The 227739-nt window shown below is 52.7% G+C and carries 214 protein-coding genes, 1 tRNA gene, 5 pseudogenes and 1 riboswitch (2 of these 221 running past the window's edge); of the genes and pseudogenes, 124 read left to right on the top strand and 96 right to left on the bottom strand.

All coding sequences use genetic code 11. From position 1 onward, the window contains the following. The 4 genes from AC2IBB_RS32360 to AC2IBB_RS32345 form a co-directional block, all read right to left on the bottom strand. Window positions 1-863, bottom strand: partial view of a TIGR02921 family PEP-CTERM protein gene (locus tag AC2IBB_RS32360; RefSeq protein WP_486330734.1) — the 5' end (the start) only. It extends 1921 nt beyond the left edge of the window; 863 of the gene's 2784 nt are visible here — the first part of the coding sequence; its start codon is at window positions 861-863; its stop codon lies off the left edge, out of view. Next, a complete protein-coding gene (xrtO, locus tag AC2IBB_RS32355; protein ID WP_486330733.1) occupies window positions 853-2397 on the bottom strand; it encodes an exosortase O in 1545 nt (514 codons plus the stop codon). The genes AC2IBB_RS32360 and xrtO overlap by 11 nt, the downstream gene beginning before the upstream one ends. A 100-nt stretch (window positions 2398-2497) precedes the next feature. Then, window positions 2498-2950, bottom strand: a complete 453-nt coding sequence (locus AC2IBB_RS32350) for a YqaA family protein (protein WP_305902608.1) — start codon at window positions 2948-2950, stop codon at window positions 2498-2500. A gap of 9 nt (window positions 2951-2959) precedes the next feature. Next, window positions 2960-3331, bottom strand: coding sequence for a VOC family protein (locus AC2IBB_RS32345; protein ID WP_486330732.1), 372 nt, complete (start codon window positions 3329-3331; stop codon window positions 2960-2962). 272 nt (window positions 3332-3603) lie between these two features. Here AC2IBB_RS32345 and AC2IBB_RS32340 point away from each other — a divergent pair, with 272 nt between their 5' ends. Further along, the gene (locus AC2IBB_RS32340) at window positions 3604-3819 is read left to right on the top strand and encodes a cold shock domain-containing protein (RefSeq protein WP_127973940.1); all 216 of its coding nucleotides are present in this window, start codon (window positions 3604-3606) and stop codon (window positions 3817-3819) included. Between the two features lie 76 nt (window positions 3820-3895). On the opposite strand, the gene AC2IBB_RS32335 is transcribed toward AC2IBB_RS32340, so the two are convergent. After that, on the bottom strand, window positions 3896-4669 hold the full coding sequence (locus tag AC2IBB_RS32335; protein WP_486330731.1) for a fibro-slime domain-containing protein: 774 nt from the start codon (window positions 4667-4669) through the stop codon (window positions 3896-3898). A gap of 280 nt (window positions 4670-4949) precedes the next feature. Next, a complete protein-coding gene (locus AC2IBB_RS32330; RefSeq protein WP_486330730.1) occupies window positions 4950-5696 on the bottom strand; it encodes a fibro-slime domain-containing protein in 747 nt (248 codons plus the stop codon). 244 nt (window positions 5697-5940) lie between these two features. Between AC2IBB_RS32330 and AC2IBB_RS32325 the strand changes: the two genes are divergently transcribed. Further along, on the top strand, window positions 5941-6363 hold the full coding sequence (locus tag AC2IBB_RS32325) for a DUF2195 family protein (protein WP_486330729.1): 423 nt from the start codon (window positions 5941-5943) through the stop codon (window positions 6361-6363). Between the two features lie 30 nt (window positions 6364-6393). On the opposite strand, the gene AC2IBB_RS32320 is transcribed toward AC2IBB_RS32325, so the two are convergent. Then, window positions 6394-7011 carry a LysE family translocator gene (locus AC2IBB_RS32320; RefSeq protein ID WP_486330728.1) on the bottom strand — a complete coding sequence of 206 codons (618 nt, stop codon included), beginning with the start codon at window positions 7009-7011 and terminating at the stop codon, window positions 6394-6396. Window positions 7012-7162: 151 nt separating this feature from the next. Here AC2IBB_RS32320 and AC2IBB_RS32315 point away from each other — a divergent pair, with 151 nt between their 5' ends. The 3 genes from AC2IBB_RS32315 to AC2IBB_RS32305 all read left to right on the top strand — a co-directional run bounded on the left by AC2IBB_RS32315 (window position 7163) and on the right by AC2IBB_RS32305 (window position 8391). Then, complete coding sequence (locus tag AC2IBB_RS32315) at window positions 7163-7345, top strand: hypothetical protein (protein WP_486330727.1); 183 nt, start codon at window positions 7163-7165, stop codon at window positions 7343-7345. Window positions 7346-7416: 71 nt separating this feature from the next. Further along, a complete protein-coding gene (locus tag AC2IBB_RS32310; protein WP_486330726.1) occupies window positions 7417-7944 on the top strand; it encodes a MerR family transcriptional regulator in 528 nt (175 codons plus the stop codon). A 45-nt stretch (window positions 7945-7989) separates the two neighbouring features. Beyond that, window positions 7990-8391, top strand: coding sequence for a GNAT family N-acetyltransferase (locus tag AC2IBB_RS32305; RefSeq protein ID WP_486330725.1), 402 nt, complete (start codon window positions 7990-7992; stop codon window positions 8389-8391). 27 nt (window positions 8392-8418) lie between these two features. On the opposite strand, the gene AC2IBB_RS32300 is transcribed toward AC2IBB_RS32305, so the two are convergent. The 16 genes from AC2IBB_RS32300 to AC2IBB_RS32225 form a co-directional block, all read right to left on the bottom strand. Next, the gene (locus AC2IBB_RS32300; RefSeq protein ID WP_486330724.1) at window positions 8419-9288 is read right to left on the bottom strand and encodes a cytochrome c; all 870 of its coding nucleotides are present in this window, start codon (window positions 9286-9288) and stop codon (window positions 8419-8421) included. Between the two features lie 251 nt (window positions 9289-9539). Continuing rightward, window positions 9540-10991, bottom strand: coding sequence for a hypothetical protein (locus AC2IBB_RS32295; protein WP_486330723.1), 1452 nt, complete (start codon window positions 10989-10991; stop codon window positions 9540-9542). A gap of 933 nt (window positions 10992-11924) precedes the next feature. Then, window positions 11925-12719 (bottom strand): precorrin-4 C(11)-methyltransferase, encoded by a 795-nt coding sequence (cobM, locus tag AC2IBB_RS32290; RefSeq protein ID WP_486334016.1) that lies wholly within the window; start codon window positions 12717-12719, stop codon window positions 11925-11927. Then, on the bottom strand, window positions 12716-13525 hold the full coding sequence (gene cobJ / locus AC2IBB_RS32285) for a precorrin-3B C(17)-methyltransferase (RefSeq protein ID WP_486330722.1): 810 nt from the start codon (window positions 13523-13525) through the stop codon (window positions 12716-12718). The genes cobM and cobJ overlap by 4 nt, the downstream gene beginning before the upstream one ends. Further along, the gene (locus tag AC2IBB_RS32280; RefSeq protein ID WP_486330721.1) at window positions 13522-14298 is read right to left on the bottom strand and encodes a cobalamin biosynthesis protein; all 777 of its coding nucleotides are present in this window, start codon (window positions 14296-14298) and stop codon (window positions 13522-13524) included. Before AC2IBB_RS32280 ends, cobJ begins: the two co-directional genes overlap by 4 nt. Continuing rightward, window positions 14295-15017, bottom strand: coding sequence for a precorrin-2 C(20)-methyltransferase (gene cobI / locus AC2IBB_RS32275; RefSeq protein ID WP_486330720.1), 723 nt, complete (start codon window positions 15015-15017; stop codon window positions 14295-14297). The genes AC2IBB_RS32280 and cobI overlap by 4 nt, the downstream gene beginning before the upstream one ends. Next, the gene (gene cbiE / locus AC2IBB_RS32270) at window positions 15014-16285 is read right to left on the bottom strand and encodes a precorrin-6y C5,15-methyltransferase (decarboxylating) subunit CbiE (RefSeq protein WP_486330719.1); all 1272 of its coding nucleotides are present in this window, start codon (window positions 16283-16285) and stop codon (window positions 15014-15016) included. The genes cobI and cbiE overlap by 4 nt, the downstream gene beginning before the upstream one ends. Beyond that, window positions 16285-16926 carry a precorrin-8X methylmutase gene (locus AC2IBB_RS32265; protein WP_486330718.1) on the bottom strand — a complete coding sequence of 214 codons (642 nt, stop codon included), beginning with the start codon at window positions 16924-16926 and terminating at the stop codon, window positions 16285-16287. Before AC2IBB_RS32265 ends, cbiE begins: the two co-directional genes overlap by 1 nt. Window positions 16927-16932: 6 nt before the next feature. Next, on the bottom strand, window positions 16933-17928 hold the full coding sequence (locus AC2IBB_RS32260; protein WP_486330717.1) for a sirohydrochlorin chelatase: 996 nt from the start codon (window positions 17926-17928) through the stop codon (window positions 16933-16935). Continuing rightward, window positions 17912-18784, bottom strand: coding sequence for a precorrin-6A/cobalt-precorrin-6A reductase (locus tag AC2IBB_RS32255; RefSeq protein ID WP_486330716.1), 873 nt, complete (start codon window positions 18782-18784; stop codon window positions 17912-17914). Before AC2IBB_RS32255 ends, AC2IBB_RS32260 begins: the two co-directional genes overlap by 17 nt. Further along, entirely contained in the window at window positions 18781-19881 is a 1101-nt protein-coding gene (locus tag AC2IBB_RS32250; protein ID WP_486330715.1) for a cobalt-precorrin-5B (C(1))-methyltransferase, read from the bottom strand. The genes AC2IBB_RS32255 and AC2IBB_RS32250 overlap by 4 nt, the downstream gene beginning before the upstream one ends. Before the next feature lie 3 nt (window positions 19882-19884). Then, window positions 19885-21189, bottom strand: coding sequence for a cobyrinic acid a,c-diamide synthase CobB (locus tag AC2IBB_RS32245; protein ID WP_486334015.1), 1305 nt, complete (start codon window positions 21187-21189; stop codon window positions 19885-19887). Window positions 21190-21222: 33 nt separating this feature from the next. Beyond that, complete coding sequence (gene cobO, locus AC2IBB_RS32240) at window positions 21223-21822, bottom strand: cob(I)yrinic acid a,c-diamide adenosyltransferase (protein ID WP_486330714.1); 600 nt, start codon at window positions 21820-21822, stop codon at window positions 21223-21225. Window positions 21823-21841: 19 nt separating this feature from the next. Continuing rightward, a complete protein-coding gene (locus AC2IBB_RS32235) occupies window positions 21842-23578 on the bottom strand; it encodes an ATP-binding protein (protein ID WP_486330713.1) in 1737 nt (578 codons plus the stop codon). 4 nt (window positions 23579-23582) lie between these two features. Next, a complete protein-coding gene (locus AC2IBB_RS32230) occupies window positions 23583-24386 on the bottom strand; it encodes a CbtA family protein (RefSeq protein WP_486330712.1) in 804 nt (267 codons plus the stop codon). A 114-nt stretch (window positions 24387-24500) separates the two neighbouring features. Next, window positions 24501-24677, bottom strand: coding sequence for a CbtB domain-containing protein (locus AC2IBB_RS32225; protein WP_486330711.1), 177 nt, complete (start codon window positions 24675-24677; stop codon window positions 24501-24503). A 26-nt stretch (window positions 24678-24703) separates the two neighbouring features. Next, window positions 24704-24915, bottom strand: a riboswitch (cobalamin riboswitch). Window positions 24916-25018: 103 nt separating this feature from the next. On the opposite strand from AC2IBB_RS32225, the gene cbiB reads away from it, so the two are divergent. From cbiB to AC2IBB_RS32205, 4 genes are all read left to right on the top strand, one after another. Beyond that, the gene (gene cbiB, locus AC2IBB_RS32220) at window positions 25019-25963 is read left to right on the top strand and encodes an adenosylcobinamide-phosphate synthase CbiB (RefSeq protein WP_486330710.1); all 945 of its coding nucleotides are present in this window, start codon (window positions 25019-25021) and stop codon (window positions 25961-25963) included. After that, window positions 25964-27040, top strand: coding sequence for a threonine-phosphate decarboxylase CobD (gene cobD / locus AC2IBB_RS32215; protein ID WP_486330709.1), 1077 nt, complete (start codon window positions 25964-25966; stop codon window positions 27038-27040). Between the two features lie 8 nt (window positions 27041-27048). Beyond that, window positions 27049-27699 (top strand): 5,6-dimethylbenzimidazole synthase, encoded by a 651-nt coding sequence (gene bluB, locus AC2IBB_RS32210; RefSeq protein WP_486330708.1) that lies wholly within the window; start codon window positions 27049-27051, stop codon window positions 27697-27699. 153 nt (window positions 27700-27852) lie between these two features. Next, window positions 27853-28557 (top strand): M12 family metallopeptidase, encoded by a 705-nt coding sequence (locus AC2IBB_RS32205; protein ID WP_486330707.1) that lies wholly within the window; start codon window positions 27853-27855, stop codon window positions 28555-28557. 49 nt (window positions 28558-28606) lie between these two features. Here the strand turns inward: AC2IBB_RS32205 and AC2IBB_RS32200 are convergent, their stop codons facing one another. Then, complete coding sequence (locus AC2IBB_RS32200; RefSeq protein WP_486330706.1) at window positions 28607-29626, bottom strand: LacI family DNA-binding transcriptional regulator; 1020 nt, start codon at window positions 29624-29626, stop codon at window positions 28607-28609. A gap of 178 nt (window positions 29627-29804) precedes the next feature. Here AC2IBB_RS32200 and AC2IBB_RS32195 point away from each other — a divergent pair, with 178 nt between their 5' ends. Further along, window positions 29805-31463 (top strand): alpha-amylase family glycosyl hydrolase, encoded by a 1659-nt coding sequence (locus tag AC2IBB_RS32195; RefSeq protein WP_486330705.1) that lies wholly within the window; start codon window positions 29805-29807, stop codon window positions 31461-31463. 180 nt (window positions 31464-31643) lie between these two features. On the opposite strand, the gene AC2IBB_RS32190 is transcribed toward AC2IBB_RS32195, so the two are convergent. Next, window positions 31644-32513, bottom strand: coding sequence for a hypothetical protein (locus tag AC2IBB_RS32190; protein WP_486330704.1), 870 nt, complete (start codon window positions 32511-32513; stop codon window positions 31644-31646). A 201-nt stretch (window positions 32514-32714) separates the two neighbouring features. Between AC2IBB_RS32190 and AC2IBB_RS32185 the strand changes: the two genes are divergently transcribed. The 3 genes from AC2IBB_RS32185 to AC2IBB_RS32175 all read left to right on the top strand — a co-directional run bounded on the left by AC2IBB_RS32185 (window position 32715) and on the right by AC2IBB_RS32175 (window position 35055). After that, the gene (locus AC2IBB_RS32185) at window positions 32715-33329 is read left to right on the top strand and encodes a hypothetical protein (protein ID WP_486330703.1); all 615 of its coding nucleotides are present in this window, start codon (window positions 32715-32717) and stop codon (window positions 33327-33329) included. A 113-nt stretch (window positions 33330-33442) separates the two neighbouring features. After that, entirely contained in the window at window positions 33443-34378 is a 936-nt protein-coding gene (locus AC2IBB_RS32180) for an aldo/keto reductase (RefSeq protein ID WP_486330702.1), read from the top strand. Next, the gene (locus AC2IBB_RS32175) at window positions 34375-35055 is read left to right on the top strand and encodes a DUF6064 family protein (protein WP_486330701.1); all 681 of its coding nucleotides are present in this window, start codon (window positions 34375-34377) and stop codon (window positions 35053-35055) included. Before AC2IBB_RS32180 ends, AC2IBB_RS32175 begins: the two co-directional genes overlap by 4 nt. On the opposite strand, the gene AC2IBB_RS32170 is transcribed toward AC2IBB_RS32175, so the two are convergent. Then, complete coding sequence (locus AC2IBB_RS32170; RefSeq protein ID WP_486330700.1) at window positions 35052-37577, bottom strand: ABC transporter permease; 2526 nt, start codon at window positions 37575-37577, stop codon at window positions 35052-35054. The two genes, AC2IBB_RS32175 and AC2IBB_RS32170, sit on opposite strands and share 4 nt — an antisense overlap. After that, a complete protein-coding gene (locus tag AC2IBB_RS32165) occupies window positions 37561-38241 on the bottom strand; it encodes an ABC transporter ATP-binding protein (RefSeq protein ID WP_486330699.1) in 681 nt (226 codons plus the stop codon). The genes AC2IBB_RS32170 and AC2IBB_RS32165 overlap by 17 nt, the downstream gene beginning before the upstream one ends. A 223-nt stretch (window positions 38242-38464) precedes the next feature. Between AC2IBB_RS32165 and fbp the strand changes: the two genes are divergently transcribed. After that, complete coding sequence (fbp, locus tag AC2IBB_RS32160; RefSeq protein WP_127973907.1) at window positions 38465-39475, top strand: class 1 fructose-bisphosphatase; 1011 nt, start codon at window positions 38465-38467, stop codon at window positions 39473-39475. Between the two features lie 58 nt (window positions 39476-39533). On the opposite strand, the gene AC2IBB_RS32155 is transcribed toward fbp, so the two are convergent. Together AC2IBB_RS32155 and AC2IBB_RS32150 are read right to left on the bottom strand one after the other, a co-directional pair. After that, entirely contained in the window at window positions 39534-40628 is a 1095-nt protein-coding gene (locus AC2IBB_RS32155; RefSeq protein WP_486330698.1) for an ankyrin repeat domain-containing protein, read from the bottom strand. Window positions 40629-40708: 80 nt separating this feature from the next. Further along, window positions 40709-41446 carry a substrate-binding periplasmic protein gene (locus AC2IBB_RS32150; protein ID WP_486330697.1) on the bottom strand — a complete coding sequence of 246 codons (738 nt, stop codon included), beginning with the start codon at window positions 41444-41446 and terminating at the stop codon, window positions 40709-40711. A gap of 399 nt (window positions 41447-41845) precedes the next feature. Here AC2IBB_RS32150 and AC2IBB_RS32145 point away from each other — a divergent pair, with 399 nt between their 5' ends. After that, a complete protein-coding gene (locus tag AC2IBB_RS32145) occupies window positions 41846-42340 on the top strand; it encodes a hypothetical protein (protein ID WP_486330696.1) in 495 nt (164 codons plus the stop codon). Window positions 42341-42479: 139 nt separating this feature from the next. Here the strand turns inward: AC2IBB_RS32145 and AC2IBB_RS32140 are convergent. Next, window positions 42480-42556, bottom strand: a tRNA-Arg gene (locus AC2IBB_RS32140). Window positions 42557-43008: 452 nt separating this feature from the next. Here AC2IBB_RS32140 and AC2IBB_RS32135 point away from each other — a divergent pair. The 3 genes from AC2IBB_RS32135 (at window position 43009) to AC2IBB_RS32125 (ending at window position 45446) form a co-directional block, all read left to right on the top strand. After that, window positions 43009-43188 (top strand): hypothetical protein, encoded by a 180-nt coding sequence (locus tag AC2IBB_RS32135; RefSeq protein WP_486330695.1) that lies wholly within the window; start codon window positions 43009-43011, stop codon window positions 43186-43188. A gap of 97 nt (window positions 43189-43285) precedes the next feature. After that, a complete protein-coding gene (locus AC2IBB_RS32130; protein ID WP_486330694.1) occupies window positions 43286-43969 on the top strand; it encodes a B3/B4 domain-containing protein in 684 nt (227 codons plus the stop codon). Between the two features lie 130 nt (window positions 43970-44099). Next, complete coding sequence (locus tag AC2IBB_RS32125) at window positions 44100-45446, top strand: phosphohexomutase domain-containing protein (RefSeq protein WP_486330693.1); 1347 nt, start codon at window positions 44100-44102, stop codon at window positions 45444-45446. 96 nt (window positions 45447-45542) lie between these two features. Here the strand turns inward: AC2IBB_RS32125 and AC2IBB_RS32120 are convergent, their stop codons facing one another. Beyond that, on the bottom strand, window positions 45543-45791 hold the full coding sequence (locus AC2IBB_RS32120; protein ID WP_486330692.1) for a DUF2845 domain-containing protein: 249 nt from the start codon (window positions 45789-45791) through the stop codon (window positions 45543-45545). A 17-nt stretch (window positions 45792-45808) separates the two neighbouring features. Continuing rightward, window positions 45809-46159, bottom strand: a complete 351-nt coding sequence (locus AC2IBB_RS32115; protein ID WP_486330691.1) for a hypothetical protein — start codon at window positions 46157-46159, stop codon at window positions 45809-45811. A 365-nt stretch (window positions 46160-46524) separates the two neighbouring features. On the opposite strand from AC2IBB_RS32115, the gene AC2IBB_RS32110 reads away from it, so the two are divergent. From AC2IBB_RS32110 to AC2IBB_RS32080, 7 genes are all read left to right on the top strand, one after another. Next, a complete protein-coding gene (locus AC2IBB_RS32110) occupies window positions 46525-46950 on the top strand; it encodes a c-type cytochrome (RefSeq protein WP_486330690.1) in 426 nt (141 codons plus the stop codon). A 262-nt stretch (window positions 46951-47212) separates the two neighbouring features. Beyond that, window positions 47213-48184 carry a TRAP transporter substrate-binding protein gene (locus AC2IBB_RS32105; RefSeq protein ID WP_486330689.1) on the top strand — a complete coding sequence of 324 codons (972 nt, stop codon included), beginning with the start codon at window positions 47213-47215 and terminating at the stop codon, window positions 48182-48184. A gap of 85 nt (window positions 48185-48269) precedes the next feature. After that, window positions 48270-48791 (top strand): TRAP transporter small permease, encoded by a 522-nt coding sequence (locus tag AC2IBB_RS32100; protein WP_486330688.1) that lies wholly within the window; start codon window positions 48270-48272, stop codon window positions 48789-48791. A gap of 6 nt (window positions 48792-48797) precedes the next feature. Next, window positions 48798-50105, top strand: coding sequence for a TRAP transporter large permease (locus AC2IBB_RS32095; protein WP_486330687.1), 1308 nt, complete (start codon window positions 48798-48800; stop codon window positions 50103-50105). Between the two features lie 34 nt (window positions 50106-50139). Next, window positions 50140-53784 carry a hydantoinase B/oxoprolinase family protein gene (locus AC2IBB_RS32090; RefSeq protein ID WP_486330686.1) on the top strand — a complete coding sequence of 1215 codons (3645 nt, stop codon included), beginning with the start codon at window positions 50140-50142 and terminating at the stop codon, window positions 53782-53784. 105 nt (window positions 53785-53889) lie between these two features. Next, window positions 53890-54396: a winged helix DNA-binding protein gene (locus AC2IBB_RS32085; protein WP_011400127.1), complete on the top strand. Its 507-nt coding sequence runs from the start codon at window positions 53890-53892 to the stop codon at window positions 54394-54396. A gap of 93 nt (window positions 54397-54489) precedes the next feature. Continuing rightward, window positions 54490-55119, top strand: a complete 630-nt coding sequence (locus tag AC2IBB_RS32080) for a metallophosphatase domain-containing protein (RefSeq protein WP_486330685.1) — start codon at window positions 54490-54492, stop codon at window positions 55117-55119. On the opposite strand, the gene rep is transcribed toward AC2IBB_RS32080, so the two are convergent. Then, a complete protein-coding gene (rep, locus tag AC2IBB_RS32075; RefSeq protein WP_486330684.1) occupies window positions 55116-57134 on the bottom strand; it encodes a DNA helicase Rep in 2019 nt (672 codons plus the stop codon). The two genes, AC2IBB_RS32080 and rep, sit on opposite strands and share 4 nt — an antisense overlap. A 303-nt stretch (window positions 57135-57437) precedes the next feature. Here rep and AC2IBB_RS32070 point away from each other — a divergent pair, with 303 nt between their 5' ends. From AC2IBB_RS32070 to rmf, 4 genes are all read left to right on the top strand, one after another. Further along, complete coding sequence (locus AC2IBB_RS32070; RefSeq protein WP_486330683.1) at window positions 57438-59213, top strand: putative bifunctional diguanylate cyclase/phosphodiesterase; 1776 nt, start codon at window positions 57438-57440, stop codon at window positions 59211-59213. Between the two features lie 288 nt (window positions 59214-59501). Continuing rightward, the gene (locus tag AC2IBB_RS32065) at window positions 59502-61829 is read left to right on the top strand and encodes a Tex family protein (protein WP_486330682.1); all 2328 of its coding nucleotides are present in this window, start codon (window positions 59502-59504) and stop codon (window positions 61827-61829) included. A gap of 149 nt (window positions 61830-61978) precedes the next feature. Beyond that, window positions 61979-63556: a glutamate--cysteine ligase gene (gene gshA, locus AC2IBB_RS32060; protein ID WP_486330681.1), complete on the top strand. Its 1578-nt coding sequence runs from the start codon at window positions 61979-61981 to the stop codon at window positions 63554-63556. 433 nt (window positions 63557-63989) lie between these two features. Then, the gene (rmf, locus tag AC2IBB_RS32055) at window positions 63990-64187 is read left to right on the top strand and encodes a ribosome modulation factor (protein WP_011400118.1); all 198 of its coding nucleotides are present in this window, start codon (window positions 63990-63992) and stop codon (window positions 64185-64187) included. Window positions 64188-64260: 73 nt separating this feature from the next. Here rmf and AC2IBB_RS32050 read toward each other — a convergent pair whose 3' ends face one another. Next, window positions 64261-64689 (bottom strand): flagellar basal body-associated protein FliL, encoded by a 429-nt coding sequence (locus AC2IBB_RS32050; RefSeq protein WP_486330680.1) that lies wholly within the window; start codon window positions 64687-64689, stop codon window positions 64261-64263. 155 nt (window positions 64690-64844) lie between these two features. Between AC2IBB_RS32050 and AC2IBB_RS32045 the strand changes: the two genes are divergently transcribed. The 3 genes from AC2IBB_RS32045 to AC2IBB_RS32035 all read left to right on the top strand — a co-directional run bounded on the left by AC2IBB_RS32045 (window position 64845) and on the right by AC2IBB_RS32035 (window position 67083). Continuing rightward, complete coding sequence (locus AC2IBB_RS32045; protein ID WP_486330679.1) at window positions 64845-65342, top strand: disulfide bond formation protein B; 498 nt, start codon at window positions 64845-64847, stop codon at window positions 65340-65342. A gap of 140 nt (window positions 65343-65482) precedes the next feature. After that, window positions 65483-65956, top strand: a complete 474-nt coding sequence (rsd, locus tag AC2IBB_RS32040; RefSeq protein ID WP_486330678.1) for a sigma D regulator — start codon at window positions 65483-65485, stop codon at window positions 65954-65956. 185 nt (window positions 65957-66141) lie between these two features. Then, window positions 66142-67083, top strand: coding sequence for a WD40 repeat domain-containing protein (locus AC2IBB_RS32035; protein WP_486330677.1), 942 nt, complete (start codon window positions 66142-66144; stop codon window positions 67081-67083). A gap of 5 nt (window positions 67084-67088) precedes the next feature. On the opposite strand, the gene AC2IBB_RS32030 is transcribed toward AC2IBB_RS32035, so the two are convergent. Both AC2IBB_RS32030 and AC2IBB_RS32025 read right to left on the bottom strand, forming a co-directional pair. Next, on the bottom strand, window positions 67089-67748 hold the full coding sequence (locus tag AC2IBB_RS32030) for a glutathione S-transferase family protein (protein WP_486330676.1): 660 nt from the start codon (window positions 67746-67748) through the stop codon (window positions 67089-67091). A gap of 43 nt (window positions 67749-67791) precedes the next feature. Next, on the bottom strand, window positions 67792-68400 hold the full coding sequence (locus AC2IBB_RS32025; protein ID WP_486330675.1) for a glutathione S-transferase family protein: 609 nt from the start codon (window positions 68398-68400) through the stop codon (window positions 67792-67794). Window positions 68401-68534: 134 nt separating this feature from the next. On the opposite strand from AC2IBB_RS32025, the gene AC2IBB_RS32020 reads away from it, so the two are divergent. The 7 genes from AC2IBB_RS32020 to AC2IBB_RS31990 all read left to right on the top strand — a co-directional run bounded on the left by AC2IBB_RS32020 (window position 68535) and on the right by AC2IBB_RS31990 (window position 74741). Continuing rightward, window positions 68535-69128, top strand: a complete 594-nt coding sequence (locus tag AC2IBB_RS32020) for a TetR/AcrR family transcriptional regulator (RefSeq protein ID WP_486330674.1) — start codon at window positions 68535-68537, stop codon at window positions 69126-69128. A gap of 138 nt (window positions 69129-69266) precedes the next feature. Beyond that, window positions 69267-69812 carry a glycine zipper 2TM domain-containing protein gene (locus AC2IBB_RS32015; RefSeq protein ID WP_486330673.1) on the top strand — a complete coding sequence of 182 codons (546 nt, stop codon included), beginning with the start codon at window positions 69267-69269 and terminating at the stop codon, window positions 69810-69812. A 36-nt stretch (window positions 69813-69848) separates the two neighbouring features. Beyond that, window positions 69849-70130 (top strand): PepSY domain-containing protein, encoded by a 282-nt coding sequence (locus AC2IBB_RS32010; RefSeq protein WP_011400108.1) that lies wholly within the window; start codon window positions 69849-69851, stop codon window positions 70128-70130. 56 nt (window positions 70131-70186) lie between these two features. Beyond that, window positions 70187-70873: a response regulator transcription factor gene (locus tag AC2IBB_RS32005; RefSeq protein ID WP_486330672.1), complete on the top strand. Its 687-nt coding sequence runs from the start codon at window positions 70187-70189 to the stop codon at window positions 70871-70873. A gap of 5 nt (window positions 70874-70878) precedes the next feature. After that, entirely contained in the window at window positions 70879-72243 is a 1365-nt protein-coding gene (locus AC2IBB_RS32000; protein ID WP_486330671.1) for an ATP-binding protein, read from the top strand. Window positions 72244-72399: 156 nt separating this feature from the next. Next, window positions 72400-72867, top strand: a complete 468-nt coding sequence (locus AC2IBB_RS31995; RefSeq protein ID WP_486330670.1) for a Dps family protein — start codon at window positions 72400-72402, stop codon at window positions 72865-72867. A gap of 203 nt (window positions 72868-73070) precedes the next feature. Beyond that, the gene (locus AC2IBB_RS31990) at window positions 73071-74741 is read left to right on the top strand and encodes an alpha-amylase family glycosyl hydrolase (RefSeq protein WP_486330669.1); all 1671 of its coding nucleotides are present in this window, start codon (window positions 73071-73073) and stop codon (window positions 74739-74741) included. A gap of 60 nt (window positions 74742-74801) precedes the next feature. Here AC2IBB_RS31990 and speA read toward each other — a convergent pair whose 3' ends face one another. Beyond that, window positions 74802-76712: a biosynthetic arginine decarboxylase gene (gene speA, locus AC2IBB_RS31985; RefSeq protein WP_486330668.1), complete on the bottom strand. Its 1911-nt coding sequence runs from the start codon at window positions 76710-76712 to the stop codon at window positions 74802-74804. A 257-nt stretch (window positions 76713-76969) separates the two neighbouring features. Between speA and speE the strand changes: the two genes are divergently transcribed. The 4 genes from speE to AC2IBB_RS31965 all read left to right on the top strand — a co-directional run bounded on the left by speE (window position 76970) and on the right by AC2IBB_RS31965 (window position 80624). Further along, the gene (gene speE, locus AC2IBB_RS31980) at window positions 76970-77833 is read left to right on the top strand and encodes a polyamine aminopropyltransferase (protein ID WP_486330667.1); all 864 of its coding nucleotides are present in this window, start codon (window positions 76970-76972) and stop codon (window positions 77831-77833) included. A gap of 220 nt (window positions 77834-78053) precedes the next feature. Continuing rightward, window positions 78054-78605, top strand: a complete 552-nt coding sequence (gene fabA / locus AC2IBB_RS31975) for a bifunctional 3-hydroxydecanoyl-ACP dehydratase/trans-2-decenoyl-ACP isomerase (RefSeq protein ID WP_486330666.1) — start codon at window positions 78054-78056, stop codon at window positions 78603-78605. Window positions 78606-78636: 31 nt separating this feature from the next. Further along, window positions 78637-79851: a beta-ketoacyl-ACP synthase I gene (gene fabB / locus AC2IBB_RS31970; RefSeq protein WP_486330665.1), complete on the top strand. Its 1215-nt coding sequence runs from the start codon at window positions 78637-78639 to the stop codon at window positions 79849-79851. Window positions 79852-80186: 335 nt separating this feature from the next. Continuing rightward, window positions 80187-80624 (top strand): L,D-transpeptidase family protein, encoded by a 438-nt coding sequence (locus AC2IBB_RS31965; protein WP_486330664.1) that lies wholly within the window; start codon window positions 80187-80189, stop codon window positions 80622-80624. Window positions 80625-80639: 15 nt separating this feature from the next. Here AC2IBB_RS31965 and AC2IBB_RS31960 read toward each other — a convergent pair whose 3' ends face one another. The 3 genes from AC2IBB_RS31960 to glnK form a co-directional block, all read right to left on the bottom strand. Next, window positions 80640-80891: a SemiSWEET transporter gene (locus AC2IBB_RS31960; RefSeq protein WP_127973844.1), complete on the bottom strand. Its 252-nt coding sequence runs from the start codon at window positions 80889-80891 to the stop codon at window positions 80640-80642. A 179-nt stretch (window positions 80892-81070) separates the two neighbouring features. Beyond that, complete coding sequence (locus tag AC2IBB_RS31955; RefSeq protein ID WP_486330663.1) at window positions 81071-82342, bottom strand: ammonium transporter; 1272 nt, start codon at window positions 82340-82342, stop codon at window positions 81071-81073. A 51-nt stretch (window positions 82343-82393) separates the two neighbouring features. After that, complete coding sequence (gene glnK, locus AC2IBB_RS31950; RefSeq protein WP_011400096.1) at window positions 82394-82732, bottom strand: P-II family nitrogen regulator; 339 nt, start codon at window positions 82730-82732, stop codon at window positions 82394-82396. 411 nt (window positions 82733-83143) lie between these two features. Here glnK and AC2IBB_RS31945 point away from each other — a divergent pair, with 411 nt between their 5' ends. Continuing rightward, window positions 83144-83422: an accessory factor UbiK family protein gene (locus tag AC2IBB_RS31945; protein WP_486330662.1), complete on the top strand. Its 279-nt coding sequence runs from the start codon at window positions 83144-83146 to the stop codon at window positions 83420-83422. Window positions 83423-83527: 105 nt separating this feature from the next. After that, a pseudogene (locus AC2IBB_RS31940) lies at window positions 83528-84571 on the top strand (YifB family Mg chelatase-like AAA ATPase); the annotation flags it as partial. A gap of 716 nt (window positions 84572-85287) precedes the next feature. Here the strand turns inward: AC2IBB_RS31940 and AC2IBB_RS31935 are convergent. The 4 genes and pseudogenes from AC2IBB_RS31935 to AC2IBB_RS31920 form a co-directional block, all read right to left on the bottom strand. Beyond that, window positions 85288-86064, bottom strand: a pseudogene (locus AC2IBB_RS31935) (recombinase family protein); the annotation flags it as partial. Window positions 86065-86111: 47 nt separating this feature from the next. After that, entirely contained in the window at window positions 86112-86618 is a 507-nt protein-coding gene (locus AC2IBB_RS31930; RefSeq protein WP_486330661.1) for a hypothetical protein, read from the bottom strand. A 5-nt stretch (window positions 86619-86623) separates the two neighbouring features. Further along, window positions 86624-86797 (bottom strand): hypothetical protein, encoded by a 174-nt coding sequence (locus AC2IBB_RS31925; protein WP_486334018.1) that lies wholly within the window; start codon window positions 86795-86797, stop codon window positions 86624-86626. Window positions 86798-86845: 48 nt separating this feature from the next. Then, window positions 86846-86956 (bottom strand): annotated as a pseudogene (locus AC2IBB_RS31920) (helix-turn-helix domain-containing protein); the annotation flags it as partial. A 539-nt stretch (window positions 86957-87495) separates the two neighbouring features. On the opposite strand from AC2IBB_RS31920, the gene AC2IBB_RS31915 reads away from it, so the two are divergent. Then, window positions 87496-88992, top strand: a complete 1497-nt coding sequence (locus AC2IBB_RS31915; protein WP_486330660.1) for a DUF6119 family protein — start codon at window positions 87496-87498, stop codon at window positions 88990-88992. 55 nt (window positions 88993-89047) lie between these two features. On the opposite strand, the gene AC2IBB_RS31910 is transcribed toward AC2IBB_RS31915, so the two are convergent. The 3 genes from AC2IBB_RS31910 to AC2IBB_RS31900 all read right to left on the bottom strand — a co-directional run bounded on the left by AC2IBB_RS31910 (window position 89048) and on the right by AC2IBB_RS31900 (window position 91783). Further along, window positions 89048-89740: a DNA-processing protein DprA gene (locus tag AC2IBB_RS31910; protein ID WP_486330659.1), complete on the bottom strand. Its 693-nt coding sequence runs from the start codon at window positions 89738-89740 to the stop codon at window positions 89048-89050. Window positions 89741-89746: 6 nt separating this feature from the next. Beyond that, window positions 89747-90259 carry a hypothetical protein gene (locus AC2IBB_RS31905; RefSeq protein ID WP_486330658.1) on the bottom strand — a complete coding sequence of 171 codons (513 nt, stop codon included), beginning with the start codon at window positions 90257-90259 and terminating at the stop codon, window positions 89747-89749. A 198-nt stretch (window positions 90260-90457) separates the two neighbouring features. After that, window positions 90458-91783, bottom strand: coding sequence for a hypothetical protein (locus AC2IBB_RS31900; protein WP_486330657.1), 1326 nt, complete (start codon window positions 91781-91783; stop codon window positions 90458-90460). Window positions 91784-92129: 346 nt separating this feature from the next. Between AC2IBB_RS31900 and AC2IBB_RS31895 the strand changes: the two genes are divergently transcribed. The 16 genes from AC2IBB_RS31895 to AC2IBB_RS31820 all read left to right on the top strand — a co-directional run bounded on the left by AC2IBB_RS31895 (window position 92130) and on the right by AC2IBB_RS31820 (window position 112972). Further along, window positions 92130-93728: a recombinase family protein gene (locus tag AC2IBB_RS31895; protein ID WP_486330656.1), complete on the top strand. Its 1599-nt coding sequence runs from the start codon at window positions 92130-92132 to the stop codon at window positions 93726-93728. A gap of 187 nt (window positions 93729-93915) precedes the next feature. Continuing rightward, complete coding sequence (locus AC2IBB_RS31890; RefSeq protein WP_486330655.1) at window positions 93916-94392, top strand: Panacea domain-containing protein; 477 nt, start codon at window positions 93916-93918, stop codon at window positions 94390-94392. Window positions 94393-94596: 204 nt separating this feature from the next. Next, window positions 94597-94902 carry a hypothetical protein gene (locus AC2IBB_RS31885; protein WP_486330654.1) on the top strand — a complete coding sequence of 102 codons (306 nt, stop codon included), beginning with the start codon at window positions 94597-94599 and terminating at the stop codon, window positions 94900-94902. Window positions 94903-95063: 161 nt separating this feature from the next. After that, a complete protein-coding gene (locus AC2IBB_RS31880; protein ID WP_486330653.1) occupies window positions 95064-95534 on the top strand; it encodes a hypothetical protein in 471 nt (156 codons plus the stop codon). 377 nt (window positions 95535-95911) lie between these two features. After that, on the top strand, window positions 95912-97480 hold the full coding sequence (locus tag AC2IBB_RS31875; RefSeq protein ID WP_486330652.1) for an ATP-dependent nuclease: 1569 nt from the start codon (window positions 95912-95914) through the stop codon (window positions 97478-97480). Next, a complete protein-coding gene (locus tag AC2IBB_RS31870; RefSeq protein ID WP_486330651.1) occupies window positions 97465-98493 on the top strand; it encodes a UvrD-helicase domain-containing protein in 1029 nt (342 codons plus the stop codon). The genes AC2IBB_RS31875 and AC2IBB_RS31870 overlap by 16 nt, the downstream gene beginning before the upstream one ends. Window positions 98494-98700: 207 nt before the next feature. Then, complete coding sequence (locus AC2IBB_RS31865) at window positions 98701-99528, top strand: hypothetical protein (RefSeq protein ID WP_486330650.1); 828 nt, start codon at window positions 98701-98703, stop codon at window positions 99526-99528. A 50-nt stretch (window positions 99529-99578) separates the two neighbouring features. Then, window positions 99579-100805 carry a hypothetical protein gene (locus AC2IBB_RS31860; protein WP_486330649.1) on the top strand — a complete coding sequence of 409 codons (1227 nt, stop codon included), beginning with the start codon at window positions 99579-99581 and terminating at the stop codon, window positions 100803-100805. Between the two features lie 1265 nt (window positions 100806-102070). Then, window positions 102071-103633: a DUF6035 family protein gene (locus AC2IBB_RS31855; protein ID WP_486334014.1), complete on the top strand. Its 1563-nt coding sequence runs from the start codon at window positions 102071-102073 to the stop codon at window positions 103631-103633. A gap of 189 nt (window positions 103634-103822) precedes the next feature. Further along, window positions 103823-104299, top strand: coding sequence for a hypothetical protein (locus AC2IBB_RS31850; RefSeq protein ID WP_486330648.1), 477 nt, complete (start codon window positions 103823-103825; stop codon window positions 104297-104299). A 61-nt stretch (window positions 104300-104360) separates the two neighbouring features. Then, window positions 104361-105125 carry a hypothetical protein gene (locus tag AC2IBB_RS31845; protein WP_486330647.1) on the top strand — a complete coding sequence of 255 codons (765 nt, stop codon included), beginning with the start codon at window positions 104361-104363 and terminating at the stop codon, window positions 105123-105125. Between the two features lie 177 nt (window positions 105126-105302). Then, window positions 105303-105872: a hypothetical protein gene (locus AC2IBB_RS31840; protein ID WP_486330646.1), complete on the top strand. Its 570-nt coding sequence runs from the start codon at window positions 105303-105305 to the stop codon at window positions 105870-105872. 63 nt (window positions 105873-105935) lie between these two features. After that, on the top strand, window positions 105936-106316 hold the full coding sequence (locus tag AC2IBB_RS31835) for a hypothetical protein (RefSeq protein ID WP_486330645.1): 381 nt from the start codon (window positions 105936-105938) through the stop codon (window positions 106314-106316). A gap of 253 nt (window positions 106317-106569) precedes the next feature. Next, the gene (locus tag AC2IBB_RS31830) at window positions 106570-107679 is read left to right on the top strand and encodes a type IV secretory system conjugative DNA transfer family protein (protein WP_486330644.1); all 1110 of its coding nucleotides are present in this window, start codon (window positions 106570-106572) and stop codon (window positions 107677-107679) included. A gap of 818 nt (window positions 107680-108497) precedes the next feature. Beyond that, on the top strand, window positions 108498-111509 hold the full coding sequence (locus AC2IBB_RS31825) for a type IV secretory system conjugative DNA transfer family protein (RefSeq protein WP_486330643.1): 3012 nt from the start codon (window positions 108498-108500) through the stop codon (window positions 111507-111509). A gap of 98 nt (window positions 111510-111607) precedes the next feature. Next, entirely contained in the window at window positions 111608-112972 is a 1365-nt protein-coding gene (locus AC2IBB_RS31820; RefSeq protein ID WP_486330642.1) for a hypothetical protein, read from the top strand. Between the two features lie 569 nt (window positions 112973-113541). On the opposite strand, the gene radC is transcribed toward AC2IBB_RS31820, so the two are convergent. Next, on the bottom strand, window positions 113542-114045 hold the full coding sequence (radC, locus tag AC2IBB_RS31815) for a RadC family protein (RefSeq protein WP_486330641.1): 504 nt from the start codon (window positions 114043-114045) through the stop codon (window positions 113542-113544). A gap of 284 nt (window positions 114046-114329) precedes the next feature. Between radC and AC2IBB_RS31810 the strand changes: the two genes are divergently transcribed. Beyond that, window positions 114330-115157: a hypothetical protein gene (locus AC2IBB_RS31810; RefSeq protein WP_486330640.1), complete on the top strand. Its 828-nt coding sequence runs from the start codon at window positions 114330-114332 to the stop codon at window positions 115155-115157. 122 nt (window positions 115158-115279) lie between these two features. Here AC2IBB_RS31810 and AC2IBB_RS31805 read toward each other — a convergent pair whose 3' ends face one another. Both AC2IBB_RS31805 and AC2IBB_RS31800 read right to left on the bottom strand, forming a co-directional pair. Next, complete coding sequence (locus tag AC2IBB_RS31805) at window positions 115280-116053, bottom strand: substrate-binding periplasmic protein (protein ID WP_486330639.1); 774 nt, start codon at window positions 116051-116053, stop codon at window positions 115280-115282. 193 nt (window positions 116054-116246) lie between these two features. Further along, window positions 116247-116534: a hypothetical protein gene (locus AC2IBB_RS31800; RefSeq protein ID WP_486330638.1), complete on the bottom strand. Its 288-nt coding sequence runs from the start codon at window positions 116532-116534 to the stop codon at window positions 116247-116249. Between the two features lie 168 nt (window positions 116535-116702). Between AC2IBB_RS31800 and AC2IBB_RS31795 the strand changes: the two genes are divergently transcribed. The 6 genes from AC2IBB_RS31795 to AC2IBB_RS31770 all read left to right on the top strand — a co-directional run bounded on the left by AC2IBB_RS31795 (window position 116703) and on the right by AC2IBB_RS31770 (window position 122502). Continuing rightward, window positions 116703-117050: a helix-turn-helix domain-containing protein gene (locus tag AC2IBB_RS31795; protein ID WP_486330637.1), complete on the top strand. Its 348-nt coding sequence runs from the start codon at window positions 116703-116705 to the stop codon at window positions 117048-117050. A 196-nt stretch (window positions 117051-117246) separates the two neighbouring features. Next, the gene (locus AC2IBB_RS31790) at window positions 117247-118425 is read left to right on the top strand and encodes a hypothetical protein (protein ID WP_486330636.1); all 1179 of its coding nucleotides are present in this window, start codon (window positions 117247-117249) and stop codon (window positions 118423-118425) included. Between the two features lie 9 nt (window positions 118426-118434). Continuing rightward, on the top strand, window positions 118435-119388 hold the full coding sequence (locus tag AC2IBB_RS31785) for a beta propeller repeat protein (protein WP_486330635.1): 954 nt from the start codon (window positions 118435-118437) through the stop codon (window positions 119386-119388). Window positions 119389-119469: 81 nt separating this feature from the next. Next, window positions 119470-120714, top strand: a complete 1245-nt coding sequence (locus AC2IBB_RS31780; RefSeq protein ID WP_486330634.1) for a HEAT repeat domain-containing protein — start codon at window positions 119470-119472, stop codon at window positions 120712-120714. Between the two features lie 184 nt (window positions 120715-120898). Further along, window positions 120899-121483 (top strand): hypothetical protein, encoded by a 585-nt coding sequence (locus AC2IBB_RS31775; RefSeq protein WP_486330633.1) that lies wholly within the window; start codon window positions 120899-120901, stop codon window positions 121481-121483. Between the two features lie 518 nt (window positions 121484-122001). Next, the gene (locus AC2IBB_RS31770; RefSeq protein ID WP_486330632.1) at window positions 122002-122502 is read left to right on the top strand and encodes a magnesium chelatase subunit ChlI family protein; all 501 of its coding nucleotides are present in this window, start codon (window positions 122002-122004) and stop codon (window positions 122500-122502) included. Between the two features lie 307 nt (window positions 122503-122809). On the opposite strand, the gene AC2IBB_RS31765 is transcribed toward AC2IBB_RS31770, so the two are convergent. Continuing rightward, entirely contained in the window at window positions 122810-123661 is an 852-nt protein-coding gene (locus tag AC2IBB_RS31765; protein WP_486330631.1) for a hypothetical protein, read from the bottom strand. Window positions 123662-124192: 531 nt separating this feature from the next. On the opposite strand from AC2IBB_RS31765, the gene trmB reads away from it, so the two are divergent. Further along, window positions 124193-124879: a tRNA (guanosine(46)-N7)-methyltransferase TrmB gene (gene trmB / locus AC2IBB_RS31760; RefSeq protein ID WP_486330630.1), complete on the top strand. Its 687-nt coding sequence runs from the start codon at window positions 124193-124195 to the stop codon at window positions 124877-124879. A 77-nt stretch (window positions 124880-124956) separates the two neighbouring features. Here trmB and AC2IBB_RS31755 read toward each other — a convergent pair whose 3' ends face one another. The 12 genes from AC2IBB_RS31755 to AC2IBB_RS31700 all read right to left on the bottom strand — a co-directional run bounded on the left by AC2IBB_RS31755 (window position 124957) and on the right by AC2IBB_RS31700 (window position 134404). Further along, window positions 124957-125175: a hypothetical protein gene (locus AC2IBB_RS31755; protein WP_486330629.1), complete on the bottom strand. Its 219-nt coding sequence runs from the start codon at window positions 125173-125175 to the stop codon at window positions 124957-124959. Between the two features lie 12 nt (window positions 125176-125187). Further along, the gene (locus AC2IBB_RS31750; protein ID WP_486330628.1) at window positions 125188-125484 is read right to left on the bottom strand and encodes a hypothetical protein; all 297 of its coding nucleotides are present in this window, start codon (window positions 125482-125484) and stop codon (window positions 125188-125190) included. A gap of 60 nt (window positions 125485-125544) precedes the next feature. Then, window positions 125545-126711 carry a radical SAM family heme chaperone HemW gene (gene hemW, locus AC2IBB_RS31745; RefSeq protein ID WP_486330627.1) on the bottom strand — a complete coding sequence of 389 codons (1167 nt, stop codon included), beginning with the start codon at window positions 126709-126711 and terminating at the stop codon, window positions 125545-125547. Further along, on the bottom strand, window positions 126704-127303 hold the full coding sequence (locus AC2IBB_RS31740) for an XTP/dITP diphosphatase (RefSeq protein WP_486330626.1): 600 nt from the start codon (window positions 127301-127303) through the stop codon (window positions 126704-126706). Before AC2IBB_RS31740 ends, hemW begins: the two co-directional genes overlap by 8 nt. Window positions 127304-127345: 42 nt before the next feature. Further along, a complete protein-coding gene (locus AC2IBB_RS31735) occupies window positions 127346-127813 on the bottom strand; it encodes a DUF4426 domain-containing protein (protein WP_486330625.1) in 468 nt (155 codons plus the stop codon). A 7-nt stretch (window positions 127814-127820) separates the two neighbouring features. Then, entirely contained in the window at window positions 127821-128414 is a 594-nt protein-coding gene (gene metW, locus AC2IBB_RS31730; RefSeq protein ID WP_486330624.1) for a methionine biosynthesis protein MetW, read from the bottom strand. Then, a complete protein-coding gene (metX, locus tag AC2IBB_RS31725) occupies window positions 128404-129561 on the bottom strand; it encodes a homoserine O-succinyltransferase MetX (protein WP_486330623.1) in 1158 nt (385 codons plus the stop codon). The genes metW and metX overlap by 11 nt, the downstream gene beginning before the upstream one ends. Window positions 129562-129723: 162 nt before the next feature. Next, complete coding sequence (locus AC2IBB_RS31720) at window positions 129724-131682, bottom strand: dynamin family protein (RefSeq protein WP_486330622.1); 1959 nt, start codon at window positions 131680-131682, stop codon at window positions 129724-129726. A gap of 187 nt (window positions 131683-131869) precedes the next feature. Continuing rightward, window positions 131870-132178 carry a DUF167 family protein gene (locus AC2IBB_RS31715; protein WP_486330621.1) on the bottom strand — a complete coding sequence of 103 codons (309 nt, stop codon included), beginning with the start codon at window positions 132176-132178 and terminating at the stop codon, window positions 131870-131872. Beyond that, window positions 132171-132710: a YggT family protein gene (locus AC2IBB_RS31710; protein WP_486330620.1), complete on the bottom strand. Its 540-nt coding sequence runs from the start codon at window positions 132708-132710 to the stop codon at window positions 132171-132173. Before AC2IBB_RS31710 ends, AC2IBB_RS31715 begins: the two co-directional genes overlap by 8 nt. A 74-nt stretch (window positions 132711-132784) precedes the next feature. Beyond that, the gene (gene proC, locus AC2IBB_RS31705) at window positions 132785-133615 is read right to left on the bottom strand and encodes a pyrroline-5-carboxylate reductase (protein ID WP_486330619.1); all 831 of its coding nucleotides are present in this window, start codon (window positions 133613-133615) and stop codon (window positions 132785-132787) included. 102 nt (window positions 133616-133717) lie between these two features. Then, window positions 133718-134404: a YggS family pyridoxal phosphate-dependent enzyme gene (locus AC2IBB_RS31700; protein WP_486330618.1), complete on the bottom strand. Its 687-nt coding sequence runs from the start codon at window positions 134402-134404 to the stop codon at window positions 133718-133720. Window positions 134405-134561: 157 nt separating this feature from the next. On the opposite strand from AC2IBB_RS31700, the gene AC2IBB_RS31695 reads away from it, so the two are divergent. Beyond that, window positions 134562-135596, top strand: a complete 1035-nt coding sequence (locus AC2IBB_RS31695) for a type IV pilus twitching motility protein PilT (RefSeq protein WP_486330617.1) — start codon at window positions 134562-134564, stop codon at window positions 135594-135596. 62 nt (window positions 135597-135658) lie between these two features. After that, complete coding sequence (locus AC2IBB_RS31690; RefSeq protein ID WP_486330616.1) at window positions 135659-136786, top strand: PilT/PilU family type 4a pilus ATPase; 1128 nt, start codon at window positions 135659-135661, stop codon at window positions 136784-136786. A 78-nt stretch (window positions 136787-136864) separates the two neighbouring features. Here AC2IBB_RS31690 and polA read toward each other — a convergent pair whose 3' ends face one another. After that, window positions 136865-139600 (bottom strand): DNA polymerase I, encoded by a 2736-nt coding sequence (gene polA, locus AC2IBB_RS31685; protein WP_486330615.1) that lies wholly within the window; start codon window positions 139598-139600, stop codon window positions 136865-136867. Between the two features lie 187 nt (window positions 139601-139787). Between polA and AC2IBB_RS31680 the strand changes: the two genes are divergently transcribed. After that, window positions 139788-140066 (top strand): DUF2782 domain-containing protein, encoded by a 279-nt coding sequence (locus tag AC2IBB_RS31680; protein ID WP_486330614.1) that lies wholly within the window; start codon window positions 139788-139790, stop codon window positions 140064-140066. 85 nt (window positions 140067-140151) lie between these two features. Then, window positions 140152-141117, top strand: coding sequence for a homoserine kinase (locus AC2IBB_RS31675; protein ID WP_486330613.1), 966 nt, complete (start codon window positions 140152-140154; stop codon window positions 141115-141117). Window positions 141118-141159: 42 nt separating this feature from the next. Here the strand turns inward: AC2IBB_RS31675 and AC2IBB_RS31670 are convergent, their stop codons facing one another. The 3 genes from AC2IBB_RS31670 to AC2IBB_RS31660 form a co-directional block, all read right to left on the bottom strand. After that, on the bottom strand, window positions 141160-141645 hold the full coding sequence (locus tag AC2IBB_RS31670) for a fibronectin type III domain-containing protein (RefSeq protein WP_486330612.1): 486 nt from the start codon (window positions 141643-141645) through the stop codon (window positions 141160-141162). Window positions 141646-141877: 232 nt separating this feature from the next. Then, complete coding sequence (gene trhP / locus AC2IBB_RS31665; RefSeq protein WP_486330611.1) at window positions 141878-143218, bottom strand: prephenate-dependent tRNA uridine(34) hydroxylase TrhP; 1341 nt, start codon at window positions 143216-143218, stop codon at window positions 141878-141880. Between the two features lie 38 nt (window positions 143219-143256). Then, window positions 143257-144534, bottom strand: a complete 1278-nt coding sequence (locus AC2IBB_RS31660) for an MgtC/SapB family protein (protein ID WP_486330610.1) — start codon at window positions 144532-144534, stop codon at window positions 143257-143259. Window positions 144535-144900: 366 nt separating this feature from the next. Between AC2IBB_RS31660 and AC2IBB_RS31655 the strand changes: the two genes are divergently transcribed. Further along, the gene (locus AC2IBB_RS31655) at window positions 144901-145275 is read left to right on the top strand and encodes a hypothetical protein (protein ID WP_486330609.1); all 375 of its coding nucleotides are present in this window, start codon (window positions 144901-144903) and stop codon (window positions 145273-145275) included. A 68-nt stretch (window positions 145276-145343) separates the two neighbouring features. Here the strand turns inward: AC2IBB_RS31655 and AC2IBB_RS31650 are convergent, their stop codons facing one another. Next, window positions 145344-145928 (bottom strand): ABC transporter ATPase, encoded by a 585-nt coding sequence (locus AC2IBB_RS31650; RefSeq protein ID WP_486330608.1) that lies wholly within the window; start codon window positions 145926-145928, stop codon window positions 145344-145346. Window positions 145929-146071: 143 nt separating this feature from the next. On the opposite strand from AC2IBB_RS31650, the gene AC2IBB_RS31645 reads away from it, so the two are divergent. Next, window positions 146072-146824 (top strand): sulfite exporter TauE/SafE family protein, encoded by a 753-nt coding sequence (locus tag AC2IBB_RS31645; RefSeq protein WP_486330607.1) that lies wholly within the window; start codon window positions 146072-146074, stop codon window positions 146822-146824. A gap of 24 nt (window positions 146825-146848) precedes the next feature. Here the strand turns inward: AC2IBB_RS31645 and pyrE are convergent, their stop codons facing one another. Then, window positions 146849-147496 (bottom strand): orotate phosphoribosyltransferase, encoded by a 648-nt coding sequence (pyrE, locus tag AC2IBB_RS31640; RefSeq protein ID WP_011400040.1) that lies wholly within the window; start codon window positions 147494-147496, stop codon window positions 146849-146851. 81 nt (window positions 147497-147577) lie between these two features. Between pyrE and AC2IBB_RS31635 the strand changes: the two genes are divergently transcribed. Next, window positions 147578-148351 (top strand): exodeoxyribonuclease III, encoded by a 774-nt coding sequence (locus AC2IBB_RS31635; RefSeq protein ID WP_486330606.1) that lies wholly within the window; start codon window positions 147578-147580, stop codon window positions 148349-148351. 83 nt (window positions 148352-148434) lie between these two features. Here the strand turns inward: AC2IBB_RS31635 and rph are convergent, their stop codons facing one another. Then, entirely contained in the window at window positions 148435-149151 is a 717-nt protein-coding gene (gene rph / locus AC2IBB_RS31630; RefSeq protein ID WP_486330605.1) for a ribonuclease PH, read from the bottom strand. A 281-nt stretch (window positions 149152-149432) separates the two neighbouring features. On the opposite strand from rph, the gene AC2IBB_RS31625 reads away from it, so the two are divergent. The 6 genes from AC2IBB_RS31625 to AC2IBB_RS31600 all read left to right on the top strand — a co-directional run bounded on the left by AC2IBB_RS31625 (window position 149433) and on the right by AC2IBB_RS31600 (window position 156248). Continuing rightward, window positions 149433-149813, top strand: coding sequence for a hypothetical protein (locus tag AC2IBB_RS31625; RefSeq protein WP_216737520.1), 381 nt, complete (start codon window positions 149433-149435; stop codon window positions 149811-149813). Between the two features lie 261 nt (window positions 149814-150074). After that, a complete protein-coding gene (locus AC2IBB_RS31620) occupies window positions 150075-150941 on the top strand; it encodes a YicC/YloC family endoribonuclease (RefSeq protein WP_486330604.1) in 867 nt (288 codons plus the stop codon). A gap of 315 nt (window positions 150942-151256) precedes the next feature. After that, window positions 151257-152507, top strand: a complete 1251-nt coding sequence (locus AC2IBB_RS31615; protein ID WP_486330603.1) for a tyrosine-type recombinase/integrase — start codon at window positions 151257-151259, stop codon at window positions 152505-152507. A 536-nt stretch (window positions 152508-153043) separates the two neighbouring features. Next, window positions 153044-153349 carry a type II toxin-antitoxin system HigB family toxin gene (locus tag AC2IBB_RS31610; protein ID WP_486330602.1) on the top strand — a complete coding sequence of 102 codons (306 nt, stop codon included), beginning with the start codon at window positions 153044-153046 and terminating at the stop codon, window positions 153347-153349. Window positions 153350-153448: 99 nt separating this feature from the next. Then, on the top strand, window positions 153449-153820 hold the full coding sequence (locus tag AC2IBB_RS31605) for a helix-turn-helix domain-containing protein (RefSeq protein ID WP_486330601.1): 372 nt from the start codon (window positions 153449-153451) through the stop codon (window positions 153818-153820). 25 nt (window positions 153821-153845) lie between these two features. Further along, window positions 153846-156248 (top strand): TOTE conflict system archaeo-eukaryotic primase domain-containing protein, encoded by a 2403-nt coding sequence (locus AC2IBB_RS31600; protein WP_486330600.1) that lies wholly within the window; start codon window positions 153846-153848, stop codon window positions 156246-156248. Here the strand turns inward: AC2IBB_RS31600 and AC2IBB_RS31595 are convergent. The 6 genes and pseudogenes from AC2IBB_RS31595 to AC2IBB_RS31570 all read right to left on the bottom strand — a co-directional run. Then, window positions 156234-157406 carry a hypothetical protein gene (locus tag AC2IBB_RS31595; protein ID WP_486330599.1) on the bottom strand — a complete coding sequence of 391 codons (1173 nt, stop codon included), beginning with the start codon at window positions 157404-157406 and terminating at the stop codon, window positions 156234-156236. The two genes, AC2IBB_RS31600 and AC2IBB_RS31595, sit on opposite strands and share 15 nt — an antisense overlap. Further along, the gene (locus AC2IBB_RS31590) at window positions 157403-158752 is read right to left on the bottom strand and encodes a type II toxin-antitoxin system HipA family toxin (RefSeq protein ID WP_486330598.1); all 1350 of its coding nucleotides are present in this window, start codon (window positions 158750-158752) and stop codon (window positions 157403-157405) included. Before AC2IBB_RS31590 ends, AC2IBB_RS31595 begins: the two co-directional genes overlap by 4 nt. After that, a complete protein-coding gene (locus AC2IBB_RS31585; protein ID WP_486330597.1) occupies window positions 158742-159065 on the bottom strand; it encodes a helix-turn-helix domain-containing protein in 324 nt (107 codons plus the stop codon). The genes AC2IBB_RS31590 and AC2IBB_RS31585 overlap by 11 nt, the downstream gene beginning before the upstream one ends. Window positions 159066-159601: 536 nt before the next feature. Continuing rightward, window positions 159602-160015, bottom strand: a complete 414-nt coding sequence (locus AC2IBB_RS31580) for a VOC family protein (protein ID WP_486330596.1) — start codon at window positions 160013-160015, stop codon at window positions 159602-159604. Between the two features lie 71 nt (window positions 160016-160086). Further along, on the bottom strand, window positions 160087-160506 hold the full coding sequence (locus AC2IBB_RS31575; protein WP_486330595.1) for a helix-turn-helix domain-containing protein: 420 nt from the start codon (window positions 160504-160506) through the stop codon (window positions 160087-160089). A 289-nt stretch (window positions 160507-160795) separates the two neighbouring features. Next, window positions 160796-161046, bottom strand: a pseudogene (locus AC2IBB_RS31570) (IS3 family transposase); the annotation flags it as partial. 397 nt (window positions 161047-161443) lie between these two features. Between AC2IBB_RS31570 and AC2IBB_RS31565 the strand changes: the two are divergent. Continuing rightward, complete coding sequence (locus tag AC2IBB_RS31565) at window positions 161444-162334, top strand: hypothetical protein (RefSeq protein ID WP_486330594.1); 891 nt, start codon at window positions 161444-161446, stop codon at window positions 162332-162334. 92 nt (window positions 162335-162426) lie between these two features. Here the strand turns inward: AC2IBB_RS31565 and AC2IBB_RS31560 are convergent, their stop codons facing one another. Next, window positions 162427-162888, bottom strand: a complete 462-nt coding sequence (locus tag AC2IBB_RS31560; RefSeq protein WP_486330593.1) for a methyltransferase family protein — start codon at window positions 162886-162888, stop codon at window positions 162427-162429. 842 nt (window positions 162889-163730) lie between these two features. Between AC2IBB_RS31560 and AC2IBB_RS31555 the strand changes: the two genes are divergently transcribed. Both AC2IBB_RS31555 and zapE read left to right on the top strand, forming a co-directional pair. Next, window positions 163731-164624 carry a GIY-YIG nuclease family protein gene (locus tag AC2IBB_RS31555; RefSeq protein ID WP_486330592.1) on the top strand — a complete coding sequence of 298 codons (894 nt, stop codon included), beginning with the start codon at window positions 163731-163733 and terminating at the stop codon, window positions 164622-164624. Between the two features lie 70 nt (window positions 164625-164694). Further along, complete coding sequence (gene zapE, locus AC2IBB_RS31550) at window positions 164695-165882, top strand: cell division protein ZapE (protein ID WP_486330591.1); 1188 nt, start codon at window positions 164695-164697, stop codon at window positions 165880-165882. Window positions 165883-165894: 12 nt separating this feature from the next. On the opposite strand, the gene AC2IBB_RS31545 is transcribed toward zapE, so the two are convergent. After that, complete coding sequence (locus AC2IBB_RS31545; protein WP_486330590.1) at window positions 165895-166368, bottom strand: hypothetical protein; 474 nt, start codon at window positions 166366-166368, stop codon at window positions 165895-165897. Between the two features lie 266 nt (window positions 166369-166634). On the opposite strand from AC2IBB_RS31545, the gene eat reads away from it, so the two are divergent. The 5 genes from eat to AC2IBB_RS31520 all read left to right on the top strand — a co-directional run bounded on the left by eat (window position 166635) and on the right by AC2IBB_RS31520 (window position 172994). Next, on the top strand, window positions 166635-168113 hold the full coding sequence (gene eat / locus AC2IBB_RS31540) for an ethanolamine permease (RefSeq protein ID WP_486330589.1): 1479 nt from the start codon (window positions 166635-166637) through the stop codon (window positions 168111-168113). 92 nt (window positions 168114-168205) lie between these two features. Then, window positions 168206-169585 (top strand): glutamine synthetase family protein, encoded by a 1380-nt coding sequence (locus AC2IBB_RS31535; RefSeq protein WP_486330588.1) that lies wholly within the window; start codon window positions 168206-168208, stop codon window positions 169583-169585. Between the two features lie 64 nt (window positions 169586-169649). Next, entirely contained in the window at window positions 169650-171038 is a 1389-nt protein-coding gene (locus AC2IBB_RS31530; RefSeq protein WP_486330587.1) for an aldehyde dehydrogenase family protein, read from the top strand. Window positions 171039-171097: 59 nt separating this feature from the next. Beyond that, entirely contained in the window at window positions 171098-172261 is a 1164-nt protein-coding gene (locus AC2IBB_RS31525) for an iron-containing alcohol dehydrogenase (protein WP_486330586.1), read from the top strand. A gap of 16 nt (window positions 172262-172277) precedes the next feature. Then, complete coding sequence (locus AC2IBB_RS31520; RefSeq protein ID WP_486330585.1) at window positions 172278-172994, top strand: glutamine amidotransferase-related protein; 717 nt, start codon at window positions 172278-172280, stop codon at window positions 172992-172994. A 121-nt stretch (window positions 172995-173115) separates the two neighbouring features. Here the strand turns inward: AC2IBB_RS31520 and AC2IBB_RS31515 are convergent, their stop codons facing one another. Continuing rightward, complete coding sequence (locus AC2IBB_RS31515) at window positions 173116-174075, bottom strand: LysR family transcriptional regulator (RefSeq protein ID WP_216737511.1); 960 nt, start codon at window positions 174073-174075, stop codon at window positions 173116-173118. Between the two features lie 228 nt (window positions 174076-174303). Here AC2IBB_RS31515 and gmk point away from each other — a divergent pair, with 228 nt between their 5' ends. From gmk to AC2IBB_RS31495, 4 genes are all read left to right on the top strand, one after another. Beyond that, window positions 174304-174930 carry a guanylate kinase gene (gene gmk / locus AC2IBB_RS31510; protein WP_486330584.1) on the top strand — a complete coding sequence of 209 codons (627 nt, stop codon included), beginning with the start codon at window positions 174304-174306 and terminating at the stop codon, window positions 174928-174930. Window positions 174931-174979: 49 nt separating this feature from the next. After that, window positions 174980-175189, top strand: coding sequence for a DNA-directed RNA polymerase subunit omega (gene rpoZ / locus AC2IBB_RS31505; protein WP_011400017.1), 210 nt, complete (start codon window positions 174980-174982; stop codon window positions 175187-175189). A gap of 161 nt (window positions 175190-175350) precedes the next feature. Next, on the top strand, window positions 175351-177480 hold the full coding sequence (locus tag AC2IBB_RS31500) for a RelA/SpoT family protein (RefSeq protein ID WP_216737509.1): 2130 nt from the start codon (window positions 175351-175353) through the stop codon (window positions 177478-177480). A gap of 184 nt (window positions 177481-177664) precedes the next feature. Beyond that, window positions 177665-178051, top strand: a complete 387-nt coding sequence (locus AC2IBB_RS31495) for a RidA family protein (protein WP_216737508.1) — start codon at window positions 177665-177667, stop codon at window positions 178049-178051. Between the two features lie 65 nt (window positions 178052-178116). On the opposite strand, the gene AC2IBB_RS31490 is transcribed toward AC2IBB_RS31495, so the two are convergent. Beyond that, window positions 178117-178998, bottom strand: coding sequence for a sugar nucleotide-binding protein (locus tag AC2IBB_RS31490; protein WP_486330583.1), 882 nt, complete (start codon window positions 178996-178998; stop codon window positions 178117-178119). Between the two features lie 314 nt (window positions 178999-179312). Here AC2IBB_RS31490 and AC2IBB_RS31485 point away from each other — a divergent pair, with 314 nt between their 5' ends. The 4 genes from AC2IBB_RS31485 to AC2IBB_RS31470 all read left to right on the top strand — a co-directional run bounded on the left by AC2IBB_RS31485 (window position 179313) and on the right by AC2IBB_RS31470 (window position 184394). Continuing rightward, entirely contained in the window at window positions 179313-180251 is a 939-nt protein-coding gene (locus AC2IBB_RS31485) for a hydrogen peroxide-inducible genes activator (protein ID WP_486330582.1), read from the top strand. A gap of 23 nt (window positions 180252-180274) precedes the next feature. Beyond that, window positions 180275-182341, top strand: coding sequence for an ATP-dependent DNA helicase RecG (gene recG / locus AC2IBB_RS31480; RefSeq protein ID WP_486330581.1), 2067 nt, complete (start codon window positions 180275-180277; stop codon window positions 182339-182341). 159 nt (window positions 182342-182500) lie between these two features. Continuing rightward, a complete protein-coding gene (locus tag AC2IBB_RS31475) occupies window positions 182501-183907 on the top strand; it encodes an aminoacyl-tRNA deacylase and HDOD domain-containing protein (RefSeq protein ID WP_486330580.1) in 1407 nt (468 codons plus the stop codon). A 235-nt stretch (window positions 183908-184142) separates the two neighbouring features. After that, window positions 184143-184394, top strand: a complete 252-nt coding sequence (locus tag AC2IBB_RS31470; RefSeq protein ID WP_011400010.1) for a hypothetical protein — start codon at window positions 184143-184145, stop codon at window positions 184392-184394. A gap of 72 nt (window positions 184395-184466) precedes the next feature. Here the strand turns inward: AC2IBB_RS31470 and AC2IBB_RS31465 are convergent, their stop codons facing one another. After that, window positions 184467-184922 (bottom strand): DUF2489 domain-containing protein, encoded by a 456-nt coding sequence (locus tag AC2IBB_RS31465; RefSeq protein ID WP_486330579.1) that lies wholly within the window; start codon window positions 184920-184922, stop codon window positions 184467-184469. A 182-nt stretch (window positions 184923-185104) separates the two neighbouring features. Further along, the gene (locus AC2IBB_RS31460; RefSeq protein ID WP_486330578.1) at window positions 185105-185299 is read right to left on the bottom strand and encodes a DUF6316 family protein; all 195 of its coding nucleotides are present in this window, start codon (window positions 185297-185299) and stop codon (window positions 185105-185107) included. Between the two features lie 420 nt (window positions 185300-185719). Between AC2IBB_RS31460 and egtB the strand changes: the two genes are divergently transcribed. Beyond that, complete coding sequence (gene egtB / locus AC2IBB_RS31455) at window positions 185720-187015, top strand: ergothioneine biosynthesis protein EgtB (protein ID WP_486330577.1); 1296 nt, start codon at window positions 185720-185722, stop codon at window positions 187013-187015. Next, complete coding sequence (gene egtD, locus AC2IBB_RS31450) at window positions 187008-187988, top strand: L-histidine N(alpha)-methyltransferase (RefSeq protein ID WP_486330576.1); 981 nt, start codon at window positions 187008-187010, stop codon at window positions 187986-187988. Before egtB ends, egtD begins: the two co-directional genes overlap by 8 nt. Before the next feature lie 34 nt (window positions 187989-188022). Here the strand turns inward: egtD and AC2IBB_RS31445 are convergent, their stop codons facing one another. Then, a complete protein-coding gene (locus AC2IBB_RS31445; RefSeq protein WP_486330575.1) occupies window positions 188023-188997 on the bottom strand; it encodes an RMD1 family protein in 975 nt (324 codons plus the stop codon). 20 nt (window positions 188998-189017) lie between these two features. On the opposite strand from AC2IBB_RS31445, the gene AC2IBB_RS31440 reads away from it, so the two are divergent. Then, window positions 189018-189911 carry a peptidoglycan DD-metalloendopeptidase family protein gene (locus tag AC2IBB_RS31440; RefSeq protein WP_486330574.1) on the top strand — a complete coding sequence of 298 codons (894 nt, stop codon included), beginning with the start codon at window positions 189018-189020 and terminating at the stop codon, window positions 189909-189911. 418 nt (window positions 189912-190329) lie between these two features. Then, window positions 190330-190437 carry a PEP-CTERM sorting domain-containing protein gene (locus tag AC2IBB_RS31435; RefSeq protein ID WP_127973780.1) on the top strand — a complete coding sequence of 36 codons (108 nt, stop codon included), beginning with the start codon at window positions 190330-190332 and terminating at the stop codon, window positions 190435-190437. A 118-nt stretch (window positions 190438-190555) separates the two neighbouring features. Here AC2IBB_RS31435 and AC2IBB_RS31430 read toward each other — a convergent pair whose 3' ends face one another. The 3 genes from AC2IBB_RS31430 to AC2IBB_RS31420 form a co-directional block, all read right to left on the bottom strand. Continuing rightward, window positions 190556-192181 (bottom strand): methyl-accepting chemotaxis protein, encoded by a 1626-nt coding sequence (locus tag AC2IBB_RS31430; RefSeq protein ID WP_486330573.1) that lies wholly within the window; start codon window positions 192179-192181, stop codon window positions 190556-190558. Window positions 192182-192343: 162 nt separating this feature from the next. After that, entirely contained in the window at window positions 192344-195016 is a 2673-nt protein-coding gene (locus tag AC2IBB_RS31425; RefSeq protein WP_486330572.1) for a response regulator, read from the bottom strand. A gap of 416 nt (window positions 195017-195432) precedes the next feature. Further along, the gene (locus AC2IBB_RS31420) at window positions 195433-195903 is read right to left on the bottom strand and encodes a hypothetical protein (RefSeq protein ID WP_486330571.1); all 471 of its coding nucleotides are present in this window, start codon (window positions 195901-195903) and stop codon (window positions 195433-195435) included. Between the two features lie 554 nt (window positions 195904-196457). Here AC2IBB_RS31420 and AC2IBB_RS31415 point away from each other — a divergent pair. After that, the gene (locus AC2IBB_RS31415) at window positions 196458-197357 is read left to right on the top strand and encodes a LysR family transcriptional regulator (protein ID WP_486330570.1); all 900 of its coding nucleotides are present in this window, start codon (window positions 196458-196460) and stop codon (window positions 197355-197357) included. Between the two features lie 208 nt (window positions 197358-197565). Continuing rightward, window positions 197566-199539, top strand: a complete 1974-nt coding sequence (locus AC2IBB_RS31410; RefSeq protein WP_486330569.1) for a BCCT family transporter — start codon at window positions 197566-197568, stop codon at window positions 199537-199539. 26 nt (window positions 199540-199565) lie between these two features. On the opposite strand, the gene AC2IBB_RS31405 is transcribed toward AC2IBB_RS31410, so the two are convergent. The 4 genes from AC2IBB_RS31405 to AC2IBB_RS31390 all read right to left on the bottom strand — a co-directional run bounded on the left by AC2IBB_RS31405 (window position 199566) and on the right by AC2IBB_RS31390 (window position 203868). Next, a complete protein-coding gene (locus tag AC2IBB_RS31405; protein WP_486330568.1) occupies window positions 199566-200867 on the bottom strand; it encodes an amidohydrolase in 1302 nt (433 codons plus the stop codon). A gap of 36 nt (window positions 200868-200903) precedes the next feature. Next, entirely contained in the window at window positions 200904-202331 is a 1428-nt protein-coding gene (locus AC2IBB_RS31400; protein WP_486330567.1) for an aldehyde dehydrogenase family protein, read from the bottom strand. Continuing rightward, the gene (locus tag AC2IBB_RS31395; RefSeq protein ID WP_486330566.1) at window positions 202328-202498 is read right to left on the bottom strand and encodes a hypothetical protein; all 171 of its coding nucleotides are present in this window, start codon (window positions 202496-202498) and stop codon (window positions 202328-202330) included. The genes AC2IBB_RS31400 and AC2IBB_RS31395 overlap by 4 nt, the downstream gene beginning before the upstream one ends. A gap of 95 nt (window positions 202499-202593) precedes the next feature. Next, window positions 202594-203868, bottom strand: coding sequence for a M24 family metallopeptidase (locus tag AC2IBB_RS31390; protein ID WP_486330565.1), 1275 nt, complete (start codon window positions 203866-203868; stop codon window positions 202594-202596). A gap of 209 nt (window positions 203869-204077) precedes the next feature. On the opposite strand from AC2IBB_RS31390, the gene AC2IBB_RS31385 reads away from it, so the two are divergent. Beyond that, window positions 204078-205511: a DUF1565 domain-containing protein gene (locus AC2IBB_RS31385; RefSeq protein ID WP_486330564.1), complete on the top strand. Its 1434-nt coding sequence runs from the start codon at window positions 204078-204080 to the stop codon at window positions 205509-205511. Between the two features lie 24 nt (window positions 205512-205535). Here AC2IBB_RS31385 and AC2IBB_RS31380 read toward each other — a convergent pair whose 3' ends face one another. Beyond that, the gene (locus AC2IBB_RS31380; protein ID WP_486330563.1) at window positions 205536-205700 is read right to left on the bottom strand and encodes a helix-turn-helix domain-containing protein; all 165 of its coding nucleotides are present in this window, start codon (window positions 205698-205700) and stop codon (window positions 205536-205538) included. A gap of 121 nt (window positions 205701-205821) precedes the next feature. Between AC2IBB_RS31380 and AC2IBB_RS31375 the strand changes: the two are divergent. Then, a pseudogene (locus AC2IBB_RS31375) lies at window positions 205822-206097 on the top strand (transposase); the annotation flags it as partial. 280 nt (window positions 206098-206377) lie between these two features. On the opposite strand, the gene AC2IBB_RS31370 reads toward AC2IBB_RS31375, so the two are convergent. Together AC2IBB_RS31370 and AC2IBB_RS31365 are read right to left on the bottom strand one after the other, a co-directional pair. Then, complete coding sequence (locus AC2IBB_RS31370) at window positions 206378-207388, bottom strand: phage integrase (protein ID WP_486330562.1); 1011 nt, start codon at window positions 207386-207388, stop codon at window positions 206378-206380. Beyond that, window positions 207388-207705, bottom strand: coding sequence for a helix-turn-helix domain-containing protein (locus tag AC2IBB_RS31365; RefSeq protein WP_486330561.1), 318 nt, complete (start codon window positions 207703-207705; stop codon window positions 207388-207390). The genes AC2IBB_RS31370 and AC2IBB_RS31365 overlap by 1 nt, the downstream gene beginning before the upstream one ends. Before the next feature lie 274 nt (window positions 207706-207979). Between AC2IBB_RS31365 and AC2IBB_RS31360 the strand changes: the two genes are divergently transcribed. From AC2IBB_RS31360 to AC2IBB_RS31315, 10 genes are all read left to right on the top strand, one after another. Next, complete coding sequence (locus AC2IBB_RS31360; RefSeq protein ID WP_486330560.1) at window positions 207980-208180, top strand: DNA-binding protein; 201 nt, start codon at window positions 207980-207982, stop codon at window positions 208178-208180. A 17-nt stretch (window positions 208181-208197) separates the two neighbouring features. Next, entirely contained in the window at window positions 208198-210852 is a 2655-nt protein-coding gene (locus AC2IBB_RS31355) for a toprim domain-containing protein (RefSeq protein ID WP_486330559.1), read from the top strand. 457 nt (window positions 210853-211309) lie between these two features. Beyond that, on the top strand, window positions 211310-211864 hold the full coding sequence (locus AC2IBB_RS31350) for a hypothetical protein (RefSeq protein ID WP_486330558.1): 555 nt from the start codon (window positions 211310-211312) through the stop codon (window positions 211862-211864). A gap of 168 nt (window positions 211865-212032) precedes the next feature. Continuing rightward, entirely contained in the window at window positions 212033-212200 is a 168-nt protein-coding gene (locus AC2IBB_RS31345; RefSeq protein WP_486330557.1) for a hypothetical protein, read from the top strand. Between the two features lie 64 nt (window positions 212201-212264). Further along, the gene (locus AC2IBB_RS31340; RefSeq protein ID WP_486330556.1) at window positions 212265-212852 is read left to right on the top strand and encodes a 3'-5' exonuclease; all 588 of its coding nucleotides are present in this window, start codon (window positions 212265-212267) and stop codon (window positions 212850-212852) included. Window positions 212853-213022: 170 nt separating this feature from the next. Beyond that, complete coding sequence (locus AC2IBB_RS31335; protein WP_486330555.1) at window positions 213023-214396, top strand: hypothetical protein; 1374 nt, start codon at window positions 213023-213025, stop codon at window positions 214394-214396. Continuing rightward, window positions 214396-215175: a hypothetical protein gene (locus tag AC2IBB_RS31330; RefSeq protein ID WP_486330554.1), complete on the top strand. Its 780-nt coding sequence runs from the start codon at window positions 214396-214398 to the stop codon at window positions 215173-215175. Before AC2IBB_RS31335 ends, AC2IBB_RS31330 begins: the two co-directional genes overlap by 1 nt. A 179-nt stretch (window positions 215176-215354) precedes the next feature. Continuing rightward, entirely contained in the window at window positions 215355-218204 is a 2850-nt protein-coding gene (locus AC2IBB_RS31325; RefSeq protein ID WP_486330553.1) for a UvrD-helicase domain-containing protein, read from the top strand. Between the two features lie 71 nt (window positions 218205-218275). Next, on the top strand, window positions 218276-219007 hold the full coding sequence (locus AC2IBB_RS31320) for a hypothetical protein (protein ID WP_486330552.1): 732 nt from the start codon (window positions 218276-218278) through the stop codon (window positions 219005-219007). A gap of 389 nt (window positions 219008-219396) precedes the next feature. Further along, the gene (locus AC2IBB_RS31315) at window positions 219397-219603 is read left to right on the top strand and encodes a hypothetical protein (protein WP_011400437.1); all 207 of its coding nucleotides are present in this window, start codon (window positions 219397-219399) and stop codon (window positions 219601-219603) included. On the opposite strand, the gene AC2IBB_RS31310 is transcribed toward AC2IBB_RS31315, so the two are convergent. The 3 genes from AC2IBB_RS31310 to AC2IBB_RS31300 form a co-directional block, all read right to left on the bottom strand. Continuing rightward, window positions 219596-219859 carry an Ogr/Delta-like zinc finger protein gene (locus AC2IBB_RS31310; RefSeq protein ID WP_011400438.1) on the bottom strand — a complete coding sequence of 88 codons (264 nt, stop codon included), beginning with the start codon at window positions 219857-219859 and terminating at the stop codon, window positions 219596-219598. The genes AC2IBB_RS31315 and AC2IBB_RS31310 overlap by 8 nt on opposite strands. Window positions 219860-219921: 62 nt before the next feature. Further along, window positions 219922-220908 (bottom strand): phage portal protein, encoded by a 987-nt coding sequence (locus AC2IBB_RS31305; protein ID WP_486330551.1) that lies wholly within the window; start codon window positions 220906-220908, stop codon window positions 219922-219924. 10 nt (window positions 220909-220918) lie between these two features. Next, window positions 220919-222664, bottom strand: a complete 1746-nt coding sequence (locus tag AC2IBB_RS31300) for a terminase large subunit domain-containing protein (protein WP_486330550.1) — start codon at window positions 222662-222664, stop codon at window positions 220919-220921. Window positions 222665-222823: 159 nt separating this feature from the next. Here AC2IBB_RS31300 and AC2IBB_RS31295 point away from each other — a divergent pair, with 159 nt between their 5' ends. From AC2IBB_RS31295 to AC2IBB_RS31265, 7 genes are all read left to right on the top strand, one after another. Further along, window positions 222824-223639: a GPO family capsid scaffolding protein gene (locus AC2IBB_RS31295; protein ID WP_486330549.1), complete on the top strand. Its 816-nt coding sequence runs from the start codon at window positions 222824-222826 to the stop codon at window positions 223637-223639. A gap of 25 nt (window positions 223640-223664) precedes the next feature. Then, window positions 223665-224702, top strand: a complete 1038-nt coding sequence (locus tag AC2IBB_RS31290; RefSeq protein WP_011400442.1) for a phage major capsid protein, P2 family — start codon at window positions 223665-223667, stop codon at window positions 224700-224702. A 90-nt stretch (window positions 224703-224792) separates the two neighbouring features. Next, window positions 224793-225494, top strand: coding sequence for a phage terminase small subunit (locus tag AC2IBB_RS31285; RefSeq protein ID WP_486330548.1), 702 nt, complete (start codon window positions 224793-224795; stop codon window positions 225492-225494). Between the two features lie 99 nt (window positions 225495-225593). Beyond that, window positions 225594-226058, top strand: coding sequence for a head completion/stabilization protein (locus AC2IBB_RS31280; RefSeq protein WP_486330547.1), 465 nt, complete (start codon window positions 225594-225596; stop codon window positions 226056-226058). Next, complete coding sequence (locus tag AC2IBB_RS31275; protein ID WP_486330546.1) at window positions 226058-226546, top strand: phage tail protein; 489 nt, start codon at window positions 226058-226060, stop codon at window positions 226544-226546. The genes AC2IBB_RS31280 and AC2IBB_RS31275 overlap by 1 nt, the downstream gene beginning before the upstream one ends. Further along, the gene (locus AC2IBB_RS31270) at window positions 226530-227183 is read left to right on the top strand and encodes a phage virion morphogenesis protein (protein WP_486330545.1); all 654 of its coding nucleotides are present in this window, start codon (window positions 226530-226532) and stop codon (window positions 227181-227183) included. The genes AC2IBB_RS31275 and AC2IBB_RS31270 overlap by 17 nt, the downstream gene beginning before the upstream one ends. Before the next feature lie 2 nt (window positions 227184-227185). Further along, a protein-coding gene (locus AC2IBB_RS31265; protein ID WP_486330544.1) for a DUF2586 domain-containing protein crosses the window boundary here: on the top strand, window positions 227186-227739 show its 5' portion. The gene runs 550 nt beyond the window's last position; only the first 554 of its 1104 coding nucleotides appear in the window; the start codon lies at window positions 227186-227188; its stop codon lies beyond the right edge, outside the window.

Below are 227739 nucleotides of genomic sequence, written 5' to 3'. Positions count from 1 at the left end.
AAGGCGTCGTGTTCTTCACGCGGAATACTGGGGATCGTCTCGCCAGGTCTGAATGGCTGATCCAGAAACGCCATGCGCTCAAACGTCTCCTGTTGCGGCTGCTGGTTCAACACGATGAATAACAGGGCGTTTAAGGCCAGCATCCCCGCTGCGATGGCGCCGGCCCTGGGGCGCCCGAGGCCGGCGTTGGCGATGCGCCACTCACGCAGAAACTCGCGGATATAGAGGAAAATCAGAGCGAAGGGGAGCGCAAGAAAGACGGCGAGCGTCGTCAAACTGGATATCATCACAATCAGGATAAGCGGTGAAAGCGCATCTCTCAGGCGGATGTCTCCCAGTATTCCGAAGAAGCCTGCAGTGGCGGGAATAAAAAACTGCGCGAGCAGCAGGGCGCAATACAACCCGGTCAACAGCATGGTCATGGCCAGGCAGACTCTTAGCCACAGAGGAAAACGGTCGTTGACGCCGCCCCACAGACAAACGAGATACGTGAACAGGGCGATCAGTATGTTGCTCATCAGATGGGTGACGCCGGGGTTCAGCTCGCGTAGCAGGAACAGACTGCTCAGCATGATGAAGATGATCGGCATCTCCACACCGTAGAAGAGCTTGATCAGCGCTAAAGGTTTTTTCCTGAAACGCGTGAAACCCAGACCGATGCAGAGCGCGGGTATCGCCACCAGCAAGACCGAGAACAACGCCGTCACCCAGCTATGCAGTCCGATGAAGGCTCCAGAGATAGCGGGCATTGTGAAGTGAGGAATGATCAGGACGCCTGCAAGCACGGCGTAGGTCAGGTTCCAGAACCAGAACAAGAGGTAGCAGCAAACTGCTCGCCACACAGGTAACTTCTTATTTTCCATTGTCGCTCCGTTCAGCGCCGGACGCCTCAGCTCCGGTCAGGATGTGTTGAACATGTTGGCGCAGCAATGCAGTCGCTTGCGCCGCAAGGTCGGGAGAAATCATGCTGTTCCAGGCGACGGAGACCATCACCCAGGACTGTTCCGGTTCGCTCCAGGCGGAAAATACGCGGGAGGAATAATCCGCTGTTTGCCTGTCGACGGACTGAAACCAATAAAATGCGGAACGGGCGCCCTGGTCGAGACGCAGGTATTTAATCTCGCTATGGTCCGGCAAGACCCAGGTCTTTTCGTCATCAATGACGACACCCTGAGATCTATAACAGTTACGCGGGTCGTGCTGGGCCTTCCAATAACGGCTGTGCACCAGGATGAGACTGCCCTGCATACCGCGCCATGTGAACAGGTACTTGCGGGCGGTGGCGGCGTTACGGTTAAAAAAGCCCGCTTCAATATCGGATAAAGACGCAACTTGCGCGCTGAATTGCGGCGGCGGAGGCAGCTTTATCGCTTCTCCTGCGAGTGTTGGCTTGGGGTGGGGCGTATAACTGATGAGCGCCAGGAGCAGGACGCCGAGAATGGCGAATTCCCCTTCGCGACGCCAGAACGATGGGCTTGCTGGTGTAGAGCAAGAAGGCGAAGTTCTATTTGTCGCGTGCGCTTGCGGGCCCCGCGACGGAGCCAGCGTCAGAGCGAGCCAGGCGAGGGCGCAGGAGAGTACAAACCCCAATGCGCCCAGAGAAGTATGGATATGGTCCGCAGCCTGTGGCGCGTTCAGCGCCAGATCCGTATACACCAGCGCGGTAATGCGCAATGCGTTGAAGAAAATAAGCGTACTGATAAACAGCGCCAGGACAGCCAGCCAACGCCAGGATAACGCTTTGCGCTCCAACCAGGTGAGCAGCAGGAAAAAGATCATGCCCGCCCAGATTCCTTTCAGGCCGCTGCAGGCCAGATCCACCACCGCCGCCTTGTTCTCAATCAGGATGATGGACTCATTGGACAGAGGCGGAACGCCTAGCGCTGTGAGTAGGTCGCCCGCCAGGTCGGCGCACAGTAAACGCAGGGGAAAGCCAAGATAGATATCGAGATAGCCCTCAAAGGGCAGTGCGAATATCAACAGCGCACAGGGAATCAATGCGCTGCGCCAAAGGGCGGGTGAGACGTAAAGCCCCAGCATCCCGTAGCAGGCGGTTGTCATCAGTGTGGCGGAAAAGATATGGATGCCAGTGACGTATTCGTTGAGCAGATACGCCAGACAACTCATCGTCAACAGGGCGAAGGGAATAGCGCGCCATTGAAACGCCAGGTCGCGGGCGGAGGGCGTTCTTCTCTTGTAAGCGTGGATCGCTACGCCGACTAATAACAGACAGGCGATCACATGGAATTCATTCTCTGGCGTTAACATCTGGCGCCAGATCCAGGTCAGAACGGGATTAAATAACCACAGAAATAGAGCGGCGATGATGATGCGCACGCCACTGCGATATAACGGCGGGATGAATGAGGCGATTCCGGTCAGAGTGTTTGGCGGCATGCGTATCTAGGCGTCAGGACAGAGAAACCAGTCAGGCATTATCTTCGCTTAATCGGGCGAAAACCTAGCGGAAAAATGACGAATTATGGCGACGCCCGACTCAGAACCAGTTTGTGTTCTGGAAGTAAGCCCCGAACTGGTCGAACAGGCCCACGATAATGGCGTAGCGCGCCCCTTTGCCGGCGAAGGTAAGGAAAACGAATATAGGCAGCCGAATCCGCATGAGGCCGGCGATAAAGGTTAACGCATCACCGAACAACGGGGCCCAGGCCATAAGCAGCGACCAGACGCCGTAACGTTGAAACCAGCGCTGGGCGGGCCCCAGATTTTTCTCTTTGAAAGGAAACCAGCGCCGGTCCTTGAAGTGTAAAAGATAACGCCCCAACGCCCAATTAACGACCGAGCCAAGGGTATTGCCGACGGTGGCGAACACCCACAGCAAGGCGGGGTCGTAGCCAGTGGCGAGCAGGCCGGCCAGCATAATTTCGGAATAGGCCGGCACCAGCGTCGCCGCCAGAAAGGCGATGAAAAACAGGCTGAAATAAGCTTCCACCGCGAGCGCCTATTGGGAGTACACGCTGACTTCGACCAGATTAAGATCCGGGTCGTTGAAATAGACGGAAGTAATGGCGCCCATCGCGCCGCTCTTGGTGACGGGGCCTTCCACGATTTCGACCCGCTCCGCCTGCAAGTGGGCGATGACGTCCTCCAGCTTCCACTGCGTGATTAAACATAAGTCGCCAGAGCCGACGCCTGCGCAGTTACGTGTTTCCTGTCCCAGTGTCTGCAGGTTGATTTTCTGCATGCCGAACCTTAATGCGCGGCGTCCCGCGGCGAAGGTGACAGGCTCCATTTGCAGCACGCGCTGGTAAAAGGCCACGGAACGCTCAATGTCTGCGACGGTGAGGACAATATGGTCGATATGGCTGATCATCCGAAAAATATCCCGTTTCAAGAATTTTCAGAATCTATATGCTGGATTTGTGAAATCGGTGAGTCAATCTTTTAGAGACAAAAGAATTCAGGCTCTTACCAATTTTGTCGAAGGGAGTATAATCGATCTCCTAATCGTCGTTCGGACCGGGAAGGGCCGACGGCAGAGTTGCGCGGGAACGGCCTCTGCGCCTCCCGCAGTGAAATCAGGAATAAGGCTAAGGAAGCACGCGCGACCAAAGCCGCATAGTTAAACATGGAAAGGGAGAGATCATGCAGTCAGGAGAAAGAACTACCGGCATGGTGAAATGGTTTAATAACGCAAAGGGATACGGTTTCATTGAAAGCGCCGAAGGCGATGTGTTTGTACACTACAGCGCCATTAGAAAAGACGGCTACAAAACGCTGCGCGCGGGCAGTCATGTGGAGTACGAAGTGCAGCACTCATCCAAGGGCCTCTTCGCGCAGGAGGTTAGCAGCTCAGAGTAAAACAGCCGCTTAACTTCTCTATTCGTCCGGATAAAGAAAGGGGGAGCCAGAGGCTCCCCCTTGTCGTTTCAGACTCCTAGATATTAGTGCTTAAACGTTGGCGTTTATCTCCCCGGAAAGCCAGGCCGGCCAACCCCATCGCCAGTAGAAACAAAACGCCTGGCTCAGGCACGGGAGGCGGGGGAGGAGGCGGCTCGATTCGTAAGCTGGTGGTGACGTGGAAGTTCGATAACGAGGTGTGGCGCTCCGCGAAAAAAATGTCCAGCTCATAGACGGTGTCTTCCAACAGCCCCATCGCCATCAGGTCCGCCCCGCTGAAGCTACTGCCGACCGGGCCATGTACGCCGCCAAGGTCCATCATCAATTTGCCGTCCACGTATACCCACAGGTCATCGTCGCCGGTAAAACTGAATGAGTCGGTGGACTTGAACGAGGTGGTTCCTTCCAGATGCATTGCGAAATGGTAGTTGTGGCTGAGTCCTTCATTGCCCGCCAGTTCGCCGTCTATCGGAAAGAAGCTTGAGTCGCTGTATGAAAACAATCCGCCGCCGATATCCGCCAGCTCCAGGCTGATGGCTTTGGAGCCATGAGAGTCCGTCCACCAGTGGTCGAAGCTCGCTGCGCTGGCGACGCCGCCATAGCCGCCTGCGCCGATATAGTCGGGTAAACCATCCGCGCCCAACGTGGACGACACCATTCCTGTTGCGAGCCCAGAGATAGAATCCTGAAAATCTGCATCGGCAATCACGTGATCGTAGATGGTTCCTGTGAGCATATAGGCTTGAGCTGCGCTGCTCAGGCCGAGCGCAAAAGCGCATAGGACTAACTTTGAGGGAAATCTTCTTGTCATAACTTTTCTCCCGCGAACCTTCAGCGTAAAAGATGCGTTATGTTTTTAGATAGGCGATAAAGTAAGCAGCATAAACTACGCCTTCTATTGCGCTTCTGCGCAAATTCGGAGGGTTATCTATTTTGTGGCTGGCGCATTAATCAGGTTTTGTAAACTATTTCGACGGGTTTGAGGTGATCGAGTGAGGGACAACATCGGGGAGTATGAGGCGTTGCGGAGTCAAGACGTAAGTATGAACTACGTATCGCTTGCGACGCCTCATAGAGTCAGGGAGCAGGTTTTATTTGCGGAAGCATCTGCGCATGCCCAGTCCCAGCAGTCCCGTCAGAAACAGCGCCAGCACGGAGGACTCGCTGACAGGCGTCGGCGGCTCGATTCTCAGGCTGGTGGTGATATTGAAGTTGGACTGAGAGGTGTGGCGTTCGGCGAAAAAGATATCAAGGTCGTAAACGGTGTCTTCCAGCAACCCCAGCCCTAAAAGATCTGCGCCGCTGAAGTGGCCATTGGTCGGGCCGTGCACGCCGCCGAGATCCATCACCAGTTTACCGTCGATAAACACCCATAGGTCGTCATCGCCAGTGAAGTCAAACAGGTCCATCTCTTTGAAAGAGGTTTTGCCTTCCAGGTGCATGGCGAAGTGATAGTTGTGGCTACGCCCCTCATTGCCGGAAAGCTCGCCGTCGATAGGGAAGAACGCGGAATTGCTGTACGAGTACATGCCGCTGCCGTTGTCCGCCAGATTTAACTCCACAGATTTGGAACCGTGAGAATCGCTCCACCAGTTGTCGAAACTGGCTGCGCTTTGTACACCGCCATAACCACCTGTACCAATGTAGTCAGGCAGCCCGTCTGCCCCTAACGTGGAAGCCAGCATGCCTCGTGAAAGGCCGCTGATGGCGTCTTCGAAGTCTGCTTCAGAGGCGATATGATCGTAAATAGTTCCGGTCAGTAAATAGGCTTGTGCGGCGCCGCTCAGAGAAAGCGCCAGAGTGGCTGCAATAAGAGTGGGATACTTACTCGGCTTCATGCCTTTATCTCCTTTCTGTCATTATTCAACATCAATGTTGCTGACTTCCGTCAACGGAGATGCATCCAGCACAAACTAGGCCGAAAAGCCTAAAGAAGCATAAATCCAACGAATTGTCGCGTTTGTGCGCAAGGCGAATTTAGATGAGCTGTAAAATTTTTCGACTCTTTCAGCTCCATGTCCTTCTAACGCTTTAAACGTCTGGGATTAGGGCATTAACAGGGCCCGCATTGGAGAAAGAATAATGAGTAAATACATACGAATACTTTTTCTATTCACGTCCATAGGCAGCGTTGGAGCCTGTCAGGCTAATGGGCATCGTGCGGATCTCTCCATTGAGCGATTCCAGTTTTCCAATAAATTGGAGGCATGTCTTGAACTTAAGCCGGCGCAGATTCAAGAAGACGGCGACCGCATAACACTGCTTGCGGATGTCGCGCTGCATGACAGCATTGCCTCCTGTACCTGTATGAGTGCGCTTATTAACTATCAGGTGGTGGATGAGTTTGAGGTGGATGGCGTCAAGATTGAGAATGAACTGATACGAGCATTTATAAACACAGCGCTAATCCAGGGAAAATATTTAAGCTTTATTATCTCAACTGAACCTGATTATGAGTTTAAAGGGCATGTCTCAGTCAGAGTCAGTTGTCGACCTGTACTGTAGTTTGCATCTGACGCGCCTAATCCTGGCGAGTCACCCCTTCACAATCAAATAAGCCCCACTCCCCACAAGTACCGCGCCTGCGGCGGTTTTGGCCGCGCTTGCCATGGGGCTGTTAATGAATCTGGCGGCCATCTTTTGCGCCAGGCGGGCGTAGAGGAGCTTTACGCCGCCGACGGTAATGACGGTGATCGTTATGATGGCGGTTATGTCCGGCGCAGTCAGCGATGACATATCTACGAAGACAGGGAACAGGCTTGAGTAAAACAGTATGGCTTTGACATCTCCCAGCGTCAGCAGCAAACCCGCGCTGAAACTTGTCTCCAGACGAGTTTTTGAAGACGCTGCAAATCTAAGGTTGAGGGTGGATCGAGAGCGGATCAGGCTGAGTCCAAACCAGATCAAATAGGCGCCCGCCAGGTAGCGGATGATCAGGAAAAGTCCTCCCAGAGTGTCCGCCAGGGCCGTCATGCCCAGAATCGCCAGACAGACGAATATCAAATCGCCACACACCACGCCTGCCGTCACCGCAGCGCCATGAGCAAAGCCGGACACAGATGAGCGAGCGACCACCAGCGCCACGCTGGAGCTGGGAACCGCCGCCAGGGCGAGCATGATCAAGCTCAGACTGAGTGCATTGAGCGCGTCCACAAGGTTTAATCTTCTCTGCTTACAACGGAAAACGATTTGAGGAAAAGAATAACCGAATCCTCCCTTGACCTGTCTATAACTTCATACCGCAAAGTAACTTTTGTCGGCTGCGCAGCTGCACGTTTTTCACTGAACTATCGGGAGAGGAATCATGAGCGATACTGTGATGAATAAAGCGCAATGGGTAGAAGTTCTGCGGGCGGCGGGACTGGATGAAGAAGCGATGCGGCGCTGGCATCGGGAGTTCGAAGCCCGTTATCCAGAGGCGCATCAAAGCCTGTTGGAATGGTTGGGGGTTTCCGCGGAGGAAATAAACCGCATCCGGGCCCTGTAGGATACTGACTAGAAACACAAAGCGGTCGTTATGACCGCTTTAATTGAACGGCAAAATGATGAGGCGGATGGATGTACACCATTGGTCAGATGGCGCGTAAATTTGGCGTATCACGTAGCACATTGCTGTATTACGACTCTATCGGACTGCTGAGTCCCAGCGCCCGGAGCGAGGCCAATTACCGGCTGTATTCCGAGGCGGATTTCGGCAGGATGGAGAAAATTGCGTTTTATCGCGAGGCGGGACTGCCCCTGGAAAACATTGCCGACGTGCTGGCGCAACCCCAGGACGGCGTGCAGGTTATTCTTGAGCAGCGTCTACAGTCGATTAACCGGGAAATACAGCGCCTGCGCACCCAGCAACAGGTCATCGCCACTATTTTGAAGACTGAGCGGGGGCGCAAGAAAAGCCGTATTATCGACAAGCAGGGCTGGGTGGCCATGCTGGCGGCGGTAGGGCTGGATGAAGCGGCCATGCGGCAATGGCATGTGGAGTTTGAATCCATGTCGCCGGAAGCGCATCAGGACTTTCTGGAGTCCCTGGGAATCCAGGCGGAAGAAATTAAAACGATTCGGCATTGGTCGCGCAACGGAGGTTAAGTCCGACGTTGTTCGAAATTTAAAAGGAATTCGTAAGGAAGTTGCATGTACGAAGTGGTTGAGAAAGTCGCAGAAGTGGATGATTTCATGCGTTTACGTCAAATCTCTGGTTTGTCCCCAAGGCCCAGGGAGGCGGCGATGAAAGGCCTGCCGCGCAGTTTGTTCGGCGTATGCGTAATGACGCAGGAGGCCTGCGTTGGCATGGGACGGGTGGTCGGCGACGGCGCGCTGAACTTTGAGATTGTCGACGTCGCGGTGGACCCGGCGCATCAAGGCAAAGGGCTCGGGCGGAAAGTGATGGAAAGCATTATGGCGTACTTGCAACGGGAAGCCCCGGACGGGGCTTATATCACGCTGATGGCGGATGTGCCGGAACTCTACACCCGCTTTGGTTTCAAGCTGACGCGTCCTGGCAGCGAAGGCATGTATATCGTTAAAGGACGCTAATCATTCTGCGTCCGGCTATCTCAGGCCTCAGTTAGAGGCCTGTTTCGTATCCGGTTTTCTCTCCGCCATGTGCTTCAGATAGGCGATGAGGTCGTCGATTTCCTCGTCTTTCCAGATATCGTCCTTCACCCACACCATTTTCATGTCAGACCACTGACGGACGGAGGTGGGGTCTTTAATGAACTGCTTGAGCGCTGCTTCATTGAAGTATTCGGTAGGGTTCATCGGCTGGTTCAGGTCTGGCCCCAGTTTCGCCGCGCCTTGGCCATTGATCTGGTGACAGTGCATACAGCGCGCTTTATACACTTGAAAGCCTTTGCGCGCGGGATCATTGGCGGCGAGGTGTCCTGCCGGCAGCAGCGCAGGAAAGATGCGCGCGAAGTCATCCTCTACGTCCAGAGAACTCAATTGATAGGGCCAGAACTCTGGAGGAATGTCGGACTTTTCGGGGTTGCTCCATACCAGATAGAAAGGGCCGGCGCTCTGCTTGGACGTGTTGGCCCCCTTTGGTAATGGCGGCCACTTCTTATCATCGGGTTCTATCGCCAGATAGGCGCGGGCGGCGTCAGGGTCGTCATTCAGCAGATACTTCTTTTCCAGCACGCCAGAATAGCCGTCGAGACAGGTGAAAATCAGCACGGAGGCGTCCGTCAGGTTCATGTCCTGCAACAACACGGAGATGGGAATGGCGGTAATAGGGAAATCTTGGTCGGGATAATTGAGAAGGGGGATATTGAGCACTTGTCTGGCGGGATGGTTCAGTAACTGGCTTTTGCTCCACTGCGCCTCCTTATCCCCGGCGCGGATGGTGAACCCCGCTTCGCTCCTTGCGTAACTCAGCGAATGCAGCGTCGCCAGCAATACGCCCAGAATTATCGGCAAAAGTGATTTGTTCATACTTGATCCTATTATTATTTAATTATGCTTCCTGAACTTGAGGTTGCGCGGCGGACACAGCAGGACCGACCCGAAGGCGCCGTCACAACGCTAAAATTACTCGTTAACAGGCTGATAAACAAGATGAAAAAGACGGGGCGGGGGAGCGTATTGGAGGACGATAATCTGAGGTCCTTAGCGCTTCGATCTAAGGGGGGATTGGCGAAACAAGCGACGGATAAAGGCCGGCGCTGGAGCCGGCCTGATGAGCGTCAGGCGTTAGCCACCTTCAACAGGATTTCCCGGAATTTACCGTGTTCGCCGTTATTGAAGTTCTTGGCGTTATCCAGCAGTCCATTGACCATTTTGTCACTGGAATGGAACAGATAACTCTGCTTGCCAATGTATTCCGCTGCGAAGGTTTTCAACGTATCCACGTACTTCACGCCACGGTCAAACTCATACTGAGAAATCACATAGCCGTTATCGCGGAACATATTCAGGAAGTGCATCTTATCGCCGCAAATGCCGCTGTTCAGCGTGAAGGCGGCGATCAGCGCGGACTTGTCCACATAGCCTTCGAACCAGTCTTTGAAGCGGATGGGGTTCTGGTGCACGCCACGGGTTTTGCCCGAGCTGATGTAAACGTTCCAGTGTGAGCGCGCCTCTTTACAGAAGTGGCGGATATGGGCGATTTCACGCAAACGCAAGATGAACAGCGTGACGGTTTCCAGACAGGTGAACACCAGATTCATCACGGCGCCGGTAATGCCGCCGATGATGAAGGTGGAAGCGGAAAACGCGCCTTTAAGCGCATCGTAAAGTCCTGCGCCCATGCCTTTGCACATCTGCGTGCGCAGGGCGTCGCAAATCACCTGAGGATGGCCTTCCAGTACATTCACGCCCCGTCCGCGCCACCAGGTGGTGACCGCTGTGACGGCGTGATCGCTGGTGTTCACCAGACCTTTGAAGACGTCCATACTGCCCGCCACGTAAGGAGCGGCGGAGGAGGCGAACTTCACTACAATCGCCTTGATGACCGTTTTGATGGCGGTCATGGACAGCGACACTTTGTCCTTGAATTTGGACTTCAACGCATCAATCAGCTTGCGGCAATAGTCTTCGATCCAGTGCAACGCCTTCATGAACACATTGCGACTGGCGCCGGTCTCCGCCAGATAACCGGACCCTTCCACCGCTTCGATGATCTTCTGCCCCGGCAGCATGACATAGCCCATGTTCACGCGTTTGCTGGTCAGGCTCTGGGCCGCCGCAGTGTGGCCATTGGATGTGAGGATTTCCGAGTGCATGCGCATACCGGCGGAAGCGATATTGATGGCGCCGGCGGCGAAGGCGCTAATCAGCGTGTCGTGCAAGTGAGTGTGGGACCAGAGGTAGACGGCTCCCAACCGGGCGTGATCCAGATCGCGTTGATAAACCTTTTTGAGGTCGTTCAGCTCAGGGCCTTGTCCGGCCATCTTTTTACTGAGCTCTTCAATGGCTCCGTGTCGGTTGCGCACGCTATTACGCCATTCACCGTTGGGACCCTTGCTCTTCTTCCACTCCTCCAGCTTCTGATTCAGATACCATCTTTCGGCGCCGCCGCCGAACATCTCGTAGGATTTGATGTGGCTGTCCAGCTGTTTAAGGAGGCGACTGCGTGGCTTGCCCGTGGCTGCAGTCCGCTTCATCCATTCGTCGTACGAAATTAAATCGCTAGGCATTATTTAGTTCTCCTTATTTAATGCTGAATGCGCGATAACTCGCCCGCCGGGGAGGGAGCCCCGATTGCAGGCGCTAATTTTCAAGACGCTCGAATCAACCGTACCTGACGCTCAAGACTGATCAAAAAACTACTGGACCGACTACACTTTGCGGCTGGGCGCGGTCCGGTATGACGAAGAACTCCCGCTCTGTTCGGCATGAGATTGGATTACCAGAGCGATGCGGACTCCCGCATACCGTCCGGCGGTTCAGTTCCTTTGCTGCGACAAATCACTGTGATCCAACACCGCTGGTTTTCCTAAGTATTTATTAAGGAAAAACATAGAGTTCAGTTATTTGTCTCGGGACTAATCCGTCGTTGTTTCGAAGGTAGCAAACTTGTTTTGGCTGGAGAACTAGGTATTTATACACCTGTTTCTTAAATCCGTTGTATATAGACGGGTAAGGGGCTTATAAGTAATTGTTGCTTGGTCTTATGGGCTAGACCTTTAAAGGATGTTTGGTTCTTGTTGTACTAATGAAATATACCTGACTAATTAACTTTTTATTTAATTAGATGTTTCTTATTTAAAAGTTATATTTCTGTTTAAGTTGCTGTTATTAAATTGATTTTGTATTTATATCTCTTTTTCGTCATGACTAATAATGCTTGGCGTGGTCCATTCTTTGTCTGACCAGAAGTCTAAAGAAAAAATGAACAACTGGAAGTGAAAATAGACTTTCACGAAGGCGAGATCAGGAATGAATTAGTTATATATGTTTAATGTACAAATGTGATGTTTGTCACATTATGGCGGTGGGTTTCAAGTCTGTTTGGGGAGTGGCGATGAATGTTTCGTTTTCCCTAAAGGAAGTTGCATTTTTTTAACCGCGAAAAGTAGCGGCGTCGCCAGGTGGACCACTTCTCCGCCTGAGCAGGCCGCCACTGTGTTCTACGCCTGAGTGCGGCGCACTTTCCGCGGCGTCGCCGGTTTGACCTTGGGGCGATAGATATGGGCCTGCGCCGCGTCGTACAGATAAGACTCGTTGAAGTCCTCGCTGGCCAGCACCCGTCCCACCAGAATCAGCGCCGTACGAGTGATTTTGGCGGCGCGCACTTGCTCCACGATATCCGCGAGCGTGCCCAGGATATGCTGCTGATCCGGCCAGCCCACTCGATAACAGACGGCGACGGGGCAGTCAGAGCCGTAATGCGGCGTCAGGTCCTCGACAATCTGATGCAGGCGGGTGACGCCCAGATGTATCGCCAGAGTGGCGCCATGTTGCGCCAGAGAGACGAGGTTCTCCCGCTCGGGCATGGGCGTCTTGCCGGCGTAGCGGGTCAGGATGACGGTCTGGGAGACCCCGGATAACGTTAGCTCTTTGCCCAGCATGGCGGCGGCGGCGCTGGTTGACGTGACGCCGGGAATGACTTCAAAGGGTATCGCCAGCGCCTGCAGTCGACGTATTTGTTCGCCGATAGCGCCATAGATGGATGGATCGCCGGAATGAATCCGCGCTACATTCAGCCCGCGCGCATGGGCGTCGACGATCAGTTCCAGAATTTCATCCAGATTCAGGGGCGCGGTGTCGGTGATCTCCGCCGCAGCGTCCGCCTGCGCCAGGATTTCCTCCGGCACCAGCGAACCGGCGTAAAGAATGACCGGGCTGCGTTGAATGATGCGCTGCCCTTTGATGGTCAGCAGATCCGGGTCGCCGGGGCCGGCGCCGATAAAATAGACGGTCATGGCGCGACGCTCTCTGGCTGGGTGAGCTTGCGGGCGTAGCCCCGCGGCGTATACACCCATTGCTTGTCGCCATTCTGAAAGCAGCGGGTGGCGCTACTGCCCACCAGCACCAGGGTCAGCATGTCCACTTGCTCAACATCCAGGTCCGCCAGCGTACAGACGCTGACGCGCTCGTCCTGACGGGTCAGGTTGCGGCCCAGTATCACCGGTGTGTCGGCGGGACGTCGTTGCAATAAAAGTTCCTTGGCGCGAGCCAACTGCCAGCGGCGTTTGCGGGAGACCGGGTTGTAGAAGGCGATGACGAAATCCGCCGCCGCGACGGCGCGAATGCGGGTCTCGATAGTCTCCCAGGGCGTCAGCAAGTCAGACAGGGACACGGCGCAAAAGTCGTGGCCCAGCGCGGCGCCCATGCTGGCGGCGGCGGCCTGCATAGCGCTGACGCCGGGCATGACCTGGATGTCGACCTGACGCCAGTCATGATCGTTCGCGCCTGTTTCGGCGCCGCTGAGCTGGCGCTCCAGCAGCTCGAACACCAGGGTCGCCATGGCGAAAATGCCGATGTCTCCGCTGGAAATCAACGCCGTGGGCTTGCCGGCGGCGGCCAGATTCAGCGCCAGCCGGGCGCGCTCGATTTCCTCGCCCAGGGGCAGGTCGTGCAAGGTCTTGTCCCGGGTGCGCTCACCCAGCAGCTCCAGATAGAGGCCATAAGCCACCAGATCGCTGCTGGCGGCGATGGCCTGCTCCACCTGGGGCGTGATCATCAATTCCGAACCTGGGCCGGAGCCCAGTACGTAAAGTCGTTTCATTCTTCTGTCTTCCGCGATAAATAGCTGCGGGCGACGGCGCAGGTAGCGCGTCGGTTTTTGTGTTTGGGCAGCGCCAGTTCCGCTGGCGCGCCGCTCAGTTGGGCGGCGGAGGCGAGGGCGGCGGCTTCCGCCACCCCGTAAACGCCGGTTTCCCTGAATACGATGTCGGACTTCTGCGTCAACTGTCCCTCGAACGCGGACAACTGCGCCGGACTCCAGGTCTGATAGGTCCAGTTGCGGCGGCGGGCCAGTTCGATCAGACCCACTTCATCCGCTTTGATATCGATGGAGGCGAGGGTGTGAATCTGCGATGAGATCAGTCCCATGTGCGCGAGACATTGATCCGCCAATTCTTCCAGCGCCTCCAGCGGACAATGCCGCTCACACCCCATGCCAAGCGCATACACCGGCTCCAGATAGGGCTGCGCAGTGGTCAGCGCCAGTTGGGCGTTGAGGCGTTCCGCGATCTGGCGTCCCCATTCATTGGCGCCGCCTTCATGGCCGGAAAGCAGTGGAATGACGAAACGTCCGTTTTCATCCAGCACCAGCACCGGCGGGTCCTGATACTTGTCCTGCAATACCGGCGCGAGGGTGCGCACGACAATACCGGCGGCGCAGATAAAAATCAGCGGCTCGCCCTGTTGAAACAGGCTCTGCGCCGTTTCCTGAAAGGGTTTGGGCTTGTAATGCAGCGCCATTGGCGTTGGCGACAAGATCTGCAATCGCTCCGCCAGGGCGCGTCCCGCCGGGGTCAGGGCGATAATCGCCGTCATTGCGCCCCCTTGCGGCGGCACACCAGAAACAGGGAGAAATAAGGGCCGGGCTCGTCATCCAGCGTGGTCACGTCGCGCACGACGCGCTGCTGGGTCTGGGTGAGGTGCTCCAGATACACCGCGTCCCGGGTGCGGCCGGTAGCGGCGATCAGTTCCAGTACCCGACTGCGTTTGCGTCCGCCCTTGAGGATCGCCAGATTATCGAAGCGGGACAGGGCGTCGAGAAGCTCCGCATCCGGACAGCGGGCGCTGATCACCGCGAGGTTCTCGTGCTGCAACGCCAGGGGCAGCAAGGCGGCGGAGGCGGCGGCCTGGGGCGAGCTGATCCCGGGAATGGAAACGCAGGGATAATGCGATGCGAGACGCGCCAACAGATAGGCGAAGGAACCGTAAAACAGCGGATCGCCTTCGCACAGAAACGCCACATCCAGACCCTGATCCAGCAAGCGGGCGATGCTGGCGGCGGCTTCATCATAAGCCTGTTCCGCCTGCCGCCGGTCGCTGCACATTTCGATGCGAACCGGCAGTTGCGTTTGCGCCTCAGTGCGCAGATGTGGCGATGCGATCTGTTTGGCCAGGGAATGGCCGTCGCTGTTGACGATGTATGCGAGCGCATCCGCCTGCTGCAGACGGCGTACGGCTTTCAGCGTCAGCAGCTCCGGGTCGCCGGGGCCGACGCCGACGCCGAAAAACACGCCGGTGGCAATGGGTGTCGTCATGAAGAAGATGTCCGTTTGCTGAACTTGACCAATGTGACCGGCAATTGCGGCCGCATCAATAATTGTCCCGCCAGGGGCTCACCCCGGCTGACGGCGATTTGCGTCCATTCGGCGTCGCCGTCCTGCAGGCGCGTTTGAAACTGCAACAGACGGCTTTTGCTGTCTTCGGTGACCGCGCTGGCCGCCAGGCGTCCGCCAGGGGGAAGCTGTTCCCAGCAGTGGCGCAGCAGCGTATCCATCTCGCCATCGCTGCCGCCGATGAACACGACATTGGGGCGAGGCAGGTCCGCCAAGGCGTCCGGCGCCCGTCCCGCCACTACGTGCAGGTTACGCATGACGCCAAAGTGTTCGCGGTTGCGCTGCAACTGGCGCAAGCGCTCTTCGTGGCGCTCGATGGCGTAAACTTGTCCCCGCGGGTTCCAGCGCGCCCACTCCACCGCCACGCCGCCGCAACCGGCGCCGACGTCCCAGCCGATATCCTCAGCGCAAGGCTGTAGCAAAGACAGGATGCACAGACGCACTTCACGTTTGCTGAGCATGCCCTTGCCCGGCTCGCCGTCGGTGTGGAAATCCTGGTCCGCCATGCCGGGAAATTCAGGCAGGACGCCGCCCGGTCCGGCGGTTTGCAACAGCGTCACATGCAGGGTGTGGACGTCCGGTGGTGAAGCGAGCAGTTCCGCAACGGAAAACTCGCGAATGTGTTGTTCGGGGTAGCCCAGTTGCTCGCACACCCACAACGTCGAATCCTGCATGCCCCATGACTGCAAGGCCTGGGCGATCGCCTGAGGATGACTGTGCTGGTCCGTCAGCAGCGCATAGCGGCGGCGATTGCGCAGCTGAGCGCGCAGACTGGCGAACGGGCGACCGTGCAGGCTGATCACCTGCATGTCATGCTCATCCAGCCCGACTTCATGACAGGCGGCCTGAACACTGGAAATCTGCGGGTAGAAATGCAGTTGGGACGCTGACAAATGGCGGTTGAGCCAGTTGCCGACGCCGAAAAACAGTGCGTCGCCAGACGCCAGCAGGGCGATCTCCTGTTCGCTATCGCTGTTTAGCAATTCCAGCAGTCCGCTGAAGGGAGAAGGCAGCGGCGCAGTGCGGCCTTGGGACGGGTAGCCCGCCACGGTTTGCAATTGTCGCTCAGAGCCAATGATCAGATCGGCGCGACGCAAGGCTTCCTGCGCCGCAGCGCCCAACAGGGCGCGTTCGCCGACTCCCAGGCTGATGACATGCACCAAAGGGCGATGCAAGGCGGACTGGCTCATCAGAAATAGATTCCCCGGCTGATGCGCAATAACGCGTTGAAGGCGGAGGCGGTGAGGGCGCTGCCGCCCTGTCGTCCCAGTAAGGCGATCGCTTGCAAACCAAGTTCGCCGCAATGACGCCAGAGCGCGTCCTTCGATTCCGCCGCGCCCACGAATCCTACCGGCATGCCGATGACCAGCGCCGGTTTGGGAGCGCCGTCACGCACCATTTCCAGTAAACGGAACAAGGCGGTAGGCGCGTTGCCAATCAGCACGACGCTATCCGCCAGCAGAGGACGCCACAATTCCAGCGCCGCCATGCAGCGGGTTTCGCCGCGAGCCTTGGCCAAATCCGGTGTTTCCGGCGCATTCAAAAAGCAATGAACCGGCGTCTCCAGCATGCGTTTGGTGAGACCGTGGCGCACCATTTCCACGTCACACAACACCGGTGCGCCGGCGCGAATAGCGGCGAGTCCCGCCTCCACGGCGCCGGGAGTGAAGCGCAACTGCGCTATGATCTGCGGATCGCCGCAACTGTGGATCAGACGCATCGCCACCTGGGCTTCGTCCTGAGTCAGTGAGCTCAGATCGGTCAGCTCACGAATCTGGCGGAAACTTTCCCGTTCAATGGCCAGGGGATCTTTTTCGTAGTCGAAGTGCATAGCCCCTCAGGATTTCTCCTCATCACGGTCATGACTGTGATCATGACTGTGGTGATGCCCGTGGTGGTGGCCATGGCCGTGATGGTGGTCATGATCGTGATGATGACTGTGATCGCCATCGGTGCCGATGCCGCGCACGTGATGATGATGGCCTTCCTGCGGCAGACCCACCTTGTGTTCGTTGCCGACGATCTGCACCCGGTACTGGCACATCTGACAGTTCATGTTCGGGCTGCCTTTTTCGATCTCTTCCAGGCGATCGGCGAAAGTATCCAGGATCAACGGATGATCATTGAGGTAAGGCGCTTTCACTACTTTCACGTCGGGATATTCGGACTGATAGCTGTCGGCCCAGTCGTAGATCTTTTTCACCAGGCGTCCGGTAAACAGGAAATAGGGGAATACGATGACCTGTTTAAAGCCCAAGCCGTGCGCGCGCTTCAGCGCATCGGGAACCAAGGGTGTGGTGACGCCGCTGTAGCAGGTGATGGCCCAGCCGAAGCCCATGCCTTCTTCAAGCATGCGCGTGATCTTGCTGATATTGGAGTTGGCGTCCGGGTCGGAAGCGCCGCGCCCTACCACCACCAGCAGGGTGTCCTGGCGGGAGTAGCCTTCGCCGAACTCCGGCTCCGCCTCCTCGATGCGGTCGCGGGCGGCGCGCAGCATGTTGGGATTCACGCCCAGCTCTGCGCCGTAGTTGATGCTGACGCCTTCGAACTCTCTTTGCAGCGTGTTGAGTTCGCTGGGAATGTCGTTCTTGGCGTGGCCCGCCGCCATCAGCATGCCGGGAATGGCGCTGATGCGGGTGGCGCCCTGTTTCACCAGTTCATCCACGCCGTCGGCGATGACCGGGCGGGCGAACTCCAGAAAACCGGTGGCGCAAAGGCGATCCGGAAAGCGTTCGCGAAAATGTTTGGTCAGCTGATGAAACTGCTCCACGGCTTCGTTATCGCGAGAACCGTGCCCGACAAATAAAATGGCGGGTTTATCGCTGTTGGACATGATCGTTTTCCTCTCGTGTGCTGTCTCGGGCGCAGGAAGGCCCTCTATCAGAGTGTTTGTTATAGGTTTGATCCAGTGGGCGAAACGGGAGCGTCATGGCGGCGCAGTGCTCGATAAAGCGCTCCAGATCGTCAAATTCCCGTGTCGCCGCAGGTGTTGGCGGACGCCGCAGCATGAACACCGGCAAGCCCCGCTCTGCGGCGACCTGCAGTTTGGCCTCAGTGGCTGCGCCGCCGCTGTTTTTGCAGACCAGGGCATCCACATTGAAGGCGTCGAACAGATCTCTCTCTTCTTGCAGCGCGAACGGCCCGCGCGCCTGGATGAAGTCCAGGTCGTCCCGGGAGGCGAGCATGGCGGGCGCCGGCAACGCGGAGCGAATGAGCCAGCGCTGCTCCGCCAGCTGCCCCAGAGACTCCGCCTGCGCCAGCAATGGAAAGGCGCTGCGCCCCAGGGTGAAAAACGGCCGTCGGTAATCTTCAAGGCGGCGCAGCAGATCGTCGCCGCCGTCCGTCTCGATCCAGCGATCCTGTGGTCCCGGCCGCCAGGGCGGACGTTGATAGCGCCAGCAGGGGATCTCGCAGCGCCGCGCCGCACGGACGGCGCTGGAAGAAATCGTTGCGGCGTATGGGTGAGTTAGGTCCGCCACCGCCGTGACCTGATGGTCGCGGAGGTAGTTCGCCAGACCGCTGACGCTGTCTGCGCCGAAGCGCGCAAAGCCGCCGCTGATAATCGGGTAGGGGGCGTCGTGGCGCTCCAGGAGTCCCGCGAGGCTGTAAACCAGCGGGACGCCCTGGGCGTGCAGTCGGTCTGCGCAAAGTTTTGCGTCGCGCACGCCGCCGAGAATCAGCAAGGTCATAAGTCTTCTCCCCCGTAAGCGCCCACCGGCAGGCCCTGACGATCAATCGCCACCACCTCAAGCTGCATGCTGCTATGCATGGTGTAGGCGGCTTTTTCCCAGGCGCGCCGGCAGATCAGATCGCCCAGAGGCAGGTCGCCGGCAAGACGCAACGCTTCGATACTGGTGTTGGCGGCGCGCATGGCGGCCAGGGTGTCCGGCGCGGCGCCCAGAGACTCGGCGGCGTCGGCGAGGAAGCCCAGATTTATTTCCGAGGCCTTGCTGTGCAGATCCAGATGCCCGCAGGCGAGTTTGCTGATCTTGCCGAAACCGCCCACCAGCGTGAGTCGGCGCAAAGGCGTGCGGCGCAGGTATTTCAACAGGGCCCCGGCGAAATCGCCCATTTCGATCAACGCCATGTCCGGCAGGCCGTAGTGACGGCGCGCATAGTCTTCGCTGGCGTTGCCGGTGCAGGCGGCGATGTGGTCGTAACCGTTGGCGTGGGCCACGTCCACGCCCTGATGGATGGAGGCGATATAGGCGGAGCAGGAAAACGGCCGCACGATGCCGGTGGTTCCCAGAATGGAGAGCCCGCCCACAATGCCCAGACGCGGATTCATGGTCTTTTGCGCCAGGGCGGCGCCATTCTCCACGCCGACCGCCACATCGAAAGCGCCGTTGTAGGCGCATTCGTCCGCCAGTTCCAGCAGATGTTCGCGGATCATGCGGCGCGGCGTTGGGTTGATAGCGGGTTCGCCTACCGCCAGGGACAAACCATCGCGAGTCACCGTGCCAACGCCGTCGGCGGCGGAGAAGCGCACTTCTCCTGCGCCGGTTCCCAGGCTGGCGATGACGAACACCCGGGCGCCATGGGTGACGTCAGGATCGTCGCCGGCGTCCTTAACAGTAACGGCGTAAGCGCTGTGCAGGTCGAGGCGGCGGCACTCGGCGATGGGCAGGCGCACTTTCTTGCCTTTCGGCAAAGTGACTTCGCATTCGTCACAGGATTTTCCGGTCAGCAGAAGGCGGGCGGCGGCGAGGGCGCAGGCGGTGGCGCAGGTCCCGGTGGTCAGGCCTGTGCGCAGCGGCTGCTGGCGTTCGGGGCTCTCCCGCCACATGCCTCAGGCTTCCGTCGCGCCCGGCCGGAACAGGTTGGCCAAGGCGCTGGGATTGGAAGGGAAGAACAGGTGCAAATAGGTGGCGGTCAGGCCTTTGCTGCGCACAATGACTTCACCGGGAGCGGGATGACGCTGACGGCGGCCATAGGCGATGGGAGGCAGGGTTCCGTGGCTGCGGGAGTGATGGTGGGCGTGAGCGCGCACGTCGCCTTCCGGCAACGGCGCCGTTTGCATGCCCTGACAACCGCGCTTGGCGCGCATCTCCCCTGCGCCGGGAATCAGTCCGGCCATGGCGAAAATACGATCCTGCTGATCGGTGAGCGTTTCCTGCGCATACAGCATGCCGCCGCATTCAGCGAGCATCGGACGACCGTCCATATAAAAACGTTTCAGCGCCGCTTTCATGGCCTGATTGGCGGACAGACGCTCGGCATGCAGCTCCGGATAACCGCCGGGCAGCCACAGCGCATCCGCAGGCGGCGGTTCGCTGTCCTCCAGGGGAGAGAAGAACAACACCTCCGCGCCCATTTCCTGCAACAGACGCAGGTTGGCGGCGTAGATAAAGCTGAACGCCGCATCCCGGGCGACGGCGATGCGCACTCCCGCGAGCATGGGTCTGACAGCGGGCGTCAGCGCGGGTCTGAACGTCGTGACGGCGGGCAGGCTGGCCAATGGCGTATGGGCGATAGCGGCGGCGGACTGATTCAGGCGCCGCTCCAGTCCCTGTTGCTCATAAGGCTGCACCAGGCCCAGATGCCGCTCCGGCAGGGCGATGGCGTCATCGCGAAATATTCCGGCCAACAAAGGAACCTGCGAGGGCAGGCTCTCGGCGATCAGCGACAGGTGACGCTCGCTGCCGAGGGCGTTGGCGATAATGCCCACACACTGAAAGTCGCGCCGGTAATTGGCGAGTCCATAAGCCACCGCAGCGGTGGTCTGCGCCATGCCTTTGGCGTTGATCACGACGGCGACGGGCAGGTTGAAGCGGGCCGCGAGATCGGCGCTGCTGGGTTCGCCGTCCAGCAGACCCATGGCGCCTTCAATCAGGATCAGATCGGCTTCGCGGGCGGCGCGATAGAGCTGGTCGCGGCAATATTCCTCACCCGCCATCCACAGATCCAGCGGCTCCACCGGCGCGCCGGAAGCGATCTGCAAAATCTGCGGATCAAGGTAATCCGGACCGGTCTTGAAGACGCGCACCTTGCGTCCCTGATTGCGATGATGGCGGGCCAGGGCGGCGGTGACGGTGGTTTTGCCCTGGCCGGAAGCCATGGCGGAAATAAACAGTGCGGGACAACGGGCCTGCATCAGTGCGTTTTCTCCATCAATCTTCACTCATCTTTAAAACTCGATTCCCGCTTGCGCCTTCACACCCAAACGGAACGCATGTTTTTCATCCTGCACCTGACTGATAGTGTCGGCGATGTCCTGCAGCTCCGTCGCCATCGTGCGCCCGGTAATCATCACGTTCTGGTGCTGGGGGCGGCTTTGCAGCGCCTTGACCATGGGCTCCACCGGCAGGTAGCCGTACTTGACCATGTAGCTCAACTCGTCGAACAGCAGAAAATCATAGCTGCCGTCCGTCAGCAGTTGCTCCGCCAGGGCCCAGGCCTGACGGGCGGCGGCGATGTCCTGCTCGCGATCCTGGGTTTCCCAGGTGAAGCCATGCCCCATGACGTGAAAATCCACCCGGGGATGGTCTTTGAAAAACAAGAATTCACCGGTGGCGTCGCGGCCCTTGATGAATTGAATCACCGCGCAGCGATGGCCGTGGCCGAGGGAGCGCGCCATGGTGCCGAAGGCGGAGCTGCTTTTGCCTTTGCCATTGCCCTTGAGCAGGATCAGCACGCCGCGCTCTTCTTGGGCTTGCGCGATGCGTTCGTCAATGATGCGCTTCTTGTTGGCCATGCGACGGCGGTGTTTTTCGTTTTCGTCCAGCATCAGTCGTATCTCCGAGGCGTTAATGTTCCAGGGCGGCGCGCACAGCGGCCAGCGGGGCGTAAGCGGCTCCGAGGCGTTGCGCCAGTTGTCGGCAGCGATTGAGTCTGACGGCGGTCTGCTCGGTATCCACCACCCACAGAGGCGAATCCCAGGTCAGATCGTCCAGCGGATCGCGGCTGCGCCCGTCAGTCAGCAGCAACGTACGGCAGGTCAGATGCGGGTTGGCGCGGGTCTGGCGCGCCAGCAGTTGGCGCGCATGCAGCAGCGCCTGTCGCAGCGGCGTACCGCCGCCAGCGGGAAGATCGTTAAGCAGGGCGGCGATATCTTTGGGCGCGCGTCGGCAGGGGATCACCCACTCCGCGCGCTGCGCGCCAAACGCCAGCACGGCCAGTTTCTCCCGCGCCAGATAGGCTTGTCGGGCCAGTCCCAGAATCACCCCTTTCGCCTGCGCCAGCGCGCGTTGGCTCAGGGTGGAGGCGGAGGTGTCCAGCAGGACGCAGTTCAGGGTGTCGCGACTCTGGCGGCGGGGTTGGTAGCGTATTTCGCGTAATTCGTCGTCCCGATTGTCGGGATGGACCAGCGTGGCGAACCAGTCCGGGCGTGAGGACAGCGTCTGCCGGCTGCGTTGCGCGCGACCGAGGGCCGCGCCCTGGCGTTTTTCTGCGCCGCTGCGCTGTGTGTCGCGCCGGGAGGACGGTGAACGTCGCGTTGGGATCTCGGGCAGTTGCGGCGTCACCGGCTTGTCCGCCGCCATCCATTGCGGCGGCATGGCGCCCCAGTCGCCGGAGGTTCCAGAGGACGAGGATGATGATCCCCCTGAGCCTCTGGCGTCTCCGCCGCCTCCTTGTGAGGGAGGCGAACCGGTCGAAGACGGCGGCGTATTTTGATGATTGGCGCGATGGCTAAGCGCGAACGCGCGGGTCGCCGCTACGTCTTCGGCGCTGACCTCATCGCGGCCGCTCCAGGCGGCGTGGGCGATGGCGGCGCGGCGCCAGCAAATGTCCGCGCGCACGCCTTCTACGCCAGCAGCGAGGCATTGGCTGGCGATGTCCCGTTGTATGTCCGTCGGGCAGAGAACCTGTGGTAATTGTTCGCGGGCGGCGGTGATGCGGGTTTGCAGCTCTTGCTGCGCTTCGCGCCATTGCGCCTGAAACGCGCCGCGATCCTGTTCGAAATCCAGACGACGCTCCACGATAGCCGTGCGCTGCTCAACGTCATAGGTTTCATCCAGGGTGACGGCGAGACCGAAACGGTCCTGTAACTGCGGGCGCAGCTCGCCTTCATCCGGGTTCATGGTGCCGATCAGGATAAACTGCGCCGGATGGCTGTGACTGAGGCCGTCCCGCTCGACAAAGTTCACGCCTGAGGCCGCCGTATCAAGCAGGGCGTCCACCAAGGGATCGGGCAGCAGATTGACTTCATCAATATAAAGCACGCCGCCGTGAGCTTTGGCCAACAGGCCGGGATTAAACTGCACGCGTCGTTCGCCCATGGCCTGTTGCAGATCGATGCTGCCGATCAGACGTTCTTCAGACGCGCCCAGAGGCAGGGTGACGAACTTGTCCGCCGCCTCGGGCAATAAATCCGCCAGTCCCCGCGCCAGCGTCGATTTGGCGGAGCCGCGGGGGCCGCTGATCAATACGCCGCCCAGATGGGGATTGATGGCGGCGAGCAGCAACGCGGTTTTTAGCGGTTGCTGGCCGACAACCGCGGTGAAAGGATAGGCGGCGAGGGCAGGCTGGGCGGCGGCGTCCATTGACTCAGCGCGCCTGCAGGGCGGCGTCCTGACTGCTCCAACGGCGCAGGAACCAGGCGCAGGCCAGCCCGACGATCACCCAGAACAGCGCGTTGGTCAGGGTGGCGGCGGTGACGAATTGATGATGCAGCATCTCTAGCGCTTGCAGAGCCTGTGGGTTGGAGGCGGCGAATTCCGGCGCATTGGTGTGCGGGGCGCCGACCAGATGGGGAATAATCAGCAAAGGCAGTCCACCCAGCTTTTTCCATCCCGGCGCGAACGCCAGCAAGGCGAAACCAATCGCGGTGACCAGGGCGGTGGCGATCCACCACAGCTGGCGGTTTTCCAGCGCGGCGGCCTGCATGCCGGGAATCTCCGGCGGCAGGCCCAAGGCGGGGGCGACAAAAAATACGCCATAGCCCGCCAGCCCCCACACTAATCCCGCGCCCCAGCCTGCGCCGCCTTTGCCACAGAGTCTGGCGGCGTACATACAGGCCAGCATCAGCGCACTGAAGCCAATCCCGGCGAGCACATTGGAGAGCAGGGTGTACAGCGTGCGCTCCACGCCGTCTTCCGGGGCCCAGGCGTCTTCGTCATGGTGATGGCCGCCGGCTTCAGCGCCGCCGTGGTCGTGTTCATGGGAGTGATGGGCGTCCGCCGCAGCATGCTGGAGATCTTCCTCTACGATGGGTTCAGGCTCCTCGCCGCCTTCGTAGGTTTCCGCCTCCAGAATGATGCTGGTGACCTGGGAGTGTTGTACGGCGCTCAGCAGCCCGCCGGCCAACAGGCCAACCAGCAGCGACGCCAGAATAATACGCTGAAACAACATGTCTCTTCCTCATGCGATGCGGTGTAACGTCGCCGTTCGCGCCCTAAAGCCTGTGGGGCATTGACGCGGACGATCGGACCTCTGGCCCTGAATGAGCCTGTGAAATCAGTATTTTCAGTGACAGGGGAAAGCGAACGCGTGCCGGGCGTCGTGAGCGGCGTTGTGAGCCGCATCCATGGACAGAAAGCCCACTGCGAACAGAATCAGTCCGCCGAAGCACATAGCGCCGATAAGTTGCAGCGCGGCATTGTTGGAAGCCAGCAATGGAAGAGAGAGATTTTTAGTTTGCATGATCTGCGCACCTACCCGTACGGACAGCAGTGAATAAAAACAAGGCCGGTCTCCGGGCTTACGAAAGGTCGGAACGAGTCCGACACAACATTTGCGCCTTCCCATGTCACAACAAATGACATAGTGGCGTAGGCAAATTACTTTCGATTACCGTTGCGGGGGCAGCACTGGATTGGCGTAACGCGCACCAGATTTCCCGATTATCTCGCGATCGAGCACCTTGGTCAGCGGGATATGCTATGGGCTCTTTGCGGGGCAAGTCAACAAGTTAGCGGGTTGCAAAGCGCGTGGACCATGGTGAGAATAGGCCGCCTCATCATGAGCCTGGCGCATACTGATCAATGGATACATTGCTGATTCTTGTCCTCGCCCTGACTTTCGACGCCCTGTTGGGAGAACCGCGCCGGCTGCATCCTTTGGTGGGTTTCGGGCGTTACGCTGGTTGGGTGGAAGGGTCGATTCGCATCGCCGATTTCTCTCCGCCAACGCTGCGCGCGCTGGGCGCGGCGGCGGTGACGGCGTCGATACTGCCCTGGGTCGCGCTCGCCTGGCTGGCGAACGAGTGGAGCGAGTCTTCCGCCTGGGGACAGATTATCTTTTCCGCTTTCGTGCTTTATCTCGCCATCGGCTGGCGCAGTTTGCTGGAGCATGTGCGTCAGGTCGCCGCGCCATTGCGCCGGCATGACCTGGAGGCCGCGCGGCGCAGTGTGTCGATGATCGTCAGCCGCGACACGGCGGAGCTGGGGGAGGAGGAGATCGCCGCCGCCGCCACGGAATCCGCTCTGGAGAATGGCTCCGACGCTATTTTCGCCGCCATCTTCTGGTTCCTGCTCGCAGGCGTTCCTGGCGTGGTGATGTATCGCCTCAGCAATACCCTGGATGCGATGTGGGGTTATAAAAACACGCGTTATGTCTATTTCGGCTGGGCGGCGGCGCGGCTGGATGATGTTCTCAATTGGGTTCCCGCCCGTCTGACGGCGTTCAGTTACGCCTGTTGCGGCGCGCTGGACAGCGCCCTGCGATGCTGGCGCGCCCAGGGCGGACACTGGAAAAGCCCTAATGCGGGACCGGTGATGGCGGCGGGCGCGGGCGCGCTGCGGGTGCGACTCGGCGGCGCGGCGACCTATCACGGCAGTCTGCAGTATCGTCCTTCACTGGGCTGCGGCGACGCCGCCTCGGCGCAATCCATCGAACGCGCCTGCGCGCTCATCAACCGCGCTTTGGTTTTGTGGACGGCGACGGTCGCGATAGGAGCGTGCGGGCTGTGGTTGTGGGGAGCGGTTTGAATGAGCGGGAGCGATTTCGATAGTGGGGCTGGCCAGGCGGAAGAACAGGTTCCCGTGCATGGCGGCGATCTGGAAAAGTACAGTCAGCGCTACGGTATTGCCCCTGATGACTGGCTGGATCTGTCCACTGGCGTCAGTCCCTTTCCCTATCCGCTGACAAGCATTCCGGCTGAGGTGTTTCGGCGTCTGCCTTATCCCGACCCGGCGTTGCAACAGGCGGCCTGCTCCTATTACGGGACGGATTCCCTGCTTGCAATTCCCGGCTCGCAATGGGCGATTCAACATTTGCCCGCCTGCTGCGCTCCAGGCGTGGCGGCGCTGCCGGATATCGGTTATCGCGAACATGAGCATCACTGGCGTCGCCAGGGCTTCAAAATTATTCATTACCCTGCGGGTGATCTGGCGGGCGCGGCGGCGCGACTGGCGCAGACAGAAAACTTGCGCGCCCTGGTGGCGATTAATCCGAATAACCCCGCCGCCCGTAGGACGCCATTGGCGGCGCTGCGTGAGTTGGCGTGGCGCCTGCAATCCACGGGCGCATTGATGGTGGTGGATGAAGCCTTCGCCGATGCGGAGACAGAGTCCAGCCTGCTGGACGAGACCCTGCCGGAGAACGTTGTGGTGTTGCGCTCATTCGGCAAATTTTTCGGTTGGCCGGGAGTGCGTTTGGGATTTGTGGCGGCCGCGCCCTACTGGCTAGCGGCGTTGCAGCGCCAGCTTGGTCCCTGGACGGTGAACAGCGCCGCGCAATATGTGGCGTCCCGGGCGTTGCGCGATGAAGCCTGGATTACCTCCATGCGTGAAAAGCTGTCCCTGGTGAGCCGCGATCTGCAGACGCTTATTCTGGCGCAGCCGGTATTCAAGGAAGCGCTGGAGTGCCGGCGCACGCCGCTGTTTGTGTCCGTGTTGGCGCCGACAGCGCAGGCTGAGCGAATTTTCGAACGTTGCGCACAGCGGGGCGTGTTGATTCGCCTGTGGCGGGTGAATGCGGAGCTGGCGTACTTACGGTTTGGACTTTTTGATTTGGAGGACGCCGGTCTCGCAGGGAGACTGACCGCCGCCCTCGCTGACAGATAAGGCGACTCATGACGGACAGCGGCTATTCACCAGAAGAAAAACAGGCGGTGTATCGCGCGATTTACGAACGACGCGATATGCGTCATTTCCTGGCGGACCCGGTAGACGAGGCGACTTTGCAGCGTATTTTGCAAGCCGCTCATCATGCGCCCAGCGTGGGCTTCATGCAGCCCTGGCGTTTTATTCGCATCACCGAGCCCAGCCTGCGTCGGGATATCGCAGCCACGGTGGAGAAAGAGCGCCTGTTGACCGCAGAGGCTTTGGGCGAACGCGGTCAGGAGTTTATGCGCCTGAAAGTGGAGGGCGTGCGTGAATGTCCGGTATTGTTGGTGGTGACGCTTACGGATCGGCGTGAAAGATATATTTTTGGTCGCCGCACTATGCCGGACATGGATCTGGCGTCCGCCAGTTGCGCGATCCAGAACCTCTGGCTGGCGGCCCGCTGCGAAGGGGTTGGCATGGGCTGGGTGTCGCTGTTCGATCCCGTTGAATTAGCCGCGTTGCTGCAATGTCCGGAAGGTAGCGAACCCATCGCCATTCTGTGTCTGGGGCATGTGGATAAATTTTATGACGCGCCTATGCTGCAACAGGAAAACTGGAGCCAGCGTAAGGAGTTGCAGGAGCTGGTCTGGTTCAACCAGTGGGGCGGCGCGCGCTGACGGAATTACAATAAATAACAATTTCTCATGACTGGAAGGCCCCTCCAGCGTCGCTCTCTGGATCGCACTAAAATTGGGTTGGCTCAGACTCAGCAACGTTGACGTTGAGACGAGCTAAACTCTTACGGTCCATAACTAAAAAGGAGTGGGATCATGGGATTGGGATGTATAAGAAACGGCGGCACGGCGATGGTTTATCGCATGAGTTGGGACGGCAAGTTCTCTGAGAGTCAAACCAATGTCGGCGGCCCCTGGCCGAACGGCGTGGTGAAGGTGTTTGTGCCAGAGGGGCTGGACAGGGATTATGTACAGACTGTACGTACGACATTCCGCCGCTGGGAGCACTGCGTTCTGGAATATTGGGGCACGCAGCTGATCAAATTCGTTGAAGTGGGCGCGGCGGGTAATGGCGTGGCCACCCTCAATTTCGCCAGCAACTCTGCGGATATTGGGTATTTTCCCGGCGCCAGCACCAAGCTGGGGGTTAATGGCAAAGGCAATATCAAATCACTGCCCCATGAAGTAGGACACGCCCTGGGACTGGCCCATGAGCATGAGCGCGACGATGCGCCCGAGAGCGTACTCCACACCTGGGGGGCCAACAAAATGGCGTTGGACGCTTACAAGCTGAACAAGCGCAACAGCACCCGCAAATTTGAAACCTATGGCACTGACTTCGATCCCAAATCCATCATGATGTATGCGGATCAGGCGGTGGGGTTGCTGGATTCCGTCGACAACACCCGTTACGGCGGCTGCAAGATTGATCCCGGCCATGTGGTCAGCGGCGACTGGAATCCCAGTATGGGCGATCTGGAAGTGCTTGGCCGCATCTACCGGCACTATTCCACTCTCTAACCCATTCCACTTTCTAATCCGTATTTGGCAGTCGGGCCTGTGGATCGGCTCAGATCGCTTTGACTGACGCCCGCTCAATAATCTTGTGTGGGATGATCAGGCTCTCGGCTTCCAGGGTTCCGGCGGCGGACATGTCCAGCAGCATTTCCGCCGCGCGGCTGCCCATGGCGAACAGCGGCTGATGCAGCGCGGTGAGCGGCGGCGTCGCCATTTCCGCGATGCGGGTGTCGTCGTAGGCGATGATCGACAGGTCATCCGGTATGCGCACGCCATGACGGTGAGCGCAGGACAACGCGCCCATCGCCAGTTCGTCGCTGGCGGCGAATATCGCGCTGAACTGGCCCGGCTTGTCCCGCAGTAATCCTTCCATGCACAGCGCGCCGCTGTGAAATCCGAATGACTCAAATTCCGCCCGAAACCGAATCAGCGATTCATCTACGTTGAGGCCATGGTCCCGCAGCGCCTGAGAATAACCTTCTATGCGGGGCGCGCCGGCGATGAGGTCGGCGCGGTCGCCGCTGATCATGGCGATTTTGCGGTGGCCTTTGTCGATGAGATGGCGGACGGCGCTGTAGGCGGCCAGCTTGTCATCCACTTTCACGTAAGGAAAGGGGTAGGAATAGGAGAGGGTGGAAATCAGCACGACGGGTAGATTCAGACTCAACAGCGCTTTGCTTTTCTCCGGCGTCATGTATTCGCTGACGGCGAGCACGCCATCCACTTGTTTCTCTTTCAACGTCCGCACGTATTCCTGAGAACGGTCGCCGGAATAATTGGTGTTGCAGACAATGACGCTATAACGCTGCTCCTTGGCCACCGTCTCGATGCCTTTGAGGATCTCCGCCGCCAGCATGCCGGAAACGTCCGGTAACATGACTCCGATAGTCTGGGTTTTTTTACTGACCAGACCGCGGGCTACCGCGTTGGGCCGAAAGCCCATTTCGTCGATGGCGGAGAGCACTTTTTTGCGCGTGTCGTTGGAGTATCCCCCCAGCCCGTTGATGACCCGTGACACCGTGGCGATGGAGACGCCGGTGCGTTTGGCGACGTCTTTGATGGTGGTTTTCATGGCTTTAAATTTGTCTTAAATGTCTCGGTTTGGGATTGTTGACGTAAACGTTTACGTTGCCTAGCATCCGCTGAAAATCCCGTAATAAGCATGATTATTCATATTTATATAGAAAATCATGCTTTTTTTGAAACAATTTTAGTTAATCGTTTACGTTCAAGCAGATGAGGTGCGAGCCATGGCGGAGAGTAGTGCAATGCAAGGACAGGTGCGGCAGTCGGATTGGAGCGACGGCGGCGTGATCTATCAGATTTACCCGCGCAGTTTTTGCGATTCCAACGGCGATGGCGTTGGGGATCTGAATGGCATTACGGAAAAGCTGGACTACATCGCGAGCCTGGGCGTGGACGCCGTGTGGATTTCGCCGTTCTTCAAGTCTCCCATGAAGGACTTCGGCTATGACGTGGCGGACTACTGCGACGTCGATCCTATCTTCGGCGCGCTGGCGGACTTTGACCGCATGCTGGCGGCGATGCATGAGCGCGGCCTGAAACTGCTGATCGATCTGGTTCCCTGCCATACCTCCGATGAACATCCCTGGTTTCAGGAAAGCCGCTCCGACCGCAGCAATGCCAAGGCGGACTGGTATGTGTGGCGCGACGCCAAGCCGGACGGCAGCCCGCCCAATAACTGGCGCGCGCACTTCGGCGGACCTTCCTGGACCTGGGACGGTCGTCGGGCCCAATACTATCTGCATCACTTCCTGCCGGGTCAGCCCAACCTGAATTATCGCAACCCGGCGGTGACGGAAGCCATGCTGGCGCAGGCGGAATTCTGGTTCAAACGGGGCGTGGACGGCCTGCGCATAGACGCCATCGCCACCCTGGCGTACGACCCTGAACTGAGGGATAACCCGGCGCGGGATCTGGATGATCCATTCCGGCAATCCGCCGCAGCGCGGGCCAACCCGTTCCATTTGCAGCACCATCGACACTCGTTCAATCAGCATGAGGAAGTGGTGGCTTTCCTGACCCGTTTGCGGGCGCTGGCGGATCGCTATGAGGGTCGCTTTCTGCTCGGCGAGGTAGGCGGCGACGGGATGGCGGTGAGCGCCGAATACACCGCGGGCGAAGACCGCCTGCAGTCCTGTTACAACTTCTCATTGTTGGGCGCGCCCATCAGCGGTCGTGTGGTGAAGGACATTGTGACGGCGGTGCTAGCGGAGGTAGGTCCCGGCAAACTGACCTTCGCCGTGGGCAACCACGATGTGATGCGGGTGACTTCCCGTTGGGCGGCGGAAGCGTCCCCTGCGCAGCAACAGACCTTGGCGAAAGCCGCGCTGACCCTGCTGATGACGCTGCCGGGCAAAGCCTGCGTGTATCAGGGGGAAGAGCTGGGTCTGACGCAGGCGGACCTGCCTTATGAACTGTTGCAGGACCCGGAGGGCGTCAATGGCTGGCCCCACGCCAAAGGCCGAGATGGCTGCCGCACGCCGATGCCCTGGCGCGACGATGTCGCTGGCGGCGGCTTCAGCGCTGGGGAGAGCTGGCTGCCATTGCCTGCAGAACATCTGGCTGCGGCGGCGAATCGACAGGAAGAGGCGGCGCATTCGGTACTGCGTTATACCCGACAGGCGCTGGCGCTGCGCAAAGAGCGGCCGGAGCTGCGCCGGGGACGCACAGAGCTGCTGAACGCCCCGGATGAGTTATTCGTCATCCTGAGGAAAGAAGGCGATAGCCAGATATTAGGGATATTTAACCTGTCGCCTCAGGCGCAGACTTTCGCCCTGCCTGGAAATCACTGGAGTGAGCCATTACTCGCTTCAGAAGCGGCTATAGCCAATGGCGTCGTCACGCTCCCCGCCTTCTCCTGTTGCCTGTTGGAGAATGTGAAGTAGGCGTTGCGGGAACCTATAAGTTCAAGATTGTGCCGAGGAAATCCCGTGTGGCCAACTTCAGCCTGGATTATGTTTATCCGCCCTGAGAAGTAAGTCCGCAGTCTGACCGGAATACATAATAAAGGCGGGGTGTCCCGCCTTTGTTCGTGCTGCGTCTGATTGGCTGTCTTTAGTAGTGAATCAGAGCGACAACCAGTATTTGTCAGGAATATTGCTGGTGTCGTCGCTGAGGGATTTGTTTTCCTCTATGTGAAACACCTTGCGGCCTTCCATTTTCTGTAAGGAGTCTTTCACCAGCGGGTGGTTATTGAAGAACTCCAGGAAGGCGTCGTAATGGTCGGTGAAGGCGGTGTTCAGGACGTCAATCAAGTCCTGACGCTTGGGCGACACGAAATACAGCATGGGAAGCTTGTAAACCACCAGAATTTTGTCGTCCACCATCATGTTCTTGTCAGTGCAGACATAATCCGCGCCCAGATCGCAGCGCGACCCCAGCTCGCCGTAAGGTTCAATAATGGAGCGCGGGAACAGGTCCGCCCTGCCGCCATCGACCATTTTGAACAGGTTGTCGAAAGTGGAGTTGGTCTGCATTTTGGTGAAACCGCCGCCCACCAGAATAGGGATGTCGCCCCAGCCCTGGCCTTGCACCACGCTGAACTCTTTTAACTGATCGAAGGTCATGTCCTTGGACAGTTTGGCGCTGGTTTCCTTGTTGGTGATGAATACCCGGTGGCCCAGCAGGCCCCGCAAAATGGGGTAGCGGATCGGCGGCACCCGTTCTTCTATCTCCGCCGTGGCGCCCAGCCAGTCGATATCATAAGAACCGTCCTTTAACAGCATTTCCCGGCGGGTCTGTGCGCTGGACGGCTGGAAGGAAATGAATTTGGCGTCGGTTCCCGTTTGCGCGACAAGAAACTTGAGCAATTCGAGCGCGTATTGATCCAGTGTAGAGCCTTCTCTCAGAGCGACATGACGGATTTCCATCGTCTCTGCGCGGGCGGAAACAGCGAAGACTGAGATCAATACAGCGATGATGACGGATCTGATCATAACTGTGCCTCGGCATGGATTAGATTTGTTTTAAATGTCGGCGATCATTCATACAAAGTGTAGCAGGCGTGCTGGCGAGCGCCGGTTAGCTTTGTAAAACGTTGCTGAATCAAGCGTCTGGGTTGGGAAATTCCCCACTTATGAACTAACTTTTCAGAAATGAGATATCTCAGATAGATCTGTTTTCAGGAGGAAATCAGTGTGAAAAAACGTTTCCTATTGTGCCTTATCTGCCTGACCCAGGCGGCGACGGCGAGTGAGCGCGATGTGGATTTGCTGTTTGAATATCTCGGAATTGATCGCGATATTCCGCTGTATGAAATGCCGCGGGCGTTGCGCCAACGGATAGAAGGCATCGCTGAGCAGGTGCAGGTCAGTCGCGAGGAGGGGTTGATCATGGAGCGCAGCAGCTATACCGATCTGAAAGCCTACATCGAAGACTTGTTGAGCGATATGGATGTCGGCTCAGGGGCGGTGTATTTGTGTCCGCCGGTGGAAATCTACGCTCAGGGCGATCGGCGCATGCCCGATGGCCGCATACGTCGCGATACGGTGGGCCGTATCAGTGTGACTGGCGATTGTCGCTGGTTCGGCGGGGGCGATAATGGGCAGAACGGCTGGCTGGATATCGATAAGTTCTGGAATTGTTCCGGCAATACCCAATACGACTACGGGCAGGCGTATTTTGAGGCGGGTGAAAAATCGGTCAAGGTGGCGGACACGGAGTATTTCTCGGTTTATCCCCTGGAAGAAAGTCACGATATTGTGGTGTATGGTCAGGTGTCGCCTTCCCGCTGCATACGCTGCTGCCCTTGATGGCGCGCTTGCGATCTCCCGTTTGAGCGCGTCCCTGTTCAGGCTGGACGCGCTGATTTATCCTCTAGTATCTATGTGCGACGAGAACCACAGGCGTGAGCCGGGAGGGGAGCATGGCGCATGGAGATTTAACGCGACGCAGGCTGTTGCAGGCGTTAGCCGCCGCCGCTCTGACCACGCAGACGCCGTCTATCTGGGCGCGCGCCACGGAGACAGCGCCACTGGCGAGACCGATTCCCTCTTCGGGCGAAATGCTTCCCGTTGTCGGACTGGGCAGTTGGATTACATTCAACGTCGGTAACGATAAAAAACTGCTTAACGAAAGCGCCGCCGTCATCGATGCGTTTTTACAAGCCGGCGGCGCCTTGATTGATTCATCCCCTATGTATGGCTCCGCTCAAGCCACCATCGGTTATGGTCTGGCGCAATCCCGGCTGGGCGACAAGGCGTTTTCTGCAGATAAAGTCTGGTTGCGCGACGGGGAGGAAGGACCACAGCAAATCGCAGATTCTCTGTCCCATTGGCGCAAACCCCGCTTCGATCTTTTGCAGGTGCACAACCTGCTGTCCTGGGAAGCGCATCTGGATACCTTGCAGGCCATGAAGCAGCGTGGTGAGTTGCGCTACATAGGCGTCACCACCTCTCATGGTCGCCGGCATGACGCCATGGAGCAGGCGATGCGTCAGCGTCCTTTGGATTTTGTGCAACTCACCTATAACCCACTTGATCGCGAAGTGGAGCAGCGTCTGTTGCCGCTGGCGGCGGAGCGGGGCATAGCGGTGATCGTCAATCGGCCGTTTCAGCAGGGCGACCTGATCCGACGTCTGCGACGCGAGCGTCTGCCGGATTGGGCGACGGAGATTGGCGCCGCTTCCTGGGCGCAGTTCATTCTTAAGTTTATTTTGTCCCATCCCGCAGTGACATGTGTGATTCCCGCCACCACTAGCGTGAACCATGTTCGCGAGAACATCGCTGCGGCGACGCCGCCTTTCCCGGACGCCAGCCAGCGTAAGCGTATCGCGGATGAGGTGCGGAAACGGCTCACATGAGCGAATGGTGGACCTATCGCCCTGAGCATCTCCTGATGTTCTCCAGCCGGGTGTACTGGCGTTTGTTCGAGATGCACAACCAGGCCTGGTGGCCCTGGCAATGGCTGTTTTTGCTGACAGGGGTAGGGCTTCTGGCGCTGATGGCGCGCCCGCGGTCCTGGAGCGGCAGGGCCGTCGGCGTCACTCTGGCGGCGCTGTGGTTATTCGTCGGCGGGTTTTTTCTGTGGCCGCGCTATGCGTCCATCAACTGGGCGGCGGAATACGCCGCCTACGGGTTTGCAGCGCAGGCTGTACTACTGTGTTGGCTGGGCGTCATCAAAGACCGACTGAAGTTTGCGCCCCTTGCGGACAAACGCTTCTGGCTGGGAGCAGGTTTGTTTCTCTACGCTTTGCTGGCGCATCCACTGACGGCGCTCGTCTTTGACAGGCCGCTGGCCGCTGCGGAAGTGTTTGGGATGACGCCGGACCCTCTGGCGATAGGCACGCTGGGTGTTGTGGCGGCGACGTCTGGCGGTGTGGCCCGCTGGCTGGTTCCCATTCCCGGCTGTTGGTGTCTGGCCAGCTGGTTGACCCTGGACACTATGGCGGAGCCTTGCGCGTGGATTCCTTTGCTGGCGTTGTGCTGGGCGCTGGCGTCCTGCAGGTTGGGGCGGAAAGCAAGGGCCGCCTCCGCCTAAGCGTCGCGCAACAGGCTGGCGGGCTTGATCTGCAGACGCCGCATTAAATAACGCGCGCCCAAACTCAGCGTAATGGCGCTGACGCTGAATGCGGTGACGGCGCCCAGCCAGATGAGGTCTTCAGAGGGCAGCTTCAGGCGCAAATTCAGCAGCGGCAGAGCGATGGCGGAACCCAGCGCCACAGCGAACAGGGAGGTAAGCAACGCCAATAGCGCGTATTCCATGTGCAGACCGCGCTGGATTACCGACATTCTGGCGCCGAGGGAATGTAGCACTGTGGCGTCGTAAACCTGCCGGGCGCGCCCAGCGGCCATGACGCTGGCCAGCACCAGCAGGCTGGCGGCCAGACTGACGCCTGCTACCACTACCAATCCCGCGCCCGCCTTGGCGAGTAAATCCCGGGCGGCGTTCAACAGCGCGGCGGTGCGTACGGTAATGACATTAGGGGCGACCTGGGCGATATGGTTTTGCGCCGACAGCGCGTCCGCGTCGCTCATATAGGCGGCGCCCACATAGCGATGAATAAAAGGCTCTAAGGCGCCGTCAGCGAGAATGCCCTCAAACCAGAAACGGGTTTGCAGGCCCTTTTGGCTGTAGATGGCGGCGACTTCCGCCTCCAGTTCGCGGCCTTCGATCTGAAAGCGGACGATATCTCTCAGTTGCAGACCAAGCTGGCGCGCCTCCCGGTCTTCCATCGCCAGATTGGGAAGTCCCGCCTCGCTCAGTGGCGCATCGTCCGGCCACCAGACGCCTTCCACCAGATTTACATTATCGATGTTGTCGACGGAGTAGCTGAGCTTGTACTCATCCTGTTGGGTGTCGCGAAGGCGCTCCAGATCGGCGCTGAAGCGCTCGCTCAAGGGGCGTCCGTTGATGCTGACAATGCGTGACCGCACCAGTGGAGCCATGTCGAGGCGAGCCTCGTGAGGGCCTTGCACCGCGGCGACCACTTTGTCGTACTGGTAGGGGAAAACGTCATACAGCACCAACGCGGGAGACTCTTCGGGAATAGTGCCGTGAATCGCCCGCACCAGCGCCGCCACCACCAGTGTCGACGCCACCAGCAGCGTCAGCGCGGAGCCCAGGGACAACAGCGAGGTCCGTAATGGTGAATGGGGGCGGTGCAGGTTGGCGACCGCCAGGCGCAGGGTGAAGCGTCCACTGAGAACGGGATGGCGATCCAGCGCTATGGCCCCGCGCCGCAGCAGGCGCACCACGATATCCAGCAATAACAGCAACAGTCCCACCACCGCGACGAAGCCGACGCCGAACATGAAGTCCGGTAATGCGCTAAGCACCAGCGCAACGATCGCTCCAGCGCATAACAGGGTCGCCACGCGCCAAAGGACGGAAGGGCTATTGGTCGTCACATCGGTTCCTCGAAACAGGGAGGCGGGAGACGTGGCGAGCGCGCGCCCGATGGCGGGCAGGGCGAAGGCGTAAGCGGTAAGCAAACCAAAGGCGAGGGCCGCCAGCGCCGGCGCTATCAATACGCTGACGGAGGCGGCGATGGGGACCTCCGCCGCGGCGATCTCTGCGCCGAGCAGGGCCATTGCGCCGCCTGATATCGCTCCCGCCAGGCTGGCGCCGCCCGCCATGATGCCCGTCTGCAACAGGTACAGCGTCGCCAGTCCGCTATTACGCAACCCTAGCGCGCGCAACGTGGCGATGGTCTTCAATTTACCCTGCAGATAGGCCTGTATGCTGTTGAAGACGCCCAGGCCGCCAATAAACAGGGTGCTGAAGCCGATAATCAGCAAGCCGGAGGCAATCTGGTCCAGTCGTTCGGAGATGCGACGGCTGCGGTCTTCAAAGGTGCGCACCTCCCAGGGTTGGTCGGGGAAGCTCTGATAGAACTGCTCGCGCCACTCCAGAGTGGGTGTCGTGGTGCGAACCCGGTATTCATAATCGACCCGGCTGCCGGGTTGTATCAGGCCGGACGCTTGCAGCGCTTCTTCCGCCAGCAGCACTGGCGCGCCACGCCAATTGGCGTTCAGGTTGCGGTCTGGCTGTTGCAGCGTCAGGGCGCGCACTTCCAGGGCCAGTGCGCCCGCCTTGACCTTGTCGCCGATGCTGAGCTTCAGCTTGCTCGCCAGACTAGGATCAATCGCCGCTCCCCAGTGCCCATTGGCGAAGGCGGTGGCCTGCGCCAATGGCATCGCCGGCTCCAGGGTCAGCTTACCGTAAAGGGGATAATTAGCGTCGGTGCTTTGTAACTCCACCCGCAGAAAGGCGCCGTCAGGTCCGCCCAGCATCGTGTCGAGCTCCGTCACCAGGGAGATATCGCCGCGCGCCTGCATCCATTCAAGGGTGGCTGGCGGCAATGGCGCGTTGCTGTCCACTTCCAGGTCGCCGCCCAGCAGCATGCGGGTATCCGCCAGCAAGGCGGCGCTGATCATGCGGTACAGCCCGCCTGACGCCGACACCAGCGTCACTCCCAGCAGCAGACAGGCGCAGAACACCCACAGCGAACGACCGCTGGCGCGCAGGTCTCGCCAGGCCAGCTCAAGCAGGAAGCGCATGAGATTCCTCCACCAGTTTGCCTTCATGCAGACGCAACACCCGGTTGCAGCGTTTGGCGATGGCTTTGTCGTGGGTCACCATTAGAAGCGTAGAGCCGGTTTCGCGGTTGAGGTCGAATAGTAGGTTGCTGACTTTCTCTCCGGTGTTCAGATCAAGGTTGCCGGTAGGCTCATCCGCCAGCACCAGTTTGGGGGCGTGCACCAGGGCGCGGGCGATGGCGACGCGTTGCTGCTCGCCTCCCGACAACTGCGCGGGGTAGTGGTTCTCCCTTTGCGCCAGTCCGACTTTGGCCAGCATGTCCCGCGCCCGCTCGCGGGATTGCGGGTGTCCGGCGATGTCCAGCGGCAGCGCCACGTTGGCGAGGGCGGTGAGACTGGGAACCAGATGAAAAGACTGGAAGATGATACCGAGTTTGTCGCGCCGCATATCCGCCAGGCCGTCTGCGTCCAGCGTTGACAAGGCCGCTCCGTCCAAGTGGATTTCGCCTCTTTCCGGCTGCTCCAGGCCAGCCAGAAGGATCAGCAGGGTTGTCTTCCCGGAGCCGGATGGTCCTATAATGGCTACTGTTTCACCGTCGGCGATGGCGAGGTCCACGCCGGAAAGCACGTTTAATCGGCTGCTCTCCAGCGCATAGGACATGGTCAGGTCGTTCAGTTCAATCATCGGTTCACCGGTTGGGAGGTTGGGGCAGGGACTATGTCAGGCGCAACGGCGACGCTCCCGAAACCACATAGACCCTAGCGGTAATCACTGACTGACGGGCGCGCAGGCATCGAATAAAAAGCCAAGTCGGCGACTGCGCCCTTTAACTCTGCAGCCATGTTAGTAAAAATAGACCTTACACCTCTAGAGACCAAAAAGTTCCTTCTACATACGAGAAACCATTATGGAAATAATTAAGACCCTGGGCGAGTTCATCATCGACCGGCAGAAAGACTACCCGGACGCCAGCGGCGAGCTGACCTCGCTGTTTTCCTCCATCCGCCTGGCGGCGAAAATTCTGCACCGTGAAATCAACAAAGCGGGTCTGGCCGATATCACCGGCGCCGCAGGCGACGAAAACGTGCAGGGTGAGCAGCAGCAGAAGCTGGACGTGTACGCCAACGAACGCTTCAAGAATGCGCTGGCGCAACGGGGCGTGGTGTGCGGCATCGCGTCTGAGGAAGAAGAACAGTTTGTCCGCTTTGAAGAGACCAAGAACCTGGGCGGCAAATATGTGGTGTTGATCGATCCGCTGGACGGTTCCTCCAACATTGACGTTAACGTGTCCGTAGGCACCATCTTCTCGGTATATCGCAGAGTATCTCCAGAAGGCGAGCATGTAACGGAAGAGGACTTCCTGCAGCCTGGGCACAAGCAGATCGCCGCGGGTTACATCATCTACGGCTCCTCCACCATGTTGGTGTACACCACCGGCAACGGCGTCAACGGTTTCACCTACGACCCGACCATTGGCGTATTCTGTCTGTCGCACCCGAATCTGCGCATCCCGGAAGACGGCACCATTTACTCCATTAACGAAGGCAACTACATTCACTTCCCTGAGGGCGTGAAGAAGTACATCAAGTTCTGCCAGGAAGAAGATGAGGCCACCCAGCGCCCTTACACCTCCCGTTATATCGGTTCCCTGGTGTCAGACTTCCACCGCAACCTGATCAAGGGCGGCATTTATCTATACCCCACCTCCAGCCGCTATCCGGAAGGTAAGCTGCGTCTGCTGTACGAATGCAACCCCATGGCGTTCCTGATCGAGCAGGCTGGCGGCAAGGCCATCGCCAATCCGGGCCAGCGCATTCTGGATATCGAACCGAAAAAGCTGCATCAGCGCTGCCCGCTGTTCGTGGGCTCGCCGAAGATGGTGGACAAACTGGAGCAGTTCATTAGCGAACTGGGCTGATTACGGCCTCCGCCTCCTTCAAAACGGCCCTTTGCGGGCCGTTTTCTTTTGTGCGGCCCTATAGATACAGACTGGCGTACCGCTGCGGCGCGACCAAAGTCTTGAGCATATCCATGAAGACGGTCTTCAGGTAGGAAGAGAGCATCCCGTCGCCATGATCGACAGCATTCAGGGCGCGAGCGTAGGCTGTCAATTCCTGTTGCGTGGCGTCGTCAAGCGCGGCGACCTTTTCGTACAGCTTGTCCGCCAGATAATAAAGCCAGATATTCTCGGCGCTGTCGTCGTTAGCGGCGTCAAGTTGTGACGCGTCGACTTTCTTCGCCCAGGTTTTCGCTTTTGCGCTCAGCCATTTCAACAGAGCTGTGAACTCTTTCTGTGCGTTCTTGGATAACGCGGCGTAGTGGCGCTGCTCGTCGGCTTTGGCCAGCTCCAAAGAAGAAGGCTTAAGTTTTGTGGCCTGGGCGCCGGACGCCTGGAGTAAAGCGACGATGGCGTGATGTCCGCGATCGGAGGCTTCGGATATCGCCGTGGCGCCGTCGGCGTCCTGCAACTCGGTCTGGGCGCCATGGATGAGTAAACGTTCCACCACGCCGATGTGTCCTTTGAAGCAGGCCGCCATTAACGGCGTGCGCCCGCTGCTTTCCGACAGGTTCACCTTGGCGCCGCGCTCCAGTAATAGCGCCGCCATCTCTTCACTGCCTGCGTGGGCGGCGAGCATCAGGGACGTCCAGCCATCATGGCGGGCCGCGTTGACGTCTGCGCCGTGTTCAAGTAACAGGGTCGCCAGCTCCGGCAGATGATAGGCGGCGGTTTTCATTAAAGGGCTGGTTCCATCATCCATGGCGAGATTGACGTCCGCGCTAGCCTTCAGCAAATGCTCAACAATGTCTGGATGTCGCCATTCCACGGCCATGGCTAAGGCAGTGGCGCCCTGCTTACCCTGGATATTCACATCCGCGCCCTGGGTAAGCAGATAATCCGCCATATCGACGTCGCCGGCGGCGCAAGCGATAATCAACGGCGTACTGCCCTCTGTGGCGGAGAATGGACTGCGCGTATTCCGGTCGAGTTTCGGGTTCTCCTGAAACAGTCGGCGTAAGCCTTCCAGATCCTGTTTCACCGCTGCGTGTATGAGCGCTTTTGCTAAATCCACCAGATGACCCCGCCTGCTATCTGTTTATGGGGTCATCAAAGCGGAAAGCGGTCGCCAATGCAACACACTAAAGTCCTGCGTTACTTGTATTCGCCTTTGCGGGACTCCTGCAGATATTTATCGTAACGGCCATCTTCGATCACCTTTTTCAAGCCGCGATTAAATGCGTCGAGAAGCTGTTGGGCGTTGGGCGTTTTCTTGCTGATTAAAACGGAGTATTTGCGCGGCTCCAGAGTTTGGGGGTGAGGGATCAGCTTATCCGCAAAGCCGAAGCGGGTGATGCTTTCGATGCCGACTTCAGTGTCTTCTAAGACGATGTCCAAACGCCCGGCGGCGAGCTTCTTGTAATTTCCTTCTTCGTTGCCGATGCGGTCGATTTTAACCAGGCCCTGATTTTCCAGCTCTTCAATCCCATAGGCGTAACCGATAATGCCGCCGACTTTGTATTTGGCGAGATCTTCCGGCGCGCTCCAGTCGATAGGGTTGTCCTTGTTATAAAACAGAGAGGTGCCCAGCGTCGCGACGGTGTCGGAATAGTAGAAATCCTTAGCGCGCTCGTCGTTATAACCCCAAATCAATGTCCCTTCGAACTTGCCCTCTTTGGCGTCCTCATAACCACGCTTCCAGGGGAGAAATACATAATCCACCTCGACGCCTTCCTCTGCAAACGCATCCTTGACGATCCGGGACATAAATCCGTGATGCTTCAAATTCTCAGACAGATAAGGCGCCCATTCACCGTTCGCCAAAGAGATCTTCTCCGCCTGAGCAAAGGAAGTGATTAGACACAAAACAACACTGACCATTAACGCTTTCATATCATTCTTGCCTAATTCAACGTGCAATTAGAAAAAGGAAGCCAAAGCGGCCGCCAACCTAAAGCGCCTCTATCTGGGCGTTATTAGGAAAGTATAGACACTAACTGCGTAGGCGGGCGCAACCAGGACTGGCGCTGCACAAATCCAGCGGCTGGCGAATGAAAGACGTCGATGTCTGGCCGACAATATACCTATGTGCAGAGCATTCCCCGGTATTTCCATAGATAAGCGGTTCGAAAAAAGTGTGAAGGGATAGCGGATCGAAAAGCGCCATCCTCATACAAGCATAGGGGATAACGCGTATCTCTCTATGCGATAAAAATAACACTTACGAACTTAACAAGGATCTATGGAATGTCAGTTCACAGAATAAATGGAATACCCGAATTTTTCGCATATATGAATACCTGGGCGGGTGCGGATGGCTGGTATGTGGTTGGCGGCTGCGCAGCGTGGATGCATATCGCCAGAGCGCCCAGAAATATGTCTGAAGGTGTGGATGAGTACCGGTCTATTTTCCCCAATGATATAGAAGTAGTTGTGGCTCCTTCAGCCAGGGAGAGGATTATCCAGTCATTGGAGGGCAAAGAGTTAGTGGTCGCTGTGGGCAGCTTTGGCGACCTGGCTGTTGACCTGATCGGCGGCGCTCAAGACATGGTGGCTGAAAAAGTGAAGGACTGCGTGCATATCGCAGGGGGAAATGTGCTCAATATCGATGACATCATCAGAGCATATGAAGGGTCGGGCAACCCCGCCAAACTGGCCAAGCGCAAAAAACGCATCGCTATGCTGAAATGCATCAAGAACCATCTTGAACTGAATCAAGACAATATCGACAGGCAGAAACCGGCCAAAACCTTATTTGAAGAAATGTTTGCGAGGACGAAAGGGTAACCTTTCAACGTTCTCAGTTCTTTTTATGGAGCCCATGCGAGAGCTGGCTCCATTCTTCTTTATTGAAAAAACCATATAGATATGCGCTTGGGACATGCAGGCAGTGTAAGGGTTTTGCTATGCGATAAGAGAGATAAAATGGCGCGCCCGAGAGGATTCGAACCTCTGACCTTTGCCTCCGGAGGGCAACGCTCTATCCAGCTGAGCTACGGGCGCTTTAGGGCAGGTTGTTTGCGAAGTCCGTTAGAGACTCAACAAAACAGGGTGCATATGATAGGTAGATTGTGGTTTTCTGTCTATGTCTGAATCGTGTTTGGCGCGATTTTTCTTGATTTCTCTTCTTTTCTTCCAATCGATTGTGGCGATCCTGGCTGTGCGTTGAGATGGCCGTTGGAACTGGTTGTGGATGTCTCTCTACTTTTATTTATGCGTATTTATGCACCACTTTGATAGTTGTCAGGCGCTTTAGTGGCGCGAATAAGGGCGTCAACAACGGTGACCGTGACTCATCTGGCTGATGCTTCTTATGTTAAATCAGCAGGTTAGGGCGTGGCATATTTTATGCTGAATGTTAATGGAAGCTTGGCAGTGATGTTGTTCTTCTACGCGCCGGGAGATTGGCGCTTTTTACTGAGCTGAAAATACTACCGTAATAGTAGGAGTGGACAATGCAATCAGGTCTGGTTAGTACTTGGCAAGACGCAACAGCCTCTTTCAATTTTGGCGATAACACTGGCGCATCTATCCTCACAGCTTTGGCGTTAGGAGTGATGGTATACGCAGTGGCGCGCGTCGCCTCCGCACGGCGCGCGCAGAAAAAAGTCTACGTAAAGCGCCGGGACGATTGAAGCGATCAGGCAGGGCGGGCTTGTTTTCCCCTGCCTTTTTTTGGCCTGCGCCAGTCAACCATCACGTTGACGTACGCCCAGCAAAAGGAGTTAAGGGATGGTTGCTTTTCAGATGACCCGCGCCGCTGCGCATTTAGGTTTGCAGGTGGTCGCTGTGGCGCTGGAGGATGTGAACAATAGGGATTACACGCCTTATTTACATGCGCTGAGAAAAGTGAAACTGGCGCAGGCCGTGGCTGCGTATCAGGGTTGTGATTTGGATGCAGACCCCCATATTGGCGGCTATCGACGGTTAAAAGAATCGGTGTCGCGATCCTGGAAACGCTTCCCGGTTTCAGTTGAAAACCTGATCGGCGCGCTACGGCGCAATGGCGATATCCCGTTAATCAGCCCTGTGGTGGATATCTACAACCTGTTGTCTCTGGAGCGACGAATCTCCATTGGCGCCCATGATCTCGACAGGCTGGACGGCGGCGTACGACTGGATGTTACCCGTGGCGTGGAGATGTTTGCGCCTTTGGGTAGCGAGGATCAGGCGCGAGCGCCTGTAGGAGAATTCGCCTATCTGGACGCTGCTGATCGGGTGCTGTGCAGAATGGATTGCCGACAATCCAGGGAGACTTGTCTGCTGCCGTCGAGTCGTAGGATTTTATTGATTGTGCAGGGACATGCCGACATGGCTGCGGATAGCGTGCGCGCCGCCGCCAACAGTTGTATTGACCTTATCCTGACATATTGTGGCGGCGATTGTACGCAACGGTTCGAATGTCTGCATGAATGAGGTTTATGGGGTATTCCCAGGGCGGAAATATATTCCTTTTGGCGCAGTGCAACGGCCCATTATCCACTTTACAATCGACTTATATTCATTGCAGTCCATATTTACAGACACATACTGGAGTAACGCATTCATGGATCTTAGCTGTTTCAAAGCCTATGACATCAGAGGCCGCGTGCCTGACCAGCTGAATAACGATATTGCGGAACGGATTGGCCGCGCTTATGTTGAGGTGACCGGAGCTAAGAAAGTAGTGGTTGGCTATGACATCCGCCTGTCCAGCCCCGCCATGGCCGAAGCCCTGAGCAAAGGTTTGATGGCGGCCGGCGCTGATGTTTACGACATCGGACTGTGCGGTACAGAGCAAGTGTATTTCGCAACTTTCTATCACAAAATGGACGGCGGCATCATGGTGACCGCCAGCCACAACCCCCAGGATTACAACGGCATGAAGCTGGTCGGCGTGGACTCCCGCCCGATCAGTTCCGACACTGGCCTGTTGGATATCAAAGGCAAAGTGCCGGGCGAGTTCAAAGACGCCGAACAGCCAGGTTCCTATCATAAGCTGGATACCTTGGAAGCTTATATCCAGCACCTGCTGACCTATGTCGACACGTCTACGCTGAAGCCAATGAAAGTCGTGGTCAATGCAGGCAACGGCGGCGCAGGTCTGGTGATCGACGAATTGGAAAAACACCTGCCGTTCACTTTTGTAAAAGTACATCACGAGCCGGATGGCCACTTCCCGCATGGGGTGCCTAACCCTCTGTTGATGGAAAATCGCGATAGCACCCGCTCTGCGCTGCTGGAATCCGGCGCTGATTTTGGCGTGGCCTGGGACGGCGACTATGATCGCTGCTTCCTGTTTGATGAAACGGGACGCTTTATTGAAGGCTACTACATCGTAGGTTTGCTGGCGGAGCAACTGCTGCGCAAGCATCCTGGCGCAGGCATCATTCACGATCCGCGTCTGGTCTGGAACACCATCGACGTGGTCGAAGCGGCGGGCGGCAAAGCCATCCAGAGTAAAACCGGACATGCCTTCATCAAGCAACGTATGCGTGATGAAGACGCGGTATATGGCGGTGAAATGAGCGCGCATCACTACTTCCGCGACTTCGCCTACTGCGACTCAGGCATGATTCCCTGGTTGATGGTGGCGGACCTGATCAGCGCTACCGGTCAGTCTTTGTCCAGCCTGATTGACGACCGCATGAAAAAGTACCCCGCCAGCGGCGAAATCAACCGTACGTTGGAAGACGCTGGCAAAGTGCTGAAAGCCATTGAGGAAGAATACGCACCCAGGGCGAAATCCGTGAACTTCGTGGACGGCTTGAGCGTGGAATTCGACGACTGGCGCTTTAACCTGCGTATGTCCAACACTGAGCCCTTGGTGCGCTTGAATGTAGAGTCCCGTGGGGATCAGGCGTTGATGGAAGCTAAGACTGCGGAACTGCTGGCGAAAATCGATAGCATCTGATTCGGCTGAGCTATCGGTAAAAATTCAGATGCAGAAAAGGCCGGCGTTCTTCAGAGCGCCGGCCTTTTATTTTATACGTGACCCGTTCTGAATAGATCAGGGGGCGCGTTTCCAGGAAATATCTACGAGCTTGCCAGCTTCAAACCGCAGGATAAACAGGGTTTTGTTTGGCTGCCGGTAAATCCAGCGCTCGATTTTAAACTCTCGCCTTTTATCGTCCGTCAGGCCGTAACCGATCAGACTGACATCGTCTGGTTGGCCGCATTTGGCCTGAACTTCGTAATCCAGGTCAGATTCCGAAACCAGATCCTTGCCGCAGCGCAACGCCCAGCTGGATGCTGACATAGAACAGAGTAAAAGTGCTAGGGTGAGGCGCTTAACGCCTGATGAGAGGACCATGCTTGAGCCACCGCCATAAACCAGATGATATATAAGGAGACTATCAGCAGATATATGAACACTCGCTGAACAGGTTTCCCGCCTGATGATTGTCCATCCGTTTGACCGACGCTTTCCACCCAACGGATGTAAAGATTGCCGCAAAAACCTGAGATTACCAAAAAGCTGGAGATCAAAGGAACCAGCCAAAGTACGGGAGCGACTGTTTCGCCTTGCTTACCCATTTGGGCGAACTGGTACATAGAGCCGACCAACGCGGCGAGGGCGATGAACTCTGTAATGATGAGGTGGCGTCTGTAGGGTGCGAGGCGCATCAGCGTTACCATGGCGTTGCTGGATTTGGAGTGCGCGCTGAAGATAATAAGCGCGGCCCCTCCGCTTTTGGCGTCGGGGTAGGCTCGAGCCTTGTGAGCGCGAACAAGTGCGCTCGGTTAAGCGCGTCGGGCATTATAGCGGGGGCGTGTGGCCGAATCCACTTTTCATCCTGAGTTGCGGCGCATAAGCAATAAAGCGCCTGCGGCGGCTCGATATGTGTGTTTTGGGACTTTCACCTGGGAACTGTCATGGATCAAAAAGCGCGCCGCAGGCCCCTTGTTAACCGGGAGCCTCTGCTTTATTTCTGCGGCGATGCCGTTATAATGCGCCATTAATAATTTTAAGCTGCTGATGAGGATGGGTCGTGAAGACAACCGTGAAAGCGATTACCGCAATGTTGGCGATGGTGTTTGCGGGCACTGTGTGGTCATTAACTCCAGCTGAAGAGAAGATTGCAGAGCGTATTAAGCCAGTGGGCGAAGTGTGTGTGGAAGGTCAGGAATGTAAAGCCGCTCAGTCCGCTGTAGCCGCCGCTGCGCCATCCGGCCCCCGTGAACCGGCTGATATTTATGGCAGTAAGTGTTTCGCCTGTCATGACACTGGTGTCGCCAACGCGCCGAAAAAAGGCGATGCGGCTGCCTGGGCTCCACGTATCGAACAAGGTATGGACACACTGGTGACCCATGCGATTAATGGCATCAGAGGCATGCCGCCGCGCGGCACCTGTGGCGATTGTTCCGATGATGAAATTAAAGCCACGGTCGAGTTTATTTTAGAGCAGAGCCAATAAGCTTCCCCTCCGTAGCAAAAGAAACCGCCGTAAGGCGGTTTTTTTTCGCCTGTCGTTTACGCCTTCCTGACGTACGCCTCTCTTATCCTGTATCCATGGGGGAATCCTGCAATGTCAATCACTTACCTTTTTGCCTGAGATCAGAATAAAAATTTTAGAATGCAAAATGAATACAAAACGTATTCAAAAAGGATTTTTTGTGCAAATATGATCTTTCGATAGCAATTCAGGTCTCCCTGAACCAACAAGAGGTGCAAACCCAATGAGAATAAAAAGACTCTGTTTATCCTTTCTGCTTTCGTTATCCGCATCCACCGGCTTCGCCGCCACAAAGTGGGACATGCCCACTCCCTATGCGGACGGGACTCATCACACGCAGAACATTCGCGAATTCGCGACGGATATTGATAAAGCCACCGGCGGCGATCTGAAAATCGTGGTGCATTCCGGCGCTTCCCTGTTCAAGCATCCTGAAATTTTCCGCGCAGTGCGCACTGGCCAGGCGCCCATTGGCGAGGTTTTCATGGGTCTGCTGGGCAATGACGACCCCATTTATAAAGTCGATAACATTCCATTTCTAGTGACCAGCTTCGACGGGGCTAAGAAGCTCTACGATGCGAGTCGTCCGCACATTGAAAAGAAGTTGGAGAAACAAGGACTTAAATTGCTGTTCAGTGTGCCTTGGCCGCCCCAGGGCATATACACCAAGGATAAGCTGGACGGAATCAACGACCTGAAAGGTCTGAAGATGCGCGCCTACAGCCCGTCCACATCCCGCTTGTCCGTGTTGCTTGGCGCGACGCCCACCACCGTTCAGACGCCAGAGATTCCACAGGCGTTCAGCACCGGCATTATCGACGCCATGGTGACCTCTCCTACGACTGGCGTTTCCAGTCAGGCCTGGGATTTCTCCCGTTATTACATGGATAGTCGCGCCTGGATTCCCAAGAACATGGTGTTCGTGAACCTGCGCTCTTTCAAACGTCTAAGCAAAGAACAACAGGATGCAGTGCTGCAAGCGGCCAAAGTGGCGGAAGAGCGCGGCTGGAAAATGGCGCAGCAGGAAACTACGGAGAAAACGGCTGATCTGGCCAAACACGGCATGAATGTAACTGAGCCTACGCAGGCTTTTATCAGCGAGTTCAGCAAAGTGGGCCAGACTATGGCGCAGGAATGGCAGGATGAAGTCGGCGCTGAAGGCGTTGAAATTGTGAAAGGACTCAACGGCGGCTAATTCCTTTTCCGCCCTTCAGGCGGGCTCACCAGAGTCCGCCTCACAAATAAAAACAATACCCATAACACGCTGTGGGAAGATGAAAATGCTGAGACTTACGCTTGATCGCCTGTATAAGGCGGGCCTTGTCCTGGCGTCCGTGAGCATGGTGCTGATCTGTCTGCTGATGACGATGCAGATAGTGGGACGCTGGTTTGGTCTGATCGTTCCCTCCGTTGAAGATTTTGTCGGTTACTTTCTGGCCTCGGCCACTTTTTTCGCACTGGCGTACAGCTTTCGCCATAACAGCCATATTCGAGTGACCTTTCTTACCCGTCAGGTAAAAGGCGTTGCGCAGCGCTATGTGGAGCTGTTCAACCTGACGGCGCTGTTGATTCTGGTTGGTTTTATCACCTACGCGGTCGGCGGCTTTGTTCTGGAAACCTATGAGTTCGATGATGTCAGCACTGGCTATATTGCGGTCCCATTGTGGATGCCGCAGAGCGTCATGCTGGCGGGACTGGCCCTGTTTTTTATTGCTGTGCTGGACGATTGGGTTGCAGCGCTACTGAAACGCAAACCCAGCTATATCGCGGCGCAAGAAGCTGGCGAAGCCACAGCGGAGTAATCGGTTATGGATACCTTGCAATTAACGATTCTCCTGATGGGAGTGTTGTTCACCTTCCTGGCGTTTGGTTTCTGGGTGGGATCAACGCTGTTCACCGTGGCTTTTGTCGCCATGCTGCTCAATGACAATGCGCAGATCGGCGCCATCATGGCGAACACGACCTGGGGCGCTTCCTCCAACTGGACGCTGTCCGCATTGCCGCTGTTTGTATGGATGGGAGAGATTCTGTTTCGCACCCGTCTGTCGGAAGACTTATTCGAAGGCCTGGCGCCCTGGCTCCGACGTCTGCCCGGCGGACTGCTGCACGTGAATATTCTGGGTTGCGGCATATTCGCCGCTGTCTCAGGGTCCTCGGCGGCGACCACTGCCACGGTCGGCAAGATGAGCCTGCCGGAGCTGAAAAAGCGCGGCTATGACGAGACCATGGCGATCGGCACTTTGGCCGGCTCAGGCACCCTTGGTCTGCTGATCCCGCCTTCTATTATTCTGATCGTGTACGGCGTCGCCGCGGAAGTGTCCATTGACCGTCTGTTCATGGCGGGAGCGATTCCAGGACTGATGTTGATCTGCCTGTTTATGGGATACACGGTGATCTGGTCCCTGCTGAACCGTAATAAGGTTCCGGCAGCGGAAGGCAAGACGGATATGAAAACCAAGCTCACTGCGTTGAGGCGTTTACTGCCCGTCACCTTGCTGATCGGTTTTGTCATCGGCTCCATATACGCCGGCGTCGCTACTGCTACGGAGGCGGCCACCCTTGGCGTTATCGGAGCGCTGGCGTTAACCGCCCTGACCGGATCGCTGAGCTGGGACATGTTCAAGCGCAGCCTGATCGGAGCGGTCTGCACCTCCTGCATGATCACTTTTATTCTCGCCGGCGCTTCATTTCTCACTGTCGCCATGGCGTTTACGGGCATTCCCCGAGAGTTGGCTGAGTTCATCGGCGCCATGCAACTGTCTCCGGCATTGCTGATCGTGGCGCTGACTCTGTTCTTTGTTTTACTTGGCTGCTTCCTCGATGGCATTTCCGTGGTGGTGCTGACCACGTCAGTCATTCTGCCGCTGGCGGAAAGTGCGGGGTTTGATTTGGTCTGGTTCGGCATCTATTTGGTGCTGGTGGTGGAAATGTCGCAGATCACGCCGCCGGTCGGCTTCAATCTGTTTGTTATCCAATCCCTGACCGGCAGGGATATTTTCAGGGTGGCCCGCTATGCGACGCCGTTTTTCCTGATCCTGGTGACGGCGGTGGCGCTGCTCAGCAAGTATCCGGAAATAGCGTTGTGGCTGCCGCAGACGCTGAGCAGTCGCGGTTGAGCGGGTTAAGAGATTTTTTGAGGTGACAGACATAATGACAACACAAAATACAAACACGGCGGGTGCGGGCAAATGGCGTTTCTGGGTGGACCGGGGCGGCACGTTTACAGACATTGTGGCGCGGAATCCGGCGGGAGAATTGATCACCCATAAACTGCTTTCCGAGAACCCGGCGCAATACCCTGATGCGGTGCTGGAAGGCGTGCGCGTACTCATGGGCGTTCCTCGTGGCGCGCAGGTTCCTGAGCAGGATATCGAAGAAATCAAAATGGGCACCACGGTGGCCACCAATGCCTTGCTGGAGCACAAAGGCGAGCCGGCGCTGTTGGTGGTGAGCAAAGGTTTCGCCGACGTTCTCCGCATCGGTTATCAAACGCGTCCGGACCTGTTCGCCCTGGATATTCGTTTGCCGGACATGATCTACGCCGAAGTGGCGGAAGTGAACGAACGCATCAATGCGCAAGGCGAAGTGCTGACGCCGCTTGACCTGGCGGGCGCGGAGAAATCGTTGCGAGCGGCCTACGAACGCGGTCTGCGCTCCTGCGCTATCGTGTTCATGCACAGTTACGCGTTCCGCGAACATGAAAGCAAAGTCGCGCAACTGGCGCGGGATATCGGTTTTACCCAGGTGTCGGTGAGCAGCGAATTAAGCCCGCTGATGAAAATTGTCAGCCGGGGCGACACCACGGTGGTGGATGCGTACCTGTCGCCGATTCTTAAGCGTTACGTCAATCAGGTGTCCGGACAACTGGGCTCTATGGCCAGCGAACCGGGACGGCTGATGTTCATGCAGTCCAACGGTGGGCTGACCGACGCCCGTGTATTCAACGGCAAAGACGCCATTTTGTCCGGCCCCGCCGGCGGTGTGGTGGGCATGGTGAAAACCGCCGAAGCGGCGGATTTCGAGCAGTTGATCGGTTTCGACATGGGTGGCACCTCCACGGATGTGTGCCATTACCGCGGCGAATATGAACGCAGTTTCGAAACGGAAGTGGCCGGGTTCCGCCTGCAAACGCCGATGATGTCGATTCATACGGTGGCGGCGGGCGGCGGCTCGGTGCTTAAGTTTGACGGCTCGCGCTATCGCGTGGGACCGGAATCCGCTGGCGCTTATCCGGGACCGGCCTGTTATCGCAATGGCGGCCCTCTGACGGTGACTGACTGCAACGTCATGCTGGGCAAACTGCAGGCGGATTACTTCCCGAAAGTGTTTGGCCCTGAGGCTAACCAGTCCCTGGACACAGAATGCGTACGGGAAAAATTTGCCGCGCTGGCCCAGCAGATCCAGGAACAGACGGGCGACAACCGTACGCCGGAGCAGGTGGCGGAAGGCTTCCTGGCGATTGCGGTGGATAACATGGCCCACGCCATCAAGCATATTTCCACTCAGCGCGGCTACGATGTGCAGGACTACACCCTCTGTTGTTTTGGCGGCGCTGGCGGCCAGCATGCCTGTCTGGTGGCGGACGCTTTGGGAATGAAGCGGGTATTTCTGCATCCCTACGCTGGCGTGTTATCCGCCTTTGGCATGGGACTGGCGGATGTGAGGGAAATAGCGGAAACCACAGTAGAGAAGCCCCTGTCGGACGCCTTGATTGCGGAGCTGACGCCCCTTGTCGAGCGCATGAGCCAGGACGCCGCCGCCAAACTGACGGAACAACGGGTTCCGGCGGCGCGTATTGAGTCCTCCGCGCGACTACATATTAAGTATCAAGGTTCCGATACCTCCATTCTGGTGGCGCTGGACGCAGTGGATGCCGTGCGTCAGGCGTTTTCTATCGAGCATGAAAAACGTTTCGGGTTTGTCGTCGCCGATAAAACGCTCATGGTGGAGGCGGTGCAAGTGGAAGTCTCCGGCCGTGGCGATGCGCAAGTGGCGGCCACGGCGCCTTGTCAGGGCGGTGAGCTGACTCCGGATAAAGTGCTGCCGCTGACGACGGGCGGCGAGCAGTATCAGGCGCCTTTCTATGTGCGTGAGAATATTCCCCAGGCACGCGCCATCGACGGCCCTGCGGTGATTGTGGAGAAAATCGGCGCCATTGTGGTGGAACCGGGCTGGCGGGCGCGACTGACGGATCGCAATGACGTGGTGCTGGAGCGCGTCGCCGCGCGTCCGCAGCGTCATTCCATAGGCACTGACGCCGATCCGGTGATGCTGGAGATCTTCAATAACCTGTACATGTTCATCGCAGAACAAATGGGGCTGGTGCTGCAAAACACCGCAGTGTCAGTGAACATCAAAGAGCGACTGGACTTCTCCTGTGCGATTTTTGACGCAGAGGGCGAGCTGGTGGCCAACGCGCCGCACATGCCGGTGCATCTCGGCTCCATGAGCCACAGCATCAAGACGGTGATGGTGCGCAATGCCGGAACCATGCGCCCCGGCGACGTGTTCATGCTGAATGATCCCTATAACGGCGGCACTCACTTGCCTGATATCACCGTGATCAAGCCTGTGTTCGACAGCGTAGGGGAAAACATCTGCTTTTATGTGGCGTCGCGAGGACATCATGCGGATGTGGGCGGCGTAGCGCCGGGCTCCATGCCGTCGGATTCCAGTCATATAGATGAAGAAGGCATTCTGCTGGATAACGTCAAACTGGTGGATGCGGGCGTCTTCCAGGAGAAAATGACTCGGGAGCTGTTCCTGTCTGGGCCTCATCCGGCGCGCAATATCGAGTTCACGATTGCGGACCTGCGCGCCCAGGTGGCGGCGTGCGAGGCGGGGGTGCAGGCGCTGCAGAAAGTCGTGTCCCAGTACGGCCTGGAAGTGGTGCAGGCGTATATGAAGCACGTGCAGGAAAATGCGGAAGAGTGCGTGCGTCGGGTCATCGACGTGCTGTCTGATGGCGAATTCCAATACGCCATGGACGACGGCTATAAGGTGCAAGTGAAAATCCAGGTGGATCGCAACCAGCGCACGGCGACGGTGGACTTCACCGGCTCCAGCCCGCAGCACCCGCGCAACTACAATGCGCCGCTGGCGGTGGTGCATGCGGCGGTGCTGTATGTGTTCCGCTGTCTCGTCAATGACCAGATTCCCCTTAACGGAGGCTGCCTGCGGCCATTGCAGATCATTGTGCCGGAAGGCTCCATGCTGAATCCCCGTTACCCCGCCGCAGTGGTGGCGGGCAATGTGGAAGTCTCCCAGCTGGTGGTGGACGCGTTGTTTGGCGCTTTGGGCGTGAAAGGCGCGGCCCAGGGCACGATGAACAACCTGACCTGGGGCGACGATGAGTTCCAGTATTACGAAACCATCTGCGGCGGCGATGGCGCTACGGCCAACGCTGACGGCGCCGGGCCGGTGCATACGCACATGACTAACTCGCGTCTGACCGATCCGGAAGTGCTGGAGTGGCGTTTCCCGGTATTGCTGGAGGAGTTCAAGGTGCGGCGCGGATCTGGCGGCGATGGCCAGCATCGCGGCGGCGACGGCGTATGCCGCAGCCTGCGATTCCTCAAGCCCATGCAGGTGAGCATTCTGTCCAATCGACGGGAAGTGGCGCCTTATGGCGCATCCGGCGGCAAGCCTGGACAAGTGGGCGTAAACCGGGTGATGCGCCGCGACGGCGACGTCCAGACTCTGGGCGCTCAGGTTAGCCTGCAACTGGAAGCGGGGGATCGCCTGCAAATCGAAACTCCCGGCGGCGGCGGTTTCGGCGAGCCGCAAAAGGATTAGACAACGCCTGACGGAGCGGCTTTCGGCGGCGGGATTAGACATTGTCCGGCGCCGAAAGTATGCTCTGCCCACATTGGCGCGACCAAGAAGGAAACAACACACACCATGACAAAATCAAGAATCGTCTCCTCCAGCCACCTGCTTAATGAGCGCAGCGTTGAGCTCAGCGAGTTCGAGTACGCTTTGATAATGGCTGAAAACACATTCCAGCGTTGGTTGGTGCACTGCATGTCCGCGGCGGGCAATAAAGAGCTCAGCACCATCGATATACTGGTGCTGCATAACGTGTATCACCGCGAGCGTCCCAAGCGCATCGCCGACATCTGTTTTATTCTGCATATCGATGACACCCACACCGTGTCTTACTCCCTGCGCAAGCTGGCGAAAATGGGACTGGTGACCAGTGAGAAAGTCGGCAAGGAAACCTTTTACTCCGCCACGGAAAGCGGCGCGGAACTCTGTCTCAAGTACCGGGAAGTGCGCAATGACTGCCTGGTGGACACACTGCTCACCACCGGCATCAGCAATGAGGAAATCGGCGAAGTGGCGCGGGTGTTGCGCACCCTGACCGGCGTCTACGATCAGGCCGCCAGGGCAGCGGCTTCGCTATAACGCCAGGGGTGAATCGCGAACTGCGACAAAGCGGTCGTTTTCAGTGCGTTTATTTGGGTATGATGCCGGACTGGCAGTGTCAATCGGAGAAGGATGATTCAGATGAAGTGCGTCGCCATCAGCGATACCCATGGCATGTATGACAAGATCGATATTCCCGACGGGGACGTGTTGATTCACGCTGGGGATATATTCGGGCAGGGCAAATTAAGGGAAGTGGAGGCGTTCAACGCCTTTCTCGGCGCTTTGCCCCATCGGGTGAAAATCGTCATCGCAGGCAACCATGACTGGTGTTTCGCGCGTGAAGAACAAGCCTGCCGCACTCTGCTGTCCAATGCGGTGTACCTGCAAGACGAGGCGGTCACCGTCGAAGGCGTCAAGTTTTACGGCTCTCCCTGGCAACCCTTTTTCCATAATTGGGCGTTTAATCTCCAACGTGGGCGGGAACTGAAAGCCAAGTGGGATCTGATAGACGCAGACACCGATGTGCTGATTACCCACGGCCCGGCCTTCGGCGTTCATGATCAGACCATCGGCGGCCTGAGCGTGGGCTGCGAGGAACTGGCCCACGCCATCACGCGCATTCGCCCCCGCTTTCACGTATGCGGCCACATCCATGAAAGCTACGGCGTCACTGAAAAAGACGGCTGCACCTATATCAACGCCAGCATCGCCAACCACCGTTTCCGGCCGGAGAATGCGCCGGTGGTCTTCGAGGTTTAGTCTCCCAAATCCCGCAGTAGCGCATCCAGAGTGGCGCGGCCGCGCGCCTGATTGCGCTCTTCGTTGCGCTGGCCCAGACCTTCCCATACCAGATCTTCTTGCGGCATTTCGTCGAGGAAGCGGCTGGGAATGGTCTCGATTTTCTCGCCGAACTGCTTGCGTTCGGAGCAGAAAGTCAGACACAAACTGCGCTGGGCGCGGGTGATGCCTACGTACATCAGGCGGCGCTCTTCCTCGATCTGGTTGGTCTCGATACTGTTGCGGTGAGGCAGGATGTCCTCCTCCAGTCCCATAATGAAGACATGGGGAAACTCCAGACCTTTGGACGCATGCAAGGTCAGCAAATGGACTTTATCCTCGTCCTCTTCTTCCTTCTGCTGATCCATGATGTCCCGCAACAACAGCTTGCCGATGGCGTCCTTGAGCGTCATCTGCTCTTCCGCGGCGGCGTCGTATTCCAGCATGCGCGCCACCTGATCCAGCAGAATCCACACGTTGGCCATACGTCGCTCCGCCTGTTGCGGCGAGGTGCTGTTCTGCAGCAGCCACTCTTCGTAATCAATGCGAGTAAAAAGCTGCTTCAGCACGGGGACGGCGTCGTGTTCCTCTTCGCACTTCTGGCCGGTGTGCAGAATGATCTCTGAGAACTCGCGCAGGTGCTCCAGGGTTTTACCGGTCAGCACGCTCTCCAGACCAAATTCGGAGATAGCGGAAAACAGACTGATCTTGCGCGACTCCGCATAAGCAGACAGCTTTTCCAGGGTCACTGGCCCAATTTCTCTCCGCGGCACGTTGACCACCCGCAGGAAAGCGGCGTCGTCATCCGGGTTGGCCAGCAGACGCAGGTAAGACATGGCGTCCTTGATCTCGTTGCGGGAGAAAAAAGACGTGCCGCCGCTGATGCGGTAGGGAATCTGGTACGCCTGTAGCTTGAGCTCCAGCAGACGGGACTGGTGATTGCCCCGGTAGAGTACTGAGAAATCCTTGAACTGGACCCGCTTCTTCAGGCGCATATCAATGATTTCTGAGGCGATGCGTTCCGCTTCCGCCTCCTCGTTGCGCACCCGGATAATACGGATTTCATCCCCCATGCCCAACTGACTCCACAACGCTTTTTCGTAAACGTGGGGGTTATTGGCGATAAGGACGTTGGCGGCTTTCAGAATACGGGCGGTTGAACGGTAGTTCTGTTCCAGTTTGACCAGCTTCAGGGTGGGAAAGTCCTTTTGCAGGCGCGCCAGATTTTCCGGTCGGGCGCCGCGCCAGGCGTAAATGGACTGGTCGTCGTCGCCCACCACCGTGAACGCCTGACGTCCCGCCACCAGTTGCTGCACCAGCTCATACTGGCTGAGGTTGGTGTCCTGGTATTCATCCACCAGTAAATAACGGATGCGCAGGCGCCACGCGGCCAGTATTTCCGGGTGATTGCGGAACAGCATGACCGGCATCAGGATGAGGTCGTCGAAGTCCACCGCATTGTAGGCGCGCAGATAATGGTCGTAACGCTCGTACAGGCGCGCGGCGGTGAGATCTTCGGCGGTGATCGCCTGTTTTATGGCCTGCGCCGGCGTCAGCATGTCGTTCTTCCAGTTGGAGAAGTGCGCCTGCAATTGGTCAACGTCTTCTTCCGCCTCATCGAATTCCTTGAACAGCAAGTCTTTGATGATGGCCTTACAGTCCTGCTGGTCAAAAATGGAAAAGCCGGGCTTCAGGCCCACGGCTTTATGCTCCAGACGAATGATATTCATTCCCAAATTGTGAAAGGTGGAGACCGTCAGGCCTCTGGCGGCGGGTCCCGAGACCAGCGCGCTGACCCGCTCTTTCATTTCCCGCGCGGCTTTGTTGGTGAACGTCACCGCAGCAATATGCTTGGCTTTGACGCCGCATTCTTCGATCAGATAGGCGATTTTTCGTGTAATTACGCTGGTTTTGCCGCTGCCTGCGCCGGCGAGCACCAGTAGGGGGCCGTCTATGTATTTAACGGCTTCACGTTGACGGGGATTGAGTTGCGACACGGTCTGCTCATGACTGGGGAAAACTGGGCGGCAGTTTATCAGACATTCGCATCGCGGTTGATAACGAATGCTTCTAATGAGAGAGACGCACCCGCACAATAATTTCCGACGCAGACAGGAAAAAAAACCGAAAATGGTCTAAATGTTAAGTGTTGTCACTAAAATTCTAACATTCTTTATAAGCTGCAATAACGCCATGGCTAAATAGCCTCAAATGCTGGCGTTAGTTGCGAATGTTAACCGCCGCCATGAATAAGTTCTTTAATGAATCCGCGTTATACCGCGGGCGAGGGAATTTACTGCATGAGCGAGCATGTCGGGCAATCTCTTATGAATCCGGGTCAATCTGGCGTTCGGGCTGTCTCCTGCACTGAAGACAATGTGGATGTGCTGGCGGTGGTGAAGTCGCATTGCGACTTTCTCTGGCTACAGCATCTCACCGCCGCTGAGAAGGATATTCAATTGTACTGGTGCAATAGTATTCCCATGGCGATGGATGTGCTGCGAAAACGCAAGTTTGATATGGTCGTGTGGGAAGAAAACCTGTTCGACGGCGACAAGGACAGTTTTCTGCGCATTCTGTCTCACCATGCAGACGCCCCTGTCATCGCGCTAGGTCCCTATGCTGATGAACGCCACGCCCGTAGCCTGATCCTGGCGGGGGCGGCGGACTATCTGAGCAAGTCCAGTCTGGAGGCTTCTTTATTGGTGCGTTCGGTGCGTCGGGCATGGTATCGCGAACTATTTCGCCTGGACTTTGAAATGCGGGAGCAATTGGATAGTTTGACCGGCATTCTTGATCGCGCCCGCTTTTACGATCGTCTGCACCAGGCCATTCTGCGGGCGGAGCGGGTTAAACATCGGGTTGGCCTGATTTTCGTAAATGTGGATGAGTTTCGCACCGTGAATCAGTCCCTCGGTTATCGGGCGGGGGATATTCTGATCAAGATGATGGCGGCGCGCCTGCGGCAGGTGTTGCGGCGCTCGGACTGTCTGGCCCGGGTAGGCGGAGATGAGTTCGCGGTGATTCTTGAGGACGGACAGGAAAGCTTCAGCCTGATCAATGTGGCCAAGAAAATGGCCAATATTTTCGAACAAGCCTTTGTCGTGAACCAGCACCCGGTGAATCTGACCGCCTCCATGGGCATGGCGGTGTTCCCTGAATCCGGCGACAGTGCGGACCTCCTGCTGCGTCGCGCCAATCAGGCGATGTTCGACGCCAAAAAAGAGCATGGCGTCAGTTACCGTTTCTTCAACGATCGCATGAACCGTGAACTGGATATGCGCCTGGAGTTGGAGACCGAGTTCCGACAGGCGCTGCGAGGCGACAAGCTGGATCTCTACTATCAACCGAAAATCGACGTACGCAGCGGCGAAGTAGTGGGCATGGAAGCGCTGGTGCGCTGGCCCCATCCGCGTCTGGGAGTATTGACCCCGGGGGCCTTTATCGCCGCCGCCGAACGCAGCAGCCTGATTATTCCCATGGGCTATTGGGTGCTGGAGCGCGCTTGCCGGGATCTGGCCATGTTGCAGACCATGGGGTATGACGATCTGGTGTGCGCGGTTAACCTGTCATTCCGGCAGTTCTTTGACCGGCGCTTATCGGAAACGGTTTTCCGCATTATCTATAACGCTAATATCGATACCACCAAGTTTGAATTCGAACTGACTGAGTCTGCGATGATGTTCGATCGGGACTACACGCTTAAGTGCTTGAAAGAGTTGACTCATCTGGGTCTGCATTTCGCGCTGGATGACTTCGGCACAGGCTATTCCTCGTTCACTAACCTGCGCAACCTGCCCATCTCCACGGTGAAGATAGATAAGTCCTTTATTGAGAACGTTTGTACGATTCCAGAAGACGCCACATTGGTCAGCGGTATGATCTCTCTGGCGCACAGCCTTTCCATGACCGTCGTCGCAGAAGGGGTGGAGAAACCGGAGCAGTTAGAGTTTCTGCGTCGGCATAATTGCGATCAGGCGCAAGGGTATTGGTTTGCGCGCCCGCTGCCTTTCCGTGAATTCTGCGATTTTATGCAAGTGGCTGGCGACCTGCGCCGACTGCGCAAGCATCAATGAGAAAAGGCTGGTCTGTCCAAACCGCAATTCCCCTGTCTGTTTTGGCTCTTCTTGTTTGAGGCCTGATCTATATAATGGGACGCCCGGAATACGAGACCGTCGGCTGCATCCCCAGTGTCGATAGCGTCGCCCAAGGCTTGCTTTTATTGCAACAGCCACTGATTGATAAGGAATTTCTTGAGTTGAAAGACTGGGCTACGCAGGATTTTGGCAGTGTTAGGTAATAGGGGAGACGAGCCGGCGGAAATCTGCAGATACTATGCAAAGAACTGAGTAGACAGGTTTTTAATGGAAAAGATTTATCGCGTTATCGCCCAAGAACTCAACGCCAAAGCCGAGCAGGTTGCGGCGGCCGTCACGCTGCTGGATGAAGGGGCCACTGTTCCGTTTATCTCCCGGTACCGTAAGGAAGTCACTGGTGGCCTGGATGACACCCAGATGCGTCATCTGGAAGACCGACTGCGTTACCTGCGTGAAATGGAGGACCGGCGGCAGACCATCCTCAGCAGCATTGAGGAGCAGGGCAAACTCACCGACGAGTTGCGCGCGCAGATCATCGATGCGGACACTAAAAACCGCTTGGAGGATTTGTATCTCCCCTATAAACCGAAGCGCCGCACTAAGGCGCAAATCGCCAAAGAGGCGGGGCTTGAGCCTCTGGCGGAGCAGTTGTTAGCTGATCCCTCTCTGGTTCCAGAAACGCTGGCGGAAAGCTTTGTCGATGCGGAAAAGGGTGTGGCGGATGTCAAAGCCGCGCTGGAAGGCGCCCGTTACATTCTGATGGAGCGCTTCGCCGAAGACGCCGAACTGATCGGCCGCCTGCGCGAACATCTCTGGGGACAGGGCGTACTGAAAGTGGCCGTCGTAGAGGGCAAAGAACAGGACGGCGCCAAATTCCGCGATTACTTCGAGCATCAGGAGCCGCTGAAAGGCGTTCCCTCCCACCGCGCGCTGGCGGTTTTCCGCGGCCGTAACGAAGGCGTGCTGAGCTTTCAGATTGTGCTGCCGGACGAGCCTGAATCGCGGCTGGAGCCGCATCCCTGTGAAAACATCGTCGCCGTGCACTGGCGCATCAGCGACAAAGGCCGCGCCGCCGACGGCTGGTTAAAAGATGTGGTGCGCTGGACTTGGCGCGTCAAGCTGCTGACGCAGTTGGAGACGGACTTGATGGGCAGAATTCGCGAGCGTGCGGAAGAAGAGGCCATCAACGTATTCGGAAGCAACCTTAAAGACCTGCTATTGGCGGCGCCGGCGGGCGCCAAGGCTACCATGGGGTTGGACCCTGGTCTGCGCACTGGTGTGAAGGTGGCGGTTATCGACGCCACTGGTAAGTTTGTGGACCACGCCACGATTTATCCCCATGCGCCGAAAAACCAGTGGTCGCAATCCATCGCCCAATTGGCGGCGCTGTGCGCCAAGCATAAGGTGGAGCTGGTCAGTATCGGCAATGGAACGGCTTCCAGAGAGACTGATAAGCTGGTCGCCGATCTGATCAAACAGTTCCCACAAATGAAGCTGACCAAAATTATGGTCAATGAATCCGGCGCCTCTATATATTCCGCTTCCGAATACGCTGCGAAGGAATTTCCGGATCTGGACGTCACCATCCGTGGCGCAGTCTCTATTGCGCGTCGCTTGCAGGACCCGCTGGCGGAACTGGTGAAAATCGATCCCAAATCCATTGGCGTCGGTCAATATCAGCACGACGTCAGCCAAACACAGCTGGCGCGCACTTTGGACGCGGTAGTGGAAGACTGCGTTAACGCGGTGGGCGTGGACGTCAATACGGCTTCCGCGCCTCTGCTGGCGAGGGTGGCCGGTCTGAACCAGACTCTGGCGGGCAATATCGTGGCGTATCGCGACGCCAAGGGCGCGTTTCTGAATCGCCAGCAGTTGCTGAAAGTGCCGCGTCTGGGAGACAAAACCTATGAACAGGCCGCTGGCTTCTTGCGCATCATGAACGGCGACAACCCGCTGGACGCCTCGGCGGTGCACCCGGAAGCTTATGTGGTGGTAAACAAAATTGCAGAAAAAAATGCCCGGGACTTGCGATCCCTGGTTGGCGACACCACATTCTTACGCAGCCTGACAGCAAATGATTACGTGGATGAACATTTTGGCGTTCCTACGGTCAAAGATATTCTGGCCGAGCTGGATAAACCGGGACGCGATCCGCGCCCTGAGTTCAAGTTCGCTCAGTACCAGGAAGGCGTCGAGGATATCAAAGATCTCAAGCCGGGCATGGTGCTGGAAGGGGCCGTCACCAACGTGACCAACTTCGGCGCCTTTGTGGATATCGGCGTCCATCAGGATGGTCTGGTGCATATCTCTGCGTTGTCGCACAAATTCGTCAAAGACCCCAGGGAAGTGGTCAAGGCGGGCGACATTGTGAAGGTGAAAGTGATTGAAGTGGATGCGGCGCGTAAGCGCATCGCGTTGAGCATGCGTCTTGACGATGACGTTCAAAGCAGCGCCAACTCAGGCGCTCGCGATGGCGGCCGGCAGCCTTCAAAACAGAAGAGGAATACCGGTAACGAATCCGCTGCGGGAGGCATGGGGTCGTTCGGCGCCTTGTTGTTGAAAGCGCAGAAGCAGCAACCAGGAAAGAAAGGCTAGTATTTAAATATAACTGCCGTGAATCCAGGGAGGGTCGCATCTGCGGAGAATCTTGCGCGCTCTCTGTAGAATGCCGGGAGTGGCGCGGCGGCGAAGACGGGGAGGGTTGTCTCTCCCCCAATATTAGTTCCTGGAGCAAGGAATCGTGCATGAGTGAGAAGTTAGCAGCGCGCCTGGAAAAGTTGAGGCGTCGTCACCCCCAAGCGCTGGCGGATATCTACCGCGGCATAGAAAAGGAAGGACTGCGCGTAGACAGCAAGGGCTTCATCGCCCAAACCGACCACCCTCAGGCGTTGGGTTCTGCATTGACCCACCCGAATATCACCACGGATTATTCAGAAGCATTGCTGGAGTTGATTACGCCAGTGACCCGTGAGGTGGATGAACTGCTGACCTCTCTGCAGGAAATTCATCAGTTTGTGCACGCCAACCTGCCAGCGGGAGAGTTCCTGTGGGCGGGCAGTATGCCCAGTCTGCTGGATGGGGATGAGAGCATTCGCATCGCGGAATACGGCGAATCCAACCTGGGTAAGATCAAGCACGTCTATCGACGCGGTCTGGCCTATCGTTACGGGCGCATTATGCAGAGCATCGCTGGCGTGCATTTTAATTTTTCTTTAGGCGATGACTTCTGGCGCGCCTATCAAGAAGTTCTTGCGCAAAGCGCGCCGCTGCAGGAGTTCAAGTCCGAGAGTTACTTCTCGCTGATCCGTAACTTTCGTCGCTGGTCCTGGCTGCTGATGTATCTGTTTGGGGCTTCTCCGGCGCTGGATCGCAGCTTCCTTAGCGGTCGCGACCATAAACTGGATCAATTCGGGGTTGATACTCTGGGTTTGCCTGATGCGACCTCTTTGCGGATGAGCGATCTGGGGTATCAGAATAATGCGCAGTCGTCGCTGAAGATCTGTTTTAATCACCTCAACACATACGTCAAAACCCTGTATGACGCGACGCACACGCCGTTCCCCCGTTATGAGGCGATCGGCATGCAGCGGGATGGTGAGTTTATCCAGCTAAACACCAACCTGTTGCAGATTGAAAACGAGTACTACAACACCATCCGTCCCAAACGAGTGACTCAGAGCGGCGAGAAGCCGATACAGGCGCTCAAGCGTCGTGGCATTGAATACATCGAGGTGCGATGCCTTGATTTGGACCCGTTTTCACCAATCGGCGTGAGCGAGTCGCAAATCCGTTTTCTGGATGCATTTCTGTTGACCTGTCTGCTGTCCGACAGCGCCAAGATAGTGGATGAAGAGTGCTCGATTATCGAAGAGAACTTCCTGAACACCGTATCCCGCGGTCGCGCTGTGGACGCGGATTTAGTGCGTTTGCAGCAAAATGACTACGCTCAGAGCAGTCTGCCGAAATGGGCTCTGAGCATACTGGAGCAGGTTGAGCTGTGCGCCAGGGAGCTGGACGCCATTAAAGGCGGCGATCACTATACGGCTGCGGTGCAGGACGCCAGGGCTAAAGTGAATGATCCCAGTCTGACGCCCTCCGCACGCACCTATGCAGCGGTGTCCAGTGGCAAGGGCTACGTAGACTGGACTTTGGCGATGTCGCAGGCGCATCATCAGACACTGACCGCGAATCCGTTGTCTCCTGAGCGCATGCAGCACTATATTCGCGCCGGTGAACAATCCTGGGCCGACGAAAGAGCGCTGCGGGAAGCGGACAACCTGCCTTTCGACGCCTATTTGAAACAGTATCTGACGTACGTCTAACCATCTCTTATCTACTTTAAGCATGCCGGGACCGTGCAGGTCCCGGCTTGATTGACCTCTCCAGGCGCTGCGCTTTCTGGTTACCCTCGCTGAAATTGTCCGACCAGCCATCGCGTCAACCAGCGCACAATTCCGAGCCATTCACCTTGTTCTACTCCTTTTGGCGTGCTACTTTTTGCTGGCTGTAACATAAGTTTACAATTTGCTACACTTTTTGTGCATCAGAAGCTTTTTGTTATTGGTGTGTTGGATTATTGTTGTAATGTGACTAAGCCTATTGGCCTAATCCTGGTCGCGAAGTAGCCAATGAATGAGCTCGCAGCCAACTGAAACAGATTATCAAATGCGAAGTCTGCATCGCTGGCGGCGATATAACGATAAAAGCAAATCTGAACCATCAACTTAATTTGGCATGCGAATTGGGAGGCCGGGTATGGCCGCAGATCTATCTCTGAACTGGAATCTGGAAACGCTTAATAAAGCATATCAGCAAGGATATATGGCGGGCGTCTTAGGCATGGAGCGGGTCAAATGTCCGTATCGCGGAGAAGTCGTCATCGCGGCCTGGGAAGCGGGTTGGGAAGACGGCGCTCAGGCGGGCGATAAAAAAGGTAAGGCGAGAACGGCCTGAATCTGTTGAACCGAAGGGGCGCTGCCGACGACGTCGCGGATTGCGGCGATGTCGGAGTCCGGGCGTAACACGATCAGCGTTGCACTACGAAGTTGGTGAAAAGCAGGTCTTCGGCCATCTTGCCTCCAGACTCCTCCTGTAGAAAGTCCTGCAGCGCCTGTAGCGCTTCGGCTCGCAGTTGTTCCCGGCCCTCATTTGAGCCCATCACCTTCTCCGTTTGACGACTGAACATCAGCACCAGCAGGTTGCGTAGCGCCGGCATATGGTGTTCGACCGCCGCCGCCGCAGTGCGGGTGTTGACTCGTAAGGATACGTCTATTTTGGCGAACTTGAGTTTACTGCCGGGACCATCGTAGTTAAGCACGAACGATGGTTTCAGATCGATGTATTGCACCAGGTCGTCCTGACCCTCCGCGCGCGCGCCGGACGCCATCGCCAGGGCGATGATCGTCAGCAGAACAAGCAGACGGATATCGCGCGGAAAGGCGTGCTTGAGTACCATGGAAGGCGTCCTCTTGATTAAACTTTGGTTATTTCGAGCCTAGACAAGGCCTTGGAGAGCGTCAAATGGTTTTCGCGTCTTGCAAGCAAAGTTTATTCTCAGCAAAATCGAAACCCGTTTTGACAAGCTACTCTACCAGGAGAACAGGAGATCTCATGCCCGCATGGCTCACCAACCGAACGATTTACTTCCTGTGTTTTCTGGCGATCGCCGGATTGATGGGATTCGCTTTCTACCTGCAATATGTGGAAGACCTTGAGCCTTGTCCGTTGTGCATGGCGCAGCGCATAGCGTTTGTTTTGGCGGGACTGGTGTTTCTGGCTGCGGCGCTGCATAACCCGAAAAGCAAGGGAACCACTGTTTACACGATCCTGGGGTGGGTGACGACCCTGGGCGGCGCGGCTTTGGCGACGCGTCAGTTATGGTTGCAGAGTCTGCCGGCGGATCAGGTGCCGGCCTGTGGCCCCGGTTTGGAATATATGTTTCAGGCGTTCCCGTTCTCGGAAGTATTGACGATGATGTTGACTGGCACTGGCGAATGCGCTGAGGTGCAGTGGACTTTTCTCGGCTTGAGCATTCCTGGCTGGACGCTGGTCGCCTTCATTGGCTTTACCGTCGTCTGGGCCTTTGCATGGGTGCGCAGGGCGCGCTGAGGGCGGTTTGGTAAAACATTGAAAAAGGAATTCGGTACGCTTGTTTAGCAAACGAGTGATCGCGTATAGTTGAAAGCCACTATTAAAAATACTTATAACACTAACGGCTAGCACAGATAGATAGAGATAAGGGTGAGGTCATGCTGGAAAATTGCCAAAACGCCAAAGAGCGATGGGGTGGCGTCAGTGAAATAATCGACCGCTGGCTTAAGGAAAGGCAGGACCTGATCGTGCGTTATTGCGATCTGGTCGGCAAGAGCAAGTTTGAAGATGTGGAATCTGCGGTAAAAAACTTTAAGACGTTCTGCCAGGTGCTGTTGGATTACGTGTCTGCAGGCCACTTTGAGGTGTACGAGCAATTAATCGAAGAAGCCCGTGAATTTAACGACGGCGGTATGGAGCTGGTGAAGGAGCTGTTTCCGAAAATCCAGGCCACTACTGAAGCGGCGCTGGACTATAATGACCGGTATGATAAAACGCCGGAAGAACTGGCGGAATTGAACGCGCTGTTGCCTGAACTCTCCAAATTGGGCGAACGTCTAGAAGAGCGCTTCGAACTGGAAGATATGCTGATCGAAAAACTGCATAACGCTCACGCTGACCAAGTCGCCTGAACGGGCCCAAGTCATGAAAGCCGGTCGCCATAGGCGGTCGGCTTGTTCTAACCTGTTAATTTTCCACAAATAATTTTGCCTATCCCATAAGGTTGTCTAAACTTCCTTAATCAACCTTGAATTCAGCTTCAACCATCTTACTCAGTATGCGCGTCCCAAGGACTTATCTGTGGAAACTCCTGCCGTTGATTATATCAGCCAGTACGCTGCTTTCCGGCTGTGGCGGCAAAGGACCTGAAAGCTCTCTTAAAGTGGCGCAGCAAGGGCTTCTTAGTGGCTCTCTCTCGGCGGAAGCCAGCTATGCGCTGATAGGCTCCGTCCATCATGGGGGCAGCCTGTGGGCGCTGGACAAGAACGAACGTCTTTACAACTGGAATCATCAACAGGGAGAGTTCAGCACCATTCGCGCGGTGGCGATGGCGGACGACGCCAAACTGGCGATCACCGCAGTGGATGCAGACCTGGCGGTATGGAATGTAGTGGATGGACATTCCCTCAACTTCTGGCGCGCGCCGGATAAGGTCTCCACTCTCGCGATTGGACCGAATAACCAATACGCTTTGCTCGGCATGCGCAGCAACCAGGCGGTGTATTTTGACATACAAAGAGGCCAGTCCCGTTATGAATTTCCCCATAAAGCGGAAGTGACGTCGGTGGACATCTCCGGCGACAATCGGTGGGCGATCACAGGTTCGGATGACCAGAGTGCGAGACTATGGCGCTTGGACACAGGCGCTTTGATGCATACATTCGCCCACTCTAATCAGGTGAAGACGGTCGCACTTTCCAACGATGGCGCCTTGGCTTTCTCCGCGGCGCAGAGAGAGGACGCTGTTATCTGGGACGCTATCAGCGGCGACGCCAAGGCTAAGTTATCCTACCGCTATGAGAACTTCACCAGCGCCCGATTTTCCGCTGACGGACGTCGTCTATTGCTAGGAACTTTCCGCGGCGATATTTACCTCGTTGACGCAGTGAATGGCGACGAAATCGGGTTCTGGTCCGCCAAGGCCAGACGTCTATGGGGCCCCGCCAGCAGCGGGGCGGTATTGGATATGGCGTTCGCCGCTAACGGAGACGTGATCGCGATTACGTCCGACGGGATGCTGGAGCGCTTCAAGCTCTAGACCCGTCACCTCACAAGGATGGACTGCACGCCTTTCACCACCTCTTCCGGCTCTGCGCGCCTGGGAATTTCTATACCTTTCTGTGCTGCAGGCCGAGCGGCGATTTCCTGCACCCAGCGCGTGAGATGGGAGAAATCAGCGATTTCGACGCCAGACCAGTTATGTGTGCGCACCCAGGCCCAATTGGCGATGTCGGCGATGGAATAGTCATCCACCAGAAACTGATGATTCGCCAAATGCCCGTCCAGAACGCCAAAAAGCCGTTTAACTTCATTTTGATAGCGGTCGATAGCAGGCTGCAGTTTTTCCGGGAAATAACGGAAGAACACGTTGGCTTGCCCCATCATGGGTCCAATGCCTCCCATTTGAAACATCAGCCATTGTAGAACCTGTGACCGCCGCTTGGCGTCCGTGGGGTAAAACTTACCTGACTTCTCGCCCAGATAAACCAGAATAGCGCCGGACTCGAATACCACAAAGTCATCATTTTCCCGGTCCACGATAGTGGGGATGCGTCCATTAGGATTCAGCTTCAAGTACTCCGGCTTCTTCTGCACGCCGGAGCTCAGGTCGATTGCGATCACTGTGTAGGGAAGTTCCATTTCTTCCAGGGCGATGCTGATTTTATGCCCGTTGGGAGTGGCGGCGGTATACAGGTCTATCATGAAATTGCTCCTTGTGCGCCGCTTTTGTGACGGCGCTCGCTGTTTAGGCTTTGCTGGAGGGCCGCGCTGCGACCGCGTCATACCAGCGCTGCAAGTGGCTATGCTCCGGCTGAATTCGCTGTTGGATGACCTTGGCGAAGTCCACCGTACAGAACGCACTGATATCGGCGATGCTGCAGTAATCACCGGCCAGATAGGCGTTATGCTCAAAATGGTTGTTCAACAGATTGAAAAATTTGCCTGACTTTTCGCGGCATAGCTCGCCCCACTCGGGAACCTGGCGCTTGAGTCCTTTGAAATACTCGGACGTATTTTGGAAACACATGCCGGTGGGAAACATGAAATAAAAATCGCAGCGCCTGATCCACATTTCAACAATGGCCTTTTCTTTGGCGTCTCGTCCAAACAGGGGCGGTTCAGTTTGAAGTTCTTCGAAGTAGCGGCAAATGGCGATGGATTCCGACAAGTGGGAGCCATCGTCAAGCTCCAGCACCGGGAGCAGGCCCAGCGCATTCTTCTGTTTGAATTCAGGGCTGTGTTGTTCTCCTTTCTGAATGTCGACTTCGACATACTCCATCGCAATGTTTTTTTCCGCCAGGAAAATTCTTACTCTACGAGGGTTGGGCGCGATCCGTGCCTGATATATTTTCATTGTTTCGCCTTTTATTTTTGACTGATCGTTTAGAAATATAGATTTTTTCTGAACGTTCAGTCAAGAACTGTTTATAATATGAACGACCTCTGTTTGCTAATCTGTTTAAGAGTCTGAGAAATCAGAAAAGTTTAATGGGAAGACCTACCGCCTTTGACCCACAAGAAAAACTGCATATCGCCATGAAGCTGTTCTGGCGGCAGGGTTTCGAAGCCACCTCATTACAGCAGTTATGCGATGAGTTGGAACTGAACCGCTTTAGCATATACAACACTTTCGGCGACAAGCGAGCGTTGTTTCATCTGACGTTGGATCATTATTTAAATACAGTGATTCGGCGTATTGCTGCGCCTTTGCTGTGCGACGAGGCCGAGTTGGACGCCGTCGTGGAGTATCTGGCGGGATTGAGCGCAGGACTTTGCAGCGAAGGCGGCCGGGTAGGCTGCTATGTTCAGAATGCCGGCTCTGAAATGGGAGGCGTGGATGAGCTGGTGCAGAAAAAAGTGGATGACTGGCTGCGTCAGCTGGAATTGCTATTGGCTCAGGCTTTGATTCGCGCTCAAGATAATAACGGCATACGTGTGGATATTGATCCAGAAGCCGCCGCCTGTTATCTGGTAAGCGTTACCCAGGGGCTGATCGCTTTGCGCCGCACTTGCAGTCGGCAGTGCCGGGTGGAGAATGCTTTCAAATTCCTGATACAGGAAGTAAGAGGATGGGCGATATAGCGCCGCTTAGGGTGGTTAATAATTAAACTCCTGTTCATAGGGTAAGCGGCGGGTGAAATTTGTTGGCGCAAGTTCAGTTAGCATTCAGGTTGACCGCATTAATCTGAACCCATCAGATAAGCGCAAGGAGATTCACTCATGAAAATCAAAACTCTGGCCATCGCCGCACTTTCAGTTACATTGGCCACGCCGGCCTTTGCTGGCGGTCGTCATCACCGCGGCGGCGCTGAATATGATTACGCTAAAGTGGTGGATGTAGAGCCTATCACTAAATCCGTTGAGCATCGTACGCCTCGCGAGTCCTGCTGGACTGAGCAGGTTCGCCACGAAGCGCCGCGTCAGTCTTCCGATTCTTATACCGGCACTATCCTGGGGGGCGTAATCGGTGGAGCCATCGGTAATGCGGTAGGGCATAAGAAACGCAACAAGCAGGTTGGAACCGCAGTCGGCGCGATTTTGGGCGCGTCCATCGGGCATGACATTTCCAACCGGGGATCAACCTCTCATTCCCAGTCTTACTACACTAATGAAAGACGTTGCGAAACCACCTACGACGTGGAATATGTGCAGGAGACTATGGGATACTGGGTGACCTATAAGTATCAGGGACGCGAATACCGCACCCGCATGGACCAGTACCCGGGTGACCGCATTCGTATCAGAGTGACTGTGGAGCCCGCCTGATTGGTTGGCGGGCGGCCCTCTACGAGAAGCTGAACCATGACCAGAACATTGCTCTTAACATCCATTTTACTGACAGCCTGGCTACATACCCCGGCTGCGTTGGCCGCCCCGGCCTTCGGTTATTCACCCTCGCAAGCGGATACACTATTGCTGGCGGACGTGAGTGAGCAGGACGCCGCCAGTCTCGTGCGTCAGGTAAGTGGGGGACGGGTGCTGAAAGTTGAGTCCCAGGGCGATGTCTATCGGGTGAAAGTTTTGCTTCCCAACGGAGTGGTGAAAACCTACGTAGTTGAGCGCAGTTCGGGAAGAGTCAGCTAACGGGGTGTCGACTCCGACAAAGCGACAGGGTATTAGGAAGTTAGCGGGAATCAAGCATGCGAATACTATTGGTCGAAGACGAAGCGTTGTTACGTGGCCAATTACGGGACGAACTGGTGAAACATGGCTACGCTGTAGACACGGCGGAAGATGGCGAGGTCGCCGCTTATCTGGGTAAAGAAAACCCTTATGACCTTGCCGTCGTCGACCTGGGTCTGCCCAAACGCACCGGCCTGGAGGTGATCCAGGAGTGGCGCGGCATGGGCAAGGAATTCCCCATTCTTATTCTTACCGCGCGCGGCCACTGGCAGGATAAAGTCAGCGGCCTGGAGGCTGGCGCTGACGACTATCTGGTGAAGCCTTTTCACGTCGCCGAATTAATGGCGCGACTGGGCGCTCTGCTGAGGCGCTCTTCCGGGTTCAGCAGTCCAGTGATTCAGGCGGGTCCCATGACCCTGGACACCCGCGCCAAGCTGGTGCAAATCGACGGCTCCGCCTTGGAGCTGACCGCCTACGAATACAACACGCTTGAATATCTGGTGCATCGCGCCGGGCAGGCAGTATCCAAAACTGAATTAACCGAGCATTTATACGCGCAGGACTTTGATCGTGACAGCAATGTCATCGAGGTATTTATCGGCCGCTTACGCAAAAAGCTGGACCCGGATGGGGTCAACAAACCGATCACCACCTTGCGCGGCCAGGGCTACCGGTTTAACTGGCCGCCGCAGAAGACCGCCTGATCACTGTGCGGCGGCTCTCACTTCGCACCCGCTTCTGGCTGCTCACCCTGGTCATTCCCTTTTTCGTGGTATCGGCGGGGTGGGTTGTTTACGTCGCTTATCAGGAGAGCCTGGAACGGGCGCATCTCGATCGCCTTAGCGCGCACCTCTATTTATTACTGGCGGCGGCGGAGCCTTCGGGCGACAGCCTGCACTTACCGGAAGAACTTCAAGAGAGTCGGTTTAATCAGGCCCAATCGGGTCTGGTCGCTGTTGTGCGTAACAGCGACGGCTTTATCGTCTGGCAATCCCGCTCAAGTTTAGGCCTTCCACAGACCTTACCCTGGCTGGCGCCGGAAACGGAGCCGGGTCGAATTTCCCATCGGCGCGTAGACGCCAGACCAGGCTATCTGCAGGTACAACTGCCTGCGCTGTTCGCCGTGGACAGCAGTCTTGTTGAAAACGGCTTTCGTCGCTATGTATTCGAGGTTTGGCAGCAGGCTTCTTTGCTGGAACAGGAGTCGCGTTCATTCACTACAACTCTCTCTATTGGTTTGGTGATTGTCACAATAGCCTTGTGCGCTATCGTTGCATTGTTTCTGAGTTGGGCGCTGCGCCCTTTGCAAAATGTGACTCGGGAATTGGGGGCGATTGAAAAAGGTGAAATGGACACACTGTCGGAAAACTATCCGAAAGAAATCGCCGCGCTGACTCACGCACTGAATACCGTCCTGGATGTGGAGCGGCGACAACGGGAACGGTATCGCAACAGTCTCGGAGATTTGGCGCATAGTCTGAAGACGCCGCTGGCGGTGCTGCGCGGCGCCATTGAGATGAATGAGGAAGAACGTCGGCGCACTCTGGGGGAGCAGGTGGCGCGTATGGATGACGTTGTGACCTATCAGCTCAAGCGCGCCAGCGCCGGAGGAGAGGGCGTCTGGCATAAACCGACGTCTATCCTGCCCCTGGTCAATCGCGTTACGTCCGTTTTACAGAAAGTCTATGCTGACAGAGGCTTATATTGTGACGTCGACGTACCCGAAGATGTGGCGTTTCTCGCGGATGAAGCGGACTTGATGGAAATGCTGGGCAATTTGATCGATAACGCTTTTAAATACGGCGATGCGGAAGTGTCTATTCATGCTTCCGGTGAAGTGGACGGTTTCGTGACGCTGTCGATCAGCAATGATGGCCCCGGCATTCCCGCGCAAGACTGGGACAAGGCGCTACAGCGTGGCGTGCGCCTGGATAGTCGCCCGATTGGTCAGGGCATTGGGCTTTCCGTCGTGCGGGAGCTGGTGGAAAGCTATCGTGGCGAACTGAAGCTGGCTTCGGGCGTCAGTGACGGTGTGACGATTGAAATGATCATGCCCGGGCGGGTTGTTAGCTGAGTCGCTGATCGGCTATAACATGGCGGCGGAAACGGACTACTTAATGGTTGTATAGTTAAAATCAATCAGGATTTTAGTTTTAATAAAATTTATTGCTTATTGGGTTGGGCTTATTATCTTTCCAACTACTTTAAGTAACCAGGAAAGGAGACGACCATGTCGGATATCAATATCGGATTAACTGAAAACGCCCGTCAGAATATCGCGCACTCATTATCCAGGTTGCTGGCGGACAGCTACACCCTGTACCTGAAAACACAGAACTTCCATTGGAACGTCACCGGCCCCCGGTTTCAGGAAGTACACGCCCTGACGGAAATGCACTACACGGACCTGGCGGCCGCCATTGACGCTATCGCCGAACGTATTCGCGCTCTGGGCGAATTCGCCCCCGGCAGCTACTCCAGCTACCAGAAACTGGCGACGTTGAAGGAAGAGGCTGGCGTGCCTGCGGCGAATGAAATGCTGGCGGTGCTGGCGAAAGACCACGAGCAGATCGCCAGGAATATCCGTGAAGCGTTGCCAGCGGCCCAAGAGGCGACGGATGAAAGCTCTGCGTCACTGCTTTCCGACCGCTTGAGCGTGCATGAGAAGACTGCCTGGATGTTGCGCAGCATGGTTTGATCGCTCAGCTCCTCTCCCTGCAAAGAGAGGGAGGAGCATCCCTCCCTCTTTCTACGCCCCATTCTCGTCCCCCCGGAAGGATAAATTTTCGTTTGATAGGTGATATTACTTAACGCCATATCATGGGCGGCTGTCTTGCGCTGTGCAATCTTGGCGGACGACAGCCCGCGCCTTAGGTCGAGAATAAAAACGGGGAAGCACTCATGCAGTTGAACAAAGCGGCGGCCTTTTTGTCGTTCAGCGTTTTATTAGCCGGATGCAGCGGTGGCGGCGGAAGCAGTTCTGGCGGCTCCACGCCTGTCGAACCAGATTATCAGCCATACGCCTGTAATCAGGAAATTTACGATCAAGCCAAAGCATTACGCATCTATCAGGTGATGGTGGAGTCGTTTATCGATGGCGACCTGAACGCCAATTACGGCGCGGGCTACGGAAGCAGTCATCATCGCGGCGATCTGCAGGGCATTATCGACTCTCTGGACTACATCAAAAATCTAGGCATGAATGCGATCTGGTTGACCCCGGTGTTTCAAAGCTCCTCTATCTCCGGCCAGGATGAATGGGCGGATCGTCTCGATGCGACAGGCTATTTCACCAGCGACTATTTTTCCATAGACCCTAATTTCGGCACGATGGCGCAAGCCCGGGAGCTGGTGGAGCAAGCGCACGCGCGCGGCATCTATGTCTTCTTTGACGGCGTCTTTGGCCATTTTAAGAGTAATGCCGGCGACTTCCCTTCACCGCAAGGACGTGTGGTCAGCGATAATGGCGTCGCCCAGGCGGGGACGGGGAGAGAAGCGGTTTACCCCGACGATCTGGATTTCTTCAAGGAAGTCGCCGCCTATTGGGTGACAGAACTGAAGATAGACGGATGGCGTTTGGATCAGGCTTATCAGGTTCCGACAGGCGCCTGGGGAGAGATCCGAAAGTCTGTGGAGAACGCTTCAAAAAGCGTGACTTACACCATGAACGGAGAGCAGGTAAACCCGTTGGGCTATATGGTGGGCGAAGTCTGGAAAAGCGAGGCTGAAATTGCTGCGCAGGCATATGGTTCAGAAGCGCAGCCAGGCTTGTGCTCCTCTTTTGATTTCCCCATGCGCTATCGAATTGTCCAGACGCTAGGGGTCGAAGAGAGTGGGCATCGCGCCGCCGCTGTTGCAACGCTTAAGGAAGGATACGCCACCCAGGCGGCCTATCCGGCGCATGCGTTGCCTAATGGCTTCCTGGGCAATCATGATCTGGTGCGCTTTGGCGACTTGCTGCAGCGGGGCGAAATCGCCAATCCGGGTGAGGATCGTTATGTCGATTTACACAAAGCGGCCTACAGCTTCCTCGCCGCATACACCGGCCCTATTACCTTGTACTACGGAGACGAAATTGGCGATGAAGTGGCCGGCTTCTCGGATCGCGTCGCATGCGAGTCTGACAATGGCGCAGGCGCCAAAGCCGGTTTGTGCGACGACCATGTCGCTCGTTCCAGCGCCAAGGTGGAAGGTTTGCCGAGTGGGGAAGACGGCGCGATATTTGCGGCTGACGCCAAGCAGTCGGAAATCCGTGACTACATTCGTGACCTGATGGCGGTGCGCGCCGCCCATCCAGCCCTGTACGCGGGAACGCGGGCATCGGTCAACCATGCCCAGTCCGGCAAAGTCTATGTCGACCGCAAACAGGCGGGTAGTGAAGTTGTGCTATATCTACTGAATATTACTGGCGATCCGGTCACTGTTGAGCTTGAGGGAACGACTATTGGTAGTGCAGGGAATTTGAAAGATCTGATGAGTGATGAGGAAGTTGCTCTATTGTCGGGATATCACAGCGTTGTCGTGCAGCCATACAGCGCGCGCTTTATGTTGGTGGCTGCGCCATCGCGATAAATCGTCGCCACCTGGTTTGGGGTAACCGTTTTTTCGGTCCGGTTACCCCAGGTTTGCGGTTTACTCTTCCAGGTAGGTGTAGCCGGTCAGGCCCGCCTTCAGTTCCTGCAGATAATCCTGCTTTTGCTGCTCCTGTAAATCCGACGCCGCCATCTTGTCTTCGAAAGCGCGCAATAATTGCTCCGGTTCGAAGTTAACGTAGCGCAGCACTTTGTCGACCGTATCACCGCTGATGGGGTGTTGTAGGGACAGGTCGCCCCGCTCATCCAGGCACACGTCCACGGAGTCGGTGTCGCCGAACAAATTGTGCATGTCGCCGAGAATTTCCTGATAAGCGCCCACCAGGAAAAATCCGAGAAGGAAAGGCTGATCTTTTTCAGGCTCGGGAATCGGCAGTGTGGTTTCAATGCCGTGACTATCTACATATTGATCGATGCGCCCATCGGAGTCGCAGGTGATGTCCTGAATGACCCCGCGTCGTGTTGGGCGCTTGTGCAGACCGCTTAGCGGGAGTATCGGGAAGATCTGGTCAATGCCCCAGATATCCGGCAGCGACTGGAACAGAGAAAAGTTCACGAACAGTTTGTCCGCCAGCTTCTCGTTAAGCTCGTCGTATATTTCCCGGTGCGCGCGGATTTCAGGTTGCAGGTGCTCACGGATATACAGGCACAACGCCTGATAGATAGTCTCGGCCTGGGCTCGGTCGTTCAGGCTTAACACGCCATGAATGAAAAGGGTTTGCGCTTCCTGCAAAGCATGGGCGGCGTCGTGGTAAATCTCGATGACCGAACGGCGATTATTGCGGTCTTTCAGCGCCTCCAGGTCCTGCCATAAGTCGCGAACGACAGATGGAGAGTCTGCATCCGGTTGTTTGACCGCATCCGGCTGCGCCACGCTCTCTCTGTCTATGACGTCAGTGATCAACACGGCGTGATGGGCGGTGATGGCGCGGCCGGATTCAGTAATCACATTCGGATGAGGGATGCCTTCGCGGTCGCACTCTTCTTTGATCGTACGCAGAACGTGGAAGGCGTACTCATGTACGCTGTAGTTAACCGAACAGGCGCTGCGGGAGCGAGTGCCTTCGTAGTCGATGCCCAGACCGCCGCCAACGTCGACGATCTTCACGTCAGCCCCCTGGCGACGAAGCTCGCCATAAAAGCGCGCGCACTCACGCAATCCTGTCTGTATATCCCGGATATTGGCGATTTGTGAACCGAGGTGGAAGTGCAGTAACTGGAGAGACTCCAATGCGTTGGCTTGTTTCAGCGTGTTCAGCACCTGCAGAATTTGCACGGAAGACAGGCCGAATTTCGACTTCTCTCCGCCGGTATTCTGCCAATTGCCTTTGCCTATTGAGGCCAGCCGGGCGCGTACGCCGATGCGCGGCGTCACGCCCATATTGCGGCTTTCTTCCAGCACGTAAGTCAGTTCATTCAGCTTTTCGACCACGATATAAACTTTGTAGCCCATCTGCTGACCCAGCAAGGCGAGACGGATGAACTCACGGTCTTTGTAGCCGTTGCAGACAATAGTGGCGCCGGGGTTGCTCATAGCCAGCACGGCTATCAGCTCAGGCTTGCTGCCCGCCTCCAGACCGATCTGGCCATTGGCGGCGGCGGGTTGCGCGGCGACGATTTCTTCAATGACGCGACGCTGCTGGTTCACTTTGACTGGATAGACCGCGGTATAGCGGCCTGAATAGGCCAGTTGCTCCGCGGCGCGATTAAACGCCTCGCACAAATGATTGACCCTGTGATGCAGAATATCCGCAAAACGCACCAATACCGGCAGCCCAAGATTAGCGGCGCGGACTTGTTGGGCGAGCCCTTTTAGACTCACGCTGGCGCTGTGTTCTGAGCCTTTAGGGCGGATGATAACGTCGCCATCGGCGTCAACATCTATATAGCCGTCACCCCAGAATGGGATGTTGTAGGTGGACAGTGCGTGATCGCGGGTCCAATCTTCCATCAATGCGTCTCCTCGGCAATATGCCCCCGGATAAAGTGTTAAAGTTATCGTCAAGGGGCGACATTTTAAAGCAAGCGGAATCAGTAGCGTTAATAAGATGTTAGCTTTACGTTTGGGCATAGTTTCATGGGGGCCGAGAAACCTAGGCGGTCCCCAAAATTATGCTGTGATCTTCGCGCCTTACGCCTACAATAGGCTGCTTTAGCCGCAGGCGCATAGCGCCGACAGAAATTTAATCGAATCATTGGGAGAAAATAATGAGCGAGCAGATCCCCGGGTGGTTTACCGAAATCTTTCAGGACCAGGGCACCGGGTTTTCCCTCAAAGTCAAAAACAAACTGCACGAAGAGCAGAGCCAGTATCAAAAGATTGAAATCTTTGAGACGGAAACCTTCGGTAATCTGATGGTGTTGGACGGTTGCGTCATGCTGACAGACCGTGACAATTTCCTCTACCACGAAATGATGACCCACCCCGCGCTGTTCACTCATCAGGCGCCGAAGAAAGTCGTAATTGTTGGCGGCGGCGATTGCGGCACATTGAAAGAAGTGCTCAAACACCCTGGCGTTGAAGAAGCCTGGCAGGTTGAAATCGACGAGCGCGTCACCCGCGTCGCAGAGGAGTATTTCCCTGACCTGTGCACCGCTAACAATGATCCACGCGCCAACTTTTTCTTTGGTGACGGCATCAAGTGGATCGCCGACGCGCCCTTGGAGTCCATCGACCTGATTATCGTCGACTCCACCGACCCGGTTGGACCTGCGGAAGGCCTGTTCGCTGTCGACTTTTACCGCAACTGTTTCATGGCCCTGCGCGAAGGCGGCATGATCGTGCAGCAGACAGAGTCCCCACTGTTGCACACGGCCAGCATTATTAAAAAAGTGCATGAAGACATGCGTCAGGCGGGCTTCGATGGCGTCAAAACCCTGCCTTTCCCGCAGCCTGTATACCCCACTGGCTGGTGGAGTTGCACTATGGCTGGCAAGGGCAAGAAGCTGGAATATTTCCGTGAGGAAGATGCGGCGGAGCGTCCTTTCGTCACTCGCTACTACAATGCGGAAGTACACAAAGCGGCCTTGGCTTTGCCTGAATTCATGAAGAATGAACTTGACTTCGATTAGTCCTAACGTTTATTTCTATACATCTGTATTTTAATGCGCAAGGCCAGATTCTATAAGGGAATCCGGCCTTCCGAACAGGGTGCGAACCTACCTTTGTCCAATAGACGTACTTTTTTCGGGCGCACTAACATGCAAACCATAACTCCTGTCAAGAAACGGCAACACAGCCGGTATATGGTTGGCAGGCTATTGGACGTGAATAGAAATCGGAGTTAACTGCGTGCACGCAATAGCAGAAAACCATGGAGTGAAAGCTTCATATACGAAAGAAGAACTTCAAGCCTGCGGACAGGGACGGTTATTTGGCGAAGGCGCTGCGAAACTTCCCGTAGATCAGATGTTGATGGTCGACCGGGTGTCTCTTATCTCTGCGGAAGGCGGAGCATACGGTCACGGGACCGTGCGTGCGCAGTTGGATATCAATCCGGATCTGTGGTTTTTCAAATGTCATTTCGTTGGCGATCCGGTCATGCCAGGTTGCCTCGGGTTGGACGCCATGTGGCAGCTGGTTGGCTTTTTCCTGGCGTGGAAAGGTCACAAGGGATTGGGCCGGGCGCTGGGAGTCGGCGAAGTTAAATTTACCGGTCAGGTGTTGCCGTCCGCAAAATCCGTCGAGTATGTTCTCGATATCAAAAGAGTAATCGCTCGTAAGTTAATTATGGCCTTGGCTGATGGAACCGTGTATGTCGACGGCAAAGCCATTTATACTGCCAAGGATTTACGAGTGGGCTTGTTTGACCCCGCCGCCATGAGCGGTGCGGAAATCAAATAAGTTATCCTTTGCAAATGTAAGAGGTTTCTGAATGAAACGCGCCGTCATAACCGGAATGGGAATCGTATCCTGCTTGGGCAACTCCAAAGAGGAGGTGGCTGAGTCACTGAAAGCTGGCCGCTCAGGCATTCGGTTTAACGAAAGCTATAAAGAAGCGGGCTTGAGAAGTCAGGTCAGTGGCAGCGTCCAGATCGATTTCGCTGAACACATCGACCGCAAGCATCTGCGCTTCATGGGCGACGCGGCTGCGTACGCCTACATCGCCATGAATCAGGCCATCACAGACGCCAAAATAGACGAAGAGCTGTTGAGCAGCACTCGCACTGGCATCGTGATGGGCTCTGGCGGAGCCTCCACCAGTAACGTCGTCGAATCCGTCGATATTCTGCGTGAGAAAGGCGTCAAGCGTGTGGGACCTTATCGCGTACCCCGCACTATGAACAGTTCTGTAAACGCCTGTTTGTCCACCGCATTCAAAATCCGCGGCGTTAACTACTCCATTACTTCCGCTTGCGCGACCGCCGCTCACTGTATCGGTCACGCCTGGGAACAAATTCAGTTGGGCAAGCAAGACGTCGTATTCGCTGGCGGCGGTGAAGAAGAGCATTGGAGCCTGGCGGTTCTATTCGACGCTATGGGCGCGTTGTCCAGCAAGTACAACGACGATCCTTCCCGCGCTTCACGTCCATACTGCTCCACCCGTGATGGCTTTGTCATCGCTGGCGGCGGCGCGGTTGTCGTCGTAGAAGAGCTGGAGCATGCGCTGCGTCGCGGCGCGCCGATCTACGCTGAGTTGGTGGGCTACGGCGCCACTTCCGATGGCGAAGACATGGTGGCTCCATCTGGAGAAGGCGCTGTACGCTGTATCCATCAGGCGCTGTCTACCGTAAATACGCCGGTAGACTACGTCAATACTCACGGCACCAGTACGCCAGTCGGCGATATCATTGAACTGAAAGCGGTAAAAGAAGCCTTTGGCGACAATCTGCCGCGCATCAGCTCCACTAAGTCGCTGTCCGGCCACTCTTTGGGGGTTGCTGGTGTACACGAAGCCATCTACTGCTTGTTGATGATGGAAGGTGGTTTCATTGCGCCTTCACGTCACATCGAAGCGCTGGATGAAAGAGCCGCAGGCTTCCCGATCGTAACTGAGCCTACGGACGCTGAGTTGAATACCGTTCTGAGCAACAGCTTCGGCTTCGGCGGCACTAATGCCTGTTTGGCGTTCAGCAAGTACAAAAGCTGATTCCAGACTCCGCGAAGCGATAAAAAACCTGCGCTTGGCGCAGGTTTTTTTATGTCTGATTTCTGGCATTTACTTCAATGACTTGTTGGCATCCCTTTAATAGTGTTGTAAAAACGCATCACATGCACGGCTGATATACAAACGGATGTCCTTGGTCACAGTTCGAATCTGTGCAGGATTCTCATGTTTGCTATGCTGTTTATTAAGCGTCGTCCAATAAATTTCTAAAGGGTCTCATGCGGAAAGGTCTACTATTTCTAGCGAGTTGTCTTGCTGTTTGCAGTGTTTGGGCTGAGCCTGCGCAAACATCGTTAGCGTTGTCTGAATCCGCCTATATGGCTCCACTTGTGGACAAAGTGCAGGTAAAGAAGGCCTCTAGACTTTTAATACTGCTGAAAGAAGGGAAGCCTCTACGGGTATATCCCATCGCGCTGGGCGATAAGCCGCTTGGACATAAGCAATTTGAAGGGGATGAGCGCACGCCTGAAGGCACCTACTCTCTTGATTGGCGTAACCCTAACAGCGCTTTCCATAAGTCTATTCACGTCTCTTACCCTAATGACCAGGATATTGAGTACGCAAGAAGCCAAGGGAGAGAGCCTGGAGGAATGATCATGATCCATGGTTGGCCTAATGATTTTAATCATGACCGTGACAGTATCTGGCTTTACGAGTTTGATTGGACGGATGGATGCATTGCCGTTAACAATCAGGCGATGGATGAGATCTGGTCTTTGGTGCCGGACGGCACGCCCATCGAAATTCTGCCTTAAATGAAGGCGCAGCGCTTAGCCGTGCTTCAGCTTTAGCGCCAGCACGGTGGACGCCAGCGCTAGCGTCAGCGTGTTTGCGATTATGATTGGCCACGCGACCATCATGATCCCATAAAGCAGCCACAGAAAGACGCCCAACGTAAAAATGCTATACATCCCGAGTGAGATGCCGGATGTGTTTTTCGTTTTCAGCGTTTGCCTCACCTGGGGCAGGAACGCCAGTGTGGTGAGCAGCGCCGCCAGTGTGCCGATGATGGATGCTAACATCTTATTAACCCTATAGAATTGCGCGCATTTTAATCACGCTGTCAGGCAGCGTAACTAGGGGAAAATATGTACGCCCCGACGTTATGTCTGGGGGCGCAGGCTTCTCATAACGCCAGTATCCTGCTCACACGAAAAAGGGCCGCCGAATGGCAGCCCCTTACTAAGGTCGCTTTGCGAGATCAGTCGCGGGTGAATTCAGGATAAGCTTCCATTCCACATTCCGCCAGATCCACGCCTTCATATTCTTCTTCTTCACTGACGCGGATGCCCATGATCACTTTGATCAGACCCCACACGACCAAGCTGGTTGTGAATACCCATCCGAAAATGGTAAGCGCGCCAGCCAACTGAGCCAGGAAGCTGACATCCGTAGTGAAAGGCACTACCAGCAGACCCAGTAGACCACAAGCGCCGTGTACGGAGATTGCGCCAACAGGGTCGTCGATTTTCAGTTTATCCAGCGTCACGATGGAGAATACGACCAGTACGCCTGCGACCACGCCAATCAATGAGGAGGCGACAGGGGACGGCGCGTCAGGATTGGCGGTGATTGCCACCAGACCGGCCAGTGCGCCATTCAGAAGCATGGTCAGATCTGCTTTGCCAAACAACAGGCGAGCGGTGATCAGAGCGGCTATCGCGCCGGTGGCCGCTGCGGCGTTGGTGTTCAGGAATACGATGGCGACGGAGTTGGCGTTGCCGATGTCGCCCAGTTTTAATACTGAGCCGCCGTTAAAGCCGAACCAGCCCATCCACAGGATGAAGGTGCCCAGTGTGGCCATTGGCAGGTTGGCGCCGGGGATTGCGTTAACTTGTCCGTTAGGACCGTATTTGCCTTTACGTGGGCCAAGCAGCAATACGCCAGCCAGAGCCGCCGCAGCGCCAGCCAAGTGGACGATACCGGAGCCCGCGAAGTCTTTGAAGCCCATTTCATCAAGACTATACAGTCCGAATACTGGTTGAGTTCCCCAAGTCCAGGAGCCTTCCATCGGATAGATGAATGCTGTCATCACTACAGCGAAAGCCAGGAACGCCCATAGTTTCATACGCTCTGCGACAGCGCCGGATACGATAGACATGGCGGTTGCGACAAACACAACCTGGAAGAAAAAGTCGGATGCGCCAGAGTAGATGGCGGCGCCTGAGAACCCACCATCGCGTTCTGCGAAAGCATTCAAGGTGTCATCGACATAGGTGTCGCCGGGCATGACGCCGGTCAGGAAATATCCGCCGCTGCCATACATGATTTCATAGCCACAGATCAGATACATGATGCAGGCAATGGCGTAGAGGGCGACGTTTTTGGTAAGAATTTCAGTGGTGTTTTTGGCGCGCACCAAGCCTGATTCCAACATCGCGAAACCGGCGGCCATCCACATGACCAGGGCGCCCATTACAAGAAAATAAAAGGTATCTAATGCATATTGTAAGTGAAAAACATTGTTTTCCATGAAAAGCCCTCCGCACTAGGCTTGTCAGTTACCAGTTGTTGTTAGTTTTGGTTAAATCGCGTCTGTACCAGTCTCGCCGGTCCTTATGCGGATGGCTTGTTGCAGATCCACTACAAAGATCTTGCCGTCGCCGATCTTGCCGGTGTTGGCGGCTTTGGTGATGGCCTCTACGACTTGATCGAGCAGGTCGTCGCCGATAGCGACTTCGATTTTCACCTTAGGGAGAAAATCGACGACATACTCTGCGCCACGGTACAGTTCGGTGTGGCCTTTTTGACGTCCGAACCCTTTTACTTCGGTCACGGTCACGCCCTGAACGCCAATCTCGGAGAGTGCTTCACGCACATCATCCAGCTTGAATGGCTTGATAATGGCAGTTACCAGTTTCATTTTTTTCTCCTTTGTATCTACCCGCCTGTTATAGAAATCGCACAATCAGCAAGCTCAACCACGCACAAAAATATGTGCGGAATTTGTGCGTGATGTAGCATCTGCTGTGCCAATGATAAAAAATTTATTTAAAACAGTTAACTAGATGAATATTTCTTACCTTATGAAAAAACCAGGGCACAATTATAGCGCAGCACGCCCCTGTTTGAGGTTAAATGGCGCCCGCAGCTGGTGCGCATTTATGAAAGTGCACAAACTTTGTGCAAAAAAGCAGATGAGCAACGTTATAAACGGGATTTTTTGTCATATTCACTTCGGTTCGATAGCCAGTAGCGGGAAACGGAGAGGATTCCATAAACAAACCAGAATCGCCGTGGTACAATCGCCGCTCCGAAAAACGGAGGGCTTTCCATGTCGGTATCACCAGTAGATTTGCTTAACGCGTTTAACCAGCACTTCGGGCAGTTTCTGCCGGATGTCGCCAAATCGGCGCAGGAAGATGTGCAGCAGCAGGCCAAGGCGGCTTTATCCAGCATCATTTCCAAGCTGGACTTGGTGACCCGGGAAGAGTTCGATGTGCAATTGGAAGTATTGCGCCGCACCCGCGAGAAACTGGACAGTCTGGAAAAACGCGTGGTTGAGCTTGAGGCGGCGCTGCAAGCCAAGACAGAGCAAGGCGAACAAGCCTAACAGGCTTTTTTATTAGCCGGCGATGATAATCAGGTCGCCGGTCTCGTTTTAATATCTACATATTAGCGCCTCAGGAACGAGGCTGTATTTATCCAAGGAGGGAGTATGTCACTCGCAATCGTCAACACTCGCGCAAAACTTGGCGTGGAAGCGCCGCTGGTAAAGGTCGAAGCCCATCTGTCCAATGGTTTGCCAGCCCTGTCCATCGTCGGATTACCTGAAGCTGCGGTCAAAGAAAGCAAAGACCGAGTCAGGAGCGCACTGCTTAATAGTGGCTTCGAGTTTCCCGCCCGCCGAATTACTATCAACTTGGCGCCTGCGGATCTTCCCAAAGAGGGGGGCCGTTATGATCTTGCAATCGCAATAGGCGTATTGGCTGCCTCGGGACAATTACCGGAAGAGGCGCTTGCCGGATATGAGTTTTATGGCGAACTGGCGCTTTCCGGGGAGTTGCGTCCTGTGGCCGGAATGTTGCCTGCGGCTCTCCGCTGCTCTCAGGCCGGGGCCAAAATTGTCCTGCCGCCGCAAAATGCACAAGAGGCCAGCTTAGTGTCCGCATTGGAAGTATTTGCGCCAGCTACGTTGGGCCAGCTGGCGGCTTTTCTGCTGGGACATGAGCGCATGACGCCGGTACGCCAGCTGAAGCCCTCGGCGCAAAGGCTTAAAGCCCCTGACATGGCGGATATCAAGGGACAGTTTCAAGCAAAGCGGGCGTTGGAAATCGCAGCGGCGGGTAATCACAATATGTTGATGTTTGGCCCGCCAGGTACGGGCAAAACCATGTTAGCGTCGCGATTGGTGGGGATTCTTCCAGAACTGACGGAAATGGAGGCGCTGGAAACTGCGGCGGTTAACTCTGTGGCGGGCGTCGCTCTGGATCTGTTGCAATGGCGGCAGCGCCGCTTCCGTACGCCTCATCATACCGCTTCAGCAGTGGCGTTGGTGGGAGGCGGTTCAAACCCTAAACCAGGTGAAATTTCTCTGGCCCACAATAGCGTACTTTTCCTTGATGAGTTACCGGAGTTCGACCGCAAAGTGCTGGAAGTGCTGCGAGAGCCGATGGAGTCTGGAGAAATCGTGATATCAAGAGCGGCGCAACAAACCACGTTTCCTGCGCGCTTCCAGCTTATTGCGGCCATGAATCCATGTTGATGCGTTGCCAAAGTGCCAGCGTTTTGGGAAGTGCTATTGCACTTTGGGGTGGGGGTTGGAGCGTAGTAGAGTTCGATCTCAACTTCCTCCTTGCCGATGATTAGGCGGTCGGTAACTGCTTCGACAATCTGCCGTTTGTCGTCGCTGGTGAGATTGTCCCAGTGGGCGTATAAGTCTTGCGCGTGATCGACAATCTCGTTTTGTGAGATTTGGGTGATCTTCAGAAAATCGACTTCTGCTTGGAGTTGCGGCAGCTCTGCATCAATTTGTTCCAGGCGTTCTTGAAGTGGCTTATAGCGCTCTCCAAAACCTCGCTTATCAATTCCTCCTTCTTGATACAGTTCGTATAGTTTGTCTGTTCGCGCCACAACTTTCTCACGCTCTTTTTGGAGGACTATAAGCACGTCCTCTTTCGCTGCAATACTGTTTGAGAATGATGAGAGATGGTGCTCGATTTCATTCGGTGAACAGAAGAAGTCACGCAACTGTTCGTGGAAGATGGTCTCTAGGTCTTCGGTTGGTATCTTGTTTCTGCACTTCGCGCAGATGTATTTCGGACTGTTTGATGGGACGTACATTTTTGAACCGCATTCACAATAGGTGCGGCCTGCAAACAGGTGTCGTACCCGTTTAGCGATAGGTCTGGTTCCTTTGCGTGTCGAGAGTATTGCGTTGCACTCCTCCCATACTTCTTCAGACACAATAGCGGGCACTTCATGGAATACCCACTCATGCTCTGGCTTGTGTGTCCAGGCTTTGGTTGAGTTTGTGGATTTTGTGTAGTTGGCGCGACGCATGCCTTTTGCGGTGGGATCTTCAATGAGACGACCTACCGTTGTGTCTGAGAATTTAGCTCCCTTTCTAGTGCGGTATCCGCGTTCGTTCAGTATCCGTGCAACGGTCTTCTTCCGCTTATGCTCCCGGAACAGTTCATACATGAGTTTCCGTACTGGAGCTTCGTCGGGGTGGGGGGTGAGCCTGCCATCCTCCCATTGATACCCAAATGTCGCTTGGCCGCCGAGTGGCTTGCCCATTTTGGCGCGAATGGGTACGGACGCAGAAACGCGCTCTGCTATCTCCTCTCGCTCCCACTGCGCCATTGCGGCAATCATGGTGTAGAAGAGACGGCCTGCGGGTGTTGATGTGTCTATGGATTCGGCAAGCGATATGAGATCCGCACCACAATCACGAAACACCTCGGCAAACTCAAGAAGTTCGCGGGTGTTGCGTGCGAGGCGAGCGAGCTTGGAAAAGATGAGGCCCGTTATGTGTCCGGTCTTGATATCGGCAAGCATCCGCTTTGTCTCTGGATACTCCTTAACGGTCTTCCCTGAAAGGGCGTCGAGACGATATACCTCAACAACCTCCCACTCCTTTGCCTCGGCATATAGACGACCGCGCCGCTCATGGTGCTCTGGACTTTCTCCTTTTACCTGATCCTCGGTAGAGACACGAATCCATATCCCTACTCTCTTATGCGCTGTCCGCATGATGTACCTCCGCTATTTCTATGAGGTTTGTTGGAAAGTGTAGCTGATTAGTTTTCTAGCCTAATCGTGCGCCCGCGCTCTGTATGGAGGTACACGAGCGCGAGAGATGCTGCGTCGAAAAGCCCTTGTGCGTATGGCTCGGTATGCCATACAAGGCGTTTGCGGGGCATACGGGGCTTTAGAGCGGGGAAGGTGGCCACGATGACATGGTTCATCTGGTGCTTGTTCGAAGCGTTGGCAGCTTTAAACGTCTGCTGGATATCTTTGCGTGCATATCGATGCGCTGGGATGCTTTGACGCGTCGCGAACTGTATAGCTGATTGGTATGCAGTCCATACCCATTTGGAGCGTGGTGCCCCTTTTTGTTCTGTGACGAGGGTATCTGGTTTGTACTGCGCTATAAGCGTGCGAGTGATTTTTCGTATCTTTGCCGCATCTCGTTTTTGCACTGTTTTGGTGCCCCAGTCATGCGGGGTAGTTCCAAGCAGGAACACGAAAGAAACTCCTCGCCGGGTGATATACAGGGCGAGTGTTGCTGATTTCTGGTTGGTCATAGGAACTACGCGTCAGTTGTTTCTAATGTCTCAACCTGCTCCTTGGCATGCATGAGGAACGCATGTTTTTCTGTTTGTTTGCAGTCGCTATTCTTCGTGCAGGTTGTCCGCATGAGTTCAATATCTTCCCAGAGTCCGTTGAGTGTGCGGCTCCAGGTGGTTGGAATGAGTTTCTGCATCGGCACTCCGAACAAAATACGGAAGCGTAGTAGCTGATCTAATCGGGGAATTCGTTTTCCTCGCTCGACTCGGGAGAGCTGTGAGCGACTTCTAAAGCCAAGCAGGCTCGCAAATTCCTTTTGGGTAAAGCCATTGCTGCGACGGTAGTACCGGAGCATGTCTTTGGGGGTTCTCTTTGGCATAGGGGATGGGTAGTTATTGATAAATGCCTTGTTCGTCGCTGTGTGCGAATGAACGGGGAGATTTTGGCATGGGGGATACGATTCTATGAGACGCAAAAATGTGCGGTGGGCGCACATCTGAAAACCAGGAAAATTCTGCCTGTATATAAGCAGAATATGTGGACGGGGTTGTCTTGCACTACTGTCTATGGATCAAAGCGCTACGTATTGCTGTGAGAGTGTGAATGGCGAGTGCTTTGATACCTTCACAGTATCATAAGTTACTTTTAATAAACGCTTTTTATTCACAAGAAGGGTAATAGGGACTCATAGATTTGTCCTACCTTCTCAAAATCTATTCTGCACTCTTGAAAGGAAGCGAGGTGAATAGAGTGAGTGATACTTCAGGGACGAATCGTAGCTTATGGCAAATTTTCTGAATGCTTCATCTGCTGAGCCCGCCCTTCCTTGCGGTATGCTATAACTGTACTAAAATTGAAGCTGGTTAGGCCAATATGTTAAGGATAACCTAAGATATGAAATTAAATATTTTTAAAATCCCTAGTGACAAGATCTCTGATGTTAAGGAGAAATTTAATTCGCCTAGTCTTGGCCTTGAAATAATAGGGAGTGAGGAAACTGATAGGAGTAGTTCCTCGTTCTATTTCTCGACTCATCCGTCGCAAAAACCAATATCTTGGGTTGAAACATTTTCAGATTATTTTGAAGAGGGTGCGCCAGAAAATCAAATATACTTTGGTTGCTACCTTTGGGAAAATGACAATCATTGTTTTGCGCTCAGCTATGGTAAGTGTCATTTTTACTTGAGACAGTTCTGCGATCATGACTTTGGCACACATATGGCAAAACGGATCGCAAACGAAAAGGATATAAGGCAGAAGTCTTCTAAAAAATTTGCGGGAAAAAAGAAAAAGGAGATTAAAAGCTATACAAAAAATAGTCGCCTAGATACTGAAAGTGGAGAATCAATAGATTATATCCAAGCTTCGATAATAGATGATCATAGGGAAACGTTTGGTAAAAGCGGAAAATTTGGAGCTTCGATGCTGCTCTGCATGGATATTGATAAAGATGGACTGGAAGAGTTCTTTGAAAGCTTGATATCTGCTATCGACTTGCCAGAGAATTTTTCACTTCCTCGCACAACTATAATTAATAATACAGCTAAGAGTAGGAAGTTTGAGAAGATTCTCTCTGAAGAAATTTGCAATGTTGGAGAGAATACTGACTTTACAAATAATTCCCATGAGTTAGTGGGCGTGGATTTTGTTTTTTCGGGGCAAGAGGTATATAGGTTTAAATACCATGGCGTTGAGTCTAAGGTGTTTGATGAGCTAACAATTGAAAATTTGAGAGAATATATTTCCTCGGAGAAAATTCCTGTTGAAGATGTTTTAAGTGTTATGGTTTTAGTCGAGAAAGATGAGTCGATATGTTATAGGAGGCAAGTGAAGGAATCGCTTGACTATATTGTTGAAGATCATAATGTGATCCTGTCGCAAGGGAATTGGATGGAGTTTAACGAAGATTATCTTTCTCAGCTTGATGAGTATATTGATAGAATAGAAATAGAGTCTACAGAGAGTGAATTGTATGAAGTTGATAAAATGGAGGAGGATAAGTTTAATAAGAATACTGTGGCGTATGGATATCAAAATGCTGACAAAGACTTTTCAAAGATAAAAGTAGAACCGGGTACGCCAGTTGAAGCGTGGGATCTGCAGAAGGGGGATGTAGTTTACGCGGTCAAAGTGGGAACACCCCAGAAGATTGGATATGTGTGTGATCAGTCCATAAATACACTTGAATTGATTAATAAAAAATCAAATCTCAGAAAGTTAAGAATTACATTAAAATCATACTGTCTATGGCTGATTCTCGAAAGGAAGACGCGAATAGAAAAGTTAAGTGACATAGGGTCGATAATTTTTAAGCAAAAAGTGGAGTCATGGGCAAGGAAATGTTCCGACTTTGGTGTCGTACCAAAGGTGAAAATAAGTTACGTTAAATGATGGGGGCTTTTGTCTGGAGAAAAATAATTCAAAAGCAGGCGTACCTATAATGTTCTCAATAAGGAGTGGGAAGTGATTGCACCAGAAGTTCATAATCTTTTCTCGACATTAACGGCGTCGCTCCCATATCTCTCACCATCATTTCAGGGCCAGCGCTATTGAGTCCGAATGGGTTTCCTGGCTGCGGAACCACGGCGAATAATGGATGTTTCTCTTGAACGCAGAATTTAGCGTGCGTCGTTGTACCGCTCTTAACATCCGACTCAATAATTACTGAGCAGGCAGAAAGCCCTACCTGAATTCTATTCCTCGGTACAAAGTATTGCCGTGCGGGTGGGGTACCTTCAGGATGCTCTGAAACCCACAATCCGCCAGACTCAAGAATAGCGTCACCCAATCCTGCGTTTTGTCGTGGAGTGGCTATGTGCAATCCGCTCGCGAGAACAGCAATGGTGCGGCCTCCTGCATTCAAGCAACCTTGATGGGCGGCGGCGTCTATACCAAGCGCTAACCCGCTCACAACAATTGCGCCTTTGCTGACCGCATAAGCCGCAACCCGCTTTGTAATCTCCAGGCCGTTTGCCGTGGCGTTTCTCGTGCCGACTATCGCTATCCCTGGTGCCTCGTATAACAGATCAAGATTCCCTCTGGCGTATAGAGTCGCCGGAGGGTTCGCAATGCTTTTGAGGTGTCTGGGGTATTCTGACGAGTTACGTGGTATGGCGACAACACCAAACTTTTTATGCATAGGGATTTATGTTCTTGCTGTCTTAGCGAGGGCTATTGCCCCTGTAATCTTCTTGGCATTTGCCTGTTGTAATAGCTGAATTGCGGCTTTGAAGCTATTTCCTGTCGTAGTGACGTCATCCAGTACCAATATCTCTGTCGCTGGAGACTGTATAGCGTTGATCAGGCTTGGTTCAACCGCCATGGTGCGCAAGTGTACGCTTAAATCCCTACTGCCTCCAGCGTGTGATTTTTCCTTGGTCTCAATTCGATTAAACAAATTCTGTTCCAAATTGAGTATCTGGAACTGGCTGGAGATATTGCGGAGCACGTGTGCAAAGCCTTGGCTTTGCGATCCCTTTTCTGATGGCGGGACTACTGCAACATAAAACGGCGTCGTTGCAAGAGACGTGCGTGCAAGGAAATAGGAGAGTGCTTTGGTGAAATACTGAATTGCGTTTTGCTTAGCGTCTTTAAAATCTAAGATGAGGCGGCTGAAGTCACCGTGGTTCGATGAGCGGATTGGGTAGTATTCGCTCATGGAGAATACGGGGACTCCGCTTTCGTGATACTTTGGTATTTTGACCTGATTCCAGTCTAGTCGAGTGCCATTCACTCTCAGGCTCCTTCTGTAAAATTAACGGTATGCGTTAATAAAGCGATATTGCCAGCAAGAACCCGTCATGGCAGTTATATGAAATTGTGGTTAGGTTGCGTGAAGTAGTGGTACCTGTTCAGCTCATATACGGTCTGAGGTGGCGCTATCTTTTCCAATCCCATACCGCACGCAAAGTCCATGCACCTGCTCCTTTACCTTTTCAGTAACCGGTATCACAAACACTCCATGCCGCTTGTATGTCGGCAGGTATAGACGAGTGCGCACCAAGCTTCCCACATACCGCGAGGTGATAGGACGATCAATATCTGCATCATGCTTTTCGATGAAGGCTACGGTAAGTTGCTGGATCGGGATGTCCTGTTCTGTGTACATGAATGAAGCCAGGATAGGTAAGAGCATTGCTTCATGTGACCGTGAGCGAAGACTTTGAATGCGCTCGTCCATTACGCAGCCAACGTCGAGAATGTGATCCTTCGTTTCCTCATCTTGGGCAAGCGAAAGCAGCGGCAATAGCATTTGTTGCGTTCGAGCAGAGAGTGTTGGATGTGATGTGCTGTATGCGGCAGTATGGCCGGAAGTTGCGGCCTGCATGTTCCGGAATCTATACATTAGCAGCATGTTGCGGAGTTCCTTTGCCTCGTCTTTGTATGTGTTGGGGAGACTGATAGGGATATCTAGCCGAAGCGGGCGTGTGCCCATTTCTTCAGTGATAAAACGAGACTCAAGCGCTTCGTCACTAAAGTTGCGTCGCATGGCTACGATCTTAGGACCGAAGACAGAGAACGCACGCGGATTGTACTCATTATCCTTGTTCACGATTGTTCGCAGCACTGGCAGTCCACGTGACGTACCGTTGTTAAATATCTTCACGATATCGCTGCGCTCATCTGAATAACGAAAGTCTGTCTCGTCGAAAACCAGCGAACCGCGAAAGAGATCCAGTGTGTGAAAAAGCGGGGATAGGGTAGATGCACCGCTGGCGAAAAAAGGTTTGTATAGAATGCTTCCTAGGACTTGTAGCGCTCGGGTCTTTCCACTCCCAAAATCGCCGCGAAAACGCAGATACGGGACTTCATTGAATGCGTCACTCACCCAAGAAAGAAGCACATAGACGGGCGCAATAGAGCGGAATTGATCGGAAAGATGCACATAACGGTCTATGTACGACCGGATTGCGTCGATTAACTGTTTAGTTGTTCCGTACTCCTTTGCTCGCTCAGGCAGCAATATAGCTTTGTGGCGAATAAGGTTATTGCTTCCCTTGATCGGAGCGAGCGTCTCGCCATTCGGCAAGGATAGAGATTCTTGATAGGTAACTTGGCTGCCGTCCCATATTGCAAGTTCGGTATGCCGCTCGCTTGGTCGGTACACCATCTCAACCATGCCCCCGTCGCTTAGACGACGAGATACGATGGGCTCTGACTTCTTCTTTTTACTTTCACTCATGCGGCAGATGGTATCGCTTGGGGCGAAAACAAATAGACGGGTAAAGGTGCGCGTGCTGCACCTACATTCCGCTTTTGAGACTGCCTATTCATATACAACATGCCTCCATGCAAAGAAAACGAGATACATACATTTCACCGTTGGTCGAAATGCGTATGCCAGACGCATCATTAGAGGATAAGCAAGCCGCCCAAGAGAAGCTGTGGGCGTTCTTAGAGGCGCTTATTCAAATACATTCCCGTGTATTGGAAAGCGAACGAGCAGAGCTTGATGGACAAGGGGACATGGGGACGAAGCATGACAATACTCCATAATTTGATAGGCTTTATCTATAACCACTATACCTATGAGGAAATACTACGCATATATACGGGTTTCTACCCAGAGGCAGGGAGAGAAAGGCTCATCGCTCCAAGAACAACGAGCGGCTATTGAGGCGTTTGCAAAGCGAGAGAATCTGAGCATTGTTGAATGGTTCGAGGAGCGAGAGACAGCTGCAAAACGAGGCCGAACACTGTTTCAGAAGATGTTCCGCGCACTTAAGAGAGGTCGAGCCCATGGCGTCATCATGCACAAGATTGACCGCGGTGCCCGCAATCTCCGCGACTGGTCTGACCTCGGAATGCTCATCGACCAAGGTGTAGAAATTCATTTTGCCAATGAAAATCTTGATCTCAATTCTCGTGGTGGACGTTTGTCTGCGGATATCCAGGCGGTGGTTGCAGCTGATTACATTCGAAACCTTAGAGAAGAAGTACTTAAGGGGTTATACGGGCGGCTTAAACAGGGCTTTTATCCACGACGTGCGCCGCTTGGATACCTCGATAACGGATCAGGACAACGAAAGACAATTTGTCCTGATCGAGGGCCATTAGTTCGAACGGCATTTGAACTGTATGCAACTGGTAACTACTCTCTAGAATCATTGAGAGATGCCTTAACTGATCTTGGATTAACAACCCGTAGTGATAGAGCTATAACGGTAAGCAATGTTGCTGTTATGTTGCATAATCCTTTTTACTACGGGCTCATTCACATAAAAAAGACTGGTGAGACGTTTCTGGGGAATCATGACCCAATAGTATCCAAGGCGCTTTTTGAACGTGTCCAGGAAGTTAGAAGGAAGCCAATAAAAGTTAAGACAGCTAAACGGTGTTCATATGTGCTTCAGCGTATGATGCGGTGTTTGAGGTGCGAGAGAGCGCTCACCGGAGAAACCCAAAAGCGAAACAAATATTACCGATGCCATTCTCGCTCATGCCATGGAACTTCATTTAGAGAAGATAAGTTCGTCCAAGCCGTTGTGAACTTTTTCCTGACGGCATCTATAGATAAGTCTATCTTAAAGCTCATTTCCGAAATGCTTGAGATTATGAAAACTGACTTTCAACAAAGCGTTGAAGATATGACAAAGAGTCTAACGTTTGCTCTCAAGAAGTTAAAAGACCGCGAGGAACGATTAACCGATGCGTATCTTGACCGTGTAATAGATCGAGAAACCTATGTGGCCCGCAAGGAGTCATTACTCAATGAGCAGATCGAAATTGAGGAACAGATGCAAGGAATGCAGGAAAACTCCCTCTATGATCAAAGAGCGCAAGAATTTTATCAACTTATAGAGAGTCTGAAAAAGCTGCCCAATTTGAAGATTCCAGATGAAATCCGAAATCTTCTAAAACGGGCAATTTCGAACATCTCCGTATACGGAAAATGCTTTGAAATTACTTGGGATTTTCCTGTTAGAGCTATATTTTCAGTCCCTAATTTCCTTTACAGCGGGGCACACAATGGCCAATGTCGAACATTCACCAGTCACGAGCCCGGTTGTAATTGTAAGATTCCCCAAAGCAATACAGAAAAGATCGTCTGGTCAAAGGAACATGCACGAGCAGTTGCTCGTGCGGTACTGATGGGGGAGGAGGGGTATGGGCAGGAAGAAGTGTAGAAGGATGTAATACAACATCCCCACTTCCCCTTGTCTTTTTGGTTTGTATGACACATTTTTTATAAGAAGTAAATTGTAACCATCAATGCAGTATGGAATAGTCATTCGACTATATGAAATCACGATTGTATATATCGTTATACACAATCGTTATTTTTATCTTTGTTAGCAATGTTAATATTTTTGTATGGATACAAAGCAGCTTCAAGTACTTACGTACTTAGTAGATAAAAATCCCGAGTCTTCTGTCACTGTCTTAATGAAGCTGGTTTATTTGATTGATCTGGTAAGTGTCCAGAAATATAATTCTGCAATCACAGGCTATAATTATAAAAGGTATCACTTTGGTCCTTTTGATAGCACTATATATGCTGATATCGAAACCTTGACTTCTAGTAAATCACTCATTGTTCCATGCTCAGCCTATTCTCCTTCAGGTAACGAATATATAACTTATTCGTTGTCTGAAGATGTAAAAACGGATTACAGTTTACTTAGTGATCGAGATAAGGAAGTGATTAATGAAGTTTTAGAGAGTGTGAAAGGGTATGGTGCTAGAGCGTTGACTGAAATTGCTTACAAAACTAAACCAATGCTCAATCTCGGTGCCACTTTAGGTGGAAATGAAAACTTAAATACGGAACTTAATCTTAATGCTGTATAAATGTTTCCTCCGCAGGTACTACTCTCGAGAATTCAGCCAAGATATCTATATAGAGATGAGAAATCTGTTGAAGATTTTACTGGTGTCAAAAAGAGGAAGTATAAGGTACATATTAGTAAGCTTTTTTCGGAAGTATTGGATATATACGTATTTGTTCCAAGTACTACGAGAGAGTCTGCTTGTAAGAAGGAACTTACTCTCAAAATGAGTGGTAAGGATTGGTTGGATCGAGATCATGGTTTTACTGGTGAACTTGATAGTTACTTTAATATTAAAAAAACCGAAGCACTTTCATCTGATGACCTGTTAGAAAAAATGAATGATTCTGAAAACAAATTTCTAAGTGTTGCTCTGATGCCTGATAGTGCTTTTGAGACATTAATTCATATAAGAGAAACGAGTCACTCTGAATATCAGAAGGTGAGCACTAAAACAAAAGAAATATTTGATGCTGCATTAGACCAAATTGAATTGAGCGAGTCCGTTTTAAGGAGATTGGGTCTTGGTTAAGAATAAATCATGGAATATTAAAAAAACTAATAGGAATCGGTGTTTTTTGCACATAAATATTCTTTACGTTTGACGAGGTGTTAATGATTATGAGAATGTAAGTGTTTATTTAAGTAATATTGATTTATAAAAATATGGCTACTGTGAAAGAGTTGCAGGATATGATTTCTTCTTTGAAAGAACAGATCGTTCACCTGACTGGTTCAGATACTGCAAGAATATACTTTAATTCAGAAGTAAAGAAACATTCTTCATGGCAAGTGTGGATGTGGTTTGCGGGAGCTATGGGATTTGCTGGATGGGCTTTATATCTTCTTAATAATTTTGATCAACAAGGTGGATTAAAAATTCAAAATATCGCTATACATATTTCAGAGATTGGTATTATTTTATCTCTTGCAACCTATTTCCTTCGGCAATTCTCAAATCATCGCTATCTTGCTTCTTTGTACGAATTTAAAGAGGTTGCAATGAATACTACACATCAGCTCCTTAACATACATCCAACTGATAAAAAGATATTAACTGTATTATCGTATGCTCTCCCGGTTATTTATTCGGAGCCTTTTAAAAAGAATAATTTACTAGAGGCTAACACTGAGCAGTTATTGAAATTACCGAAAGTGGAATAGGTTCGAACATTTATAAATATCAAAAACACCAAGCAATTGCTTGGTGTTTTCGTGTAAAGGGGCAATTTTGTGCGCATAGCGCACCTAAGGGCGGGGCACACAATGGCCAATGTCGAACATTCACCAGTCACGAGCCTGGTTGTAACTGCAAGATTCCTCAAAGCAATACAGAAAAGATCGTCTGGTCAAAGGAGCGCGCGCAAGCAGTTGCACGTGCGGTACTGATGGGGAGAGAGGAGTGTGAGCGGGAAGAGGAGAAGTATAGGGAGATGTGACACAACGTCCCCACGTCCCCACATCCTATCGCCGATAACGGAATTGAGCTATTCTTATATGTGTGTTTGTATAATGTATATTTGGCGTAAAATGGAATTGTCATGGTATATATTGAAAAGATAAAACTCTTCAACTTTAAGAGATTTTATAGTTTTGAATACATCGCCCGAGAAAAACGAAATATTCTTATTGGAGACAATGAGGCAGGAAAAAGCTCTATACTGCAAGCTGTAGACCTTGTTCTAACAGGAAACAAATCTAAAGTTGAAAATTTGGGGCTTGAATCATTGTTTCATAGAAGTGCTACGAAGACCTTTCTTGAAGGTGATAAGAACTTAGACGAACTCCCAGTATTAACTGTTGAGATATATTTGAACGCTCATGGGAAATATATTCTAGATGGCAGAAATAATACCGATGAAAGAGTTTGTCATGGTTTGAAGTTGGTCTGCAGCCCTATGATTGATGAATATGGTTCTGAGATTAAAGAAGCTCTAGAACAAGAAGACGCACTTTTTCCGTACGAATACTACAGTATAAAGTTCTCTACTTTCTCTGGGGAATCATATACTCAGAATAGAAAGTTTCTGCGACATCTATTAATAGACAGTTCATTAATTGGTACTGAATATGCTACTCGGTACTATACCAATTCGTTGTATGAAGCCAGCACAAATATCGCTCAGCGTCATAAGACAAACCATGCCTATAGGCGTAGCAAATCTGGGTTCACTGAAAGCTCATTAGAAGAAATTAATGCAACTCTCTCTGGGATAAAGTTTGATGTAAAGAATGATAGTAAATCTAACCTAGAGCAGGATCTAGTGATAACGGAAAGTGGAATTCCAATATCACAAAGAGGTAAAGGTAGTCAGTGTTTTATCAAGACTGATTTTGCATTGAGACAGCGAGCTGGAGCTGATCCTATCGATTTGATTCTAATTGAGGAGCCAGAAAACCATCTTAGTCACTTGAATATGAAGCGATTAATTAATCGTATTGAGGAGGCAACGCGAACTCAAATTATAATAGCAACGCACAGTAGTAACGTATGCTCTCGTTTGGATTTGCATAATGCATCTTTATTAAGTGCATCATCAAATGTACCGGTATCATTAAAAGATTTGCCAAATGATACTGCAAATTATTTTATTAAGGCTCCGAACAATAAAATATTAGAGTTTATCCTGTCTAAAAGGGTTGTTTTAGTAGAAGGTGATGCTGAATTCATTCTTATGGAAGGGATGTATGAGAAGCTCTTTGGTGAAGAGCCTGAGAAGTCAAATGTTCATGTAATTTCTGTTGGAGGTACAAGCTTTAAACGCTACCTTGATCTGGCAAAACTACTGGGGATAAGAGTCGCTGTTATCAGAGACAATGATGGGGACTATCAGAAGAATTGTATCGAAAACTATGAGGCTTATGTAGGAGACGATATTCGGATATTTTCTGATGAAAACAATGACAGAGCAACACTTGAGGTGTGTCTATACGGAGACAATGAGAGGTTGTGCGAAAGTCTATTCTCCCCAGGTCGGCGTACTCTCACAGTTTCTCAATATATGCTCGACAATAAGTCGGATGCAGCGTTAAAGATATTAGAGGAGGGAATGGAGGATTTAGAAGTACCTGAGTATATTTCGCAGGCATTATCATGGATAAGAGAATAATCCTCGCAGTTGCTGGGTCTGGCAAGACCAGCTACATAATAGATAATCTCTCTTTGGAGAAGAGATTTTTAATTGTCACCTATACTGATAATAACTTTAACCATCTGAGACGCAGAGTTATTGATAGGTTTGGTAGTATGCCGGAGAATATTACTATTCTTACTTACTTCACCTTTCTTTACTCTTTTTGCTATAAACCATTCTTATACGATACCTATGCTGCAAAAGGGATTAATTGGGATTTTCCGCCAGCGTCTACATTAAAGCTGCCACGAGATGCTAGAAAGTTCTATGTGGATAATCATGGACGCTTGTATAGCAATAGAATAGCCAAGTTAGTAGAGCAAGAAGGTGTGCATGATAATATCAAACTCAGATTGGAAAAATATTTCGACCAGCTATTCGTTGATGAGGTACAGGATTTCGGTGGGCATGACTTCAATCTTTTAAAAGTACTATGTACAGCGGAGGTTAATGTTTGCTTAGTTGGAGACTTCTATCAACACACTTTTGACACAAGTAGGGACGGAAGAGTCAATCAAACACTCCACAATGACCTTGAAACCTACAAGAAGCATTTTTCTGATATAGGAGTGAGATCTGACCAAGGAACCCTTTCAAATAGCTATAGATGTACCCCTGAAGTGTGTGAGTTTATTAGAAATAATATTGGTATTGATATAAGTTCTGAAAAAAAAGACTCCTCAGGAGTTTCTCTTATTGATGATTTCGAAGAAATTAAAAGAATATTTTATGACGACAATATCATAAAACTTTTTTATAAAAACCACTCAAAATATCCATGTGTTTCTCAGAACTGGGGGAAATCTAAAGGCCTTGATCACTATCAAGACGTTTGTGTAGTGCTGTATAAAAAGGCCGCTGAGGAGTTTAGGAACGGCACTCTGAATAAATTGCAACCATCAAGCAAGAATAAGTTGTACGTTGCGTGTACTAGGGCGAATAATAATCTTTACTTTATTAAAGAAGAGGACCTTAAGAATGTCACTTAGGGGAAATTCAAATAGCTCTATTTGGACATGTGAAAGTAGCTTCTCGTGCAGTGTTTTTGGGAGGAATGAATTCAAACATAAGGAAGATAGGTATATAGAGAGATGTGATACGGTGTGCTCACCTATTTAAGTCCTGAATATTATACTAAAATACAATTAATAGGCGCGTCTGTATGTGTGGGTATGCAAGACATGGAAGGAAAAACTATGGATAAAGAATTAGAAAATATCTCGGATACAAAAGTTGAGTCAATAAAGGACAAGTTGGCATCATTAGCACCAACTACCAAGAAGCGAGCACTTGAAAAGTTTGCTCTAGCCGCATTGGGTAGTATTCCTTGGGTTGGTGGGTTTATTAGCGCGGCTATCAGTATGAAGACAGAAGAGTCCACTATCAAAACTAATTCTCTTCAAAACAAGTGGCTGGAGGAACATCATGAAAAAATGATGAGACTAGGAGGTGCACTTGAAGAAATTGCTCGACGCTTCGAGAAGTTGGGGGATGAAATTGATGAGCGAATTCAGTCTGATGAATATTTAGACTTAGTGAGAAAGTCGTTTAGGGCCTGGGACAAATCTGACACCGATCAAAAGCGAGCTTATGTCGCTAATCTTATAGCAAACGCTGCTGGAACACGCCTCTGCTCTGATGATGTAATTCGATTGTTTATAGATTGGTTGGATTTGTATCATGAAGCTTATTTTCTGGTTATGAGGGAGATATATAGAAATCCTGGGGTAACAAGATACGAAATATGGACGTCTATATATCCCGATATTCCAAGAGAAGATTCTGCTGAAGCTGATTTATTCAAACTTCTTATTAGGGACTTGAGCACAGGTGGGGTGATACGGCAGTCAAGGGATACAACTATAGATGGACGGTTTATGAAGAAGGGGAAAGCTCCAAGCAGGAGAGCTACTTCAGGAACGATGGAGTCTGCATTTGAGGATACAAAGCCTTACGTTCTCACTGAACTTGGCAGGCAGTTTGTTCATTACACCATGAACGATATAGTTCAGAGGATTGAGTAAACAGAGTTAGTTTTATATTTTATATAAATTACCAATAAGAAAACCTGGATATGCAACCATTTAGAGATGGCGACACACTTACAACTTTCAGGAATATTATCGATAGTATTGTCAATGAAATTCGATCATTGGAGAACGAATATATCCTAAAGGCATCAGACTCTGAGCTCGAAGAATATTATACGGGAAAGGTTAAAATTAAGCCGCTAGTCCTGCATGTAGACCAACAGTATATTAAAAATCAGTCAACTATTCGAGTCGATGTGAGTGGTGATTTTCGTCGAGGTGTGCCTCCTGGACAAAGTGCATATGTCAACGGTACTAGAATTGATATTGCTATACCATATGACGGAGATGCGCAGCTATGGCGACTCTGCGCTTCTACTTTTAATATGGGTGGGTACCCCGATATCGAGGTTAATAGTACTGAAATTGTTTTCAGTATTTACTTTCCAGATGATAGTGCTAATTCAGATCATCTCAAGTCAGATATAAGTCGAAGCATAAAGGCTCTCGAGGTTGCAGTAGGATACCTACAGAACGATGTGACCAATCATAATAGCTCTTCTGTAAATTTAGTAAAGCAGTCCCTGAAACAAAAACGGAAGCTAGCAGAATCAACCGTTGGAGTTGTTCATGCTCTAGGGATACCTATTAAAAGATCTGATACCCCTCCTACATATACAGTTCCTGCAAAGAGACGGGAAAGACCAGCGAGGCGCCCCCCTATTCAAGAAGGTGAATACAAACCAGAACCAGTCTTGGATGAAGAAGAGTATCGTCACATATTGGATATACTGAAGAGTATGTCTCTAGTGATAGAACGAAATCCATCATCATTCGCTTTACTTCATGAAGAATCAATTCGAGATCATTTTCTATTGCAACTTAATGGTCATTATGAAGGTAGTGCGACGGGAGAAACGTTCAATGCCTCAGGTAAAACTGACATCTTAATTAGAGAGCAAAATAAAAATGTCTTTATCGCAGAATGTAAGTTTTGGCGTGGCCAAAAGGCATTTGGCGAGGCTGTTAATCAGCTATTAAGTTATCTTACATGGCGTGACTCAAAATGTGCGCTTCTCGTTTTTAACCGAACGCAAGACTCGAATTCCGTTAGAAAAAAAATGCATGAGCTAATGGAATCCCTGCCTGAGCATAGAAAAACAGATATATACCATACAGATGGGGACTCAAGATATATTTTGATTAAGGAATCGGAGCCGGGCAAGGAGATTATTGTTACTACCCAGCTTTATGATATTCCGAGTAAGTGATCGGACAATATACAGAAATACAAAGCTAATACTTGTTATTTTTGTATAAAGGGGTGAAAACGTGCGTCTACCGCACCTTTTCCCGTCTGTGAGCAACGGCCGATCTGCTACCGACGTTTTACCTGGACTAAGGTGCGCGTGCAGGCGGCTGCACGTAACATATTGCTTGGACAAGATGTGTGGAAGGAAGGTGGGGGAGCATAGTGTGTAACGTCCCCACGTCCCCTCATCCAATATCAAAATGAAAGCTGTGACGGAAATGTCGCCTTCTACTCATGAGTTGAAAGGTGAGTAATAGATATATTCCTATTATAAATCAGGTAAGTAGATGTTCATGTGACGTCATATCTTTATCTAAAAATAACGTAATGTATAAATGTTTGGTTATTTTTTGACCTGACTGGTATGCTGATTGTAAGTAAGATGCAGTAGGTCCACTTCTTATGAGACGACGAACGACGAGCAAGCTCCTAATATACGGAGCGACGTGCCTGATTCGATCGAGCATGGTGATCGAATCGGGGCCTGACAATATTAGAGATACCCACACCCGCTTATAAGACAGATAGATGTTGAGAGCGGGTTTTTTGTGTCTGTGTGATAGGGGAGGAATGGCTTGCGACTAACCATTAGTGTGACGCAATAAAAACCCTCCGAAGGGAGGGTTTTCGAAGAACAGGCCACATGTAGTATCAAAACTTTGCACGGTCGAAATGCTACACGAACCAAGCTTGAGTATACGCTCGCGTTGGGATTTGTCAAATTCCAACCGATGGCACAACATTCATACTCCGGTTCGGTGGTCTCAATACATTCCTTTCTTGTAAAGAGGGGCCGGATATGGGCATGTTATTTGTGCTGCAAGTACTGGTGTGCGGATGGCATTTTCTCGTACTTCTGTTGAAGACAGAGTTATGTCGCGAAAGAATGTACGAGGGTGAAACTTATCAAGAGTGGTTATTTGAGTATAGCCTACTCATTATTGATTGGCTTTGGTTTGCTCGTTTCACTTTAGAGCCATTTTTATCGGGATGATATAGTCATACCAAATTAATCAAGAAGAGGGGATGCCCTCTTCTTTTTCAAATACTTACTTTGAAAGAGAACCTGTAGGGCATTGTGTCTCACATAGATTCGCTTCGATAATTGAGGATGTTTGCGTTAATAGGAAAAATACGCGAATATTGCTGTGCTTGCCTGAACATTAAAGTTCGATGGAGAGTTTAAGCTAACGGAATTTGTAGCGAGGTGCAGTAGTGACGAAGATGGACTCCTTCGATCAATTTGACTTTCCCGAGTCAAAACTCCAAATCCCCCTTGTTAAAGATCTTGAACGGCCAGAACTGGATGCGGTGCCAGCAGTACTCATCACTGAATATTATGGCCTTGATGTTATTGCCCAAATGCGGGTGAGCGCACGCAATCGCTTCCGGTGCTATTTTTGTGACGAGCCAGTACAGCTTACCGCACGCGTAAAGAAGCAGGATGGTGTAGCTGGCATACCTCTGAACGCAATGAATTCACATCTCTACTTTTTTAAGCATCGGCGCGGTTGTGGTCAGCATTGTCAATGGAAATCTGGTAACGCTAACCGAGCGTTAGTCTATAAGGGAATAAAAGAAGGCGGGCGCCATCGTGCACTCAAGAGCTTAATTAGCGAAACACTTCGCCAGCTCCCTGATTGGAGTGTTATTGCTGTTGATGACCGGTTTATTTTCAGTCCTGACCGACGGCAGAGAGGTAAGCCCGATATCTTGGCGAAATATAAGGGGCGTCATGTCGTGTTTGAGATCCAGCTGCGCAGCGAGTCGCCTGAAATAATTGGCAGACGACAACAACTATATAAGGATATGGGGTATCAACTATTGTGGATATGCTCGTTTGAGTCCGTTGCGGTGGCACAAGAGGAAATGAAAATTGATGCGGAGATACGGCAAGTTCATAAAGATATTGGGTTTAATAGCCGAGGCAATCTTTTTGTCTTTAATGAAGAGCTTCAAAAGCTAACAGTGATTGCTTCAGAGCTTCAGCTTATTGTCGCATATTTTAAACCGCGCCTTGCAAACGGAAAGATCATATTTTCTTTTGAGACGGAGAGGGCTTCATTCAGCCGAATACGATACGAGGGTGGAGATTCTTTCTTAAAAGACTACCACGAAGAGTTGGAGGAAATGAGGGCTTGCTCATATCTTGAAGCAAGAGAAAAGGCTAGAGAGTATTTAAGTAATAATTGGATGAAAGGTCTGGATGATGTAGAAGACTTTTATACTTTGGCGAAAAACTACTGGTATCCAGAACCAATATTATCCGAAAGTGAGAAAAAAGTACTTAAAGAAATCTACGATGATAAATATGTTGAGTCTGTAATTAAGCTGAAAAGAATTGTTCACAGTCTATGCCTATCTGAAAGTATGCATGAAGTCGAAATTATCACCAGGTGGAGAGAGATTGAAGATCAGTTAAAAGATAAAGGATTTGGTTTTTATTCTGGCATGAATGTCAATATTTTAAGAAATGGAATAAGGCTATTAGGATATGACTATCTGGGAAATAGAATGAAGGAATCAGAATATCAGGAAACGTATCTTTACTTCTGTTTTAACCTGAAGGCTAGGCATTATACTTCACTGTGCGAAAGAATCTCTGAAAATGGTCCTTATCCAGACGTGATAAATAATGACTATCAAAAACACATTCAACACGATGTCGCGTATAGATATGTCAAGCAGCACTATGACCTGGACGAGTTCTTTGACTGGTTCATGTCTTATCCGTTTGTATATCCCAAGTTAGAGAGAGCTGTAAAGGTAATGCCTACTGAGTTTTAGGCATAGTGAATAGTGAAGAAGGGGAGGTAAATAAAGAGAAGAATAAGTGCGTCAAAACTAAGCTTTAGCCGCTTTCCTAAAATGGCTTGGAAGTGGGGGGCGAAATTGGATATTACTGCTCATGGCAAGGCTGTTTGTAATTGGTTGTTGTTTTTCTAATATAAAAGGTGGCTTGTGGAATTTTTTAATATGTCTTTCTGGCAAGGTGTAGCTGCATCGGGTCTAGTTTTAGTGCTGACATATATTTGTACTCCATTGAAAAACAAGTATGTTGACTATAGGAATGGAAGGAAAATTAAAAGATATGAAAGTAAGATGCGAATTCTAACTTGGGAAAAGGAGCATTTGGCTGAGGTTAAAAGATCGAATGTTGCATTAACAAGAGCTGTTTATTCTGATGTTTTTTTCATTCTTTTCTTCATGAATATCAGTCTTGGATTAATTATAGTCAGTCCAATTATAATTTCGGTTGTTCCTGTTCTTGAGCCAGTGACTAAATTCCTCTTGCCGCTGTCTGTTCCCGTTTGGGGTGTGACAATACTGGTCGCTTTCGATAATATAAGAAAATTTAGCAACTTGAAGAATTATTCTAAGGCAGTCAAGAATATAGAGCGTAAAATTTCTGATGTGGAAGAAAAGCTAAATAAGATTTATAAAAATGATTAGGTGTGAACTTCGTAAGGAATTTTCATTATTTAATAATTTTATGTATTAATGGATGACTTAAATGGACGTTTTTTCTGATGTGAAGTTCATTGCTGCATTGGTTAGCTTGGTTGGAATATTGCTTGCTGCAGTAATAAGTAGTGCTGGATACTTTTATAAGAACTGGACGGAGAGTAAGAGAAGCGCACGTAAGGTGCTTTATTTTCTGCTCGAAATTAGATATGCAGTCAACATGTCTATATTTAACCCTAATGCTACTGCCGAGAAATTTTTATTACATTATTTTAAGCGAGTAGAAGAAAGAGGTCTGCCGTTTGATTCTGAAGATATTAAGGTGTCAGTCCTACCTCTTATTATCCAGTCACTCATTGATGTGTCGAATTCGTTAAAAATCGATATTGAGGAAAGACTTGTTGCACCGCTTGACGATGCGCTTTTGGAGTTGGCAACAGTGAATCCAGTACTGGCATATCGATTAAGAGGAAAAGATAAACTTGAGGCTATAGCTTCTCATGTGTCTCGCTACACAGATTCAATCCGAAATAATCTATCCGCAGATGCCCTTTATGAAAGTACAATAGATATGATTGAAAAAGAAGCTGGCGTAGTGAGTAGTGGCACTATATCAAAGTTGGTTTCAGACCTTGAATTAGACATTCTAGCGCTCGCTAAATATTGTGGTCGGCGTGATTATCGTAGTGCGAAAGACTGTATTGATCTTGGATTTTCAGCCACTAATGATATTGATCTTTCAAAGTGTAATGAAATGATAGATGAAATACTTGATAGACTTCTGGAGGAGTATGCTAAGCAGAGTTCATCATGATATGAAGAGTCGAATAATAGAGAATAGACTTAATCTGTTATTAGAAGCATTAAAGTGTGGGCATGAAAATTGTAATGATAACTTAAATCGCTGTGCAGTCGCATACTAATGATGTGAGAATTTTGTTTATAGAAACGTTATAAAAAATACGCAGAAGTACTAGTAAGGGGATGTTAGATGAGGAGCCATGACAGTTTTACGGGGCAGGGCATAGCCTTTGCGATCCTTCTTTTTGTGTTATTGTTCTCTGTTCCTATATATATAATATTTTGTCTGAGTTATGGTAGTTTTTGGCCGCATATGTGGGCCGAAAAAGATGGGTACTGGTTTTTCCTTGTTATTGGTGGTTTTTTCCAAACTTCAATTATTAACTACTTGCATGCAAGTAAAAGGATTGATGTTGATAAGATAATGGAAGAAATATTTTATATGGATGAGTATAAGCAGAAGAAACCTGCTGATGCAATACTCGCTCATTATACGGACATGGCAAGTGCTGCACTTATCCTTGTTATTGTTGTCATTTCTATAAAACCATTGGTATCAGTTGTTAGTATATATATTGTGGCTCCGATTTTATCTTTTTTAGTGTTTACTGTTTTTGGTATGTATGGTGTTTTACTTATGAAGGCATTGTGTCGGTTTGATAAGAGCAGTATTTATATTAAAGTTCCACTTTTTATGCTGATCCTCTTGATAGATTTGCAAGGATTTAAGCTGTTTATATTAAGTGTTCCGAGTTTTTGAGGGGCGACCTTGGCTTCTCGCTATGCTTTTACATGGTCATCAAAAACACATAAGGAGATTTGTATGGAGACTATTAAACAAATTGACTCCAGTGAAGGGTGTGGAATTGCTTCTTTTGCAATGATTTGCAAAGACATTGAAAGCTTTGAACAAGCTGATAAATGGATAATTAAGCAAGATATTGTAAAGAGAAAAGGATTTATGAAAATCTCAGAAATGAGGTCGGCCATTAAAATTAAATTTGGCTTAGATCCTGTACTTAAATACTCACTAAATAAGGCTAGTAAAACTGCTCTTTGTTTTGGTAGATACGAAGGTGATAAAAATTTGAGACATTGGTTTGTCTATCATAATGGTCTATTCTTTGATCCTTGCCCAAGTACTCCTTCGCGAAGGAAGGTAACGAAACATGAAATTACTCGTGTTTTAGTAATTGAGAGTTGAGTGGTTTTAATAATATTGCTTTCATATTATTAACCTTCCTAACAGTATTAGGCATAAAAAATGGGGAAGTTCAGACTGAATTTCCCTGAGTAGTATGTGTGTATTCCGCACAAAGACACTCCGTGTCAGCTTGCACCTAAGATGTTTACCTCTCCTCATGGCAAACAACCATGCAGTTTCATATTTCGGGCAAACGAACTGGCGACCACCGTATTCTCGATTTGGCATAAAGCAGCCAGACAGGCTTTTCCATATGTACGCCATAGGGAAGACTGGTGCCGGTAAATCTACCCTTCTCGAAAACCTCATCATGCAGGACATCCATGCCGGGCGTGGCTGTGCTTTCATTGATCCTCATGGCGATATGGCGGAGCGTATCGCTCGGCGCATACCGAAATCTCTCCAGGATAACTTCATCTATCTGGATGCAGCTGATCCAAAACAGCCGTATGGATATAACCCGCTGCGTGGCGTGGGTACAGCGTACATTCCTATGGTCGCGTCCAGCATTATGGACGTCTTGCAGCAACTATGGGGGAAGGGGGCCTGGGGTGTCCGTATGGAGCATTTGCTCCGTAATACTCTGTTTGCGCTCCTGGAATATGGAAAGGCTTCGTTTCCCGATATCTCAAGGCTTCCAGGTGACGAAGAGTTTCGAAACCTCGTTCTAGCTCATGTGAAAAATGAGACAGTATTTCGATTTTGGACACAGGAGTGGGCACGGTATACGCCGTCTCAGCAGCGCGAAGCATGCGCGCCTATTGAGAATAAAGTGGGGGCGTTTCTTGCAGATCCCCGTCTATACCGCATGCTTACAAACCCACCAGTCCAGCTTTCTCTTCGCAAAGCGATGGATGAGGGGAAGGTACTCGTCGTCAACCTTGCTAAAGGAAAGCTCGGAGCAGACAGTACACGGCTCCTAGGCGCATTTCTCATAAATATCATTCAGAGTGCTGCCTTCTCTCGTGCAAACATCCCAGAGCATGCCCGTCGCCCGTTCTATCTCTATGTCGATGAGTTCCAGCACTTCACCACAGAGGCGGTTGTGTCGATGGTGTCTGAACTTCGGAAGTATAAAGTCGGGTTGGTGTTCGCACACCAGCATCTCCATCAGCTTGAACCAAAGATTAGCCAAGCAGTGTTATCCAACATGGGAACACTCATTTCGTTTCGCCTGGGGCCGCTGGATGCGCCGATTATGGCGAAGCACTTTAATCGAGTCTTTTCTGCGGACGATCTGATGAGTTTGCCGTATCACTCGATTGCACTCTCACTCATGATTGATGGCTCAGCAAGCAAACCGTTTAGTGCGAATACGTTACCGCCGCGTACGAACTTTGTGAAAAAGTGCAAGCTTCATTAGGTATGCATTGGCTGTTTTGTCGGGAAATGGTTACCGATAGTATTCCTATATAAGGCGCTGTCCATGTTCAATATAGGCTGAACACTGTTAAAGGAAATATACATCAGTGAATATAAATAATTCAGTGCGTTTTATTTCTGACCATTACTCACGCATATACATTAAAAAGTAATTTTGTCATACCGACTTCATTGAGATATGCGTTAGGTCACACTACGCTTTTAACGCTGCAAGAAGAGCGCATAAGACAGCGCAATACGCGCGTGTTATGCAGTATGCGTTTACCTGCAAAGGGAGATTAAAGTATGCGTGCCATTCCTACCGATATCATTTCTAACTGGCATTTCCGAGTCGAAGGACTACAGCAGTCCACGAATGAATTCTACGATGCTGTCGAGCACAAGCTTAAAGAGCACGATGCGCCGCGAGTACGGACTGAACGAGTCCGATTCTCGGAAGGTGGTATTGGCTCTTCAAAGCGTGAATACCTTCAAGTCCGCCGAGGGGAGCATGTCTTCCACGTCTGTGCGGCGCCGTTTGGTAATGGGTTCTTTATTTCGTGGTGGCTTGGGTATATCGACTCCGGCTTTTTCGCGTGGTTATCGCGCCTCCCAGTTATAGGCTTCGTTATCAGACACCTCATAAAGCCGATCACATACTACCGCTTGGATACTGCGAATATGTTCCAGTCACTCACTGCTGGCTGCGTGTCGCAAGTTCTGGACGGAATATTGGAAGCTAGGGGAATGCATGCCCTCGCACGGGAGGACTATAAACCGACTATACGGGATCTATTGGGGCGTGGTCGGTAGTGTGCTGTGTCGCAACTCATAGAGGAGGCGCTGACTAAGAGCTTCTATGCTTGGGAAATGCGGGGAAGGGGATGGCTCTCTGCCGACGAGGCAGTACAGCTCGAACCGCCATACCGCCCTTTTTTCTTGCTACCCGAGCATGAAGCTCCGCTTGTTGCGCCGTATGACGATGGAGTCCATTTGTCATTCTGGCAGCGGTTATTTCAGCGGAGGCCAGATCGACAGATACTTCCCCAGAGAAGCTATGAAGAGCAGCAGCCATTTCCAAGAGCGCTTCCGTATGAGCCTGTATCGTTTCAGCTGTGTATCCCTCCAGAATACAAAACTAATCACGAGCGCATGTGCGCTATGCTGCGGACGCTCACCGGTGCAATGGAGACAATCTCCTTTGAATTAGTCGGTTCTCATGGTGTTGTAGAGTGTGCGCTGACATGCCACCAGATTGATGCAGAGTATGTCGGAAGCACGTTACGAGCATTTCTTCCAGAAGGGGCAGTACACGCGGGAGATGATCTACTCCTAGCTGCGTGGGACGGCACCAATACGCAAGCACGGATAGACTTCGGGTTGTTCCGTGAATTCTTTATCCCCCTTGTCCAGGTCCGCAACTTCGCTATCGATCCATACATCGCGTTAGTGTCCGCACTTTCTCGTGCAGGAGAAGGAGAGTGTCTCTGCATGCAGGTGCTCATCGAGCCGGTGAAAAATCCGTGGGCGCGGACAATCATGGATGCACTCACGGATGAGGAAGACGGAAGCTGCTTTTTTGCGGATGCGCCAGAGTTCCTTCAGTTAGCCAAAATGAAGACGGCTTCGCCACTCTTTGCCGTATCTCTCAGAGTGGGCGCACAAGCGGATGAAATACGCATTCCTGAACTCTTAGCCGGGTTTGATGGGGTATTTGATCAGTATGGCTCTGTACATGGAAATGAGCTATTTCCCCTGGACGTCACGTACTACCCAACGCATGACGACGACACGCTCTTGTGTTCACGTGCGAGCCATCATACGGGCATGATTCTCTCTCTTGAGGAGCTGGTGGGGCTGGTACATATCCCTGACGAATCCGTACGAGGACCGTTGGTTAGGGAGATTGCGAGCTTCCCAGAAGAGGATGAAAACGGACTTGTTATTGGCTCCTATCAGCATGGCGGGGAGCGCATACTCGCTACCATTCCGCACATAGACCGGTTTGCTCACACGCACGTGGTCGGTGCTTCTGGAACAGGGAAGTCATCGTTGTTGCTCTCTATGATCTTGCAGGATGCGCGTTGTGGTAACGGCTGTATGCTCATAGATCCTCATGGTGATCTCACCGACGATATCTTGCAGTGTATGCCGGAGGATCGATTTGATGATGTAATTGTGTTTGACCCATCTGACGAGCAGTTTTCTATTGGACTAAACATCCTGCAGGCAGAAAGCTCCCACGAAAAAAATCTCTTAGTCTCTGATCTCGTATCTACAATTTCGCGCCTTTCTACGTCATGGGGCGATGTGATGACAACAGTGCTCGCAGAGGCTGTGCTTGCGCTGGTGGAGAGCGATGAGTCGTATTCACTTCTCGATCTTCGCCATTTCCTCTCTGATGCTTCATATCGGGCAAAATGCCTCGCTCCTATCACAGATCAAGCGATACAAGCATTTTGGGAGCATGACTTTCCGCGTATAGGATCACGCTCCATTGGGCCGTTGGTGACTCGTCTCGATTCGTTTCTTCGAGCTCGCATGCTGCGGTATGTGCTTGGGCAGCCGAAAGGTGGGATTCATTTGGGAAACATTATGCAAGAAGGAAAGATCCTGCTTGCGCGTCTTCCGCTTGGGCTCATGGGGGCAACAAACGCCCAACTACTCGGAAGCCTTCTCGTTACCAAATGTCAGCAGTATGCGATAGCCAGGCAGTCGATACCGAAGCAGGATCGCAAAGCGTTCTTTCTCTATATCGATGAATGCCAACACTTCGTGACGCCATCATTGGCCTCCATCTTCGGGGAAGGCAGGAAGTATAAGTTGGGGCTCACGCTTTCCCATCAATACCTTTCGCAACTAGGTCGTGCTCCTGAGGTTGCAGACGCTGTGCTCGGAAATGCGCATAGCCGTATTGTGTTTCGTGTTGGCGGCAATGATGCGCGCTCGCTCGCGCAAGGGTTTTCAGCGTTCGATCATCAGCAGATTGTTTCTCTGGGACGTGGTGAGGCATTGGTGCGAAGAGGAAACATGGGGAACGAGGTTGCGATTACAACAGAATACATCGAAATACCCGACGCATTCCGGCAGCGAGAGGAGTTGGTGTCGCGCTCCCGCGAGAAGTATGGAGTTGCTGTATCGCAGATAGAGCTACTCTTCCAGGAACGGTATGCAAGAAAAGAAGAGCCTCAAAAGGCAAGCGTACCCTCCAGACAAGAGCCCCCCGAAGATCAAGATAAGCAAAAACCAGCACAACACATTAAAGCGCCTGAGAAGGTTACTCCAAAGACTCCCACACCTCCCCCTGCTATCCAGGACGACGCTGAAGAGAAAGAGACAAAGCGCGCAACCACACAACATATATACCTCCAGAATCTCATAAAGCGCCTTGCTGAAGAGCGGGGTTGTAGGGCGGTAATTGAGGAGCCGTGCCCTGGTGGAGTCGTAGATGTTGCGCTGTATCGTGGGAAGGTGAAGGTGGCGTGTGAGATATCGGTTACTACCGACATGAAGCATGAGTTGCACAACATTGAGAAGTGTCGCGCAGCTGGTACATACACTCAGATTCTTTCGATTGTGCAGAAGGCCAATATGCGTCTCCGCATGGAGCAATATTTCAAGAAGGAATATGCGGGGAAGCTTTCGGTGTTGGTGATTAAACCAGAGCAGATTCAGGAATATGTAGAGTCTCTATTTCCCCCGGTTGAGCCAACCACGAGCTCGGTGAAGGGATACCGGGTGAAGGTGAAGCGAGGGAATCCTCCTCCTGACGGTGGGCGGTCGGTTATCGCTGAGATTATTGCGAGGTCTGTACGGAGGGGGGAGGGGTAAGTATGGTTGTCAAAGACGTTTTCTGATCTAAATTTTATTTGATGGCTTTCTGATAGCCTATTATTTATCTGTATCACCCAACATGGAGGTGAAATGAAGTGGAAAAAAAGCTGCTTTCCAAAAATATAAGCGTGTTTAGGTTGTTCTCCTTAATAGTATTGACAGTCTGTTTTTCTTTTCTGCTTTCTTCATGCTCTAGTCGAATACCTACAGAAATTATTTATACTCCTCAGTTTGGCGTTGGGGATAAAGCGTTAAATATTTTAAATGAAGTTGAAGCCAACCTTGATAATGCTGTGTCGGATATGGGTTTTGAGAAGGTTGCTCTTAGAGATGTTATTAATTACATGGAAGGGGTTAGAGATAATGGGTATAGAATGGAGGTTCCAACTAACAATAAATCAATTTCTATTGATATCATCAGGAAGATCAGCTCAAGAATAACAGCCATGGGTGTGTACAATCGAAACAGTAGAGAGGATTTCAAAGACGCTTCTTTTCGAAGAGGAATTGAACTCATTCACGAGATGACACTATCGTTAAGAAGTTTGGAGTGTACTGGGCAATGTGGTTATAGCTATACTGAATATATATTTAAGAATTTTTTTGGTGGGGCTGCTTTTGCTGTATCTGTAGTAGCGCTAATACTAACTTTTGTTTCGTTAATATCTGGTCTCATAGTATTCTTTGTTAATAAAATACATAATCAAAAAATGCACGAGATTGAAGAAAGAATGGGTGCTTTTGAGAATAGAGTGAAAATAAAAGCCGGCATTGATTCTAATATGCACCAGGCCGGAGTTTTAATTCATCAGGCGTTTATAATTTATACTGGATATTCTGAAATAGAAAGTGAAATGAAGCGGAGAGGGCACTATGATGTGCTCGAAGCTGGAGATTCTAAAGAGGAGGTTAGAGACTTAATTGAGACTGATAAAATACAAAATCAAGTCAAAATTAAAGTGGTAATCGAATTCTCTAGGTCTGCGGTAAAATATCTAGGGATTGTAAAGGATGAGATTGAAAATCTAAAAAAATTAGGGGATAGCTGTAAAGATATTGAGGATAGATATAATAGGGTTCTTGCGCATACTCTTTGTAATGCTGTCTATTATAAGAGTGTTTGGATGAATAGCGTATATGGAAAATGCGAAAAATCATTTCTATGTGCAGAGTGCAATGAAATAAATTGTTACATAAATGAATCGTCACCTATAAGAGAGAAAATGTTTGAAAGTAGTTATAAGCGTTGGCATAGGTTAGAAGAGTCTGTGATGAGAGCGTCTTATATACGGCATAAAGTGTATTCTGATAATGCAATGAATAAACTTCCAGAAGACATTCAGAAAGGCTTGATAGCGGTATTCTCATACGGCCATGTAGAAGATGGTTGGGTTGAGCGTATGAAAAAGGAATGGGAGGAATTAACAGGTATAAGCAGAAATGACCTCTTGTCTAAATAACATGAGGTCATTTCTCTTTGTTGATATGGGCACGTGCTATGCCATAATTGGGCATGGCCCAATATCGGTAGGATCTGTAATTGGCACCAATCTAAAATTTTTTCTCATACTTATATTCCTTTTGGTTATGTTAAACTCGACTTCTATGATTTAAATTGTATATAGAGAAGGCTGTTCTGTCAAACCCAAACAATATATACTCAGTGTAAGTCATTGAAATAAAACAGTATTCCTTCTGTGTGGGTAGTATGTACTACTTGTAAGTTTAGCTAGAGTCTCACACATAGCCACTTGATTTTGTAAAAAGTGGCACTCACTTACGAACAAGGTATCAACTCGAAAATAGCTTTTATATAGTATTTACGGCTTAGATCCCGGAATAGATTAGTTTAAGGGTGGATTTTTGTTTCATATAAAAATTATTTTTAATAACTATTTTTCATAATGTGGTAAATGTGAACACTCACACCTCAAGTGTCGTTTCGATTTAACATATTGACCTATAAGGGGGAGGCTCACCGCTGCCTGCAACCTAAAAAGCCCCCACCAATGTCGGTGAGGGCGAAGAGCTACATCATTCCACGCTCTACAAAGCTCATAACGCTGCCGTCACTACCCACAATAACGTGATCGATTACTCGAACATCGAGCAGTTTTAGCGACTGCGCAAGCTTCTTCGTCATATCTTGGTCAGCTAGACTTGGCTCACATACGCCACTTGGGTGATTGTGTGCGAGTATCACTGCCGCTGCATTGTGCTTGAGACACTGTTTAGCAACCTCTCGTGGATACACTGATGCGCCGTCGATAGTGCCGAAGAATAGTTTTTCGAAACTGATTAGCCGGTTCTGGTTATCAAGGAACATGCAGGCAAATACTTCCTGTTCATGCTCTGCAAGCTGGAGCACGAGATAGTACTTGGACGCGTCAGGGCCGCAAAATGCTTCGCCACGGAAAAACCTTGCACTAAGGATATGTTTTGCAAGGGAAATGATTTTGTCTGGATGTATTGCCTGATTGAATTGGTATGTACCGTCTTCGTGGACTGAGTAGTGCGGTTGATCTTCGTTCATGTAGGTTCTCTCTATGTGGTATGCAAAAGAACATGAAGAACAGCCAGCAGGGGGTGAAGCCCCGTACTGGCGGCTTCACCTCGCGCGTCTCTGTGACGCACGTATACAACATACGCGAGAACGTAATGAATCAAAGACAGTGAAAGGTGCCGTGGCGGCACATATGGAGTACGGCAAAGGGAGGGCATTTTATTGGAGAAATGCTCATCAATTTATGAAGGAACGTCATCGAACTGTACAAATAAAGTTATACTGTTAGTGCGATACAAGGAGGGGGGCTTGCCATGAAACCCACGCATGATAACCGTGAGGGAGATGTCGTTCCCGCCAGAGAATTAACCGTCAGAGACAATCGTATAGCAGAGCTGGAGCAGTCGATTACGTACCTGAATCAGATGGGTATGAATCTACTGCGATCAAGCAGCTATCTTGGTGGCATTATTGAGTTTTTCCAGCAATGCGCTGAATCTCAAGATCCATTCGATATGGCGTTAGCCATGGAGGGTGCGTTAGCCAGCTACACATTGCCGTATCTCTTCATCCTAAATTTGCCAGAACAGCATTATATCTACAGCAGTGAAGGCTATATCACCTTGGATCAAGCCCGAGCGCTTACACATTTAACCCAGCAGCCAGACAGAATGATTACCTATGAGCACGGAATGATCGTCAACTACCCATACTTCAGTCTCTGGGTGCTGTTGGTGGAGGAGCAGGCGGATCAGCACTTAGATAACCTTACCAAACTATGTGGCGCTGCAAATTTCATGTTGGAAGCGATCATCCGAGCTCAGCAGGAGAGAAGGTCAAAAGAGGTACATCGCCGCGAGTCGATAAAACGGACCCTGGAAATGTTAGATGACATTATGCGAATTGAGGTGAGTCGCAGTGTGGGCGCTATGCAGAACCTTTCGGACTTAAGATGGACGATAGAAAGCGCTATTTTAAAGCTCGACCTTGATAGCGATATTGAGCAGCATATCGTTGCCTTATTGGAGCGATTGCTAAAAACGTTTGAAAGCCAACATGCCTCTAGTCGTCTTATTGGAGATTATATCAATAGCGTGAAGGAGAACCTGACAGAGTTCTCTGTTGCAAGCTTTAGTAGGTAGAGCGGGCACTCTGTGTAATATTTGAACGATTCACTCCGTCATGTATACCATTGGCTGTGCAGGGAGAGAGTTGACTCTTGATAATGCCAAACAGGGGGAGGGATGAGAAAGCTAGAAACGCGTTAGGGTGTTGGTGGATCGTATTTTCCTGCCATGAGGTCATCTGTGTAGGCGCTATATAAGCCCTCCTCCCAAACCTGTTTCAAGCCCATATTGAACTGGCGTACTAATCGCTTGGAATCGCTATTCGCTTTGGGGAATAGTAAGTGGAGTGTCGCGGTGACGAGTGGCTTGGGATGATAGGTAATTAAATCGGCAGCATATTTTGGAAATTTCTTGCGCAGTAATGTTAGCCCGGCAACTTGCCCCATCAAGCACAGATCAAGTCCATCCATCAGAAGCATATTGAAGTTTTGCTCGTCTTCCGGCACTGCGCCAACGTTCAACATTCCTGAGTTTGCGGCTGCCCAGAATTCTTTTGTGTAGGTATATCCGATGGTTGCGCCAATTCGGTAGCCCCGTAAGTCCTCAAGGGTATCCCATTGCGTAATCACCTTGGACTTGCTGTGAAAGAACACGGTTTTTTCCTCTACAAGGGGATCGCTGCAAATGAAGTCTTTTTGTCGATCTTCACTACAAACCCAGTACGACGCTGCCTGGAACATCCCCTGCCGAGCCAGCTCGTAGCTGCGTGCCCAAAGGAAATACTCAAATCGAACATCAATGTCCTGCCGTTTAAACGCTTCTTGTATGACATGGTTAACAAAGCCACCCTGTGGGGCTTCCTGTGAAGTCCAGGGAATATACTCGCCGGTTGCGATGGTAATGGTCTCTTGGGCGGTGGCTGGGCGTGCGGGAAGTAATAGCGGAGGGATAGCAAGTACGATGTATAACATCAGTATTACATTGTGTCGCGGTATAGCTAACGCACTCATGTATAACCGCCGTGTAGTCGTAAAGCGATTGCTTTAAGAGGAAGCAACGATATATCCAGTTTAGACGAATCTGTGGATGATTGTGCTACGCATGGGCAATGTTGGAAGAGTTGTTATGAGTATGGGCATCCTTGCCCATTGTAGAGTCCTTTCGTTAGAGGAGAAACAGTAGCGGAAGGGCAGCCAGCGCTACCAACCACCAATTATTTTTGAAACTTGTCGATTCCTGCATGGCGGTAACATTTGTGGTGTAGGACGCACAGGCTTGGTCTGCCTGTTTGTACGTTTCATACTCCCGGTCAGTCATCTGCTCCAAGCTTTTGTTTTTAAGGGATACATACACCGGGTCTTTGCATGGGTTTTGAGTATTTTCGGCCATAGCCGGTGACACAACGAGGCTCAGTGCTGCACATATGCTCAGCGCTGCAACGGACTTCTTCATAATCTTCCTCCTGAAAACAACACACAGATACACGGAAAAGGTTCCCGAGCATTCGGGGGCCTTCTCACACCTTGCAAAATCAAGTGTAGTTGACTTGTTAAAAAATGGAAGAAATTAATAAAAATATACTGATTTGGTAGATATATATTCCTCCTCTATTCTGCGTCGATGACGCTAACCATCCGCCAAAAACACGAACTCCTTATTCGTCTGCTGAGAGAAGCCCGGAAAAAACAGGCTATTAATCAGGAGGAGTTATCTGCGCGTCTTGGGAAACATCGAGTCTTTGTGACGAAGTATGAATCCGGTGATCGCCAATTAAACTTATTTGAGCTCATGGCTATCTGTCGCGAGCTATCCCTTGATATTCATGCAGTTATACGAGGTATGGACAGTGACATGCCTACGTCGCTTGAGCAAGATGAGCTCTATCTGCATGGATTCTGCAAAGGCTTTTTGCTCGCGAAAGGATACGAAGTGTCGAAAGGGAAGATGGCCGACGACGCTGCTGAGTAAGAACGTCTCCTTGTACATGCGATATCGCATGCCCATCGTATATCCCATTTTTGCTATGCCGGATTGCTGATTCACCAGCACATCCCACATATGTACAATCCACTTGCATTGTGAATGAATGTAACGTGTTTTTGGCTATTCATCGCGCTGTTTGCAGTCTGGCAGGTTCAGCGCCATACAAGGGATGTATTTCTAGATGTACTCTAATCGCTGGTACGAATTTAAGCATTGGTCTGACATTACCACTGCCGACCTTCCGTTCGCTGAGTCTCCATTCTTTGCAGCACACTACGCTGACCGCTGTTTGAGCTCTGATGCAACAGTAGGGCAAGTCGTTAACAGTCTTGCTGGCTCACATTTCCGCTCCATGTTTGGTTCTTTTCCTGGAAGAGGGTCGCGGCATTTCCGAAAGTGGCGTGATGATTTCGTGCGAGACGTTGAGCGTGGAGATGTGCTGCTTGTATTTAAGGACAAACGAAAGCCGTTTTGTCCTCTGATTGCTGAAAGCGAGGGTGGTCTTACACCAACCAACTCTGAACCCTCTCTCGCAAATCGGTTGATAGTTCGTGCTGATCCGCCGCCACCGCCACCTCCTGCAATTACCGGAGAGGTGAGTGATGTCTCCTCGTTTAATGGGAATCTTGGTTGGTCGAGTGAGAAACGAGATGACGAGAGTTATCGAGCGAGTCAAATAAAGCCTGGAAAAGTTACCTCTACTGGCAACACATCTGACTCAGAAGTGGAGAGTAGCGAGGCCGGAACAATATATAGCGAGCAGGAGGTTAATGAAATTGTTAATGATCCTGCGAAACGTAAAGAACTGTTTGAAAAGCATGGGATCACGGTAGGTCCGTATAAAAAGCTGCAAAAAATTAGCAAGCCGGGCTATCAGCGTGAGCACTTTGTTCCGCATAGTTGCTTTATGGAGCGTTCGAGGAATGCGGCAGCTAAGGAAGCGCGATCAGCGGTACCCATTAGGCGCGCCTTTGGCAGATATACCGAAGGCGATGCGATTACCTATTTTGTATACGATGACCAAAGCCAGGGAACAGAGCACAGATATCTGACAGAAGCTGAAGAGCGGTTTGGTCAAATGCTTGAAGCGGAGGGACGGTATGCGACGGTTACCGAGTGGCTTGATCACATGGAATATATTACCGCAATGTCGCTGCCTATGAATGACATAATGCGTGCTCCAGATGAGTATCGAGCACGGGTGCCGGCAGATGAGGCAGCTATTGTTGCGAAATGCATTAGAAGGGAATACGAAGACTACCTTGATCAGTGCGGATGCGATAAAAATGCATTGTGCTCGAACCTCATTGGGGGCGGTACCGTTCCTGAAGATGAAGACTTTACACGCGACGCGTTCTAGGGATTTGAAATGTCAAACACATATGAAATTAATCATGTTATTGGCGTCTGCGGAGATGCAGACGGAAATGTGTACCAGCTCTACACTCACTATGATGAATCAGATGCTTTAGCTGCCGTTGGGACTATAAAGAAAGCGACGACAGATAAAAACGGTATTGTTCTCGGTGGGAAAGGGACACGCCTGTTATACGCGAATACTCAAATGAACGCGATGTGGATGTCACCGGAAGGGCATTTGTGGGTCATAGATCGCAAGGGGAATGTATATACGAATGCCCCTGTGACGTTTGTTGATGCACCATATCAACACCTCGACTATAAAGACTTGGACTCGGGAGTTCAGTGGAACGTTACGTTAGTTGATCGCAACTCTTTGCAGGGGATTTGGGGATCATCCGACTCCGATGTGTGGGTAACGAGTTTCAATGGACAGGCGTTTCATTGGGATGGAAAGAGTTGGACGATGCATGCCATAGGTAACACCTCCAATGGTATTGATGGTTCAGCTTCTAATGATGTGTATGTAGTTGGCTATCACGGAAAAATTCACCATTTTGATGGGAGTAGTTGGTCCGATGTCCCATATCCAGCACACTTGCCGGAAGGAGAAGTCTTCACTGATGTACGCGTGGTGAGTAAAGAAGAGGTGTATATCACTGGAAGAAGCGGTGGCGTGCTTAAGGGCAATGCTCTTGATGGATTCCAGGATATTGGTTCGCCAGAGTACAAATGGTATGGCGTTGGATATTTTAAGGAGCGGTTGTTTTTTGCTGGCGGGCCAAGCGGAATATTTGAACTGAAAGATGGGCGTCTTGAATGCCTAAAGGACAAGGCTGATATCGTCGGCGTATTTGAGGCAAGGGATGCCATTTATTTTATTCCTGCAGAACAGCAACCTAGGCCGTGGGTGGTCCAATATCAACCGGGTGCGGATATGGAATGGGCTAAGATTAACTCGTGATTTGTCTGTATCGGTGGTGGGAAACGAGGCTAGTCCTTTTGCAATTGCCTCTACGCTTCCTACATACGATCTATTAAATATATGAACGCCTGGGAAAATGAATTCGAGAATGCGGTCAAGTTGTGGGCTGATCGGGAAAAGCTAGCAAAGAGTATGTATGTGGCAGACGCGAGCAAGGCGTCCGCCCTTATGCAGTTAGAAACTTCCTATGAGGAAATAGCGAGGCATCTGGCTACTGGCATGGGTGACAATGCTGCAGTACTACAGGCGGCAATCAACAGCAAAGGAGCGCGAGGCGAAGTCGCATGTCACGTCATATTGTATTCTGGCGACTCTGATATGGAGTCCTTACTCTTGCAAAAGATGGGGGAGAAGGACGGTAACGCGCACTGGAATGTTGAGCCAGCTTTGCGAGTATGTGACGTAGACAAAATAAAGCGCTTTGGCCATAAAGCACTCGCGTTGCAGAAGCCATGGATTCATGACGCGCTTTCAAGCGTTGTCGCTAAGAATATGCTCAGAGAGCTGGCTTCGTATTACCAGATCGACGCTCTTATCTCTAATCCTTCCACATACACTATTTCTATGCTGGGTTACGTTGGCGATCCCAGCTACATCAGTGCTCTTAAAACCCTTATGGTTGATGAGGATGTGAGTAGCTATTTCCGTATCGAGTGCGCAAAAAGCTTGTTGCTGATGGGCGACGATAGTGGGTTGGCCTTCTATAAAGTCGCACTCTCAGAAAGGCTGAAAGACGGAACGTTAGCTTACCTCATTGGCCTTTACGGGAATCCTGAGGATGTAGTGCCATTCTTGTTTAACGAAGCGAAAGAGCAAAGTGATGATGAGGATGATGATGCCGGGATACTCAAAGGCTTGGGTTTTACCGGAGATATTCGCGCAATTGATGGACTGAAGCCGTTCCTTGTGGATGAAAATGATGAGGTACGAACCGCAGCAAGTACGGCAATCTCTGAGATAACAGGCGAGTGGAATGTTGATCAGTATGCCGATGAGGATGAACTAGTCTCTTTCTGGGATCAGTGGTTGGCGGAAAATATTGCTAAGTTTGATACTGCAAAGCGCTACCAGCGTGGAGTGGCGTTTGACCTTAACACTCTGGCAAGCAAAATGATGGGTGCTGACCGTGAGTCTCGTGTAATAACACACGAGCACTTAATAGTGTTTTCAGGACTGCACGTACCATACGACGAAAAGCGTTACTACACAGATCAATTGAAACAAGTTGAGCTCTGGAAAAATGAGCTCGCTACTCAAAACAATGTTGGCGCTGGACAGTGGGTCCGGCATGGAAGAGTTCTGTAAGTTTGCAAGTGTATGCTGTTGACCCCACGCGAAAAAGTTTTCATACTCTTTTGAGTGGGCTCAGGTAGCCTCCCTGCCGCGTTGGGAAATACCGAACTAATCATTCAACATTTGGACTTACTTTGAGGCCAAGCAAGCGGCATGCTAATTGCGGGAAGAACTGCAAGGCCATCGGAGTATTCACATGTTCGCATTTCAAGACTGCATTACCTCTATCAAATATCTAGCAAAAATATCTGACTATGAAGGTACACACTGTCAAAAGATAGACAAGTGTTGTCAAGAATATGGTTTCAATCACTATAATGACCTAAGAAACGGGCTTCCGGAACTTCCCTCGGATAGGTTTGCAAATATATCACTATCATTGATGCGTAGGTATTGCGCGGCTGTCAAACCGAGCTTAGATACCGCGTATTACGAGTTCCACGCCGCTCCCGGCCCTCAAACTGCAAAAATTGCTTTTTATAGTCATTGGATTGGCTGGGACAAGCTAGGACGGGAGGTTCGTGAACCATTAGCGTTGGATGGTAAAGAGTCTGTTGACGGCCTTAGAGAGTTGCTCAAGCGCCCTGTATATGTAGTAGAAAGCTACCCACAGCTCATCGCATGGTTGTGTAACTGGTATGGGGTTGCGCTTGTAGCGGCAGAGCTTGCGCATGACTCTTTCAGAGAAAAGTTTGATCGACAAAGGCTGGTTGATGAGAACGTCAATATGGCTTTGGTTCGTGCTCAGCGTGAGAACTATGACGATAATATGGCTACCTAGCTAATCGCTAATAGGGGGTAGGCTTATAGTCTGCTCTATAAATACAAAGAAAGAGGGTCATAGACCCTCTTGTCAGTTCAGTAGGTCATCGCACGAGGCCACTTCCCAAAGTCATTCCCAATCTATCCATATATTTCCTGCTTGGGGAATGCTCATTCCGTGCCCAGCCTAACACTGTGCTCTCATCGGCCTGAATTGCCGCTGCTAGCGCTTTAAGGGTATATCCCTGATGTATGGCATACACAGAGAGCTTTTCTCCAAATGAGCTCACTGATACACATGGGCAGTAGGTCAGGAACTCCATAATTTTGGGGTAGAAGCGCGCAGGCGGATGATGTTTATTATGCTCCCAGCCAAGCACTGTTTCGGTGCATGCGCCGATACGCTCTGCTACCTCTGCCTGCGAAAGGTGCAAATCAAGCCTCCGCGCTCTAATGTGGTCTCCGAGACTCTGTAGTTCTTCTGGGTAGAGGTAACCCTTTGATTTTTTAGCAGTTAATCGAACTGGCAAAAAGGCAATGAAACCATGCCCTTGTGGTTATTCTGGCCATCCAGAGGTCGCTTGTAAATGTACGGAGATACAGATCAGTCGTTATCGGCAGAAGATTTCCGGGCCTTTACTGGATCGATTTGACTTGCACGTAGAAGTCCCGGCGGTGGCTATTAACGAGTTGCAGCGGGCCGGCAGATCGGAAAGCAGCGTTCATATCGCCGCACGGGTGAACGCCGCAAGGCAGGCGCAAATAGAGCGTTCAGGCAGCGCCAATCAGTATTTACAGGGTGAGCTACTGGAGCGGCATTGTCAGTTAGGTGATAAGGAACGGCAATTGTTGGAGCGCGCTTTGCAAAGGCTTGGGCTGTCCGCAAGGGCTTATCATCGGGTGCTGCGAGTGGCGCGAACTATCGCAGACTTGTCCTCCTCTCCTCATATTCAAGCGGCGCACTTATTGGAGTCGCTCAGTTTTCGCGCCTTGGACCGGCGTAGAGAGGCTCCCAATGAAGCGTCTCAGGCGAAGTAGAAAAAGCGCTTCCTGGGACATTGACGCACTTGTATGGGGTGCAAGCGGTTGAACAAAAGCGCTAGCACTAACAGGAACCGATAAAAAGAGGAGCCCAAGAGGGCTCCTAAATGGGGTTTAGGAAGACAATTTCGATCGCTTCAGATCGAATTTGCTTGTCCGGGTCAATAGGCATGGCCCAGACAGTTAAATTGTACAAAAAACGCTCTAATCTATCTATAAAGGAACTGAGTCTGGATTGTAAGCGCTTGTGAACTGACGGTATAAAGTAGCGTCTGTACGGAGACTTTTCGGAGGCGGACGTAAGTCAGGTGCCGGTATGGTAGGAGCTGCTGTTTATCCATGTTTCTAATTCCCTGTCCGTGGCGCTTTTCAGGCGTTTGAGCCCTGCTTTGACATATTGTTTGGTTTGAAATACGAGCTGGCTGCTGTCACTGAAAAACTGGTCTGCGAGTAGTCCTTCTCCTGCGCGACCGGTCGTCAGTTCTTGGGTAATACGATGTTCAATTCCCAGCCAGATATCGCCAAGTTTGTACCAGGGCTGCCCAGCCTGCAGCAGGGCGTCCACATCGTACTGACCGCTAATGTGGTGGCTGGATTGAGTAAAATAGCGGGATAAAAAGCCAAGCCGGTCTACAAATGCTTTTTCCTTAGCTCCAGAAGCCAGGCAGTGAGTACCGATACCGCGAATTTGCGCGGCGGTTTCCATAAGCTCTGGCAACTCATTCAAGGTCAGGCGGGCGACAGGTTGATGAGATGCGTCCAAATGCTCAAACAGGGGACCATTCAGAAAATCTTTGTATAACTTCAGGAGCTGCTGGATAAGATGAGTGTGCAGTTCAAAATTATGGAAGGCGCTATCCTGACGCCAATGGTAGTTTACGGTGAACCATTCGGCGCAAAGATTCTGCCAGCCTTCATCGGATATCAGTTCGCCCCGCAGCCGTTGCACCTCCTGTAAATCTTTGAGTATGTAGGGCTTGATGGCGGCAAGTCGTATTTCGAAGAAGTCGTCGCCGCCGAGTATGGCCAGGGTGGCGCCCCGGTGTTGCTGAATGTGGGTGATTAGTTCCAGCAGTTGCTGGCTAAGCTCCAGGCAGCGTTGTCGAGCTTGGTGCCGTTCATAGGCTTGGCGGACTTTAGAGATAGATATGTTCATCTTCCATTTTAATTATTAGCTCTATGGTTGATGTTTTCCGGCACTGCAATAGCCGGGTTTTCTATCCTCAGCCCAAGCAATATAAAGGCCAAGGGGCATCTTGATTTGGCTGCCGGTCTTGGAGCGTTAGGCCGCGTATCTTTATAGCCTAGCCTAAAGCCCGTGGTTTCGGGTTGGTTTGGCTGTCGCCTCTGTTTCGTTCCTTGCGAGGCGCCGGACCAAAGTTGTGCGCCCCTAATTCTGTAAGGATACAATACGTCTTTGATCTGCCCTGTTTTGGTGCGAGAGCAAGGGCGAAATAGGCTGCAGTATCTTGATCGTGCATGGTTACGGGAGGTTTCGGTGCGTTATCACAGGATTTTTGTTCGAACCAAGGCTAATGCACATGAAAAATGGGGCGATAAGTCGTTGCGTGTTTTTTATACCGGGCCTATCATTCCAGCCCCTGTTTTCTGATGATGGCGTTAGTGTTTCCATCATCAGAGTGATCAGACTTTCCTGAAGAAGTTAATGTAACGATTTAGAGTAGCTATGGATAATCAACATTTACGCCCAATTCGCAGTTTTGTTATTCGGGGCGGGCGTATGACGGCCTCCCAGCAAAAAGCGTTTGACCGCTTATGGCCGGAGAAAGGCCTGTCCGTGGAAAACGGCCTGCTGGACTTGGAGCGCGTGTTCGGACGTCGCTCGACGGTAGTGCTGGAGATCGGTTTCGGCATGGGCCAATCCCTGGCGGAGATGGCCGCGAATGAGCCAGAGGCTGACTTTATCGGGGTCGAAGTACACAAGCCGGGTGTAGGCGCCCTGCTGCGGCATATGGAAGAGCAGTCCCTAGAGAATATCTATATTTTTTGGGACGACGCTAACGAGGTCATCGATAAGTGTCTGCCAGACGGCTTACTCGACCGGGTGCAACTGTTTTTTCCTGATCCCTGGCATAAGAAGCGTCACAATAAGCGCAGAATTGTGCAGTTGGAGTTTGTGCAGCGTATTCGCGCCAAGCTGAAGAACGGCGGCGTGTTTCATATGGCGACGGATTGGGAGCCATATGCTGAGCATATGATGGAAATCATGAGCGAAGCGCCGGGAATGGAAAATGTTGCTGGGGCAGGGCAGTTCTCGCCACGGCCTGATACCCGCCCGATCACCAAGTTCGAGAAGCGCGGAGAGCGCCTGGGACATGGGGTTTGGGACTTGATGTTCCGTCGCGTCGATTAGATGTCGAAGCGGCTAGCCGTGGGAGATGTCGTTACAGTCAAATAGAAGGAAGCTATTTGACTGTCTGATTAATCGCTTCAATTAGATTTAGCCGGCGCTTCCCGGGTGACCCTGATGTGTAGAAAGTGCATCAAACGGGTAAGCAGAAACCCGACGCCAGTGATCAGCAGCAGGAATTTTAAGCTGGCGAAGTAATAAGCCGCTGCGGTCAGCTGAGGATATAATCCGCCCCCCAATACAAAGCCCAGTGCGATGTTTTCAACGGCGTCGCACATGCCAGCAATGAGAAAGCCCACTGTAAATAAATGTTAGAGATCACTGTCGGCGCCCCGAGACAAAGCGCAGAGCAAGATGGTGTAAGCAATCAGAAACGGAAAATCCAGAATCAGGCTCCATGTCGCCCAGAATTGCCCCTCGCGGCCCCATGAATTGAGTATGAGCTCTGCCCGGAATGGATTTTTGGCCAGCTCGAAACTAACGAAGCCCCAGGGAGCGATGTCGTTTTGCAGATAAGGGTGTATCCAGAATATCAAGCCGCCGAAAAGGACTGTGGCGGCGAGACTGAAAGCAATGCGGTTTTTCTGCGACGGGTGAGGGTCGTCCATAGGTAGAAACCTGTATTATTCGGGGAAGCGCCCAGTGTAAAACAAAGCTGCAGGGCTGGGCTAGTCCATAAAATGAGTTAAAACGGCGTTTAAATGGCGGTAGCCTAATTCCGTACACTGTAGTCTGTCAGCCTGCAGCCAGCCTTTGTCGCGCGCTTCACTCAATTGCGGCTCCAATATGGAGACGTTGACGCCAGTTCGGCGCAGCAGCAGTTCCTCCTCTACGCCTTCCCGTAATCTTAGCGCATTCATCAGAAAATCCACGCCGGCCTCATGGGCTGGCGTCACCTCTTCCCCCGCCGTGTAGTTGTCAATGCGGCCGAGATAGTGCTGCGGTAAACGGGTTTTCCAATAGCGTATAACGTCCCCGGATGTCGCCGTCAGTTTGCCATGAGCGCCTGCGCCAATGGCGAGATAGTCTCCGAAGCGCCAATAATTGAGATTATGTCTGGATTCTTTGCCTGTCTGAGCGAATGCGGAGACCTCATACTGGTTATAGCCAGCCTGGGTCAAGCGGTCGCAGCCGTTTTCGTGAATTTCCCATAGGGTGTCGTCTTCCGGCAGTTGTGGCGGATGACGATAAAACTCTGTATTGGGCTCGATGGTCAGTTGATACCAGGACAGGTGTGATGGATTCAGGCTGATCGCCGTTTCCAGGTCAGTCATCGCGTGCTGCACTGATTGCCCTGGCAGTCCATGCATCAGGTCCAGGTTAAAGTTCTCAAAGCCCGCCTGTCTGGCCTTGTTCACTGCGCGTATCGCGTCCTCGCCGCTATGAATGCGGCCAAGCGTCGTCAATAGACCAGGCTGGAAACTCTGTACGCCGAGAGACAGTCGATTAACCCCGCCTTGAAACAGGTCTTTGAACTTGGCCTCGTCGACGGTTCCCGGATTCGCCTCCAGCGTGATCTCAATATCCTCCTGAAATCCCAGGCGCTTATGCGCTCCTTCGATAATGGAGGCGATGACGCCAGGGGAAAGTAAGCTGGGCGTGCCGCCGCCGAAGAATATGGAGCTGAGCGCTCGTGGTCCGCCTGCTTGCTCAAGTTTGAACATTTCCGTGTCCAGGTCGCTTAACAGCGCCTGCAGATACTCCCGCTCAGGCAGCTCTGAACGGGCAGTGTGAGAATTGAAGTCGCAATATGGGCACTTCCGCACGCACCAAGGGATGTGTACATAAAGCGCCAGGGGCGGCGTTTGCAGCCCTGGCGTCAGCATGTCAGCCATACAGGCGGGTCAACTCCGCTACCAGTTGCGCCATCGCCTGCCCACGATGGCTGAGGGCGTTTTTCTCTTCGGACGTCAGCTCCGCCGAGGTGCACTGTCGATCAGACAGCCAGAATAGAGGGTCGTAGCCAAAACCGCCGCCGCCGCTGGCCTGTTCCGCAATGGAGCCCTCCCAAGCGCTGTGGCAGATAATGGGGACCGGGTCTGTTTCATGGCGCATAAAGGCCAGCACGCAGTGAAAGCGCGCCGTCCTGGAGCCAGTGGGGGTATTCGCCAGCAGTTGCAGCAATTTGGCGTTATTGTCCTGATCGGAAGCGCTTTCACCGGCGAAGCGAGCCGAATAGATGCCTGGCGCGCCCTGTAGCGCGTCCACATCCAGACCTGAGTCGTCCGCCAGGGCGGGCAGCCCGGAGACCGCCGCTGCGTGGCGGGCTTTGAGGATAGCGTTCTCTATAAAGGTTTTCCCTGTCTCTTCAATAGAGGGAATATTTAACTCTTTTTGAGAGACAACGGTGATGTCGAGGGAGCTTAGCAGTCTGTTCAGCTCCTTGATTTTGCCTGCGTTATTACTGGCGAGTACGATTCTTTGCATGATTTAAAGTACTTGAATGCGTCGGATGGCGGTCCCCGGGAACTATTCCGGGAACAGGTCTTGATGGAAGCGTAGAGAGAATGGCCCCTGATTCGGGTCGGCCTGAATTTCCAGCTGGAACGTCAATACTTCTCCCTGGCTGTACCAGAATTCTGCGATTTGATAGAGGGCGTCGCCTTCGTTGATGCGGCGGAACTCCAGATCCCTGCTTTGTTGTACAGGGTTGTTCACTTTGCCGCGTATAAACGCCGATACGGCGCGCATAGAGCCGTCCTCTTGCTTCTTCAGCACGGAGATATTCACAAAACCGGTGGATTTACTGCGAGGCAGCTTATAGTGAACTGCTACTTCCGGGTCCAGAATGGTAGTGGGAAGCGCTATGTAGTGTATTTCATAATCCCCAAAAACTTGCTTTTGCTCGGCCAGAACCGGCCGGCCGGCAAGCGCTAGCGCAATAAATATCAATGCGCTGCAATATATAGAGCGAGAGAGTTTTGCGAATGTTTTCATAAGAGCCTCACCGTGTAACGTGGTAGATAGCAATCTGCCCCAATAAGTTAGGCCAAAGCTGGTTCAGCCAGTTGGTCCGGTGCGCGTCGTCCACGACGGTCCTGTGCAGGATATGGATGTTCTTTTGGTAACACAGCTCCTCAAAGTCCTTAAATGTGCACAAGTGGATGTTGGGCGTGTTGTACCAAGTATAGGGCAAGGTTTTAGATACCGGCATCTGGCCCTTGCGGGCCAGGTAGTAACGCAGTCGCCAATAACCGAAGTTGGGGAATGTGATGATGCATTCCTTGGCCAGACGCAGCATTTCGTCCAACAGCACGTCTGGCTGTCTGACCGCCTGTAACGCTTGGGTCATGACCACCATGTCGAAGCTCTTGTCTTTGAAGTTACTCAGGCCTTTGCTGTCCAGGTCCTGCTCAATGACATTGACGCCTTTGCGCAGACATTCAGTGATATTCTCACTGCTGATCTCCAGGCCGTAACCGCGAACCTGCTTGTGGGTTTGCAGGTAGTCCAGCAAGGTGCCGTCGCCGCAACCAAGGTCGAGTACTTCCGTGCCGGGTTGAACCCAGTCTTTGATAATGGATAGGTCAGCGCGCATGGGACATCTCCTTCGCCACTCGACCCATAAAACCATGGAAAACATCCATATAGCGCTGGGTCGGAATCAAAAATGCGTCATGGCCGTGGGGAGAGTCCACTTCCGCGTAGCTGACGGACTTCTTGGCTTCCACCATCGCGTTGACCAGCTCCTCTGAGCGATCCGGAGGGAAGCGCCAGTCGGTGGTGAAGGACACCACCAGATACTTACATTTGGCGGGCTCCAGCGCCTTGCTGAGATCGCCCTCGTGCGCCCGCGCCGGGTCGAAATAGTCTAATGCGCGGGTCATGAGCAGATAGGTGTTGGCGTCGAAATTTTTGGAGAAGCGCTCGCCTTGATAATGCAGATAACTTTCCACCTCGAACTGGACATCCAGCAAGCCGAACTTCAGGGTCTGGGCGCGCAGATCGCGGCCGAACTTTTCACCCATGGAGGCGTTGGAAAGATAAGTGATGTGTCCCACCATTCGCGCCAGCATCAAACCTTTGTCTGGATAGGTCGTATGTTCGCCATAACGCCCCTCGTGGAAATTGGGGTCTGACGTAATGGCCTTTCTGGCCACTTCATTGAACGCGATATTCTGTGCGGACAGGCGTGGCGTGGAGGCGATTACTGCCGCGTTATGAACGCGGTCAGGATATTCAATGGACCACTGCAGCGCCTGCATTCCACCCAGGCTGCCGCCAATGACCGCCGCCCAGTGAGGAATGTTCAGTCGATCCGCCAACATGGCTTGACTACGCACCCAATCCTGTACGGTGACAACAGGGAAGTCGGGGCCGTAGGCCGTGCCGGTCTGGGGATTAATCGAAGCAGGTCCGGTGGAGCCCGCGCATCCGCCCAGATTATTCAGGCTGACGACGTAAAACTTATTTGTATCGATGGGCTTACCCGGACCAATACAGGAGTCCCACCAGCCAGGCTTGGCGTCTTCCATTGAATGATAACCGGCGGCGTGATGATGGCCGCTCAGGGCGTGACAGATCAGCACCGCATTGGAGCGGTCTGGGTTCAACTCCCCGTAGGTTTCGTACATCAGTTGAAAACTGTCCAACTGCTTTCCGCATTCCAGGGTGAGAGGAATATCGAATTGAGCGACTTGCGGCGTGACGATCCCGACAGAGTCAGGTGGGATGACCTCTGGCATTAGTGCGAACTATTCCTTTCAAAAACACATGCTAAGTGGCGCAGTCTATTAATCAATCCGCCGGATAGCAATAACCAACCAGAGTTGGCTTGGGAGAATAAAAAAGCGGGAGTTAGCGGGCGTCGCGCGAGCTGGGCTCACGCGACGGATGATGGGGGAGCCTCAGCGTTGCATGCCGGGAAGGCTGACCACTTTCTGAGTCAGCATTTGCGGGGCGGGGCGCCGCAGCTTGCGCTGTATCTGCTCCGCTTCCTGAATTTCCTGATTGATCTCTTCCATCATACTTACGATGCGCTTCACCTGGCTGCGCGTGTCTTTGGCTGTTTTCGCCAGATCTTTCAGGCGACGGATCTGGTGCTCAAGTAACTGCTTCTGCTCGATAGTGTGCTGCAAAATCGGCAATAGCGCCTCTTGAGGCCATCGGTCCGTTTCCTTGTGGATTTCTTCATAGAGGCGACGGGCTTCGCTGACGATGACGCTGAAGAAGCGCTTAACCACCGCCGTTTGTTCTGAAACCAGGGTGCGTGGATTGCGCCGGAATTTGTCCGCGCGCATCTTCAACCCTTCCAACTCCCGGATTTGCTTGGTAATGGTAAATGGCGCGGGGCGGAGATGACTGGAGCGCGTATCATTGGCGTAGCGCTGATAGATGGAGCCCACCATTTTCTGAGCCAGCCTGGCTTCGTGGTTGAGGTTGCTGATGTCGTTTTCGATCGCATGGAAGAAGCCGGCCATGGCGCGGCCCATGCCGATAGTCGTCCAGCTGTTGATTAGTTCGTCCCGGGTTTTCTTTGCGTGGGTCTCGAAATGCTCCAGATTCACCAGATTATTCAAAATCATAGCCTGGGACTTCATCAGACGGCGGCTGGAGCGCAGCGTAAACAGCTTTTTGTAGTAAAAGTTGTAATCGTCCTGAGTCTTGTCGGTCAGCTCACGCAGGAAGTCTGCGCTGACGCCTTTGCTTTCGTACTCTTCCAGCTTTTCCTGATATGTGGCGTAGCGGGACTGGAGAATCGCCTGACTGGTCTGCAGCATCCCCAACACATCGTTGACGACGTTATGGGTGATCAGCCGCTCTTTCTGACCCAGGATGCGGTCGGTGAGCAGGGCTTCCAGCTCATCGAGTCGGCTGCTGCGCAGCTTTTGTTCATCTCCTTTGATGCGGCCGACCAGCGCTTGCTTGGCGGAAAGCAATAACACTTCTTCCGCCTTGAGGCCCAACTGGTCAGCGGTTTTCGCCTGCACCTTGGCGATAGCCTTGTTGGTATGCTCTTCGCCTTGGATGTCGTCCCAGAGGACATCGATTTTGTTAAGCACCGCGAAGCGGCCTGCGCGGTGATCAGAGTGCTCAGTGAAGATGTGGTCGGTCCAGATCTCCATGTCGCTGGCGGTGACCCCAGTATCCGCGCCGAGCATAAAGATCACGGCATGGGCGTTCGGAATCATGCTGACGGTCAGCTCGGGTTCGGAGCCCAGCGCGTTAAGGCCGGGGGTATCCAGTATGCGCAGGCCTTGTTGCAGCATCGGATTTTCCAGGCTGATCAGCGCGTGGCGCCAGGCTGGTATTATCGCCATGCCGGGATGGCTGGGGTCGCGCTCAAGAGAGCCGATCTCAAACCCCAGGCGGCGGGCTTCTTCGAAACTGACAGTGCGGGTGCGCGCTACTTGGTCCAGGGACTCCCGCATGGATTCAGGAGTGCTCATGTCCAGCGGGTAATACACCCAGTGCTCCTGGCTGCGCTTGTATTCCGCCAGGGATTTTTCTTCGCTGCGGGTCTCTATGGGGAGTAGTTTGAGATAGGAGCCGCCATCGCGATCATAAAACAGCTCGGTGGGGCACATGGTGGTGCGTCCGGCCTGAGAAGGCAGCATACGCTGGCCGAACTCGGCGAAAAACAGAGCGTTGATCAATTCGGTCTTGCCACGGGAGAACTCACCGACAAAGGCGATGGTGAGGTTGTCTTCATGCAGCAACTGGGCGCAGCGCTGCATTTTCAGCTCCAGATCGTCAGAGTTCAGCTGGTTGGTGCGCAGCCAACTCTGATAGTGGGCGATCTCCCGGATCAGGGTATTTTTCCACTGGTGGTAGGCTTCGACGTGATAACTTAGTCCACTGCTCATTTTGTTGTTTCTCGCTCTGACCCTAAGGTTGCCATTATATGGGATTCCGTTGGCGCTGCTGTGTCCGTGTTGGTGACTGCGATATGATGAAAAATTGTTCAGGTTCGATTTTGTATCGGGTAGCCCAGGAAAATCAAGCGTTTATATTGCCGGATAGGGCTTCAAACCGCCTTGTAACGGTTTGTTATCATATATAGGGTTTTAGTAGCTTTGGGATATCCGTCAAGTTTTTCACGCGAATACGCTTTTGACGGCCGCTTTCACCGGCTAGGATTTGAACATCCATCTGCTTGACGCCGCAGATTTTGGCGAGAAATCGTATCAACTGCTGGTTGGCCCGGCCATCGATAGGAGGGGCGCTGATTTTGATTTTCAGGGCGTCGCCATGTAGTCCGACAATCTCATCTTTCTTGGCGCCCGGTTGCAAGTGACACTGCAGGATAAGCGTTCGCTCATCCTGCAGACTGACGCACCGGGAGAGCGACGGGTCAGGCAATAGAGAGGGCTCGGCTGATCACGAACAGAAGCAGCAACACCACCATGGGCGACAGATCCAGCCCCCCAATTGGCGGCATGATCTTGCGTACGGGGCGCATCAAAGGCTCGGTAATCTGGTGGACAAGTTGTGCGCCTGGGTGATAACTGCCCGGAGACACCCAGCTGATGATGACCATAATGAGGATGGCGAACTGGTAGATATTGATGACGCACTTGATCATCATCAGGATCGCCTTGGTTACAATAAGGCCCATGAGCGGGAGGATATGGCTGAGTGGCGTTAATGTGATGACGATGACCAGCAAAATGGACAACAACAGCGCCAGCACCAGAGAGGCGAAGTCCAGCCCTCTCCAGCCGGGAATGACTTTCCTGAGCGGCAGTAATAATGGGTTGGTGGCTTTGACCACGAACTGACTGATCGGGTTGTAGAAATCCGCCCGGGATACCTGGAGGATAAACCGCATCAGCACCACGCTTATGTAGAACATCCCGATGTAGTATGTGACTTCTAACAAAATTTGTAACATAGGCTTTATATCCGTCTGGAAGTTGCTCTAGCCGCCTGCAAGAAAAAACCATTCGCTCACGACCGTCAAGGCGATTATTCCGGCGCGCGATCACCGCTCAATTCGTAAGACCTCTCCCAAGCCTTGCGGATAGCGGTTTTCACCATCGCTTTCATATCCTGTTCCTCAAAGCTTTTGATGGCTTGTTCCGTCGTGCCGCCGGGAGACATGACGCGTTTTTTCAGCTGTGCGGGGCCTTCGTCGCTGCGAGTCGCCAATTCAGCGGCTCCACGCATGGTTTGAATCGCCAGGGTTCGGGCGTTGGCTGGGTCCAGACCGAGGGACGCCGCAGCTTCCTCCATTGCCTCCATGAACATGAAGCAATAAGCAGGACCGCTTCCAGACAAAGCTGTGACCGTGTGTATGTCCTCTTGCTTCGATGTCCAGGCGACAATGCCGACTGCGCTGAACAGATTATCTGCAATGTCTCGTTGGGCATCGCTGACGCGAGGGTTGGCGTAGAGTCCGCTGGCGCCCAAATGGACTTGAGCGGGAGTATTCGGCATGCAGCGCACCACGGGCAGGTCGCCTCCCAGCCAGGCTTCGATCTGTTCACAGGAAACGCCGGCGGCGATGCTGACGATTAAGGGGCGGCGCTGCTGGACGGCGTCAGCCAGCCCTTCGCAGACTGCTTGCATGACCTGGGGCTTTACACACAGGATCAGCGCGTCGCAGTCCGCCATGAATGTTTGATTGTCGGTGCTGGTTGGAATGCCGAAAGCGTCTGCGGCTTCGCGCAACTCTTGCTCCGCTGGCGCTGTCGCGGCCAGCCGATTTGCAGGGTAGCCATTCGCAATCAGGCCGCCGAGTATCGCACGGGCCATGTTGCCGGCGCCGATAAAAGTAAGCTGTGGGTGTTTGTTCATAATATTCTCTTTGCGGGTACGACTATCGCCAACTGTCTTAATAATGTTTGTCGTGGCGGATTTAAAGTGTGGATGGCTAAAATCCGCTGATTTCGCTGCATTTTAGTAGTTTCTGGCGCCAAAGATGGCGGAGCCGATGCGAACAATGGTGGAGCCGGCGGCAATGGCGGCTTCCATGTCATCGGACATCCCCATAGATAGAGTGTCTACGCTATCGAAGCGGCTTTGCAGCGCAGCAAAATGGCGATTCAACTCCTTGAAGGTGGAGGCCAGCGCTTCTTCACCCTGAGTCGGATCAGGAATACACATCAAGCCTCTCAGGCGCAGGCCGGGTAGCGCGCTGATAATGTTCGCCAGAGGCGCGACCTCATCTGGCGACACCCCAGACTTACTGCGCTCGTCGTTAATGTTGACCTGAATGCAGACATTTAGAGGGGCTGCGTCCTCCTGGCGTTGTTCGGACAAGCGTCGGGCGATCTTTTCCCTGTCGACTGTATGCACCCACTGGAACAACTCCGCCACGGGACGGGTTTTATTGGACTGCAAAGGGCCGATGAAATGCCACACGATGGGAAGTTCATGCAGCTGAGTGATTTTATCCTGCGCCTCCTGCAGGTAATTTTCGCCAAAATCCCTGAGCCCTGCTTCATAGGCGGCTCGTATCGCCTCCACCGGCTTGGTTTTGCTGACTGCGAGCAACGTCACGGAATCCGCCGGCCGGGCCGCGGATATTGTTGCATTTTGTATTCTTTGGCTTACTGTTTTGATGTTGTCTGCTATGCTGAACATATTATTTCTATCAATAGCTTAGGCTGCGTCGAAACGCGCAGATTGTAACCAACCCGCCGACAAAATTCAGTTCCTTCCGTCGTCGTGGGGAGGTGGCGCTGTTTGAGGGCCGCCGGAAGGCTGCATGTCATTATAAGGTTCAAAGCGGGGATTCCTAATGGACATTACCGAGTTGCTTGCGTTCTCTGCTAAGCAGGGCGCTTCCGACTTACACTTATCTGCCGGGTTGCCTCCCATGATACGCGTCGACGGGGATGTCAGGCGAATTAACCTGCCCGCGATGGAGCATAAAGAAGTACACGCGCTGATTTACGATATTATGAACGATAAACAGCGCAAGGATTACGAAGAGTTTCTGGAGACGGATTTTTCTTTCGAGGTTCCCGGGGTCGCCCGTTTCCGGGTTAACGCCTTCAACCAGAACCGCGGCGCCGGAGCCGTATTCCGGACCATCCCTTCCAAAGTGCTGACGATGGAAGACTTGGGAATGGGGCAGGTGTTCAAGGATATTGCTCTGAAGCCTCGCGGACTCTGTCTGGTCACGGGACCAACAGGTTCCGGTAAGAGTACGACGCTGGCGGCGATGATCGACTTTATCAACGATACCCGTTACGACCACATCCTCACTATCGAAGACCCTATCGAGTTCGTACACGAAAGTAAGAAGTGTCTGGTGAACCAGCGCGAAGTACACCGCGACACCTTAGGGTTTAGTGAAGCGCTGCGCTCAGCCCTGCGGGAAGACCCGGACATCATCCTGGTCGGTGAGATGCGGGACTTGGAAACCATCCGTCTGGCGCTGACCGCCGCGGAAACCGGGCACTTGGTATTCGGCACCCTGCACACCACCTCCGCCGCGAAAACCATTGACCGGGTGGTCGACGTGTTTCCTGCGGAAGAAAAAGCCATGGTAAGATCCATGCTCTCCGAATCGTTGCAGGCGGTCGTCTCGCAGACTCTTTTGAAGAAGGTCGGCGGCGGGCGTGTGGCGGCCCATGAAATCATGATCGGCACGCCGGCGATTCGTAACCTGATACGCGAAGACAAAGTCGCCCAGATGTACTCGTCTATCCAGACTGGCGCCGCGTTGGGTATGCAGACTCTTGACCAGTGTCTGCACAATTTGATTTCTAAAGGGCTGATCAGCCGCGAAGCCGCGCGCGAAAAAGCCAAAATGCCGGAGAATTTCTGACGCCGCGACCTTATCCCGGCGTATGCCGGTCGCTGTAGCGTTATTACCATTGGGGTGTTGTGATGGATTTCGACAAGCTGTTAAAAATCATGGTGGAAAAGGGGGCTTCGGACCTCTTTATCACAGCTGGGGTGCCGCCCAGCATCAAAGTTCACGGCCGTATGGTGCCTATCACCAAGTCGCCGCTGTCTCCTGAACAGACGCGGGAAACCGTGTTTTCCATTATGTCGGAAAAGCAGCGTGCGGATTTTGAAGTCGCGCATGAGTGCAACTTCGCAATCAGCGCCCGCGGCATTGGCCGTTTCCGGGTCAGCGCGTTTTATCAGCGCAACCTGTGCGGGATGGTGTTGCGTCGTATTGAGACCAATATTCCCAAGCTGGACGACCTGCATCTGCCGGAGGTTATCAAGTCTCTGTCCATGACCAAGCGGGGCCTGATTATCTTCGTCGGCGCCACTGGCACAGGTAAATCCACGTCGCTGGCTGCGATGATCGGCCACCGGAACCGCAACAGCAAAGGTCACATCATCTCCATCGAGGACCCTATCGAATATATCCATCAGCATCACGGCTGCATCATTACGCAGCGGGAAGTGGGGCTGGATACGGATTCGTTCGAAGTGGCCCTGAAGAACACGCTGCGGCAGGCTCCCGACGTCATCATGATCGGGGAGGTGCGTTCCGCCGACACCATGGAATATGCGGTGACATTTGCGGAAACCGGCCACTTGTGTTTGGCGACATTACACGCCAACAACGCTAACCAGGCGCTGGACCGGATTATCAACTTTTTCCCGCCTGAGCAGCACAACCAGGTGTGGATGGATTTGTCCTTGAACCTGAAGGCCATTGTGGCGCAGCAATTGGTGCCGACTCCGGATGGCAAGGGGCGTCGGGCGATTGTGGAGATTCTCATCAACTCGCCGCTGGCTGCTGACTTGATCCGTAAAGGGGAAGTTCACAAGCTGAAAGAACTGATGACCAAGTCGTCGGAACAGGGCATGCAGACTTTCGATCAGGCGTTATACCGCGCCTATGCTGCGGGCGAGATCACATACGAAGACGCGCTGTCTCATGCGGACTCCGCGAACGATCTGCGTCTGATGATCAAACTTGGCGCAGACAGTAATATCACCAAGCTGCAGGGCGCCGCCAACAGTTTGTCGCTGAGTGACGACCAGGATTATTGATCGCTGAAAATCGCTGTTTGAAGCGGATAAAAAACGGCGGGAGTCCTAAGACCCCGCCGTTTTGTGTTTCAGGGGGCGCTAGTGGGCTTCATCCCAGTTATTGCCAACGCCAGCTTCCACTAACAGCGGCACGTTCAATTCCGCGGCGGAAGACATAATCTGCGTCAGCTTCTCCTTAACTGACTCGACGGCGCTTTCCTCTACCTCCAGAATCAATTCATCGTGCACTTGCATGATCATTTTCGCGGGCGGCGCATTTTCGCCTTCCAGCCAGGCATCCACCGCCAGCATGGCGCGTTTGATGATATCCGCCGCCGTACCCTGCATGGGGGCGTTGATGGCGGTGCGTTCAGCGGCCTGTTGCAGATTGCGATTGCTGGAGCGTATGTCCGGTAGATACAGACGACGTCCGAACAAGGTCTCAACGTAGCCAGTATCCTGAGCTTCCGCGCGGATGCGGTTCATGTAGTTCAGCACGCCGGGGTAACGCTCGAAGTACTTGTCGATATAGCTCTGCGCCTCGCCGCGCTCAACGTGTATTTGACGGGCCAGACCGAAGGCGGACATGCCGTAGATCAGACCGAAGTTGATGGCCTTGGCTTTGCGGCGTTGCTCGGAACTGACTTCATCGAACGCGACGTTGAAGACTTCCGCCGCCGTCGCCTGATGCACGTCCAGGCCTTCGGAGAAGGCCTTTAACAAGCCTTCGTCCCCGGACAGGTGAGCCATGATGCGCAGCTCGATCTGGGAGTAGTCGGCGGAGATCAGCTTGCAGCCCTTGGGAGCGATAAAGGCTTGTCGGATGCGGCGGCCCTGCTCATTACGCACAGGGATGTTTTGCAGGTTGGGATCGCTTGACGACAAACGCCCGGTGGCGGCGACCGCCTGCTGGTAGGAGGTATGCACGCGGCCGGTGCGCGGGTTGATCATTTCCGGCAGCTTGTCAGTGTAGGTCGACTTCAGCTTGGAAAGGCCGCGATACTCCAGAATGACGCGAGGCAGCTCATACTTCTCCGCCAGTTCCTGTAACACTGGCTCGGCGGTGGAGGGCTGTCCCTTCGGCGTTTTCTTGATGATGTCGAAGCCGAGCTTCTCGTAGAAAATCTCCTGCAACTGCTTGGGCGAGCCGAGGTTGAACTTTTGGCCGGCCTTTTCATAGGCTTCCTCTTCCAGCTCCAGCATGCGCTCAGCCAACTCCTGGCTGTGGGTGCGCAAGCGCTGGCTGTCCACCAACGCGCCGCGATGTTCCATCCGCATCAACACCGGAACCAGCGGGAGTTCGATTTCGCGATAAACCTGCTCCAAACGTCCCTCTTTCTTTAGTTTCGGGTTCAGAGCGTGATGTAATTGCAGGGTGATGTCCGCATCTTCAGCGGCGTAAGGGCCGGCTTGCTCCAGGCTGATCTGGTTGAAGGTCAGCTGTTTCGCCCCTTTTCCTGCGATATCTTCAAAGTGGATGGTTTCCCGCCCCAGGTGTTTGGAGGCCAGGGTGTCCATATCGTGACGGTTGGCGGTGGAGTTCAATACGTAGGACTCCAGCATGGTGTCTTCGGCGATGCCGTTGAGTTGTACGCCATGATTAGCTAATACGTGGGCGTCGTATTTCAGGTTCTGGCCGATCTTACGATATGCGGGGTCCTCCAGCAGGGGCTTGAGCGCGGCCAGAACTTTATCTCGCTCCAACTGTTCCGGCGCGCCCATGTAGTCATGCGCCACAGGCACGTAAGCCGCTTTGCCGGGCTCGATCGCAAAGGACACGCCGACGATCTCCGCCTCCATATAATTGAGGCTGGTGGTCTCTGTGTCGAAGCTGAATGTTTTGGCGTCAGTCAGCGCTTTGATCCACTGATCAAACTGATCCTGTTCCGTAACGACCTGATAATCCCGCTCCTCGATTTGAGCGGGGGAGGCGCTGGCTTCGGATGCTGCTGCTTGTGCTGATGGCGAAGCGTCCAGATCTTTTATCCAGGTTCTGAATTCCAGCTCCGTAAACCATTTACGTAGTGATTCCGTATCGACAGGGTTGGGGCAAACCTCTTCCAATGTGAAAGGCAACTCGACGTCAGTCTTGATGGTGGCGAGCTCTTTCGACAATGGTAACTGCTCCAGGCTGCTGCGCAGATTTTCGCCAATTTTACCTTTGACTTCATCCGCCCGTTCCATCACCTGCGCCAGTGAGCCGAACTCACCGAGCCACTTAACTGCCGTTTTGGGACCGCATTTGTTGACGCCGGGGATGTTGTCTACGGTATCGCCGATGAGCGCGAGGTAATCCACGATCAACTCCGGGGGGACGCCAAACTTTTCGACGACGCCTTCTCTGCCCATGGTGGTGTCTGTCATGGTGTTGACGAGAGTGACATGAGGGCTCACCAACTGGGCCATATCTTTATCGCCCGTGGAAATTACCGCATCCAGCCCTTTTGTGGTTGCTTCATGGGCCAGCGTGCCTATAACATCGTCGGCCTCTACGCCTTCTATAATAAGTAAAGGCAGCCCCATCGCGCGGACAATGTCGTATAACGGCTCAATCTGGCAGGCGAGATCTTCTGGCATAGGCGGCCGGTTGGCCTTGTAATCGGGGTACATCTCGTGGCGAAAGTTTTTGCCCTTGGCGTCGAAAACGGCGACCACCTGGCTTTCCGGATAATCTTTTTGCAACTTCCGCAGCATGGAGATGACGCCTCTGATGGCGCCAGTAGGCTGCCCTTGGGAGTTTCTCAGCTCTTTCAGGTTGGGGACGTGGTAGGCTCGGAACAGGTACGAGGAGCCGTCTACCAGGACGACAGGCGCTGAACGGTTTTCTTTACTCATAGATGGTACTGGTTTTAAATGGTTGTATGGGCTCGGAATAAGCGTATCCCGCAGGATCGGCTAATCTCCGAAAATGGGCCCGGGCGAGGGCTGATGGAGCCACCGGGTCCACCCGGCGAAATTAACCCCAGGCGCTGCCTGATTAAACAAACGTGTAGGTTACCAAAAAACAGCGTGTAGGTTACCAATGAGTTTTTGGATACGTAAAGCTTTGCTCGCGTTAATTATTCTTCCTTTGGCGACGCCAACGCTGGCGGAAGATTCTGCGGCGGAGCCAGAAGTGCAGATTCGTTATGGCGAAAAGGAAACCCATTACGAGTATCGGGTGAACGGCGAGTTGGTGCAGATCAAGGTCGTACCTAAAATAGGACCAGAGTATTATCTGGTGCCCTCCGATACAGGCGAGTGGGTGCAGTCGGAAAAGCCGCGGATTCTGGTTCCGAGCTGGAAGCTCCTGGAATGGTGAGGCGCCGAAGACTCGATGCTTTGGACGACTTAGTCGCAGGATGCATGTGAAATCAAGTTTTAGTAGTAGTGAATAAGGCGGGTTAATGGCGGTTTTTACGATAGTATCTCCAGCGCAACTGCAGACGTTACTGGAATCTTATTTTGATACGCCTGAAGTGACGGAATTTCAAGGTATTGCGGCGGGGATAGAAAACACCAACTACTTTGTCAGTGTGAAAAGCGGCGGCGAAGAAACACGCTGGGTGCTGACAATCTTTGAGATGGTGACCGCCGAGGAACTCCCTGTGTTTATTGATCTGATGCAGGGGCTGGCGCAACAGGGATTTCCTACGCCAGCGCCGCATCCCATGCTGGATGGTTCATCCCTGGCCTATATAGAAGGTAAGCCGTGCGTGCTGGCGCCCAGAATTGCCGGCGGCCATCTGGATACCCCCTCTCGTGAACAGTGCGCTATCGCCGGCGATTTGCTTGGCGCTATGCACCTGTCCTCCCGGTCTGCACCTGGCCGTCGTGAAGTAGTGCGTACAGTGGGATGGATGCAGTCTCATCGGGATGATCTGGCTCCTCACATCAAGCAGGACGAACTGACGCTGTTGAGCGCAGAAATTGAGCACTTCCAGAAGCAGGCCGACATATGGGCGCAATGTCCAAGCGGCTGGATTCACGGGGATCTGTTTGTTGACAATGTCATGTTTGACGGCGACAAGGTGAGCGGCGTCATTGACTTTTACCATGCCTGTCACGATTGCTGGCTGTTTGATCTCGCCGTCGCTTGTAACGATTGGTGCTGCGATGCAGAAGGGCATTACGATCAGGAGAAGCTGCGCGCGTTGGTTGAGGCTTATGACAAGAAACGCCCTCTGACTGCCATCGAGAAAAGCCAATGGAGCGAGGCGCTGCGGGTCGGTGCGTTGCGATTCTGGATATCCCGTCTGATCAGCCAATATAGCAAAGGCTATCAGCATGAGGCTGAAAGGGGGAATACGCTGAAAAACCCGGATGAAATGAAGGCTAAATTATTATCTGCGCATAAAATAGCCGCCCTGTAGGCGGCTATCAAAACTCTCAGCCTTGCTGGGAGTGAATATAAGCTATCCGTTATTCAGAGTGGCGGTGACCTCCTGAGAATAGTCGCTCGCCACGCCATCATAATCAATTACTCTGACTTTGAAGCCATATTTGCCGGAAGTGAATTCCGACAAACTCAATGTGGTGACGCCAACGTCATCTATCATTAGGCGACCGTCTTCACCTTCGGAAATATTACGATAGGCCACTTCATAAGCGGCGATTTCGCTAAGGGCGAGGGAGGAGCCGTCTTCACGGGTCCAGGGGGTGTTCCAGGAAAGGGTTTTTGGCGTAACCGGCTCTTGCACTCCCGCACTGGGGTTAGAAGACGATGAGTCGTCTCCCTCTGTGGCGTCTCCACTGTGAGCGGCGCTTTTGGGCGAATCCCCGCTTAATGCGTCGGACAGGTTACAACCAGAGCCCGTCGCTACTATGGTTCCCAAAAACAAAAATGCAATCAGCTTGCGGGCGCGCAGCAATGCTTCGCTGCCAAGCAGTTCTATCTTCATGGCGATTTTTAAGAAGTCTTTTGGATATACGGCTTAATAGTTGTCAAAACATCTGACTTTCTAGTTTTTAGAAAGGAGCTGATTGCTCAGTAAAGTCGACATTCGGACGCGACGCTATCTTTTTATGATCAATTCGTGACTAACTACCCACAAAAATATAATTCGACTTGGATTTGATAGCCATACTTCCATGTGGCTAGGCTCAAAGGTCTATCACGTTCCAGGTGAGTGGCTATAGGTTTCGCATTAGTAAGCTGAAGTCCAGACGGCTCGGTACATCTTCCGGCAAAGCCAGGCGAATGCGATGGCCGGAGCCAGGGGCGACGTCAATTTTTTGTCCGTTTTTATTTTCCATTTTTTTGACAATAAAGCTCATATTCCCGTTAGGCGTCATAATTTCGACGGAATCCCCAATGGATATTTTATTTTTTACGTCAACCACGGCCTGGCCATTCTCGGGAGAGTACTCCAATACTTCGCCGACGAATTGTTGTTTGCCGGACAGTGATGTGCCATTCGCATAGTTCTGATACTCGTCATGCACATGGCGACGGTAAAAGCCTTCTGTGTAGCCCCGATGCGCCAGTTTCTCCAGATCGTCCATCAGCGACAGGTTAAATGGCGCCCCGGCGACAGCGTCATCAATGGCCTGGCGGTATGCTTGCGTCGTCCTGGCGACGTAGTAGTGGGACTTGGTGCGACCCTCAATTTTTAAAGAATGTACGCCGATGCGACACAATCGCTCCACATGTTGAACGGCGCGCAGATCTTTGGAGTTCATAATGTAAGTGCCATGTTCGTCTTCAAAGGCGGGCATCAGCTGATCTGGTCGACCATCTTCCTGCAACAGAAACATTTCTGAGGTGACCCCGCCATCTCCCAGCGTTGAGCTGCAAGACTGAGACTGCGCTGGTTCCCAGGTCTGCGCTGTGATATTGCCTGCGTCATCCTGGGTGGCTGGAATGGCGTTGTATTTCCAGCGGCAGGCATTTGTGCAGGTACCCTGGTTGGGATCTCGCTTATTGATGTAGCCGGATAATAGGCAGCGCCCAGAGTAAGCGATGCAAAGCGCGCCATGAACGAAGACTTCCAGCTCCATCTGCGGCGACTTTTCCTTGATCTCCGCGACTTCCTCCAAAGACAGCTCCCGCGACAGAATTACCCGCTCCAGTCCTTGTCTGCGCCAGAACTCAACCGCGGCATAGTTGACGGCGTTGGCCTGCACGGAGAGGTGGATCGGTGTCTCAGGCCATTTGTCTCGAACCATCATAATCAATCCGGGGTCGGACATGATTAGTGCATCTGGTCGCATCTCAACCACAGGAGCCATGTCGTTCAGAAAGGTTTTCACCTTGCTATTGTGGGGGGCAATGTTGGCGGCGACGTAGAATTTCTTTCCTTGGGCGTGCGCCGTTTCGATTCCTTCTGCGAGAGTAGCGAGATTAAAGTCATTCTCCCGCACCCTCAGGCTGTAGCGAGGCTGTCCTGCATAAACCGCATCGGCGCCGTAAGCGAATGCAAAGCGCATGTGTTTGAGTGAGCCGGCTGGAGCCAGAAGTTCAGGTTTGTTCATAGTTTGTACTTCATGTTGGTTTATCGAGGTTAGCCCATTCAAAATGGGCTAAAGATCAGAATCGCCAGCCCTGATGCGCTGGAGGCGGCGAGAGTAGCGGCGACTTTAACTCCCAGCGGCCGGTTCCCTATGGTCCAAGCCAGGCCGGCTTTGACCAGACTGTTGCTGCAGGCGGCGATGAAAACGCCCCAGCCGGCTATCAGTAACGTGACTTTTTCCGGCTCTCTGGCGAGACGGGCCAGGGACAGGCTGATAGCATCCACGTCGCTCAGGCCGGATATGGCGCTTAATACATAGACGCCGCTGGCGCCCAGCCATTCGTGCAGGGCGTTGGAGAGCAGCATGATAAGAAGCAATAGGGAGCCAAAGAACAGAGCAGAGGATATTTCCAATGGATTTTGCCTGAGGTTGGGCTGCTCGATTTTCACTTCTGATTGGCTGCGCCAAAAATAGAACGCGGCGGCGTACACGTACAGGGCCATAATGGCGAAGGGAAGAACAAGGGCGCAGCCTAGGGGTGGGTGTACGATGTAGATGACCAGTAGCAGCCTTGGGAACATCGTGGCGCAGGCAATCAATACCCCCGACGCAAGCAGCGAGGCATGCTGCTGATTGTCTTTCGCTACCCGGGACAGGTGCAGTGTGAGCGCGGTAGAGGAACTCAAGCCCGCAAACAGGCTGGTTATCAGTACTCCTTTGGACGGGCCGCTTATCTTGACTGCGAAATAGCCAACAAAGGAGATCGCGCTGATTAAGACAATCATCCACCAAACTTCATAAGGGTTGATGGCTCCCCAGGGGCCGAACCCTCGATTGGGCAGCACCGGCAGCATGACGACGGTCATCACCAGCAATTTGAGCCCGGCGTCCAGCTCTTCATCCCGTATTTTTTTCAGAAAGCCGTGCAGCTCCGGTTTGAGATCGAGCACTATGGCGGTTGCTACCGTCATAGTGGCGGCAACAGAGAACTCCCCCATGACGCATAAAGCGCCAAAGAAAAAAGTCAGCATGGAAGCAATCAGGCTCGTGATGCTCATGTCCAGTCGTTGTCTCTGGCTGGTGACATAAGCGGCAATAAGAATCAGCGCAAGGGCGATGATGCCCGCCGCCAGCACCCACTCTCCCATTTGTTCACCCAGCCAGGTAGACAAACCGCCTAATAGCGCAATGAGAGCGAACGTTCTTACGCCTGCGACTCGATGTCCAGCTTCTTCATGACGGTTGACCCAGCCACGCTGTATGCCGATAGTCAGCCCAAGCAGCAATGCTATGGCCAGATGGGGAAGCGGGTATTGCGCATCAAGCAGACTGTTCATGCCGGTCGGAGGATGGATAATGCGGCTCAGCGCCGCTTCAAAAAGGCGTGAAGCTGGTTGGAATGGCCACCGTAAAGAAGGCGGGTTAAAGCTGTCATATTCATCAAGGGCGCGCTGTGTTTCGATAAACGGCGAATGTCTTCAAAAGTATAGCTAACAGGGCTGCGAGCAATGTTGGAGCGGCTGCAAGCTCTAGTGTAAATGGATTTTTTCCATGATTTTCTGAGGTAGATCAAATTGGCCTTCAGCCCCAGTTTCAGCGGCTTGGATTAGTATGATTATTCTAATTTTTGCACGTATCTTGAGGGCGCAATCAAGGCAAGGAACTGGGTTCCTTATCTCAAAGTAACCGGTAGGAGACCAAAGATGGGCAAGCTCAAGTCATATCAGGAGCAAATTCAGGACGCTGTAGAAAAAGGAATCAAAACAGTAGAAGAGCAGCACCGCACTCTTGCTGCGAAACCTTTCGAATACGCGGAAAAATTAGAGCAGGAAGCCAAGAATTTGTCCGTTAAGTCCGTGCGTGAAATGCACGATCAAGTCCTGGACAACGTATACTCTTCGTTCCGCGCCTGGAATAAGCGTGTAAACGACTTCGCTGCGGATCTGGTGGCTAAAATCGAAGGCGCAGAAAAAGACAGCGATGACGAGGCCAACAAATCCAAAGCCACGGCTAAGAAAACCACAAAAACTGCAGAAAAGCCGGCCTCTAAAACTACTGAGGAAGAAGCTGCAGCCTAAGAGATCCGCACTCTTGGCAAAAGAGCGCCGGTTGGCGCTCTTTTGGTTGGCAGGTGCGAAAAAGCGGACTAGTTGCTTATCTTTTCAAGCAGGAATTTCAAACGTTCGATTTTCTGAGCGTAGTCAGCGGTGGTCTCTTGACGGTCCTTTTCATGGGCCGTGACCTCATTCTGCAGCCTTTGTATCTGACTGACGTCCCGTTGAATGTCATCCAGTAGGTCCTGCGGCACCGCGCGTCCAGCTCTTTCTGCGTCCGCAGCCCGAGACTCTTGGGCCGCTACTTTCTTCTCCAGCACCTCAATGTTGTTGCGTTTGAGGCTGATCACCCCGTCCAGTTCCTGCAACTTACGGTCGCGGGCGCGGGCGGCGTCATCGGGATGGCTAAAAAGTCGTAACAGGAGTTCATCTGCTTCGCGTTGTTTGCGGGCTTCTTCTTCCTTTTGCGCTTTTTCCGCTAGTTTGCGGTCGCGTTCGATAATTTGCTCTGGAGTTAATGCGGCGGGGATGTCCTTAATCACGCGGCCGAATGCATCAACAATCTGGTAACCCTTTTTCGCCGCCTCCGGTGGAACGGAATTCCCTAACACTAATGTGCCGTTGTGGTCCTTGTATCGATAAAATAGAGTTTCGGCCTGTACGAATGTTAGTGACATCAAGCAGAGCAGCGCGCCTGCGGCAATCTTTGCTCCCCTGATTTTTATTAATGGCATCATGTAGTTATATTATGGTTACTTCGCTTGGGTAACCCCTGATAAGTGGGTTTAAAGGTCATATCGGAATTAGCATGACTTTTATAATGTTATTCATAATTTCATTAATTGCCAACGGACTATCCGCTTTGGCCGGTGGCGGCTCTGGTTTGCTGCAGCTTCCTGCATTGTTGTTTTTAGGCTTGAGTTTCTCTGTGGCTTTGGCTACTCATAAAGTGGCGAGTGTAGCTTTGGGAGTGGGCGCTTCTTTCCGCCATATGAGGGAAAGAGGTCTGGATGGGCGTTTTGCTCTGTATATGTTGGCGGCGGGCCTCCCAGGCGTGCTGCTTGGCGCGCAAGTTATTTTAGGTGTTGATGACAATGTCGCGCAGATGGCGCTAGGTCTTCTGACGATTGGCTTGGGCGTCTATTCAATTCGCTCGCCGCAATTAGGGATGAAGGAGTGTAGCAAGCACCGCTCTCCGTCGGGATATATAGCGGGAGCAATGGGCTTATTTGGAATCGGCGTGTTGAATGGGTCTATCACTTCGGGAACAGGTTTGTTTGTTACTTTATGGCTGATTGTGTGGTTCGGTCTAAGCTATCAAGGAGCGGTGGCGTACACATTGGTTTTAGTTGGCGTCTTCTGGAACGGATTGGGCGCGCTTTCGCTGGCGCTGCAGACGGAAGTGCGCTGGGACTGGCTGGCGCCTCTTGTACTGGGCGCTCTGGCTGGAGGATATATTGGCGCTCACTGGTCCATCGCCAAAGGCAGTGCGGTGGTGAAGCGCGCTTTTGAAGTGCTGACAATACTGGTCGGGTTCAGTCTGATGTTCAAGGCAGCCCGGGTGGCTGCCTGATTTACGTTTAGTGGAAGTTACGAATTAACTTTGTACGCCATAAACGGCACGATACTCGGCAACCTGCTTATAGTTGTCGGAAAAGTGCGGGTCGGACTTAAGAAACTCGAGAATTTGATCTAGCTGGATAATAGCTGTGACGGGAATCTGGTAGTTTTGCTCTATCTCTTGAATCGCCGACAACTGATGCTGTCCGCGCTCTTGCCTGTCAAGAGCGATGAGCACGCCAGCGGGTTCCGCGCCATTCGCCTTGATGATCGAAATGACTTCACGAATGGCTGTGCCTGCAGTAATTACATCGTCCACGATAAGCACCTTGCCTTTCAGCGGAGCGCCAACGATGACGCCGCCTTCGCCATGGGCTTTGGCTTCTTTGCGGTTAAAGGCGTAGGGAACGTCCATGCTTTTTTCGTTGGCCAACGTAACGGCGAGAGCGGAAACCAGGGGAATTCCCTTGTAAGCCGGCCCGAACAGCATATCGTATTGCAACGGGCTGGAAGTTAAGGCCGCCGCATAAAAGTGCCCGATTTGCGCTAACGTTGTGGATGTATTGAATAATCCGGCGTTAAAAAAGTACGGGCTGCTGCGGCCGGATTTAAGTGTAAATTGGCCGAATTTCAGCACTTCACGCTGAATGGCGAACTCAATAAACGCTTTTTGATAGTCGTGCATAAGAGTTTCTTTAGCCCTTGGATTCTTTTGCAGTAAATACGAATTAGGTATCATACACGCAAATTTTTATAGGTAACATCTATGAGGGTAGTAACAATCAGCGTAAACGGACTGAAGCGCGCAGTCGGAGAGGGATTCTTCGAGTGGATGGCGCGCCAGGACGCTGACGTCGTTTGCGTGCAGGACCACAGGATGCGGGTTTATGAGTTGGACGAAGACAAATATCGTCCTGAAGGCTATGAGCCCTATTTTCTAGATGCGGAAAAGCTTGAAGACGGTGGGGTTGGCATTTATACCCGACAGATTCCCAAAGCCATCATGATGGGCTTTTCCTATGCTCCGGCGGATATGAACGGCGCTTTTATTCAGGCCGACTTTGACGCTGTCAGCATTGCTTCTTTGATGGTTCCCTGCGCATTGATGGACGACGAAAAACAACAGGCTAAAGAAGAGTATCTGGAAGCTTTCGGCAATCATCTGCAGAAAACGTTGCGCAAGCGTCGACAGTTTATTTTCTGCGGTAACTTCCAGACTGCTCACCTGGTGACGGACGCCAATCCCCGCTATCACCGCTTGGAAGTGTCCGGCTTTCTGCCGCAGGAACGGGCCTGGTTTGATCAGGTGTTCGATGAAATGCAGTACGTAGACGCATTTCGCAAGATCAACCGGGAAAAGAACCAATACACGTGGTGGCCGGAATCGGCGGAAGGCTGGCGTAAGCATTCGGGCTGGCGAGTAGACTATCAGATCGCCACGCAAGGGCTGCGCGGCTCTATCAAACGCGCTTGGATCGATACCGAAACCCGGTTCTCTGATCACGCGCCATTGATCGTTGATTACGATGTAGACTTCTAGGGCGGGCTTTGTCGGAGCCTCGCCCCGCCTATCTGGCGGGACGCGGTCAAGCAGTCGGCGTTGACGCGCCGTCCGCCCTTTTCTTAGCTTTGTAACACTTCTTCTTGAGCCACAAACAACTGGCGAATGCCGTTGCCGGCCAGATCCAGCATTGCCGTCAGCTCCGTGCTTGAAAATGGCGCTGCTTCCGCAGTTCCCTGCACTTCAATAAATCCATCCTGATCCGTCATGACGACGTTCATGTCCGTTTCCGCCTTGGAATCTTCATCATAATCAAGATCCACAACAGGGACGCCTTCGTAAACGCCTACGGAAATTGCGGCGACTTTGTGCAGGATCGGGTTGGTTTTTAGCTGGCCTTTCGCGATTAGGCTGTTAATAGCGTCCGCCATGGCGACGAACCCTCCGGTAATTGACGCGGTGCGTGTGCCTCCGTCAGCCTGGATAACGTCACAGTCGATCGTGATGGAGATCTCGGGCATTTTCTTTAGATCCACCGCTGCGCGCAAAGAACGACCAATCAGTCGTTGAATTTCCAGCGTACGACCGCCTTGTTTGCCTCGTGCGGCTTCGCGCTGATTGCGGGTTCCTGTGGCGCGGGGAAGCATGCCATATTCCGCCGTGATCCACCCCTGGTCTTCTCCTCGCAGGAAGCGAGGCACTCCGTTTTCTACGGTGGCGGTGCAGATGACTTTGGTGTCGCCGAACTCGACCAGCACGGAGCCTTCCGCATGTTTCGTGTAGTTTTTGGTGATCTTGATGTCGCGAGTCTGGTCGGGCTGTCTTCCGCTGGGTCTCATAATGCATTGGCTCTCTTTGATTCATGTGGGGGCGGATTGTAGCACGACAGGCCTATACGAATAAGTAAACGAGAGGGTTTGGAGGATGAAACAAGGGCGGATTACAGCCAGTAATGAAGCTGCCCCTCCACGCTCAAAAATACTTTCGCTAGAGCCAGTATGCGCATGAATAGAGGCCTGATCTTGTGCTATTGTGATTGAGGAGGCGCCGTATTTTTCATCTGTTCCGTGGCGGTTTTCCATTCCGAAAGATTCATTGAGTTAACCTTTCAGGAGGTTATATGCCGGTAGTTAAAATTAAGTCGCTACCGTTAGCTCATGACACTGATTTGCCGAGGGTGCTGGAGGGAATTAGTAAGGAGTTTGCGGAAAGCGTAAATATCAACGTCGATAATGTGTATATCACCTGGGAATACCTTTCTCCCGGGCACTACGCTCACCAAGGCAGGGTGGCCGGTTTACAGGAAACCCACAGCCATCCGGTACAGGTTCAGCTGCTGACGGCGGACATGATCGATACAGGTAAAGTTCATCAAATGTTCGAGGCGCTGGCGGAAGCGATCAGCAAGCGCACCCACGTATATCGGGAGAATATATTTATTTGGCATTCGTCGGTGGCTAGCGGTAAGGTATTCGACAGGGGGCAGGTAGATAACTGGTAATTTTGTTTACGCTAAAACACAGCATACTCATTGCGGTCCGGCGGGATCGCCATCTCTGACTATCTGCATCTAATTTAAACGACTATTATTCAATGAGGTTGGCTCAGGCTCCGCGACGGCGCGAGGCGTCATGCCGTTCACCTGTAGGCTGCAGCAACCTGATCCGCCGAAAATAATATACTCGCCGCTGGCTGTATTGCTTATCATGGAAAGCTGGCGCGCCGTCTTTTTCAACATTCAGGAATCGCGATTGGAGACTTTATGATTCGTAGTATGACTGCTTACGCACGGCAGGAATCCAGAGGAGAATGGGGCGTGCTCACCTGGGAAGTGCGCTCAGTAAACCACCGTTATCTGGAACCCATGTTTCGAATCCCTGAAGTCTTACGGGAAATTGAGCCTGCTCTGCGGGAGGCGATGCGTCAGTATGTGCAGAGAGGCAAACTGGAGTGTCAGCTCAAATTCCAGCAGGAATCTCAGGCCACCCCTTCTTATCAGGTGAACCTTGGCCTCGCCAATGAGCTGAATCAGGCGGTCAATCAGATCAACCGCATTCTGGATAATCCCGCGCACATCAATGCTTTCGACTTTCTCAACTGGCCTGGCGTGCTAGTCTCTGAGGAAACGGATCTGGAGCCTGTGAGGGAAGAAGCCGTGAGCCTGTTCGAGCAGACGCTGGAAAGCCTGGTGAAGACCCGCGAACGAGAAGGCGATCGCATTCGTCCCATGTTGGAAGACCGCTTAACCGCCATTATGGACATTGTTGGCCGCGTGCGTCAGAAAATGCCCATCATCCTGGAGCGCCAGAATGAAGCCCTGAAGTCCCGCTTCGAAGAACTGGAGCTGGCGGTGGATAGCGCCCGTCTGGAGCAGGAACTGGTGATTGTCTCCCAGAAAGCGGATGTTGCGGAAGAGCTTGACCGCCTTGACGCCCATGTCCATGAAGTACGTGAAGTTCTCGGCAAAAAAGAACCGATGGGACGTCGCCTGGATTTCCTGATGCAGGAACTCAACCGCGAAGCCAACACCCTCTCCTCAAAATCCTTGGTCACCGAAACCACCCAGTTCGCTGTAGAGCTGAAGGTGCTGATCGAGCAGATGCGGGAGCAGATCCAAAACATCGAATAGTTTTTTCACCCGTCCAAGAATGTCTTAGAAGCCCTGTTATTTGCTTGTAAATACAGGGCTTTTTTATTTTCCCCGTCCAAATCGGTTTTCAGATGTCCGTTACCAACTACCTGTTTAGTGGTGGGCAGAATGGTGGGCAGCCCCCTCATTTTGGCTCAATAAGCGTTTTGCGGTGAGCAAATTGGTGGGCAGTAAGTTACCCAATTTTCGCATTTAACTCGCCACCACAACAGGTTAGCTGCTGATTCAATAAGCAAATCGGTGGTGGGCAGCCATTATTGCCCCCTCCATTATTTCAGCAACTATGGAGTAAACATGGGAAAACTCACAACAAAACAGGTTATTGCATACAGCAAAGCAGACCCCAAAAAATATTCAGATGGTGAAGGGCTATACTTTTGCGTCCGCAAACAGGGCTCGCCTTATTGGATGATCCGCTACACCACAGTCAAAGGAAGACGAGAAGCAACCTTGGGGCAATTTCCTTTAATGTCGTTGGCCGATGCTAGAATTGCCGCTGCTTATTTTCGAAAAGAAGTACGCGACGGCATAGATCCTCTTCTGGAAAAACAAAAAATCGAGTTACCTGACATTGAAACCGTGGATCAACTATTCCATGACTGGTATCGAACCGATCTGAGTAGACGACTAAAGCATCCCAAGATTCCGTATCGGGTTTACACCAAAGACATAAGCCCAGTCATTGGCATTAAGTGTATTGCTGAGGTGACTGCACGTGACGTGCGGGAGGTATTAGAGCGCATTCGAGAAAGTAACCGCCCTACCATTGCCAACGATACCTTGATGTACATGAAGCAGCTGTTTCGACATGCGATAAAGCTCGACTTAACCCTGAACAACCCAGCCGCAGCATTTACCGTGGACGATGCCGGTGGCGTGGAGTCCAGTAAAGACAGGATGCTCAGCAAAGAGGAAATTCACTACGCCTTTAGCGTGTTTCATACCCATATCAATAGCTTTGGCCGAGATAACTACCTAGCTTGCTGCCTGTTTTTGGTGTTGGGCGTGCGCAAAAGCGAACTATGTGAAGCCATGTGGCGTGAAATGGATTTAACCGCAGGCGTGTGGGATCTACCCAAAGAACGCAGTAAAACTGGCGTGCCAATCAGCATCCCCTTACCGCGCCAAGCCATTGCTTGGTTTAACGAGCTGCAAATCCGCGCTTGTGGCTCGCCTTATGTTTTTCCAGCCAGACGAGCAAGCCATCGTCCACATATGGGGCCAGATACGCTAAACCGCGCCATTTCTAAACTATTTGGCCGCGAGCCTGGGCGCAAAAAACAGCCACCCAATAAAATGGGTAAACTCGAACACTTCACCGTACACGATTTACGCCGCACATTTCGCAGCCTTGCCGCCTCTTTGGGCATTGCAGGCAATGTGGCCGAACGCTGTCTTAACCATAAGCTAAAAGGCGTTGAGGGCATCTACGACCGCCACGATTACTTTGAAGAGCGCCGTATTGCCCATCAAACCGTAGCTGATGTGGTTGAACCACTGGTGAACTTTGATCCCGCTTCACAACACCACACAGGAGGGCGCTAACATGCAATTTATGATGCGACTTGCACCCATTACCTTTCCAATAGCCATGCTGGCAGGGCTTGGTTGGTGTATTAGCATTGCCTTACTCGATCAACCTCATGGCATAGGCTACGCACTTACTCGGTATTGCCTGATGGTATTCGTGGTACTCACTCCTTGGTTGACGCTAAAACTCACTTTCTACGTGATTGTCAGCCTAGGACGTAAACTGGGGCTCATCCCGCCTGCACGCACAACGCATAGCCTAGGTTATGCAGAATCACTCTATTGGTTTAGAGTATTGGCCTTCTTCGATGGCAAACGCAGCCGTATGCCGAAAAGGCCCATCAGGCGAAACTAACAAGCCTCCATTTGCTCACTTACCGTGGGCAGTTGGGACAATGGGGCAACACTTGATATGCCGAGCTTTAGAAGGGTGAATAAGAGGAAATTAAACTGCCCCAAGGAATGGGGCAATCGGGGCCGTGTCAACAGCTCCTATCAGTCAGTCAAACTACAAACTTGCAAAAGTCCCAATATGGGACTGGCATCTGTTTATGAGAATTATCGCACTATCAACCTTAAAAACATTTTGGGAAGACAGCCCAGAATACATTGACGCGAAAGAGCCAACTTTAGCGTGGTATAGGCATGCATTAAACGCTGATTGGGGATCACCGGCGGATGTGAAACAGGACTTTAGAAATGCCAGCATCCTCAAAGATGGGCGTGTCGTGTTTAACATTACCGGTAATAAATACAGGTTAGTTGTTTGGATCAATTATGCCTACAAGGTGGTTTACATACGGTTTATCGGCAGCCATACACAATACGAAAAATTCGTCGGGAACGAATTTTCATGAGCAACGCGAGCCCGAAGGGTGAGGCTCATGGACGAGCCGAATAAAAAGTTGATGTGCAAACGATTTGAAGCCAAAAGGTAGTAACAAGAGGTAAATATAATGGACATCAGACCTATTAAAACAGATGCCGACTACCGCGCGGCATTAAACGACATCGAAAACCTAATGATGGCGGAGCCTGATACCGTCGAAGGCGAAAAGCTGGACATTTTGGTTACATTAGTCGAGGCTTACGAAGCAAAGCATTTTCCAATGGATTTGCCTGATCCTGTCGAGGCAATAAAGTTTGAGATGGAGCGCAAAGGATTAACGGTTAAAGACCTTGAACCCATGATAGGTAAAAGCAATCGTGTTTATGAAATCCTAAACCATAAGCGATCACTCACGCTAAAAATGATTTGGAAACTTCATGAAGGGCTAGGTATTCCAGCAGAGTCGCTAATCAAACCACCGCAACCTCGCGCATCATAGCGCTGCGCATAAAAATTATGTTGTCATGAATGATGCTCGCTACCCAAACATTTCGGCTATTGATAACAGGCTAGCTGAGCTTGAAAACGAAAAGCAACAGCTTCTCGCATTGAGAGAGGCTTTACGTAGCGCTCAAAACGAGCGTTCAGTACAGGTATTCACCCCAGAACAAAAAGTCGACCTATTCAGACAACGATTTCGTGGACGAGAGGATATCTTCGCCAATCGTTGGCAAAACCAACAGGGCCGCAGTGGCTATTCCGTAGCCTGTGATAATGAATGGGTAAACGGGGTATGCAACAAACCCCGCATTAAGTGCCAAGACTGTACACACCGAAAGTTGAGCGAATTAAACGAGCACATTATTTACAGGCACCTTGCCGGTCATCAAGTGGTTGGTCTGTATCCACTACTTAAAGATAATTCGTGCTATTTGTTGGCAGCCGATTTTGACAAAGGCTGTTGGCAAGAAGAAGTCAAAGCAATGTCTAAAGCGTGCCAAGAGTTTGATATTCCGCACGCGATAGAAATCTCGCGTTCTGGCAACGGGGCGCACTTATGGATCTTTTTTGAAACCAACATCCCAGCTAACCAAGCTCGGGCACTTGGTTTCGCTTTGCTTGATAAAGCCATGGAAATATTTCCAAATCTATCGTTTGACTCCTATGACAGGCTCTTTCCTAACCAAGATGTCCTTCCTGAAGGCGGGTTTGGCAATCTCATTGCGTTACCACTTCAAAAGGAGGCTCGCCTTTCAGGCCGCAGTTGCTTTGTTGACAGTGACCTGGATGCCATTGACGATCAATGGCGGTACCTTGCTGAGCTTAAAACGCTCACGCAATCGAATATTGATCAACTCATAACAACCATTGCACCCGATACCCTATTACTGTCCGAACAAGGGCTAACAGATAGCCGCCCACCTTGGGAAATCACAGCCAAAGCCACACCAATAAAATTAGAGTCTTTGCCGAAAAACGTGACTATTACCTTGGCAAACCATATCTACTTTTTGATGAGCGAGTTACCTGGGCCACTACTGGCAGGACTAAAGCGATTAGCTAGTTTTTCTAATCCTGTGTTTTTTAAAACACAAGCTTTGCGCTTTTCAACCCATGGCATTCCAAGGTTTATTTCCTGTGCTCGTATTGAAAACGGTTATCTAGCACTACCGCGAGGCTGTCTCGATGGCGCGATTGCTTTGCTACAAGAGCAAAATATTTCGCCACTGTTTGACGATAAGCGTGAAACCGGCAAACCATTATTAAAACTTACCCCTGAGTTCACTTTGCGAAAGAACCAGCGTGACGCAGTGGCCGCAATATCTAAACACGACTTCGGTATTTTGCATGCGCCAACAGCATTTGGAAAAACGGTTACTGCCATTGGTATGATCGTAAAACGCAAAGTAAATACCCTAATACTGGTTCATAGCCGACAACTGCTCGAACAATGGCAAGAGCGATTACGCACGTTCCTACCAGAAGTAAACATTGGCAGTATAGGCGGGGGTAAAAGAAAGCCGAGTGGCATTATCGACATTGCCATCTACCAAAGCTTGGTCAATAAAAAAGACAATTCCATCACGCCTCTCATCCAAGACTACGGCCACATTATTGTTGACGAATGCCACCATCTATCTGCACCAAGGTTTGAAATGGTACTCAATGAGGTAAGAGCAAAATATGTCTTGGGCCTAACAGCAACACCAGAGCGACAAGATGGCCATCAAAAGATCATTTTTATGGCGGCAGGGCCCATTCGCTACAAAGTGAAACAAAGCCCTGATGAGCAATTTACTCAAACCGTGATGATTCATCAGCTCTACGATATACCGCCAGCTGAACTAATAAAAACAGATGAGCGCCCAAAAATAAGCGATGCCTACCGCTGGCTCGTCGATAATGAGCAGCGCACTTCAAAAATCGTCTCAGACGCCTCTCAGTGTGTTCAAAATGGCGGACACCCCTTAGTCCTTACAGAGCGTAGAGAGCACGCAGAGTACATATATTTACAACTTACCGAGATGGGTATAAGCACTGTCGTACTCAAAGGCGCCATGAATGCTGCGGAACGCAAGAACGCTGACAATCACCTGCAATCGGCTCAAGTTGTCGTCGCTACAGGAAAATATGTGGGCGAAGGATTTGACCTGCCAAGACTGGATACGTTGTTTTTGGCCATGCCAATCGCATGGAAAGGTACATTGGCCCAATATGCTGGTCGCATTCATCGTGAATCGGAAGGAAAAACACAAGTCACCATTCACGACTATGTGGACTGTGCCCTTCCTATGTTGCAACGCATGTTTAAAAAACGCGAGAAAAGCTACAAGGCAATGGGGTACGCCCTTGAGTACTTTGATCAACCCTCAATCAGTTTTTTGCTAACGTCATTTGGCCAACCTATAGCCTCATCGTTTAAGTAAATAACTCAAACGATTTAATAATGCTTTACGGCTATTATTCGCCACAACAAAGCGCTTAAAGCGTTGTTCAAACGCCGCTTCATCCGCTTTGAACTGATAGGCCTCAAACAGCTGATGCAGATAGCGTGATGCCGCATCGTAACCACTGGCGCAAGTTCGATCCGCTTGCTCTTGTGATTGCTGCCAGTAGTGCTCACGCTGATTGTAGATATCCGTCAACGCTTTTTCTTTTTCCGCCTTTTCGATGGCTAATTTTTTTTCGAGTGCTGCGGCTTGCTCTTGCTGTAATTGACTTTGCGCTTGCTCGATGGAAGGAGAAATTACTTTGGGGGTTAACCAATACTGATAGTTTTCGTCTGTGTTGGCAGGTTCTTTTCGCGTCAGCGCTAAGGCTTGGTGTCGGGTTAGCTGGCCTTGCTCAAACAAGGTGCGTAATAGCGTGTCTTTCTCAACTTCCGAGAGATTATGGAGCCATTCATCAAATTGAAACTGGGTTTGTTTGGCTTGGTGACTGGGTTGCTCCTTCAGCACCATGGCGAGAGCCTTAACTAATGCTAAGGGAATATCATAGAGTGCCGCAAACGCCTGCACCTCTTCATTAAGGTGTTCAAAATCGAATTGGATTAACGGCACTCGCTCAACGTCATCATTAAAATCAAACGCTTTGAGCCACATGAAGTACACAAGGCGCCAATCCCCTTGCATTAACCCGCTGCGTAACCCAGCTAAATGCTGGAAAAATTCGTCGGCATGCTCATCGTCAAAATATTCGTCATACTCCTCAAGGGAAAAAATCAGCAACTGCCACTCATCGCTTTGATGCACATAAAGCCCATCGTTTGAAAAGCCAAGTAACGCATCTGGAAGCGTTCCAGCTGGTAACTTGATGTAAGCATCGATTGAGCCCCAATCGGCATAGTAAAAACCGATGTCGAAGTATTTTAACATCAGCTCAAAAGGCTCTGCCTTTAGATCACTGTAGGTGTAATACACCTGAAAGGACGTAGCGCTGATCTCGGCACGGCTTGAAATGGCTCTGAGTGCTTGACGTGCTTTAGCATCTAAATACCCATCCAGACGCTCGAATTTATAGTATTGATATTCGCTCACGATGACCTTGCTATTTATTGTGAATTGAAAAGTTTGTTTTACTTTCATTGAAACAGCGCTGCATTTTCCTGTTTTCGCAGATCCAATGTCTTAGCAATTGCAGAACCGGTGGTTTTGCTAACCCCTTGTTGCTTCGCAAGATAAGTAAATTGGCTGATGGCTTCTGCGACTTCTTCAATGACTTGCTTTGCTTCATGCCAACTCCCATAACCAGCACTTGCAGCTAGCTTCTGCATCACCTTAAGCGGTGGCGCTTTGCCATAACCTCCGAACGCAGTGGCGTGTTCGTTGAATGGATGTGGGCTGTAAGTAACATCGTAAAAAGGTGCAGGATTCCATTGACCGTCATCCGCTTGCAAAAACGCCCAGTTTTTACTGTGGTCGTCTTGATTGGACGACAGCAGGTTAAAAACGGCGCGGCGAAATTGCAGTTGTCCAGCAGCTGGCGATTTACACAACTGACGGCTGGCTTTAATCAAGTCAATATAATCCAAACTTGGCGTTCGAAAGTCTGCATCCAGTAGCCCGCAGACGCTATGCATATGCAATCGACCCGCACTACGTTGACAGCCTAAGTCGGCCTGTTCAGTGACATAATCAAAACGCTTGAGCGCTAACCAGGCAGACGCACCGCTTGTAGTTGGTGCTTCAATGAGTTGCCGTTGTGGCGGTTGACACTTAGCTTGCTCAGCCATTTGCAAATAAACCGCCTCACACAAACCTTCTTCATGGCCGAGCGCGAGATTTTTCGAGGTAAACTTAATCAGCCACGCTTCATCTCCAGGCTGAGCAAAGGTTCGACAATACTGAGCTCCCCCAGCAGGCATATAAATCTGCGCCTTAGGCCTTGCACCACCTGAACTACCTCCGGCGACTAATGCAGCCAACACCTGTTGAGTATGTCCATCTAACCCATCGTGATTATCATCCATATAATCTGACATTGAAGCATCGAACAGAGTTTGTGCTTCTAAGCCCAAAACAGCTAAATCAATATCCGCGTACGTGGTGGCTGAAAATTCAGACACCGGAGAAAAAGACAATGCTCCCATGCCTTTATCACCGACAAAGGCCAGTCTATCCATCGCCGTTAATTGATTAGGCAAGATGCCCTTTTGCCGGAAAATACGATCTTGTAACAACATGCCCCAGCCATCGGGCAAACAATCTGCAAATACGCCATGTACACCTTGGTGCGGCGCTTTAGGTGCGACTTGAACTTGCGCATTCGCTTGCAAGGTAAAAGGTGATAAATTGCCAAACTGCTGCAAATAGCTGTCTGCATACTGAAAAAAAACGCCTTGCCGATTCTGCGCCAAGACCCCTACTGCAACCTGCTCACCTGAACTTAAGGTGCGAGTCACGGCGAGTTTTTGAATGGGTTTAAAACCCATCTTTTAGCACCTCATCAATACTCGTGGGTATAGCAGCGCGTTCTTTGCTCGGCTGTGTGAGCTCGTACAAACGCCCAAGCGAGTCGAGGGTCTGCCATAGCAACAGCAATTGGCGAAATGAAATTTGCCCAGTCAACTCAAACTTCTTAATGGTGGCCGCAGGTACACAGCTTCGTTCAGCAAGCGCAGCTCGTGACAACTTTGCTCGTTGACGTAACTCACGTAAATAAGCCGCATAAGCTTGGCTTACATCAGTATCATCAAGTAAGGTAAAATTCATCCGCAAAGACCAAATGGATACAGTTATATCCATTATAGCGAAATAAAACAGAAAGTGGATATTATTGTATCCATTACTGGATGAGCTGTTGAAAAAATTACTCGATAAAGCCTTTCAAAACTGCTATTTTTAAGTACTAACAGCAGCATAAAAACGGCACTGTTTTTCCATTGCTAACCACTAAGATTTAGTAAAAGCCATAGGCAAGTGGTGGGCAGTTTGGTGGGCAAACAGGCATTTTTGAACGGTTTCTTTTCGATAACTCATTGAGTTTGTTAGGGTCTAGGCCGCTACTCAATGAGCAGGTGCAGAACGTCGAATAGAGTTCGTCAATGTGCGAACTTGTCCGTTAAGGCCCTGATTTTAGGGCCTTTTTTGTTTGTTTTCATAAAACTAAAAAATAAAGATATCGCAATTCCGAAAATTGGACACACATGTCCATATAGCGGCCTCGCAGGTCACCAAAACGGCATCTAATCAGATTTTGGTTGGTTAATTGCTTGAATCCGCACTTGAGGGCTTAACGCCTAAAGCAGCGGCGCCGCTCGCGGCGTCTTGCCGGCTTTGTTTTATTTTTTTCGTTGAACCAAGCTAAACCAGTTACCAGAGTTGTCTATGCCCATAGCTTCGACACCATAAAGCTGCTCAGTAGGTGGTTGGATAAATTCCACTCCTTTAGCCACAAGCTCCTCGTACGTTTTTTGGCAATTATCAGTTTCGAAAACGCCCGCTCCAAATGCGCCTTCTTCGATTAAACTTCGTATTTTTTCGGCGGAGTCTTTGGTGAACAACGGACCCTCTTTTGGCTCTGCCAATACCAGCTGAAGTTGTGATTTAGATTTTGGATATACAGTTAGCCATCGAAAGCCTCCTTCCACTTTCATGTCATCACCGACCTCGAAACCGAGCTTGTTTTTGTAAAAATCAAGAGCTTCGTCCTGATTAAGTACATATATTGTTGAATGCGCTATGGATGTGATCATCTATATATTCCCTGTTGTTAATTCATCTTTATTTTATAGAAATAATCAAAATGATATTTCTCCAATATTGCTCAATTAGCCAATTTTCCCAAAAAATGGTAGGCATAACATGCCGGTATAGCCTGGGAGGGAAAACGGTATGCTTCTGTAGACAAAGCCCAGAGCTTGCGACGATATAAAGTAGGCGCCATACCAACTTGTTTTAAAAACAACGAAGAAAAGCTACCAAGACTTGTGTAACCCACTTTCTCGCAAATTTCTGAGACACTTAAATTTTCTGTAACAAGCATTTTCTTGGCTTTCTCGACTCTAAGCCTAATCAAGAATTCGTTCGGCGTTTCTCCATAAGTATCCTTGAATACACGCAAAAAATGATAAGGTGACATATTTGAGTGCTTTGCTATACCGGATAAACTGAGCGGCGCTTGATAATTATCAGCAATATAATCCCTGCCAGCATTCAACCTTTTAAATTTATAGTTCGTAGCCATAAAAGATACTTCTTGATTCATGTAAAGTTAGCATGTGTATATCGCGCATACGCGTTTTCCATTCCAACATTTTAAAGATAGCTCCTTCAGTCCACTGATTCCAGAGTAAAATCGCAGAAAGTCAAGCTACCTCATTTACGAAAAACCGTGCGTGCACATATACCCATTCTTGGGGAGCTCGTTATCACAACAGGCCAGATCGCAGGTTATTGAATTAAAGCACTTTTCAGGACGAGATCATCAGAAAGCCGCGCCATTCGAAGTGAATAAGCGTGCGACTTTCCAGGTATGTTTTCAGATAGGTCACTACCTGATTGGGCACTGTAGGATTAAAATTCAGATTCAACAATCTATCCGCCACCGCATGATGGTGCTTGCGCCTTGTAGTGGCTTTGTAATCAACGCGCTGCGTGACCTGAAGACAAGCCGCCCCATGAGCTTGCGAACCCGGTAGCGTCCCCCCTGAAAGCTTTCTTCGCGTGGCTTCTTCATCATCTCTGGACTGCCCAGACTGCTTCGAGAAGCTTTAAACAGTCGCTTCATTCGCCGATGCAGGTGAAGCTCATCAAAATGGATTGCCGGGGCGGGGCAAAAAATGCTGATCGACTTGCACGCAGAGTCCGGCAAAGCACTCTCACTGGGAAGCGATTCGACTCTGCTTGAATGAAGGCGAACTTTATTTCACCGGGACTGTTAGACCACTACATAACGTTGGCGGGGACTGGAGCATGATGTCTTCTGATTGGCCATGGTTTAGTTCCGTGGCGCAGTATACCCGCTTAGCAGGGGGGGCTAACACTGGTGGGCTGGATCATACACCGTGGAAGAATTCGTCTAAATTTAAGGGAGAGAACATTTCTTTGCGATGGCGAGAGTGACGGGGTTACTTCATCGCTCTGGGTAAGTGGATTTTCTGTTGTCTTTAAAGGTGAGCGCTATGTTGTATCTTAAATCGCTGATATATAAGGCTATGGCTTTGCCGGTATTTCTTTCTCTATGTATGTCCTCTGAGGTGAGGGGGGAAATAGTTGTAAAGCACTACCAGTATCAAGATAGATATAAATACGGCCTTAAAGTTTTAGATCTTGCTCTAAGCAAGCTTGATACCAAATATGATATTCAGTTTCCTGACTTCTTGGATGTTAGTATTAATGAAGCTAGGGGTGAACTTATGGTCACAAAAGGAATATTAAACTTGCAGTTCATGTCTACCAGTGTTGAGCGAGAAGAAAAGATGATTCCTGTAAGAGTTCCTATATACAGAGGTATATTAGGGCTCAGGATTTTACTTGTGATAAAGGAGAACCGATCTACTTTCAGCAGGATTGCCAATATTGAAGACCTTAAACAGTTTGTGGGCGGGCATGGGCTTCATTGGGGAGACTTACCTGTATATAGCGAAAATGGATTAAGGGTGGTGACGAGCTCTCAATATGACACCTTGTTTAATCTTCTCAGAAATAACAGGTTTGACTATTTCCATCGTGGGTTCATTGAAGTATGGGATGAGCTTGATAGGAATCAGGATAGGCTTGCTGTAGCCGATAATGTAATGCTTTTTTATCCGCATCCAGTGTACTTTTTTGTCTCGAAAAGTGAGCCTGAACTGGCAGATAAACTGAAGGAGGGGTTAAGTATTGCTATTTCGGATGGGTCTTTTGAAAAGCTTTTTGCTAAAGAGATGAGGACTTATTTATTAAGAGGCGATCTTGAAAACAGAACCCTGATTATATTGAAGAATCCAGTCGTTCCCCCCAATACCCCTAAGATAGATACGAGTTGGTGGCTTCCCGAAAAGTTTCAACGACAGTTGGCGGCCTCTCAGTAGCTGGCGACTATATTGGGTTGCCTGTGGACCCTTGCGCGCAGGCCCCAACCATTTTTGATGTGCAAGCATGGCGAAGTGGAAAGGCGCTTTCTTCAGACCCAGCGCCGAACGCGCATTTTATAATCAATATAGGATTTGCCAAAGGCGTCAGTTAGCTTGCATTCTTCAAGGCGGATAACAAATACTGTCGTGATAGCGACGGCGATTAAGCCAGCAATAGCGATCCAGAGATTATCGAACAGGATAGCGATCCCGGATTGAATGACGGCGAGGCCTAGATAACCCGGGTTTCTCGAATACTGATAAATGCCAGATGTGACGAGTTCGGTTGAAACGCCATACGGATCATATGTTGTATTGGCGGCTTCAATTTCCCCGATGGAACTGCGGATCATGAGAACGCCTGCCAGAATGGCCAGGGGCCCAAGAACGAGTTGAACCACCCATGGGAGCATGGACCATGGCGAAAGGAAGCCAAACAAAACGGCAACGACCAGGGAAACGCTAAAGATAGTTGGGGGGGACGCGAAAGGCTTTTGAAAGTCTTGGGTCATAGGGGGGCTTCTCAGGTTTAACTCCGCCAAGATGAAATGTCAAAAGAACGAGTTCAACCTGCACGTTTGCTGTGGCCTGCTCATCTCTAGTGCAGGCGCGCCCCAGCGAAGGCTGGAAATTCCTTATATTCAGGATTTCACCCTGAGCTTTTTGCTTCACACATGACGTTTCCCTTGTATCTTAATGGTGCGACGCTTTTAACCGCAAGGAGAAAATTTAATGCTGTTCAGACGGTTGGCGGAACGGGTAACGGCGCTAACGGCGATGTTACTGTTAATCAGACAGGCAAACTGCCTTTTATTTATCCGCTGTGCAGGCGCATTCATGTGCCTGATTATGTGTGCCGGGCATGCCCGACAGCATGGGGGGAAAGTCCGCTGTCCAGCCTGATGGTGGCGAAGGACTAGTGAAGCGCATGGGCGTCATCGCGAGGTGGGGGCTGAAGGACGCGCGGAGCAAAGCCATGACCTGACGAACAGAAACCGGATACAGGGCTCATCCGATCGGCAGAGCGAGCATATGATCGCGAAGGCCATAACCATCAAGGGTCGTGTGAGTAAATCAGGCAGGTGTGTGGTGAAGGCGGTCGGGCTTACCCCGGGAGATCTGCATAGCGTCCTGAATTCGGGACTGAACTCATCGTGAGGTGAGCTGATCACTATGCGGGAGTCAGCAGAGGGCATACTAGGGGAAACCCGAAGGCCCGAACAGTTATGAGTGGTGACTATCACCGGAGGTTCGGAGCGGTCACGCAGCAGAAAAATCATATGGCTAAAAGCCGCCTTTCAATTAGGATTGCTGCATTTTTGTAGGTTGTAGAGGCTCAGAATTAAGGCAAGCTATGTACGCAAAGAAGTATGGAAAGACGATAAAGCTGTTTTTGATGGACGCAGACCCGGAAGGCAGGATGGTATGTGAAATATCAAACTGGACGGGTAAGGCCTATCGTATCCCGAGAGCAAAAGTAAAAGATTGCGCTGACCGCAGCGACCTGAAAGGAACCGCTGTGTATATACTTTTCGGTCGCGCAGACTCTCCCACCGCTAAACCCAAAGCCTATGTGGGAGAAACTGAGAATGCCTATGAGCGTCTCGTAAAGCATGTGTCAGACAAAGAGTTCTGGAATGAGTCGGTGGTATTCACCAGCAAAGACGAGAATTTAAATAAGGCGCACATCAAGTACCTTGAATCCAGACTTTGCGATATTGCCAAAACGGCTGGCCGATTTGATATTCAAAATGGCAATACGCCCACTCGAAGCGCCATTTCAGAGCCTGACCAAGCGGAGATGGAAGAGTTTATTGAGTACATAAAAATCCTCGTCAACACGATGGGATTTAGGGTGTTTGAGCCTTTAGTGAAAGCGAATGACGCATCGGCGCAATCACCAGATATTTTTTATGTGAAAGGCGCCAGAGGAGCTAGTGGTCGGGGGCGGCGCACGAATGATGGATTTGTTGTGTTCGCTGGCTCTGAAGCCGCCACAAGTACTATGCCGTCTCTTTCTAATGGTCTTAACGCTCTCAGGGAAGAGCTTATTGATGCTGGAGTACTAGACATATCGGGCGAAAAGTTACTTTTCAAAGCAGACTACCTCTTCAGTAGTCCTTCGGCTGCGGCGGCTGTCATCATGGGGCGAAGCGCGAATGGACTTATCGAATGGAAGGATGAGACAGGCAAGGATCTGAAGTCGGTGGAAGAGCAAGAGATATCCAGGGCGGAAAAGGCGAGATAGTCCCGAGCATTGTAATTGCCTAGATCTTTTCTGATGACCCTTTAGTTTTAAAATTCACTACTACGTTGAGATGTACACAACTCCCATAAGCCCCAAGCAACGCTACGATTCTTTGCTCAATGCAGGTGAGATTCAGGCTGATCCGTCGCAGGTGATGGCTTTGAATGCGTTGCAGGATTTGTATGAGCGGTTGGCTGGCGCTGGCGGTCGTCCCAAGTGGTTGGTGGGGCGGTCGGAGTATGTGTCGGGGTTGTATCTGTGGGGCAAAGTAGGGCGGGGCAAGACGTTTTTGATGGAACTTTTCGTCGCCAGCCTCAATCCAGAACAGGTTTTGCGTCAGCATTTTCATCATTTTATGGCTTTGGTGCATCGGCAGTTGCAGGCGTTGAGTGGAACCCCTGAGCCGTTGCGGCGCATCGCCAGAGACTTCAGCCGTCGCTATTCCGTACTTTGTTTTGATGAGTTTTTCGTCTCGGATATTGGCGACGCCATGCTGCTGGGCAGGCTGTTGCAGTCGCTGTTTGAGTTCAATGTGACGCTGGTGGCGACGAGTAATACGCCGCCGGAAAGTCTGTATTGGGATGGCTTGCAGCGTTCTCGCTTTCTGCCTGCTATCGCAGCGATTCAGGCGCATACGCAAACTTTGCATATGGATGGCGGACTGGATCACCGAGAACGCGCATTGCAGCCGGAAGCTATTTATTTTGTCGAGCGTAACCAGTCTGAGTTGTCTGATGTCGAGGGCGACTTGCTGCAGCGTTTTGAGTTAGTGGCGGAAAGAGACAAGCCGCGTACGTTGACGGTGCTGTCCCGCGACATCGCATACGTGGCTCGCGCCGGGCGGAGGATCGCTTTCGATTTTGCGGCTCTTTGTGAAGGACCGCGCAGTCACTTGGATTACGTTGATCTCGCTGAACGCTTCGATTTGATTATTCTTCTCAATATCCCGCCCTTAAGCGGCGAGGCGTATGAGAGGATCAAGGCGCGGGGAACGGAAGACGGTAGCGTCGGTTCCGGCGCAACCGGGGAAAGGGCCGTGGTGTTGTCGCGCAGTGATGACGCGGCGCGCCGATTTATTGCGCTGGTGGACGAGTTGTACGAACGCAAAGTGCGACTTTATATGACTGCCTTAGCGCCTCTGGCGGAACTCTATACTCGCGGCGCGCTGACCTTCGAATTTGAGCGGGCGCGCAGCCGGTTGATGGAAATGGGATCGTTGCAGTATCAGCATCTGCGCGAGCCGTCGGAGCTGGCCTGACTTGATGTCGGGCTACAGGTTCCTGATGACATATTCAGGAATATCAAAGGCGTCGACTTTCGCGCCGTAGCGCTTATCCAGATCATAGGCCATGATCTCCAAAGCGGCGTTTGCATAACCGCAAGTCAGAATTTCCTTCATATAACGCTGGATAAAGTTCAACGCGCCCAGCTCACGCCACTGCACTACGTGAACCAGCTCATGAAAGTGCACTCGCAACGCTGAAAGCGCTGAAGACCTAATGTAGTAAGTGTCTTTATAGGTGGTGCCGTTGACGGGCATATCGATAAATTCGCCGAATCCCATTTGGCGCAGTTCCGGGAAGTCAGGTCTGGGAATATCGTCAGTCACCACGAAATAGGCGCTGGCCAGGAACTCCGATGAGTAAAAGCCGGCGAATGCCTGGGCGAACTCCGTACAGGCGCGACGGCGATCGTAGTTCTTACGGTTGGTGTCGTCGATCCAGGCGTTTATCTTTTCCAGCACAATGCCTCCTTTTGGCCCCGTTTTGCTGTAAATCTTCTCCCGGCAGTTTATTTCAATTCCCCTTTCAGGGCATGCGGATAACGCGCCCGGCGCATAATTTCAGCGCACTATAAGTTTCCCTAATACTAGCTTTTCGACGAAAGTGATTGTATTTGCTGGGTTTTTTGGGGCCTCCTAGAATCGGTTGGTGTTTGAAGCCTGCGCGCCTAGCTTTGCAAAGAGAAGGCGTCGCCCTAGTAAACAACAATAAACAGGGGGATCAACCCATGGCCGAAACGACCGCTGCCACAGCGTCCGACAACAGTATTGCGTCTTCAACTACACATATCGGAACGGTGGATTATGAGAATGTGTCCAATGATTATCTGGAAAAACGTCAATTAAAAAAGGGAGCGGCGGGATGGATTCTGCTGGCCAGTCTTGGCGTCTCTTATGTTATCTCCGGTGATTTCGCCGGCTGGAACTTTGGCCTGGAGCAGGGCGGTTTCGGCGGTATGTTTATCGCCACGATTCTGATGGCCGCGATGTACACCTTCATGGTGTTCGGCCTGGCGGAGCTCTCTTCCGCTATTCCCACCGCCGGCGGCGGTTATGGCTTCGCGCGCCGCGCCATGGGCCCGCTTGGAGGCTTTCTTACCGGCACCGCCATTCTCCTCGAATACGCTATCGCGCCTGCGGCCATCGCCATCTTTATTGGCGGCTATGTGGGAGAAATGTTCGGTCTGAACGGGCCTTTGGTCTACGCCGCTTTCTATATCGTTTTTGTGGGCATTCACCTGTGGGGCGCCGGCGAAGCGTTGAAGATCATGCTGGTTATCACCGCCATTGCTGCGGCGGCGCTGCTGGTGTTTATCCTGGGGATGCTGCCGGAGTTTGAACTGGCCAACCTGACGGATATCGCCGTTAACGAATCCGCCATGGGCGCCAGCGCCTTCCTGCCCCAGGGCTACTTTGGAATATGGGCGGCGATTCCTTTCGCCATGTGGCTGTTCCTGGCTGTGGAAGGGGTGCCTTTAGCCGCGGAAGAAACCAAAAATCCGGCCCAGGACATGCCTAAAGGCATTATCACCGCCATGGTGATTCTGCTGATTTTCGGCGGATTGGTGCTATTCCTCGCTCCGGGCGGTTCCAGCGCTGAGTTGATGAAAGACCACAGCGCGCCGCTAGTAGGCGCTTTGCAGCATGCATACGGCGAAAGCTCAGCGATGGCCACCTTTGTGAATCTGGTGGGCCTGGCGGGCCTGATCGCCAGCTTCTTTTCCATTATCTTCGCATACTCCCGTCAGGTGTTCGCCTTGTCCCGCGCTGGTTACCTGCCGCGCTGGCTGTCCTTAACCGGCAATCGCAAAGTGCCGACAATGGCGCTGGTCGTGCCGGGCGTGATTGGGTTTCTGCTGTCATTGACCGGAGAAGGGGACTTGATGATCACCATGGCGGTATTTGGCGCCACGATTTCCTACGCCATGATGATGCTGTCGCACATCATTCTGCGAGTCAAAGAGCCCAATATGCATCGTCCCTACCGCACGCCAGGGGGCATATTGACGACTGGGATCGCTTTGGTCTTGTCTGTCGCCGCATTCATCAGCACCTTTTTGGTCAGTCGGGAAGCCGCGATGTGGTCAGCCGTGTTCTATGCGGTGATGGTGGCGTACTTCGCCTTTTATAGTCGGCATCACCTGGTGGCGAAGGCTCCGGAGGAAGAGTTTGAAGCCATCGCCAAGGCCGAGGCTGAATTGAGTTAATTGGCTTAAAGGGATTGCGGAGCCGGCGCGCCGGCTCCAGGATCATTATCTGCAACAGGACTGAACAAGAATCACAACAAGGCGGATTAGAAATGATAAAGACAAGAGACGTAAAAACTATCGCCGACGCCAAACGGATTGTGGAAGAGCGCAATCTGACCCATGTGAAGGTCGGGTTGTTTGATAACGATGGCGTCATGCGCGGCAAATATATGAGTAAGGAGAAGTTCTTTTCCTCACTGGAAAACGGCTTCGCCTTCTGTGACGTGGTGTTGGGCTGGGACTCACAAGACCAGCTTTATGAAAATGTCGGCGTTAAATATACCGGCTGGCATACAGGTTACCCGGACGCCTCCGTGAAAATTCTGCCGGAGAGCTGCCGAGACATCCCCTTTGAGCCGGGCATGTTGCTGTTTTTGTGTGATTTTGATGGCCCCGCTGCGCGTATCTGCCCGCGCAATGTGTTGTCGCGGATACTGCGTCGGGCGGAAGACATGGGGCTGGACGCCTACGCCGCCTTTGAATACGAGTTCTTCATGTTCAACGAAACGCCGCATTCCGCCCGCGCCAAGGGATATCGTAATCTGGAGCCGATCACGCCGGGCTTCTTTGGCTATTCCATGCTGCGTAACTCCGTACACGCGGAGCTTTATCATGAGCTGTTGGATTTGTGCGAGAAAATGGACTTCCCTTTGGAAGGACTGCACACCGAAACCGGACCTGGCGTCCTGGAGGCGGCATTGACGGTGGATTCAGCCTGCGCAGCGGCGGATAAGGCGGCTTTATTCAAGACCTTCACCAAAGTATGGGCGCAGCGCAAGAACATGATGGCCACATTCATGGCCAAGTGGTCCAACGACTATCCCGGCCAATCCGGGCACATCCATATGTCGTTGCGCCATAAAGAAAGCGGCAAGTCGGCCTTCTATGAAGCCGGTCAGCCCATGAACATGAGCAAGATGCAGCGTCACTTTATCGCCGGTCAGCAAAAGCTGATGCCGGAAATGCTGGCGATGATGGCGCAAACCGTGAACGCCTATTCCCGTTTGGTGCCGGGCTTCTGGGCGCCGACCGATGCGACCTGGGGCTGCGAAAACCGCACCACCGCGCTGCGGGTCATTCCCGGATCGGACAAGTCGCAGCGGGTCGAATATCGACTGGGCTCCGCCGACGCCAATCCCTATATCGCTCTGGCTGCGTCTCTCGGCTCAGGTCTTTACGGAATTGAACACGAACTGGAGCCGGAAGAAATGGTGTCCGGCAACGCCTACGATCAGGAGCATCCCAGGCAGCTGGCGTTGCCGTCCACGTTGGTGGACGCCGCGGCGGCCTTGCGTCGCTCGGAAGCGGCGCGTGAGTTATTCGGGAATGAGTTTGTTGAACATTACGCCGCCACCCGTGACTGGGAAGGTCGCGAATTCCGTCGCCATATTACGGATTGGGAGCTGGAGCGTTATTTCGAGATTATCTAGCGCGACGATCAGAATGACCTTCAGTCCCATGACTATCCTTTAAGTAAAGGTAAGAGAATCGAAGATGAGCACTATGCAGAAGACTTGGTCCCCTGTGGACGGATCTCTCTATGTCGAGCGTCCCTACGCTGATCAAGCGGCCATCGCGGCCGCCACGGCTAAAGCGGCGCAAGCCCAGCGCGAGTGGAAGGGCGCCACGTTAGCTCAGCGGCGGGACATCTGTCGCAAGATGGTGGACGCCTTTGTCGCCAAGCGTGACGAGATCGCGACAGAGTTGTGTTGGCAAATGGGGCGGCCCATTCGCTACGCGGCGGGAGAGGTGGGCGGATTTGAAGAGCGCGCCCGTTTTATGATCGATGTCGCGGAAGAAGCGCTGGCGCCGATAGAGCTGGATGAGAAACCAGGCTTTCGCCGCTATATCAAACGTGAGCCCGTGGGTGTGGCCTTTGTCATTGCGCCCTGGAACTATCCTTATTTGACGGCGGTTAACGCCATTGTGCCGGCGATCCTGGCCGGCAACGCCGTGCTGCTCAAGCATTCCGCGCAAACGCCTTTGTGCGCGGAGCGCATTGACGAAGCTTTCCGTGAAGCAGGCTTGCCTGACGGCGTATTCCAATACCTGCATTTGAATCATGCGGATACGGAAGCGCTGATCGGCTCGCCGAACATTCACTACGTCGCGTTTACCGGTTCCGTCCCAGGCGGAGCCATGGTCGAGCGCGCCGCCGCAGGCCGTTTTATCGGCGTAGGTCTTGAATTGGGTGGCAAAGATCCCGCCTATGTACGCGCGGACGCGGACATTGACCACGCGGTGGAAACCACTATTGATGGCGCGTTCTTCAACTCGGGGCAGTCCTGCTGCGGCATCGAGCGCATCTATGTGCATGAATCCGTTTACGACGCCTTTGTGGAGAAGGCCGTCGCCCTGGTCAGAAGTTATCGTTTGGGGCGCTCCGATGATCCCAACACTACCTTGGGGCCGCTGGTGCGAGCTTCTGCGGCGGAATTCGTTCGGGGACAAGTGCGCGAAGCCGTGGAGCAGGGGGCCGTCGCCCATATCAATCCCGCGGACTTTGAGATGGATAAAGAGGGAACGCCTTATCTGGCTCCACAGGTGCTGACCAATGTTGATCACAACATGCGGGTGATGACCGAAGAATCTTTCGGTCCGGTTGTCGGCATCCAGAAAGTGGCGTCCGATGAGGAAGCCGTGGCGCTGATGAACGACAGCGAATTCGGCCTGACCGCGTCTATTTTTACGCGGGATCTGGATGCAGGCGTGGCGCTGGGCGAGCAGGTCGAGACCGGCACTTTCTTTATCAACCGCTGCGATTATCTTGACCCTGCGTTGGCCTGGACCGGCGTGAAGAACTCCGGGCGCGGCTGCACCTTGTCCAAGCTAGGCTATGAATCCCTGACCCGGCCCAAGTCTTTCCATATCAAGATGCTGTAACGCCAGTCATAGACAATGGCGAAACAAAAACTTTAACGAGCGTATTAAAGAGACTGTACATGAGCGCACTACAAGCCAATTGGAATTATCCGACCGCCATCCGCACCGGCGCCGGACGTATCCGGGAACTCCCGGAACTCTGTCGTAATCTCGGCATGCGGTCGCCTCTGCTGATAACCGACCCAGGTCTGAAATCCTTGCCGATGGTGCAGGACACCGTCGTTCTCTGCCGTGACGCCGGGCTGCAATGCGGGCTATTTGCGGACATTCAAGGCAATCCCACGGGGGAAAATGTGGAAGCGGGTGTCGCTGCCTATCGCGCCGGCGGCCATGATGGCGTCATCGCCTTTGGCGGCGGTTCTGCGCTGGACGCCGCCAAAGCGGTGGCGCTGATGGTTGGACAGGATCGTCCGTTATGGGATTTTGAAGATGTCGGCGACAGCTGGACGCGGGTCAATGAAGCCGGCATGGCCCCAGTGGTCGCCGTGCCCACGACGGCGGGCACAGGTTCGGAAGTCGGGCGGGCCTCGGTGATCACGGACGCCGCCAAGCACGTCAAAAAGATTATCTTCCATCCGCGTATGTTGCCAGCGCTGGTGATTCTGGACCCAGAGTTGACCGTCGGCCTGCCGCCGCCCATCACCGCTGCGACGGGGATGGACGCGCTTTCCCATAATCTGGAAGCCTTGTGTTCGCCTTTTTATCACCCTCTGGCGGAAGGCATTGCGGTGGAAGGCATTCGTCTGGTGAAAGACTATCTGCCCCGCGCTGTCGCAGACGGCGCCGATATCGAAGCGCGCACGCAGATGCTGGTCGCCTCCAGTATGGGCGCTACGGCGTTCCAGAAAGGCCTTGGCGGCATGCACGCCCTGGCGCATCCGCTGGGCGCTTTGTACAACGCGCATCATGGTCTGCTCAACGCGATTCTCATGCCTTACGTGCTTAAGGCGAACCGCGAGGCGATTGAAGAGCGCATTACTCGTCTGGTGCGTTATCTGGACTTGTCTGAGCCAGGGTTCGACGGCTTCCTGAACTGGGTGCTGGCGCTGCGTGAAAGCCTGGGTATTCCACATGCTTTGTCTGCGATCGGCATTGACGACAGCGACGCGGAGCGAGTCGGCGCCATGGCGGTGGAAGATCCCTCCGCCGGCGGCAACCCGGTTGCGTTCGATGCAGGGCAGTACGCCGAACTCTTCAGAAACGCTGTACATGGACGTCTTTGAAGACAGGGAGAGGCGGATGAGAATTGGCATTTTGCAGTGTGACGACGTTATGGAGGAATTACAGCCGGAATTTGGGAATTATCCGGCGATGTTTGAAGTGGCGCTGGGAGAGCTGGCGCCGCAATGGACCTTCGTCACCTATCGGGCGATGGACGGCGAACTGCCGGACTCCGTCGACGCCTGCGACGGCTACATCACCACCGGCAGTCGTCATGGCGTGAATGACGGCGCGCAGTGGATCGAAAAGCTGGAGAGTTTTGTGCTGGCAGTCGCTACGGCGGAGAAAAAGTTTGTGGGCATCTGCTTTGGCCATCAACTATTGGCCAAAGCGCTGGGAGGCCAGGTGGAGAAGTCCAATCGCGGCTGGGGCGTGGGCATGTCTTTCAATCAGATTGGCGTGCGCAAAAACTGGATGGAGCCTTATCAGCCTTCCCTGGACCTGGTGGTCAGCCATCAAGATCAGATCACGCAGTTGCCGGAAGGCGCGGAAGTGCTGGCGAGCAGTACCTTCTGTCCCTTCTACCTGTTGCAGTACGGTACTGATCTGATGACGGTGCAGGGGCATCCTGAATTCAGCAAGGCGTACTCCAGCGCCTTGATGGACAAACGCACGGATCGTATTCCTGCGCCACGCATTCGCGAAGGCAAGACGTCTCTCTCTGCGCCGGTGGATGACCGTTTGATGATGCAGTGGATCATCAACTTTTTCGCAGGAGGACGGCTGACCCGTTAAGCCTTCTCTGCTCTTTATATCGAACACGCAGAGTTTGGCTCTGCGCGTTCCCCCTCAACCCTCTTTGGCTGCGCTAGCGTCCCATGGGGCGACGCCAGGCGCGGCCGTTTTTTATCTGGGCTTAATCCCCCAAAGTCAGATATTCCATCATCCAGGGGTGTTCCGTCGCCATCAACGACAGGAAATCCTGCTTCAATATAGCGATACAGTCCTGAGCGACTTCCCGGGGCAGGTCCCCCAGTTCTCCCTTGCGGGCAGTCAGAGTAATCGAGCGGAACAGCTGTTCGCCGGGCAAACGGCGGATTTGGACGTGATGCTGTTTGATGCCGCTTTGGAATAAACACAGAGGTGTGGTGATCGTCCAGCCCATACCCGCCGACACGGCGGAGACAATGGCGTAGGAGTTATCCAGCTGCAGTCTGTCTGGAGCCTCCACCCGCACCGCGCGCAAATGCCGCTCGATACCCCGAGCGATAAGGGAATGAGCGCCGTAACGGACAAAGTCCAACTCCGCCGCCAGTTTGTTGAGGTCATCGGCGGGGCCATTGTAGTCGTTGGGAAGAGCCAGAATGAACGGTTCCCGCAGGATGCGGTAACGGGACAGGTCGGCGTAATCCTCCAGGGCGTCATCGGAAATAATAATATCGGTGTTGCGCGATAGCAGGGAATGGCCGTGCAGATGTGATAGCCCTGTGCTGATCGACCAGTCATGGGCGCGTTTTTTCACCGCATCCAGCAGCGATCGTCCCACCGAGGTGACGATGGAATCGGTTAACGCGATCTTTATGAGGCGCAGTTGCGCGAAATCCGATTGCAGAATGGCCTGACTGGTCTGCTCCGCTTCCTGCAACAGAGCGGTGCTGCGGTCGTATAGGAAGCGCCCGGCGCTGGTCAGCTCCATGGGACGGACCGTGCGATCGAACAGCCGGGTCTGCAGCGACTCCTCCAGCTTGGACAAGGCCTGGGAAATTGAGCTTTGCGTCATTCCCAACTGCTCAGCGGAGTGGCTCATATTCCCGGTCTTGGCGACGTGGGCGAAAATACTCAGAGCGCGGAGGTCGAAACCGAAACGTGTTGCCATAACTTCTACGAATCAGGGTTGTGCACACAGGCGTTTATCGCCTGTTGCAGGATTGCACGGAGCGAGGGCGGAATGCAAAGGTCCGCTACAACCTATCACAACTCTGGTACTATTGCTGGTTAACTAGAGCCTGTTGATTAACTGGAAAGCGTTGGTTAATTTGATTTGTTGACGGATCGGATTACTTAATCATTGTTCGCCAGTACCCAGAAAAACGAAGGATAACTCATGGCCAGAGGTCAGTTATATATTATTTCAGCGCCCTCCGGGGCGGGTAAGACCAGTTTGGTGTCGGCTTTACTCAAAGAAGATGAACTGGCGCAAGTCTCCATTTCCCACACGACCCGTCAGGTGCGTCCGGGCGAGCAGAACGGGGTGAACTACTTTTTCATCTCCCGTGAAGAGTTTCTGGCGCAGGCGCAGGCGGGAGATTTCCTGGAGCACGCGGAAGTGTTCGGCAATTTCTACGGCACGTCTCAGGCCTGGGTGGAATCGACCCTGGCGAAAGGCGTTGACGTTATCCTGGAAATTGACTGGCAGGGCGCGCAACAGGTGCGCAAGCTGCGCCCGGAAGCTAAATCCATCTTCATCCTGCCCCCCTCTCTGGAAGCCTTGCAACAGCGCCTGGAGTCTCGCGGTCAGGACAGCGCTGAAGTAATTCAGCGTCGTTTGCAGGAAGCGGCGAATGAAATTTCCCATTATCCGGAATATGACTATCTTGTATTCAACGATGACTTCGATCAGGCGCTGGAGGATTTGAAATCCGTTTTCCGGGCTGAGCGGCTGCGTTTATCCGTACAGCAAATCCGCTTCGAAGCAGAGCTGCGCGGGATGTTGTCATCCCAGTCGAGTTAGCCTAAACTACGCGGTCATTTTCTGAACTGGCACTGGTAAAGGGTGTGTTATGGCGCGAGTAACCGTTGAAGATTGTCTGGATCATGTAGATAACCGTTTTGAGCTGGTCATGCTGGCTTCAAAGCGCGCTCGTCAGATCAGCCAGTATGGCAAAGACCCTAAAGTCGAGTGGGAAAATGATAAACCCACTGTCGTCGCACTGCGCGAAATCGCTGCAGGCCTCATCACATCTGAGATGCTTGAGCAAGACGAAGACTAACGTCCGGGCCCCGCAAAGGGGCCTGACTTCACCCTCTCTTGAAATTCCCCTCTTTATCTTTATATTGATTTATACAGCTGTAAAAAATCTGGGCTGATTGTCCGGTTTTTTCATCTCCGCCATTTTTATTTTGTGTACCGCTTATGTTGTGAAGGTCCCTTGTGCCGACGATTGATGCGCTTGCTGAACGTTTAAAAACCTATTTGGATAACCACCATATCAATGTGGTGCGGCGAGCGTTTTACTACGCGGAGCAGGCGCATGAAGGGCAGTACCGGCAAAGCGGGGAGCCTTACATCACCCATCCGCTGGCGGTGGCCAATCTCCTGGCCGATTTGCAATTGGATCACCAGTGTCTGGCGGCGGCCATGCTGCATGACGTCATTGAAGACACCGGGATTCCCAAAGACGCGCTCAGCGGCCAGTTTGGAGAGAGCATCGCCGAATTGGTGGACGGCGTCAGTAAACTGACTCAGATTGAATTTAAATCTAAAGCGGAAGCCCAGGCGGAAAATTTTCAAAAGATGACTTTGGCCATGGCCAAGGACATTCGCGTTATCCTGGTGAAACTGGCGGACCGTCTGCACAACATGCGCACGCTGGGGCCGCTGAAGCCGGAGAAACGTCGTCGTATTGCGACGGAAACACTGGATATCTACGCGCCGATCGCCAATCGTCTTGGCATCCACACCATGTGCGTGGAGCTTGAAGACCTCGGGTTTCAGGCCATGTTCCCGATGCGCGCCAAGTATATCCAGGAAGCGGTGCGCAAACTGCGCGGCACCCATTACGAGATCATTGAAGAGATCAAGCACAAGCTGGAAAGCAAACTGAAGGAGCGCGGTCTGTCCGTGCGCATTCAGGGCAGGGAGAAACACCTGCACAGCATTTACCAGAAGATGAAGGCCAAACGACGTTCATTCCATGACATCATGGACGTATACGCCTTCCGAATTATTACCGACTCCGTGGACAGCTGTTACCGAACGCTCGGGGTGGTCCACGGCATGTACAAACCGGTGCCGGGCCGCTTCAAAGACTATATCGCCCTGCCCAAAGCCAACGGTTATCAATCCATTCACACCACGCTGTTCGGCTCCCACGTCAATATCGAAATCCAGATCCGCACTGAAGAAATGGACAAAGTCGCCAACAGCGGCATTGCGGCGCATTGGGTTTACAAGAGCGCCACTTCCGACCTGGCGGATAACCAGCAGATGCGGGCGCAGAAGTGGGTGAAGGATTTGATGGAGCTGCGCGAGCGGGCGGACGACTCTCTGGAATTCATCGAGCACGTCAAAATCGACCTGTTCCCGGACGAAATCTACATCTTTACTCCCAAGGGCCGCATCATGGAGCTGCCCGGCGGGGCGACGCCGGTGGACTTCGCCTATGCGATACACACCGATATCGGCAACTCCACGGTGGCCTGTCGCATTAACAAGCACTTGGCGTCACTCAGTATGCCGCTGAAGAGCGGTCAGACGGTGGAAATTATTACCGCGCCTGGCGCCAAGCCGAACCCGGCGTGGCTCAACTTTGTCGTCACCGGCAAGGCGAAGAGCAACATCCGGCACTATTTGAAGCAGCAGCGTCAGAGCGAATCCCGTGAACTGGGGCGGCGCCTGCTGAAGAAGAACCTGCAGGCGTTCGGCAAACGACTTGACGACATCAGCGAGCAGCACAAAGAAAAAGTGCTCAAACACAACCAGGCCAGCAGCTTCGACCGCTTGCTTGAGGAAATCGGGCTGGGCAGCCGCATGGCGTATATCGTGGCCCGCCAACTGGTGTCTGACGGCGAACCGACGGAAAGCCATGATATGGAATATCGCGAGGACGATAACAAGCCGTCCTTGATGGTGGAAGGCGCTGATGGTCAGGTGTTGAATCTGGCGCACTGTTGTAAGCCGATTCCCGGCGATCCTATCGTCGGCGTCATTAATCGCGGCGCGGGGTTGATGATTCACTCCGAAACCTGCGACAAGATCAAGAAATTCCTCCACGACCCCGAGCACTGCATCCATCTGACCTGGGCCAAGAACATCACTGATGAGTTCTCCGTGGCCTTGCGGGTCGAAGTGGAGCGCCAGCGGGGCGTCATCGCTGAAATCGCCAGCGCGGTCACCATGGCCGACGGCAATATCGAGAAAATCAATGTGGAAGAGCAAAACGCCCGTCTCAGCGTGGTGAGCCTGATCATCAAAGTTCAGGGCCGTATCCACCTGGCGCGGGTCATGCGACGCCTGCGTCATCTGTTGGCGGTGACTTCCATTTCCAGGGTGAAACACTAAGCGGCCGGGAACGCCGCGCCAACCTTATCCATCCTGTTAACTGATCCGTTTCCTGAGTACTGTCTGACAGTATTCGCAAACCGGAGAAATCCGGTAAGATGCCGTTCTTTCAACACAGTATCGGCGGTAACTATATCCAAGGCGGCGTTGTCCGCGGCGGAACGAGAATAATGAGGCAACAGATATGACTAATAAATCCGTTATCCAGACTGAAAATGCGCCCAAGGCGATCGGTACCTACTCCCAGGCGGTTAAAGCCGGTCAAACCGTATACCTGTCCGGTCAGATTCCGTTGAATCCCGAGACAATGGAGCTGGTGAGCGGCGATTTCGCTGAACAGACCAAGCAAGTATTCGATAACCTGCGCGCTGTATGCCGCGCCGCTGGCGGCGACCTGGGCGATATCGTCAAGCTGAATATCTATCTGACCGACCTGAGCAACTTCGCTACCGTCAACGAAATCATGGCGACTTATTTCAAAGAGCCTTATCCCGCTCGCGCCGCGATTGGCATTTCCCAGTTGCCGAAAGGCTCACTGGTGGAAATGGACGGCATCATGGTGACTTCCTGATCCGCTGATTTCTTCTCCCCGGTCCGGCTCCGGACCGGGAAGCTTTCCCCGCTAGCGTCTGATCTTCACTCTTTTCTATTCGCCTGACTGTTCTGGGCGATGTAAGCCTCAATCATTTCCCCATAACCTTCTCGAAATGTGGGATAGCTGAACTGAAAGCCACTGGTCATCAGCCGTTGGTTCGCGCAGCGTTTACTGCCTGCGCGGCGCTTTTGCTGGGCTGGCGCGGCTTCCGGCGCGCACTCCACACGAGAGCAGGCTTGCTCTCGAATCCATTGCGCTACTTCGTGCATTCGCACGGGCTCGCAGTCGCTTGCCAGATAGCAGGGGTGCAGCGGCTTGGCCATAGCGAGTTCCGCTAAATGACATAACACGCCTACGGCGTCCTGTTCATGGATGCGATTGGTATATCCGCTGGGGCCTGAGAGCGCGACCTGCCCATCCAGCGCCTGCTGTAACAAACGCGTGCGGCCAGCGCCATAGATGCCGGAAAAGCGCACCACGGTCGTCGCGATATCGGCGTTCGCCAGCAAGGCTTCCGCCTGCAGCAGTGTGGCGCCGGAGAAACTGGCAGGCTCCGTGGCGCTGTCTTCATCGACCCATTCGTCGTTTTCCTGGCCATACACACTGGTGGAGGAAACAAACAACAATCGCTTGATTGAGCCGTTGCGCAGGCGGTTCAGAACGCGTTGCAGGCTTTTCACGTAGACGGCTTCATAGCCCTCCAGCGTAAAGGCGGAGGGCGTGAGGCAGTATATGGCGACGTCGATATCGACGGGCAGGGCGTCCAAAGCATCACGCTCCAGATCCAGCGCATAATGAGCGACGCCTTCCGGCTGTTGCGGCGTGCGCGATACTGCGAGGATGTCAAAACGGTCTTGCAGGCGCGCCGCCACTTGGCGATTCAGCGCCCCAAAACCGAGTAGCAGCAGGCGTGGTTGATGCATTGCGTCTATCTCCAATCAGGCTTATGCTAGCTCTTGGCTATTAAGTCGAAAAGTTCAATATGGTCAGACTATTAAGCCAGTCTGCGAGGCGTTTTCTTAACCGGCGCGCCGGGCGTGTAGATTGGCGCATTCGGACCCCTTGAAAACCAGTGATGCAGGGTAGAGTATTCTCTGGCGATCTGAAATGTTTTTCCTGGGGAAAGCAGGAACTCCTGGTTCCAGCGACTGTCCATAAAAAGATTTGAGCCGATAAGTAGTCGTCCGGAAAGATGACTGAGCGCTTAACGGATGGAAAACAACATAGTGAGAAACACATGACTCTGACTGAATTGCGTTACATTGTCACTCTGGCTGAAGAGAAGCATTTCGGCCGCGCCGCTGAGCGCTGTTTCGTCAGTCAGCCCACCTTGAGCGTGGCGGTGAAAAAGCTGGAGGATGAGCTGGGCGTTACCTTGTTCGAGCGCAGCAAGAGCCACATCACTGTCACTGACACCGGCAAGCGCGTGGTGGAGCAAGCCTTGCGCGTACTGGATCAGGTCAGCGTCATCAAGGATATCGCCCAGGCGGGCAAAGATCAGTTGTCACAGCCGTTGCGCGTTGGCGCAATATACACCATCGGGCCTTATCTGTTTCCCCATCTGATGCCTGAGTTGCATCGGGCGGCGCCGCAAATGCCGCTATACATTGAAGAGAATTACACCGCAGTTCTACGGGAAAAACTACGCCACTCCGAACTGGACGCTATCATTGTGGCGTTGCCGTTCAATGAGCCGGAAGTGGTGACCCTGCCGTTGTATGACGAACCTTTCGTTGTGTTGATGCCGGAAGATCATCCGCTGACTCAGTACGACGAAATCGACAGCGAAATGCTGCCCGCTCATGACCTGTTATTGCTGGGGCCAGGACATTGCTTCCGTGATCAGGTGCTGGACGCCTGTCCGGAACTGTTCAACCGTATGGGTAAAGAGCCGCCCCGCAGCGATCGGCCAGCGCACATCATCACGGAAGGCAGCTCACTGGAAACTATTCGCCATATGGTCGCTTCCGGCCTTGGCATTACCGTTCTGCCGTTGTCCGCCGTACGGGAAGACCGCTACGCCAGCGGTCTGCTGACGACGCGCCCGTTCAAGTCGCCGGCGCCTTATCGTACGGTGGGACTGGCCTGGCGCGTGACATTCCCGCGCCCTAAAGCAATCGATATGGTGGCGCTGGCGGCGGGACAATGTCGGGTGATTGAAAAGCGCGCAAGCTAGGTACGGGAAGGGAATGTGGTAGCGTGTCTATTGAACAGCCGTTAACGGAATTAAAAGGCGTCGGACCGGCGCTGGCGGAAAAGCTGGCGAAGCTGGGCCTGCATGCGGTGCAGGACCTGCTGTTTCACTTACCCCTGCGCTATGAGGACCGCACCAGAGTGACGCCGGTTGCTCAGGTGCGAGTGGGCATGCCAGCGCAAGTTGAAGCGACGGTGGTGGACTCACGGGTCGAGCTGGGACGCAAACGCAGCCTGCTGGTGCGAGTGCGCGACGATAGTGGTGAGATTGGCCTGCGCTTTTACTACTTTACCGCGCAGCAGAAGAATCGCTTCAGCCCTGGTCGCAAGTTCCTGTGTTACGGTGAGGCGAGGCTCGGCCGTAGCGGGCTGGAAATGTATCACCCCGAAACCACGCAGGTGGACGAGTTAAAGCCGGCGGAAATGGAGCAGCGCCTCACGCCCATTTACCCGACGACAGAAGGTCTGCTGCAGAAACGTTTGCGTGATCTGTGCCAGCAGGCGCTGACGCTGATGCGTCGCTATCCCATCAAAGACTGGCTGCCCCAGGAATTACGCAATCATTATCAGATGCCGGAATTGAATACGGCGCTGGACTACCTGCATCACCCGCCAGTGGGCGCGAATCTGGCGGCGCTGGCGGAGAGCCGCCATCCCAACCAACAGCGACTGGTGGCGGAAGAACTGCTGGCGCATCATCTCAGTCTCTTGCAGTTGCGGCAGGAAGTGCAGTCGCAACCGGCACCCGCTTTGAGAGCGGGCGCCCTGCAAAAACGTTTCATCGAACAGCTTCCCTTCACGTTGACCGGGGCGCAGAAGCGCGTCATCGGGGAAATTGAGCAGGATGTGAAGGCCATGGTCCCTATGCTGCGTCTGGTGCAGGGAGACGTTGGCTCCGGCAAGACGGTGGTTGCGGCGGCGTCAGCGCTGTGCGCCATTGAAGCGGGCCATCAGGCGGCGTTGATGGCGCCGACGGAAATATTGTCAGAACAGCACTATAAGACGCTCAGTCAGTGGCTGGAGCCTCTGGGCGTCAGCGTGGTGTGGCTTAACGGCAAGCTTAAGGCCAGTGAGCGGCAAAAAGTGCTGGATGCGATTTCATCCGGCGCAGCGCAATTGGCTATCGGCACCCATGCGTTGTTCCAGGATCAAGTCGAGTTCGCACGACTTGGCCTCGCTATCATCGATGAACAGCACCGCTTCGGTGTACATCAGCGTTTATCGCTAAGGGAAAAAGGCGCCCGTTCAGGGCAGGCTCCGCATCAGTTGATCATGACCGCGACGCCGATTCCCCGCACCCTGGCGATGAGCGCCTACGCGGATCTGGACACCTCGGTGATCGACGAATTACCGCCGGGACGCACACCCGTGGTAACGGCGGTCATTCCTGACATCAAGCGGGACGATGTGGTGGAGCGGGTGCGTAAAGTGTGTCTGGAAGGACGCCAGGCCTATTGGGTATGCACCCTGATTGAAGAATCCGAAGTGTTGCAGTGTCAGGCCGCGGAAGCGACGGCGGCGAATCTGGCGGAAGCCTTGCCGGACCTGCGTGTTGGGTTGGTGCATGGACGTATGAAAGCGGCGGAGAAAACCGCCGTTATGGAAGACTTCAAGAACAACCGTCTGCACTTGTTGGTGGCGACTACTGTTATCGAAGTCGGCGTGGACGTGCCCAACGCGAGTCTGATGATCATCGAAAACCCTGAGCGCCTGGGACTGGCGCAGCTGCATCAGTTACGCGGCCGGGTCGGGCGCGGCAGTCACGAAAGTTACTGTGTGCTGATGTATCATCCGCCGCTGTCTCTGGCTGGCAAAGCGCGTATGCAGGTCATGCGGGACAGCAGCGACGGCTTTGTCATCGCAGAAAAGGATCTGGAGATCCGTGGGCCGGGAGAAGTGCTCGGCACCCGCCAGACTGGTTTGATTCAATTCCGCATCGCTGACCTGCAACGGGACCGACAGTGGTTGCCAGTGGTGAAGGAAATGGCGTTAAGCGTCATAGATAAGGCGGACGTCACGGAAGCCCTCATTCGCCGCTGGATTGGCCATCGCGCGCTTTACGGTAAAGTCTGAACAGCGCACGCCGCCATCTTTTACCAATCATTACAAAAGATACCTTAAGCCAGCAGAACCCCTGAAACCTGCTAAGCTACAATTAAAGTAATGATGAATAACCCCCCTGATATAAGAAGCCGGTTTATTTTATTTCTCCCATACGAGGCGATAAGAGATATGGCCGTTCCAGCAGCCGTGGCGCGTTTACTAGAGGACTACAGCACTCAAAGGGGCGACTTGGCGGAAGACGCCGCCAAGGTGCGTGAGGTAACGGGCAAAGATGCGCCGACGGAAGCGAGAGTGCGGGCCATAATGCTGCATGATGAAACCGGCGTGCTGCAGGCGGTGATTCCAGAAAGCACCATTCTGGATCTGGATCGCCTGAATGAAGGCGCCGGACGCAGTTTACGAGCGCTGCCTGTGGCGGAGCTGGATGAACTGCGTAAGCGTCTGCAGTGGTATGAAGTACCGGCGCTGCCTGACTTGACCGGCTGTGAAGCAGTGATTGACTCCCGTTTGAGCGCGCTGGAAGAGATTTACCTGCCGTCCTCGGAAGAGGATAAATACTTGTGCATGAGTCGCCGCCTGTTCGAAGCCGCCATGGGAGCGGTCAAGAGCATGCAGATCAGTGTGCGTCTGCCCGAAATCGCCGTTAACCACAACCATCCGGCGAAAGACATGGATCAGATTAACAAGGCTATTTCCAGTTTTACCAGCCTGCGTATTCAGCGCCGTCTGGAAGATACCCTGGAAATGCCGCCGTTGCCGGAAACCGCCCAGCGCATCATCAAATTGCGCGTGGACCCGGAAGCCGGTATTTCCGAATTAGCGGACATTGTGGAGACAGACCCCAGTCTGTCCGCCCAAGTGGTCAGTTGGGCGAGTTCTTCGTTTTATGCTGCGCCGGGCAAGATTCGCTCCGTGCATGACGCTATCGTGAGAGTGCTGGGCTTTGATCTGGTTATGAACCTGTCTATGGGGCTGGCGCTGGGCAGAACGCTGGAAGTGCCGGAAGAGCGCGGCGATGGCTTTACGCCTTACTGGGAACAGTCGGTGTGGACCGCGACCCTGTGTGGCGCGCTGACTACGGCGATTCCCAAAGAGCGCCGTCCTGAATTCGGCCTGGCTTATCTGGTCGGCTTGCTGCACAACTTTGGTTATCTGGTTTTAGCGCATGTATTTCCGCCTCACTTTTCGCTGATATGCCGTTACAGCGAAGCCAACCGGCATGTTGATTCGGAGAATTGCGAGCAGTTTCTGTTAGGCATCACCCGTGAACAGATGGGCGGTAAGCTGATGGAAATGTGGAATATGCCGGAAGAAGTCTGTGTCGCGCTACGCTATCAGAAAAACCCCTACTACAACGGCGAATATTCGGTCTATAGCGATTTGTTGTTCGTCGCCACACAGTTATTGCGTAAACACGGCATCGGCGAGGGTCCTGCCCAGCCGGCTCCGCAGTCCGTATGGGATGATCTCGGGCTGACGCATGAACGCGCCGAGGAAGTACTGCAGGAACTGCTGAGCATGTCCGAGGATATGAAGAGTCTTGCGGACAATCTGGCGGAAGCCACGCGCAGCTGAGCCGATTCTTTCGCATCAACCTCTTCGCAATCGTTATTTTAAGTAAGCGGGAATGAAAAAATAATGTGAACGGTTTCACATTATTGCAAAACTGTGTCTATAGTTAATTTGTAAGCTCTTTAAGAACCATCAACCAACCGATCCGTTCCTAAGGCCCGCCAATCAAGGCTGTCGGACGGACATCATAACCCTTTACCGAAGGCGCTTAATAAACTTTACCGACAGGAGGGCTGTCATGGGCGCGCTTATTTTCAATCAAGCCAGCATCTACCACTTACAACAGTTGGAGTATCAGTTTCGCCGTCGATTTGGTGAACGGTACCGGCTTTCTGAAGAAAGTTCGCGCATGGAGCTTATTACCAAGTCATCGCAATCGTCTGACATTATCATCCAGAAATATTTCCGCAAGTTCGCGCATGAACTGGAGCCTGAACTGATTAAAGAACTTGTGTCCCGAGGCGTGGTTCCTCCGAAGCTCTGGAATTGACTAGTGTAAACCCCAGAGACTTTAGTCCTTTTGCCCCGTTTTACGGGGCCTTTATTGGTAAAGCGCCTGACCTCAGAATGGATGCTCCAGAATCGCTCTGGAGGCATTGAGAATCTGCTCTCGGTATTTCTCCTCTAAATCCCAGCGTTGCTTATCCAGCTTGAAAAGGAAACGTTTGTCCACTTCCTTGCGTGCGCCATGGGTAGGCATGTGTTCGGTTTCTTTATACATCTTGCTGAAAATGGCGTAAGGCTCTTGTTCATGCAGACTGGGGTCAACGGCGTCGAGCAGCACTTTTATACGAATGCTGCCCTCCGATAGCTCCACTTGATCTGACAGGATGCAGCGAGCCAGCACGATGATGCTTTCAATAGCGTGGGTGCGATTAGCTTCTGTGCGGCTTTGCTGTTCGGTTTCCTGGCGGCGTTGTTCACGCAGTATATAGAGTTGGCGGCGGATATAGCGTCCCAGAAACAGACAAACGGCCAGACCGACCAAGATAAGCATCCATTGTAAATAAGCAGGCATCGGGGCAATTCCGGTAGGTATTCAATTCGCGCGGACGCCGGCTCGCGCCGGCATGGTCAAGATGCAGATTATTGGCGATTCGGCGGCAAAATGATACCCGCCTCGGGCCGACTGCGGCCAGGGACATTATTTTGTCATACCGGGGCGGCAAGATGTTGGGGAAGAGGACTTGGATATCTTGTTCAGACCCCTGAGAACTGGTCTTCCCGATCAGTCAGGCGTATGTACATGGCCAATTCATTTTCAGCTTCGGTGATGGATCGGAAAGGACCTTCCTGGGTGTTTTCCCGTGTCATGAAATACCACCCGTCAGAAGTATGAATGAATCGCTCGCTACGGAACCAGGAACGTTCAGCTTCGCCTGCGCGTACTTTCATAGCCTGCTACCTCTTACTGCTTGGACTACGAGGGAATGGCCATAAGAACCTATTTTAAGAATAGGTTGTTTTTTGATCTATTATTAGACTTATTGGCTATAATAGAATCTGTTTTCGTGAATGTGCAGGTATATATGCGCATTTAGTGCGGAAGGAGGGAGCGGATGGGTTTTTGCGGGACGCGCTGAATTTTAAAGGCGTTAGAGTCTGCAGCCCCGGTCCCACGGGCTTGGGCGGCCGACGTCCTGACCCTAGGGAAGAGCATTAATTGATCAGGCATTTGTGAAATTTGTCTGCTATGGTGATGTGAGAGCTCGCAGTACCCGAACCTCCGCTGTGAACCGGGCGGCGCCAGCCGTCTTCTGATCCGCCGTTCGGGCAGCCTACGTCAGACCCCATCAAGAACAAGGAATAGAACCTATGGCGGTGACGAAGGAGACTCTGGCCGAATTTTTTTCGGCCGTCAGAGGCGCCTCCCATGAGCTGATCCAGGGATTAAGCGTTGAGGACATGCTGCTGCAGTCCATGACTGACGCCAGCCCTATCAAGTGGCATCTCGCCCATACCAGCTGGTTTTTCGAAGAACTGATCCTCGCCCCGTTCATGAGCGGTTATGAACGTATGGACGACGACTTTCGCTATTACTTCAATTCCTATTATGAAGCGCTGGGGGAGAGGCATCCCCGGGCTCGACGAGGTATGCTGAGCCGACCCTCTCTAGAGGAAGCGCTGGCGTACCGCAAGCATGTGGATCGCCATATCCTGGCTCTATTGAGTAAGCCTGACCCAGACCCCAAAGTTCTGCAGCGAGTTGAATTGGGTCTGCATCATGAAATGCAGCATCAGGAACTCATGATCACCGACATGCTGCATGCTTTCAGCTTCAATTCCGCCTATCCCGCCTGGAAACCGCCGCTTCCTTTTGAGACAGAATCCAAGCCCGTCGCCCCTCTGGAATGGTTCGACAGCGACGGCGGTTTATTTGAAATCGGCGCGCTTAGCAAAGGCTTCAGCTACGACTGTGAAGGTCCCAGACACAAAGTATTTCAGGAACCATTTCGTCTGGCTTCCAGAACCGTCACCAATGGCGAATGGCTGGCGTTTATGGACGCTGGTGGATACGAAAACCCAAGTTTATGGCTTTCCGATGGTTGGACGGTGCGGGCGCAGGAGGACTGGCGCGCCCCTCTGTATTGGGTCCCGCGCGATGGCGACTGGCTGCGTTTTACGCCCCATGGCCTGACGCCGCTTAATCCAGACGAGCCAGTGTGTCATGTGAGTTATTTCGAAGCAGACGCCTATGCCCGCTGGGCTCAGGCGCGTTTGCCCTGTGAGGCGGAATGGGAAATCGCCGCTCGCAGCTACTTGGCGGGCATCGCCAAAGAAGGGGACTCAGGCGGCGTATTGCCTGGTCGCTTTATGGACCAGGGGCGCTGGACCCCCTCTGTCAGTCGACCTCAGCAGGGGCAGGCGCTGGCGGATATGTTCGGCAATGTGTGGGAATGGACGCAGAGCGCCTATTCTTCCTACCCAGGCTTCAAACCTTTGGATGGAGCTCTGGGAGAATATAACGGCAAGTTCATGTGTGGTCAGTTTGTGTTGCGCGGAGGCGCCTTTACCTCTCCGCGGCGGTTGTTGCGGGCCAGCTATCGCAATTTCTTTTATCCCCATCAACGTTGGCAGGCGACAGGAGTGAGGTTGGCGCGAGATGATTGAACCAGTCATTAAGGAACTATGTGAAGAGGAAGTCGTTGACGAGGCGTTTTTGATGGACGTTTTGCAGGGCCTGTCCGGATGGCCAAAAACGCTGCCTTGCAAGTATTTTTACGATCAGCGTGGTTCAGTGCTGTTTGAGCAGATATGTGACGTGGACGAATACTATCTGACTCGCACGGAAATGGGCATGATCGACTACGTGGCCCAGGAAATGGCGCAGAGGCTGCCGCATATCGGACAGATCGTGGAATTCGGCTGTGGAAACTGCGAGAAGGTGCAGCGACTGCTGGACGCGCATCCCCGGGTCGATGGATTCGTCGCTATAGACGTGTCTGAAACCTTTTTGTTGGAGAGCGTAAAAAATCTGAGCCAGCGTTATCCTGCTTTGACGGTGACGCCGGTTGTGGGCGATTTTATGGAAGCGCAACCGCTGCCGGACACTACAGGGCCTCGCATGGGCTTCTTTCCCGGCTCCACCATCGGTAATCTGGAGGCGAAAGACGCCCGCCGTTTTTTATACCGGGTGGGCCGTACGCTCGGGGAAGGCGGTTATCTGCTGGTTGGCGTGGACACTTTGAAAGACAGGCGCATCCTGCTGCAGGCATATGATGACGCTGGCGGCGTGACGCGAGAGTTCAATCTCAATCTGTTGCGCCGCATGCAGCAGGAACTGGGGGCGGGGCTGACTCTGGAGCAGTTCGCCCATGAAGCCCGCTTCAATGAGGCGAAGAGTCGCATAGAGATGCATCTGCGCAGCCTGTGTGACCAGTTTATCGCTGTCGGCGGCAAGTATTTTCATCTGTCAAAAGACGAAACCATTCATACGGAGAACTCTCACAAGTACACCGTAGAGCGTTTTCAGGATCTGGCGGCGTCTGCTGGCTGGCGGTCACGCCGGGTATGGTTGGCGGAAGAGGATATGTACAGTATGCACCTGCTGCAGTATGTGGGCGGCGTCAGAGTGGCGGATTGAGAAACGGGGCCTTTGTGGCCCCGTTTTAGATGAATCAATGAGTGAAAAACATCTCGTAGAGCGTCAGCAGTATCTCAAAGACGATCAGGATGACGATATACCACTCTACTCGCAGACTGCGCTTGGCGGTAATGATGTCGAGTACGGTCTGCGAGGTGCGGGAAATGATCTCCATTTTGCGCTCCAGGGCCTTGTCCCGCTCCCGTATTTCAAACTCATCGGAGAGGCGCAAATAGAAGCGCTCCAGCTCAGGGAAGTCCCAGAGCAGGTCCGGCTTTTCGCCCACTTCGACGCGCCCCACCATGATTTGCTGATTCAGCAGCACTTTACCGATCTGTTTCAGTAGCTCCTGCGTTTTGGCGCCGGTGCGGCCTTGAGAGTGCAGGAACTCGGCGAGAGGGCTGATACGCTCAAGGTTACGGCTTTCCTCCAGCTCGTAGAATTCCAGGATCACGGACTTCGCCATCACGTCAGCGATGATCTGCAGCTTTTCCACCGTGGGGGCGAAAACGCTGATGATGTTGTCGGCGATAGTGTCGGATGGAGTGGTGGTGATGGAGAGTTCAGACTCTTCCACGACCGGCTTTTCCAGCGGTCGTTTGGTGTGCAACATGATTTCCCGCATCAAGGCGGCCTCATCCTGAGGCTTGACGTTAAACATGACTACTACGCCATAACGGAAGATAGTCACATAGGCGGCTTCCTGCTCCACCATCAGAGTGAGTGGGTTGCGGGCGCAGGCTTTTACTTTTTCCAACTGACGAACGTCTATCTGGTCGCCAATATAGAGCGCCCGGATAAGCAAAGAACGGATATCCTGAAACATCGAAGGTCCTGATTTTACAAAAAATGACGGTTCCCGGACTCCCGCTGAATAACGGGCGCGAAGCGGCGCCGTCTTCAATGAGCTTAGCACGAAAGTGAACAAGGTAGAGGACGGAAAAGCCCAGGATTGGTATATTTCCTGAGGACGCTCAACCCGAGCCGCCATGCGTTCTGAAGCAGTCATCTACCCGGAGTCCCGCGCCTTTGAAATTCCTTCGTTACCTCACTCTGGCGGCAGCCTGTTTGTGCGCTTTTTCCAGTGCGGCGCAGACCGTCTATAAGTATCAGGACGCCAGCGGTCGTTGGCACTTCACCGATAAGGCTCCGCAACAGGGCAAACATGAACAGGTAAAGCTGACGTCTTCCCGGGGCTCACAGGACAAGCCTTCCATCACTTCTAAAGTGGAGGATAACGTCACGATTCTGACGGCCGTGAATCCCTGGCGGGGTCCTGTGCAATTTCTGTTGCAGGTGCGGAAAACCGGGGAATATCAGCGCGAAAGCATTCTGGTGGACGCGGATTCCACGCGTCACTTCAAGATTCAGGGGCAGGTGGATTACCAGTACTACTACATTCCCGGCGACCCTGAAGCCAATCCTGACTCTTCTGCGATTTACTCACCGCCTTTCGCTGGCGGGGAGTCCTACGTGATTTCCCAGGGCTTCAATGGTCAGTTCTCGCATAAGGAAGAGCCTAATACTTACGCCGTGGATATCGCCATGCCAGTCGGTAGCTATATCCACGCCGCGCGGGGCGGCGTGGTGATGGCGGTAGAGGAAAACTACACCATCGGCAGCGCCGCCTTCGCCTATTTCCTGGACAAAGCCAACTTCGTCATGATTCTGCATGACGACGGCACTACAGGCATGTATGCGCATATCTTGCAGGGAAGCTTACAGGTGCGTCCCGGCGACCGGGTGGAGCGTGGTCAGGCCCTGGCGCGCTCTGGCAGCACAGGGTTTTCCACCGGGCCGCATCTCCACTTTGTGGTGCGCAGAAATGTCGGGCTGGACCTGCAGTCGCTACGCTTCCGCATGCAGGACTCGGAGGGTAATGACTATCCCATTAGGGAGAGAGTTCGCATGATTGGTTGGTAATCAACTAATCATTGTCGAGTTTTATGACGCGCCAACATAGATGCAGTATAAGAATGGACGTTAAGCGTCCATTTTTTTTACGCGTATTTTGGGCATAGGACAAAAGGCTGCTGGCAAGCTGGCTTTGATTGTGAGGCTAGGCCAATAGGCTTACGCTGCTGTCTGGCGTGATGGAAGAGGAGAAGACAAATTCAAGTGAAAGACTGATTTAAAGCTGACCAACCCATTACCGCTAGTCAGCAATTTTTACAGTTGATGGCTCATCCGCGACTTTTTTTCTCGAAATTCTCATGTGATCTAGTTCACTTTTCTTTTCTTGTATTTTAACTTGCTGTTATTAAAGGTGTTTTGTTTTTATGGCCCCGGGTGTGCAGTATGTAGAGCAATAGTGTTATACAGACAGTTGGGAGAACGAGATATGCCTCCGATAGTAACTGTTCCCGAGCCTGCGACATTGGCTCTCTATGGTATAGCGCTCTTGGCGATCATTCTCTACCGAGGTATGAAATCCAAGAAACACGGTTAAATTCATTGGCGGTGAATACCCCTCTTAGCATTATGTTAAGAGGGTTTTTTTTGTCTTCAAGAAAGTACTCCGTGAACCTTCCCTGGCCTACGGATTCAATTTCAGGATAGGGGCGAACTCAGCGGCGCAGGCGGGACGACAGTTCCGAGGCGCGCTCGGCGAGATGGCTTAGGCGGCCAATCTTATCCTTGGCGGATGTGGCGTTGCGCGCAGATTCATCGGTCAATTCCGACACTTCTTCCAGGTTTTTGGCGATATCTTCCGAGACGGACAGCTGCTCGTCGGAGGCGGTGGCCACCTCGGTATTCAATGCGTTCACCTTGGCGATGGCCTCACTGATTGAGGCGAGTTTTTCGGAAGCGCTGGCGAAGTAGCCGCTGCATTCATCCGTGATGCGGTTACTGGCCTCCATGACTGAGACTGTATTTTTTGCTCCGTTTTGCACACTGTCTATGATGGATTCGATTTCAGCCGTCGAGTTCTGAGTTTTTTGCGCCAGCGAACGGACTTCATCCGCAACCACTGCAAAGCCACGCCCCTGTTCGCCCGCCCGGGCTGCTTCAATGGCGGCGTTCAGAGCGAGCAGATTGGTCTGTTCGGCGATACCTCTGATTACATTCAGTACTGTGCCGACGTTCTTGGTGTCCTCCGCCAGCTTTTTCACTGTATTCGAACTGCTCGATACTTGCTGCGACAGGCGTTTGATGGCGTCGTTGGCGCGTTTCATCGCTTCCATGCCGTCTTTCGCCGCCACATCGGTATCGTGTGCGACTTCCGCCGCATTGCTGGCGTTTTCGGCGACCTGCTGTGAGGCGGCGGTCATTTCCTGCATGGCGGTGGCGACGTGAATGGTGCGGCCGTTGGAGTCCTGTGAGCAGTTAACAATATCGTCCGCGGCGCGCGTGATAATGATGATGTTCTCATTGAGGTCAACGGCTGTCTTGTCCATGGCGGAGGCGAAATCGCTGAGGAATTTCTGCAATTCAGCGGCGGAGTTGGATAGTCTTCCCAATTCATCCTGCCTTGCGGAAGAGAAATCATGGCCCAGCTCGCCATGGCTGAGCTTGGTGACTTTGTCGATGATGGTGCGGGTAGGGCGCACGATGCGCACATTGATCAGCGATAGCACGATGACTGCTGACGTGACTGTGACAATTGCGAGAACGATGCTCCAGAAGGCGAAACTACTGCTGAATTCAACATGAGCGCGTCTGTAAGACTCAGTGACATGCGCTTTGAGACTGTCCGCCAGTTCCTGCAACAGTTTGGTCGGTTCTCTGTCGATGCCGGACACGGCGTTATCGCCAGCCTGAGGGTTGAAGCCGGAGTTTTTGAACTCGGCCAGACCTTCCCGATAAGCCTGCCCCATGATCTTGTGTCGGTTAATGAACTGATCCAGCGTCGACTTCATTGATTCTTCCGGCAACAGCGGCCTTATCGCAGAGACCTTTGCCTGTACCTTGGATTCTGTTTCCACGAAACGGTCCCAGTATTTTTTCAGGTTGTCCGGTTCGCCGCCTCGTAACAGCACGTTCTTCCATTCCTGTACCTGGATTTTAAATAGCGCCACGGACTCGTTCGCTTCCTGCAGAAGATCTCCATTTTGGGCCAGGGACAATTCCAGTTCGCTGATACGGTGCTCGTTGGAGATGGCGCTGAATATGCCCGCGGCCAGGGTCAAAAGCCCGCTCAAGGTGACGACTGCCAACAGCTGATTAAACAAACTTCTGGATAACCATTGCATGATTGTCTCCGGGAAGGGTAGGAATGAAGAGTGCTATGTATCTATAAAGTAATAGCATATAAGAGGATTTTTGCTATTTATGGCGGGATGTCGCACGTTTGTTGCAGTTTTATGACAAAACGTTGAACGTTGGCGGGAGAGTGAGCATTTTTTTATCTTGTATCAGGCCTGGGGAGCGGCGACAGCGCAATGTCCGAGTAGCTCCTGCAGGAGCTGATCGAGTTGATTCCGGTCCAGGGGTTTGCCGAGATAACCTTGGGCGCCGGACTCCATGTAAGTGGCGATATCAGCGGGTTCGGTATTGCCGGAAATTATGTAAACCGGCTGCGTGTAACCTTGAGCGCGTAAGGCGCACAGCGCCTCCAGGCCGTCCATGACCGGCATTTGAATATCCATCAGTATCAGGTCGAAACTTTCCGCCAATGCCGCCTCCAGCGCCTCCTGACCATTTTCCACTGTCACGACAGTCAGCGCCGGTCCGATGCGTTCTATCTGGCGTTTGAACAATAAACGGTTCACATCGTTGTCCTCCGCCACCAGGATACGGCCGGTGAGGTCCTCTGGAACGGCGGGCAGGTAAAGTCGGAGTTTCTGATAGAAGTGCAGGCGGTCGACAGGTTTTGCGATGAAGTCAATGAAGCCCAACTGGCGGTATTCATCCAACTGGTGGCGCATGACATTGGCGGTCAATGCGATCACCGGAGGCGTCTGACTGGTTTTGCGCAGATGCAGTATGGCCTCGTCGCCGCCCATTTCCGGCATCTGGATATCCAGAAGAATCAGATCAAAGCGGGAAGTCGCCGCCGCTTCCACCGCTTGTTTGCCATTGCTTGTCAGGGTGACGCTGAGGCCGGCTTCCATCAGGAAGCGATGAAACAGCGTCTGGTTGTCGATGTTGTCCTCGGCCAGCAACACTTTGCCGCGCAGGCGAGGCGCGCTCCAGGCGGCGCCGTTCAGCTCCAGGCGCTGGCGGGCTTTCTCGAATTCTTCCAGGCTGTTTATCCATGGCGTCTGGCTTAAATCGCCGGCGCCGATAGTCACGCTGAAGCGACTGCCTTCTCCCTGGGAGCTGTCAACTGTCAGCTCGCCGCCGAGCATGTGGGCCAGCTGTCTGGATATATAAAGTCCCAGACCCGTGCCGCCATACTGACGAGTAGTGGAGCTGTCCGCCTGCACAAAGGGCTCGAAAATTTTTTGAAGCTCACCCGGGCCCAGTCCGATACCTGTATCGGTGACGGTAAAGCGCAGCAGATTGGCCTCTTTCTCATAGCTGACGCCGAAGTGAATGCTTCCCTTGTGAGTGAACTTGGTGGCGTTGGCGCCTAGATTGAACAGGATTTGTTTGAGACGCGTTGGATCGGATTCGAAATGAGAAGGCAATGGTAGCTTGGGCGTGATATCCAGCGTCAGGCCTTTTTCGTGAGCGCGCATGCCAATATGGGAGCGTAGATCTTCAATCAGGTTAGGCAGAGATATCTGCATACGTTCGATCTCGATCTTTTCCGCCTCTATTTTCGAAAGGTCCAGTATGTCGTTGATAATCGTCAGCAAATGACGGCCGCTGCGTACGATAATATCGATAAACTGATTGCGCTCCTCCCGGCTCAGATTGCTTTCCCGCAACGACTCGGAATAACCCAGAATGGCGGTCATCGGGGTGCGTATTTCGTGGCTCATATTGGCGAGAAAGCGGCTCTTGGCGGCCTCCGATACTTCCGCCGCCCGCTGCGCATTGAGGGCCTGCTCCTTGGCCTGGCGGGCCTGCTCGAAAAGCTGGGCGTTGCGCACCGCCGTGCCGACCTGCACCAGATATTCGGCGATGCTTTCAATGGCTGCGGTGTCCAGGTCCAAAGGCTGTGCATAATTAACAAAGCCGAAGCCGCCAATGACTTTATTGTCGACGTGCAGAGGAAAATAGGCGATGGAAATGGGGGCGCGAAAGTCATAGAGGCGCTTGTCGACTCTAGAAGTGGTGGCGTCGGGAGGAGGTACGCGAGGAATGAACAGGGGCTCGTCATTCAGCAGAGGGCGGACGAATATGCTGTTCTCGTCTTCAGGAAGAAAAAAGGTGAATCCCTCCGATTGTTTCACTTCTTGCGCCGTCAGCGCGTCGCCGTAACTTTTCACCAGCACCAGACGTTCCAGATTATCGTCAAACAGCGTGATGTAAACCTGCTCGAAGGGCTGGATGCGCCTTAGCGCCTGCATGACCCGCCCCATGATCAGGTCCAGATCGAGATGGGTATTGACCGCATGGGCGAGAGAACTGATGTCGATCAGCGACTCCTTCTGCTCCAGCAGGCGCTGTTTGGTTTGATTCAGCTTGAGGTTGATGCGATGCAGCAGCATACCCAGACTCATGGTGTAGCCGAACAGTCCAGCGGAGGCGATCAAGGTGGGCGTCAGCTCCAGGCTGGGGCGGAAATAAAAATCTGTGATCAGTCCCGTCAACAGGGCGCCGGTCACATTGGCGACAATGCCTTTAAAAAAGAATATAGCGCCGTCGGCGGCCAGGTTGGTCATCCAGGCGCCGCAGATAAAAGCCAGCGTGATCAATGGGTTGAATCCCCACAGCGCGACACAGGCGCCATAGGCGAAGGAGTCGACCAGTATGTTGTCCAGCTCCTGCTGTTTGGATTCGGAAAAGAAATAAGCCAGGTGAGGGTATATTAGCGTGTGCAGAATGATCAGCCCCCACATCAGCAGGTGGCCGGAGAATTTGAAGATTGATATGTGCAGGCACAAAACGATCATGCAGGCGATTACGCGCAACACGTATCCATTGCGCACCTGGGTCGATTTCTGTGCGGACGGTAACTCGGCTTTCCTTTTCACTACTCACACGCGCGGTTGTTGTTATTCGCCACGCCGGATCAGGCGCAGCAGCGGCGACGCCGAAATGCGGACTGACCTAAGTATAGCAAAGGCTGTCCTGCGCTCGGCCCCTTCGGCGCTGGCGGCAAGCCCGCCAAACTTCTAACGCCTCGGCAGGCTGATTAAGTTTGGCGTTTGTGTCGCATCAGCATTTCCATACACGGCTGTGCTGGTTAGTCTAGTCGACCGGAGGGCCTATGGATATTGTCCATCTGGCACTGCGGAAAGTACGCACTCTCCGCGGCGCCTTCATTGCTATTAATTTAGGCAGAGAAATAACTTCCATCTATTTGTCTGCAACGACAGGGCCCGCACAGGTCAGGCCCTGTCTCCCGGGGCTAGTCGCCGCGAAAAGTACAGATTCTTGGGGGACGCGCCTATCTCATGGTGGGGCGTGTGGCCAGGCTGTTGTGAGTAACCTGGGCTGCGATCAGCAGAAGGATAACTGCAATCGAGCTGGTGAGAGCCTGTTGCCAGACATCTGGCGTTTGCAGGATTTCCGGCAGCAGCAATGCGGGAGTCACAATCACCGCCAGCAGAATGCCCGCCAGTTTGAGCAGCGTACGGCTGACGCAGATGGTGCTCAAGCGCAGCAACGAAGCGGCGGCGTTGCGCTCACATTCTTGCGGATTGGCCTCGTCGTCCAGCGCGCGCAGGGATTCAAACACCCACTCGCGTCCCAACCGGTGCCCAAGGAACATTAGCAGTAAGGGACAGATGGCGATCATCAGGCCTCCCGTCACCAAGTCGCTGTGCATAATGCGACTGCCTTCGATCATGATTGAGGCGGACAGAAAAACCGTGGAGCACTGAATGATTAGCAACAGCTTGGCGGGGGAAAGACGCATTGTGTATCGACCCTCTGCAGTGTTGTAGTGTTAACCTGCGATGCTAATTTATGCTTGAGTCAATTTCAGTTGTACTTTCTTAGCGGACAGTAACGGTTTGCAAATTGCGGGAGGTATGGTCTGGGCCCAGGCGGCTTTTGTTCATCTGTTCATCTGGACGGCCCGCATAAGCCTTAAACGCCTGGGCGGCGTCTGCCCACCCAGACATTTAGTGCAAACTGCGCGCTATTTGGTGGTGTAACCGCCATTGGCCAAAATGGTTTGCCCGGTGATCCACCAACCTTCCGTCACCAGATAGCGCACCAGGGTGACAATATCCTGAGGATCAGTCAGACCGGTGCGGGTGAAGGGGCTTAAGGCCGCCGCCGATGAGGACGACTTTATCTTTGAGTGTGTGCGACGTAAGGGATTGCGTACTCATGTCCTGCTCCTCTGTAAGGTGGATGGGTCAAGCGAATGCCTGACCTGACTGTATTCTATCTGTACGCTTCTTCCGCATAATGGCGGCTCTGCTGCATAATCTGTCCATTAGTTGCGAATAATAGAGAGCGGGTATGGATAGGATCGATGCGTTACAGGTATTCGCCCGGGTGGCGGAAACCGGCAGCTTCACCCGGGCGGCGGATCTGTGCGAGTTGCCTCGCTCCACGGTGTCTTCTGTGGTGCAGAAGCTTGAGGCCAGTCTCGGCGCTCGTTTGCTGCATCGCACTACTCGACGCGTCAGCCTGACGCATGATGGCGCCGCCTTGCTGGAGCGCTGTCGGCACTTACTGACCGAAATCGAAGAGATTGAAAGCATGTTCCGCGAGCCAGGGGCGAGAGTGAGTGGGAGGTTGAAAGTCGATGTTCCCAGTCGCTTTGGCTCCCGAGTCATTGCGCCGGCGTTACCAGACTTTTTTGAACGCTATCCGGACGTTGAGCTGGAACTGGGGGCGACGGACCGTACGATTGATCTGATACAGGAAGGCGTGGACTGTGTCGTGCGGGTGGGCGATCCGGGCGCGGCCAGTCTGGTGGCGCGCCCCTTGGGGAAAATGGAAATGGTGAACTGCGCCAGCCCCGCCTATCTGGCGCGTTACGGGGCGCCGCAATCCCCCGAGGAGCTGAGCGATCATCGCGCCGTCAAATTCGCCTCTCCTAATAGTGGCCGGTCCGAGCCCTGGGAATATGTACGGGATGGGGAGCTACATTACGTAGAGATGCGCAGCTGGGTCACGGTGAACAACGCAGAGACCTATGTAGCCTGCGCGTTGGCGGGCATGGGGTTGTTACAGGCGCCGGAATACGATGTGCGGCATTTGTTGCGGTCGGGAGATTTGATTGAAGTCCTGCCGGACGCAAGAGCGGAAGTCATGCAGATTTATGCGATGTATCCCCATCGCAGGCAGCTGTCCCGAAGAGTGCGAGTCTTTCTTGATTGGGTGGGCGAGTTGGTGAAGACGGTTTGCGTCTGAGCATCAATCCGCTTGATAAGGTATACTAGGCAGGCATAAACGCCTGTCTAGGCACGCGTAACTGGTTGTTGAACAACCTGTCTACATGATCGCGGAAGACGCTGGAGATAAATCTTGCGCACTGCGGTTGCTGGGTAACTCTAAGGCTCGTGGGATGCGCGTCCTGCGACCTTATCGAATCAAATGCACGACGACTTAAGGACACATTATGAATGGGAGCCCGAAAGCGCGTTTAAATCCCCCTGTCTTTTTTACCTCCTCTGGACTGATAGTATTGCTGGTGGCCTTTGCGGCTCTGTTTCCCGAGAAAGCCAGCGAGTTGTTCACTGAGCTGCAGGCGGCCATTGTCGCCAACGCCAGTTGGTTTTACGTGCTGACGGTGGCGATCATTCTGATCACCGTCTGCTTTCTCGGGCTGTCCCGTTATGGCGAGATCAAACTGGGGCCCGACCACTCCACTCCGGATTACTCCTACATAACCTGGTTCGCGATGCTGTTCTCCGCCGGTATGGGGATCGGCCTCATGTTCTTCGGCGTGGCGGAGCCTGTGATGCACTTTCTGTCGCCGCCAGTCGGTGACGGCGGGTCGGTGCAGGCGGCGCGCGAAGCCATGAAGATCACCTTTTTCCACTGGGGACTGCATGCCTGGGCGATCTACGCCATCGTGGCGCTGATCCTGGCGTTTTTCAGTTATCGTCACGGGTTGCCGCTGACGCTGCGTTCCGCTCTGTATCCATTAATTGGAGAGAAAATATACGGCCCTATCGGACACGCCGTGGATATTTTCGCCGTCATTGGCACCCTGTTCGGCGTGGCGACTTCGCTGGGGTACGGCGTGTTGCAGGTCAACTCTGGTTTAAACCATCTCTTTGATATTCCGGTAGGTCTGACGACGCAAGTGGTGTTGATTGTCTTCGTGACGTTCCTGGCGATACTTTCCGTCACCACAGGCCTCGACAAAGGCATACGCCGCCTGTCCGAATTGAACATGGCGCTGGCGGTGCTTTTATTGGGTTTTGTGCTGCTGGCGGGACCAACGGTGTTTCTGCTGCAAGCGTTCGTGCAGAACCTCGGGTCTTACGCTTCTGATATCGTACGCAACACCTTTAACTTATTTGCTTACGAGAAAACAGACTGGATTGGCGGCTGGACAATTCTGTACTGGGGCTGGTGGATGTCCTGGGCGCCGTTTGTGGGGCTGTTTATTGCGCGGGTGTCCCGTGGACGCACCATCCGCGAATTCGCCATGGGCGTGCTGTTCGTTCCCACGGGTTTCACCCTGATGTGGATGACCTTTTTCGGCAATACCGCCATTAATATGATTCTTAATGATGGCCTGACGTCACTGGGAGATACGGTGTCCAGCGACGTTACCATTGCGCTGTTCGCGTTTCTTGAGCAATTCCCTTTCTCCGGCATATTGTCGCTGTTGGCGACCGTGATGGTGATTGTGTTCTTCGTGACGTCCTCGGACTCCGGTTCCATGGTGGTGGATATGCTCTGCTCCAATGGGCGTGACGATACGCCTGTCTGGCAGCGTGTTTATTGGGCTGGCGGCGAAGGCGTGGTCGCCGCGGTGCTGTTGGCGGCGGGCGGCCTGGGCGCATTGCAGACCATGACGATCGCGAGTGCGCTGCCGTTCGCCGTGGTGTTGCTGATCGCCACTTATGGTCTGATCAAAGCTCTGCGAATTGATGCATTTAAACGGGACAGTCTGCAGCTCAATGTGCAGCCGGCGGCGCCCATGGTGCATGATGAAAACTGGCGCGACCGCTTGTCCAATATTGTCGACTACCCGGATAAAGAGAACGTCAGCCGTTTCTTGGGAACCATCGCCAAACCCGCTTGCGAGTCCGTTTGCAAGGAGCTGCGGGAGCATGACCTGGATGCGCATGTAGAAGAAGACAAGGAGCGCCATCGCGTACGCCTGACAGTGATGTTGGGCAATGAAGTGGACTTTATCTACGAGGTGCGCAGCCGCTCTCATGTGAAGCCGAACTTCATCCAACCGGAAGAGTCTATTGAAGAGGCCCCGGAAGAGGTGCGCTACTACCGCGCTGAGGTGCACTTGCGCGAAGGCGGGCAGGACTACGATGTGATGGGCTGGAGCAAAGTCGCGGTGATCAACGACATCATCGACCAGTACCACAAGCACATGCACTTCCTGCACCTGCTGCGTTAATCGCTCTCTCTGCGCCGACGGCGAGGTTACTCCACGTCGCCGTCGGCCACCATGCGATAGAACAGCTCCACACCCCAGGGCAATAAGCGCTCGTCAAAATCGAAAGCGCAACTGTGATGACCGTCTCCCACTGGGCATCCCAAAATCAAATGGGTGGCCAGCCCCCCTTGATCCCGCACTCGCCGCACCATATAACCAGCGTCTTCACTGGCTGGAACCAGATACGGACGTTGCAGTAGCTCCTCCGGTAATCCCAGGCTGCGCGCGACTTTTTCCACTTTGGTCGCCAGTTCCGGGCTGTTGGGCCACCCTGAAAACTCGGCGAAGACGGATTTCTCATATTCCACGCCATTCATCATCGCCGCGCCGCCCAATACTTGCTCCGCCTGCTGCGCCATGTAATCGGCCACATCGTTATTGGCTCCGCGCACTTCATATCGGAAGCTCACATCGTCAGCAATGACATTGTGGGCGTTGGCGGAATGAAAGCGCCCGACGTTGATGCGTGATAATCCCCCGCTATGTCGGGGCAGGGCGTATAATCCCTGCACTGCCTGACAGGCAGCCAGCAAGGCGTTGCGGCCATCCTGCGGCGCGTTGCCGGCGTGACTGGCGCGCCCCCGAAATCGGACGTCATAGATTTCGGCGCATATCCAGGTGGCGTCGCAGATGATCTGGTAAGCGTCGACGATACCCAGATGCAAGGTCATGAAGCGTTCGACCTCCAGCAATTGCGGAAGATCTGCGAATATCGTACCGCCTCCGCCGACCTCCTCTGCGGGTTGAAAAAACAGATGTACGCGGCCGCCCCATTGTTCCCGAGTTGCGGATAGACGTTGCGCGAGCCCCAATCCAATGGTCAGGTGACCATCGTGACCACAGGCGTGCATCACGCCGGGATTGTCCGAAGCGAAACCTTGCGCGGCGGGTGGATGCGCTTGGTCGCGGTTTTCTTGAATTGGCAGGGCGTCAATATCAAAGCGAAAGCCCCAGACAGGGCCAGGGTGAGCGCCTTCCATTGTGGCGCATAGTCCGGTCAGGTTGCCCGCCATGGCGGCGAGATAGAGATCGTTGCGTCCCAAGGCGGCTTCGGCGCGTGTGTAAGCCTGGCGAGTGACTTCCGCCTCAGGCGGGTTGGAAGGCGTCTGTTCGCCGTACAGGTCCTTACCGTACTGAATGGCGAATCCCAGTTCAGATAGCTCCGCGCATAAGCGCGCGCTGGTGCGAAACTCGGTCCAGGAAAGCTCGGGTTCGCGATGAAAACTGCGTCGTATGGCGCTTAACTTTTGTTGTTGCGCAGCGTCTGGGAAAGGGGGGAAACCGCTCATAATGGCCTCATTAGTAATGTATTGAAATGCTGGCCATCAGCGCAGCTTGCTTGGGTCCAGATTAACGGATTTACGGGCGCTGAACGCCTGCAGCCCCTCCGGCGCCAACGCCAGGGAGCCGTTGCCGGAACTGCGCTGGCCTATCCATCCCAGGCGCGCATCCACAAAATTGCAACGGTTGACGAAAACGGTGCCGGTTTCCATGGCTTCTATATAGTATTCCGCACGCTGCCGGGAAGTCGTAAAGATAGAGGAGGTCAGACCGTAGGCGCTATCCAACACTTGCTCTATGGCTTCATCATCGCTGCCGACAGACATAACCGGCAGGACTGGACCGAATGTTTCTTCCTGTAGAACGCGCATACCCGGCTTCACGTCGGCCAGTAAGGTGGGCTTGAGAAAGTCTACGACTCCAATGCGCTCAACGTCTCCTCCGCTGCGCAGACTGGCGCCGTCTTGTTGCGCTTCCTGACTCATCGTCAGCAGGTTGTTCACAGCCGCCTCACCGCCATGCAAGGGGCCCAAAGTCGTATCCTCCGCCATTGGATCGCCGTTCTTTTGCTCTTCCATAATGGCTTGGGCTTTATCAAGGAAAGCGTTGTAAATGGCTGTGTGAGCGTAAATACGTTTGACGGCGCAGCAGGATTGTCCGGAATTATGCAGGCGTCCGATTCTCACCGCCCAGAAGGCGGCGTCGTCAAGCTCGGCGTCTTCGGCGATATAAGCGGCGTCGCTGCCTCCCAGCTCCAGAGAGCAGGCGATGAATGGGTCAGGAACCTCATTGAACGCGCGTTTGGCGACGCTTTGCTGGATAACCCGCCCTCCCTGCACCGAGCCGGTAAACACTACGTGATTGATGTCGGCTTCTTCAATGATGCGTGCGGATACGTCGAAGTCCACGGTCACGTTGATCAACAGGTTTTCGATGCCCGCCATCACCGCGAAGGCCCTTTCGAAGTGAGCGCCGACAGAGGGCGTGGTGGTGTGTTTAAGCGCCACGGCGCTGCCGCTCAGCAAAGCGCAGACGGTCCCATTGATAGCGCAGAACAGAGGGTAGTTCCAAGGCGTGATAATGTAGGCGACGCCTTTGGCGCGGCATTCGATACGGCCTTCAAAGCTGGCGTCTTCATATTCAGGATGCCGGCTTGGCCGTAAGGCGCCGTCTTTGGCGAAGCGGCATAGGTATTCCGCGCGTTCGAGCATGAAGTCCAACTCCTCTCCGGCGGCTTTCAGAGGCTTGCCGACTTCCCGGGTGATGCCTTGAACGATATCGCTGCGATGGTGGCGGAAGTAATCCAATGCATTCATCACATGATCGGCGCGCTCCTCGGGTTTCAGTCTGCGCCAATAATAGGACGCGTCTTGAGCGTCGTTGATGCGCATGCTCACAGACTCGAACGACTGCGAGGGTTGCGAGTACTCCAGTTCGCGAGTGAAGGGGTTGTAGACTTCAATCATGCTCATTGCGAGATCTCCTGCTTTGGCAGTCGACCGAATTCACCAGTAAAGCGGTCGATGTCTGCGTGGGTGGCGTCAAAAGAGGCGAAGAAATGGCAGTCGCAGCGTTCCCAATTCGATCGGGTCAGCAGCTGAGAGAGGCTTAGGCTGTTGTTCTGTGGCGTAAGGTTCACGGACGGCTCCATTTTCCGGCGGGCCTGTTCTTGGCGCGCCGTCGCTTTCTTCCTTGGGGGTTGTAAACGGACGCGTGCGACGTCCGCAACCCATGTTAACGATACAGCACTTCCCGGTTCACTGTGGTTAAAAATTCACAGCCATTGGAGGTGACTTCCACGGTGTCGGATAAGAAGGCGTCGCCGAGGCCGGAATTGAGCAGCCAGCTCATCAAATGAAAGGTCATACCTTCCCTTAATTGTAAGTCGGAATTGCGGCGAAGCCCCACGGGCACGCCACTGCCGGACCAGCTGGGCGGGTAGCCGATGCCGATGGAGTAGCCGCAATGGTGGCGGGAATAATGCGCCAGGTTATTGCGATCCAGTACGGCTTGCCAGGCCTCGTATACATCGCCCGCTCTTACGCCGGGTTTGATGGTGTCGGCGGCGGCCAGCATGGCTTCCCGGCAAATAGTATTTATTCGCAGCGCTTCTTTGGGCGCTTCGCCAATAAACACGAAGCGGCCGACAGGCGCATGGTAGCGACGCACACAACCGGCCATTTCCAGGAATAAAAGATCGCCTCGCTCCAACGCCATGTCCTCCCAAGTACCGTGTTCGTGAGCAAGAGTGCGGGTAGAGCGCACCAGCGGCACAAATCCGGGATAGGTGCCGCCGCGTCGAAACATGGCGTCATAAATCGCGGCCATGATTTCCCGAGCATTCACGCCAGGACCTGCGGCGGCGATGGCGGAGAGCATCATGGAGTCGGAGATGGCGGCGGCCTCCCGCGTGAGCTCCAATTCCGCAGGGGACTGAACGATGCGGACGTCGTCCACCAAGTTGTCCAGTTGGCGCCATTCCGCGTCTGGAACGCCATTCATGACCCCTTCGGCGACGGAGTAGGGGAGAAAGGCGCTGTTCATATCCAGGCCGATGACGCCTTTGCCCAACCCCGCGTCGTGCAAGGCTTTCACTGTTTCACGCGCAGCGGCGGTAGGCGTGAGGTTCGGACGTTTGCGAGTGGCGTCGCGGGTAGGCGCGCCCATAGTCATCGACCAAGTGTCTTCAGAGATAGCGACATCGTCCTCGCCGGGCGGAGGCTCGCTGCCGTCGCTGTAACCGATATGCACGACGTCTGGGGCCTGATCCCGCACGGTGGCTTTTTCCATAGCGCGAGTGATGAGAATAGGCTGACCGCTGGAAGGTAAAATCAGTAATTGACTGGCGAAGTAGCCTTGGTGGTCCAGGCCGGTGAGGTAGTAAATATTTTCGGGACTGGCGATCAGGCAGGCGTCCAGCCCCCGCGATGACATGCCCACTCTCACTTGAGTGCGGCGACGCTGGTACTCAGCGTCCTTGAAATAGCGACCGCTGTCGTTATCCATCATGGCTCCACCTCCAAATTCTATAACCCAGGTTCGCGCCTGCCCGACCGTTCCTCCGGCATACCCCTTACCCCCACTGTAGAAGTCAATGAGGGAGAATTCAATTTACGATCTGAGAGTGGCGGACGATTGGCTTATATCCAATCTACTATTCGATGGAGAGCTCTGATTCAGTAGACTGCCCCTTCAATGGAGTTTTGTAGGAAAGATTGATGAAGAATAAAAAGCTGAGCCTGGCGGCCCTGGTTTGTTTCACACTGAGCGCTTGTGGCGGAGGAAGCGACACGACGGGCGACGCTTCCAGCAACGGAGGCGATTCGGGGGATGAAGTTGAGATTGTCGCAGGCGCCCGTTATGTCAGTCCGGATGGCGATGACGCTAACGACGGCCATCTGACGTCAGAGGGCGGAACAGGACCGTGGAAAACGTTGCAGAAAGCGGCTTCTACGGCGGTAGCCGGGGAGACAGTATACGTGCGTGCTGGTGAGTACAAAGAGCCGGGACCGATTGCCGGTAGCGATAAACTCTGGGGCGTGAGAGTGCAAAACGATGGCGAGGAAGGGAAACCTATCGTTTTCGCCGGTTATCCGAAAGACGACGCCAGGCCTGTGGTGGACATGGATTATGAAGCGCCCTGTTTTACCCTGTATGGCCGTCAGCATGTCGTCATTAAGGGATTTGAATTGCGTGAATGTCGTGGGGCCGGCGTATGGGTTATGAGCGGGAGCGGCCGGGATAACCTCCATCTCGCCATAACCAATAATCATATTCACCATATTGATGGCGGCGCGGGAACCAATGTGGCTGGCGTTCGGATGGATACGGTCGGCTATGGCGTTATCGCTAATAACCGCATTCACCATATTCGCGTAGATGGCGTGGATAACGGTAATGCCGCTGGCGTACTGAGCTATCGTATGTATGAAACTGTCGTTAACAATAATGAGTTTTTCGATGCGCACACCGGCATTTTTCATAAAGTCCCGGACTACGAGGGGCGCAAGGGCGGCGTCTTCAAAAACAACCTGATCCATAATGTCTCAAAAGCGTTTTACTTCAACACTAATGTCAGCGTGCCCGTTCCCGGGGCTCACATGAATACGGAGATACGGCAGAATGTGGTGTATGGGGCAGGCACGTTTATATATGACTGGACTTTCGGCGCTAATACGCAGAATAAAGGGCTGAAGATTCATAACAATACGGTTATCGGCGCGAACTTGAATATCCGCGGCTTTAAGGAAGTGGAATTTCACTACAATATTCTGTTCGGCGGCGCTAACATTACGACAACCTATCAAGGGGATGTTTTCACTGACGATCAGAAGTTCCCACCGGGCTTGAAAACAGTAGATTACAACCTTTATTCGGAAGACTTCAGCGCTACGCTGGGGCGCTATAGTGGTGAAACGATCAACTACGCTTCATTGGCGGAATGGCAGGTGGCTGGAGCGACCTTTGATAAGTTCTCCCTGAACGTTCCCAATGGAACCCCGGATATCAACAGCACAACCACTAACGATCCTAAATTCCAGAATGCAGATGACCATGACTACCGTCTCAAGGCGGATTCACCCGCTCTGCATCCTGATGGCAATATTGGCGCTTATATCAAAAATACCGATCAGATCGGACCAGATTGGTGATAACAGATGGGGGCGGGAAGTGACTCAGGCGCTTCCCGCCTCTGGTCCCTCTCGGATGACCCTGGGCGAAAAGCCGAAGCGCTTCTTGAACCTTACTGAAAAACGCGAAGCGGAATCATACCCGACTTGATACGCGATACTGGAATCAGACGCTTCAGTTGACTGTAACAATGAGAAAGCCAGAGACATCCGAACATCCAAAAGAAGCGCGCTAAATGTTTGTTCTTCTTTCGCAAGCTTGCGTCGTTGATCCTACCCACCAATGATAGACACCCTGTTAAGCGAGTACACTACGCTACAGAGGTGAACTATGACCAAACAGAAAACATCAAACTCCAAATCTCGCCAACGTTACTCCGACGAGTACAAGGCGCAAGCCTTGGCGTTAGCGCAACGTATCGGCGTGAGCGCCGCCGCAAGGCAATTGGGTCTGCACGAGTCACAACTTTACAATTGGCGCAGTAAAGCGCGGCTGGCGCAGGATCGTGGCGAAACAGAGCAGCAGCTGGCCCAGGAAAACGCCCGCCTGAAGCGTCAGTTGGCTGAACAGGCGGAAGAGCTTGCCGTGTTAAAAAAACGGCGGCGTACTTCGCCAACTGATGTGACCACAAAAATTTTTGCGTTGACACTTAGCAGTAAATTGGACGAAATTTTCCCGATCTTAGATAGATGGATCTTTCTAATTCGCTGTTTATTAAAGGAAAAAGTTGGTGGGCCCACCAGGACTTGAACCTGGGACCAACGGATTATGAGTGCGCTTTGATGGTGTTCGTTATTTCACGTACCTACATAAGCTATTGATTTGTATTGATGTGAGTTCTCGTTGCAGCACGTTGTTACGCGTTTCGGTTGACACTTTGTTGACACTATAACGTTGCTAGAGGGTTTTTTTGTACTGCATCAGCTAAGTGCTTTGGGGCGAGCTTAGCGTACCGTAATGTCATAGTCAGGGTCTGGTGCCCGAGTATGTCTCGTAGTTTCAAAATGTTGCCATCATTTATCATATAGTGGCTTGCAAATGTATGGCGCAGCACATGTGTCATTTGGCCATCAGGTAGCTTAATACCAGCCCGGTCTATCGCTCCCTGGAATGCTTGATATGATGTTCCTGGGAAGAGCCTGCCAAATCGTGGGCGTCCGGCTAGTATTTCCTTTTCTAACTCTGCGGAAATTGGCACTGCTCTAACCCTGCTGTTTTTTGTTTTTGCAAAGTGGATTTTCCCTTGTTTTACTTGTTCGCCTCTTAGCGTTTCTGCTTCGCCCCACCGTGCGCCTGTTGATAGGCATATTTTACTTATGACTAAGAGGTGTTTGTTTTTTGACTCACCTAGGGCTCTGAGAAGGGATTTAATTTGGTCTTTCTCCAGATAGACCAACTCCGGTTCATCCACATTAAGTTTTGATACTCCCTTTAAAGGGTTATCAAGAGTCCAGTTATTGAGCTTTATTAACCGCCCAAATACGGCAGATAAGTAGGCATGCTCATGGTTAAGGGTGTTAGGCTCTACCAGTTTGTCGCGTCGTTGTAGTTTTTGAGAGAGCCTTTCTTTTCGATATGTTAACCAGTCTTCAGATGTGAAGTTTTTGGCTATAGGATTTCCCAGCCTTGTACATATTCCGTTAAGAACGCGTAAGCGATTCTCATTATCTTTTAATGTATAACCGTGCAACTCGTACCAAGTGTTTATGAGGTCAGCAAGTCGCCTCTTATCTTTTACTGGTGGAGTCCAGTTGCCTACGTTTGCTTTTGCCTTTTGGTCGGTTTCAAATTGTTCAGCCAGTCTCTTTGTGGTGAAGGTTTTCCTGACTCGTTTTCCGCCTCTACCTTCTGGTTGAATATCTACTTGCCACCCTCTGGCAACTTTTTTAATCGCCATTACCTAATTTTTTCCTCCATGTAATACCCTTCTGGGATATGACCTGCAGCTATTTTTGCCGCAACAATTTTGCAGAGTTCGGCCTGGCTTGCGTTCAAATCTTTTAAGGAAATTTCCCCTTCATATGTAAGCCAGTGCAGCATTTCTGGGAATTTCTGACCAACTTTTGCGAACTCATCCTCCGCCATTCTGGCCTTTTGTTGCTCAATATTCCTGAGCCGGAAGTACTCAATTCCAAGCAGCTCAGCAAACTCACGCTGAGTCAAACCGATTATTTCCCTTAATGCCTGTAGTCTTTCTCCAGCTCTTAATTTCATAACAGCATTCCCCCATGAATTGAGTGACAATTTTTTGTTAGGTACACGTTAGAGCACGTACCTACACATTATTACACCTTGGCACACAGAATTTGAATATTTAAGACCTACTGTTACACCTGAAGGCGTAGAAATTATTTATTTAACTGTGTTAAAGCGTAAATTGTACGCACAAAATAACTAAAATTACTTGACGCCCTTTCTTTTGCGCGTAAATAATACGCACCTCCACGTTCCTACAAGTTACAACACAATACAACGGAGATTAGTGTTAATGAGTAAATCGGTTGTCGTTTTAACGCCTGTGATGACCCAGGAAGCTTTCGCAAAACATTCAGGGATGAGGATTACCCAAGTCCGAGGACAAGTAGAGAGAGGGCATTTACCCACCAGACATATTGGCAGGCTTCATCTGATCAATCTTGCTCAATTAGCAAAAGATTGCCTTGAAGATGCTGCCGAAGGAAAAGAGTAAGTTTGTCAGGAAAAATTATGACTCCAATAGACAACAGAAACGAAATAGCGGAGGCGCTGGCCAGCGATGGCCAGTTCGCTTTCAAACGCGTAGGTGAATACCTACAGCAAGGCAAGTGCCCACACTGCGGAAAGAAAGAGCTTTTTGTCAGCCTGAAAGAGCCCTGGCGCGTCAGCTGTAACCGTTTAAAACACTGCGGCTATAGCGAAACGACCCGGGAGATTTATCCAGAACTTTTCAATAACTACTCCGAACGCTTCCCCACTACGGAGCAAAACCCTAACGCCACGGCGGACGCCTACCTGGCGCACAATCGCCGCTTCCCTCTTAGTGAAATGGTGGGCTGGTATGAGCAAGGCAGCTATAAGCTTCCCAAGTCTCAGGAGTGGTGTAATACGGTCCGCTTTTATCTGAACAGCGACCGGACCCTTTATTGGGAACGGTTGATCGACAAGCAGAAGGACGACGGCCAGCGCATCAACTTCAGCGGCAAACGTCATAACGTCAATGGTCGTTGGGTGTTGGTTGATCCCGTCAAGGGCAAGTGGTGGATGCCGCCGACCCAGGAGCTTAAACAAGGCGATCGCGTTTATATCGTGGAGGGGATCTTTCACGGCCTGGCGCTGCACTTCTCCGAGCGTAAGGCGGTGGCGATCCTGGCCGCCGGCTACTACCCAAGCGAGGCGATAAAACCCTACTTAGGGAAAAAAATCACTTGGGTGTTGGCGTTGGATGATGACGCAGCGGGCCGCAAAAGTATGAAGTCCCACTACACCAAGCTCCAGATGGCGGGTGAAAAAGTCGAAATCGCCCTAACTGGAACCAGCAAGGACTGGGACGACCTTTACCGCCTGGATAGGATCAACGATACGTTCCTGCAGGAAGCGCAATACCGGGGGAAAATGTTCACGGCGCAAAGCGTGATGTGGAAGGCGTACGCGTACTATTTATGGAAACGTCATTCTTACTGCGTTATCGACTTTGAGAACCGGCTGTATTCGGTTTCTGTGGACTTACATAAGCTGTCCGAAGCACTGGACGGTGCAGCATTGACGCTAGGTAAAGGCTACGACTCGTTTAGTCAGCACTGCACAGCCTTCCCGATCAGTAACTTTGTGCCGGAACTGCTTTATGCGGAACGTGACGACATCCTGGATGAAAAATTCTATGTGTTTCGGGTGCAGTACAGCAGCAATAACGCGGATGCGTTAATCCCGTTAGATGGTGGCAACATCGACACGCCATCAAGCTTTCATAAGGCGATGATCACCAAAGGCTATGGCGCGTTTTCCGGAAGCTCCAAAGACATGGCCATGCTGCATGAGCAGTGGTTAAACCGTAAGGTCAAAGAGATTCAATCCATTCCTTATGTGGGTTACCACGCCGACAGCCAGGCCTACGTCTACCAGACCTTTGCTTTCAGCAAAGGCAAACAACTGGAACTGAATGCGGAGGGGTATTTTGAACTGGAGCGGGGCGGCATCAAAACCAGCTTTAAGGGCTTTCGGGTGCAGCCTGGAGAGTTTAACCCGGAGTGGATCGACAACTTTATAACGACCTTTTCCTGGCAAGGATTAACGGCGCTGGCCTTCTGGCTGGGCTCGTTGTTCGTTCAGCAGATCCGGGCGAAGCACAAGAGCTTCCCTTTTCTTGAACTGACGGGCGATCCGGGCGCCGGTAAATCCACGCTGATCGAGTTTCTTTGGAAACTCTTGGGCCGCGACGACTACGAAGGATTCGACGCCATGAAGGCGACGGCCGCCGGACGCCGGCGCGCATTCACGCAAAGCTCTAACATGCCGCTGGTGTTGATCGAGTCCGACCGGGGCGACGAGTCGGACGTGAAAAAGAAGCAGTTTGATTTCGACGAGTTTAAACCCTTCTTCAACGGGCGCGCGGTCGGGACGTTGGGCGTCGCCAAGCGCGGCAACGACACGGAAGAACCGCTCTTTTTAGGCGGCCTGGTGCTTGCGCAAAATGCCGAGGTGGACGGATCGCCGCCCCTGCTGCAACGGATCGTGCATTGTCACTGTACGACCGAACACCACACGCTAGACACACGAAAGCTGGCGCAGTGGTTCGAACGGCAAAGCGTCGATCAGGTGGCGGGTTTTCTGCGTAAGGCGCTGGAGAATGAAACGCAGATCTTAAACACGTTCTTCAACGAGTTTAATCACTATGAGGAAGTCTTCACTAGCCGCGGGGAAATTAAAACCAGCCTGCAGCGCCTGGTGAAAAACCATGCCCAGTTAATGGCGGCTGCAAAAGCGTTGCGGCATATCTTTCCAACCCTTAATGAAAGCGCTTTCATTGGTTTAAGCGATTATCTGTATGGCCGGGCTCTCAGTCGCCAGGAGCGTCTGGCGGACGACCATCCGGCGGTGGCGGAGTTCTGGGAGTCTTTCGAGTACCTGAACGCACAGCCGGACCCTAACGCGTTTGCGTCCAGCGCCCTGGTGGAAGTTCTAAACCACGCCGTCGGGACGGGAAACATCGCCGTTAACCTGAACCATTTTGACGAGGTGTGTCGCACTCACGGCCAGAAGTCACTGGACCTCAAGGCCCTAAAGAAACTGCTGCCCAACAGCCAGCGCTACAAGTTCATTGAAACCGGGAAGGTTTATTCCAGGAGTCTCAATAAAACGATTCATTGCTGGATATTTAAGCGCTAAGCAAACGTGTAAATACGTGCGCCTATGTGCGCGTTAAGCAGAGGAAGCCCGTTTTTTCAGGGGGGTGTCGGGATTTGGTAATTTTGGTAAGACGGGTTTAAAAAATGGTGTTTTTCTATTTTAAATCAATGTCTTACAAACTTACTAAAAAGGTAATATTTAGGTAATTTTGAGGTAAGTTTCTTACCTTTTGAAACCCTAAAAAATTACTTCCCCATTACCTTTTTAAAAATGGAAAAAGCGTTATAAATCAAGGGTCTTACTTTTTGTCTTACCTTGATATTACCTTTTTCTTACTTTTTGGGAGTGACTAAAAAATCATTTAAAAACATAAAGGTAGGTGCTGTTTTCGGGGGCGTCTTACCTAAATTACCAAATCCCGACACCCCCCACCCAATTATCGGGGGGAGATTCAGGCCCGGGGCTGACCCGGAATCAATGTAAAGGAGATAACACCATGATGAATAAAGGGGCAATTGCGCCCACTTTAGAGGCCCCCTTATGCCCGATGGAAACCTGGGCGGCGGGGATCTGCAACGGCCTGGCGATTGCGCCAGGCATGTCGAAAACCCTTAATTCGCGGCAAGCGCTGCGCTGTTGGGCGCATGAGGCGAAAACAAAAGGCCGGCTCGCCGTGCTCGAAACGCTGGGCAGGCGTCACTACAGAGCGCCGCACGAACTCCCCCAGGCGACTCCGGCTTTATTCTTCTACTGGAGCCAAGCCATAGAACTGCTGGGAGAGCATGCCTTCGCTATCCAAGCCATGAAAGCAGGCTACAAGGGCGTTAGGCGTCTGGAGCAAATCGGTTTGAGATCCCCGGCGGCGCTAAATGCGGCATTGCTCAACGCCAAGCGACGCGACCAGATTTTACTGGCGACCATGGCCAGCTTGTTAAAGCCCGTCTGGGGAACGCTACTTGTCGCCAGCCATGGCGTGTGTAGTCAAAGCGATCTGGCCGGGGGCGTGCTGGATAGCTATTACGAGTCGGTTATAGAGGGGTTGCTGATATGAGCAATATTAAAGGAGCACTGGTAGCCGAACTTGGCCGGGACGCTACCAGCCGCACAAGCATTGATCCTGACAACCCGCACCAGGCCGACAAGTCGGCACCGCTACGCGCCCATGCGTTAGCCCGAGTGTGATTCTACGTGGTGAAACGTGCAGAGGAAAGCGCCGGCAATGGAACGCAAACACCCCAAACACAACGGCCACGTCATCGCCTGGCTGAAGCATCAAGTGAAAGGCGGCAAGGGCCGCCGCTGGTTAAGAAACAGGAACGAACGAGCAAAGCAGACGACAAGAGAAAATGATGACGTTACGCCAGTTAATAATGGCGATATGAATTAATCAAATGGAAGCACAAGCTGAGGGCTGCAATCGCTCGCCCTCTGCTCATTAGGACAAAGTAAAAGTGAATAACGAATTATTGGAGCTTTTTAAAGGGTGGCTATACAGCCCCCAAGTAGTGGTGCTGGATACGGAAACCACAGGCCTGGACGATCAGGCGGAAGTGATAGAGGTCAGCGTCATGGATATGCGCGGGAAAGTGCTGTTTGACCAGCTGGTGCGCCCGCTTAATCCGGTGCCGGACGAAGCCGCCGACATCCACGGGATAACCTCCGAAAGCCTGGCGGACAAGCCTAACTTTCCAGACGTGTATCACTCACTTAAGCGAGTGATCAGCGGTAAAACGGTGGTGGCATACAATGCCGACTTTGACAGTCGGCTATTAATGCAGACCTGCGCCGCCTACGGGTTACCGGTGATAGAGGCAGACTGGCAATGCGCTATGAATGCTTACACACGCTATCGGAAAGAACCCGACGCAAAACGAGGCGGCTATAGAAGACAGAGCTTAGCCAAGGCCGCCGCACAAATGGGCATAGAAGTGCATGGCGCCCACCGGGCTATGGCGGATTGTTTCACTACTGTGGAAGTGATCAAGGCCGTATTCACCAGGCTTTTAGTTTTGGATTTTATGCCCCGCCCGCTTAATTAAACTTCCCTCGCCAGCCTGCTCACCAGGCTGGCCTCTTCCCGTCGTTCCGCCCAGTAGAATTGACCCCAATAATTTATGCCATTAGGCTGATTCAGCGTTTGCCTAGATTTGGCTACTATACAGTCGATTTTTACCTTTTAGTGCCCCCTAAATAAGGAGATTTATCCCGCATGAATGCGCCTGCGACAGAATTTACTCGAACGACCTTGAGTCAACCTGGCTTGACTAATCATGGCTTTAAACGCTCATTTGGAAATGCAGCATCTGGCTATATATTGATGTTTGATGGTGTAGGGAACGAATCAGGCCGAAAAATATATATACCTGGCGGTGATCTAGGGAAGCGCTTCGCACACTTAGTAGCAGCCGGTGGCAACGAAGAACTTATATTATCCCGTCTATCCCGGCTAAGGTCATGCGCAGGGGGATTTCAGTCTTACTCTAATAAACGAAATGCATTTGAACATGTTGACCTAGTGGAAAACCTGCGCATTAGTTATGTAATTCGCCAAGATAGCGTAGACGGCCTTTCTCCGGGTGTATATATAACGGATATTGAACTGGTAGAACATGCCGAAGGCCATAAGCCAGGCTTTTATCACGTCAAATATATAGTTGATAGTTGGAAGGTAAGCTCATCTCCTGAAAACAATTTGACCAGTAAGCATGTTGCAATAAATGGGGGGTTTACAGAAAACCTCAAAGTAGCTGCGACTCAGACAATGCCAGCTATTATCAAGGATGCCTATGACGATCAAGCTTATTTGGAGCAAGAAGGCTATACACTAGCTTATAATCCACCACCTTTGTATCGGGACTGTACAGAGTGGTCAACTCCAGAGCAAAAACAAACCTCTGCGTCATTCACTGCAACAATGCTCGCAAGAGGCATTTATAGGACGCAACGAATTGGACGAGAGATTAATTGGACAGTTATAGGTAACGGCTCTGAATTGATGTATAGCGCTCTTAAGCAACTACCGCCCAATCTGCAGCTAGACAAGCACACTGTGTTTTTAGGCGCACCAGGAATGATCGCTAACCCTTTATTGCTTGAAATGCAGAGACGCGGTATGACTTTGGCGAAAGACGTAACGAAGACACAAACGGATGACTGGACTTGTGTAAGGTCTAAAATGCTTGAGCAGTTTAAAACTGCGGAGATTTTAGCGAAGTGGGGAGGTGCTCCTTCAGAAGTTGCAGAAAAGGTTCGCGTTCAGGCGCGAATTGATAGTGCTTGGGGCTGTGGTTTTACTGCTTCTGCGCTTGGTACGGGATTCAAGATAGGATCAATCGCAATGGGGGCGCCAATAATCTCAACATTTGGGGGCGGCGCTGCTGCTGCTGTTTCTGCGGTTGGGTTGTTGTTTGGCGCGTCTAAAATCAGAAATATAATAGCCAATAGCTCTCGGAGCCCTGTGCTTAACCCCCATCTTAATCCAACAAAAAGTAACGTTGATTTTAATACGCAAGTTATTAAACAGTCTGGGGGCTTCAAACAGTCATTCATGGCTTTGGTTCGTGACGTGAGGTCGCGCTGGTAATGCGACTGATCAAGTCTTTTAAAGCATCTTTAATGAATCCACTGGGGCCTGACTTCAAGTCAGCCCCATGGCGTCATTTTAACTTGTCAGGGAGCATGCTTAAGTTTAAGTGTCCCCCACATGAAATATCTTCTGCTTTGAAGGTAGCGCCTGAGCATATTGACATATATAGGGATGAGCTATTTAAAGTCTGGAGCAGCAAAAAAGGAATGTCCCTTGAGCTATTGACAACGGGATGGAAATTTTGGGACAAGCCTTTCGGAAAAGGTGCAATTGGCCTGACCGTTACAAGCATTAAACTACGTCGACGTCACCCACATTTTCAGAAAGTTGACAGCTTTTTCATTCAAAGCGCTATGTCGCAGTGGCTGTTACAGTATTGTGAGGATATGTGGGGAAGCCTCAATAGAGATACTATGGCACGCAGAAATAAAAAGGTCAGGCCAGTAGACCCGGAACGCGACTTCTGGCGTTATCCTCAAACAGAGAATGAGATTGATATCGTAAATATCAACGGTTGTAACTGGTATGTGATTCTAGCAAAACTGCCTGAAAAGGCGGTCGAAGTAGAGTGGCACGCGCCCATTTCAGATGATCATGACCTTGCAATTATATTTGAGCCGAGTGCGATCAATTGCGAGTACTACAGACAAGATAACAATATCCCCAAAGCAGTAGACGAAGCCATTAGTGAATTCATGTCTAATGTTTTTGTTGAGCTGTCCCAGGAATATCAGAAGCGACTTGACGATGTGGTATACCAGAAGAGAAAAGGTTAATATCTAATCGCTATAAATGTGTAACACATTAGACACGCTTTCATATTTAGCTTGGTACGCTTAATACGCTTCCTGCATAACATAAATAACACTTTATTTCTTGGTCGCTTAGTTGTTCCGACAAGAGAAAATGCTATAGTCATAGCATATCAAATATTTAATAAACGGATAAACTTTTTATGGACAAATCGGCATCATGTAATAGAAAAGTATATGGCGCAAATATTATATGGTCCCTATTCTCTCTCTCCCCTCGCTGGAGATTAATAATCTCCCCGGAAGAATCAAACTCTTGCATCTCAATTTTAAATGGAAAAATATTCAGAGATATTAGCTTTAAAAAAATAAGAAAGATAACGTCTGGAAAAGGTCTATTCCTTTCTTGGGTTTCGATATCTTATGAAAGCGAGAATATAACCCTGAAGGGCGTTAACCCCTCTGAGGTGAGCGATATTATCAATAAGCTAGAAGCAATAATCACTTCTGGCATTAGAAAGAGTGTAGACTCAAATTTTTCTGAAACAAAGCATATAGATAAATATATAAAAGAGTTTTTTGGTAATTATAGATATATTAAAAAAAGCGAAGAAAAAGAACTTAAAGAAGCTGCAAAAAAATACTTAGATAAAGTTGAAGATGAATTTTCTGACTTGCTTTTGTCTAACTACTTCGACTCTATAAGTAAAGCGAAGCTTACGCGAGACGTTTTATCGAGGGCAGGAAAAATTGCAAGCAAATCATCTCAAATCATTGAGTACTACAATGATAAGTATATAGAAAAAGAGCTTGAGTCAAATAAGTCATTTTTTGACAGTATAGAGAAGTCAAAACTAACACTCGAGCAAAGAGTTTCAGCAATTATATTTGAGGATAGAAATCTTTTGATTGCAGCTGCTGGCTCAGGGAAAAGTTCTACATTGATCGGAAAAATAGGTTATGCGATAAAAAATGGGGTTTTCAATCCAAACGAAGTTATTGCGCTAGCATTTAATCGAGCTGCGGCTTTAGAGCTTAATGAACGTATTAATAAACGCATAGCCCCAAACTTAGATGGTGTCAAAGTTAAAGCCCATACTTTTCATGCCTTAGGCTATAACATAGTAAGAAAAGCAGCAAGAAAAGACGCACAAGCAACTGGAAAGAAGCCTTTTTCAAGACTTTCATATAAAGCTGACGACTACATCCGCCTTAATAAAGCAATACAACACTGCCAGAAAAATATTAATTTTATGGAAAGCTGGATTTGGTTTGTCACGTTATTTAAAGAAGCTTCACCAAGTGATAATTATTTCTCTAACTTTAAAGAGTATGACTCCTACGTTGAACGACAACGGACTGCCAAAAAAAATAGCAAGGGGTTCGAGTTTGTTCCATTTAAAACTCTAAGCGGAAAGCTAGTTCGTTCTAGTGAAGAGTTGGCAATCGCAAATTGGCTTTTCATAAAAGGTGTACCATTTGAATACGAGTCAAATTTTGACGAATTGCCAGACACTTGGAATAAATATATGCCGGACTTTTATTATCCGGATGTTAATCTATGGCATGAACATTTTGCTCTAGATGGTGAAGGAAAAGCACCCGTTTTTTGGGAAGGGTATGCGGAACAGGCAGAAATAAAACGGTCTTTATTGGAGAGTAAAGCTCCAGGTCGCTGGTTTGAAACAACGAGTTATCAATATCGTACGAAAACTATATTCAGAGTAATTGAAGAAAAATTGAAAGAAGCAGGGCAAAAATTTTCACCACCTGCTCAGGAAGATGTTCTCGCTCATGTAAATAGTATGGGAGGGGACGGTTGTCAACAACTGATACTCGACTCGATCCATCTGGTAAAGGGAAACATGATAGATAGAAGCGAGTTTAATAAAAGGATGTCTTCAATTTCAGACAAGTATAGAGCAGATTGTTTTTCTGCAATATTTTGGCCTATCTATGATGAATATAGCGCAATCCTTAGAGAAAGTGATAAGCAAATAGATTTTAATGACATGATAGTGGAAGCTGTAAGTATCATTGAAGACGAAGCTTATCAGTCGCCTTACAAACTTATACTAGTAGATGAGTTTCAAGATATTTCTCAGGGACGTTCAAGGCTTGTCAAAGCTTTGCTTAATAAGCATAAAAATAGTGTTTTGTTTGGCGTTGGTGATGATTGGCAAGCTATTAATGGCTTCTCTGGATCTGACCTTAAATTATTCATGAATTTTGAAAAAGAGTTTGGTTACACTAAAATAACGAAACTTACGAAAACTTTCCGTTGTGCTCAAGGCATATCTGATGTTGGTGCGTTTTTCATACAGGAGAATAGGAACGGTCAGATACAGAAGGAAGTTATATCTGAAATTGACAAATCTATTAAATCCGTTGTTGATATACGACGCTACAAAAAAGGGAAGCTTCGAAATGAATTAATATTGAAGTTTGATAAAATAGTTGAGATTGCAAAGTCTGTCCAGAATGTTTCAGAAAACGCGGACAAGCGAGTGTCTGTATATATTCTGAGTCGCTATAGTCTTAAAAATACTAAAAATATTGATGACAAGTGGCTAACTGAAGTTCAACGAAAGTATGGTAAGTGGCTAGATATACAATTTATGACAATTCACGCTTCTAAAGGACTAGAGGCTGATTATGTATTCATTCTCGGGATGAACGGAGGGTTTGGATATACGTTCCCTACAAAGTTTACAACTGATCCAATAATTGAGTCTCTTAGGTCAAATAAGGACTTATACCCGGACGCTGAAGAGCGTAGATTATTTTATGTTGCTCTAACACGAGCAAAAAGAAAGGTATACGCTTGGTTCCAAGACTGGTTACCTTCTTTCTTTGTCACAGAGCTGTTTGACGAGAAATACGATGGTAGGGTTTTATTCGATGGTGGACCAATTCCTAACAAATGTGATCGATGCGGAAATGGCTACATGATCAAGCGCCCGGGAAGTAACGGAGAATTTTTAGGATGTTCCAATTATCCAATGCATGCTGGCAACTGCAAGAATACTAAGAGAATTGGGGAATTGGCTTAAAAATGGGAAAGTTATGGTGGACTTGGTAAATCATTATTCGGCGTGATAAAGGAACTGGGGAAACGATAATAATGCGCTGGCTGAGACGACTCAACGCAACAAAAATGAATCCTATGGGGCCGGACTTTTCATCAGCCCCTTGGATTAATTTTAATCTTTCTGGCAGAGAATTGCGGCTACGTTGTCCTCCCCATGAGATAGACGGCCCTTTCGTAAGGTACGCAGAAGTAATAAACATTTATCAGGATGATATTTTTGAGCCATGGAAAACGTGCAACACAGGCATGTCACTGCGACTACTTCATGCTGGATGGGTGTTTGTAGATAGACCATTTGGGGCTGGTGAACTTGGCTACGTGGCGCTCAGCATTCGACTTAATAGACGTGATCCGCATTATAGAAAAATTGACTCCATGCAAAACCCAGAAGAAATGGAAGCGTGGATTTTGACATATGCAGATGGACTTTGGGGCTATTTGAATAGAGATTTAGAAAAATACCCCGAAAGAAAAGCAACCCCAATTATCCCTGAAAGGGACTTCTGGCAATACCCACAGACAAGGGAAGATATAAGAAAACTTACTATTAACGGGGTCCATTGGTTTACCTATGATGTGGAAAGAGGGACGAATGAGAAAGATCGACTTTGGCATACGCCAATATCTGAAGACCATGAATTAGTTTTTGACTTTGAAGGTGAGCCACTGAGTCGAAAGTACTACTCTGAAGACCATGATTTAGATGGCGCGATAGAGCGCACTGTAAAAGAGTTTATGAACAACGTTCACATTAAACTCGATTAGTCCCCCTCCTTCCGAATAGCGCTATGCGCCTTTCATTCTGCTCCTACCTTTCACCTTAAAGTCTCTCGACTCCCTAACTTTATATAAATGATTACTGTGGTTAGTAAATGAGCAGAAAAAACAAATTGTGACACGGTTCACAAAATGGAAAAGATTTAACAAAGATTCGTTACACACTGCGCCTACAAGAAAGTGATATAAAAATAACTGTATTTATATACAGTTACCTAAAAATTTTAATGTGAAATCTGATCTTTTTATAGCCAACAAGTCAGTTTGTTATCAGATTGGTTATGCTTTGAACATTCACCACGATAGTTGTGGCCTCCATCAATCAGAGGTTCTGAGCCATAAAGGCATAAAAGGAAGTATTTGGGAGTTATCGAGTTTTGTTATCCAGGAAGAAAAACATTAACAACGCTTTGGATCTGCTGACGGATAGTCAGAGAGTGTTGAGCTTCATGCAGCAGTGTTTGACGCGAAATCCATGGCCAGAGTTGAACCAGGAAAGCCAGGAGGGGTTCGATATCATTATTGAGGACGTAAAGGAAAAACTGGAGAAATCACAGAATGCGATCAAAGCGGAAACTAAATAGCGCCCGCGTTGTGTTGAGCCTGGGCTAGTAGTTCCAACTGCTCGGCCTGATCCATTCCCCGTAACATTTCAATCATCATTCGCTTGGCCTGAAACGACGATGGGCTGAGCGTATGACTAAACGCCAGATTCATTACGAAGCTATGCCCGCATTCCGCATTTTTACAAACGCAATACAGGTTCGCCAGTTTAGGGTCCAACACTTGGCGGCTGGTGATAATGGCTTTATTTCCGCACTCTGCACAATTGACTTGCATCGACTTCCTCCTGATTTCAAGTGAGTGGAAATAATAACATACTACGCTTTTTGGCGTATTAATTACCCACCCTGCAACGGACTGAGAAAGCGGATTTGCTTCTGCACCTGAAGGTCATCATTCAACTTTAAAAACACATGCTGCATGGGGACGACTTCGTTTTCATAGTAAACGCGGCTGATCTTTTCTATGTCTCCAAATCCCCCCGTATTCTCGGGCATGATGCCGGCCAGCGCGGGCTGAATGCGCCACATGCTTAATACATCGTTGCGGCTTAGATTCTTCACCCGTTCAAATTCGTCTTTGGTGGCGATATCGCCCACGGGGATGATTTTCACGGAATCGGGTTTGCCGCCGGGTATGTTGATGTACAGGCTTCTAAAATTGCCCACGCCTTTGCTGGCGCGGATTTGTTCTTTCAAGGACTGTTCGTCTTCGGGGTCCAGCTGCGCGTCGGCGGTGTAGAAGATAAAGCCCATGTGCGCGCCGTTGTTGTAGTACTTCCTGCGAAATAGCGTGGCGCTCTCATTCAGTAAAACGGATTGCAGGCCACCCAGGTATTGCGGGACGCCATAGACTTGCTGATTTACGTCATATTCTTTTAACTGGATGATTTCCCCCGGACGAAACGCTAACGGGTCCACCTGATTAGGCTGAAGCAAACAGAACTGATCCGGCGCTTTCATGCGGCGCATGTTCAGTGCGGGTATGTGCTTCAGGCGGACGATCTGACCCAGGCGATTAAAGATCTTCTGAAAGTAGCACATGCCAAACACCAGGTAATCGAAGCCCGCGTTCTCCAGATCCGTGGCGCTGAGCACGGGCGACGGTACGTAAAACTTGCGCAGCATGTTGCGTTTAAAATAGGGAATGGTCCCGTGATGGGCGTTGGCGCGTAGTAGCTTGGCCAGTCCAGTAAGGCTGACCGGCGGCGCGTAATAGTCGCCATGGGGATTTAAGAACACGCCCAGGTAAGAGGTCAGCGTCGTGTCTAGCACGGCCTCGGGCGCCCCAAAACTAAACGCGGTTGGTGAAGTCGGCTTATTCATAATCTCTCGCTTATCCCGCCATGGCGATAGAGCCACGGCGCTGCTTACGGTCCAAGGGTTCATTGCTAAGCGCATGCATAATCGACCAGGCCACGTCCGCGTGGCCGGTTTTGCTGCTGCGGTCGGCCACGTAGGTGACCAGGTCGTTGCCGGTGGTGGTTTGCTTCACCTGCAGGAACGCCTGGGGAATGTCGGTGTGCTCGGCGTCCCACTCAATGCGGGCATTTTCGATCACGTCCATGGCTTTCAACACCAGGGCGGTTTTGGCGTTCAAGCTGTAGTGAATGGGCGTAGCTCTGGGGTAGAAGGCTTTCACCTGCTCAAACACGCCCAGGCCCGGCCCGGTGCAATCGATGCCCACAAACTGCACGTTATAACGCCCCAGCAAATCCTTAATGCGGTTCGCCTGGTAGCTGAACGCGCCTTTTAACTGGATCTTTTCCAGCACGCGGAACTTGCCGGCGGGATGCAGCGGCGGCGCCACCACCACCACGGTGGAGCGGTCCCCCGTGCGCGCCGGATCGTAGCCCAGCCACACGGGATAGTTTGCAAAGGGGCGCGGCTGCCTGGGCTTGAAGTCGGGCCAGACCTCGCCGCTGCATACGGCGCAGCTCAACAGATCGTCCAGCTTGAACACGGAGAGGCCCGCTTCCATGAAGGCGCACATAAACAGGTTGTTGAATTCCGCCTCCGTGTATTCCTGCTTCAGTTCGTCAATGTCGAACAGGTCGCAGCCCTGATCCGCCGCATCCTCCACCGTGACCACATTACGCCAGACCTTATCCGGTCCCAGCTGGCCCTCCCGTAACGCCGTCCGCGACAGATCAAACTCGACCTTATGCCGGCGGCTCTCGTTGTAGCGTTCGCCGCTCCACAAGGTATAGGCGCCATGGCTTTTCACCGACGGCGTGGAAAAATAAGTTTTTCGCCATTTCTTGTGCGCTGCCATGCCGCTGGCCAGCTTGTTAAGCCGATCAAAGTCGGGAATCCAGAACACTTCATCAATGTATAAATGGCCGTGGTAACCCTGGGCGGTGCGGCCATTGGTGGACACAAAGCGCAACTCCGCGCCGTTGCTGAGCGGAATCACGTCCACGCCTTTCAACTCGGTGTCGAAATACTCGCGCGCGAACTTGAGGATATAGGCTTTAAATATGTCCGCCTGGGAGCGGCTAGCGGATAAAAAGATCTGGTTATCGCCGGACGTGATGGCGTCCTGGAAGGCTTCCCAGGCAAAGTAATAGGTGGCGCCGATCTGGCGCGACTTCAGAATAAACCGCGTGCGCTGGCTTTTGTTGTCGTGCCAGCGGTGCTGGTAGTCATAGAACAGTTCTTTGCGGATCGTCTCCAGACGCTCCGGGGTAATCCCGCTGACGTCATTTTTAACGCCGCGCTTTTTCTTCTTACGGTTGCCGCTGGCGTCGCCTTGGTCCGACTGCGCTTTCTCGCGGGCGGTTTTGGCTTTCTTTAAATCAATGCCCGCCAGCTTATCCAGCAGGTTGCTGAGCCGGTCTATCTCCTGGTAATCGCCCGCCACCTTATTGGTTTTTTCCACCAAATGAATGAGCCGCCGGGCGGTGGCCTGCTCGACGGTTTCGTGCTGCAGCATGTCTTTCCAGTTGTGCCGCTCAATCCACTGGTAAATAACGCGCACGTTATTAATCCCCAGCTGCTGCTGGATTTCCGCCGGCGTGATATGGCGAAGAAAAAGGCCCTTCGCCGCTTCGATGATTTCAGGGGGGTAACGTGATGACATGCGGCCCAGTGTAAGGGCTTTTTGATGGCGTTAATCCTGGTTTAACTCCTTGTTATTCCTACTAAAAACGACAAGGAAAAACGCGTAATCAAAGCCTTTGCCGGGACCGCTCGCAATGCCTATCTTGGCGTCATCGCAACGACTGACGGACCCGAAAACATGCCCCGCACCCTGCATACCGATTTTGTCAAAGTGGCCACCAGCGGACCCACGATTGACGGGCGCAACATCGCCGCCCAGGACATCATCGACATGGCCGCCCACTACGACCCCGCCGAATACACGGCGAACATCTGGTACGAGCACATCCGCATTTTCGGCAACCTCGGCCAGGTGGTGGACGTAAAACACGAACAGGACGACAAAGGCCGGGAGTGTTTGTTCGCCAGAATCGCCCCCTCGGACCAACTGATTTTGATGAACACCAGCGGACAAAAGCTGTTTACCTCTATCGAGATCCAGCCGAATTTTGCGGGCACCGGCAAAGCCTACCTCGCGGGCTTGGCGGTGACTGATTCACCCGCCAGCCTGGGCACGTCGGAACTGCGCTTTAACGCCCGGGCGCAACACCCGGACAACCTGTTTACCACCCCGATTGAATTAGCGCCGCTGCGCGTGGACAACCCGACCAGCCTGTTTTCAAGGCTTATGGGTAAGTTTGCGCGCACGGAACCCAGCCACGAACCCAACGAGCAAGAGCACGCCATGACGGAAGACCAATTCAACCAGCTTAACCGCGCCCTGGCGGACGGCTTCGCCAGCCTCGCGGACAAGCTAAACGCCAACGACGACGCCGCCCCAAAAGAACCGGAAACCCCGGATCTGGCGCAAGCCCTGGCGGAGATCAAAGCCGAGTTCGCCGACCTGAAGACCGCGCACGACAGTTTAAAAGCCGAGTTCAGCGCCGCGCTGGAAGAAGCGCCCGGCACTACAACCCCGGAAGGCGTCGGCGACGCCGCGCCGCGCGTGCTGTAACTCCAACCACCAACGAGCGGACCGAATGAACTTTAAAACGAAACAACTATTTAACGACATGTGCGCCGCCATGGCGGCCACCTATGGCGTGGGCTCCGTCGCGGAGCAGTTCAACGTCGAGCCCACTATCGCCCAGGAGTTGCAGGACAAAATCACCGAAAGCTCGGAGTTTTTGCAGCTGATCAATGTGGTGGCGGTGGACGAACTGAAAGGGGAAAAAGTCATCGGCAGCGTGACCGGCTTTGTGCCCAAGCGCACCGACACCGACAGCGCCGACCGCCAGACCAGCGATGTGCTGGCTCTGGGCAGTAAAGGCTATGAGCTGCACCCGGTGGAATACGACACCCACATTAAATACAAAACCATTGATTCCTGGGCCAAGTTTCCCGACTTCCAAGCCCGTTACGGCGGATGGGTGCGCAAGGCCATCAGCCTGTCCAAGCTGCGCGTGGGCTGGCTGGGAACCAGTTGCGCCTTGCCCGCGACCAAGCCAGGCGACCACCCCAATGGCGAGGACGTAAACAAAGGCTGGTTGCAGCAACTGCGGGAATTTAAATCCGGCTCGCAGTGGTTTGTCGAAGGCGCGACCGCCGGCCAGATCCGTATTGGCGAGGGCGGCGATTTCGCCAACCTGGACGCCGCCGTGCATGCCTGCTTACAGATGGTGGACGAACTGCATCGCGACGGCGGCGACCTGGTGGTGATCATGGGGCGGGATCTGCTGGCGGAGGACAAAGCGCAGCTGTACGCGGCGCAGGGCCACAAGCCGACGGAGAAAGAACGCCTGGAGAACCAGGCCATTATCCGCACCTATGGCGGCCTGCCGGCGATCACCGCGCCGTTTTTCCCGGCCCGGGGCCTGCTGGTCACCAGCCTGGATAACCTGAGCCTCTACTACCAGGCCGACAGTTTACGCCGCCAGGTGATCGACAACCCGAAACGTAACCGCGTGGAAGACTTCAACAGCCTGAACGAAGGCTATGTGATCGAGGACGAAACCAAGGCCGCCGGCTTTGAGTTCGCCAACGTGAAGTTGCCCGACGGCGCGGGCGCCTGGGCCTAATTTCTGGAATGCGCAGGGACGCGCCTTACCGCCGGGCTGAGTCTGAAGCCGGCCCAGCGGCTTTTTTTCATCGCTTTAACAGGGGAAGCCATGCCACTGCTGACCGTCCAACACAAACAACGCCGCCTCGCCAGGCAGGCCGCCAGCGACGCCCTAACAACGGCGGAGATGGCGCGCAATTCGCCAGTCATGCATAGCGCTCTATCGCCCCGGGTGCGGGGTGATTACCCGGTGGCCCTGGCGGCGCTGACGCAATGCCGGGAGCAACTGGCCGAGCTGGACAGCATCCCGGACAAGGTCGCGTTAAAGGCGCGTGTGTTGCCCCAGTTCATGGACTTTTTGCAGGCGTACCGGGACAGCGGCCAGCGCTACCCCAACGAAGTATTGGTGTTCTGCGTTATCTGGTTGTTCGACGTGGGCGAGATCGAAAGCGCCCTAAGTTGGGCGGGCCTCGCCATTGAACAACAGCAATGCATGCCCGGCCACTTTAAACGGGATCTGCCCACCTACGTGCTGGAAGAGGTCCACGACTGGGCGGAGCGTCAGTTCAAGGCCGGCGACAGCGCCAGCCCTTACCTGGATGACGCGGCGGCGAAGCTGACGGCCCAGGCCTGGCCGACGGCTAACGACATTGTCGCGGGCAAGCTGTACCGCCAGTGCGGCCTGAACGCAGAGCAAAACGGCGACCTGAACGCGGCGCTGACCTATTTCGAACAGGCGCAGGCGGCCAACCCGGCGGCGGGCTGTAAAACCCGCATCGCCAAACTACAGGCCAAGTTGGGACTGGCCTAACCGACTACCCACCCAGGCGGGCGCCTGGGGACGCTGCCGGCCTCGCGCCGCGTCAGCGGAACCCAGTGCGCGCCGCCTTCTTATTCGGAGACTGCGACCATGAGTTTCAGCGGTAAAAGCAACGCCGTGATAGAGGCGACGCTCACCAATGACGGCTTTTTCCCGGACCTGTCTTTGGCGGCGTTCCAACGGGTTTACCGCATCCCAGCGGAGTACCACGGGGACATGGTCGCGGCCCATGTGCGCCAGGCCATGCTGGACATTAATTTCAGCCTGGCGATGCGCAAGGCGGAATGGCTGAGCGGTGGTGTTGCGTCGCTGGCTGAAGTCAACGCCGAGCAGCTGGACGGGAAAAACGTGCTGGTCCTGTACTACCTGCGGGCGGTGTCCTGCCGCGCCAAAGCGTCGCTGCTGAACGCCTTCGCCACCATGAACCGACGGGCGCAGGCGGAGAACCTGGCGAAAGAGTCGGACGACACCGAGCAAAGCCTATTGAGCGACAGCGTGCGCGCCCTGCGTCGCCTGCTGGGCGCGGCCACGGGTATCACGGCGGAGTTGCTGTAATGGCGTTGGCGAAGCTGCGCGACCTGACCCGCTTTCTGCTGGCCCAGGAGCTGGCGCCGGCGGAACAGTGGGACAGCTGGATGGAAAACGGAACTCTGGAGGCGGCGGATAAGCGCCTGGGCGCGGGCGTGCGCGTGTGCCGGCTGAAGTATGACGCGGTGCTGGTGGTGGAGCGTTACAGCGGCCCGCCGCCACTGCTGATCGCCCATGTGGTGACCTGGCTCATGGACCACGACCCCGAGCGGGACCGTGACGGCCTGGGTCATCCCGATATTGATGTGGACGTAAACGGCGACGATACCGCCGACATAGAAATTCGCATCGGCTTTTACGAAAACCTCGACCTGGTCGCGGACGCCGCCGGCGCGATCCGGTTTAACGGCGCGCTCTGGCGGGTGGAGTCGGTCCCCGTGTACGAGCCCGACGCGGTCGGCGTGGGCGACGACCAGGCCCAACCCACGGATGCGCCTTATGTCCGTAAAAATTGAGGTCGGCGGCCACCTGAAATTAAAGCGCCAGCTGGCCCTTTTGAAACTGCCGGCGGCCAAGCGTAAGCGCATTCTGGGACAGATCGGGCGCCAGGTGCGGACCCAGTCGCGCAAGTGCCTGCGCAGCCAGACCGGCCTGGACGGTCAGCCCTGGGAGGCGCGCAAACAGGGCAATAAAAAAATGCTGCGGGGATTTAGCAAACGCCTGGCGGTATTCGCCGGCGCGGATCGAGTGGATATCACCTTTAAAAACGCCCTGGTCGGGCGGATCGCGCGAGCGCAGCAAGAGGGCGTCACGGAAGTGATGACCCGCGCCCGCATGCAACAGCGCCACGGCCAACCCGACTACGCCGCCCCGGCGACCCGGGGCCAGGCCAGGCAGTTGCGCGAAGCCGGATTCACGATCCCGCGCGGCCAGGGACGCGGACGCAAACGACCCACGCTGAAATGGGTCACGCAAAACATGACCTTCGGCCAGGCCGGCGCCGTGCTGCGCGCGCTGACCGATAAACCGCGCCAGGGGCGCTGGCTGATTCCCTTACCGGCGCGCAGCTTTTTAGGGGCGACGCAGCACGACATCGACGCGTTCATTGATCGCATTTTTGAACAGACATTCAAGCAGGCAACGAAGGGTTAACCATGGCGCAAGGCAAGGTCACCATCAATAACTTGAACCTCTCGCAGGGAAACTTCCCCGAGGTGGAGCGCAAGGCGCTGTTTATCGGCGTAGGCGCAAAGAACCTGGGGCGGGTGTTATCGCTCAACACCCAAAGCAACCTGGACGAGATCCTGGGCGCGGACGACAGCGCCCTAAAAACCAATGTCGCGGCGGCCAAGGCCAATGGCGGCGAGAACTGGCACGCCTACGCGGCGCCGATCAACAGCGGCGATCCCTGGGAAACCGCCCTGGATCAAGCCATGTTGACCGTATCGCCGGAACTGGTGGCGCTATGTGCGCCGGCGGCGGAAGCCGCCGCCATCGAGGCGATGCAAACCAAAGCGGAATTGATCCGCACCACCATCGGCCGGCGCGTCATCGTGCTGACCGCCAGCGCCGGCGTGGACTCTGAAACGCAAAGCTGGAGCGATTACGAGGCGGCCCAGGCGGCGATCACCCACGGCGCGGCCTGTCCTCGCGTGGCGGTGATTCCCCAACTGCACGGCAACGACTTAGGCGTGCTGGTGGGGCGTCT

The organism is Hahella sp. NS-SX17 (genome assembly GCF_057367735.1).
The sequence above is the reverse complement of the archived record's forward strand: the minus strand, read 5'-3'. Positions and strand labels throughout refer to the sequence as shown.

Excerpts from the sequence above, each read along its gene's own strand:
- xrtO (WP_486330733.1), bottom strand. The coding sequence starts at position 2,397 with ATGCCGCCAAACACTCTGACCGGAATCGCCTCATTCATCCCGCCGTTA.
- AC2IBB_RS32345 (WP_486330732.1), bottom strand. The coding sequence starts at position 3,331 with ATGATCAGCCATATCGACCATATTGTCCTCACCGTCGCAGACATTGAG.
- AC2IBB_RS32340 (WP_127973940.1), top strand. The coding sequence starts at position 3,604 with ATGCAGTCAGGAGAAAGAACTACCGGCATGGTGAAATGGTTTAATAAC.
- AC2IBB_RS32335 (WP_486330731.1), bottom strand. The coding sequence starts at position 4,669 with ATGACAAGAAGATTTCCCTCAAAGTTAGTCCTATGCGCTTTTGCGCTC.
- AC2IBB_RS32330 (WP_486330730.1), bottom strand. The coding sequence starts at position 5,696 with ATGAAGCCGAGTAAGTATCCCACTCTTATTGCAGCCACTCTGGCGCTT.
- AC2IBB_RS32325 (WP_486330729.1), top strand. The coding sequence starts at position 5,941 with ATGAGTAAATACATACGAATACTTTTTCTATTCACGTCCATAGGCAGC.
- AC2IBB_RS32315 (WP_486330727.1), top strand. The coding sequence starts at position 7,163 with ATGAGCGATACTGTGATGAATAAAGCGCAATGGGTAGAAGTTCTGCGG.
- AC2IBB_RS32310 (WP_486330726.1), top strand. The coding sequence starts at position 7,417 with ATGTACACCATTGGTCAGATGGCGCGTAAATTTGGCGTATCACGTAGC.
- AC2IBB_RS32305 (WP_486330725.1), top strand. The coding sequence starts at position 7,990 with ATGTACGAAGTGGTTGAGAAAGTCGCAGAAGTGGATGATTTCATGCGT.
- AC2IBB_RS32300 (WP_486330724.1), bottom strand. The coding sequence starts at position 9,288 with ATGAACAAATCACTTTTGCCGATAATTCTGGGCGTATTGCTGGCGACG.
- AC2IBB_RS32295 (WP_486330723.1), bottom strand. The coding sequence starts at position 10,991 with ATGCCTAGCGATTTAATTTCGTACGACGAATGGATGAAGCGGACTGCA.
- cobM (WP_486334016.1), bottom strand. The coding sequence starts at position 12,719 with ATGACCGTCTATTTTATCGGCGCCGGCCCCGGCGACCCGGATCTGCTG.
- cobJ (WP_486330722.1), bottom strand. The coding sequence starts at position 13,525 with ATGAAACGACTTTACGTACTGGGCTCCGGCCCAGGTTCGGAATTGATG.
- AC2IBB_RS32280 (WP_486330721.1), bottom strand. The coding sequence starts at position 14,298 with ATGACGGCGATTATCGCCCTGACCCCGGCGGGACGCGCCCTGGCGGAG.
- cobI (WP_486330720.1), bottom strand. The coding sequence starts at position 15,017 with ATGACGACACCCATTGCCACCGGCGTGTTTTTCGGCGTCGGCGTCGGC.
- cbiE (WP_486330719.1), bottom strand. The coding sequence starts at position 16,285 with ATGAGCCAGTCCGCCTTGCATCGCCCTTTGGTGCATGTCATCAGCCTG.
- AC2IBB_RS32265 (WP_486330718.1), bottom strand. The coding sequence starts at position 16,926 with ATGCACTTCGACTACGAAAAAGATCCCCTGGCCATTGAACGGGAAAGT.
- AC2IBB_RS32260 (WP_486330717.1), bottom strand. The coding sequence starts at position 17,928 with ATGTCCAACAGCGATAAACCCGCCATTTTATTTGTCGGGCACGGTTCT.
- AC2IBB_RS32255 (WP_486330716.1), bottom strand. The coding sequence starts at position 18,784 with ATGACCTTGCTGATTCTCGGCGGCGTGCGCGACGCAAAACTTTGCGCA.
- AC2IBB_RS32250 (WP_486330715.1), bottom strand. The coding sequence starts at position 19,881 with ATGTGGCGGGAGAGCCCCGAACGCCAGCAGCCGCTGCGCACAGGCCTG.
- AC2IBB_RS32245 (WP_486334015.1), bottom strand. The coding sequence starts at position 21,189 with ATGCAGGCCCGTTGTCCCGCACTGTTTATTTCCGCCATGGCTTCCGGC.
- cobO (WP_486330714.1), bottom strand. The coding sequence starts at position 21,822 with ATGCTGGACGAAAACGAAAAACACCGCCGTCGCATGGCCAACAAGAAG.
- AC2IBB_RS32235 (WP_486330713.1), bottom strand. The coding sequence starts at position 23,578 with ATGGACGCCGCCGCCCAGCCTGCCCTCGCCGCCTATCCTTTCACCGCG.
- AC2IBB_RS32230 (WP_486330712.1), bottom strand. The coding sequence starts at position 24,386 with ATGTTGTTTCAGCGTATTATTCTGGCGTCGCTGCTGGTTGGCCTGTTG.
- AC2IBB_RS32225 (WP_486330711.1), bottom strand. The coding sequence starts at position 24,677 with ATGCAAACTAAAAATCTCTCTCTTCCATTGCTGGCTTCCAACAATGCC.
- cbiB (WP_486330710.1), top strand. The coding sequence starts at position 25,019 with ATGGATACATTGCTGATTCTTGTCCTCGCCCTGACTTTCGACGCCCTG.
- cobD (WP_486330709.1), top strand. The coding sequence starts at position 25,964 with ATGAGCGGGAGCGATTTCGATAGTGGGGCTGGCCAGGCGGAAGAACAG.
- bluB (WP_486330708.1), top strand. The coding sequence starts at position 27,049 with ATGACGGACAGCGGCTATTCACCAGAAGAAAAACAGGCGGTGTATCGC.
- AC2IBB_RS32205 (WP_486330707.1), top strand. The coding sequence starts at position 27,853 with ATGGGATTGGGATGTATAAGAAACGGCGGCACGGCGATGGTTTATCGC.
- AC2IBB_RS32200 (WP_486330706.1), bottom strand. The coding sequence starts at position 29,626 with ATGAAAACCACCATCAAAGACGTCGCCAAACGCACCGGCGTCTCCATC.
- AC2IBB_RS32195 (WP_486330705.1), top strand. The coding sequence starts at position 29,805 with ATGGCGGAGAGTAGTGCAATGCAAGGACAGGTGCGGCAGTCGGATTGG.
- AC2IBB_RS32190 (WP_486330704.1), bottom strand. The coding sequence starts at position 32,513 with ATGATCAGATCCGTCATCATCGCTGTATTGATCTCAGTCTTCGCTGTT.
- AC2IBB_RS32180 (WP_486330702.1), top strand. The coding sequence starts at position 33,443 with ATGGCGCATGGAGATTTAACGCGACGCAGGCTGTTGCAGGCGTTAGCC.
- AC2IBB_RS32175 (WP_486330701.1), top strand. The coding sequence starts at position 34,375 with ATGAGCGAATGGTGGACCTATCGCCCTGAGCATCTCCTGATGTTCTCC.
- AC2IBB_RS32170 (WP_486330700.1), bottom strand. The coding sequence starts at position 37,577 with ATGCGCTTCCTGCTTGAGCTGGCCTGGCGAGACCTGCGCGCCAGCGGT.
- AC2IBB_RS32165 (WP_486330699.1), bottom strand. The coding sequence starts at position 38,241 with ATGATTGAACTGAACGACCTGACCATGTCCTATGCGCTGGAGAGCAGC.
- fbp (WP_127973907.1), top strand. The coding sequence starts at position 38,465 with ATGGAAATAATTAAGACCCTGGGCGAGTTCATCATCGACCGGCAGAAA.
- AC2IBB_RS32150 (WP_486330697.1), bottom strand. The coding sequence starts at position 41,446 with ATGAAAGCGTTAATGGTCAGTGTTGTTTTGTGTCTAATCACTTCCTTT.
- AC2IBB_RS32145 (WP_486330696.1), top strand. The coding sequence starts at position 41,846 with ATGAATACCTGGGCGGGTGCGGATGGCTGGTATGTGGTTGGCGGCTGC.
- AC2IBB_RS32135 (WP_486330695.1), top strand. The coding sequence starts at position 43,009 with ATGCAATCAGGTCTGGTTAGTACTTGGCAAGACGCAACAGCCTCTTTC.
- AC2IBB_RS32130 (WP_486330694.1), top strand. The coding sequence starts at position 43,286 with ATGGTTGCTTTTCAGATGACCCGCGCCGCTGCGCATTTAGGTTTGCAG.
- AC2IBB_RS32125 (WP_486330693.1), top strand. The coding sequence starts at position 44,100 with ATGGATCTTAGCTGTTTCAAAGCCTATGACATCAGAGGCCGCGTGCCT.
- AC2IBB_RS32120 (WP_486330692.1), bottom strand. The coding sequence starts at position 45,791 with ATGTCAGCATCCAGCTGGGCGTTGCGCTGCGGCAAGGATCTGGTTTCG.
- AC2IBB_RS32115 (WP_486330691.1), bottom strand. The coding sequence starts at position 46,159 with ATGCGCCTCGCACCCTACAGACGCCACCTCATCATTACAGAGTTCATC.
- AC2IBB_RS32105 (WP_486330689.1), top strand. The coding sequence starts at position 47,213 with ATGAGAATAAAAAGACTCTGTTTATCCTTTCTGCTTTCGTTATCCGCA.
- AC2IBB_RS32100 (WP_486330688.1), top strand. The coding sequence starts at position 48,270 with ATGCTGAGACTTACGCTTGATCGCCTGTATAAGGCGGGCCTTGTCCTG.
- AC2IBB_RS32095 (WP_486330687.1), top strand. The coding sequence starts at position 48,798 with ATGGATACCTTGCAATTAACGATTCTCCTGATGGGAGTGTTGTTCACC.
- AC2IBB_RS32090 (WP_486330686.1), top strand. The coding sequence starts at position 50,140 with ATGACAACACAAAATACAAACACGGCGGGTGCGGGCAAATGGCGTTTC.
- AC2IBB_RS32085 (WP_011400127.1), top strand. The coding sequence starts at position 53,890 with ATGACAAAATCAAGAATCGTCTCCTCCAGCCACCTGCTTAATGAGCGC.
- AC2IBB_RS32080 (WP_486330685.1), top strand. The coding sequence starts at position 54,490 with ATGATTCAGATGAAGTGCGTCGCCATCAGCGATACCCATGGCATGTAT.
- AC2IBB_RS32070 (WP_486330683.1), top strand. The coding sequence starts at position 57,438 with ATGAGCGAGCATGTCGGGCAATCTCTTATGAATCCGGGTCAATCTGGC.
- AC2IBB_RS32065 (WP_486330682.1), top strand. The coding sequence starts at position 59,502 with ATGGAAAAGATTTATCGCGTTATCGCCCAAGAACTCAACGCCAAAGCC.
- gshA (WP_486330681.1), top strand. The coding sequence starts at position 61,979 with ATGAGTGAGAAGTTAGCAGCGCGCCTGGAAAAGTTGAGGCGTCGTCAC.
- rmf (WP_011400118.1), top strand. The coding sequence starts at position 63,990 with ATGGCCGCAGATCTATCTCTGAACTGGAATCTGGAAACGCTTAATAAA.
- AC2IBB_RS32050 (WP_486330680.1), bottom strand. The coding sequence starts at position 64,689 with ATGGTACTCAAGCACGCCTTTCCGCGCGATATCCGTCTGCTTGTTCTG.
- AC2IBB_RS32045 (WP_486330679.1), top strand. The coding sequence starts at position 64,845 with ATGCCCGCATGGCTCACCAACCGAACGATTTACTTCCTGTGTTTTCTG.
- rsd (WP_486330678.1), top strand. The coding sequence starts at position 65,483 with ATGCTGGAAAATTGCCAAAACGCCAAAGAGCGATGGGGTGGCGTCAGT.
- AC2IBB_RS32030 (WP_486330676.1), bottom strand. The coding sequence starts at position 67,748 with ATGATAGACCTGTATACCGCCGCCACTCCCAACGGGCATAAAATCAGC.
- AC2IBB_RS32025 (WP_486330675.1), bottom strand. The coding sequence starts at position 68,400 with ATGAAAATATATCAGGCACGGATCGCGCCCAACCCTCGTAGAGTAAGA.
- AC2IBB_RS32020 (WP_486330674.1), top strand. The coding sequence starts at position 68,535 with ATGGGAAGACCTACCGCCTTTGACCCACAAGAAAAACTGCATATCGCC.
- AC2IBB_RS32015 (WP_486330673.1), top strand. The coding sequence starts at position 69,267 with ATGAAAATCAAAACTCTGGCCATCGCCGCACTTTCAGTTACATTGGCC.
- AC2IBB_RS32010 (WP_011400108.1), top strand. The coding sequence starts at position 69,849 with ATGACCAGAACATTGCTCTTAACATCCATTTTACTGACAGCCTGGCTA.
- AC2IBB_RS32005 (WP_486330672.1), top strand. The coding sequence starts at position 70,187 with ATGCGAATACTATTGGTCGAAGACGAAGCGTTGTTACGTGGCCAATTA.
- AC2IBB_RS31995 (WP_486330670.1), top strand. The coding sequence starts at position 72,400 with ATGTCGGATATCAATATCGGATTAACTGAAAACGCCCGTCAGAATATC.
- AC2IBB_RS31990 (WP_486330669.1), top strand. The coding sequence starts at position 73,071 with ATGCAGTTGAACAAAGCGGCGGCCTTTTTGTCGTTCAGCGTTTTATTA.
- speA (WP_486330668.1), bottom strand. The coding sequence starts at position 76,712 with ATGGAAGATTGGACCCGCGATCACGCACTGTCCACCTACAACATCCCA.
- speE (WP_486330667.1), top strand. The coding sequence starts at position 76,970 with ATGAGCGAGCAGATCCCCGGGTGGTTTACCGAAATCTTTCAGGACCAG.
- fabB (WP_486330665.1), top strand. The coding sequence starts at position 78,637 with ATGAAACGCGCCGTCATAACCGGAATGGGAATCGTATCCTGCTTGGGC.
- AC2IBB_RS31965 (WP_486330664.1), top strand. The coding sequence starts at position 80,187 with ATGGCTCCACTTGTGGACAAAGTGCAGGTAAAGAAGGCCTCTAGACTT.
- AC2IBB_RS31960 (WP_127973844.1), bottom strand. The coding sequence starts at position 80,891 with ATGTTAGCATCCATCATCGGCACACTGGCGGCGCTGCTCACCACACTG.
- AC2IBB_RS31955 (WP_486330663.1), bottom strand. The coding sequence starts at position 82,342 with ATGGAAAACAATGTTTTTCACTTACAATATGCATTAGATACCTTTTAT.
- glnK (WP_011400096.1), bottom strand. The coding sequence starts at position 82,732 with ATGAAACTGGTAACTGCCATTATCAAGCCATTCAAGCTGGATGATGTG.
- AC2IBB_RS31945 (WP_486330662.1), top strand. The coding sequence starts at position 83,144 with ATGTCGGTATCACCAGTAGATTTGCTTAACGCGTTTAACCAGCACTTC.
- AC2IBB_RS31930 (WP_486330661.1), bottom strand. The coding sequence starts at position 86,618 with ATGACCAACCAGAAATCAGCAACACTCGCCCTGTATATCACCCGGCGA.
- AC2IBB_RS31925 (WP_486334018.1), bottom strand. The coding sequence starts at position 86,797 with ATGCAGAAACTCATTCCAACCACCTGGAGCCGCACACTCAACGGACTC.
- AC2IBB_RS31915 (WP_486330660.1), top strand. The coding sequence starts at position 87,496 with ATGAAATTAAATATTTTTAAAATCCCTAGTGACAAGATCTCTGATGTT.
- AC2IBB_RS31910 (WP_486330659.1), bottom strand. The coding sequence starts at position 89,740 with ATGCATAAAAAGTTTGGTGTTGTCGCCATACCACGTAACTCGTCAGAA.
- AC2IBB_RS31905 (WP_486330658.1), bottom strand. The coding sequence starts at position 90,259 with ATGAGCGAATACTACCCAATCCGCTCATCGAACCACGGTGACTTCAGC.
- AC2IBB_RS31900 (WP_486330657.1), bottom strand. The coding sequence starts at position 91,783 with ATGAGTGAAAGTAAAAAGAAGAAGTCAGAGCCCATCGTATCTCGTCGT.
- AC2IBB_RS31895 (WP_486330656.1), top strand. The coding sequence starts at position 92,130 with ATGAGGAAATACTACGCATATATACGGGTTTCTACCCAGAGGCAGGGA.
- AC2IBB_RS31890 (WP_486330655.1), top strand. The coding sequence starts at position 93,916 with ATGGATACAAAGCAGCTTCAAGTACTTACGTACTTAGTAGATAAAAAT.
- AC2IBB_RS31885 (WP_486330654.1), top strand. The coding sequence starts at position 94,597 with ATGAGTGGTAAGGATTGGTTGGATCGAGATCATGGTTTTACTGGTGAA.
- AC2IBB_RS31880 (WP_486330653.1), top strand. The coding sequence starts at position 95,064 with ATGATTTCTTCTTTGAAAGAACAGATCGTTCACCTGACTGGTTCAGAT.
- AC2IBB_RS31875 (WP_486330652.1), top strand. The coding sequence starts at position 95,912 with ATGGTATATATTGAAAAGATAAAACTCTTCAACTTTAAGAGATTTTAT.
- AC2IBB_RS31870 (WP_486330651.1), top strand. The coding sequence starts at position 97,465 with ATGGATAAGAGAATAATCCTCGCAGTTGCTGGGTCTGGCAAGACCAGC.
- AC2IBB_RS31865 (WP_486330650.1), top strand. The coding sequence starts at position 98,701 with ATGGATAAAGAATTAGAAAATATCTCGGATACAAAAGTTGAGTCAATA.
- AC2IBB_RS31860 (WP_486330649.1), top strand. The coding sequence starts at position 99,579 with ATGCAACCATTTAGAGATGGCGACACACTTACAACTTTCAGGAATATT.
- AC2IBB_RS31855 (WP_486334014.1), top strand. The coding sequence starts at position 102,071 with ATGGACTCCTTCGATCAATTTGACTTTCCCGAGTCAAAACTCCAAATC.
- AC2IBB_RS31850 (WP_486330648.1), top strand. The coding sequence starts at position 103,823 with ATGTCTTTCTGGCAAGGTGTAGCTGCATCGGGTCTAGTTTTAGTGCTG.
- AC2IBB_RS31845 (WP_486330647.1), top strand. The coding sequence starts at position 104,361 with ATGGACGTTTTTTCTGATGTGAAGTTCATTGCTGCATTGGTTAGCTTG.
- AC2IBB_RS31840 (WP_486330646.1), top strand. The coding sequence starts at position 105,303 with ATGAGGAGCCATGACAGTTTTACGGGGCAGGGCATAGCCTTTGCGATC.
- AC2IBB_RS31835 (WP_486330645.1), top strand. The coding sequence starts at position 105,936 with ATGGAGACTATTAAACAAATTGACTCCAGTGAAGGGTGTGGAATTGCT.
- AC2IBB_RS31830 (WP_486330644.1), top strand. The coding sequence starts at position 106,570 with ATGTACGCCATAGGGAAGACTGGTGCCGGTAAATCTACCCTTCTCGAA.
- radC (WP_486330641.1), bottom strand. The coding sequence starts at position 114,045 with ATGAACGAAGATCAACCGCACTACTCAGTCCACGAAGACGGTACATAC.
- AC2IBB_RS31810 (WP_486330640.1), top strand. The coding sequence starts at position 114,330 with ATGAAACCCACGCATGATAACCGTGAGGGAGATGTCGTTCCCGCCAGA.
- AC2IBB_RS31805 (WP_486330639.1), bottom strand. The coding sequence starts at position 116,053 with ATGTTATACATCGTACTTGCTATCCCTCCGCTATTACTTCCCGCACGC.
- AC2IBB_RS31800 (WP_486330638.1), bottom strand. The coding sequence starts at position 116,534 with ATGAAGAAGTCCGTTGCAGCGCTGAGCATATGTGCAGCACTGAGCCTC.
- AC2IBB_RS31795 (WP_486330637.1), top strand. The coding sequence starts at position 116,703 with ATGACGCTAACCATCCGCCAAAAACACGAACTCCTTATTCGTCTGCTG.
- AC2IBB_RS31790 (WP_486330636.1), top strand. The coding sequence starts at position 117,247 with ATGTACTCTAATCGCTGGTACGAATTTAAGCATTGGTCTGACATTACC.
- AC2IBB_RS31785 (WP_486330635.1), top strand. The coding sequence starts at position 118,435 with ATGTCAAACACATATGAAATTAATCATGTTATTGGCGTCTGCGGAGAT.
- AC2IBB_RS31780 (WP_486330634.1), top strand. The coding sequence starts at position 119,470 with ATGAACGCCTGGGAAAATGAATTCGAGAATGCGGTCAAGTTGTGGGCT.
- AC2IBB_RS31775 (WP_486330633.1), top strand. The coding sequence starts at position 120,899 with ATGTTCGCATTTCAAGACTGCATTACCTCTATCAAATATCTAGCAAAA.
- AC2IBB_RS31770 (WP_486330632.1), top strand. The coding sequence starts at position 122,002 with ATGAAACCATGCCCTTGTGGTTATTCTGGCCATCCAGAGGTCGCTTGT.
- AC2IBB_RS31765 (WP_486330631.1), bottom strand. The coding sequence starts at position 123,661 with ATGAACATATCTATCTCTAAAGTCCGCCAAGCCTATGAACGGCACCAA.
- trmB (WP_486330630.1), top strand. The coding sequence starts at position 124,193 with ATGGATAATCAACATTTACGCCCAATTCGCAGTTTTGTTATTCGGGGC.
- AC2IBB_RS31750 (WP_486330628.1), bottom strand. The coding sequence starts at position 125,484 with ATGGACGACCCTCACCCGTCGCAGAAAAACCGCATTGCTTTCAGTCTC.
- hemW (WP_486330627.1), bottom strand. The coding sequence starts at position 126,711 with ATGGCTGACATGCTGACGCCAGGGCTGCAAACGCCGCCCCTGGCGCTT.
- AC2IBB_RS31740 (WP_486330626.1), bottom strand. The coding sequence starts at position 127,303 with ATGCAAAGAATCGTACTCGCCAGTAATAACGCAGGCAAAATCAAGGAG.
- AC2IBB_RS31735 (WP_486330625.1), bottom strand. The coding sequence starts at position 127,813 with ATGAAAACATTCGCAAAACTCTCTCGCTCTATATATTGCAGCGCATTG.
- metW (WP_486330624.1), bottom strand. The coding sequence starts at position 128,414 with ATGCGCGCTGACCTATCCATTATCAAAGACTGGGTTCAACCCGGCACG.
- metX (WP_486330623.1), bottom strand. The coding sequence starts at position 129,561 with ATGCCAGAGGTCATCCCACCTGACTCTGTCGGGATCGTCACGCCGCAA.
- AC2IBB_RS31720 (WP_486330622.1), bottom strand. The coding sequence starts at position 131,682 with ATGAGCAGTGGACTAAGTTATCACGTCGAAGCCTACCACCAGTGGAAA.
- AC2IBB_RS31710 (WP_486330620.1), bottom strand. The coding sequence starts at position 132,710 with ATGTTACAAATTTTGTTAGAAGTCACATACTACATCGGGATGTTCTAC.
- proC (WP_486330619.1), bottom strand. The coding sequence starts at position 133,615 with ATGAACAAACACCCACAGCTTACTTTTATCGGCGCCGGCAACATGGCC.
- AC2IBB_RS31700 (WP_486330618.1), bottom strand. The coding sequence starts at position 134,404 with ATGTTCAGCATAGCAGACAACATCAAAACAGTAAGCCAAAGAATACAA.
- AC2IBB_RS31695 (WP_486330617.1), top strand. The coding sequence starts at position 134,562 with ATGGACATTACCGAGTTGCTTGCGTTCTCTGCTAAGCAGGGCGCTTCC.
- AC2IBB_RS31690 (WP_486330616.1), top strand. The coding sequence starts at position 135,659 with ATGGATTTCGACAAGCTGTTAAAAATCATGGTGGAAAAGGGGGCTTCG.
- polA (WP_486330615.1), bottom strand. The coding sequence starts at position 139,600 with ATGAGTAAAGAAAACCGTTCAGCGCCTGTCGTCCTGGTAGACGGCTCC.
- AC2IBB_RS31680 (WP_486330614.1), top strand. The coding sequence starts at position 139,788 with ATGAGTTTTTGGATACGTAAAGCTTTGCTCGCGTTAATTATTCTTCCT.
- AC2IBB_RS31675 (WP_486330613.1), top strand. The coding sequence starts at position 140,152 with ATGGCGGTTTTTACGATAGTATCTCCAGCGCAACTGCAGACGTTACTG.
- AC2IBB_RS31670 (WP_486330612.1), bottom strand. The coding sequence starts at position 141,645 with ATGAAGATAGAACTGCTTGGCAGCGAAGCATTGCTGCGCGCCCGCAAG.
- trhP (WP_486330611.1), bottom strand. The coding sequence starts at position 143,218 with ATGAACAAACCTGAACTTCTGGCTCCAGCCGGCTCACTCAAACACATG.
- AC2IBB_RS31660 (WP_486330610.1), bottom strand. The coding sequence starts at position 144,534 with ATGAACAGTCTGCTTGATGCGCAATACCCGCTTCCCCATCTGGCCATA.
- AC2IBB_RS31655 (WP_486330609.1), top strand. The coding sequence starts at position 144,901 with ATGGGCAAGCTCAAGTCATATCAGGAGCAAATTCAGGACGCTGTAGAA.
- AC2IBB_RS31650 (WP_486330608.1), bottom strand. The coding sequence starts at position 145,928 with ATGTCACTAACATTCGTACAGGCCGAAACTCTATTTTATCGATACAAG.
- AC2IBB_RS31645 (WP_486330607.1), top strand. The coding sequence starts at position 146,072 with ATGTTATTCATAATTTCATTAATTGCCAACGGACTATCCGCTTTGGCC.
- pyrE (WP_011400040.1), bottom strand. The coding sequence starts at position 147,496 with ATGCACGACTATCAAAAAGCGTTTATTGAGTTCGCCATTCAGCGTGAA.
- AC2IBB_RS31635 (WP_486330606.1), top strand. The coding sequence starts at position 147,578 with ATGAGGGTAGTAACAATCAGCGTAAACGGACTGAAGCGCGCAGTCGGA.
- rph (WP_486330605.1), bottom strand. The coding sequence starts at position 149,151 with ATGAGACCCAGCGGAAGACAGCCCGACCAGACTCGCGACATCAAGATC.
- AC2IBB_RS31625 (WP_216737520.1), top strand. The coding sequence starts at position 149,433 with ATGCCGGTAGTTAAAATTAAGTCGCTACCGTTAGCTCATGACACTGAT.
- AC2IBB_RS31620 (WP_486330604.1), top strand. The coding sequence starts at position 150,075 with ATGATTCGTAGTATGACTGCTTACGCACGGCAGGAATCCAGAGGAGAA.
- AC2IBB_RS31615 (WP_486330603.1), top strand. The coding sequence starts at position 151,257 with ATGGGAAAACTCACAACAAAACAGGTTATTGCATACAGCAAAGCAGAC.
- AC2IBB_RS31610 (WP_486330602.1), top strand. The coding sequence starts at position 153,044 with ATGAGAATTATCGCACTATCAACCTTAAAAACATTTTGGGAAGACAGC.
- AC2IBB_RS31605 (WP_486330601.1), top strand. The coding sequence starts at position 153,449 with ATGGACATCAGACCTATTAAAACAGATGCCGACTACCGCGCGGCATTA.
- AC2IBB_RS31600 (WP_486330600.1), top strand. The coding sequence starts at position 153,846 with ATGAATGATGCTCGCTACCCAAACATTTCGGCTATTGATAACAGGCTA.
- AC2IBB_RS31595 (WP_486330599.1), bottom strand. The coding sequence starts at position 157,406 with ATGAAAGTAAAACAAACTTTTCAATTCACAATAAATAGCAAGGTCATC.
- AC2IBB_RS31590 (WP_486330598.1), bottom strand. The coding sequence starts at position 158,752 with ATGGGTTTTAAACCCATTCAAAAACTCGCCGTGACTCGCACCTTAAGT.
- AC2IBB_RS31585 (WP_486330597.1), bottom strand. The coding sequence starts at position 159,065 with ATGGATATAACTGTATCCATTTGGTCTTTGCGGATGAATTTTACCTTA.
- AC2IBB_RS31580 (WP_486330596.1), bottom strand. The coding sequence starts at position 160,015 with ATGATCACATCCATAGCGCATTCAACAATATATGTACTTAATCAGGAC.
- AC2IBB_RS31575 (WP_486330595.1), bottom strand. The coding sequence starts at position 160,506 with ATGGCTACGAACTATAAATTTAAAAGGTTGAATGCTGGCAGGGATTAT.
- AC2IBB_RS31565 (WP_486330594.1), top strand. The coding sequence starts at position 161,444 with ATGTTGTATCTTAAATCGCTGATATATAAGGCTATGGCTTTGCCGGTA.
- AC2IBB_RS31560 (WP_486330593.1), bottom strand. The coding sequence starts at position 162,888 with ATGACCCAAGACTTTCAAAAGCCTTTCGCGTCCCCCCCAACTATCTTT.
- AC2IBB_RS31555 (WP_486330592.1), top strand. The coding sequence starts at position 163,731 with ATGTACGCAAAGAAGTATGGAAAGACGATAAAGCTGTTTTTGATGGAC.
- zapE (WP_486330591.1), top strand. The coding sequence starts at position 164,695 with ATGTACACAACTCCCATAAGCCCCAAGCAACGCTACGATTCTTTGCTC.
- eat (WP_486330589.1), top strand. The coding sequence starts at position 166,635 with ATGGCCGAAACGACCGCTGCCACAGCGTCCGACAACAGTATTGCGTCT.
- AC2IBB_RS31535 (WP_486330588.1), top strand. The coding sequence starts at position 168,206 with ATGATAAAGACAAGAGACGTAAAAACTATCGCCGACGCCAAACGGATT.
- AC2IBB_RS31530 (WP_486330587.1), top strand. The coding sequence starts at position 169,650 with ATGAGCACTATGCAGAAGACTTGGTCCCCTGTGGACGGATCTCTCTAT.
- AC2IBB_RS31525 (WP_486330586.1), top strand. The coding sequence starts at position 171,098 with ATGAGCGCACTACAAGCCAATTGGAATTATCCGACCGCCATCCGCACC.
- AC2IBB_RS31520 (WP_486330585.1), top strand. The coding sequence starts at position 172,278 with ATGAGAATTGGCATTTTGCAGTGTGACGACGTTATGGAGGAATTACAG.
- AC2IBB_RS31515 (WP_216737511.1), bottom strand. The coding sequence starts at position 174,075 with ATGGCAACACGTTTCGGTTTCGACCTCCGCGCTCTGAGTATTTTCGCC.
- gmk (WP_486330584.1), top strand. The coding sequence starts at position 174,304 with ATGGCCAGAGGTCAGTTATATATTATTTCAGCGCCCTCCGGGGCGGGT.
- rpoZ (WP_011400017.1), top strand. The coding sequence starts at position 174,980 with ATGGCGCGAGTAACCGTTGAAGATTGTCTGGATCATGTAGATAACCGT.
- AC2IBB_RS31495 (WP_216737508.1), top strand. The coding sequence starts at position 177,665 with ATGACTAATAAATCCGTTATCCAGACTGAAAATGCGCCCAAGGCGATC.
- AC2IBB_RS31490 (WP_486330583.1), bottom strand. The coding sequence starts at position 178,998 with ATGCATCAACCACGCCTGCTGCTACTCGGTTTTGGGGCGCTGAATCGC.
- AC2IBB_RS31485 (WP_486330582.1), top strand. The coding sequence starts at position 179,313 with ATGACTCTGACTGAATTGCGTTACATTGTCACTCTGGCTGAAGAGAAG.
- AC2IBB_RS31475 (WP_486330580.1), top strand. The coding sequence starts at position 182,501 with ATGGCCGTTCCAGCAGCCGTGGCGCGTTTACTAGAGGACTACAGCACT.
- AC2IBB_RS31470 (WP_011400010.1), top strand. The coding sequence starts at position 184,143 with ATGGGCGCGCTTATTTTCAATCAAGCCAGCATCTACCACTTACAACAG.
- AC2IBB_RS31465 (WP_486330579.1), bottom strand. The coding sequence starts at position 184,922 with ATGCCTGCTTATTTACAATGGATGCTTATCTTGGTCGGTCTGGCCGTT.
- AC2IBB_RS31460 (WP_486330578.1), bottom strand. The coding sequence starts at position 185,299 with ATGAAAGTACGCGCAGGCGAAGCTGAACGTTCCTGGTTCCGTAGCGAG.
- egtB (WP_486330577.1), top strand. The coding sequence starts at position 185,720 with ATGGCGGTGACGAAGGAGACTCTGGCCGAATTTTTTTCGGCCGTCAGA.
- egtD (WP_486330576.1), top strand. The coding sequence starts at position 187,008 with ATGATTGAACCAGTCATTAAGGAACTATGTGAAGAGGAAGTCGTTGAC.
- AC2IBB_RS31445 (WP_486330575.1), bottom strand. The coding sequence starts at position 188,997 with ATGACTGCTTCAGAACGCATGGCGGCTCGGGTTGAGCGTCCTCAGGAA.
- AC2IBB_RS31435 (WP_127973780.1), top strand. The coding sequence starts at position 190,330 with ATGCCTCCGATAGTAACTGTTCCCGAGCCTGCGACATTGGCTCTCTAT.
- AC2IBB_RS31430 (WP_486330573.1), bottom strand. The coding sequence starts at position 192,181 with ATGCAATGGTTATCCAGAAGTTTGTTTAATCAGCTGTTGGCAGTCGTC.
- AC2IBB_RS31420 (WP_486330571.1), bottom strand. The coding sequence starts at position 195,903 with ATGCGTCTTTCCCCCGCCAAGCTGTTGCTAATCATTCAGTGCTCCACG.
- AC2IBB_RS31415 (WP_486330570.1), top strand. The coding sequence starts at position 196,458 with ATGGATAGGATCGATGCGTTACAGGTATTCGCCCGGGTGGCGGAAACC.
- AC2IBB_RS31410 (WP_486330569.1), top strand. The coding sequence starts at position 197,566 with ATGAATGGGAGCCCGAAAGCGCGTTTAAATCCCCCTGTCTTTTTTACC.
- AC2IBB_RS31405 (WP_486330568.1), bottom strand. The coding sequence starts at position 200,867 with ATGAGCGGTTTCCCCCCTTTCCCAGACGCTGCGCAACAACAAAAGTTA.
- AC2IBB_RS31400 (WP_486330567.1), bottom strand. The coding sequence starts at position 202,331 with ATGAGCATGATTGAAGTCTACAACCCCTTCACTCGCGAACTGGAGTAC.
- AC2IBB_RS31390 (WP_486330565.1), bottom strand. The coding sequence starts at position 203,868 with ATGATGGATAACGACAGCGGTCGCTATTTCAAGGACGCTGAGTACCAG.
- AC2IBB_RS31385 (WP_486330564.1), top strand. The coding sequence starts at position 204,078 with ATGAAGAATAAAAAGCTGAGCCTGGCGGCCCTGGTTTGTTTCACACTG.
- AC2IBB_RS31380 (WP_486330563.1), bottom strand. The coding sequence starts at position 205,700 with ATGTCTCTGGCTTTCTCATTGTTACAGTCAACTGAAGCGTCTGATTCC.
- AC2IBB_RS31370 (WP_486330562.1), bottom strand. The coding sequence starts at position 207,388 with ATGGCGATTAAAAAAGTTGCCAGAGGGTGGCAAGTAGATATTCAACCA.
- AC2IBB_RS31365 (WP_486330561.1), bottom strand. The coding sequence starts at position 207,705 with ATGAAATTAAGAGCTGGAGAAAGACTACAGGCATTAAGGGAAATAATC.
- AC2IBB_RS31360 (WP_486330560.1), top strand. The coding sequence starts at position 207,980 with ATGAGTAAATCGGTTGTCGTTTTAACGCCTGTGATGACCCAGGAAGCT.
- AC2IBB_RS31355 (WP_486330559.1), top strand. The coding sequence starts at position 208,198 with ATGACTCCAATAGACAACAGAAACGAAATAGCGGAGGCGCTGGCCAGC.
- AC2IBB_RS31350 (WP_486330558.1), top strand. The coding sequence starts at position 211,310 with ATGATGAATAAAGGGGCAATTGCGCCCACTTTAGAGGCCCCCTTATGC.
- AC2IBB_RS31345 (WP_486330557.1), top strand. The coding sequence starts at position 212,033 with ATGGAACGCAAACACCCCAAACACAACGGCCACGTCATCGCCTGGCTG.
- AC2IBB_RS31335 (WP_486330555.1), top strand. The coding sequence starts at position 213,023 with ATGAATGCGCCTGCGACAGAATTTACTCGAACGACCTTGAGTCAACCT.
- AC2IBB_RS31330 (WP_486330554.1), top strand. The coding sequence starts at position 214,396 with ATGCGACTGATCAAGTCTTTTAAAGCATCTTTAATGAATCCACTGGGG.
- AC2IBB_RS31325 (WP_486330553.1), top strand. The coding sequence starts at position 215,355 with ATGGACAAATCGGCATCATGTAATAGAAAAGTATATGGCGCAAATATT.
- AC2IBB_RS31320 (WP_486330552.1), top strand. The coding sequence starts at position 218,276 with ATGCGCTGGCTGAGACGACTCAACGCAACAAAAATGAATCCTATGGGG.
- AC2IBB_RS31310 (WP_011400438.1), bottom strand. The coding sequence starts at position 219,859 with ATGCAAGTCAATTGTGCAGAGTGCGGAAATAAAGCCATTATCACCAGC.
- AC2IBB_RS31305 (WP_486330551.1), bottom strand. The coding sequence starts at position 220,908 with ATGAATAAGCCGACTTCACCAACCGCGTTTAGTTTTGGGGCGCCCGAG.
- AC2IBB_RS31300 (WP_486330550.1), bottom strand. The coding sequence starts at position 222,664 with ATGTCATCACGTTACCCCCCTGAAATCATCGAAGCGGCGAAGGGCCTT.
- AC2IBB_RS31295 (WP_486330549.1), top strand. The coding sequence starts at position 222,824 with ATGCCCCGCACCCTGCATACCGATTTTGTCAAAGTGGCCACCAGCGGA.
- AC2IBB_RS31290 (WP_011400442.1), top strand. The coding sequence starts at position 223,665 with ATGAACTTTAAAACGAAACAACTATTTAACGACATGTGCGCCGCCATG.
- AC2IBB_RS31285 (WP_486330548.1), top strand. The coding sequence starts at position 224,793 with ATGCCACTGCTGACCGTCCAACACAAACAACGCCGCCTCGCCAGGCAG.
- AC2IBB_RS31280 (WP_486330547.1), top strand. The coding sequence starts at position 225,594 with ATGAGTTTCAGCGGTAAAAGCAACGCCGTGATAGAGGCGACGCTCACC.
- AC2IBB_RS31275 (WP_486330546.1), top strand. The coding sequence starts at position 226,058 with ATGGCGTTGGCGAAGCTGCGCGACCTGACCCGCTTTCTGCTGGCCCAG.
- AC2IBB_RS31270 (WP_486330545.1), top strand. The coding sequence starts at position 226,530 with ATGTCCGTAAAAATTGAGGTCGGCGGCCACCTGAAATTAAAGCGCCAG.